A 228862-nucleotide genomic window follows, 5' to 3' on the forward strand; every position below is an offset into this window, starting at 1 on the left:
TGCCAGAACGCGGGCGATGTCATCGCTGATCGCCGGTTCGCCGCGGACAACCGACCGGATCGCCCGGATCAGCGCTGACGGGTCGGAGCCCTTCGTGACATAGCCGTTTGACCCGGCATTGAAGGCGGCCTTCACCTGCGCCGCCTCGCAGTGCATGCTGAAGACGAGAATGCGCGTGTCGGATGACCGGGCGCGAATGTTCCTGATCGCTTCCAGCCCGCTGGCGCCCGGCATCGATATGTCCATGACCACCACATCGGGAGCATGCGCCTTGAACGCGCGGTAGGCGTCGGCGGCGTTGTCCGCCTCGGCCACCACCTGGAAATCTTCCTGGTGCTCCAGCACGCGCCGGTAGCCTTGCCGGACCACGGGATGATCGTCGACCAGCAGGATCGAAATGCCTTTGGTCTGCGACGTGCTCATCAAGCCGCCAGCGGGATCGTGGCAGCCACGCTCACCCCGCGATTGGCATCCGCGATCGACAGCGAGCCGCCAAGGGCTGTGACCCTCTCGCGAATGCCTGTCAACCCGAAGCCGGTCGATGCTGCCACCTTGGCCGCATCGCCGCCGCCGTCGTCCTCGACGTGGACCAGCAGCGCGTTTTCCGCCCCCGTGCGCCGCTCGATCCGCAGCACGATCCCGCGCGCTGAACTGTGCCGCAGCGAGTTGGTCAGGCATTCCTGAACCATCCGATAGGCGGTCGCGGCGACGGCGCCGCGGACATCGGCGAGATCGCCCTTGAGATCGAGCTGGATCATCGGCTGCGTTGCATTGCCCGACCGCCAGCTATCGACGAGGTCGACAAGGCAGGCCTCCAACCCGAGTTCCTCGGCGGGCGGATGGCGCAATCGCTTCAGGGTATCCCTGAGGCAGGCCATGATGCGATGGGTGGCCTGCGAGATCATCCGCGCGTCCTGGGCGACCTCGCATCGGCTCTGGTCCTGCGCTTGCGCGCTGGCGACCTCGATCGTGTTGGCAAAGGCAAGGATCGCGGCCAGGTTCTGTCCGAACTCGTCGTGCAATTCGCGGGCAAGCACGCGCCGCTCGTCGTTGCGGATTTCCAATAGGCGCCGGGTCAGCGCGGCACGTTCTTCCATGGCCTGCGCGAGGCGGTCGCCGAGCTCACCGACCGCTTGCCCGATCATGGCAAGATCGATCGACCGGAAGCGCGGCAGCGGGGTCCGGTATTGGCCGCGCGCCATGCGCTGCAGGGCGGCAACGATCTGCTGTGCGGGCGCCAGCGTATGCGCAATCGCCAGCGATGCGAACAGCGCGATCGCCACCGCCATCAGCAAGGCGAGATGGATGTTGTCGAGGATGTGCTGCCAGGCCAGCGCGATGGCGGCATTCGGATCGGGGGTGGCCGAGACACTGCCTGCGTTGGCTGCGCGCGCGCTGATCGGCCGGATGACCGGGGCGTGACTTCCAAGCAGGGTGTGCACGGAGGCTGCGAACCAGCGCGGCGGAACCTGGCCGATCCCCTTGCTCTGGCCGCAGAGCGGCCGCTCGAACGCACCGGCGGGCTCGATCTGGACGCAGATGCCCGGCGAGATCAGCCCCATCGTTTCAATGGTGCGCCATTGCGGCGTGGGCAACAGCTGTTCGCGCATTCTGCTGCTGCGCAACAGCAATTCGCGCCAGTACAGCGCTTCCAGCGCGACCGAGACACGTTCGGCGGAAGCGGCCGTGGCGCGATCGACGCTGCGATGGGCATCGATTGTCGCCCAGACGGTCGCCGCTCCCAGGCACAGGATGACGACGACAAGCAGGCGGCCGACAAGCTGAAGGACGAGGCGCATGCGATCACTCCCCAACGTGCGGATGAGTGCAACAGCACCGCTAATTCGCGCCAAATGCAAGCCGGCGAGGCGCTGCTCGGGAAATTTTCCCAACCAACCTTGGGCATATGTCTTTGGACGCCGCTGCGGCCCGCTGATCTAACCAAACGCACGGATTTTCGTCGCGGGCCGGCCTTGGACGGAACCGCTTTTCCCAGCCAGGGAGCTGACGCAGCATGAGTGCCACGGCCAGCGCCGAGACCGCGCCCTCCGGCGCAGATACGTCCGAACGCAGCGTCCTCCTGTTGTGGATGATCTTCACCGGGCTGTCGGTCTTCGCCGTCGTGCTGTTGTGGCGGTATGGACTGCTCCATCTGATGGTCAGTTCCGATCGTACCTACATTTCGAGCGTCATTGCCGTCCTCTATTTCGTCACCTGCTTCCATTGCTTCTGGCGGACGCGGGCGATCGCGCGTGAAGGCGAGATCACACGCCGCTGCCGCGTCATCCTGTCGGCGCCCGGCGGGGCGAGGGGGCTTGACGACGTGCGCGCGCTGCCGGGCGGCCTGGTGCCGGATCACATCCGCAACCTGGTAAAGAAGGCGCAGGCGCAAGCCGCGGGGCGTATCGACCAGACGCTGCTGCTGCGCTCGCTCGCCGACCGGCTGCGCGGTTCCAACGGGTTTGGCGCATTCGTTTCCGACACGCTGATGAAGCTCGGGCTGCTCGGCACCATCATCGGCTTCATCATCATGCTGGCGCCGATCGCGACCCTCGACGCGGCCGACAAGGCCGCGATGAAAACATCGATGGGCCTGATGAGCGACGGCATGGCGGTGGCCATGTACACGACGCTGGCGGGCCTGATCGGCTCCATCCTCGTCCGCATTCAATATTACATGCTCGATGCCGCCACCCAGCGGGTGTTTTCCGATGCCGTCATGCTGACCGAGACGCATGTCACCCCGGTATTGGAAAGCCGTCCGGGAACGCCACCATGATGGATGACTTCGGTCTCTATCCGCGCGAGGAGCCATTCGACCCGCTCGGCGTGATGCTGTTCAAGGCGCTGCAGGTGATCGCTTTCCTGTTCTTCCTGGCGCTGCTGGCGATCTCGCCTGACGCCAAGGACGGCAAGATCGATTCCAAGGCCGAATTCCTCATCACGATGGACTGGCCGGACAATCATCCTGACGACTTCGATCTGTTCGTGCAGGACCCCATCGGCAACATCGCCTGGTACCGCCGGCGCGAGGCCGGTTTCCTCACCCTCGACCGCGACGATCGCGGCGGCGCCAACGATTTCATCATCGTCAACGGCAAGAAGATCCTGTCGCCGATCCGGGAGGAAATCGTCACGGTGCGGGGCATCGTCCCCGGCGAATACACCGTCAACGTCTCGCACTTTCAGGCCACGACCGGGCAGCCTGTCCCGGTGAGCGTGAAGGTTCAGAAGCTCAATCCGACCGCACAGGTGATTTTCGACAACAAGCTGACGCTCAACCACACCGGCGAGGAAAAGACCGCCTTGCGCTTCTGGATCGACGCCGCAGGCAAGGTGACTGACGTCCAGCAGCGGCAGAAGTCGCTGATGGAGACGTTCCGCAACGTCCGCTCCAACGGCGCGGACCTGGATCCGAAAACTGGCGTCAGGATGCCGCGCCGTGAATAGCCTGCAATCGGTCGTCCTCACACTTTCCATCAGCTACGCCCTGATCGGCGCGCTGCTGCTGATCGTTGTGGTCTATGCGCGCCTGCCATGGTCGGCCAAGGCGGTCGCCGTGGTGGTGACGAGCGCGTTCTACATTGCAAGCTTTGTCGGCGTGCGCGGATTGCTGGGCTGGGCCAGCGTCGACAGGCTGCCCGCAAGTTTCAAGCTGTTGCAGGCCCGCATCGTGGAGCCGCACTCGCTGGAGGGCGATCCGGGATCAATCTATCTGTGGGTCGAGGCGCTCGACGACGGCAATCGGCCGAGCGGCGTGCCGCGGGCGTTTCGCATTCCCTACAGCGACAGGCTTGCGGAAAAGACCGACAAGGCGGCGGGCGAGATCGCCGCCGGCCGCCCGCAGGGCGGTCGTGCCGCCGATTTTGGCGATGGCGGCGGCAACCTGCTCCAGGCCGCCCGGGAGTACATCACGCCCGGCATGATCATGGACACGTCGGGCGGCGATCCCTCGACCGGCGAGGGATTGGCTGTGGTTCCCCGCGATGGCGACGGGGTGGCGTTTACGCCGCTGCTTCCGCCGCGGATGCCCCCGAAGGACGAGCAATAAGGTTTTCCGGCGATGGGACGCCCGGCCAGCACCAACAATCACGGATTATTGACTGACAGATATTGAAATCTGTCAGCGAGACATGCTATATCCATTGCTGACGCCGGGATTAGGCGTCACCCGGCTCGTTGGTTTTGCCCGGGTACTTGCAAAGGACTACGCTATGACTGCCCATCTCATTCATCTGACCGCCCAAATCCAGCACTGGCTCAACCAGAGCGTTGCCCGTCATCTGGCCGCTCAGGCCGAGCGGCTGGAACCGGCGACGAAACATTAACCCGCCAAGGTGATTGCCTAAGGGGGATTAGATGACCACCCGTCCCATCGTTTCGCAGGTGCGCGCATGAACGAAGTCGTGGTTCTGACCCCCGAACGGATTCTGGAGGTAACCGAGGACGTTCTGCGCCGTTACGGGCTGGCCAAGGCTACCGTCGTGGATGTTGCCCGTGCGCTCGATGTCAGCCACGGCAGCGTCTACCGTCATTTCCCCAGCAAGGCTTCGCTGCGCGAGGCGGTCGCCAAGCGCTGGCTCGACCGGCTCAGCGCACCGCTGTTGAAGATCGCAGAAGCGTCCGGCCCGGCGCCAGCCCGGCTGGAGAAGTGGCTGCGCACGATGTTTTCGATCAAGCACAAGCGGCTTGGCGACGATCCCGAAATGTTTGCGACTTACCTGACGCTGGCCCGTGAGGCCTGCAAGGCCGTGAATTGCCACAAGGACTGCCTGGTCGATCAGATCGCCCAGATCCTGTCCGACGGCGTGAAGCAGGGCGCGTTCGAGGTCGCCGACGTCAAGGTTTCGGCCCGCGCCATTTTCGACGCCACCAGCCGCTTCCACCATCCCGCGCATGCCGAGGAATGGAACGAGCCGGGTGCCCCGACGCGGATCGACGCGCTGCTGGCGCTGCTGCTCAGGGGTCTGGAAGCACCGCGCAAGCGCTGACGGTCTTTTTGAAATCGCGTTTGCGAGACCCTTCTCCGTGACCGCGCCGGCAAGAACAAGCTTACAGCGCTCAAGGGAACTGAGAGCCCGTAAGCTCACGATGTTCCGTTGTCGGAGTTCGATGAGGGAAAAATCTGCAATTGCGATCTAACGGTTCGGGATAATTCGTTTCCGCGACGCTGTTAGGGGCTGCCCCGCAGCTTTCTGGCTGAATAAGATCACGCTGGCGACGCACCGCGGCCACATACTGCACAAGATCAGGTGGCGAGATTGCGAGAGATAGGTATCGTTTGGATTGGCGGATGTACCTAATCTCGACGATCCAGAAGCCCCCGGAGATGATCTCTCCGGGGGCTTCCTCGTCTTTGGCGAAACCTCTTAACGGGAATTACGCATACAATGCTACGTATCTTTGTCGCTTCTGTTGCATTGGTGGCGATCACGATGCTGCTGCTCCACGCGACACACCACGGTGCGCATGCAAACGCTCCGGCGCATTGCGGCTTTTGGACCGAAATAGAGGCAGGCTTGTCGTGTCGCTAACCTGTCGAGATCGCCCTAGGCGATGTCGTGATGGCGTTGCCTATTGTGCCGCGGAATGGTGCTGAGATTGACGAACTGATCTCAGACAAACGCGCAAACCGGCAGCCGATGTCGGTTTGTCGGGCAGAGCGGACCTCCTTTGGAGCCGCTTTCACGTCTGGAAATGGGTAAACTGGGAAATGATGTCTGGATGGCCAGTGCTCAGCTCCGGATGGCGCGGCGCTCAAATCGGATTATCGCCCGCCCGCTAGATATGATCGCCTAACGGTCTGCAGGCGCACCCGGCCTGTTGCACACCGCAAGCTGCCTGTTGTTTGATATCCATCAAGATACGCGCAAGCGCGGGCGCGATGATGGATCGGGAGGAGACGCGTGCGGCTGGCCATCTTCGCGGATATCCATGCCAACCGGCAGGCGTTCAGCGCGTGCCTCGATTTCGCGCGGGTACATCGCGCGGAGCGGATCATCTGCCTCGGCGATATCGTAGGCTATGGCGCCGATCCGGAATGGGCGGTCGATACCGTTATGGACCTCGTTGCTGACGGCGCGATCGCCGTCATGGGTAACCACGATCACGCGATCAGCACCCCATCAGAAAGCATGAACGCCGCGGCCCAGGCCGCGATCGAATGGACGCGCGGCAGGCTCAGCGTGGCGCAGCGGCGTTTTCTGGCTGAGTTGCCGCTGACAAGGCTGGACGGCGATCGCCTCTATGTGCATTCGGAAGCCTCGCACCCGGCGCGTTGGCACTATGTGAGCGACACACCGGACGCCGCGCGCAGCATTGCGGCGACCGATGCCCATGTCACTTTCTGCGGACACATCCACCGGCCGGCGCTCTATTCGATGTCATCGGCGGCGAAGATGACGAGCTTCATCCCGACCGCCGACGTGCCGGTGCAATTGCTCGGCGGCCGGCGCTGGCTCGCCGTGCTCGGCTCGGTCGGGCAACCGCGCGACGGCGACCCGGCGGCTTCGTTCGCGATGCTCGATACGACATCGCGCGAGATCACCTATTGCCGCGTGCCTTACGATGTTGAGGCGGCGGCGGATCGGATTCGCGCCAACGGCCTGCCGCATTGGCTGGCCGATCGCTTGCTCATGGGGAAGTAAGGGATGGCGAAGCCTGCAATCGCACCCGGCGCGGAACTTGACGGCTTCACCATCGGGGAGCGCGTTCATCAGGGCGGCATGGCAACGCTGTGGACGGTGACCCATCCCGGCATCACCGTGCCGCTGTTGATGAAGGTCCCGCGGGTTGCCGAGGGCGAGGATCCGGCGGCCATCGTCAGTTTCGAGATGGAGCAGATGATCCTGCCGCGGCTGGCGGGTGCGCACGTGCCGGGCTGTTTCGGCACCGGCGATTTCGACCGGCAGCCCTACGTCGTGATGGAGCGCATCCCCGGCAAGACGGTGTATAGCCGGATCGACCAGTTGCCGATCCCCTATGAAGAGGCGAGGGTGATCGGCGGACAAATCGCGACCGCGCTGGCCGACTTGCACCGGCAGAACGTCATTCATCACGACATCAAGCCGAGCAGCATCATGTTTCGTCCTTCCGGCGAATGCGTGCTGATCGATTTCGGCCTGTCGCATCACAACCAGTTGCCGGACCTGCTGCAGGAAGAATTCCGTCTGCCCTACGGCACGGCGCCCTATATGGCGCCCGAGCGCCTGCTCGGCGTCCGCGACGATCCGCGCAGCGACCTGTTTTCACTGGGTGTGCTGCTCTATTTCTTCACCACCGGCGAGCGGCCGTTCGGCGAGAGCGAAACGCTGCGCGGCATGCGGCGAAGGCTTTGGCGCGATCCCTATCCGCCGCGCAGGCTTAAGCCCGACTATCCGCCATGGCTGCAGGAAATCGTGCTGCGCTGTCTCGAGATCGAGCCGGTGTGGCGGCATCCGACGGCTTCGCAATTGGCGTTTGATCTGGCGCATCCCGACCAGGTCAAGCTGACGGCGCGCTCGGAGCGGCTGCAGCGCGATCCGCTCAGTACGGTGTGGCGCCGCCGCTTCAATCGCGAACTGAGGCAGCCGAAACCGAAATCCGATCTCGCGGTCCAGCTGGCTTCGGGGCCGATCGTGGTCGTTGCGCTCGACACGGAGGAGGGGTCGGGAACGCTCAACGAATGCCTGCGCCGGACCGCCGCACAGCTCCTCTCGACGCTACCGTCGGCGCGGCTCGCCTGCCTGAACGTGCTCAAGCTCGGCCGCGTCACCATCGACCGGACGCTCGACGAGCAGGGCAACAACAAGCATATCGACCGCATGGTCGCGCTCCGGCACTGGGCGCAGCCGCTGGAATTGGATGAAAGTCGGCTCACGGTGCATGTGCTGGAGGCGGTCGATCCCGCCGCCGCGATCCTGGAATTCACCAGGGTCAATCATGTCGATCACATCGTGATCGGCGCGCGGCAGAATTCGATGCTGCGTACGTTGCTCGGCAGCGTCTCGGCCAAGGTCGCGGCCGAGGCCGCCTGCAGCGTAACGGTGGTACGGCCACCGCGGTCGGCGGTGGTGCCGCTGCACGGGGATAGTGCGTAACAAGCGGCGTGTGCGCTTAGTCGAGAGTCTGGACGGGCGGCAGCTTGCTGGCTGAACGCGGCGGGTTCGGCACAGGATAGCTGGTGGCGCGGCCGCTCCGTTCGGCCTGACCGGCGGAACTGGGTGCGGCGCCCACGGCTTCCGCCCGGGCGCCGCGCACGCTGTCTCGCGACGCCTGTCTGCGGTGCCGCGACGACCGCGAGCCTTCCAGTCCCCACGACCGCGATATCGAAGGCCCGGCCGTATAGCCGACAAAGGCGCCGGCGACGGCCCCGACCGGGCCCAGCACGACGGCGCCGGCCACAGCGCCCAGTGCAGCGTCACCTGCGCGCTGCGCGAGCGCGGCGGAGGGGGCGAGTACCAGAAGCATTGCAGCTGTGGTGAAGGCCTTGATCATATTTCTGTCCCAACTGTGAAAGACGGGATGCTGGTCTGCCTTTATGGCGAGATGCGTGACGCTTTGTGGCCGGAGCATGGACTCTTGGGTTCCATGCTCACTGCACGCCGGGTGTGGCTTTCCTGCCGGCTCGCTACGTTTTTCGGACCGCGCGCTCCAGAATGTCGCGAACACCTGACGGGTTTCGGACGCAGCGGAACCCGTAGCGGCCGGTGTAATCCGTATCGGGAGAGCGGGTCGAGCGCCCCGACGCAAAATTCAGGTGGCCGGCGCCGCGGCCGATGTCTGCTATCTCGAATGCCGCGTCCATGTCCTTAAAGCGTGTCGCCGTCACGGTCCGCTTGCCCCAGGCCGTTCGCAGGATCAGCGCCCGCCGGTTGGTGATCACAAAAAGCGTCTGCAGGTCATGCAGCAGCATCACGAACGGGGCGGCAACCATCATGAGGCCGACCATCAAAAGCGGCGCGGTCGATTGACCGATCCAGCCCCTGGAGATCGCGATGGCCGTGAGGACCAGCCAGGGAAATCCGATCCACCAGAGAAACCGCCACATCATCATGCGGGCGACGCCGTCAGGCTGGCTCTGCCACAGCACGCGCTCGCCGGGTTGAAGTGCTTCGGTCAATAGCCGCCGTAAGCTAAAGGAAAATATCGTGGATCGGAGTTCGTCCATGCCTAGTTGGTCGTGCCGGCATCAGGAATGGTTCGCCGTGCGGGAGAGGCAATCCGCGTCAGACCGCTTCGCCGCGCGCCAGCGCCGCCGCGTGACGGATCGCTGAAATATTGGTCTTGTAGGACTCCATCGTGCCGCCCTTGAACACCGCGGAGCCCGCGACCAGCGCATTCGCGCCGACGGCGGCCAACTGTCCGGCGACGTCAGGGGCCACGCCGCCGTCAACCTCGATGTCGATCGGACGGCCCGCCGTCATCGCCCTGATGTCGCTGACCTTGCCGAGCGCGGACTTGATGAAGGCCTGGCCGCCGAAGCCGGGATTGACCGACATGACCAGCACCAGGTCGATCAGGTCGATGACATATTCAATCGCGCTCACCGGCGTGCCCGGGTTGAGCGAGACGCCGGCTTTCTTGCCGAGCGCGCGGATCGCCTGCAGCGAGCGGTGCAGATGCGGACCGGCCTCGGCATGGACGGTGATGTGATCGCAGCCGGCTTTTGCAAACGCCTCAAGATAAGAGTCGCAAGGCGAGATCATCAGATGCGCGTCAAAGATCTTCTTGGTGTGCGGACGCATCGCCTTGATCACATCAGGCCCGTAGGAGATGTTGGGCACGAAATGCCCGTCCATCACGTCGAGATGGATCCAGTCGGCGCCGGCCGCGTCCACGGCGCGGACTTCTTCGCCCAGCTTGGCGAAATCCGCCGCCAGGATCGACGGCGCGATGACCAGGGGACGCGACGCAAATTGCTGAGACATGTGCGCTTTCCCAAAACTCTTCGAGGGGCGGGACGGCTCCGCGTAACATGCAGGGCGGCCGGGGGCAATGCGACCGCCGAGCCGTGCTGTGGGCAGGAAAAATCTGCCGGAGCGGGCATCTATTGCCGGGCTTCGCGGCTCGGAACGGATAGAGGAAAGCCTGGTTTTACTGGGTTTTTCATCATGGCACGGCGCTTGCTGAGGAACATGCACGAGCTATCGGCCGCGACCGGCGCGGCGTTGTTGGAGTCTAGCCATGTTCCTTGCTTTGGGCGCTGCGTCGTCGGCGATCGATGCCCTCAAGGCGCTGACGTCGTCGAAGTCGTCGTCCGCGCAATCCACCGGCCGCAGCCAGGACGCCAAGAGCCCGTTCGATCTCATGTCCTCGGGTTCGTCGGCTTCGGTCGGCGCGGGCTCGGGTTCCGGATCCGGCGGTGGCGGTTCGCAGATATCGCCGGCGACCATGAGCGCGCTGCTCGACGCACAGAGCCAGTTCTCGGCAGGGTCGACGACCACGGCATCCAAGAGCCGCTCCAGCGCGCTGAAGGACCTGTTCGCGCAGATCGACGGCGACGGGGACGGCAAGATCACCAAATCGGAATTCGAAGAGGCGCTCGGCGCCGGCGGCACCAACCTCGCGCAGGCCGACAGCGTGTTCGGCAAGCTCGACAAGGACGGCGACGGCTCGGTCAGCCTCAAGGAATTGGCGTCGGCGCTGAAGGGCGGCAAAAAACCTCACCATGCCGCCAGCGAGTCCGATGGATCGAATTCCGATCCGTTCGCGCAGGCCCTGCAGGGTGCTTCCACCACCTCCGTCACCAACAGCGATGGTTCAGTGACGACGTCGCTCACTTATGCGGACGGATCCAAGGTAACGATGACGTCGGCCGCGGGCAAAAGCTCATCCGCATCAGCGACATCGTCCTACAATTTCATCGAGCAGATGATCCAGCGTCAGGCCCAGGCAATTTCATCGGGCGCGACCGCATCGCTCTCGGTCAGCGCCTGAGCACGAGACCCGGCGATGATCCTTCGGAATGCGACCTAACCGAAGCGATCGCTCCACGCCGGTAGCGCACCCAGAAAGGGTAGCGCGGTCGCACTGTGAACGCCGCGCGCGATCGCGCGCGCAACCGTGTTGGCGGCGACCATCCCAAGTTCGGTGAGGCCGAACCGCGGATCGATCGGCTTCTTGCCGGTCGCGGCGGCATACACCACGTCGCCATCCGTTGGGGCATGGACGGGGTAGATGGCGCGGGCCATTCCGGTTTGCGCGATCATCGCGAGCCGTTTGGCCTGCGATTTCGTCAGCACGGCATCCGTGACCACGACCACCAGCGTGGTGTTTTCCGAAGGCGTCGCTTCCGGACCGCCCTTGAGCCGCGCCCTGAGCATATCCTTTGTGAATGAAGGCGGCAGTCCGCGCCCGCCGAACTCGTTGTCCATTTCGAACGGCGCCGCCCAGAACCATGGCCCGTCGCCGACGGTCACGCTGCCGACGGCATTGACCACCGCGAGCGCTCCGACCATGACGCCGCCTTCGGTTTGAGCGGAAGCGGAACCGAGCCCGCCCTTGAAAATGGCGGTCGTCGCGCCGAGGCCGGCGCCGACGCTGCCCAGTGCGAAATCGTCGCTCGCCGCACACGCTGCGGCGTAGGCGAGATCGCGATAGGGCGGGAAGCGCCCCCATGCCTTGTTGCCGCCGTTGAGCAGATCGAAACAGATCGCGCCCGGAACGATCGGAATAACCGCCTCGCGGATTCTTAAGCCGCGGCCCTGTTCGGCAAGCCAGGCCTGTACGCCGCCCGCGGCGTCCAGCCCGAGTGCCGAGCCGCCGGATAGCGCGATGGCGTCGATCTCCTGGACGGTGCTTTCGGGTTTGAGGAGGCCATCCTCGCGGGTACCGGGCCCGCCGCCGCGCACGTCGATCGAAGCGACCGCAGGGGAATCGAAAATGACCGCGGTGACGCCGGAGGCGATGGCCGCGTCGTGGGCGTGGCCGACGCGAACGCCGGATATGTCGGTGAGGAGATTTTTCAAAGAGACGGTCCGTGGGGCGCTCGATGCTTCATGGGGACACACCAGTCGCGAATAACGTCTCGGCTGTCCAGCACCATTCTGATCGGTTCGGTCACCTCCCCAGGTTGCATTGACAATAATAATATTCAAACATATGATGATCAAAATTATGACTATATAGGGTGAGCGGCTCCGATGTCTGACACGGCTTCCGATCGCGATCCGCAACCGTTCCCGCATCATATCGGCAGTGACGGCGTTCCGGTCCGCTGGGCCGTGGCGCCACTCACCCGAAGCCTTCAACAGATCTGCACGTCGATCGTCGCTGAAGCGCTGGCCGGGGCCGAATTGGTTCAGCTGGAATATGCCCTGATGGTCTTCGTGAATGATGCGCCCGGCATCAGCCAGCAAACGCTGTCCGAGGCGATGGGGGTCGATCGCAACAATATCGGCCTGATTGCCGAGAAACTCGAAGCGAGAGGTCTGCTCAGACGATCGGTCAATGGGGACGATCGCCGCGCGCGTCAAGTCTATCTGACCCGAAAGGGAGCTCGCCTGTGGCGGCAATGCCGGCCCGAAATCTTTGCCGCCAACGAACGCATTCTGGCGCCGCTGAATGCGTCCGAAAAAAAGCTCTTCATCGATATGCTGGTGCGTCTGGTGGAAGGAAACCGGGTCCACGTCCGACCCGGTGCCGGACGACGCAAGCGAACCTCAAGCAAGTCCACCTAGCACGAGGGGTAAGCCATGCATGTATTCCGGTGTTTCGTATTTGCTTTCATTGCCGTTGCGGCAATCTGGTCCCCGATAGCAGCGCGCTCGGAAGCATGGCCGCAGCGGGCGGTCAAGATCACCGTGCCGCTCTCGGCAGGCAGCGGCGTCGATCTGGCCGCGCGGCTGTTCGCCGAACGGCTGTCGCAGCGATGGCGACAAGGGGTGGTCGTTGAGAACCGCCCGGGAGTGGATGGCCTCGCCGGTGTGGCGAGCTTCGTCAGCGCGCGCGACGACCACGAGCTTCTGTTTTCCTTTGCCGGTCCGATCTCGATCAATCCACTGATCTACGACAAGCTGCCATACGATCCCGATCGCGATCTGGTTCCGATCGCCTCGGCCATCGAAAATTTCTTCTGCATCGCAGTTTCCAGCTCGATGGGCGTCGACTCCATAGGCTCGTTTCTCGAGGCGGTACGAAACAACCCGGGCAAGTTCAACTGGGCCGCGACGGCAGGATTGCCCCAGTATATCTTTGAGGCGCTGCAAAAGTCCGCCGGTCTGCAGCTTGTACAGGTGCCGTATCGGGATTTTGCACCTGCGCTCCAGGATTTCGCCGAGGGGCGGATCCAGGTCGTGGTTACCGGGCCGGCACCGTTGCTCCCACACGTCAAAGCGGGCAGGGCAAAACTTCTCATGGTTTCGAACCGGCAGCGCTCCCCGTTGGCTCCGGAGGTGCCGACCGCCGGAGAGGCCGGCTATCCCGAGTTGACCTTCGAAGGTGTAGTCGGATTTTACGGACGGCGGGATATGCCGGCATCCCTTCGCGATCAGATTTCAGAGGATGTCAGGGCGGCAGGCGCAGATCCCGCCGTCATCTCACGGCTGCGCGACATCGGGATCGCCATCCGGACCGGCACGCCTGCGGAACTTTCGTCAGCCGTTGCCGAACAAGCCAAAAAGGTCCGCGAGATCGTCGCGGGGATGAAGCGGTAACGAAAGGGCGTGCACCATGGAAGCGACCAGCGCTGCCCCGGATCGTCTGGTGAGATTGGGCGTGGCCTTCAGGGAGTCCAAGACGCTGCTGAGCGCCGTCGAACTTGGCGTCTTTACGTTGCTGGCCCGGCAACCGCTTGAGCTGGCTCCTCTCGCCGAAAAATCGGGCGTCCACGCGCGCGGGGCGAGGGACTTCTTCGATGCCCTGGTCGCACTTGGTTTGCTCGAACGGGATGAATCCGGCCGCTACAGTAACGCGCCCGACGCGAACCAGTATCTCGACCGCAACAAGTCTTCCTATATCGGTGGCGAGCTCGAATTGGCGAACGCGCGGCAATTTGGCCCCTGGAGCATGTTCACGGACGCGTTGCGCACCGGCGAGCCACAAAGCGGCGCGCGCGGCACCGAGAATTACCGGGCCTATTACGCTGATCCCGCCATTCTGGAAAACGTTGCCCGCGGCATGACCGGTGGATCACTGCGCGCCGCGCAGGCTATCGCGGCGCACTTCCCGTGGCAGGAGTTTCGTACGCTGATCGACATCGGCACCGCGCAGGGATGCTTGCCGGTCCAGGTTGCGTCGGCTCATCCACACCTCACCGGCGGCGGTTTCGATCTTCCCGCGCTGAAGCCGCTGTTCGAAGCTTACGCCGAGCAACATGGCGTGGCGGGCCGCTTGCGCTTCCATGCCGGAGATTTCTTCAACGATCCATTGCCCACAGCCGACGTTCTGGTGATGGGCCGCGTGCTCCATAATTGGGATCTCGCCACCAAGATGCTGCTGCTCAAGAAAGCATTCGACGCGCTTCTAGGCGGCGGCGTCCTAATCGTCTACGAACGCTTTATCGACGACGGCCGGCGATTCAGTACGGCGGGCCTGCTGGCCAGCCTGAACATGCTGGTCCTCACGGCCGGCGGCTTTGATTGCAGTGCCGCAGACTGCAAGGGCTGGATGGCCGAAACCGGATTTCGGGATCTTCAGATGTCGCCGCTCGCCGGTGACATTGGAATGATTACCGGACGGAAGTGAGCGGGCGCAGTCCGGTTCGTTGCAGTTTGCCTAACTGGCAAGCGCGAGCCGGAGCATCCTGGCAAGTTCGGACTTGCGATAGGGCTTTGCCAGCAGCAGCACGCCGGAATCCAGGCGGCCATGATGGACGATCGCGTTCTCGGTATACCCTGACGTGAACAGGGTCTTGAGGCCCGGCCGCCGCTTCAGCGCTTCGTCGACGAGCTGGCGGCCGTTCATGGTGCCAGGCATGATCACGTCGGTGAAAAGCAGGTCGATGGCGGGGACATCGTCGATGAACCGCAAGGCGTCGGAAGCGTTGGCCGCCTCCAGCGTGGTGTAGCCCAGGCTCCCGATCTGGGTCATCACATAGCGCCGCACCAACGTATCGTCCTCGACGATGAGGACCGTTTCGTTGCCGCCCTCGATGTCAGCCGAGACCAGCGCTTCCGCCGCGGTCTGCTGCAATCCGGTCGCCCGCGGCAGGTAGATCTTGACGGAGGTGCCGTGGCCTTCCTCGCTGTAGATCTTGATATGACCGCCCGACTGCTTGACGAAACCGAACACCATGCTCAGGCCAAGGCCGGTGCCTTTGCCGACCTCCTTGGTCGTAAAGAAGGGTTCGAAAACCCGTTCAAGCAGTGCGGGTGGAATTCCGGAGCCGGTGTCGCCGACCGCGATCATCACGTAGTTGCCGGGCGCGACCTCGCTCTGCAAGCTCGCGTAATTTTCGTCAAGAAAGACGTTGCTGGTCTCGATCGCGAGTTTGCCGCCATTGGGCATGGCATCGCGCGCATTTATTGCCAGATTGAGAACGGCGGTCGCGAGCTGATTGGGATCGGCCAGCGCGGTCCACGCATCCTCGGCCAATAGCGGCGTGATTTCGATGTGTTCGCCGAGGGTAGGGTGCAGCAGCTTCGCCGCCTCCAGCACCAGCGCATTGACGTCGAGTTCAACAGGCTGCAGCGGTTGCTTGCGGGCAAAGGCCAGCAGATGCTTGGTCAGGTTGGCCCCGCGTTCGGCGGCTTCGTCGATCAGCTTGGCGACGGCGGCGAGTTGGGGCTGATCAGCGACGGCTTCCTCCAGAATGCCGATGGTGCCGGTGATCACGGTCAGGATGTTGTTGAAGTCATGCGCGACGCCGCCCGTGAGCTGGCCGACCGCATCCATCTTCTGCGCATGGCGCAACTGGGCTTCCGCGGCCTGCTTTTCGGTCAGGTCGCGGCCGATGAAGAAGTGGCGGCGGACCGGCTCCGACCACGTCCCGGTCCAGTTCAGCGCGACTGCGTTGCCTTCCTTGTTGACATAGCGCGTCTCGAAATTGCGCTTGCTTTGTCCTCGTCGCGCCGCCCGCATCTCCCTGCGGGTGTGTTCGAGATCGTCGGGGTGGATGAATTCGATCGCGCTATGTCCGATCATGTCGGAGGGCTGATAGCCGAGGATCGCAGTGACGCTCGGGCTGACCTGGATGAAATTCCCCGCGGTGTCGGTCACGAGGATGAGGTCGTTCGAGGAATCGAATATGCGCTGCCGCTCCTCGATTTCTTGGCTGAGCGCCTGCTGCGTCCGCTTGCTTTCGGTGATGTCGCGCGCGGCTTTGGAAATGCCGACGATCTCGCCGGAGACCGAGCGGATCGGGGAGATGCTCAGCGAAACATCGACGGTGCTGCCATCCTTGCGTACGCGGGAAGTCTCGTAATGTGCAATCGTCTCGCGTCGGCTGATCCGTTCGACGATACTGCGTACCTCCCCGCGCCGGTCCGGCGAGACGATGATGTTGACATTCTTGCCCAACGCTTCGGCCGCTGTGAAGCCGAACAGGCGTTCGGCGGCTCCGTTCCAGCCGGTGATGGTGCCGTCCAGCAATATGGTGATGATGGCGTCGCTGGACGATTCCACGACGGCGCTGAAGAGGCCATCACGTTCGGTGCGAAGGTCCCTTTCCGAGGCGGCTTGCAGACGCAACGATCCGAGCAGGCGGGCCAGCTTGGCCTGCAGGCCCACGTTGTGGACGAGCAGGACGGCGAGCACGAAGCTCGCGGCACAAAGGCCGTAGATGCGGCCGAGATAGAAGCCGACGTCAAACCGCGCCACGTTCAGGATCGCCGACAAGGCGATGTCGAACAACCAGGCGCTCATCACGACCATCAGCCAGATGTCGAGGACGAAATGCGGCCGGCAAAGCCACAGCACCACCAGCGCAGCGAGGCTGAGGCACCATACGGTAGAGACCACGGCGAGCATGACGGGCGTGTAATGGCCGTCGCTCAGAAGGATCGGTAGACGGTCGTGTTGGGCGGTTACGAGCCAGGTGAACGCGGCCATCGCGACACTGACCGCAACGATGCTCGCAACGACTGCCACGCCGGTCGAGCCCCGGATCTTCCGGTCGTCGTCGCTTGCTTTCAGCAACGCATAGCCGAGTACCAGCAGCGGAAAGCCGCCGTGCCAGACCATGTAGAGCCAAACGGTGGTCTGCGATCCTGCGCCGAGCAGCCCGCCTGGCGCGAACAGGCCAGGAAAAGTGAGGGCATGGACGACGGCCGCCATGGCCGTGAACAAATAACCGCTCGTCAGCAGCAGCAGCGCCCGCGAGCGCAAGATTGCGAACTGTGAAAACAACAGGACGGCGGTTATCAGATCGTTGATGGCCAGCGCGGATTGATAGCTCGCAACGAATGCCGGGACCGGAGTGAGCGGTACGCCGGCAAATGGCACGGCGCAGGCGAACAGCACCGCCGAGACGCTGACCACGGCGAGCGCGGATTTGCGATCGCCGCGGGTCGCCGGCATTGTCGAAAGAAAGATGTTGCGCTCGTCACCCATTGTCGTCTCCGGCAAGCTGGCAGCGAACGCGCCATGGCAATAGCTTCAAACGCGCGAAAATAACGCATCCGACGCGGCCAGACATCCAGCCGAACGTTGGACGCCATTGAAATTCCAGCCCCGAGGTTACGCTAGCGGCAGCTCGACGGGAATCAACTCAAGTTTAGATATTACCTGACGATACTGGAGAGGAACGGAATTAAGCGGGTAACCGCCTCTTTACCACTGCCTGAATAATGCCCGCGGAACCGCTGAAACGCGCGAATTTCATCATAAGCTGCTCGCACGACCGATCCGGGAGACTTCGATGCCCCGCGTGCTTGTTGTTGACGATCAGGCCGATGTTCGTACGATGATTTCCATCGTGCTGCGCGTCCAGCAGTTCGAAATCGTCGAGGCAGAAAGCGCCGCATCCGCATTGAAGCTGTTCGAGGAAACAAGCTTCGATCTTGCGATCGTCGATATCTTTTTGCAGGGCACCAACGGCTCCGATCTGATCACAGCGTTGCGTGGGCGCGTGCCTGGTCTGCCTGTCGTCGCGATTTCCGGAATGACCGCGCTGGACTTTTTGTCCGAAACGCCTGAGCTCTCCGATGTCGTCTGTCTGCAGAAGCCATTTCGCCCGCTGGATTTGATGCGCGCGATCGAAGCGGCGCAGGCATCGCTCCGGCAATCGGCCGGTGCCGTCGTAGCGGCGGCGCGATAGGTCGTCTTTCCATTGCTGATCCGTCAAGCGCCCAGTTTCCGCTCGGCGCGTCGCAAGCCGTTGCCGTCGACGGCGATCTCGCGGAGCGGGACCGGATCAGCGGCAAGCGTCCGTTGCGGCAGGGGGACCGAAAGGCAGCAAACGAGGCCTTCCGGGCGCCAATCGAATTCCGCTTGGCCCCCGAGCTGCGACTCGATGCTGGCGATCACGCTGCGCGTTCCGAACCCCCGCGATACCGGCTTCTCGACCGGCGGCCCGCCGGTCTCCACCCATATGATCTTGAGAAGGCCCGCCTGATCTTCCCAGTTCACCGACAGCCGGCCCAATAGTGTCGACAGGGCGCCGTACTTTGCCGAATTGGTGACGAGTTCGTGCAGCGCCAGCGCGACGGTCTGGGCCGTCGCCGGCTCGAGCTGGATCTCCGGTCCGCGCAACGCGATCTGTTCGCCGGTAGAATAGGGCGCCAGCTCCTCGTCGATCAGCTTCCCTATTTCGGCGCCTTGCCAGCTGGACAGCGAAAGCACGGTGTGCACCCGCGCCAGCGCATTGATCCGTCCTTCGACCGAACGGATGTAGGTCTTCACGTTCTCGCCGCGCGTCAGGCGGACGATGGATTGCGCCAGCGCCAGCGCGTTCTTGGCGCGGTGATCGACCTCCCGCGCCAGCAGATTTTGCCGCTCCTCGGCCTGCTTGCGCTCGGTGATATCGACGGTGACGCCGCTGACGCGGATGACACGGCCGCCCTTGTCGGTGCTTGCCGCCGCCGTTCCCGCGCACCAGCGCATCTCGCCATTCGGCCGGATGATGCGGAATTCCGCTTCGTATGATTTCGTGCCTCGGGCGAAGCTCGCCCACGCCTCATGCAATTCATGCACGTCGTCGGGGTGAAACAGCGCCTGGATATTGGCCGGCGTCAGTTCGAAGTTGCCGGGATCGATGCCGAGGATCTGATACTGGCCGTCGTCCCACATCCAGTCGCCATTGACCCAATCCCAGTCCCAGGATCCCATCTTGCCGGCCGCGATCGCAAGGCTGCGGCGCTGTTCGCTTTCGAGCAGTCTTGCGTGCGATTCCTCCAGTTCGGCGGTGCGGGCGCGAACGCGATCTTCGAGCTCGACGTTGAGGCGCTCGAGTTGGCGCGTCTTGCGATAGAGTTCCGCAAACACCTTGATCTTGGCGCGCAACACCTCCGGCACGACGGGCACCGGAACATAGTCGACTGCACCCATTTCGTAGCCGCGCAGCCGGTCGATGTCGCTGACCTGTATGGCGGAGATGAATATCATCGCCGTCTTCTGGAATCGGGGATGTTCGCGGATCATCGCGGCCAGTTCGAAACCGTCCAGTTCCGGCATGCAGACGTCGACCAGGATGATGGCGACATCGTTCTTGAGCAGGAACTCAAGCGCTTCGCGCCCGGACGAAGCCTTCACTAGGTTCTCGCCGAGTTCCTTCAGGATGACTTCATAGGCGAGCAGCTTCGCCGGCTGATCGTCAACCAGAAGAATGTTTACCTTGTCTTGGTCCATCATCTACTTACGCCGATCAGCGGTGTAACCACATTCGTATTGCGAGCAGCAACTGCTCGGTATTGACGGGTTTGGCGAGATAGTCCGAAGCGCCGGCTTCGAGGCATTTCTCGCGGTCACCCTTCATCGCCTTGGCGGTCAGCGCGATAATCGGAAGGCGGCCAAAGGACGGGTTTTGCCTGATAACGCCAATGGTCTGATATCCGTCCATCTGCGGCATCATGATATCCATCAGCACGATTGCGATATTGGGGGTGGACTCGACCAGCGCGATGGCCTCATGGCCTGTCGTCGCAGTCAGCACCTTCATTCCGCGCCGTTCTAATACGCTCGACAGCGCAAAGATGTTCCGGGCGTCATCGTCCACCAGAAGCGCGGTTTTGCCAACCAGATCCTCATCGGAGCTATTGAGCTTTTCGAGCATTCTCTGCTTCTCGACCGGCAATTCCGTGATCACACGGTGCAAAAACAGCGACGTTTCGTCGAGCAGGCGTTCGGGCGACTCGACGCCTTTCACCACGATGCTCCGCGCCATGGTGTGAAGTTCCGCATCTTCCTCGGCTGAAAGTTCCCGCCCCGTAAACACCACGACCGGCACGTTCGATAACGTCTCGTCCTTGCGGAGCCGGTCGAGCACCTCGAAGCCGCTCATGTCAGGCAGCCGCAGATCCAGCACGACGCAGTCGCACGGCTGGTTCCGCAGCGTCGACAACGCATCGGCGCCGGTGTCGGCGGTGAGGATCTCGATGTCGTCGTGGCCGAGCAATTCGGTGATGCTCATCTGTTCGGCGGCATTGTCCTCCACGATCAGCAGGCGCTTGCGTCGCGGCTTGGCGTATTCCTTGATCTGCGACAGTGCCGCGCTGACGCCTTCGGTCGTCGTCGGCTTGTTGACGAAGGAAAACGCACCGCGCGCCAGCGCATGCTGACGGTCTTCGTCGAGCGTGATGATCTGCACCGGAATGTGCCGCGTCAACGGATTGTGCTTGAGCTGGCTCAGCACGGTCCAGCCCAGCATGTCCGGCAGGAACACGTCGAGCGAAACCGCGGTCGGCTGGAATTGCTTGGCGAGTTCGATCGCTTCGGCGCCACGGTTGGCGACCAGCACCTTGAAACCCTTGTCGTGCGCCAGATCGATCAGCACCCGCGCATAATGCGGATCGTCCTCGACAATCAGGAGGATGGTGCCTCCCGGCTCGAGGTTGAGGCGGTCATCCGGCAACTGCTCGATGACCCGCTCCTGCGTCGCTGCGACCTGCAGCGCCGGCGTGAACGGCGACGCGCCAGGAACCCGTGGCGCAACCGTCGGACCGGAATATTTCAGCGGCAGATAAAGCACGAAGGTGCTGCCCTTGCCGGGCGCGCTGCGCAGATGAATTTCGCCGCCCAGCAGGCCCGCGAGTTCGCGGCTGATGGCAAGGCCGAGGCCGGTGCCGCCGTATTTCCGGCTGGTGCCGGCGTCGGCCTGCTGGAACGCCTCGAAGATTAGCTTCTGTTTCTCTGCCGGAATTCCGATACCGGTGTCGGTCACCTCGAAGGCGACGACGGCGGGCGCGTGATTGAGGATCGGGTGCTCGGCGCTCCAGCCGCCGACGGCGGCCGACACGTTCAGCTTCACGCCGCCCTCGGCGGTGAACTTGAACGCGTTCGACAGCAGGTTTTTCAGGACCTGCTGCAGGCGCTTGGAGTCGGTCACCATGCTGCGGGCGAGGTTTTCGTCGACATCGATGTTGAACGACAGATGGCGGTTGTCGGCTTCGTGCCTGAACGGCCGCCCGACGGTCTCCAGGAGGCTCGAGGTCAGGATCTCCTCAGCATCGACGGTGACAGTGCCGGATTCGATCTTCGACAGGTCGAGAATGTCGCTGATCAGGTTGAGCAGGTCGGTGCCGGCGCCGTGGATCGTGCGGGCGAATTCGACCTGTTTTGCCGACAAATTGCCTTCCGGATTTTCGGTGAGCTGCTGGCCGAGGATCAGGATGCTGTTGAGCGGCGTGCGCAGCTCATGCGACATGTTGGCGAGGAATTCGGACTTGTACTTCGAGGTCAGCGAAAGCTCGGTCGCCTTTTCTTCGAGCGCGCGGCGTGCCTGTTCGATTTCCTGGTTCTTTCTTTCCACCTCGACGTTGCGCTCCGCAAGCTGCTGGGCCTTCTGTTCGAGCTGTTCGTTGGTCTGCTGCAGTTCCTTCTGCTGCGTCTGCAGTTCGCCGGCGAGCTGTTGGGACTGCTTCAACAGGCCCTCGGTCTGCATCGTGGCCTCGATCGAGTTGAGAACGATGCCGATAGAGTCGGTGAGCTGTTCGAGGAAGGTCATTTGCGAGGTCGTGAACGAACTGATCGAAGACAGTTCGATCACCGCCTTGACCTGGTTTTCGAACAACACCGGAAGCACGACGAGATTCTTCGGAATGACGCGCAGCAGCGCCGAATTGATCGGCGCCGTGTCGGTCGGAATGTCCGACACCAGCCGCTGACGCTTGTCCATCGCGCATTGGCCGATCAATCCTTCGCCGAACTGCACGACTTGCGGATTCGGATTGGCGCCATCGCCGGCATAGGAAGAGAGCAGGCGCAACTGCGGGCTGTCGGCACTCTCGGTCTGATAGATCACGCCCATATGCGCGTTGATCAGCGGCGCCAGTTCGGTCAGCAGCAGCCGGCCGACCGTGGTCAGGTCGCGCTGACCCTGCAGCATGTTGGTGAATTTGGCGAGGTTGGTCTTCAGCCAGTCCTGTTCGGTATTCACCTGCGTGGTGAGGCGGAGGTTGCCGATCATCGTATTGATGTTGTCTTTGAGTTCGGCGACTTCGCCGCGGGCGTCGACCTGGATCGAGCGGGTCAGGTCGCCCTTGGTCACGGCGGTCGCCACCTCGGCGATCGCGCGCACCTGCGAGGTCAGGTTGGCGGCGAGCAGGTTGACGTTGCCGGTAAGGTCCTTCCAGGTGCCGGCGGCGCCGGGCACGTTGGCCTGGCCGCCGAGGCGTCCTTCGACGCCGACTTCGCGCGCCACGCTGGTGACCTGATCGGCGAAGGTCGCGAGCGTCTCGGTCATGTTGTTGATGGTGTCGGCAAGCGCGGCGACTTCGCCCTTCGATTTCACGGTCAGGTTCTGCTTCAGGTCGCCGTCGGCGACCGCCGTCACGACCTTGACGATGCCGCGCACCTGTTCGGTCAGATTGGCGGCCATGAAGTTGACGGTGTCGGTGAGGTCCTTCCAGGTGCCGGCGACGCCGGGGACCTGCGCCTGACCGCCGAGCTTGCCCTCGGTGCCGACCTCGCGCGCCACGCGCGTCACTTCGCCGGCAAAGGCATTGAGCTGATCGACCATCGTGTTGATGGTGTTCTTCAGTTCGAGAATTTCGCCCTTCACGTCCACCGTGATCTTGCGTGACAGGTCGCCGCGCGCCACGGCCGTGGTGACTTCGGCGATGTTGCGGACCTGCGTGGTGAGGTTGGCCGCCAGCAGGTTGACGTTGTCGGTCAGATCCTTCCAGGTGCCGCCGACCCCGGGCACCACGGCCTGGCCGCCCAGCCGCCCCTCGGTGCCGACCTCGCGCGCGACGCGCGTCACTTCGGCGGCAAACGAACGTAGCTGCTCGACCATCGTATTGAGGGTGTCTTTCAGCAGCAGGATCTCGCCGCGGACGTCGACCGTGATCTTCTTCGACAGGTCGCCGCCGGCAATCGCAGTGGCGACTTCGGCGATGTTGCGGACCTGCGCGGTCAGGTTTGAGGCCATGAAGTTGACGTTGTCGGTGAGGTCCTTCCAGGTGCCGGCGACTTCAGGCACCTGGGCCTGGCCGCCGAGCTTGCCTTCGGTGCCGACCTCGCGTGCCACGCGGGTCACTTCCGAAGCGAAGGCGTTGAGCTGGTCCACCATCGTGTTGACGGTGTTCTTCAGCTCGAGAATTTCGCCCTTCACGTCGACCGTGATCTTCTTCGACAGGTCGCCCTTCGCCACCGCCGTGGTGACTTCGGCGATGTTGCGGACCTGGCCGGTCAAATTGCCGGCCATCGAGTTGACGTTGTCGGTGAGGTCCTTCCAGGTGCCAGCGACACCGGGCACATTGGCCTGGCCGCCGAGCCGCCCCTCGGTGCCGACCTCGCGCGCAACGCGGGTCACTTCGCCCGCAAAGCGGTTGAGCTGGTCGACCATCGTGTTGAGCGTTTCCTTGAGCTGCAGGATCTCGCCGCGCACGTCGACCGTGATCTTGCGCGACAGGTCGCCGCCCGCGATCGCGGTCGCCACCTCAGCGATGTTGCGGACCTGCGCCGTCAAATTGCCGGCCATCGAGTTCACGCTGTCGGTGAGGTCTTTCCAGGTGCCGGCGACGCCGGTTACCTGGGCCTGGCCGCCGAGCTTGCCGTCGGTGCCGACTTCGCGCGCCACGCGCGTGACCTCGCCGGCGAAGGCGTTGAGCTGGTCGACCATCGTGTTCAGCGTTTCCTTCAATTGAAGGATTTCACCCGACACGTTGACCGTGATCTTCTTCGACAGGTCGCCCTTCGCCACCGCGGTCGCGACTTCGGCGATGTTGCGGACCTGGCCGGTTAGGTTGCCGGCCATCGAATTGACGTTGTCGGTAAGGTCCTTCCAGGTGCCGGCGACGCCGCGCACGTTGGCCTGGCCGCCGAGCTTGCCTTCGGTGCCGACTTCGCGCGCGACGCGCGTCACTTCGCCGGCGAACGCGTTGAGCTGGTCCACCATCGTATTGATGGTGTCCTTCAGCTCGAGAATTTCGCCGCGTACGTCCACCGTGATCTTCTTGGACAGGTCGCCGTTGGCGACCGCCGTCGTCACCTCGGCGATATTTCGAACCTGCGCGGTCAGGTTGGAAGCCATCGAGTTGACGCTCTCGGTCAGGTCCTTCCAGGTGCCGGCGACGCCGAGCACGTTGGCCTGGCCGCCGAGCCGTCCGTCGGTTCCGACTTCGCGCGCGACGCGGGTGACTTCGCCCGCGAAGGCGTTGAGCTGGTCGACCATTGTATTGAGCGTTTCCTTCAATTGCAGGATTTCGCCCGAGACGTTGACGGTGATCTTCTTGGAGAGGTCGCCGCCCGCAATCGCGGTCGCGACGTCGGCGATGTTGCGGACCTGCGCCGTCAGGTTGGAGGCCATGAAGTTGACGTTGTCGGTGAGGTCCTTCCAGGTGCCGGCGACGCCGGGGACCTGGGCCTGACCGCCGAGCTTGCCTTCGGTGCCGACCTCGCGGGCGACGCGGGTCACTTCTGACGCGAACGAGTTGAGCTGGTCGACCATCGTGTTGATGGTGTCTTTCAGCTCCAGGATTTCGCCGCGGACGTCCACCGTGATCTTGCGCGAGAGGTCGCCGCGGGCGACCGCGGTGGTGACGTTGGCGATGTTGCGGACCTGGGCGGTGAGGTTGCCGCACATCGCGTTGACGGAGTCGGTCAGATCCTTCCAGGTGCCGGCGACGCCGGGGACGATGGCCTGGCCGCCGAGCTTGCCGTCGGTGCCGACTTCGCGGGCGACGCGCGTCACTTCCGAGGCGAAGGACCGGAGCTGGTCCACCATCGTGTTGATGGCTTCCTTGAGCTGCAGGATCTCGCCGCGGACGTCCACCGTGATCTTCTTCGACAGGTCGCCATTCGCCACCGCGATGGTGACCTCGGCGATGTTGCGGACCTGGCCGGTGAGGTTGTTGGCCATCGAGTTGACGCTCTCGGTCAGGTCTTTCCAGACGCCCGTCACTTCCGGAACCTGCGCCTGGCCGCCGAGCTTGCCTTCGGTGCCGACCTCGCGCGCCACGCGCGTCACTTCCGAGGTGAACACGGAAAGCTGCTTGATCATCGTGTTGACGATGTTGGCCGATTGTAAAAATTCGCCGCCCAGGGGGCGGCCGTCGATATCAAGCTGCACGGTCTGCAGTAGATTGCCTTGGGCCACGGCGGCGACCGCGCGCGTGACTTCGCGGGTCGGCCACAGCAGGTCGTCGATCAGCGTGTTGACGGAGCCTTCCATGTCCGCCCACGATCCGCTCGACAGGTCGAACTTGACGCGCTGCCGCGTCTTGCCTTCGCGCCCGACGACCTGGCCGACGTGCTCCAGTTGCTGCGCCATTCGCTGGTTGGCGGCGACGATTTCGTTGAAGGTATCGGCGATCTTGCCCTCGATGCCGATGTGATCGCCGGTCATCCGTACCGAGAAATCGCCCGCCCGCATCGCCTGCAAGGCATGCAGCAGGTCCTGCATCGGATCGGACGCGCCGTTGGCGTTGGGTGGTGTCGGTTTTGTGACCCGGCGAGCGGAGGGTGATGCTCCAGGGGACAGGTCACTCATGGTGTTTCCTCGGCCAGTTCGCGCAAATCACTTCGGCTGAAATGCGATTTCACAGATAGAACCGCTGCCCCATCGGCATATTAAGCCGGACTAACGGTTAAAGTCGTGAAATCAATGACATGGAACTCAGCCCAATTGCTCAATTCGGCGGGAACCCAATAGTTCCAATGGCCCCCAAATTATATGGAACCCAAAAAAACGCCCCGGCAAGCCGGGGCGTTTGACGTTCTGGTCGATGAAGGGATCAGGACCCCTTGGGATTGATCTCGGTGTAGTTGCCCTTGGCGTCCCACTTGTAGACGACATAGTCGATTACCTTGAGGTCGCCCTTGGCATCGAAGGAAAGCTTGCCGAGCACGGTGTCCCATTCGCCGGCCTTGATGGTCTCCATGACCTTCTTCGGATCGGTGGTCTTCGCCTTCGCCACCGCCTGCGTCCAGACCTGCATCGCGGCATAGGTATAGAGGGTGTAGCCCTCGGGATCGATGTTCTTGCCCTTGAACTTCTCGACGATCGCTTTCGCGGTCGCCTTGTTGCGCGGGTCGGGGCCGAAGGTGAACAGCGTGCCTTCGCCGGCCGGACCGGTGATCGAGGCGAATTCCTTGTCGTTCAGGGCGTCGCCCGCCATCAACACCGTCTTGAGGCCCTGGTCGCGCATCTGGCGCAGGATCAGGCCGGCTTCCTGATGGTAGCCGCCGACATAGACCAGATCGATATTGTCGCGCTTCAGCCGCGACACGATCGCGTTAAAGTCCTTGTCGCCCTTGTTGTAGGATTCGAACATCTTCTCGGTGAAGCCGGCCTTGTTGAGCGCCTTCTTGGTCTCCTCCGCGAGGCCTTTGCCGTAGGTGGACTTGTCGTTGAGGATGGCGACGTTCTTGCCCTTGTAGTTCTTGACGATGTAGTCGGCGGCAACCAGGCCCTGCTGATCGTCGCGGCCGCAGACGCGCGCCACGTTCCACAGCTTCCGCTCGGTGAACAGCGGGTTGGTCGAGGCCGGCGTGATCTGCAGTACGTTGCCGTCGGCGTAGGCTTCCGACGCCGGGATCGACGACGACGAGCAGAAATGACCGGCCACGAACGGGATTTTTGCGCTGGCGAACTTTTCCGCCACCGAGCGCGCCTGCTTGGGATCGCAGGCATCGTCGCCGACCTGCAGCGCCAGCTTCTTGCCGAGCACGCCGCCGGCGGCGTTGATGTCGGCCACCGCCTGTTCGGCGCCGTTCTTCATCTGCCGGCCGAACGCGGATTCGCCGCCCGTCATCGGGCCTGCCACTGCGATGGAGATGTCCTGCGCCAGGGCCGTTGTCGACAGCGCCAACGATGCGCCCAGTGCCAAACCGATGAGTTTCAGTGATTTCATGAGGTATCCTCGCGGGTAGGTCGATTTCAGGAAGCGCCCGGCAGGCCGGGTACGAAAATCACGCCCATTGTCGGCTGATTTTACCGCGAAGTCATCGGCAATTTTCGGGCAAATCCACGGTCCGTTCGCCGCATCTTGCCGCAGCACGCACCAAGGCAAGGTGGGGGGCAGGTGGGAGCGCTACTCCCGCCGGCCGCCCTCCAGATAGGCGGCGCGGATTTCCGGGCGCTGCAGCAATTCGCTGCCGGTTCCGGACAGGGTGATCAGGCCGTTGACCATGACGTAGCCGCGATGGGCGAGTTTCAGCGCGTGGTTGGCGTTCTGTTCGACGATCAGAACGGTCAGGCCGTCCTGCCGGTTCAGGGTCCTTATCGCATCGAAAATCTGCCGCGCGATCAGGGGGGCCAGCCCCAGCGACGGCTCGTCCAGCATCAACAGGCGCGGCCGGCTCATCAGGGCCCGGCCGATCGCCAGCATCTGCTGCTCGCCGCCGGACAGCGTGCCGCCGCGCTGGGTCATACGTTCCTTGAGCCGCGGGAACAGCGCGAAGACGCGTTCCAGGCCGCTCGCCCGATCGGCCTCGCTGCTATCGGTCGCATCAGCCCCCATCTGCAGGTTTTCCGCCACGCTCATGCGCGGGAAGATGCGGCGACCCTCGGGCGACTGGGCGATGCGCAGCCGCGCGATCTCATGCGTCGGCACGTCGGTGATGTCCTGGCCGTCGAATTCGATCCTCCCTGAGCGGGCGCGGGGCCGGCCGAAGATCGTCATCATCAGGGTCGACTTGCCGGCGCCGTTGGCCCCGATCAAGGCGACGATTTCGCCGGCGTTGATGTCGAGATCGACGCCCTTCAGCGCCTCGATCTTGCCGTAGGCCGCGCGCAGCGATCGGATCGCGAGCAGGGGCGTCTTCGATGGGGCCGTCACGTGCCGCTCTCCATCACGGCGATGGCTTCTTCCTCGTCGGCGCCGAGATAGGCGGCGATCACCTTGGGATCGTCGCGGATCTGCTGCGGCGTGCCTTCGGCGATCTTGATGCCGTGATCCATCACCACGACATGGTCGGAAATCTCCATCACCACGCTCATGTCATGCTCGATCAGGAGGATCGAGGTGCCCTGATCGCCTCGGATCGAGAGCAGGAGTTCGCTCAAGGCAGCGCTTTCCCGTGCGTTGAGGCCGGCCGCGGGCTCGTCGAGGCAGAGCAGCGCGGGCTGGGTGCACATCGCGCGCGCGATTTCGAGCCGCCGCTGGTCGCCATATGGCAAATTGCCGGCGGCATCATCGGCGCGATCCAGGAGGCCGATGCGGTCGAGCCAGGTCTGCGCCAGATCGATCGCGGCCTGCTCGGCCTTGCGCCAGGAGGGGGCGCCGATCAACCCGAGAAACGTCAGCCCGGAAGCGCGCATCAGCGCGTTGTGCTGCGCCACCATCAGGTTTTCCAGCGCCGTCATGCCCGGAAACAGCCGGATGTTCTGGAAGGTGCGCGCGACGCGGGCCAGTTTGGAAATCCGGAAATCGTTCAGCCGTTCGAGCTGGATGGCGTGGCCGTCATCGTGCACGAGCCGCATCGCGCCCGAGGTCGGCTTGTAGAAGCCGGTGATGCAGTTGAACACGGTGGTCTTGCCGGCGCCGTTCGGCCCGATCAGCGCGGTGATCTTGCGCCGCTCGGCATTGAAGGAGAGGTCGTTGACGGCGACGATGCCGCCGAAGCGCATCGACAGCCGATCGACCGACAGGATGTGGTCGCCGCTCATCCGTGTCCCTCCTTGACGAGGTCGGACGAGATCGCCTGGTTGGTCTTCAGGAACACGGTCGGCGCGCGATGGCCGATCAGGCCGCGCGGCCGCCAGATCATCAGCAGCACCATCGCCATGCCGAACACCAGCATGCGGTATTGCTCGAGGCCGCGGAACAGCTCGAAGCCGCCGATCATGGCGAGCGCGGCGAGCGCGACGCCCAGTTGCGAGCCCATGCCGCCCAGCACCACGATCGCCAGCACCAGCGCCGATTCATGGAAGGTGAAGGATTCCGGGCTGATGAAACCTTGTCTGGTCGCGAAGAACGCGCCGGCAAAACCGCCGAACATCGCGCCGGTTGCAAACGCCGTCAGCTTGGTGGTGGTGGTGTTGATGCCGAGCGCGCGGCAGGCGACCTCGTCCTCGCGCAGCGCTTCCCAGGCGCGGCCGATCGGCAGCCGCCGCAGCCGGATCGTGACCCAGTTGGTGAGCAGCGCCAGCGCCAGGATCAAATAGAACAGGAACACGACGCGGTGCGTCGGCGAGAATTCGATGCCGAGCATGGCCGCAAGCCCGTCATCGCCCGGTGTGAGCGGAATGCCGAACAGGGTCGGGCGGGGAATGCCGGTGACGCCGTTCGGCCCGCCGGTCAGGCTCTGCCAGTTGATGATGACGAGGCGGATGATCTCGCCGAAGGCCAGCGTGACGATGGCGAGATAGTCGCCGCGCAGCCGCAGCACGGGAAAGCCGAGCAGCACGCCCCAGAACGCGGCGAGGATGCCGGCGAGCGGCAGGCAGACCCAGAACGACAATCCGAAATTGGTCGCCAGCAGCGCGTAGGAATAGGCGCCGACCGCGTAAAACGCGACATAGCCGAGATCCAGCAGCCCGGCGAGGCCGACCACCACGTTCAGCCCCCATCCGAGCATCACGTAAGTCAGCACGAGGATGCCGAGGTCGAGTATGTAGCGCTCGTTGTAGAACAGGACCGGCACCAGAAACGTGAACACCAGCAGCACCGGTGCGACCAGGCGTCCGGCGAGCGAAAGCGTGCTTTGCACCGCAGGCGGCACCACACGGATAGTGCCGACCGGTCCCCACCACTGTCGCAGCAATTCGAGGACGATGCTGCCGCCAAACACGGTCGCAACCATCGCGGCGAGGTCGCCGAACCGCGTCCAGTAGGTCAGCTGTCCGTCCGGCCCGGCGTCGGTGCGCACGCCGATCATCAGCGAGAACAGCACCAGCGCGACCAGCGCGCTGATCAGCGCTTTCTTGAGGATGAAGGCTGCGCCCGGAGCGCGCGAGGTTTGGACGGCGGGGGGTGCGCTCACGCTGCCGCCCGTCAGACTTTTTCGACTTCAGGCCGGCCGAGCAGGCCGGTCGGAAGGAAGATCAGGACCACGATCAGGATCGAGAACGCGGCGACGTCCTTGTACTCGACCGAGAAATAGGCCGACCACAGCGTCTCGATCAGGCCGATCAGAAGCCCGCCCAGCATCGCGCCGGGCAGCGAACCGATGCCGCCGAGGACGGCCGCGGTGAATGCCTTGATGCCGGCGACGAAGCCCATGAAGAAATCGACCAGCCCGTAATAGAGCAGGTACATCATGCCGGCGACGGCGGCGAGCGCAGCCCCGATCACGAAGGTCATGGAGATGGTGCGGTCGACGTCGACGCCGAGCAGCGAGGCCATGGTCTGGTCCTGCTCGCAGGCGCGCATGTCGCGTCCCAACCGCGTGCTCGATACCAGCCAGGTGAACAGCGCCAGCAGCACCACGGTGGTGATAACGACGATGATCTGGATGTTGGAAAGCTGCACGACGAAACCGTCGGGACCCTCATGCAGCGTGTGACCACCGGTGATGATCGGCGGCACCGGCTTCACGCGCGCACCCTGCGCCACTTGCGAAAAATTGGTCAGTACGAATGACATACCGATCGCCGACAGCATCGGCGCCAGGCGGAACGAGTGCCGCAGCGGCCGGTAGGCGATGCGCTCCACCGTCCAGCCATAGAGCGCCGTGATCGCCATCGATACCAGAAGCACGATCAGCAGGATCAGGGGGATGGCGGTCAGGCCGAACGAGACCAGGATCAGGAACGTGATCAGGGCGATGAAGCCGCCGATCATGAAAATATCGCCATGGGCGAAATTGATCATGCCGACGATGCCGTAGACCATCGTGTAGCCGATCGCGATCAGGCCGTAGATCGAGCCGAGCACGAGGCCGTTGATCAGTTGCTGCGCGAAATAATCCATATGCTGCCGTGTCTAGAGCGGACAGCGCGGCGAGAGCTCCGGCAGCCCAAGACGACGCGTCGTGTCGTTTTCTAACAGGTGGGAACCGGGGGCGGCAACAGCGCCAGCTGCGGCTTATTTGGCTTGTACAGAGCTAGTTTTGCGGCAGGGGTTCCGGCGCCACAGTCCGAACACGGCCCTGCCGCGGAATGATCGCAGCGGAACCGGCGTTCCCCTGCAACGATTGCGCCCACTCTCCGTTGACCCCGGCTACGTCTAAACAACGGAGAACTCTCTATGACCAATCAGAACAACCCGGGCCAGCAGAACCAGAACCCGGGTCAGAAGCCCGGTCAGCAGCAGCAAGGTGGCGGCCAGAAGCCGGGTCAGCAGCAGCAGGATCCAGGCCGTGAGAAGCCGAACCCGAACCGCCAGGGACAGCAGGACCGCTAGCCGGATTGGTGACTAAGTAAAGAAGGCCCCGCCGTAAGGCGGGGCTTTTCTTTTGCGGGCGCACGGCGCTCGTCGTGTCCCGGACGCGGCGTGGCACCACCAGCGCGTTTACGCGCGTCCTCGACACGCTATGGTGACGCGACGCAGAGCCGGGACCCAGTTGGCTGCACATGGGTCCCGGCTCTGCGGCGCACCGCCAAGAGGCGCTGCCCCGCGTCCGCGACACGAGGGAGCGGGTGGTCCAGGAAATTAAGGTAAACAAATGGTTTAAATTGCCGCTGGCAACCTTGGGGAGTTACGTCGCCCCTCGATCCGCCGCCTTTAGCCCGGCCGCGGACCCAGCGGGAAGCGACATGTCCGGAAACTGGCGGATCAGCACATTCAACGGCGCGCTGCTGGCGGCCTATTTCATTCCGGCCTGGACCATCGCAGCCTTCAAGATCGTCATTTCGCCGATCCACGGTCTCTATGAGCGGCCGAACATTTCGCTGGCGCTGTTCGTCAGCGATCACCTGCAGCTTTCCGGGATGGCCACCGTTCGCGTCGCCTTGCTGCTGGCGCTCGGCCGCATGACCGTGGTGGCGTTCCTTGCGGTGTTTCTGGTTTTCATCACCCGCGCCTCGACCCGCAGGAGCGGCGGCTGCGACGAAGCGCTCGGCATGGCGCTCGCGATCGGTAGCGTGATGAGTTTTGCCGGCGTGCTGATGGCCTCGCAGGCCGGCGAGATGGCCGCGCTTCGGCTGCATGCGGCCGAGCTCCTGATGATGCTCGGCACGGTCATCGTCATGCTGATCGAGCGGCCCGCACAGCCGCAACCCGGCGCGGCGTCCGCCGGGCTAACCCTTCAGCAAACCTAGCTCGGCGATGATTGCGTTCGCTTCCTTCACCGCGTGGTTGGCCGCCGGCACGCCGCAATAGATCGCCTGCTGCAGCAGGATTTCCTTGATGTCGTCGGGCGTGAAGCCGCCTTCGGCAAGTGCTGCGCGCACATGCAGGCGGAATTCATCCCACTGTCCCAGCGCCACCATGGTGCCGATCACAAGCACGCGGCGGGTGCGGTGGTCGAAATGCGGCCGGGTCCAGATATCGCCCCAGGCATAGCGGGTGATCAGGTCCTGGAAGTCGGTGTTGAAGGCATTGCGGTTTTTGATCGACTTGTCGACCCATTCATTGCCGAGCACTTTTCGGCGCTGGGCCATGCCGTCGTCGCGGCGTTGGTTGTCGTCCATTGGCCTCTCCTCCGTCATTGCGAGCGAAGCGAAGCAATCCATCTCGCCGCTCGGGGATAGAATGGATTGCTTCGTCGCTTCGCTCCTCGCAATGACGCGGTTAGTGTTAGCGTTGCGTCAAGAATCCCACCAGCGCGTCGGTGAAGGCGTGCGGCTGCTCGACGTTCGAAATATGCGCCGCATCGAGGATGGTCATGCTGGCGCCGGGAATCCGGCTGCGCATGAATTCGGCGTCCGCGACTGTCGTCGACATGTCGTGACGGCCGGCGATGACAAGCGTCGGGCTCTTGATCTTGGGCAGCAGCTCGCGCTGGTCGAGCGTCGACAGCGCCTCGCAGCAGGCGATGTAGCCCTCGACCGGCGTGGTCAGCATCATCGCCTTCATGTTGGCCGCGATCTGCGGCTCGCGCTCGCGAAAATCCGCCGTCAGCCAGCCCGCCATCACGGCGTCGGCGACGGTGGCGATGCCGCCTTGCTTCACCGCCTTGATGCGGTCGTTCCAGCGTGTCGGGTCCGGGTAATGACAGGTGGTGTTGGCCAGCACGATCTTGCCGAACCTCTCGGGGGCGTTGGCGCCCAGCCACTGCCCGACCATGCCGCCCATCGACAGGCCGCACCAATGCGCCTTCGCAATGTTGAGGTCGTCGAGGATCGCCAGCACGTCGCGGCCGAAGCGCTCCAGTGAATAGGGCCCGGGCGGCACGTTCGATTTGCCGTGGCCGCGCCGGTCGTAGCGGATGACGCGGAACACCTGCGTCAGCGCCTTCATCTGCGGCTCCCACATCTGCATGGTCGAGCCCAGCGAATTCGACAGCATCAGCGTCGGTCCGCCGTCGCGGCCTTCGACGGATACGTTGAGCAGGCACCCGTCGGCGTCGATCATCGGCATCTGGAATTCTCCGGTCTCTTACTTGTCGTCGGTTGAAGCGAGCAGGCGGTCGATCAGGGCTTGCGAAGCGCCCTGATAGGCCATCGGCTCGAAAAGTTTTGCAATATTATCGGCGCCGAGCTGCGCGGTGATTTTCGAATCCTGCGCCAGCACGTCGCGCAGATGCTTCTTGTCCTTGACCGCCTTCTTGCTGGCGGCTTCGACCAGATGATGCGCATCGCTCTTGCCTATCTTTTCGGCCAGCGCCATCGTCACGGCTTCCGCCATGATCAATCCGTCCGTCGCGTCGAGATTGGCGCGCATGCGCACCGTGTCGACTTCCAGCCCCTCGGCGATATCGACGATCGCCGCCAGCCCGCCCGAGGTGACCAGCAGCAGCGTCGGTAGCGTCGGCCATTCCGCGTGCCAGGGACCGGCGCTGCGCTCGTGGTCCTGCACCTGCGCCGCAAAGATCGTCGCCGCGAGATTGGGGGCCATGGTGGCCGCGGCCAGCGCGCTGGCCGCCGCGACGGGATTGCGCTTGTGCGGCATGGTGGAGGAGCCGCCGCGGCCTTCGCCCGAGGGTTCGAACGCTTCGCCGACATCGGTCTGCATCATCAGCGAGACGTCGCGCGCGATCTTGCCGCAGGTGCCGGCGATGATGGCGAACACCGAGGCCGCTTCCGCGATGCGGTCGCGGTGGGTGTGCCAAGGCGCATCGGGCAGCGGCAGCTTGAGCTCGGCCGCCAGTCCTTCCGCGACCTTTAGTCCGTTGTCGCCGAGGGCGGCAAGCGTGCCGGCGGCGCCGCCGAATTGCAGCGCCGGCGTTTCGCAGCGCACGCGCAGCAGCCGCAGCTTCGAGCGGTGCAGCGCCGCAGCATATTCGGCAAGCTTCAGCCCAAACGGCATCGGCAGCGCGTGCTGCAGCCAGGTGCGGGCGACTACCGGGGTATGGCGGTGTTGATGCGCCAGTCCGGCAAAGCCCGCGATCGCGCGGTTGGTGTCGTCGAGCAGCGCGTCGATGCCGGCGCGAAGGCCGAGCATGGTGCCGGTATCGATGACGTCCTGGCTGGTCGCGCCCCAATGGACATAACGCGCCGCCTCGGCATCCACCTTGGCGACATTGGCCGTCAGCGCCTTGACGAGCGGGATGGCGAGGTTGCCGGACCTCGTCGCGGCATCCGCCAGCGCCGCGAGGTCGAATGATTCGGCCCGGCACGCATTCGTGATCGGCCCGGCTGCGTTGGTCGGAATCACCCCGAGCGCGGCCTCGGCGCGCGCCAGCGCCGCCTCGAAATCCAGCATGTTTTGCAGGGTCGCGGCATCGTCGCAGACCGTGCGCATCGCCGCGCTCGACAGCATCGGAGCCAGCAGGGGGGAAAGGGACGTGCTCATCTGCGTGCGACCTAACCATCCCGGCCTGTCCATGCCAATGCCCTTGTCGCGTTGCACTTGTTGCACTTGCGAATATGCATCGCTTATCGCCCTTCCTTTTGGCCCGGGCGTGCTTTACTTGGGGATATCAGTTTAAGGCGATCCAGGAGGCACCCCATGGCCATGACGATGAACGGCGAAGTCCAGCTTGCGGCGTCGCGCGAGGCCGTGTGGGCCAAGCTGAACGATCCGGAAGTGCTGAAGGTCTGCATTCCCGGCTGCGAGGAACTGGAAAAGACCGAGGACAACGGCTTCCGCGCCACTGCCAAAATGAAGGTCGGGCCGGTCTCCGCCCGCTTCAAGGGCAAGGTCAATTTGAGCGATCTCGATCCACCCAATGGCTACAAGATCTCGGGCGAAGGCGAGGGGGGCGTCGCCGGCTTTGCCAAGGGTGGCGCCACCGTGGCGCTCGCCGAAAAGGATGGCGGTACCCTGCTGAGCTATACTGTCGAGGCCCAGATCGGCGGCAAGCTGGCCCAGCTCGGCCAGCGCCTGATCAACGGCGCGGCCAAGAAACTGGCCGACGAGTTCTTCGCCAATTTCGCCAAGGCCGTGCAAGGATGATCGAGGTTGATCAAGGCTGATTCTGCGCGGGCCCACCCCGGTCGAACAGGCCGTCAAGTCTATCAGGCCATGCCCCAGGCGAGGGGCTCCTGAGGTTGCTCATTACCGGGATGGCCCATATTATGGGCCTTGGAATGACTATAAACGCCTGCTTTGCCGGCATATCCGGCGGTGCAGCTCAAGAGAGTGCTGATGGCCAAGATTTCCCTGATCGTGAACGGTAACCCCGTAAACGCCAATGTTGATCCCCGTACCCTGCTGGTCCAGTTTCTGCGGGAAAATCTGCGGCTGACGGGCACCCATGTCGGCTGCGACACCTCGCAATGCGGCGCCTGCGTCGTGCATCTCGACGGCAAGGCGGTAAAATCCTGCACCACGCTCGCCGTCATGGCCGACGGCCACGAGGTTCGCACCATCGAGGGTCTGGCCGCCGACGGCGCGCCGCTGCATCCGATGCAGGAAGCTTTTCGCGAGCATCACGGCCTGCAATGCGGCTTCTGCACCCCCGGCATGATCATGACCGCGGTCGATCTGGTCAATCGCAAGGGCCACGATCTTTCGGACCACGTCATCCGCGAAGAGCTTGAAGGCAATCTGTGCCGCTGCACCGGCTATCAGAACATCGTTGTCTCGATCGCCGCCGGCGCCAAGGCGATGGCCAAATCCGCTTAATCGACAAATCGATTTCATCGCGACCGCGATCAGGAAGTTCTCAATGTACGAATTCAAATATCATCGTCCGGGGACCGTGCGGCAGGCCGCCAACCTCCTGTTGAAGAACGAAGACGCCAAGGTGATCGCCGGGGGCCACACGCTGGTGCCGGTCATGAAGCAGCGGCTCGCCAGCCCGCCGCATCTGGTCGACCTCTCCCACATCGAAGGGCTCGATGCCATCGAGATGAAGGGCCGTTCGCTGGTGATCGGCGCGACCGCCAGGCATGCGGCCGTCGCGACGTCGCCGATCGTCGGCGAAGCCATTCCGGCGCTGGCCGAACTCGCTGGCGGAATCGGCGATCCCGCGGTGCGCCACAAGGGCACCATCGGCGGCTCGCTCGCCAACAACGATCCGACCGCGGATTATCCCGCAGCCGTGCTCGCGCTCGGCGCCACCATCGTCACCAACAAGCGCCGCCTCAAGGCGGAAGAGTTTTTCCAGGGCCTGTTCACGACCTCGCTGGAGAACGACGAGATCATCACCAAGGTGATGTTCCCGCTGCCGAAGAAGGCCGCCTACATCAAGTTCCGTAACCAGGCTTCGCGTTACGCGCTGGTCGGCGTGTTCGTCGCCAAGCGTCCGTCTGACGTGCGCGTCGCCGTCACCGGCGCGGGCTCGGACGGCGTGTTCCGCGCCACCGCGTTCGAGGAAGCGCTGAAGAAGCGTTTTTCGCACAAGGTGCTCGACGGCATCTCGGCCTCGGCCGATGGGCTGAACAGCGACCTGCACGGCAGCGCCGAATATCGCGCACATCTGATCGGCGTCCTGACGCGCCGCGCCGTCGAAGCCGCGACGGCGAAGTAAGTTTGCCGATTACCGGCGTATCGAGATTGGCTTTCCCATGAGTGCATCGGCGCTGCCCACATCCGTCGATGGCATGCTCGAGCTCCTGACCTCGCGCGGCTATCTGGCCGAGCGGTCGCTGGCGACGGTGACCTATCTGTCGCTGCGCATGGGCCGGCCGCTGTTTCTCGAAGGCGAGGCGGGCGTTGGCAAGACGGAAATTGCAAAAGTTCTGTCGGCGGCGCTCGGGCGCAAGCTGATCCGCCTGCAATGCTACGAAGGTCTCGACGTTGCCTCCGCGGTCTACGAGTGGAGCAGCGCGGCGCAGATGATCGCGATCCGGCTAGCGGAAGCCGCCGGCGATACCGATCGCGAACAATTATCGTCTGACATTTTCGCCGAGCGTTTTCTGATCAAGCGCCCGCTGCTGCAGGCGCTGGAGCCTGACGTCGCCGGCGCGCCGGTGCTTTTGATCGACGAACTCGACCGCGCCGACGAGGCGTTCGAGGCGTATCTTCTGGAAATCCTCAGCGACTTCCAGGTCACGATCCCCGAATTCGGCACCATCAAGGCGCCGCAGCCGCCGCTCGTCATCATCACCTCGAACCGCACCCGCGAGATCCACGACGCGCTGAAGCGGCGCTGTCTCTATCACTGGGTCGACTATCCCGACGCCGAGCGCGAACTGGCGATCGTCAAGTCGCGCGTGCCGGGCATCTCCGCAAAACTGTCGCAGCAGGTCGTCCGCTTCGTGCAGGCGCTGCGCGACCAGGATTTCTACAAGTCGCCGGGCGTCGCCGAGACCATCGACTGGGCCACCGCGCTGACCGAACTCGACGCCCGCTCGCTGACGCCGCAAATGGTCGGGGATACGCTGGGCGCGCTGCTGAAATATCAGGACGACATCGCGCGGATGCAGGGCGATACGCTGCAGAAAGTTCTGAAGGAAGCGACGAGCGACTAGCCGTCATTCCGGGGCGATGCGCAGCATCGAACCCGGAATCCATCGAGCCGCGTGGATCGCTGAGAAATGGATTCCGGGCTCGCGCTACGCGCGCCCCGGAATGACGAGAGCGGAAACCGGGTTCGGCCATGACAACCATCGATCATCTCAATCCGCCGACCGGGCATATGGCCGACAATGTCGTCGGCTTTGCGCGTGCGCTGCGCGCAGCCGGCATCCCGGTCGGCCCCGGCTCCGTCATCGATGCGCTCAACGCGCTGCAGGCGATCGAGATCGGCAACCGCGCCGATGTCTACACCACGCTGGAGGCGATCTTCGTCAAGCGGCATGAGCACATGCTGATCTTCGCGCAGGCCTTCGACCTGTTCTTCCGCGCCGCCGAAGACTGGAAGCACATGCTGGATTCGGTGCCGCTGCCGGACCACGCCAAGAAGAAGCCGCCGCCGGCCTCGCGCCGCGTGCAGGAGGCGCTGGCGCAGCCGTCGATGCGCGACGAGACGGAGCAGGTCCAGGAGCAGGAACTGCGGCTGTCGGTCTCCGACAAGGAGATCCTGCAGAAGAAGGATTTTGCGCAGATGAGCGCGGCCGAGATCGCCGAGGTCACCCGCGCTATTGCCAATATGAAGCTGCCGCAGGCTGAACTGCGGACCCGCCGCTATCAGCCCGACGCCAAGGGGCTGCGGCTCGACATGCGGCGCACCTTGCGCAGTTCCCTTCGCACGGGCGGCGAGATCATCGACATCCGAAAACTCGGCCGGATCGAGAAGCCGGCGCCGATCGTGGCGCTGCTCGATATATCGGGCTCGATGAGCGAATATACCCGCCTGTTCCTGCATTTCCTCCATGCCATCACCGACGCCCGCAAGCGCGTCTCCGTGTTCCTGTTCGGCACAAGGCTGACCAACGTGACGCGGGCGCTGCGGGCGCGCGACCCGGATGAGGCGTTGGCGAGCTGTTCGTCGTCAGTGGAGGATTGGGCGGGCGGCACAAGGATCGCGACCTCGCTGCACAGCTTCAACAAATTGTGGGGCCGCCGCGTGCTCGGCCAGGGCGCCATCGTGCTGCTGATATCGGACGGGCTGGAGCGGGAGGCCGACGCCAAGCTGGCGTTCGAGATGGACCGGCTGCATAGGTCTTGCCGCCGCCTGATCTGGCTCAATCCGCTGTTGCGCTACAGCGCCTTCGAGGCCAAGGCCCAGGGTATCAAAATGATGCTGCCGCACGTTGACGAATTCCGCCCGGTGCATAACTTGACCTCGATGGAAGGGCTCATCGAGGCGCTTTCCGCGCCGCCCCCGCCGCACCACATGAGCCGCATCCGCTCCGCAGCTTGAAAGGGCCCCATATGCTCAACCGCGACGAAGACATTCTGCAGGCCGCCGAGAACTGGCAGAAGGCCGGCCACGGCGTGGCGCTGGCGACCGTGGTCGAGACCTGGGGCTCCGCCCCGAGGCCGGCCGGTTCGAGCCTCGTCATCAACGATGACGGCACGTTTTTAGGGTCAGTCTCCGGCGGCTGCGTCGAGGGCGCGGTCGTCACGGAAGCGCTGGATGTGATCGCCAGCGGGAAACCAAAAATGCTCGAATTCGGCGTCGCCGACGAGACCGCCTGGAACGTCGGTCTGTCCTGCGGCGGCACCATCCGCGTCTTTGTCGAGAAGGTGGGCCAGTCGTGAAACTCGAAACCCTAACGCAGGTCAATGCCGAGCGCGCCGCGCGCCGGCCTGTCATCGTGATCACCGATACCGCCAATGGCGACCAGCGGCTGGTGAAGGCCAAGGATATGGCGACCGATCCACTGGCGGCCGAACTTTCAAAGCAGCTCCGCATGGGCAAGAGCGGCATGATCGAGAGCGGCGGCAAGAAGCTGTTTCTCAATGTCTACGCGCCGACCGCGCGGCTTGTCATCGTCGGCGCGGTCCATATCAGCCAGGCGCTGGCGCCGCTGGCGCGTTCGCTCGATTACGACGTGACGGTGGTCGATCCGCGCACGGCGTTTGCGAGCCCCGAACGCTTTCCCGACGTACCGCTGATCGCCGAATGGCCCGACGTGGCGCTGCCGCCGCTCAACATCGATCATTACACCGCGTTCGTCGCGGTGACGCATGATCCGAAGATCGACGATCCGGCGCTGCGGCATGCGTTCGAATGCGACTGCTTCTACATCGGCGCGCTCGGCTCGCGAAAGACCCATGCCAAGCGCGCCGAGCGGCTGAAGGCGCAGGGCGCATCCGATGCCGACATCGCGCGCATCCATGCGCCGATCGGCCTTTCCATCGGCGCGGTGTCGCCGTCGGAGATCGCGGTCTCGATCATGGCCGAGATCACCGCCGAGCTGCGCCTGCCGAAAGAAACCGCGAAGGTGCAGGCAGCATGAAATTCGGTCCCGCCAGTCCGGCCGACGCGATTGGCGGCGTCACCGTCCATACGCTGCGGCAGGGTTCGCTGGTGCTCAAGAAAGGCACCACGATCGGCCCCGCTGAGGTCGAGGCGCTGAATAAAGCCGGCGTCAAAGATGTCGTCGTGGTGCGGCTGGAGGAGGGCGACGTCTCCGAAGACGAAGCCGCCGCCAGCATCGCGCAGGCCGTTGCCGGCGAGGGCGTCAATGTCGAGCGCGCCTTTACCGGCCGCGCCAATCTGTTTGCCGCGCAAGCCGGCGTGCTGGTGGTCGACCGATCAGCGGTCGATCGCATCAACGGCGTCGACGAAGCCATCACCTTTGCGACGCTCGCAGCCTTCAAGCCGGTGGTCGAAGGCGAGATGATCGCGACCGTCAAACTCATTCCGTTCGGCGTCGAAGCGAAGCTGCGCGACGCCGCCGTTGACGTCGCGGGCAAGGGCGCGCTGCGGATTGCGCCTTACACCATCAAGAAGGTCGGCGTGGTCTCGACCCTGCTGCCGGGGCTCTCGCCCAAAGTGATCGACAAGACCTTGCGGGTCACGGCGGAGCGGCTGGCGCCCGCCGGTGCCAGCATCATTGCCGAGCGGCGCGTACCGCATGACGAGGCTGATCTGGCGTCGTCGATCAAGGAATTGCTCGGCCTCGGCGCCGAACTCGTGATCGTGTTCGGCGCGTCCGCCATCGCCGACCGCCGCGACGTGATCCCGGCCGCGATCACGGAAATCGGCGGCGCCATCGAGCATTTCGGCATGCCGGTCGATCCCGGCAATCTCCTCTTGATCGGCAGCGCCGGCGGCGTGCCGGTCCTGGGCGCACCCGGCTGCGCGCGCTCGCCGGTCGAAAACGGCTTTGACTGGGTGCTGATGCGGCTTCTCGCCGGGCTGAAGGTCACGCGCGCCGAGCTCACCGGCATGGGTGTCGGCGGCCTCCTGATGGAAATCGTCACCCGGCCGCAGCCGCGCACCGTTGCCGACCTCGAAGCCAATCGAAACGTCACGGCCATCGTGCTGGCCGCCGGGCGCTCGACCCGGATGGGCGGACCCAACAAGCTGCTCGCCGAAATCGACGGCAAGAAGCTGGTGCGGATCGTCGCCGAACAAGCGCTGGCTTCCAAGGCGACCGACGTGATCGTCGTCACCGGCCACCAGGCCGATCTGGTCGAGCAGGCGCTGGCAGGGCTGAACGTAAAGTTCGTGCGCAATCCGGATTTCGCCGGTGGGCTGGCGTCCTCCGTCAAGGCCGGCATCTCAGCGGTGCCCGACAACGCCGACGGCGCCGTCGTCTGCCTCGGCGACATGCCGCTGATATCAGCAAAACTGATCGACCAGTTGATCGAAACCTTTGCGCCGGACCGCGGCCATCTGATCGCGGTGCCTGTCAGCGACGGCCGCCGCGGCAATCCCGTGCTGTGGTCGCGGCGATTTTTCAGGGAGCTGATGACGCTCGACGGCGATATTGGCGCCCGCCATCTCATCGCCAAGCACGCCGAGGCTGTCGCCGAAGTCCCGGTCGACGGCCAGAGCGCGTTTCTGGATATCGACACCCCGCAAGCGCTGGAAGCCGCGCGAGGATCGTAGCTTCGTAGGGTGGGCAAAGCGCAGCGTGCCCACCATTCAAGGCAATGCTCGACGATAGATGGTGGGCACGGCGCAAGAGCGCCTTTGCCCACCCTACATCCGTTCACCAACTGGAAACTCCCCCGGGCTAGATTCTGCAGGTTACCTCGGGGGAGGGGCTTTTGATCGTTTCGACCGTCGCGGTACAGCGCCGCGCGCTCTTTATCCTTGCGCTGACGCTGATACTGGGCGTCTCGGGCGACATCAGCAAGTCATGGGCGGCCGGCGCATTCGCCGTCGGCAAATGCGGCGCCTATGGCCAGGCCTATGACTATCCCGCCGAGGCCGCCGCGCGCGCCGCGGCGCTGAAGCAGTGCAAGGGCAACTGCACCGCGCTCACCATGAATCGGGCCTGCGCCGCGCTCGCGGTCGATATGACCAATCCGTGCGGTCCCCACGGCTATGCCGTAAAGCCAAAAATTTCCAGCTCGCTCAACGCTGCGACAAAGAAGTGCTACGAATTCGGCGGCAAGGAATGCGTCATCCGCGCCTGGGCCTGCGACGCCAAGGGGTGAGCTTCCTCACCCGACGTGGTCTTCCGCTTCGGAAACATTGGCGCTACGCTTGACGCGAACAGTTCCAATCCTGTCATCGGCGCAAATCAATCATGCAATTCGACACCAAGATCGCGGTTATCATCCGGACCGATCTCGAACCTTGGCAGAAGCTCAACGTCGCCTCGTTCCTCGCCGGCGGCATTGCCGCAGCCTTTTCCGAATGTATCGGCGAGCCCTATGGCGACGCGTCGGGCACGAAGTATCTGTCGCTGGTCGGCCAGCCGATCCTGATCTACGGCGCCGACCGGCCGGCGCTCTCTCGTGCACTCGAACGGGCGCTGGCGCGCAACGTCACGCCTGCGGTCTATACCGAGGACAAGACCACGCACGACGCCGCGAACCGCGAGGTGGTCCGCGCGGTGATCCGCGCCGAGCTTAATCTGGTAGGCCTCGCGATGCGCGCCGAGCGCAAGGTGATCGACAAGATCGTCGACGGGCTGAAGTTTCACAGCTAGGGGCGGGAACTGATAATTCTGAGAGCCGCCGGCGAACGTCGGCCTTGATGCGTATTCCGGACTCAAGTGTGCCGCCGCGTGAGGTCCGAAAAGTGCAACAGGTGACATTCGCGAAGTGAAAGAACCCGCCAACTGAAGCGGCCTCAGTTTAGTGCTCCCCTCGTCCTTGCCAAACAGCACCCATCCGACCGGCGGAGCGTGCGTGCGGAACACTATGCTGCCAGAAACGGTATCTCGACCGCCAGTGTATAGCCGTTGACCATCAGCAGGCCACCCACGGCGCCGACGATGCCGCCGAGGATCGCAAGCCAGGGCAGCGTCGCGACGATCGAGACCGAGATCAGCACGATGGCGATCTGCAGAAGCGCTTCGGCATAGTCGAAGTAGGGATCCTGCTTCAGCGCATGATCGCGCTTGCTCTCGTAGTCCTTGGCCCGCACCATCAATTCCTTCTTGCCCTCCTGCGTCTCGGGCTCGGATTCGTAGCGTGCCGCCGTCTTGCGATAGGCCTCCGCTTTTGCCTTGAGGGCCGTCCTGGCCTCGGCGTTGAGGCTTCCGTCCTGCAGGAACGCCAGTTCGATCGCGTCGGCCGCGAGGTTGTAGTCGGTCTGGCGGATGTTCTTGGCCTGGTAGAAGGCATATTGGTTCGCGGCATAGATGTTGTTGTTGGTCGCCTCCTTGCCGGCGTTGGCGCCGCCAAGCCCGGTGATGGCCAGCAGCATCGCCAGAATGGCGATGCTGACCGCCGCGCGCTGCTTGAAGCGGTCGTTCTCCTTGTCCTGATCCATCATGTCGGCGGCGTCTTCGGCTTTCATCGATCGGCTCCTCCTCGCTCCTAAAGGGTAGGCACGATAAACAACGGCGTTATGTCATCATCGCGACGCACGAGCACGTTGATTTGTTCCGCAGAATGCGGCAGGCGCGATCGGTCATACGAAGGGATCGGCAACTCCCACGCAGCGATCAAGGTTTACGCAAACCTTCGGATGCTTCAGTTCAAGCGTCACAGGAACGGCGCGCCTTTACAGCAGAGAAGTCGACCAATATGAGGTCGAAACAGGTCAGCCACAAGGCCAATACAAACGGTCCACTTTGGGTCCACTTTCGGAAGTTGGGCCTCGTGACAGAGATGTCCGCTCTGTCCTTAGAAGTGGACACCGTCAGGGGACGACGGCAGGTCCGCAAAGTGCCAACAACGGACATCAATGTGATGGGCATCCCGTCAAAACGCGTTTGGCAGTGCCGCCTGATCCGTCGTACAATATCCTGTGGGTTGGATTGCGTGCCATGCCCCAAGATTGGTCGAGCCGCGTCGAGCGCAAGTTGTCAGCGATATTGGCCGCCGATGTGGCCGGTTATTCTCGGCTCATGCACGATGATGAAGAGACTATTCACGCCAACCTAACAGCGCTCCTAGCTGACAATATCGCGCCCGCCATCGCGGAGCACCGCGGCCGCATCGTGAAGAACACCGGGGACGGGTTCTTGGCAGAGTTTCCGAGCGCGGTCGAGGCGGTTCGAGCCGCGATGCAGTTCCAGACTCGGATCAAGGAACTAACAATCGGCGACGCGGAAGACAGGCGCATTGCTTTCCGTGTGGGCGTCAATATCGGCGACGTAATCGTCGAGGCCCATGACATCTTTGGAGATGGCGTTAACATCGCGGCGCGGCTTGAGAGCATCGCTGAACCCGGCGGCATTTGCATATCGTCTTCTGCCTACGATCAAGTCCGAGGCAAGGTCAGGGTTGAGTTCGCCGATCTAGGCGAGCAGAACCTCAAAAACATCGTCCGCCCGGTGCGGGCCTATGCTGTGGTCCGGGATGGGCTTGGCCCTGCGGCAAAGGGCGGCAGCACGGCGCCAAGCCGGCTTTCAGCGCCCCGTCTGTCCATGGTGGTGCTGCCGTTCGCGAACATCGGAGGCAATCCCGAGCAAGACTATTTCGTCGATGGCGTAACCGAGAGTTTGACGACGGACCTTTCGCGCATCAGCGGCGCGTTCGTGATTGGCCGACACACCGCGTTTACCTACAAAGGCAAAGCGGTTGATCTTAGACGGATCGGCCTTGAGTTGAATGTCCGCTACGTGCTCGAAGGCTCCGTGCAGCGTAGTGGCAAGCGTCTCCGGGTGAATGCGCAGCTGATCGACGCCGAAACCGGCAATCACTTGTGGGCCGAGCGGTTCGACAAGCCCGTCGCCGATCTGTTCGATATGCAGGACGAAATCGTATCGAGGCTCGCAAACACCTTGGATGCTCAGCTTATCGCGGCCGAGGCTCGGAGAGCAGAGCGTTCGTTGCACCCCAATTCGATGGATTTGTATTTCCAGGGCAGAGCTTGGCTCAATAAGGGGCTGGTCCCCGAATACATGACGCAAGCGCGCCACTTTTTCGAGCGCGCCCTGACGCTCGATCCCGGCAATATCGATGCGCTTGTCGGTTTGGCGGATGTCGATCAGGTAGTTGGCGGCGGCTATATGACCGACAATCGGGCTCCGCACCTCGCGGCGGCGGAAGCGGCATTGATCAATGCTCTGTCCCTCGCCCCGAACCATGCCTTGGCTCACTTGACCTTGGGGAAAGTCCAAATTTTTACGAACCGCGCGGCCCAAGGCATTGCTGAATTCGAGCAGGCGTTGGCGCTCGACCGAAATCTGGCCCACGCGCACGGGTTAATCGGTCAGGCCAAGATTTTTCTCGGTCGCGGCGCGGACACCGAGGCGCATGTTCAGGAGGCACTCCGCCTGTCTCCCCGCGATATCCAGGCCTTCAAGTGGATGCTATATGTCGGTATCGCCAAGTTGCAGCTCAATGCCGATGCGGAAGCCGTCAGGTGGCTGCGCGGGAGTATTGAGGCCAACCGAAATTATCCCTTTGCGCATTTTGGGCTCGCCGCTGCCCTAGCACTGCTTGGAGCGCTGGACGATGCGCAGGCCGCCGCGCAAGCAGGACTTGCGCTTGATCCGAGCTTTAACGTCCGCCGCTTCCGCGCCAGCGCGTCGACCGACAATCCGACTTATCTCGCCAAACGCGAGCGCGTCTATCAAGGCATGCGGCTCGCCGGTGTGCCGGACGGATGATGTCGGAGATGGGTCATTTGCGGGCCTCGCGGCTAGACCGTCCGATGTCCGCTCTTCCCTGACCAGCGGACATCTGTCGAGACGGGTTAAGTGCTCGCCAATTACCGATCAAACCTCGAGTAGGGGCGACGGAGATCTCGCGCCCGGCTGATCCATCGCTTCGGTGCCCGAAGGTCAGGGCGAGGTTACTTGCGAATGTGAACCCTTTCATAGAGCCAACGGGTGAGCCAAAATATCCTTCCTCGGCTAGAATACAGGTCCCCTGGTTCGTCCAAGGCAACACGGTTTCCGGCCCAGCAATCGGTACGTGGTTTCCCTAGTGAGAACGCAAACAATGAGCCGAGCGGCAAGGATTGCGTTGTTTGCTGGCGTGTTGGCGCTAGTCACTTTGGCTGGCGGTGCCAGCCTTGTCGTCAGCCAGACCAAGGTACGACCTGAGGCCATTCGTTCGTCCGTTACGCGATCAGAAGCCGGGGTTGAGAAAGCATGGGCATTGCCGGCGGCGTCAACCTTCAAGAGGGAACTGACGTGGCAGTCAAACCCCTCGCTGTGCGGCCCCGCCAGTGTCGCGAACGCGCTGAGATCCCTCGGCGAAACGGTAACTTCCGAGACCGCGGTTCTGGCGGGGACGGGTCGTTGCTGGACCGGCGTTTGTTTTATGGGGTTGACGCTTGACGAACTTGGGGATGTCACGCGTTTGAAGACAAGTCGCACGGTCAGCGTGTTGCGCGATCTCTCTCCTGAACAATTCCAGCAGCACCTGCGGCGTGCCAACGAGCCTGGCCGCCGCTACATCATCAATTTCAGCCGTAAGGAAATCTTCGGAGCCGGGACAGGCCATCACTCTCCGATCGGAGGGTATCTGGAGGCGGAGGACATGGTCTTCGTCCTGGACGTGAACCGCGATTATCAGCCCTGGCTTATCGAACGCGACCGTTTGTTTGCAGCGATGGACACCTGGGACGGGAAAAAGAAACGAGGTCTGTTGTTGATCGAATAAACCCCATCAGCCGGCAAAGAAGTCTGTATCAGTACTCTGTATCGGTACATGCGTCGGCGCTCTCAATGGCAAGGAGGAAAGGAAAGTGGAGGTCCAATTGCGACATGACATTTGGATCCGCTTGGGCCAACTGGTCCTGTTGATTATCGCGGTGGTTGTCGCTCTGTTGCTCGCGGAGGTGTGGCTTTTTGGTGCGATCACTTTGCTTGAAGCTTTTCCTCGGCGACCGGTGCTCGCGAGTGGAATCCTGTTGTCGATTTTTGCCATTTTGTTTCTTTGTATCCGCGGGGCCAAAATGGATTCCCGCGCAATCGTGTATTTTGCCAGCCGCGCGGTTTTGCTGATCGGATCGGCTATCGCCGGGATCGCCGCTCTGGAAGTAATTGTCTATGGCTCGGTGGCTTTGGGCACCCACTCGTTACGGGAAGCCTGTTTATACCTGGCAGGTGGATTGTTCTTGGTGGCTGTCGCAGCGGCCGGCGTTAAGTACTCGTTCAATTGGCAGCTCGCGTACTGGATCATCTTTTCTGCTGTGCTTACGGCGGTTATCTTCTCGATTTTTGGCGTCGGCGTAACGGCCTTTGTTTAATGAGCCAGCGATTGTCGCGCAGGGTCTGTTGAGTCATATTCCGCGGAGGCAAGCAATGCGAAACTGTGTTCGTACGCTGTCAATGATTGGCGCTGCTGCACTGATCGGTATTCTTCAGCCTGGCCATTCTGCGAAAGCTCAGTCCCCATCGGCCACCCAAGTCGTCATGCTTGGAACCGGCACGCCGGGTCCTGACCCGGATCGCTCCGGACCGGCCACCGCGGTCGTGGTCAACGGCATGGCCTACCTGGTTGATGTCGGCGCGGGCGTCGTGCGGCGAGCAAAGGCCGCGGCTCTCGACAAGGGCATTCGCGCCCTTGAACCGATAAGCTTGCGTGTGGTCTTCGTGACGCACCTGCATTCGGATCATACGGTGGGTTACCCCGATCTCATTCTGACGCCCTGGGTCATCGGACGCAAAATCCCGCTGGAAGTCCATGGCCCCAAGGGGATCAAGGCAATGACTGAGCACATCCTTCTTGCTTACGGGGAGGACATCAGGACGCGCACAAATCCACATGGAAACCAGCGTGAATTTCCGCAGGGCGCGTGGGTTAACGCGCATGAGGTCACAGCCGGCGTTGTCTACAAGGATGCAAACGTCACCGTAACAGCCTTCACCACCAGGCACGCGATGGAGAGCTATGGCTATCGGTTCGATACGTCCGACCGCAGCGTCGTTATCACCGGCGACACCGCTCCAACCCAGGCAACGATCGACGCGTGCAACGGATGCGATGTCCTCATCCATGAGGTCAACACGCTCTCCGCGCTCGCCGCCCGTCCGGCGATGTTCCAGGCCTTTGCCGGGATGTATCACACCTCGACGGCCCAGCTTGCCGAACTCGCCGCACAGGCCAAACCCAAACTTCTGGTTCTGTATCACGCCTCGATTTCGTTGCGGCCGCGCGTCGACGCGAATTTTCAAGGCGGCGCCGCGAATTCCTCGCCCGAAGAGCTGCTCGCTGAAGTGCAATCGCGCTATGGCGGCAGGGTCGTCGTCGCGCGTGACCTCGATGTTTATTGAGGGCGCTTTCGGAAACCATATCGTCGAGTCCATGTCTTTGATGGCACCTTGAGCGAGCCCACGCCCGCGCCGAGCGCAAGGTGGTTGACAGGATCGTCGACGGGCTGAAGGTTCACAGCTAGCGCGTGGGGCCCGGAAAATTCAAAGCGGCCGGCGGACGTTCGCTTTGAGGATGTGAGCTGGCATGATCAGGAAGGCTGAAGAACGAGACGCGTCCAGCCTGGCCGCGGTGAGCATCGAGGTCTGGGTGAATACTTATCTCCGGGAGGGAGTTAGCCCCGTATTTGCGGACTATGTTCTTGCAGAATTCACGGCGCAGAAGTTTCGTAACGCGATCGGCGACCCCGATCTGGCGATCTGGGTATCGGAGAACCGGACCGGAATTGATGGTTTCGTGAGGGTCTGTTCAACGGCTGCGCCGCCGCTTGCCGGTTGCTCGCCGCTGGAAATCACGACCCTGTATGTTCAACCGAGGCACCAGTCGGGCGGAAGGGGCGGCGTGCTGTTGCGTCATGCCCTGGACCACTGCAGGAGCATCGGCGGCGAAAGCGCCTGGCTGACGGTCGAAGCCGAAAACCGCCGGGCCATCGGCTTCTATCTCCGGCGTGGTTTTACCAGGATCGGCTCCACGGATTTTGTGATCGGTGATCAGGCTTATGAAAACTATGTGATGAGAGCAGACCTGCGGCATCGCGTTGACTGATCTGCGACGGCGCGGGGGAAGTCGTAGCCGGGATGGAGCGAAGCGAAATCCGGATGCCTCGGCAAGGGAACTGCCGGTCCCGGATTGCGCTTCGCTCCATCCCGGCTACGAACTGGCCGAGAATAGTTGCCGAGAATAGTTTTGGTCGGGAAGGGGCGCTGCCCTTCCAAAAGTCTACCGGTCCATGACAACGGTGCGTTCGCGGTCTTCGCGATTTTTTTCGATGATCGCAATCGTCTCCGGCGTCTCGAATTCATCCTCTTTGATCAATGCCGTTTTTCGTTCTCCATCGGGATGAACGGACCGGCTTAAACCTGTCGTGATGTTGCGTTCCAGTAAGGCGAGGCTCGTTCCAGGCTGAGTTTCTTCTGACTTGGCCGGGGGAACTGCTAGTGCGCTCACCGCCAGGAGCGCGGTCAAAACATATCGCATGGATTCGCTCCGGCTTTATGACTTGACGAGTCAACAAACATGCAGCGGAGGTGGTTCCCGCAAACTCGGGGTGTATTCCCGTCGGCCTTTCCCGGCGGCTGGCGCCAGCGCGGAACGGAATTGCACGATCGCACCAGCCGGTCTTGCGGCACGGCAGCAAAACGCAAATACTCCTGTGAGTTGGGTTTCCTAGGGGAAGCCTGGCCAAGAAAGCCCGGGAGCGGGCACAAGGGAGAGACATCATGGCGCGGGAAACCGGGGGCAATACGGCTGACGGCAACAATTTCGAGACCAGCCGGCGCAGGTTCTTGGGCAGTTCAGGTCTGGCGGCGATCGGCGCCGTCATCGGCGGCGCGCTGCCGCTCTCGCGCGACGGCGCCGGCATTCCCCAGGCCCAAGCGCAAGCCGCGCCGGCCGCCGCGCCCGCGGCGGCCAAGGGGCCGCAACATCTGAAATTTCCCGGCAAGAACGAAGGGCTCGTCGTGCTCGGCGAAAAGCCGCTGGTCGCCGAGACGCCGGAAAGCCTGCTCGACGATGACACCACGCCGATCGAGAAATTCTACATCCGCAACAATGGGCAGATCCCTGAGGAGACAAAGGACCCTGACGCCTGGAAAATCACCGTCGATGGCGAAGTCAACAACAAGATCGAGATCACGCTCGGCGAATTGAAATCGAAGTACAAGGCTATGACGCGGCGCATGGTGCTGGAGTGCGGCGGCAATGGCCGCGCGGCGTTCTCGCCGCCGGCGCGCGGCAACCAGTGGGGCAATGGCGGCGCGGGTTGCGCCGAATGGACCGGCGTGCCGCTCGCCGATCTGCTCAAGAAGGCCGGCCTGAAGCCGAGTGCAAAATACACCGCGCATTATGCGGCCGATCTGCATCTGTCGGGCGACGCTAGCAAACCGACCATCTCGCGCGGCGTGCGGATCGAGAAGGCGATGGACCCGAACACGCTGATCGTGTGGGCCATGAACGGCAAGCCGCTGCCGAATATCCATGGCGGGCCGGTGCGGCTGGTCGTGCCGGGCTGGGCCGGCTCGGCCTCGCAGAAATGGCTGACGCGCATCACCATCCGCGATCGGGAGCATGACGGCCCCGGCATGACGGAATTTTCCTATCGCACGCCGATCAAGCCGATGGTGCCTGGCGACAAGGGCGATCCCGCCAACTTCCGCATCCTGGAATCGATGCCTGTGCGCTCGATCATCACCAATCCCGCGAACGGCGCGAAGTTCGCCGCCGGCACCAAGGAGCTGAAACTGCGCGGCGCCTCCTGGGCCGGTGACCTCACCGTCAAGCAGGTGGATATCTCGACCGATTTCGGCGCGAGCTGGCAGCGGGCCACGCTGCAAAAGCCGAAGAACAAGTATGACTGGCAGCGCTGGACCGCGACGGTAAAACTGCCGACCGACGGCTATTTCGAGATCTGGGCGCGCGCTACCGATTCCAAGGGCGCGATGCAGCCGCATCTGGCCGGCTTCTGGAATCCGCAAGGCTATGGCGGCAACGCCATGCACCGCATCGCCGTGCTGGTCGGATGATGCAGCGTTTGGCGTGGCTCGCAGTGGCCGGCGTGCTCTGGATAGCGCCGGCCATGGCGCAAACAAGCTTCACTCCGCGCGAGGAGAGCCCGGAGGAGTTTGCCGCGGGCGCCGGCCGCGATGAAACCTTCTACGCCTGCACCGCCTGCCATGGTTTCAGGCTGGTGGCGCAGCAGGGCATGACGCGTGCGCAGTGGGAGGATTCGATCAACCTGATGATCCGCCGCCACAACATGCCGCCGCTCGACGACAAGGACCGCGAAAAGGTCCTGACCTATCTCGAGACGGCCTATCCGCCGCGCGCGCCGGCGGGCCGGGGAGGCTGGGTGAATCCGTTTGCGAAGTGAGCGCCTGAAAATGGAAGCTCCAGCTAAGCTCTTGACGCAGCCGCTCGCCAAGCCAGAATGCCCGCGGTTTGCGCCGGGAGCCGGTCATATGAAGTTTTTGATTACTGCGCAGGATACGGCGGGAAACGTGACCCTCAACCGGGCGTCGGTTCCAGCTGCGTTGAAGAAAGCCGGGGAATTGATATCGGACGGCTGCTGGAACGTCGAGATCGTGACGCCCGATGGGGCCACCTATAACCCTGGCGAGTTCGATCAGTTGAGAGAGCGAGCTGGCCCGGCAGGCCCCGATATATCGCTGGCCACGCAATAGCGGACGGCCATGCCTGGCCGACCATGTCGGCTTGTGGCACTCGGCGGATCTGCCGGGTCGACGCTCTTCCTCGGGATTGCGGCCACTTTCATATGACAACAAGCTGCGATGTCACCGGAGCGCCGGCGCAGCTTCGCCGCATCCGTGCGGCACCCGCACGATCAAAACAAACAGAATTAGACTCGCAAGGAAGCCGATCGGTGCAGCAGTCAGGCCGGCCATCGTTCGCGCGATCAGTGGTGCGATCCACACCGCGGCCAGCAGACTGATCTCGTAGTTCCTGAAGTGAGCGTCGGACCTGGCCGCGACGAAGAAGGCAAGCGAGGGCGCCAGCAGCATCAGGTCGTAATCGAGGATGTGAGGCGACGCGAGCGGCGTTGCGGCGAGAAGCAGGGCTGCTTTCATGTCGGGGTGTTGGTTTGAACGCCAAACCCACGCCGTTCCGCAGATGGCCCCGGCGGAGATCGCGCCCTGAACCATGTAGGCCAGTGGTACGCTGCCGCCCCACATTCGCACCGCCGCAAAGGCGCTCTGCAACTTCTCGAATCCCACGTTACCTTCTTCAAGCAACAGCTTTCGCGATGTTTCGGTCGAGGCGAGGAATGACCACCAGGCGTCGGCACCGAACAGAAGAAGGGAGACGCTTGCCAATATGATTACAGCAGCGGCGGCGGCGGTTATCGCTCGCCATTGCCCCGCAGCAGGCAGTGCGAACGCGATGACAAGCGCCAATTGCGGCTTGTACGCGAGCAGGCCGAACAGCATGCCCGCGATGATGGGTCGCCGCGGCAAGCAGACCAGCGCTGCACCAAATAGGGCCGCGCTAAGAAACCCGTTTTGACCGTGGCCGAGATTGATGAAGACCGCAGGAAAGGCTGCCGCTGCTGGAAGCCACAACCGGGCGATCACGCCATTCCCGCGCCGCGCCCGGTACAGGATTGCAGCAATGACTGCCAAATACAGCGCAAGCGTCGAGCCCTGCCAGACGGCGAGCGCCAGCGGGTAGGGCAGCAATGCCAACGGTGCCGCGAGCATGAAGAAAATCGGCGGATATAGCCAGCCATAATAAGGCGTGTTCGCACCGAACAATTGCTGTTCGCGGGCGTAATGCGCCGCCATGCTATAGGCGTCGGCGGCTTTACCCTCCAGTGCCAACGCGCCGGCCGCATAGAAACTGGAAAAATCGGTGCCGATCGGCTTGCCATTGCGATCGACCAGGCCGTCCGATAGCGCGATCCATCCGAGTATGGCCAGCGCAGCAATTGCGAGAAGGATCAGGCTGTAGCCGCGGCCGCGCGCGGGCGTGAGCCAGGAGCCGGATCGCAGAGCTTGCCAAGCATGCGGCATTGCAATGCTGCCGTGCCGATCAAGCACGGACGCCGGCTGAGCTCAGATGCGATCTCCGGCCGTCGGAGATCAATGTCGTTTCGCCCTTCCAACGCCAGAGGGCCGTCGCGAGCACGTAGACTATCAACGAGTAAGCGGCAAAAGCTGCCGAGGCTCCGCAAATCAGCCGCGCACCAATGTCAAGCGGACCGTTCTGATTATCAAACTGCACTTTTGCACCATACAAATTAACCGTGCAGTTTATCCTCGCAAAAACTTACTAATAGAATCCTATTAAGGTTGAAGAATTTCATAGCTGCAGCCTTGTTCGGTGTGCAACTTTTCTTCCCGATGCCCTACGTCGTTCGGATCAAAGATCGGAACATACTCAGCTGCTTTTCGTCTGATTGGCACGTCGTATGTCCGTTTCGTGCCGGAAGCTGCTGACCGGGTGAGCGCGCATTGATAAGCCGCCAGCCGAGTCCGTACGCGGTCGATGCGTCGGCTTCTTGACGCGCTCTGCTCGTCCTGCCGCCTCGCCAGGAATTACCCCTCCAGGGTAAACCCAACCCGCAAAGCCACCTGGTAATGGCGAACGGATCCATCCTCGATGTGGCCTCGCGTTTGCACCACTTCGAACCACTTCATGCCGCGAATGGTCTTTGATGCGCGGGTGATCGCGTTCTGAATGGCATCCTCGATGCTTTTTTCGGAGGATCCGACGAGTTCGAGGATCTTATAGACATGATCTTTCTCAGCAGGAGCTGGCACGGCGAACCTCCGTTGTAATGTGCGTGGGGTAATCCAGGTCTATCTCCCCACATCGGCGTTCTTAATCCGACGTGAGCCAACGCCATGCTCTCATCCGGGTTCCGATGACCGATCATGATTGGTGGGGCAGGCGGTTGGATCGTGCGCGTTTCGCGACGTCCGCTCTGCTTCCGGAGCGGACGCCACCCATTGCCAAAATCGAAAAGCCGCCGCTACCGTACCGCGATCGGCGACACCGTCGAGCCCGAGCCGCCCTGAATTTTGAGCGGCTGCATCACGAAGGCGAATTCGCCGACGCCCTTTTGCGCGAGCTCGTCGAGCTTGAGGTTCTCCAGCAAATGGATGCCGTTCACCACCAGCGCGATCTGGTGCACCGGCAGCGACAATTGCTTGTCGGGGTTGGGCGCGACCTCGACCGGCCAGTTGTCGGCGCCGAGCAGCATCGGGTCCTTTGCGGCAAGCCAGAGCGCGGCCGGCACGCCGATGCCCGGGCAGGATTTCACGTAGCGCGGGTTATCCTTGCCGTAGAGCTTGCCCCAGCCGGTATGGATGATGACGGCGTCGCCGGGCTGCAGCGTCAGGTTCTGCTTCTTCAGGGCGCCTTCGAGATCGTCCACCGTGATTTCGTAATTGTCGCCCAGCATCTCGACGCCCTTGAAGCCGGCAACGTCGATCAGGACGCCGCGCGTGAACAGCGTGCCGACATTGTGGATACCGAACTTCTTGAAGCCGGTACGATCGACGTTCTCGTCGACCTTCTGGCAATTGTACCAGCTATTGAGATGGGTCTGGTGCGCAAAGCCGTCGAACTGGGTGCCGACCTGGCCGAGCTCGGTGATGATGACCTCTTCGTTCGAGCCGCGCATGTTGGAGAACTGGTTCATGAACGTGCGCTTGGTGTGCACGTCGAAGCGCCGCGTTCCGAAGAACGCCATGCTGGGACCGAGCACGTGCGCGAGCTCGATCACCTCGCCGGTCTTGATCAGCTTCGCCGCGTTCATCACGGCCGCGGGCTTCTGGTGATTGCCCGAGCCGCGCTCGTCCGCCGCGCCCCATTTCGACGGACAGCGCTTGCTTTCCTCCGGAACGGTCCAGGTCGGTGCTTGCGCGTAGGCTGCGGCGGAAAACGCAAGCGTGATCGCCGCACCCAATGTGAATGCTTTCATAGGTAACCTCCCAAGTGAGGGCGCTCTGGAAACGGCACCCCTGGGACAAATAATGCTGATACGATTGAGGCTGTTCAAGCGACAATCTTTCTGATCACGGTGAGGTTGTGCTTCCACGCACGCCTCGAACTCCGTTATGATGAGGGTCAAATGGGCGCGGAAGGCGCTTTGCCCCCACGCCAATCGGACCTGAAAATCCAAGGGAGTGAGCACATCATGAAACGCCGAACGTTCCTCAAGGGCGGCGCCCTGGCCGGCGCGACGGCGCTGGTTGCGGCGCCTGCGATCGCGCAAGGAGCGCCCGAGATCAAGTGGCGCCTGACCTCGAGTTTTCCAAAATCGCTCGATACCATCTTCGGTACGGCGCAGACTTTTGCGAAATACGTCGCCGATGCCACCGACAACAGGTTTCAGATCCAGACCTTTGCGGCGGGCGAGATCGTGCCCGGCTTGCAGGCGCTTGATGCCGTGAGCTCGGCGACCGTCGAGATGGCGCAGACGCCGCTCTATTTCTACATCGGCAAGGAGCCGGCGCTGACCTATGCGACAGGCGCGCCCTTCGGCATGAACCATCGCCACCAGCATTCCTGGTGGACGTTCGGCGGCGGCGCCGAGCTCTGCAACGAAGCGCTGAAGCCGTTCAAGACGCATGCGATCCTGTGCGGCAATTCCGGCACGCAGATGGGCGGCTGGTTTCGCAAGGAGATCAAGACATCAGACGATCTCCAAGGCCTCAAATTCCGCATCGCGGGTATGGGCGGCCACGTGCTGGCAAGACTCGGCATCGTGCCGCAGCAGATCGCGGGCGGCGAGGTCTATTCAGCGCTCGAGAAGGGATCGATCGATGCCGCGGAGTTCGTCGGCCCCTATGACGACGAAAAACTCGGCTTCTACAAGGTGGCGAAATACTACTACTTCCCCGGCTGGTGGGAAGGCGGGGCGATGCTGCACATGATCGTCAACGAAGAGAAGTGGAATGCGCTTCCCAAACAGTATCAGGCGGTCCTCAACCAGGCCGGTTCGGCCGCCGGCGCGTGGATGATCGAAAAATATGACAGCGTCAATCCCGCAGCCCTGAAGCGGCTGGTCGCGGGTGGGGCGGAGCTGCGCGCGTTCCCGCAACCGGTCATGGAGGCCTGCTACAAGGCAACCCAGGACCATCTGAACGAGATTGCCGAGAAGAGCGCGCTGTTCAAGAAGACCAAAGAGAGCCACGACGCGTATATGAAGGAAGTGCTGTTCTACACGCAGATCGCGGAAAACTACTACGACAATTATCTGCTCAGCAAAATGCGCAAGGGCTGAGCGCGCGTCACTGTGAAGCCCGGATGAGCGCAAGCGACATCCGGGTTAAGACCCCGCATATCGCTCCGCTCATGCGGGCTACTTGCTACGTGCTGCCTGCTGATTACGCCGACGTAGCGCTGACATAAGGAATGCTGCTCACGATAGCGGCAAGTACGACCGCGTTGCACAGCATGCCGCCCCAATGCAGCCGCCGCAGCCGGCGTACTGCAGCGGCGTCGCCGGCATCCCTGGCGCTGAGCTGGGCATCCCACTGCCGCAGAAACCAGCCGCGCGCCCAGACCGCGAAAGCCGCGAGCAAGGCAACGCCAATCGCGAACACCGGTCGACCAGTCAGAGCAAAGGTCAACGTCCCGATGACGCCGGCAATGCTCGTCATCAGAAAATGGGCATTGAACATGCCGCGCAGCAGCTGGGTGACTTGTGGAATGTCGAGCTTCACCAGCAGAAAGGCGGGCGCCGCCAGAAAAAAGTAACCCATCGGAAAAAGCAGAATGACAATGGCGGCCAAGGCGATGCCGTCTGACGTCATGCGATTACCCCTTCTTTTCTTTTTCCCACCAGGCGAGGGTGCCTCTGGCGGTGGTTTACAATAATACCCGCTGATATCTTCGGCACCATTGAGCTTTGGTCGGATCAGCCGCGCTTGCCGCCGAGCGAGACAAAGGCCATCAGGCAGGGCTCCGGCAACGGGTTGCGCCAGCGATGGCGGGTGCCGTTCTGCACGATGCAATCGCCCTGGCGCAGATGCACCTTCTGTCCGTCGTCCAGCTCCAGCGTCATCTCGCCACGAACCACGACTCCATAATCGATGGTGTCGGTGGTGTGCATGCCGCCGCCGCCCTTTTCGAAATGGTCGCCCATGCCGGGGAGCTTGTCCGACAGTTCTTTCACGCCGCTCTCGAACGTGACGCCCGGCGGCGGCTTGTAGCCTTCGGGACGCTTGGGCGGATAGGAAATCAGCCGGAAGATCGTGCCGCCCGGGCCGGGAAAGCCTTTGGTCCCGTTCAGCATCGGGTCCGGCTCGACGCCCGTAAGTCCGGGCACGCCCTCCGTCCTGTAGACTTCGTAGAACGTCAGTCCCGGATTGGCATCGATTTCCACCACCGTGGTCGTGACGTCAAAGGACTTGAACACCGACTTGCCGGCTTCGTTGCGGCCGGTCAGCGCGCGCTTCGGAGGCGGCAGCTCGCTCGCATCCTTCGCATCGGCGGGGTGTGATATCGCGGCCAAGGCGCTGCCGCCGGCCAAGGCGGAGAGTGCCTGCAGCACCTGACGCCGATCCCCGCCTTCAAATCGTCGGTCGGAAAGCTCCACGTCATCAGCGGATTTGTTCTTGCCCCGTGGCCACCAGCGCCAAGAAAACTTGGCCAACGACCTCGCCGAGAACCTGCCCATCTGCGTCCTCCATTGTAACGTGCAATCAGCGCGCTTCTACAATCAAGAAATGAACGGCGCGCTTCCCACAACTGTAACAAGGACAGGAACAATGGCCACTCTACTTCCGGCTAGGTCGATCTCGGAAGTCATGGGCCTAACGAGGCATTTGCCTCTTCTTCGATCAACCCGTTCGGACACGTTCAGACAAAGCACGTGAGATGCGCCGAGCAGCTATTGTCACGGGCAAATTGGATTTTGCGAAAAATCTAATTTGCTGAGCAGATTCAATCTGATTTAGGTCGTCCAGTTTGCCCGACAAATATAAATCGCTTTCCCTCTCACCCCAAATCAGTGGCTATTTCCGCGCTGTCCCGTCTCGACAAGAGGGGCGTATCGCGATCGTCACGAACGCGAGACGGGATGTGGTGGACGCGGCAGCGTCAGGCGCGAAAAGTTGTTTGCAGGGCGGTTATCCGTGAGCGAGCACAGCGCGCAAGACGTACGGCGCTGATGCGTACGGCAAAACCGTGTGGTCCTGACACCCGTGGCTGGTGCCAAGCTGTCGGTGGCGAATTCGATCCAACCGGATCGATCTTGCCATCAAGCCGGCAGGGATGGAGGCAAGACGAATTCGTCTCCAGGGAGAGCACGGCATAAGCCGTCAAACCATTGCGCAGGGAGTCAACAAGACAAAAAACCTAAGACAAATCAACGCAGTGCCGTTGACGTGCTCACATTTGTGTCGCGATATGCGTCGTCTAGCTACGGCGAGGCATATTAACTCCGATACACTAGGCAAAATCACCAACGTAAGATGGGCAAAAAAACGTGATATCGGAAATCCAGCTGAAGTTTGGAAGCGGGCCTGGAGTTGCGAGCGCACCTATTCCAATAGTGCCCGTCACCATTTTTGTAGGACCCAACAACGCAGGTAAGAGCAAGGTCTTATCTGAAATTCACAGCTTAGCCCAAAATGGAATTACAAGCCTCAAAGACACTGTGATTTTACAACGCATTTCCTTCACGGGCCTATCACCCGAGAAGGCGGCTACCGCGCTCGACTCGTTTAAAGCCACGCCTAATGTTGGAGAAATTCTCCAATCTAATACCACCATGCTGCAACAAAAACACTTCGGTCGAATGGCTGTTAATACGTCCGTGATCATCCCAGCGCTCACTGATCCATCATCGCATCTCGATGAATTTTGCGGTTGGCTGCTAAGATTCCTGATCTTGAAGCTTGATGGCCCGAACCGCGTGGGACTTGTCAACCAGCAGCAAGCAGGCGATCTACAAAGTACTCCGCTTGATAGGGTGCTATTCAAGAATAAACGCAAGAGAGAAGAGGTGCGCCGAATCATTCACGAAGCGTTCGGATCGTATTTCGTTGTTGATCCGACCGCTCTCGGCGCGCTCAGAATCCGACTGTCGCCTCGACCGCCGACCGATGAATTAGAAGAGCTAAATATACATCCTGCAGGCATAGCTTTTCATGCACAAGCGACGCCAATTGAAACGACAAGCGACGGAGTGAAGGCGTTTACCGGAATCATCTTGGAAGTCATTGCGGGCGAACATCCGATTTTGCTGATTGACGAGCCCGAAGCTTTCTTACACCCATCCCTTGCGGAAAAGCTGGGAAATGAGCTGGCGCGAGCAGCCGTAGCGAACGACAAGCGAGTTTTCGTATCAACACATAGCCCGCAATTTATAATGGGCTGCATCCAATCCGGCGTCCCAATCAACATCGTTCGACTCACTTATAGGTCTAACGTTCCAACTGCGCGGCTTCTACCGAGCAACGAGATTCTAGAGCTGATGAGAAATCCTCTGCTCAGATCTACCGGTGTCTTGAACGGCCTGTTTTATGAACACGTGGTAATCACAGAGTCCGATGCCGACCGAGCATTTTACCAAGAGATCAATGAGCGCCTGGCGCGACACAAGTCGAACTGGAGCATACCAAACTGCTTATTTTTGAATTCGCAAAACAAACAAACGATCCAAACAATAATGCGGCCGCTACGCAAGCTCGGCATTCCCGCTGCCGGGATTGTCGATATCGATCTTCTCAAAGACAGCGGCAGTCAATGGTCTGGCCCTTTGCGGGGAGCCAACTTACCAGCGGCATCGCAGTCATCTCTTGCGGCACTTCGCACATCCGTAAAGGCAGCAATGGATGCAACCGGGCTCGATATGAAACGAGATGGCGGAATATTTATTCTTCAGAACGACGCTCTCGAAGCAGGTAAGAGTCTTTTGAAACAGTTGGCCGAATACGGGTTGTTTGTGGTGCCGGGAGGCGAATTGGAGTCTTGGCTCAAGCATCTTGGTGTGACGGGGCATGGACCGAGTTGGCTCATAAACATGTTTACAAGAATGGGGGAGGATGCAACCTCCTCCACATATGAGGTGCCGTCCGACGATGACGTGTGGGAATTCATGTTATGCGTAAGGGAGTGGCTTACCGATTCTAAGAGACACGGAATCCCTGCTTAAGCGAGAGCCCGATCGTTTTAGTTGTATCGTACGAAGCGATTTTCAGGTGTAGGTCGCGCACTATGCGCCACGTGAGCGAATAATCCTGAGCCTTCAAAAAGCCTGCCGGATGCACATGAAAACCGATCAGAAACGCTTGGCGTTCGACCACGTTGGTGCCAGACTTTAGAAGGCGCTTAGCGCAGCAGGGATCGATGCGCCCGGCATCGAAAGGCAGAGCAATCACTACGGATCCGATCCTGCGGTGATTAAACTTGGAAACAAGCCTTGAAGTTCTTTGGGAAATGCGAGGCCCGTCGAAACAGGTGTCTGTCCACAGCCACGATTAGCCGTGGTTCCGGCAGCGGCCGACTACCAGCCATAGGCCGATTTGCGCCAGGCCCGGCGACCCGCTTTGATAGGCGATGGGCACCAAGTCAGGGGATCTATTTGCGGGGCGTCGGTTCGGGCCGCCGCAGAACAGGCCGTGGAGGCACGCAGGACCGCCGACCGTTTGGCTTGCGAGGCGTGGAATAAGCGGATGCTCGGCTTCCAGGGGCCGGCGCAGCCGTCGCCTGCGCTGGGCGATGCGATTAACGCCGGGTTCGGCTACCTCGAAGTGAAATGCCTGGGCTGCACCACGCATCAAACGGTGGCGTTGAACATCGTCCGGCGACCGAAGACGACGCCAATCCATGAGCTTGAGCGCTACATGCGGTGCAAGGATTGCTCACGGCTTCAGGGGCGACCGTACAAGCGCAGCCATCTGGTGGCGCTGCGGCCGACAAAGATTTCAGCCAGCGATCCGGCGTCAACATGGTGGCCGGGTGAACGAGACTGAGGTTGGAGAAGGCATGAACATGCTGGCATTTCGTTCAGAAGTAGACCTCTGGGCTAGAAGGTCTGCACGTCTGCGCTGGGCCAATAGCCGGCATCGTAACTTGCCTTGTCGCGCTTAGTCTCTCGCTCTTTCGAGGGCGTGACGCACAGTTTTCTGCTCATCGCTCGACATTTGTGTCGGGCCCAGCTTGTAGGTCAGCTTGTCGATCTTTCCGGTGAAGCGGAACGGCAGCTTGTAGCTGTCGTCCACCGCCGTGCGGGTGTCACTGCCGATGTCAAAGGTCTCGTCGATAGCCATCAGGAAAGGAATTGAGTGCGGCATCGACTTTTTGGCGATCTGCTTGCCATCAACCGTGAGCACACCGGTACCGCCCTTGCCGGGGCCGGGTCCGTCATACTTGAAGTCAAACGCAATCGTGTGTTTGCCCGGCTTGAGCGCATCGCCGAAGACATCGCGATTTCCGACGCCGCCCTCCCAACGATAGCGCTTGAGATTGAGCATGTTATAGGAAAACACCGGCTTGCCCTTGAGTAGATAGAGACCGTATCCGCCGAAGCGACCACCGTAAGTAGCGATCATTCCCTCCGCGCCGCCCGGCGGAACGGTGATCTCGGCGGTGATGGTGAAGTCCTTGTTGAGGATGCTCGGGGTGTTACCGTCCGGTATGCCGGCATTCTCCCCCTTGTACGTGAAGACCGTTCGTCCGGCGGTCGCGCTCGGTCGCGGAGTCACAATGCGAGGAAGGACCGAATTGTCCAGCGGAAAGACCTGGTACTTCGCCGCTTCCGTCAGGAACAGCGCCTGCATCTCCTTCAACTTGTCGGGATGCTTGGCGGCGAGGTCGTTGTTTTGCGAAAAGTCCTCGGTGATGTTGTAGAGTTCCCATTTGTAGTCATTGATCTCGGGCAGCTTGACCGTTCCCAGGATCCACGGCGGTACCGGCGGCGTCGTGTTGGCGTACCAGCCATTGCTGTAAATGCCGCGATTTGCGAACATCTCGAAGTACTGAGTCTCGCGTTTTGAGGGCGCGTTGGCGTTTGCCTTGTCGAACGTGTAGGCCATGCTTACGCCTTCGATCGGCTTCTGCGCGATGCCGTTGACCGTGGCGGGCGCCTGAATGGCGGCGGCTTCAAGGATCGTCGGCACGACGTCGATGATGTGGTGGAACTGGGTGCGGATGCCGCCGGCGTCCTTGATGCGGCTTGGCCAGGATATCGCCATGCCCTGTCGGGTGCCGCCAAAGTGCGACGCCACCTGCTTGGTCCATTTGAACGGCGTGTCGAACGCCCACGACCAGGCCACCGACATATGCGGGTAGGTCTTGTCGGAGCCCCAGGCTTCATAGTTCAGCATCAGCTCGGCTTCCGGGAGGTCGAGAATGCCGTTGTAGGCGGTCAACTGGTTCGGGGTGCCCTCAAGGGTGCCTTCGGCGCTGGTGCCGTTGTCGCCGCTGATATAGATGATCAGCGTGTTGTCGAGTTTGCCCATGTCCTCGACGGCCTGGATCACGCGGCCGATCTCATAATCGGTATAGGCGGCGTAGCCGGCAAATACCTCAGCCTCGCGCGCGTACAGCTTCTTTCGCACGAAGGAAAGCGAGTCCCACTTCGGTAGCGTATCCGGCCAGGGAGTAAGCTGGGTGTTGGCCGGAACCATACCGAGTTTCCTCTGGTTGGCGAATATTTGCTCGCGCAGCTTCTCCCAACCCATGTCGAACCTGCCCTTGAACTTGTCAATCCATTCCTTTTTTGGCTGATGCGGCGAATGCGTGCCGCCCGGCACGTAGTAGACGAAGAACGGCTTGTCCGGCGCGGCTGCGTTCAATCCGTTCATGTAATTGATGGCGTCGTCTGCCATGTCGGTGATGAGGTTGTAGTTTTGCTTTCCGATCCATGGAAATACCTGGGTCGTGTTGCGGAAGAGGTAAGGTGTCCACTGGTCGGTCTCGCCGCCCATAAATCCGTAGAAGTATTCGAAACCCATGCCGACCGGCCATTGGTCGAATGGCCCCGCCGGACTGTAGAGATAGGTCGGAGTGTTGTGGTTCTTGCCGAACCACGATGTAGCGTATCCGTTATCCCGGAGGATGGTTCCGACTGTCGCGCTGTCCTGACCAATCACGGAATTGTAGCCAGGATAACCGGTAGACATTTCGCCGATGACACCGTAGCCCACCGAGTGGTGATTGCGGCCGGTGATTAGCGCCGCCCGCGTCGGCGAACAAAGCGCCGTCGAGTTGAAATGGGTGTAACGAAGTCCCGTGTTGGCGATGCGATCCATATTTGGGGTCGGGATGACACCTCCGAAGGTCCCGGATACGCCATAGCCCTGGTCGTCGGTCATGATCAGCAGCACGTTCGGCGCGCCCTTGGGCGGCACGACCGATGGTGGCCAGTACGGCTTGGAATCCTTAGCCGTCTCGTTGATCACGCCACCAAACTTTGGTGGCTCCGGCGGAAGCTGCTTGCCGTCGAGTGTGATGGTGGCGCTGGGCGCACCCGGCGTGCCGGTGATCTGCTGGGCAAAAGCCGAACCAGCCGTGAGAGCCAGAACGGCGGTTGACAACTTGAGTGCGCGAATGGCGGTGGAGTTCATGGCCAGACTCCTTGGAAAGTCAGTAGCTGACATCGGGCGGGGCGTCAGCGATGCACGCCGCGTGAGGAAAGCTGCCGCCGCGGCACGTACATTCGGTTTCATAGTACCGACCCGCCCCTTGCCAAACGGAGATGGGAGTATCGGCCATGACGGAGCCTTCTTTGACTTAGATCAAGGGCGTCAGCGAACGCGTTGCCTCCGGAATGTTCCCTCTGGGTCAAAAGACGAAGTTCTCCTCGTGACCAGCACTTGTCTGCTTTCCTCTCCAAAGCCGACCGAGAGCAATTTTTCAGAATCCTATTTTCTCGCATTCTGTGAGAAGATCCCAACGCATGTGCAATCTCTATTCGATCACAACGAACCAAGCGGCCATCGCCGCGCTGTTCCGCGTCGTCAATCGCTATGTCGGCAACCTCGCGCCGATGCTGGGTGTCTTTCCGGATTATCCGGCACCGGTGATCCGAAACAGCGACAGCGGGACGGACATGCCTTACTGAGATACACTTTGTAGCAACTATGCCCTTCTAAGCGCATTGATGTAACGCACATGCCGGGTGACGACCGGACACAATGGGGATGTTGGACGCTGCGCATTTTTCCGGTCTCTGCGCGCGACATCAACGCATCGGTACGCGCTGACAACTAACCCGTTCCCGGTGCGTGCAGGAAGAGCCCCTTAACCGGGGCTCTTCTTTTTTGACCTGATTGAACCGAACGCGTGCCGGCCCGTTGTTCTGTCTCACAGGAGGCTTTCATGCCAGACAACAAGAGCCAAGGCATCGTGCGCGACGAGCGTGGTCAGGAGCAGCCCGCCGATAAAAAACGCGCCCAGCACGTGACTTCGGTCGAGGAAAAGAAGAAAACCGAGGATGAAATCCAGAAGACGGCCGAGAAGAGCGGTTTCTAGGAACAAAGATTCCGGTCAAGCTGGAGGCGACCATGGCTGTAAACCCACAGGCGATAACGCTCGTAAGGGCGCGTAAAGAAGCGGACCCAGTTGAAAAATCCGCTGACCAGCACTTCCACCAAGCGTAAGAAGGGCGGTCAGTTCATGACCGTAAAAAAGAGCGCAAAGAAATTCAAAGGCGTTCGGCGCGAGAAATAACCTTCGCAGTGTCCGGCTCTTCTAAGCTGGGCCGCTGGCATTGACACGGCATCCCCGCTCCGCACTCGCACCCCAGGTCGCGATCCCAAACACGGTTAGGATGGTTCTCGCAGACCCAACCGAGGCCGAGGCAAATCGGGCACCATGGGTCTATCATGAAACGAGCAGAGGCCGCCGCTGATGGGCCTCAATCGCGCGATTCGAAAGCATAAGCGTTCGTGTTTCGCCTCTCAAAATCTGCGACTGAATGCTTCTAAGCAGGAATTCGGCAGTGTTCTGAGGATCTTTTATCTCACCCAGCCTGTCCAGATAATTCCAGGCGACTTCGAGTGAGTTTTCGACGAGAGCTGGTAGTGGTTCGGTCATGCCTGAAAATCACCGAGAGCGGTGATTGGTTCCTATGTTGGAGATTGAAGACCGGGCGACCTTAACCACTCACTCATATGAGCGCTGGTCTCGGCCTGTCTGGCCAAGCGAAGAAGATTGTCGCGCGCCGGACCAGGTGGGAGCCCTTCCGCTTCGGCACGCAATCGAATGGCATGCGCCTCTAGTCTGTCTTCAAGGATATCAGTCTGTTTGAAACGACGCCGCTGCATGGCGCGCTCCTTTCCGTGAGAGGAAGGCGGGAGCGCTACGGGCGTTCACATCGCAGGTAAAAGCCATGTACCGGGCTGCGATGGTCACGAGTTAGGCCCTTGCCGTCCGCAGGACAGTCCACAACAGCACACTGCGGGGTCAACTTTTAATGATTAAAGCTTTCGCCTCAGTCCCTTGAACGAACTTTGCCGCAACAGCCCTTCCGAGGTGATATCCCGGTACTCGACCTCGGCCATGAAGGACGGCTCAACCCACGTCGCCTGAGGCTTTTTGAGTGGCTTACTCAATTTGCTCTTGGGGCTAACGACGGTGTCAAGTTGCTTCCTAATCTGGCTTGAGACCGTCCGTGACCAACCGGTGCCGACCTTTCCCATATAGACTAGCTCTTTCCCTTCCCGCTTGCCGAGATAGAGAGCGGCGACGCCCGTGGGGTCTTTCACGAAGCCAATGACGGGAAATTTTTCACGCTGGACGGTTTTGATTTTCAGCCAGGCTTCGGTCCGCTCCGATCTGTGTGGCGCATCAGCACGTTTGGAGACGATGCCTTCCCAGTTCAGCTTGGCAGCATGCTCAAACATCTCCTGACCGTCGCCTGTGAGATGCTCCGAATAAAGCACCGGCAGCTCGATATCGTTCTCGCCAAGAAGATCCAGCAGCAGTTGCTTGCGCTCTATTTGCGGGAGCTTTCGCAGATCGCCATTCCGCCAGAGGAGATCGAAGGCATAGTAGATGAGCCGGCCCTGCCGGCCCGCGGCGAGTTCCGCCTGGAGTTCGGAGAAGTTGGCACGCCCTTCATGGACGACCACCACCTCACCATCGATGATGGCTTCGCCCGGGATGGCGAGCGCGCCGGCTATCTCGGTGAAGCGTTTCGTCCAGTCCAGCCCGTTGCGGGTGAACACCTTCTTTCGTCCGCGGTTGAGATGGACCTGGACGCGATAACCGTCGTACTTGATTTCGTGAAGCCATTGCCCGCCTTTCGGCGCTCTGGACTTCAACGTTGCAAGCTGGGGCTTAATGAACCCCGGCATGGTGGAAATACGCTTTGGCAATATCGCAACTCACAAAAAAGCCCGCCGCACCTTGGAGGGCAACGGCGGACATTTTACTGACTTCCTGCCAATCCCGAACAATCAGGGGACGTGATCGCACCTCCCACCACCACCACTGCGGGCCACCTTGAATGGCTGATAAGGTTGGGAGTGAACAGTAATCTCTCGCCAGTTTTTGCGCGTGAAATCAGAACAGTCCATTTCCAGAACAGATTGCGAATAGATCGAGAGTCCCGTTCAGCGGGAAACAGCTTCTGAATGCTATCGTGATCGGCGGCACCCGTTCGCATCCGGCCCCGCCCGCAGAACTACGGTAGCGCGGAACGGACCAAGGTCCCTTGTACGAATGCAGTACCGCCCATAAGCTCAGGCTGTTTTTATTAACGATATTACGGGGCTTCAATGAAATCTCGCCTATTGAGCGCCCTTGCGGGCGCGGTGCTATGTTCGATTGCCGGATTCGCTAGTCAACCAGCGTCTGCCGCTGTTTTGTTTGATAATAGCCCGGGAGGCACGCCTAAGGATTACGCTGCCGACATAAGTCTGGCTGTAGGTTTGTTTGCTTCCCAAAGTGCAACAGTGACAGGCGTCGCATTTTCCGGGTATCTGCTTGAGGGTGGGAACGCCAAGTTTTTTGTTGCCGACTTAACTTCGTTGGACACGCTCCTCTTTCAAACGACCGTCGCGTTTGGTTCGTCGAACTCGGCTTCGTGGCTTCATTCTGGCCAGATGTCGTTGAGTCTCGAAGCGGGTCACACTTACTTTTTCGGAATCATCGGCGACACTACGATTACCTTAGACGAGAGGAGCGGTTCTTTTGAATCCGAGACCGTTCTGTCGTTTGACGGCCGGCTGAATTATGCAGATTACATGAATCCGCAGACCACAACAAAAAAAGTGGCCTCAAAGACGCTATCTGTCCTTCGACTCGAAGGCGAGCTAATGGCTGCTGCTGTCCCTGAGCCGTCCACCTGGGCCATGATGATCCTCGGCTTTGCTGGTGTCGGCTACATGACGTACCGCCGCACGCGCAAGGATCAGAGCCTCGCGCTCGCTGCGGCCTGATCCGCGGCATGCGAGGTCTATCAGGATCGGCCTTAGCAAGGCTCGCACGCGCCTTCGCCAGAGTTTGCCGAAAACCGCTCACGAACTCGACTGACAGGATATCGTCGTTCTGAAAGCCTTTATCTCTTTGTTCAAGTTTTTTGAGGGGCTGAAAATGAATACTATGACTGGACGAACAAGGCGCCTAATAGCTGTCGGTTGCTTGGGCCTTGCAATTTCTCTGGCTCACGCGAATCCCGCTAAAGCTGCCTTGGCCGGCCTCCCCAATGTGAGCTTTACTCCGAGTATTTCGGATTCGACAATCGATGCCGGCGGCACGGAAACATTAAGTATCGCTATAAGTATGACGGCGGGGAGCAACTCAACGCTCGGCGCGGGTCTTAGCGGCACACTCGAATTCTTCTCCGGAGACGGCCAGCAATTTACCGTCAGCATTCCCTTCGGAACTACCTCTGGCTCTTTCAGCCACATTTTCACATATGCGAATTCGGGGTCCTGAAGGAAGTTCTCAAACACTTCTGAAACGAGCGCTTTCTTTCATGGCCCGGCACGGGCTGCGAGCATCGCGTCAGACGCGCCGGCCGATCATCTCAGCGACAGCATTCGCAGCAATCCTGTCGCACTGCCTGACGTTGGATGCGGCGTCCCAGCAAAGCTGCTTGGACTCAACGGCATCGATTCCCCACAGCCTTATCTTGGTACCGCGTATTTCGATTGTATCGCCATCAGTGATGACAGCTTGCCCGACAATTTCCTGAGCGCTGGCAACAACCGCACTGAACAGCGCAAACAGTACGACCACAATCGACCTCATGCCGCCCCCTTCTTCCGAAGAAAAGCTAGGTAGAAACAATCTGGTACGTGAAGCGCACCACACTTCCTGGCCGGTGCCTGTTGTTATCGCCACCCGGTCACGGCAGCTTTCGAGGTCTTGATTGACCCGTTCGCCAATTGCGCCAGGTACGCTGCATCGCAGCATGTTAAGCCCCCCAATGGGCATCCATTCGATCAATTGCGCTCGGCCGGCTAATGCGCGAAAACGGCTCAGGTCGCAACTTATGCATGAGGCATGCTACTAAATGGGCTTTCGCTTTCGTCGGTCCTTTAAAATTATCCCGGGAGTTCGTTTGAACTTGAGCGGAGGCGGGGCAAGTGTCTCACTCGGTCCGCGCGGCCTTCGCTACACAATCGGTTCGCGTGGTACTAGGACGACGATCGGGCTGCCTGGATCAGGACTCTCGTGGACGGCATATAAGCCCTACGGCTCCGCCGGCAGCTCACAGCCACCTAATCGCCCCGCACAATACGAAGCCGAGGTAGAAGCACCTGAGCCAGTAATAATTGAAGCAGGTGGTACCGTCATCGATAGCGCACCGATTGAACAACTGCTTGCAAACTCCACCATCGACATTGCGACCGCATTGAATGCCAGCCTCGGACGGTGGCACTCATACAAGATGTGGCTTATTTTCCTTTCAGCGATCTTTTCCTTAGTTGCATTAGTCGTTATCGCTTCAGCAACTTCTGTTCCCCCAGCGGCGGCTTTCCTAGGCGCTGCCGGAGCGGTGATTATTTTAGGCTCGATCTGGCTTCACGGTCGCGAATCCAGTGCCATCTCTCTCGACTATGATCTGTCCGCGGAAGAGCTTGGGCAATTCGAGGCTCTGGCGCGCGCTTTCGATGCACTGGCGCATTCCAGTAACGTCTGGCGGATTCCTTTAGAGAAGCAGGAAGCCGATTGGAAACGCAATGCTGGTGCCGCCAAGTTGGTGGAAAGGAAAAGCATTTCGCTTACCCGAGGAAATCCCCCACTAGTCAGGAGTAATTTGGAGTTCCTACAGTTACCGCTCGGAAAGGAGACCGTCTATCTGACGCCAGATGCCGTTCTTGTGATGATGGGTGACGACGTTGCCGGCCTCAGCTATGCTGATATTCAATTTGACTATAGGCAATCCCGCTTTATCGAGGACGGCACACCTCCAAGCGATGCAATGGTGGTAGGCGAGACGTGGCAGTATCTAAATCGTAAGGGCGGTCCGGATCGCAGATTTAAGAATAACCGCCAGTTGCCTATTTGCCTGTATGGCGAAATCGACATCAGGTCAGCCGGCGGATTGAATGAACGCATACATTCTTCTCGGGTCGAGGCAGCTGAAGAATTTGCATCGGCAGCCGCCGCAATATGTGCACCAGGCATTGCGGCAGCCTCAAATGCCCTCCTTTCCTCTCCGATTCCGTTGAGGGACATCGCATCAGACCAATATCAGGGCAGCGAGAGTGTTGGTGATGTCCGCGCGGCGTACGCACACGAGACAGACCTTGCCCTTACCCTCGCCCTGAACCACGGAGAATGCTGGGAATTCCTGCTTGTTGAGGAGCTATTGAGGTCGAAATTGCAGTTACTCAAGAACGATTGCGAGAATCTAGGGAGTATCGTTCCGGCGAAACTGTTTACTGGTCGTGAATTTGTTACTTGGGTTGGCGATGAGTGTACCAACCTGTCGCCAGCAATCGCCGAGATGGCAACTTGCATCGAGAAGGACTTAGTACACGCGCTGGCTGAACCCGGAGTATCGGGAGATGCCGTACAATTGCTTGGCGCTGTGAATACGATCTTTTTCAATTGCCGAAAGTTTTTGAATTTCGAGAAAGCTTTAAATGCTGCTGAAGTAACTTCCGCTTTTTACGACCTGAAACTTTCGTTTCGCGGCATTACGGGCAGCGTGGTTCACGTGGTGGAAGATTTACAAAATCAATGGAGCCGAAATACTGCGGCGCTCAGAAACGGCGCCAAGAGCTTCGAGGTCAAGATCAGTTTTGAAACTCCGCCGCAAGCCCTGATAGCGCTAAAGGAAATTGAGAAGATCAAGAAAAGGCCCGGGCTATTGTAGTGCATCCGACTTGAAACTGTGCAGCGCTTGCAACACGCACTCAAACTCAGCACGGAACGCCGCGATTGATCTCGAACACGACCCCGAACTCAGTCGCATCATTCAAAATGGATAGAGCGGGTTAAATGAATTTCGTCCCGCCACTGCCGTTATTGTCCTTGCATGCACTGGAATCACCACCCACCCATCCCGGCCGAGATGTCTTCACCTTCGGCTCTTCCGACTTCACCGGCTGCGGTGCCAACTATGCCCACCCTGGTCGCAGCCCCTTTGGCTTTTGCGGCACCGGATTGAACGGCCGCGGCATTCGTGCCAGCACGGCGTCGTGATCAAGCGGCGGCGAATAAGTCCGCAACAATTTCGGATCGCCGATTTTCGGCGGATAGTCCGGCGGACACAAGGTGCGGATCTCGACCGTGTTGAACGGCTCCAGCAGGCCGTCATCGTTCAGCCTGGCGTTAAACAGTTCTCGGGCCAGCGCCGCTAACACTTCTGGCTTGAGGCTGCGTTTGCCGGCGGCGAAGTCTTGAATGTCCTCCAGACTGAGGCCGTCGACATCGCGAACGATCGCATGCAGCACGCCGGCCTTTGCTGCGCAAACGACGACCTTGCGGCGTAGCACGGTGATGCCGGCAGGTTCAGGCGTGACGGGATCCTTTTTGCTGAAGATGCTCATGGCGATTTTTCTCCGATGGGCAGTCGCGCGATCAAGTTGCGGAAATCGTTGCGTCGTGGCGTCAGGATAGCCGCCGGCAGCCGGCCCAGGATCAATGGCGGCGCCGCACCGAGCGAGCGTAGCGGTGACGGTGTCGGTGTTGCTGCCGCCGTCACGCTGCCGACGTAAGCCTCCAGGCCCTTGCGCAAACGCTCGATCGCGGCAAGCGCGTCGTCGTGGGTACGGTCGACATCGCAGCGGCGAGTAACCAACGCGCACGGATTGCTCGGCCGGTCGGTCATCGCGACATGGGTGATCATAGCCTTGTGAATCAGCCCGTGGAAGCAAATGGAATTTGCATTGCGGATTTCGGCCTCGGTCACCACGGCGCAGATCGAGAACGCCGGCAGATCACGGCCTTCGTCGGCGCGGGCTTTGATGGCGAGCTTGCCGTCGGTGCGATTTTCCAGAGACAGTATGCTGCCAGCAACGCGCTGGGTGTGACCGAAGACCAGCGGCAACGTTGAGAGATCGTCGGGCCAGCTCAGCGAGCCGGGCACGAACGCCATCCTGTCGGCGTCGATGTCCGAGGTCGCGGCGAAGCCTTCGACGATTTGTGGAAGAGTGCTGCCCGACAACAGCGGCAACGGCGCGCGTTCGATCGGTCTGACGCGATGTTGAAGCGCCAGTTTTGCCAGCTGCAGTTTCAGTTCACGGCCGATCATTTGAAAGCGCCGCCGGTTAGGTGAGCACCTCTTTGAATCAGCGATTTGTTGAGCGGCATGGTCGTCACCTCCGCCGATGGGCGCGTGAGGCGCCCGGCGCCGCGAGATAAGCGAAGTTAGCACCAGGTTGGCTTCGCAACAAATCGACTTGGAATAATTACTCGACCAAGAACAATGAATGTGCGGTCAGAGCACGGGGTGGGCTGCGGCAATCCGGTCCTGAATCCTCATTTTCGCTTGCGGGCCTTCGTCCGCGCAGAAGGTTCTTTCCACAGATCGCGGAGCCGCTGCGATAGTGGCGGTTGCGACGGGAAGAAGGTCGATGCCGGACCGATATCGGCCATGCCGGGTCGTAGGGGGCGGCCCATCCGTTGCTCCAGGCAGGCCAAACAAAGATTGTCGTCCCATCCGAGACCAAGATCCGCCCAGGTCTCCGGTCGCGCCATGTACCAGTCGCCGATCGCGAGCACATCGACGCCACAGTCGTTGCATAGGAACTTCGGCGGGACTTTCGCTATCATGCATTTTGCCGGGGTGACTCGCACAGCCGCTCGCGCGACTTAAACAAAAAGCCGCCCCAAGGGCGAGTTTTTGTCGGCCAATCCCTGTTGAAGTTTGCGCGGCTGCCGGCGACGGGTCCGGCTCGATTCGGCCAAGCAGAAGCGATACCGAAACTTGGCTGAGTGGCAATCGGGTTAGCGATTTTACACATGAAACGGCCTGGGCGTGTTGCGCCTTGCGCCACAGCGGCGCGGCTTGCGGATGGGATCTGGTACTGGCCGGCGGATTTAACGCATGGGCGCCGCAACCACAGAGCGGCAAACAGCATCCTACGGGCCGTCGACCGTGGAAGCTCGGGAAGGACATGGAAAGGGCGAGCGCGCCTCTCGCTGATACGTTTGCTGTACTGCAACGACTGAGTTTGTGGAAACTGTCGCAGGAGCGTCCTGCCCATTGAAGCGAGGGGGCCGGAGGCTCGACCCGTCCCCCCTGGCGGGCGGTAACGTTGGTGTAGTGACGGCGTTTCGCGACACTTCGGAGGACACAGAACGACGGGGGCGTTGATATCGTTCAGCTATCAGTCGGCGGAACGTCCTTGCTAAGGAAATTACCTGCTGGAACGCTGACGATGGTGACTTGTTCGACGACGCTTTGAACGGATCCAGACACTTGCAACGGAAGCATCTTACCCAACAGGCCGGTAAACGCCCTGGGATGCCGAGCGGCGAGAAAATAGCAATACCCAACTACACCGCCACTGCCGTAACCATCGCTGCCGTAGGCCTCCGCAGCGGCAATGATGGCCTGCCGCAGATCGCGCGTGATCCGATTTGCCTGGCCCTTGACGCGCGGTCGCGGCCGGAGATTGGCCATCCGCTTGCGTTTCAGCTCGTCGGCCGTGGTCTGCATGGCGTGCCAGCGTGGTTTCTAGAGTGACTAGACCGATCAGTTTAGCTTACGCCGCTGCGCTCCAGGGTCCAAGCCACCGAAACCGCGAAGGTCTTCCTCGGTCAACGAAGTCAGTGAAGTCAGTGAAGTCAGTGATCTGCATATGTGAACCCGACTGACACTGAATAATCATATGGGGGAAGGAGGAAGAAGGTACGCAATAAAGAAATCACTGACATCACTGATTACACTGACACGCGCTCAAGTAAGGGCCTTCGCGGCGGCTGTTCGTTTTTCCGCATCGAGGCCACTGCGCGCATAAATTACCTGCCTACGGCCTCTTATCCGCCAAAGCCCGTCTTTCGCATCCGGATTCCTGACCGGTGTGTAGTCGCAACTCTCGAACCGATGCGGGATCTTGCGGCTATTCCTACGGTCCTTAAGGAACTCGACAAAATCGTTCGACTTGCTTGCTACCTGCACCTGGAAAATCGTCACCGCGTCGGGCCAACCCATTTCATCAAGCGCGTCGGCGAGTTCTGCGTCTTCAGGCGTGCGCGAGGCATTGGCTATCTCGAAAAAAGCAGGCGTCTGCGGAGGTGGCGCCTTGGGATCGAAGTCCGATAGGTCCAGGGTGGCGAGGTAATGAGCCACGACGTCGAGGCCGCCTTTACCGTACCATTGCCAAAGCTCATTCCAGTAAGCCGGCGAGAACGCGCTCTTGTCGAAGTCAGACCAGGCTACAAAGTGCCGGCGATCGTCCGGCGGCAGAAATATTCCATCGCTCTTGTGGTTGGTCGTGATGATGACGCCACAGACGTTCGGAATGGCATATTCATTTCGATGCTTCTCGTCGATCCGCAGCACATCAGGCGGTGCAGCGATGAAACTTTTGGTGTGGTCGTAAAACTTGAATCGGTCGAACTCACCGAGGTCGCGCGCCTCACTGATGCGGAGAACAACCGATTTGAGATGGCCGTTGAAGCGCCCGAGGATCATCTGCGGGGACACCTCGATAAAATTCCACGGTCCCACCGCGCGCTTGACCGGCTCAAGCAGCGTATCCTTGCCGATACCCTGCTTGCCGCCAAGTACTATCGCGTGGTTGATCTTCTCATGCGGTCGCTGCACACGATGAGCCAGCCACTTGATAATGTGATCGGCGTCATCAGCGTAAATCTTGCGCAAGTGGTTCAGCCATAAGGTCGCCGCTTCGGCTGACTTCGGAATCGGGAGCGGCGGCTTATAGAGATTAAAGACATAACACCCCTCGCGCACGAACCAGCCGCCTTCCGAGATCAGCTGCCCCTTGATTACTTCGGGCAAGCCGGGCGCCCATGATAGCTGTTCCACCGCGCGATTTTTGTCGAGCCAATGACTCGGACGATAGTATTGCGGCTTTCCGTTCTCATCCAGCACCGGACTGCCGTCCTTTTTCAGCATCGGCACTCCTGGCAAGCGTGAGTTGACACTAATCGCAACCCACATCTCTCCGGTTGGTGCGAAGATGTATGTGTGCCGCGGAAGGTAGGCGTAGAAATCCTGAAGGCTGATATTGGCCATGTGAGAGCCAGGGAGAACTCCAGGGCCGCCCGTACCTCCGCCAACGCCGCCACCTGTCTCAAGCTTAATCTGTTGCCGCTGTTTTTCTTCGTAACGAGTGCGCCAGGTCGGATCGGCTTGATCGGCGTAGTGAAACAGCGTGGCGATGGTGACGCTGCCCATGGTGCGCGCGCCGCGCCAGCGCTTCAGACTTTCCTCCCTGGTGTATTGCGGCGCTTTCGCTGACCACCAGTCAAACGGCGCGAAGCCGGATTCGCCGAGTTCATGGTGAAGTGCAGCGGCAACGTGAAGCCAGACTTCATAACTGCAGTTGCTGTCGACGGCTTCGAGCGCGGCCTCGATCTTGAAGATGTCTACCGGCCGCGGATCATCGTTGGCGCGTGACCGTTGCTGCTCGTTGGCGTCGTTGAAGTCATGGCCGGTGCGCTGACCACTTACCCGGCTGCCGTCCTTGAAAATCGATCCGGCATAGGTGTCATCGCGCAGATCGAGATAATCGCCATCGATGATTTCAACGCGATGTTCACGGCCTTCGAGGTGACCATACAGATACGACAGCGACAGCATGAAAGATTCGGGCGCGAGATAACCCCCGAGTAGGCCATTGATGCGAGCGACGAATTTCTCGCGAACCGCGGGCTCGCGGTTCCGCGACAATGGCACCAGGATGCGCCAGCGCTCTTTAGCGCCGGGCACGTAGGACGGAGATGTGCAGAGCAGCGCGCGGATGTTGGCCTTGCGGATGATCTCGACGGCGTCATCAAACGGTAGCTCCCCGCTGTCGTGGTCTCCTTCAATGCCGGAGATCTGCAAGACGTTTTCATTGGTGCGCAGGCAGTTCTTGTCGCTGCGCTGGTTGCCGAACGTCGCCAGCTTCAGCCACGGCAGCGCCATCTTGCTGGCGGCAGTCTGGAAGCGGATATGCTCGGCCAGCTGCGGCAGGGTCATGTCAACGCGATTCTGCGATGCTGCGTATTCGTCTGCGAACAGCGTGATCGTCAGTTTGCGCGTATCGAGGTCGCTAGCCGGTTCGCAGTCGATCGGATCCGGATGGGCACCGTTGCCAGCCTGCGCGTCGGCGGCTTGATCGCTGGCTTCATCAGCGTCAGACCCGTTGGACTCGATCCCGCTCCACGGCGCGGGGTCCTCATCGTGCTCGATCTCGAATTCCGCCTCGATCCGGCAGCACAGCTTCCTTTCCTCCGGCGAGAAGTGCCGCCGCTTGTAGCGGTCGAGGTTGAGATCGATCACCGCAGGCTTGACGGTGCGTCCGAACAGCGCGGCGCCAGGCAGTGGCTGGGCTGGATTGTTGGTAAGCATGACGCAACTCCACTGTACCGGGAGCCGCGGCGGCAGAAGTGCTGACCTATTGAGAGGGGACCGTCGGCATGATAACGGAAGGTTCTCGATGCCCCACATTCGATGCTTTGACGGATTTCCCCGCTCGGTAGCGCCCGCTGCCGGGCGGCTTTGTTTTCAGGCGTTGGCCTCCTCGATGGAGTAGGCAGAAATTGGCCTGCGGTCGGTCTTCTCCCGGAAGATGCGGATGGATGTGGTCGCTGCGCATTCCGGCCCGATCCAGCGTGACATCGAGGCAGGATCGGTCAGCGCCTTACCGCAGATCATGCAGGCCGGCTTCAGCATTCGCTCGGGCGTGAGTTGGGTGAAGATGCCGTCGACCTGGAGGGCGGCGAGAATGGCGTCGTCGAGCGGCGCCACGCTGTCGACGTCGCTGCCATAAGGCCAGCTCCGTTGGCCAAGTGCGAGCTGCCAGTTGGGCTCACCATCAAACTGGAGTAACGAGAATTTTCGCGACCGCGACCCGGGCGGCCGCTTCTTTAGATCCACAGCGCTAGCGGCGCCTGGGGTCATCACTGCGTAGCCTTCGAAGCTTAGCACCGCCTGCTTGCCACCTCCGGCCTTGAGACGCTCGCTGAGCAACAGGCAGGGTTGCGCCTGCAGCTCCATGACGATATCGACAGCAATACGGAAGCCCCATTTCGGCTTGCGCTTTTCCGAATGGGCGAGAACCACCTCGCGCAATTCGGCGAGCTTCGGGATCGCAGCGATCATAATTTTGATTGTCATGTCGTGGCCTCCTCGCCACGACGGGTGTTGCGGCGCAGCGCCGGGCGAGGCTTGGCTGGCGGTGTAACCAGCGCCGGATGCTTGGTCTTAACTGCGGGCATCGATTTGGCTGCTGCTGCGGCGGCTTCACGTTCACGGCGCCAGTCGGCGGCGGCCTCGAATGTGACCAATGACCGCGAGCCACATTTCATCAAGCGCGGGCCAAGGCCCTGCTTTTTCATCTTGTAATACATGCCCTCGGAAAGACCGTGCGCTTCGCAGAACTCCGGGATCGACATCGCCAAACGCGGCGGTGGCGGCAGGTTGCTGTCGGACTTCTTCTTGCTGCTGCCGAGCTTCTTGCCGGTGACTTCTGGCCGGGCCATCGTCGGTACTCCTCACAAAACCAACGTTCACATGATCGGCCATAAGGAGGTGGATAGTGCTGATAGCTGTCAACGGGCTTTTTCGGATTGCGGAACATTTCAAAGTTTTTTTGGACGCAAATTCAACAACTTAGAGTGGGTCGATACGAACTAACCGCATCATATTTCGGGAGAATTTTTTAGAGCCAGCGACACGCGTTCCGCGGGTTAGGTGTGCAAACTTTTTAAATTATTTTGAGAGATTCCGATGGTTTCTCGTCGTGAAATGGTGGGCACTCGGTCTTTGGTGCCCACCGTCGAGGCAGTGGTGATTCGCGGACTTTCAATCAGCCAGTGAATGCGACAACGTTCTCGCCAGCCGGTGGTACGTGCTGCAATAGCGCGTGGCGCGAGATCTCGTCGCTGTGCTCGACGATGTATCTCGAATAGTGCTTTTCGATCATCGCGACCGATGTGTTGTGCAGGCTCGCCACAAGCCTGATCGGAACATTTCGTAGCAGCATCCGGACTATGCTCGAATGTCTCAGCGCGTACATCGTAACGTCGGCAGAGAGCCCGATAGAAGCGACGACCTTATCGACTTGACGATGATAATTCTGGCCCGGATTTTTATCCCAGGGGCTGCCATCGCTCTGTAGCAGCAGCGGCTCGTGGTCGGCGCGCCCAGTGGCTGCTGCTTTCAGCCTGACTGCCAATTGGACGGTGATCGGCACCGAAAAGCGCTCGACCTTTTTCTGACTGCGATTTCTGCCGCCGCCCTTGGCCGACTTCGGCATCATCAGCTTCGGACGCACCGGATGGTCGTGCAGGTCTTCGACACGCAATCGCACCGCTTGGCTTGGTCGTGCTCCAGTGATGGCCAGTGTGTCGGTCAGTAGCCCGAACTGTTCGTCAAGCCCGTAGGCGGCGGCGACAAATTCCCGCACCTTGTCGTCCGAGATAATGACGTTTCGCGCCTCCTGCGCATCCGGCAAATCAGCAAGCCCGATTTCCCAGGCGTCACGGTTCTTGATGCGCTGATCATGCTGCGCCGCCAACGTCAGCGCGGCGCACACACAGCGGCAAAGCCGATTGACCGTAGCCGGTGCCATTCTGCCGAGCAGGCCGTCGCGCCAAGCCTTCAATTCCTTCGATGTCAACACCGCTACCGGCTTGGCTAGTAGCACCGCGGTTAAGTGGAGGCGTGGATGTTCGGCGTTGTAGCCGTTGGCACTGCGTGCTTCCAGGTCGCTTGTAGTCTTTCAGGGCGCCGTCGATGGTGATTGGAGCGCTGTCGGCGCTGCCGTCCTCGCCACGGGCCAGCTGCTTCGCGGCGTCCCGCGCCTGATCATACGTCAGTACGGCTTTGCCGTCGGCATCTTCGTAATCATCCGCCAAAGCAACGGCTTTGGTCCAGTATCCGCCATGGCCGTCGCTGGCCTTAAGTACCCAGGTGCCGTTCGTCTTGTTGCGGCGATACATCAGCAGGATGCCGCGGGCCAGCGACGGGCCGGAATACGGCCGGCGTCGGATTTTGAATTTATTTAGCCGTGCCGTGCGGCTCTCGAATGCGTCGTATCTGACTTTGCGTGCCATTACCGGTGTCCCGTGTCTCGCGAAGTGTCGCGAACGTGTACGTGAAGCCCCAAGAAGGGCAGTGGCAGCATATGAAGAGAGTGCGCGGTTTATCCCGTCGCATCAATGGGATGCGAACTTCACACGTCTCTACACAGCTTCACGGGACTATTTATTTTACCTTGCGCAGGGAATGCCGGAGTGCTCCGGCTGTACCTGTATGCTCGTGTGCGCTTTCTTTGCGCTTCATTGCACACGAGACCGCGGGTGCAGCAAGCACCCGGCATTCCCTGCACCCTCCGTATTCGAAGGAGGGGACAAGTTCATGCAAACCTCGGGCGCAATGCGCCGCGAGAATGCGAAACTGTATCCACGTCATTGCGAGCGCAGCGAAGCAATCCACGGCGTAGCAAAAAGGAAGAATGGATTGCTTCGCTGCGCTCGCAATGACGTGGAGAGGCCGCGGTTTACCGGATATGCGCCTGCGCGGGGTACGACGATCGTTGTGGCGCTCCGGCATTTCACCGTCATTGCGAGCGAAGCGAAGCAATCCATCTTTCCGTGCACGAGGTGACAATGGATTGTTTCGCTACGCTCGCAATGACGTGGAGGGGCCGCACCCCACATACGCGGGATATGAGGACTCTTTGGCGCCGTGCAAAATTCGTCAGACTTGGCAGCGCGATCGGGGCCTCACCCACGCCAGTCACGCCCATGTGAAAGGCCGCTTTCGGGTTCAAATTGACAATGACTGACTGGTCAGTCATAAAGTGAGCATGACAAATGAAGCCAGCAAAAACACCCGGAAATCCGCCCCGAAACCCGCCAATCGCCGGACCGGGGAGCCGTCATCGGCCGCTCCGGCGCCGCGGCAGCCCGCCTCCAACCGTGCCGAACGCGCGGCCGAGCGGCGCGGGGCCATTATCGAGGCGGCGATGGACGAGTTCATCGCGCGCGGCTTTGCGGCGACGCGGCTCGATGACGTCGCCAAACGCGCCGGCGTCGCCAAGGGCACGATCTATCTGCACTTCAAGGACAAGGAATCGATGTTCGAGGAGCTGATCCGGACCGCCATCGTGCCGCTGATCAGCCGTCTCTGGGGCACACCACCTCAGCCCGGGGCGTCGGTACGCGACATGGTGGAGGGCTTTGCCAAAACCTTCATCGAGGAGGTGGCGACCACGCGGCGCGGCGACCTCGTGCGCCTGATCGTCGCCGAGGGGCCGCGATTTCCAGCCGTGGCCGACTTCTATTACCGCGAAGTGGTGTCGCGAGGCCTCGCCGGCATGCGCGCGCTGATCGAGCTCGGCATCGCGCGCGGCGAGATTCAGCACAAGAGCCTGGCGCGATTTCCGCAAATCATGGTGGCGCCCGCGCTGATCGCCGTGATCTGGCAGAGCCTTTTCAGCAGACATGCGCCACTGGACGCCCTCGAAATGTTTCGGGTGCATCTCGATCTGATTTTTGGCGAACGGAGGACGACATGACTTCGTCGCGAACGATAACGATCCTGGCCGCGCTGGCGCTCGCCGCCGTGCTGACGGGCTGCAAGGAGCGCAGGGACCCGGGTTTCCAGGGCTGGGTCGAGGCCGACATGATCTTCGTCAGTCCCGATGAGATCGGCCGCGTCACCAAGCTCACCGTGCGCGAGGGCGACGAGGTGAAGCCCGGCATGCAGCTCTATTCGGTCGACGACGACCTGCAGCAGGCGGACCTCAATCAGAACAAGGCCACGCTCGCCAACGCGCAGCAGACTTTTGACCGCGCGTCGTCGCTGAGCAAGACCGGCTCCGGTACGCAGGCTAACCTCGACTCCGCGACCTCGGCGTTGCGCGTGGCCGAAGCCCGCGTCAACACCTCGCAGACCCGGCTGGCGCGGCGCAGCGGTTTTGCGCCGGTCGGCGGCACCATCCAGCAGATCTATTTCCGCGAAGGCGAGATGGTGCCGGCGCAGCGGCCGGTGTTGTCGATCATGCCGCCCGGCAACATGAAGCTGCGCTTCTTCGTGCCGGAGACGGAACTGCCAAAACTTGCGATCGGCGACGAGGTGAAGGTGACCTGCGACAATTGCGCGGCCGATCTTACGGCGAAGATCTACTTCATCGCGACCACGGCCGAATACACCCCACCGGTGATCTACAGCCTCGATGAGCGCAACAAGCTGGTCTACCTGATCCAGGCGCGGCCGAGCCGGCCCGATGTGCTGCGCGTCGGCCAGCCGATCAGCGTGTTTCTCCATCCTAGAACGCCAATGGCGGACAAGCGATGAGTTCGGCTCCCGCATCAGGTCCCGACATCGCCATCAACGTCGAGGGCCTGTCAAAATCGTTCGGCGGTCGCGAGGTCGTGCATGACCTTTCGATGCAGGTGAAGCGCGGCTCGATCTATGGCTTCCTTGGGCCCAATGGCTCCGGCAAGACCACCACCATCCGCATGCTGTGCGGGTTGCTAACGCCGGATGCCGGCGAGGGGACCTGCCTCGGCTACGACATCCGCCGCGACGCCGACAAGATCAAGCGCCAGGTCGGCTACATGACGCAGCGCTTCAGCCTGTATCAGGATCTCTCGGTGCGCGAGAACCTCGAATTCGTCGCACGGCTTTACGGCCTGCGCGATGCGCGGGGCGCCGCACGCGACATGATTCAGCGCATCGGCCTGAACGGCCGCGAGGAGCAACTCGCCGGCGAGCTTTCGGGCGGCTGGAAGCAGCGGCTGGCGCTCGGCGCCTGCACGCTGCCCAATCCGCAATTGCTGCTGCTGGACGAGCCGACTGCCGGCGTCGATCCCAAGGCGCGGCGCGACTTCTGGAACGAGATCCACGCGCTCGCCGCCGAAGGGCTGACGGTGCTGGTATCGACCCATTACATGGACGAGGCCGAGCGCTGTCACGAGATCGCCTATATCGCCTATGGCCATTTGCTGGCGCACGGCACGGTGGACGAGGTGATCGCGAAATCGGCGCTGTCGACCTGGACGGTTTCCGGCGACGACCTCAACGGGCTGGCGGCGGAGCTTGCCGGAAAGCCCGGCGTCGACATGGTGGCGCCGTTCGGCACCAGCCTGCACGTCTCGGGGCGCGACAAGTCCGCGCTCGAGGCGACCATCGCGCCTTACCGCGATCGCCAGGGATGGCGCTGGCAGGATAGCGAGCCGTCGCTGGAAGACGTGTTCATCGATCTCATGACCCGCTCAAAGGACAATTTCCAATGAGTGCGACCGAAGCAACGAACCGCGACCGCAGTGTGAGCGAGCCGGCCTTTGGCTTCTGGCGGCGCAGCTATGCGATGCTGGTCAAGGAGTTCATCCAGCTTCGCCGCGATCGCGTCTCGTTCGCGATGATCGTAATGATCCCGGTGATGCAGCTATTGCTGTTCGGCTACGCCATCAACACCACGCCGCGCCATCTGCCGACGGCGGTGTTGATCCAGGAAGACAGCGATCTGGCACGATCGGTGCTGAAGGCGCTGGAGAATACCAGCTACTTCCGCTTCACCCGCGAAGTGCACAGTGTCGCCGAGTTCGACGATCTCCTGCAGTCCGGCAAGGTGCTGTTCGGGGTCGAGATCCCGCGCGGTTTCGAACGTGCGGTGCGGCGCGGCGACAAGCCGGCGCTGCTTGTCGCGGCTGACGCCACCGATCCGGTCGCGGCCGGCTCTGCGCTGGGCTCGCTCGGCATGGTGGTGCAGACCGCGCTCGCGCACGACCTGCACATCGGCGATCCGCCCGAGCTCCCGTTCGAGATCAGGGCACATGCCCGCTACAACCCGGCGGCGGAATCGCGGCTCAATATCGTGCCGGGCCTCGTCGGCACCATCCTGACCATGACCATGCTGATCTTCACCGCGCTGTCGGTAACGCGCGAAATCGAACGCGGCACCATGGAGAGCCTGCTGTCGATGCCGATCAGGCCGGTGGAGGTGATGTTCGGCAAGATCATTCCCTACGTGATCGTCGGCTTCATCCAGGCGACACTGATCGTCAGCATCGGGGTTTTGCTGTTCGGGGTGCCGATCCTCGGCAGCGTGACGCTGCTGGCTGTTCTGACGACGCTGTTCATCACCACCAACCTGTCGATCGGTTACACCTTCTCCACCATCGTGCAGAACCAGTTGCAGGCCATGCAGATGTCGATGATGTTCTTCCTGCCCAGCATTCTCCTGTCCGGATTCATGTTTCCGTTCGCGGGCATGCCGGTCTGGGCGCAGTATCTCGGAGAGGTGCTGCCGCTGACCCACTACATCCGCATCGTCCGCGCCATCATGCTGAAGGGCGCCGCGCCTTCCAACCTGCAGTACGACACGATTGCACTCATTGCACTGATGCTGGTGGCGATGACGATCGCCGTGACGCGCTTCCGTCGCACGCTCGATTGAGGTTATATGTGTTGGCAGCAAGAAGGTCGCGCGGTGGGTCCATTCGTCATTGCGAGGAGCGAAGCGACGAAGCAATCCATTCTATCCCCGGGCGGCCAGATGGATTGCTTCGCTCCGCTCGCAATGACGGCTGAAACAGACGTGCGTTGAGCGCGACAGACGGAATGCTGGTTACGGGTGAATGATGGAAGGGTTCTGGGGCAAAGGGAAGAACGACCAAGACACGGGGGTGTCGGCTGACTTCCAGCGCGCGCTGATGCAGGAAGTCATGAAGACCGAACTCCTCCGCATCAAGGCGCTGATCGGAACGATGATCCTGCTGTTCGCGATTATCTGGACCGTCTACTTCCTCGCACCCGAGAAGGTGAACCAGCTCTGGCACGGCAATCTCAAGCCGCACTATCTTTACTCGGTGATAGTGCCGTTCATCCTGTTCGAACTATGGGTGCATGGGTCGATCACCCGGCATATGCGTCAGGGCCGCGATCTGCCCTTGATCCGGCGCTATCTCGGCGTGCTGATCGAAACCTCGATGCCGACGGTTGCGCTGGCGCTACACATCAACATGATGGGCTCGGCGGCCGCGCTCGGTTTCGTGGTCCCGATGACTTATTTTATCTTCATTATCCTCTCGACGCTGAGGCTGGATTTCTGGCTCTCCACCTTCACCGGTTTCGTCGCGGCGGCCGAGCTGCTTGCGATGGCGATCTTCTATCATCCGGATCCAAACCAGGAGGTCAGCGTCCTTTATCACGCCGGGCGCAGCCTGATCCTCCTGGTCGGCGGCGTGCTCGCGGGCGCGGTCGGGCATCAGTTGCGTCGGCAGTTCGAGGCGAGCATCAAGGCGGCGACTGCGCGCGACCGCATCACCAATTTGTTCGGCCAGCACGTCTCGCCGCAGGTGGTGGAGCGCCTGATGGCCGAGGGCACCAGAACCGACAGCGACATCCGCCGCGTTGCCGTCATGTTCGTCGATTTCCGCAGCTTTACGGCAGGCGCGCGCACCCGCACGCCGCAGGAAGTGGTGGACCGGCTTGACGGCGCCTTCGCCGTGCTCGTCGAAATTCTCGACCGCCACGGCGGCATCGTGAACAAGTTCCTGGGCGACGGATTTTTGGCGTTGTTCGGCGCACCCCTCCATGCGCCGGATCCCGCGCACAGGGCGGTTGCCGCGGCGCGCGAAATGCTGGAAGCCAATTCAAGGATCAATGAGGAGACGAGCTGGCCGCTGCGCATCGGCATCGGCATTCACATCGGTGAGGTGGTCGCCGGCAGTATCGGCTCGCCGCGGCGCAAGGAATACACCGTGATCGGCGACACCGTGAACTTTGCTTCAAGGCTGGAAGCGCTCAACAAGGACTTTAATTCGCAATTCCTGATCTCGGAAGCGGTTCGCGAGGCGCTCGGCGAAGCCTGCGGCGATGCCGTCTCGCTCGGCGAGGTCGAGGTCAGGGGCTATGAGCGGCCGATGGCCGTGTGGCAGTTGGGATAATGGAGTATCGAAATGCAACGGCGTTACATCACTGTGGACGTTTTCACCGATCGCGCCTTCGGCGGCAATCCGCTCGCCGTGGTGCTGGACGCAGGCGGGCTATCGACCGAGCAGATGCAGGCGATCGCCAGAGAATTCAATTATTCGGAGACGACCTTCGTGCTGCCGCCGGCCGATAGTGCCAACGACGCGCAGGTTCGCATCTTCACCGTGAACCGGGAAATCCCCTTTGCCGGCCATCCCAATGTCGGTACCGCCTTCGTGCTGGCGACGCTGGCGGCAAAGCCACCGGCGCGGCTCTTGTTCGAGGAGGGAGCAGGGCTCGTGCCGGTCGAGATCGTGACCGAGCAGGGCAAGGTCGTCAGCACCGAATTCACGGCGCCGCAGCCGCTGAAGCGGATGTCGCATGTCAGCACCGAGCAGGCCGCAGCTCTGCTCTCGCTGTCGGCGAGCGATGTGCGAACCGATCGGCATCCGCCGCAAGTCATATCGGTGGGGTTATCGTTCGTCGCGGTTGAACTCGCCTCGCGCGAGGCGCTGCGACAGGCGAGGCCGGACGCGGCGGCGTTCGCAAACACCTTTCCGTGCGACGGCAGCGACGCCGTCTACTTCTATACACGCGACGTACCGGCCAGCGAAAAGCCATGCGAGCTGCAGGCGCGGATGTTCCATCCCGGCGCCAGCGGATTGTCCGAAGATCCCGCGACCGGCAGCGCGACGGCGGCGGCAGCAGCGCTGCTCGCTGACCTGAGCGATATCAAAGACGGCGAGCTGAAATTGGCGATCGGGCAGGGTGTCGACATGGGCCGGCCGAGCCTTTTGCTGACGCGCGTCCGCAAGCAGAATGGCGCGGTCGCTTCCATCCATGTCGGCGGCAGTTGCGTGAAGATGATGGAGGGAACGTTCCGGCTTGACGGAAAGGAGTAGTCGCTTCGTAGCCCGGATGGAGCGCAGCGCAATCCGGGGCAGGTCGATCCGCCTGCGGCACCGTTCCCGGATTGCGCTGCGCTCCATCCGGGCTACGGGCCGTGTTTTATACCTGCGGCGCGACCAGATTCTCCACTCTCACGCCGTCGCGGTCCTCGATGATCTCGGCGATCCATTGCCGGTGGCAATGGGTATGGTCGCGCTCATAACAGAGAATGCACACCGGACCCGATTGCTTCACCAACGCCGAGAGCTCGTCGAGCTCCTCCTTCGCCTGGGCCGTCTTCAGATGCGCCGAATAGATCTTGTGCAGCAGGCGGAATTTCCCGCTCCGCGCCGCCTCGCGGCCGCTCTTCGGCGTCCCGAGGCCCTTGAGGTGCAGATAGGAAATACCGCGCTCGTCGAGCCCTGCAGCGAGCTGGTTTTTGGAAAAGCCGGGCCGCCGCGAGGCTGCGACCGCGCGCACGTCAACCAACAGCTTGACGCCGGCAGCTTGCAGCTCGTCGAGCACGGCCTTCGCCGGCGTCTGCTCATAGCCGATGGTGAAGAGATGTTTGGTCCTGCGGGCCATGTCGATCCAGACATTATGTCGCTGGCGCAAGGCTACGGTAATGGTCGATCGATTGCTACATCCGCGTTGCGGCCGGAAGTGGCGTGTCGCATAGTTCCGAGAAGAGCCAGTCGATGGCCTTTCTCGCTGGGGGGAACAAGATGAACCGAATTAGCCGCTCGCTGACATGGACACTCGCGCTCATGCTTTGCGGCATTGCCGCAGCGCACGCCCAGACCGGCTATCCCGACCGCCCGGTGAAAATTATCGTCCCGATCGGTCCCGGCGGCAGCTACGATCTGGTCGGGCGGCAGCTTGCAGATGCGCTGTCGAAGCGGATGGGGCAGGCCTTTGTCGTCGAGAACAAGCCGGGCGCCGGCACCGTCGTCGGCACGCAGGCTGCAAGCCAGAGCGAGCCGGATGGCTACACGCTGGTGGTCGGCGGGCTCTCCAACATGGCGTTCAATTCGGCGCTGTATTCGAAGCTCGCTTACGATCCCCGCAAGGATTTCGTGCCGGTCGCGCTGATCTACAAGTTCGGTTATGTGATGGTCGGCCGCAAGGATCTGCCGCATGGCAAGCTGGCGGACATCGTCGCCGCCGCAAAGGCGAACCCGGGCTCGATTTCCGTCGCGACGGCCGGCGTCGGCACCGGCCAGCATCTGGTGGCCGCCGCGTTCATGAAAGCCGCCGGCGTCAAATTCCTGGAAGTGCCGTATAAAGGCTCGCCGCCGGCGTTCACCGACCTGCTCGCCGGCCGCATCGACCTGTTTTTCGATTCAAACTCCGCTGGGCTCCCTTACGTGCAGTCCGGGCAGGCGAAGGGCATTGCGCTGCTGTCGTCCAAGCGCAGCCCGCTGGCGCCCGACGTGCCGACGATGTCGGAAGCCGGCGTATCCGGTCTCGATGTCGATTCCTGGCTCGGAATATTCGCGCCGGCAAAGACCCCGCCGGACGTGATCGCAAAGCTGCGCCGCGATATCCGCGCCTCGCTGCCCGAGCTGAAGGAGCGTTTCGAGAAGAGCGGCGGGGAGGTATGGGATCTGCCGGACGACAAGCTCGACGCCTTCGTCGCCTCCGAATACGACAACTGGACCAAGCTGATCCGCGAGGCCGGCATCAAGCTGGACTAGGGAGTTACTTCACGCGCTCGATCAGCTCCATTGCGCCGGCCGGTGCGCGCACCTTGCCCTCGTGGATGACGTAAGCGAACACGTCGCGCGGCGTTTTCGCGGGCTTGGCCTTGTCGACACGCGGCAGATCGTCCGGCTCGCCGCCACCGGCCCAGGCCTGAAAGCGCGCGGCCCAGGCGTCGAGCTGCTTTGGCGGATAGCAGGTCTTCAACTCGTCATTGCCCTTCTGCAGCCGCGCATAGACGAAGTCGCTGACCACATCGGCAATCGCGGGATATTTGCCGTGCTCGGCGAACACGACAGGCGTCTCGAATTGGCGCAGCAATGCGATGAATTCAGGCACGCAGAAACTGTCGTGGCGCACCTCGACCACGTGCCGCAGCGCGCGCCCCTCGAGTTTGCGCGGCAACAGTTCGAGGAACTTGCCGAAATCGGCCTCGTCGAATTTTTTGGTCGGCGCGAACTGCCACAGCACCGGCCCGAGCCGGTCGCCGAGCTCCAGCACGCCGGAATCGTAGAAGCGTTTTACGGAATCGCTGGCTTCCGCAAGCACACGGCGATTAGTCGCGAAGCGCGGTCCCTTCAACGAGAACACGAATCCATCCGGCACCTCGCGCGCCCATTTGCGAAAGCTCTCCGGCTTCTGCGAGCCGTAATAGGTGCCGTTGATCTCGATCGAGGTCAGCTTCGAAGCGGCGTAGGACAACTCCTTCGCCTGCGTGAGCTTCTCTGGATAGAATACCCCGCGCCACGGCTCGAAGGTCCAGCCGCCGATGCCGATATAGATACTGCCGCTGTTTTTCGCGGTCGATTTCGCTGACTTGCTCACAGGAGGGCTCGTCGGAAAATGAGGGAAGGGCTCCGAGCGATGTTAACCAAATCGGACCTGATTGGCCAGATTGTCGCAGTGGGCAACAAGCTCTCGGAGATACGGGATAGCGGCGAGGTGCGACAGCCCGAGATATGGACAGGGAAGTTCCTTCGACGGAGAATGAACATGGCACTTGGCGCGCCAATTGCAAAGCTTGCAGCGTCGCAGGCCGGGGCCGGCTAGGGATCTGGCAGTCGGGTCTCATGTTCTCCGTCTGTTGCACTCCGTCTGTATCGACGCAGGTTAGGATTTAGGTTTGGCTTCCAGCGGACCCATGATCGGCAAGCATCACCCACCGCAACCGGCGCAGGCTCCGGGCAAGGCCGGCGCCCCGGCGCAGGTCGGCGCGCTGCTGATGACCGATGGCGGGACGCAGCGGAACGGGCCGCCGTACTTGTTCAACGGACTGACGGAAACTGAAATCGCGCATGTGCTGGGCTCGGGAAGGCGCCGGGTGCTCTACCGCGGCGCGCAGCTCTTCAGCCAGGGCAGTCCGCAAGACGGCATCTTCCTGATCGAGAGCGGGCGCATCAAGGTGTTCTACACCGCGCCCTCGGGCCGCGAGATCACGCTGGCTTACTGGCACTCCGGCAATTTCGTCGGCGGCCCGGAAGTGTTCAAGCAAGGCCTGCACGTGTGGTCGGGCGTTGCGGCCGTCAACAGCACGGTACTGCATTTGCCGGGCGACGTGCTGCGGCGGATGGTGATGACGATCCCTGCGCTCGCCATCGGAATCATCGAGGGCCTCACCTTCAAGGGCCAATGCTATTCCGCGCTGGCGCAAATGCTCGGCACGCGCTCGCCGACCGAGAGGCTTGCGCAACTCCTGCTGCATCTAATGAATTTGTACGGCGTTGACGAGCATCATGGCACCTTGATCGCCGCGTCGTTCACGCACGCTGACCTTGCGCATATGACGGGCGTGACGCGCCAGTCTGTCACCATCAGCCTCAAGCGGTTTACCGAGCTTGGAATCCTGAGTGCGCACGGCTCCAACCTCGTCATCAAGAACGCCGACATGTTGAGTGAAATCCGCGATGGCAAGCTCGCCAAGGGCGCGGCTTCCGACGAGGCCTGATGATCTGCGGCGCCGAATAAGCCCGCATCGCACAAGCGCTGCAACCGTCGATCTCGGGCCGAGTCCATGCCGTGGAGCGGTCTTCGGCTGGGATTGAGTTGATTAATTTGTAGCCATGGCGCTCATCCGATAGCCAAATCAGACCGCGTTTCTGTCCATTAATTGAGCATGCGGATATTTCTTCGCAATACGTTGCTGCCTCGACGCGTTCGTCGTTTCGGATTCAAAGGGCGCCGTTCAGAATTCGCTTACCGGACGTTTCAAGCGTCCGCAATGGAAGCAAGCGAGTTCACGGCAAATGACGTCAACTTCCTTCTTTAGCCCCGCCGTTCGCGATCCGGGCCACCGCAAAGCGAACCCGCTGCAGGTCGTCAGCACGGGTCCCATGGCATATCGCTTGCAGCATTATCCCCGCCAAGCCAGTCAGCCTGCTCACCGCCGAGCAACCCCGTCACAGTCCGTGGCCGGGGCGCTTCGCGTGGGCATTGCACAAAATCCAGCACAGTTCAGTTCGAAAAGGATTTGTCTAATGAGCGTCGGCCCTGCGTCTAAACTCTCTGGCTTCCTTCCCTTGGTCGTCGCCGCAACCCTTGGGCTGGCGCCTGCGACCGCTAGCGCAGAAACCCTCGAGATCGGCATCGGCACGCAGAATACCACGACCAATACGGTGACCGGCGGTGTCGTTCTGAAGGAGCTTGGCCTGCTCGAGAAGCACCTGCCGAAGACCGGCAAGTACAAGGATATTCAATACAAGCTGAGCTGGCAGAACGCGACATCGGGTCCGCCGATCACCAACGGCATGATGGCCAACAACATCCAGATCGGCATGATGGGCGAGTATCCGCTGATGGTGAATGGCGCCACGGGGCAGGCCACCAAGAACGAGACGCAGCTCGTCGCCATCATCGCCTACAATGCGGTCGGCGGCGGCAATGGCATCGTTGTTCACAAGGACTCGCCGTTCTATGAACTCGCCGACCTCAAGGGCAAGAACGTATCGGTGCCGTTCGGCTCGGCTGCCCACGGCATGATGCTGACGTCGCTGCAGAAGCGCGGACTACCCCCCGATTTCTGGAACCTGGTGTCGCAATCGCCGGAGGTCGGCACTACCAATTTGCAGGAAAAGCGCATCGATGCGCATGGCGATTTCGTGCCGTTCGCCGAGTTGCTGCCGTTCAAGGGGTTCGCCCGCAAGATCTACGACGGCGCCGAGACCAAGACCCCGACGTTCCACGGCGTGACCGTGCGCAAGGATTTTGGTGAGAAGTATCCGGAAATCGTCGTCGCTTACATCAATGCGTTGATGGAGGCGAACGACTGGATGCGCAAGAACCCCAAGCTTGCAGCCGAGAAGATCGAGGAGTGGACCAAGATCAACAAGGAAGTAGTCTACATATTCCTGGGCCCCGGCGGGGTGCACACGCTCGATGCAACCATCAAGCCGCAGTGGGTCGAGTCCGTCGGCAACAATTACGCCATCCTGCAGAAGCTGAACATGATCAAGGAGCTCAACATTGGCGCTTGGGTCAACGACAAATATGTTCGGCAGGCCTTCAAGGAGAAGGGCCTCGACTACGACAAGCAGCTTGCCTCGTTCGAGACCTACAACGTGACCGGCACCGATCCGATCTGCAACGCGCCGGTCAACGATCCCAAGCAAAGCGGTGAGATCTGGATCCTGGGCGGCGACATCGTGGCGCTCAGCTCGCCGGTCTGCACGCTGCTGGGCGTCAAGAAATACAGCGCTGAGGGCAAGAAGTTCAACGCGGTTTATCTGGTCGATCACCAACTCGGCATCAAGGTGTTCGCCGATGCGGCGTTCTATTCCGTCGGCGGCAGCGACCCGAAGAAGCCGGATGTGGTCCCGTTCCTGCTCAAGAAGGACGCGGAAGCCTATGCGGCAAAGCATGGCGCCAAGCTGGCTACCTACGCCGAAGTGCTCACCGCCATCAACGTCGGACAATAGGGTGGACTGATGGGCAGCATGGCAAGTGCGAAGATCGTAGCGCTCCCGATGGTCGACAAGCATTCCGATCCTGAGCCGGCGGTAGCGGCCGTGAAGCCTGTCGCAGTGGAAGTATCTGCTGCGGAGACTGCGACCAGCGCTAATGCGCCGATTGCCGCCTCGGAATTTCCGGTGCCCGAACCGGAAGTCGTCCCGAGGGTTTCGCTCACCCAGGTGCTTCGGAACCTGTTGGCGAAAGTCACTCGTGATCGCATCATCACAGCCGCGCTGGCCTGCATCTCGATCGGAGCGCTGTTTCTGTTCTGGTACCTCGGAACCAAGTACCGGTTCGAGTTCTACATTCGCTTCAAGAACGTTCCGACGCCGTATGAGGTATATCAGCAGCTCACGCAGGTCGGGCTCTCGAACAAGTACCTCTTCAATATTGCCATCAGTGTGCGCCGCATCCTGATGGGCTTCTTCATCGCCATGGCGATCGGCGTGCCGCTGGGCCTCGCGATCGGCAAATATCAGCGCGTGCGCGACCTGTTCATGCCCGTGGTCGAAGTATTGCGGCCAATCCCGGCGATCGCCTGGGTTCCTATGTCGATCATGCTGTGGCCGAACAACGAGGCCAGTATCGTCTATATTACTTTCATCGGCGCGTTCTTCCCGATCCTGCTCAACACCATCCATGGCGTGCACTCGCTGGACGGCGTGTTGATACGGGCCGCGCGTTGCCTCGGCGCCAGCGAGTTCCGGCTGTTCCTGAACGTGATCCTGCCCGGCTCACTGCCGCACATCTTCACCGGCCTTGCCGTCGGCATGGGCGTGGCATGGGTATCGCTGATCGCCGCCGAGATGATCTCCGGTCAGTTCGGCGTCGGTTACTTCACCTGGGAGGCCTATTCGCTGGTCGATTATCCCGCGATCGTGCTCGGCATGATCACCATCGGCTTCCTCGGACTGGCTTGTAGCGGCATCATCAGGATGGTCGGCAGCCTCCTGATGCCATGGCTGGCATTTGCACCCGGAGGCAAGCGATGACAATGGCGGTGGCAGAGGCTCAGACCAACAAGGGCTTTATCGACGTGCGCGACCTGGGCGTCACCTTTGGCGCCAACGACAATAAAGTCGTAGCGGTCGAGAATGTGTCGCTCAACGTCCAGCCTGGTGAGTTCGTCTCGCTTATCGGACCCTCCGGCTGCGGCAAGTCGACTTTGCTCAGCATCGTCGCCGGTTTCGTCAAGCCGACGCTCGGCGAGGCCAAGCTCGACGGCAAGGCGATCACCAAGCCCGGCTCGGACCGTGGCGTGGTGTTCCAGCAATACTCGCTGTTTCCCTGGCTGTCGGTTCGCAAGAACGTTGAGTTCGGCCTGAAGATGGCGGGCGTCGACCAAAGTAAACGCAACACCACGGCCCGTGCGTTGCTCGATCTTGCTGGACTGCTTTCGTTCGAGAACCATTATCCCGACCAGCTCTCCGGCGGCATGAAGCAGCGCATCGGCATCGTCCGCGCGCTGGCGACTAGTCCTCAGGTGCTGCTGATGGACGAGCCGTTCGGAGCGCTCGACACGCAGACCCGTGTCGTGATGCAGGAAATCCTGACCAACATTTGGCAGCAGTTCAAGATCTCGGTGCTGTTCATCACGCACGATATCGAAGAGTCGATTTTCCTCTCCGACCGCATCTACGTCATGACCGCGCGGCCGGGCCGCATCAAGGCGGAAATCAAGGTGCCGCTGCCGCGTCCACGCAGGGCCGAGATGACCGACACGCCGGAATTCATGAACCTGGTGCAGGAGCTCAAGGGCCTGATCCGCGAGGAATCGCTGGCTGCCATGGCTCCCGAGATCAAGGATCGAGGCCTTTCAGGCTTCGGAATGAAAGTGGGACCGAAAGGAGTGGGCGAAATCTTCTAACACAATTTGAACGTCGCGGCCGAATAGGCGCGAAACACCAATCAACGACATCAACCAAGGAGAGACGCACGGAAACGCGCGCGTCAACGACGACCTGCGCCTGCGTCACAGATCGGAGAATTCAATGGCAAGGAAACCAAACATACTGTTTTTCCACGTCGACAACCTCGGCATGGGCGAACTCGGCTGCTACGGCGGCGGCATTCTGCGCGGCGCCGATACCAAGCGCATGGACGCTTTCTCCAAGCAAGGCGTCAAGCTGACGCATTATGTCGTCGAGCCGCAGTGCACGCCGACCCGCTCGGCGCTGATGACCGGTCGTTTCCCGATTCGCTCGGGCAACCACACCATCGCGCTCGGCGGCAATGGCGGCGGCATCGTCAAGTGGGAGCGCACCATCGGCTCGATCCTGTCGGAGGCCGGCTACGCCACCTCGATCTACGGCAAGTGGCACATCGGCGCTGAGGACGGACGCTTTCCGACCGACCACGGCTTCGACGAGTGGTATGGCCCCTTGCGCACCTATGACGAATGCATGTGGCTGACCGATCCGCATTACGTGGCGGAGCGCGACGGCTTCTCGCACATGCATGAGGGCGTCAAGGGCAAGGGGGCCTGGCCGCTCAAGGACGAGCAGCTCACCATGGAGACCAAGAAGACCTGCGACCTCGAGTACCAGAAGCGCGCCATCAAGTTCATGGAAAAGTCCGTCAAAGACGACAAGCCGTTCTACTGTTACTTCAACCACTCGCTGATGCACTTCCCGATGAGCCCGCGCGATGAATTCGTCGGCAAGAGCACCAACGGCGATTGGGGCGACTGCCTCTTGATGCTCGACCATGACTTCGGCGTGCTGCTCGACAAGCTGGATGAACTCGGCATTGCCGACAACACCATCGTCGTGATGTGCGGCGACAACGGCGCCGAGGATCATCTCGCCGGCCGTGGCACCGGCGGCTTCTTCGACGGCTCCTACTTCAGCTCGGCGGAAGGCGGCATCCGCACGCCTCTGTTGATCCGCTGGCCGAACCGCATTCCCGCAGGTGTCGAAAGCAACGAGATGGTTCATGTCACCGACATGTTCACCACACTGCTGTCGATGACCGGCTGCGAGGCGCCGGCCGACCGGCTGATCGACGGCGTCGACCAGAGCCCGTTCTTCCTCGGCAAGCAGGAAACCTCCAACCGCGAGTCCTGCATCGTCTGGCTCAAGGATGAACTGCACGCCGTGAAGTGGAAGGACTTCAAAATCAACTTCAAGCGGCAGCAGCACTTCCACGATCCGGAACTGGCGCTGGGATTTGCCCGCATCACGCATCTAAAGGAAGACCCGAAGGAGCGCGATGCCGTCAATCAGCGGTACGTGCGCTGGTGGGTGATGCAGCACGCCCAACGCATCATCAGGGATTTCGAGGAGAGCGCCAAGAAGGAGGAGCTGATTCCGCCCGGCGCCGCGCTCGATTTCGTGCCCAAGCAACACGCCAAGGCCTGAATGCGATGACTGCACCGACGAGAGTGGAAACGATCGCGCATGGTGCAGCCGGCAATCGCCGGGGAGAGGGCTGCTGCTCTCTCTCTGGCCCAACCAAGGTGGGCCTGGTGCCCGACGCGGTCAATCGTGAATCCATGAACTGGATTCCGGGCGGCAGCTTCCTGATGGGCTCCAACAGCTTCTATCGGGAAGAGCGCCCGGTCCGTCCGGCCTTCGTCGAGGGTTTCTGGATCGACATCTACCCCGTCACCAATGCCGAATTCCGCAAGTTCGTCGAGGCGACGGGATACGTCACGTATTCCGAGCGTCCGCCGAATCCGGCGACGTATCCCGACGCCGATCCTGCGCTGCTGGTGCCGGGATCGCTGGTGTTCGTTAAGCCCGATCGCCCGGTCAGCCTGCGCAACAATCTCGCCTGGTGGGAATATCGTCCCGGCGCAGACTGGCGGCATCCCGAAGGGCCGGGGAGTTCGATCGCCGGTCGCGACGATCATCCGGTCGTGCATATCGCCCACGAGGACGCGCTCGCCTACGCGGCGTGGTGCGGTAAGGAATTGCCGACCGAAGCAGAGTGGGAGTTCGCCGCCCGCGGCGGTCTCGAAGGCAAGGCCTATCCATGGGGCGATGCCGCCAATCCCGAAGGACGGTTTCTGGCAAACACCTGGCAGGGCCACTTCCCCCACGAGAACCTGAACGAGGACGGATACGAGGGCACTTCACCGGTCGACGCGTTTCCTGCCAACGGCTACGGCCTGTTCGACATGGTTGGCAACGTCTGGGAATGGACGTCGAGCCCTTATGACGCCGTGCCGGATCAGCCACCGCAATCCTGCTGCCATCCGAACACCGGCGACGATCGATCGACGCGCCGCGTGGTGAAGGGCGGTTCGCATCTCTGCGCCCCCAATTACTGCTTGCGCTACCGGCCGTCGGCCCGTCAGGGCGAAACGGTCGATTCCTCCACCTGTCACATCGGCTTCCGCTGTGTCGTCCGCAAACCGCCGGGCGGCTGACGCGCCACCGGTTTCGAGCAAGCCGTCAACATCTTCTGGATATGCCCATGCAAGTCGTCAGCCCCGCCGCTGCCCAATCGCAATTCGAGGATTCGCCGTCGATCTCTGCGGTTCTTCGCGCCCCGAACCTGTTCGTTCGTGAATCGCTGGCCGGCATCATCACGGCGCTGGCGCTGATCCCCGAGGTGATTTCGTTCTCGTTCGTCTCGGGTGTCGATCCCAAGGTGGCGCTGGTCGCCTCGATCGTGCTGTGCCTCGTGATGTCGGTTCTCGGGGGCAGGCCGGCCATGGTAACCGCGGCGGCCGGTTCGATCGCGCTGGTAATCGGTCCGATGGTGAAGCTCCATGGGGTCGGCTACATCCTGCCGACCATCCTGCTGGCGGGTATCATCCAGATCGCGTTCGGCCTTGCCGGTCTGGCGCGGTTGACGCGCTTCATCCCGCGTTCGGTGATGATCGGCTTCGTCAATGCGCTCGGCATCCTAATCTTCGCCGCGCAGGTGCCTCATATTTTCAACGTTCCCTGGCTGGTCTATCCCCTGTTCGCGCTGACGATTGCGATCGTGCTCGTCATGCCGCGGATCACGACATCAGTACCGGCTCCGCTGGTCGCCATCATCGTGGTAACCACGATCGTGATCGTCGGGCATCTGACGGTCCCCAATGTCGGCGGCGAGGGCGCGATGGCGCCCGGCCTGCCGGGCATCACTGCTTTTGCCGTTCCCCTCGACCTCAACACGCTGCGCATCATCTGGCCGACCGCCATCAGTGTCGCCTTTGTCGGTCTGCTCGAGACGTTGCTGACGGCCAAGCTGGTCGATGACCTGACCGACACGCGCTCGCATAAGGGCAGGGAATCCTGGGCGCTCGGCATCGCCAACATCGCCGCCGGATTCTATGGCGGCATCGGCGGCTGCGCGATGATCGCCCAGACCGTCGTCAACGTGAAGATCGGGCAGGGCCGTACCCGTATTTCGACGGCGGTGGCCGCCATCGTACTGCTGGTGCTCGTGACCGCACTCAGCGACCTGATGGCGCAGATACCGATGGTGGCGCTCGCGGCCGTCATGATGATCGCCGCGCTCAAGACGATCGATTGGCGCAGCGTCCGGCTGACGACGTTCAAGCGGATGCCGATCCCCGAAACGCTGGTCATGGTGACGACCGTTGCGGTGACCGTCGTCACCAGCAACCTTGCGGTCGGCATTGCTGTCGGCGTGATGCTGGCGATGATCCTGTTCGCGCGGCGGGTCGCGCATGTCATTCGCGCCGAGCGCACAGTAAGCCAGGACGGCCAGTCGGTCCGCTACAGCGTCCATGGGCCGCTGTTCTTCGGCTCCAGCAACGATCTCGTCGAGCGTTTCTCCTACGGCGCCGACCCCAAGCGCGTCCTGATCGATCTCACTCATTCCCAGATCTGGGATGCGTCGAGCGTCGCGGCGCTGGATTTGATCGAAACCAAATACCGCGATCATGGCGCCACCGTCACCTTCACCGGGCTCGACCAGCGCAGCTCCTCGTTCCACGAGCGGCTGACCGGCCAGCTTGGCGCGTGAATTGCCGGATTGCAGGACGAAAGGACCGTTCGATGGCCATCATCCAGTGGATATCGACCCTCACCGGCAAGATCATGCGGGCCTGGGCCGGCCGCTATCGGCCTGAGCGGCATTACATGCGCGGAGCCGGACCGGCGTCGAAACGCAGCCAGAGGGTAGGCTCATAGGCGTGATCGCTCGAAAAAAAAGGCTCCGGAAAACCGGAGCCTCCTAATTCCACCAATTGCGCCACATCAGTTTCGCGTGAACCTCAGGGCTTGCCGTGCGTCGTGGGCGCCTTGCCCGTCAACCCCTTGAACGGGTCGAGGGTCTGCTTGGCAAGCCGGTTGTGGAGTTCGCAGATCTTCTGCGACTCGGCGACCGAAGTTTCGTAGGCCCGCTTCACGAATTCGCTCTGAACCGTCATCGCCTTGTCGAGCGAGCGAACACCGCTGAGCTGTTCGACAAACGATCCGAACTCCTCTATCGATTTCCTTGTGTAGTCGCGATAGGCATTTGCGATGGTCTGCAGGCTCACCGGTGCAGGCTCGGCTGATGCCGGCGCGGCCGACGCTGGCTCGGCGGGCGGGGGCTCGGAAGGCGCAGTGGTCAGCTGCGGCGACGCGGCGGCAATGACAGGTTCTTCGACGGTCTGCAGACTCACCGGCGCAAGTTCGGCAGCTGCCGGCTCGATCGACAATTTCTCAGCGGGCGAGGGCTCGGAAGGCGATAGGGCAGCGACCGGCTGCGGTTCCGGTGACGCGACGACGGCAGCGACAGGCTCCTCGACGGCCGGCTGCTGATCCACCTTCGGGCTCTCCGCGTGAACCGGTTCCGGCTGCTGCAGTTCCCGATCCTGATCCGGGCTTTGCAGTTGAGCGGGCGCCGGGCTAGCAGGCAAACTCTCCTGGGAAACAGCTTTTTTGCGCCGCTCTCCCTTGCCCTTGCGCCGTCCGGATTTCCCGGCCGGCTTGTTCTCATCTGTCGTCGACATCTTTTTCCCCTATTCCCTGTCAACCCGGAGGTCGAGACTCTGTCATGTTTGCGATGGAATCGCGGTTCTTGCTTGTCCGTCGCGCGGCGCTCGCGTGGTGAGATTTTGGAGCCCGCTTCGGCAGCCGGCATTGTCGATGGCTGACGCCGAGACTATTCTTTCACAAGCTTTTTCCGTGATATCAGTTCCCGATCAGGCGTAGGGGGTAGTTGAGTATGAATTCGCAGTCAGTCGCCGGTCTTTTGGGAGCCATCGTCGCATCGATCGTGATGGTGGTTGCAATCGCCTACGGGCCGATCGGCCAGTTCGGAAAGCCTGCCAAGCCGGCGAGCATCCAGCAACCCGCGCCGGGGCTTCAGCCGGTTCCTGCGGCGCCAGCCCCGCGCGGGCCGGTGATTCGGGAAGTGCCGAACTAGGAGGGGGCGGGATCACCCCTTGCGGAATGCCCCGGGCGTTCCTATTTAGTAATCAACGGCGACGTTGACGCTTCAAAGCTCCGGCGCTGGAACGACCATGAATAGTTTGGCTGCGCCGGATGTACGCGCGCCCTCTGTTCGTGGTCGTTGGCATTTTCAGAGCATTTTCAAGCGAAGCAGGCCCCCGATCTGGTCCGACGGCGGCTAATAATTCGCCCGCGTCGGGCAGATACCGGGTCGGTTTCGCCCCCGTTTTTCACCGTCCAGTCACCTCGTTCCTGAAGCTCGCCTTGGCATGTCGGGCGGCTGCGGATATACGCTGGCGATCATGAATGACGCCATCAATCCGGGCCCCGAAACCCCGTCGCAGGCCGGTTTGCCTGAGCTTTCGGTCGTTGTGCCGACCTTCAACGAGCGCGACAACGTCACCGTGCTGTACCGGCGGCTGGAGGCCACGCTATCAGGCATTGCCTGGGAAGTGGTCTTTGTCGATGACAATTCCCCTGACGGGACCTGGGAAGTGGTGCGGGCGCTGGCGCGGAAGGATTCCCGCGTCCGCTGTATCCGCCGGATCGGGCGGCGCGGACTGTCGGGTGCGTGCATCGAGGGCATTTTGGCCTCGGGCGGCCCCTATGCGGCTGTCATCGATGCCGATCTACAGCACGATGAAACGCAACTGCCGAAGATGGTCGCGCTGCTGCGGAGCGGCGAGGCGGAACTCGTCATCGGCAGCCGCTATGTCGAGGGCGGCAGCGCCGACAGTTTCAATAAGCAGCGGGCGGGGGCCAGTCAGCTTGCAACCGAGGTCGCCAGGCGCACCCTGAAGGTCGAGGTCGCCGATCCCATGAGCGGCTTCTTCATGATCCGTCGCGATCGCTTCGAGCAATTGGCGCCGCAGCTCTCGACCCAGGGCTTCAAGATCCTGCTCGACATCATTGCGACCGCGCAGGGCAAGCTGCGCGCCGTCGAGATTCCCTACACCTTCGGTTCGCGCCAGCACGGCGAGAGCAAGCTCGATTCCATGGTGGCGCTGGACTTCCTCGGCCTGGTGCTGGCGAAGCTGACGCACGACGTGGTCTCGCTGCGCTTCCTGTTGTTCGCAATGGTTGGGGGCACCGGCCTTGTCGTGCATCTCGTGACGCTGTTCATCGCGCTCGAAATCTTCAAGGAGCCGTTTGCGGAGGCACAGGCCGCCGGTGCGCTGATTGCGATGACCAGCAACTTCATCCTGAACAATTTTCTCACCTATCGCGACCAGCGGCTGAAGGGATTTGCGATCCTGCGCGGCCTGTTGCTGTTCTATCTCGTCTGCGGCGTCGGACTGCTCGCCAATGTCGGCGTCGCGTTCGCGGTCTTCGACCAGGAACCGATCTGGTGGCTTGCGGGGCTTGCCGGCGCGCTGATGGGCGTGGTCTGGAACTACGCGATGTCCGGACTGTTCGTCTGGCGCAGGCGATGACGAATAGCGTTTCGAAGTGGATAGCCGGTTCGCGTGAAGAGTGATGGGATGACGTACGCGGCTCACACTCCGCTGTCATCGCCCGGCCTGACCGGGCGACCCAGTACGCCGCGGCCTATCGGATTGATCGCGGGCTTCCCGACGTACTGGATCCCCGCTTTCGCGGGGATGACGGGTGGCGGGCGGGCTCCAGAATGAATCCGAACGAGGCGCGCGTTGCCCTCAACACGGGTCTGGCGATCCTGGGGCTGGTGGCGCTGCGTTTGATCGCAGCGGCGTTCACGCCGATCACCTTCGACGAAGCCTATTACTGGATGTGGTCGAAGCATCTCGCCGGCGGCTATTACGATCATCCGCCGATGGTCGCGGTGGTGATCCGGCTCGGCACGCTGATCGCAGGCGATACCGAGTTCGGCGTACGGCTGGTTTCGATCCTGCTGGCGCTGCCGATGAGCTGGGCGATCTATCAGGCCGCCGCCATCCTGTTCGGCAGCCGGCGCGTGGCCGCGTCATCGGCGATCCTTCTGAACATCACGCTGATGGCCGCGGTCGGCACCATGATCGTCACGCCGGACGCGCCGCTCCTGGTGGCTTCCAGCTTCCTGCTGTTTGCGCTCGCCAAGGTGCTGCAGACCGGCCGCGGCGTGTGGTGGCTGGCGGTCGGCGCCGCCGCCGGTTGCGCGCTGCTGTCGAAATACACCGCGCTGTTTTTCGGACCGGCGATCCTGATCTGGCTGGTTGCCGTTCCCAAACTGCGGCACTGGTTGATCTCGCCCTGGCTTTATCTCGGCGGGCTGGTCGCGATGCTGCTGTTTGCGCCGGTCATTCTCTGGAACGCCGGGCACGGCTGGGTTTCCTTCATCAAGCAGATGGGGCGGGCGAGGATCGAGGATTTCCACCCGGTCTACATCGCCGAACTGATCCCGACGCAGATCGCGTTCGCGACGCCGCTGGTGTGGATGCTCGGCGCGATGGGGCTTTACGCGCTGTTCCGCCGACGCGCCGGCGCGCTGCCTGCGCGCGTGCTCGTCAATACGACGTTCTGGGTCATCGTCGCCTATTTTGTCTGGCATTCGCTCCATGCCCGCGTCGAGGCCAACTGGTTTGCGCCGGTCTATCCGGCGTTTGCGATCGCCGCCGCCGTCGCCGCGCATCTGGTCGAATGGGAGCCGCGCTGGCAGCGTCTGGCCGACTTCTGCCGGCGCTGGGCGGTGCCGGGCGGCGTCCTGATGTTCGTGCTCTTGGTCGTGCAGGCCAACACGGGCATGCTGTCAGGCTATCGCCGCGATGCCACCGTGCGCAGCGTCGGCGTCGGCTGGCGCGAAACGGCCGATGGAATTGAGGCGGTGAGGGCGCGCGTCGGCGCAACATGCGTGCTTGCGTCGGATTACGGCACCACCGCCTGGCTCGCCTTCCATCTGCCGAAGGGCACCTGCGTCGCGCAGCCCAGCCAGCGCATCCGTTGGATCAACATGCCCGAACCTGATGCGGCACAGCTCGCCGGCAAGTTGTTGTATGTATATGAGGCGTGGCTTGGCGATACGCCCTATCTGAAGGACAGGTTTGCCCGTATCGAACGGGCAGGCCAGGTCCAGCGCAAACGCGGTCCGCTGGTGATCGAGACCTATGCACTCGATGTGCTGGAAGGGCCGAAGGGCGAGGTGCTCGCCCGCACGCCGCCGCCGGAACTGCAGTAGCGCGCGGCCGGTCACTCAGCGGCGTCGGGATGCCCGCGTTGATCCGTCGTGGGATGTTCACCCCGCCACAGCCAGACCGTAAGCGAGCCTGATCGGCCGCGAATCTGCGTCTCGACGGGGCCGGCAAGGCTTCCGGTTTTCAGCCGGGCGCCGATGCGCTCCGCCGCGATACGCAACGTATCGCTCAGCGCCAATCGGACATCGTGGCGGGCTGCCACTTCCATCAAACGGCTCGTCACGTTTACGGTGTCGCCGGTTGCGGTGATGTGCTGATGGTTGCGGCCGCCGAGCCGGGAAGCGACGATCGGTCCGAAATGCGCGCCGATCTTGAATCCGATCCGCAACCCGATCGGCGGTGGCAGCGCCGCAATCCAGCGCTCGGTCTTGACGCAGAGCGCGATCGAACATTGCGCCGCGCGCGCAGCGTCATCCGGCTTAGCCTCCGGCAAGCCGAACAGGATCATGGCGCCATCGCCGAGGAAGCTCGTGATCATGCCGCCGCACCGCGTCACTTCCTTGTCGACCAGGGCGTGAAACTCCTTCAATAGCCCCCTCGTGGCATCCGGATCGAGCGTTTCGCTGAGCGAGGTAAATCCGGACAGGTCGACGAACACGACGGCAGCATTCTGCCTGACCGGCGCCAGCAGGAAGTCAGGATCGCGCGTCAGCCATTCCTGCAGGCCCGGCGTCTGGAATTGTTCGAGCAGCCTGTTTTGGACGGCGAGATGCTGTGCGCTGCGCCGGCCCGACCATAGTTGCAACGAACCGAACAAGACGACCGGCGGCACTGCCGCGGCCATTGTCGTCGCGGTGTCGAGCGATATGCCGTGCGCGAAAGCAACCGTATTCGCAGCCGCCCATGCCAGCATCACCGCGCTGACCGTGAGCAGACCAACCGCGTTTCGCCGCCACGCCAGCAAACCGACCAGCAGTATCGGGAGCAGGATCGTCGTGATGGCCTCGATGACGCGAACCGGCCCGTCGCGCACGACGCCGTCGCCTGCGACCAGATGCGTGATCGCGGTGGAAATGATTTCCACCCCCGGCATCAGTGAATCGAACGGTGTCGGAAAGAAATCGCCGGCGCCGGTTGCGGTCGCGCCAAGGACGACGATCCGGCCCTGAATGGCCTCCTTGTCGACCTGGCCCTCGATCAGACTTGCGGCGCTGACGGTGCGAATGGTGCGACGCGGGCCGTAATAGGAAATCGGCAGCGCATAATCGGAAGCGGTCGCGATCGGCCGGTCGCCGAACAGCAGGCGGCCGGGCTCGATCGTCAGCTTCTGGCCGATCGCGACGGACGCGACGCGAAGCGGAAATGACAATTCGATTCTGTCGCGTGTCCGGAACAGCATCGGGACCGATAGCGGCGTGCCGGTCTGGCCCGTCGCCACATTGGCGATGCCGACTTCCGCGCGGTCGGCAAAGGCCGGGAGCGGCAGCAGGAAGCGGTCGGCCTTCGGCAGGCGGGCCAGCGGCCCGTCGTCTTCCGCGGAAGGCTGAACGGTGTTCGGAAATACCGCCGCCGCCGCAAGCACGGTCGGACGCGCCGCGAACGATTTCGCCAACGCCGCGTCGCCGTCGGCGGCTCCTTTGTCGACCAGCAGGAGATCGACCGCGATCACCTTCGGCTCCAGCCGCGCGATCGCTTCGACGATCCTGGCGATCTCCGCACGCGGCAGCGGATAGGTGCCGCTGAGCTTGACGACGGCGTCGTCGATCTCAACGATCGTGACGAGGTCCGGCGGTGCCTTTACGCCGCGCGCCAGCGTTCGCGCATCTGATAATGCCGACTCGAGCCGGTCGAGAAAACGCAAATGGCCGCTCGAATGGCCGAGCCATATCGCGCCTGCCCAGAGTCCCGTGCAGAGCAACGCAGCCAGAATATGAAGACGTCGGTGGCTCATTCGCCTGACTTCTATTGTCCCAATCTTGCCATCAAGGCCGTAACGCGCGCGGGCGGCCAGCGTTTCACGATCAGCTCGCCAGATCCCTCGACATCGACACCGTCACCGGCGCCAAGTACGACGCTGCCGCGGCCGGCGGATCGCGCGACGCTGACGCGGCCGTCGACGACAAAGACCGATGTCTTTGCACCCTCGGCGTCCACCGCCCATCTGGTGCCGCGCACCGCAGCGATTGCCTGCGGCGTCACCACGTTGAATCTGACACGGCCCGGCTTCTTCGGCACTTCGAGCAGCAGGGCCTTATTGCTCAGTTCGACGGAATCGACATGGCCGTCGCGGTTGCGATCCCCGAGCTCGAACTTCGCGCCGCTTTCGGCCACGATCGTGATCGCCGTCGGGCATTGCAGGGTTTGCGTTTCCTGGGCCGTCGGCGCGGACGTGCAGCCCAGTTTCGCTGGCTGGGCCAACGCATGTCCACCGAGGAGGCCAAGGCTTGTAATAGCAAGGCTCGCAATAGCGATGCTTGCAATAGCGATACTTCCGGCGCGTGCCAGCATTGTCATGGCAGCCTCCCTTCGCGGTACGGGCGAAACAGGCGTGGCTGATACGGTACCGTATCAAGGGGCCGACTTCCAGTGCAAGGCCATCGGCAGCCGATAATATGTCTTCATCCGGCGGTTAAGGTTCGGCGATGGCTCCCATGCAGAAAATCCGAGGAAACTGGCCCGAAAACGGACGGAAACGGCGGTTGTAGGCCGATTTTTTTGCCCGTGGCTGTCGGACCCATGAGGTGTGGAACGTCTTGTAACCGAGCAACCAACGCCGAGGTCATGTCATGTCCGGTTCCGTACTGAAACCCGCCACCGAACTCGCACGCGGAAACAGCGTGCGCTTTCCCAACGAGAGCGCCGAATATCGCCGTGCCCGCGAGCAATTGCTGGCGGAGGAGATCGAACTGCGTCGCCACATCGAACGCGTCGCCGAATTGCGCCGCGCGCTGCCGCCGGGAGGGGCGGTGACGAAGAACTATGAATTTGAAGGTGAGGGCGGCAAGGCAACCTTGTCGGACCTGTTCGGCAACAAGCCGACGCTCGTGATCTACAGCTACATGTTCGGACCGCAGCGCGAGCAGCCGTGCCCGATGTGCACGTCCTTCATGAGCACCTGGGAAGCAAAGCTGCCCGATGTCGAACAGCGCGTGGCCTTTGTGTTCGTGGCGCGCTCGCCGATCGCGCGGCTGATCGAGGCGAAGAAGGCGCGCGGCTGGACGCGGCACCGGGTCTATTCGGACCCGTCCGGTGAATTCACGCGCGATTACGTCAGCGCCGCGGATGCGGACGTCCCCGGCTACAACGTGTTCACGCGCCGCGACGGCAGCATCCGCCATTTCTGGTCCGGCGAAATGGGACCATCGACCGCCGATCCCGGACAGGATCCGCGCGGTGCACCCGACATCGATCCGCTGTGGACAATCCTCGACACCACGCCCGAAGGGCGCGGCAAGGATTGGTATCCACGGCTGAGTTACTAGGTCGTGAACCCATGAAGTGGGCAGGGCCCGCGCTGTAGGATGACGAATATGCGCCAAGCCCTGAGCGCATTATGCGCCATCGATAGTCCATTGCGCGACCGGCTTAGCTCTGCGAGTTAGTATATCCAGCCCAATCCAGGAACGCTTAACTATGCTCACCGTCTATGGCGAAGGTCGTGGCTTCCGTGTTGTTTGGCTGCTTGAGGAATTAGGATTGGCTTATCGGCTGCGCCCGGTCGATCTGCTGGCAGACGAGAATGATCGCGATTTCCTCGCGATCAACCCCGCCGGCTTCATTCCCGCACTGCAGGACGGCGAGACGATCATGGTCGAATCGATCGCGATTCTTGAGTACCTGCTCGCCCGCCACGGCTCAGGTTCGCTTGCCGTCGCCCCGGACGATCCCGCCTTCGCTTCCTATCTGCAATTTCTCCACTTAGGCGAGGCCGGGCTCGCCGGGCCGATGAACGCCGTCTTGGTCGGTCGCCAACTGGCGCCCGAAGCCGAGCGAGATGCCCGGGTTACCTGTTGGGCAGTCGAGACCTTCGAGAGCCGGCTGGGGTTGGTTATCCGCCGCCTCGCGGATTGCCCCTATCTCGCCGGCGACCGATTCACCGCTGCCGATATCTCGGTGAGCTACGCCCTCCTGCTCGGCCTGCGAACTGGCAACTACGTCCCCGGTTCTACCGAGCGGGACTATCTCGCCCGCACGACGGCACGCCCTGCCTACGCCCGAGCGATGGAAAGCTGCCAGGCCACCAAGGCTTGGGCGGCGAGATCACCGGGATTGTAGTGCTCGCTTCATCGGAGCGGCCAAGCGCCTGATTGAGTAGTTGCGAAAAGTTCCTTATGGGCGTCTACCAATTGGGGAGCTCCCAGATTGCACTGAACTCTGATTCACGCGCGGCATAAGCCGATATGATGTATGTGATCGCGCGCTTCCGCCGATCAATGGAAAGACGATGCTTCGTATAGACACCAATGCTTCACGTTATGCAGACCAGCCGGTCGTCCGGCATGGTCGTGCTTTGACGTGTGCCATTGGCGTGTATCCGATTGGTCAATCGTACCGCCAAGGCAATCTACCAGCGTAACGCGGCAGTGGGTCTCCCTCTGCCGTCGAGGCAGGGAATGATCCGCGGTATGCCATTCGTGGCAAGCTCGACCTTGTAATTCCTCCCTGCCTGCAAACCCACCCGACCTGTGTCGCGACTGACATAGGACACTCCGGAGTCCTGAACGGCCTTCGGAATGAAGTAATGCAGTGAAGGAGAGTGAGATGCGATCCGATCCCTACCAGGAGCGCGCCAGGGCTTTGGCCGTTGAAGCCGGGCTCGACCCCGACGCGAAGATCGATCGGCCCGGCCAGCGGCCGATGCCGACGTGGTGCCTGTTTCGTGACGCCGCGCGCAAGGAGAAGCTTGCGCGCGACGTGCAGTCCGTTGCCGCCGATATCGCGCTCCAGCCGCAGGCTGCGCAGTACCAGAACAGCCCGCTGAAAATCTTCGGCAAGCATGACGACGCGACGATCGCGCAGATGCGCAATTGCATGTCGGTCGGCAACGCGGTCGCCGGTGTTATTTGCGCGGACGGCCATCTCGGCTACGCCCAGCCGGTCGGCGGCGTGATTGCCTATGAGAAGCAGATCAGCATCTCCGGCGTCGGGTTCGACATCGGTTGCGGCAACATGGCCGTGCGCCTCGATACGCCGTTCAGCCAGATCGAAGGCAACGTCGGTACGATCATCAAGGACGTGCACAACGTGATCTCGTTCGGCGTCGGACGCACCAATGACGAGCGGGTCGAGCATGCACTGTTCGACGACGCCGATGCGTGGCGTGAATCCGATATGGGCGCTTACCGGCAGAAGGCGGTCTCGCAACTCGGCACCGTCGGATCGGGCAACCACTATGTCGACCTGTTGCGCGACGAGGAGGGCTTCGTCTGGATCGGCGTTCACTTCGGCAGCCGCGGCCTCGGGCACACCAGCGCGACCCGCTACCTCAAGGCCGCGGGCGGCAAGGACGGCATGAACGTGCCGCCCGCTGTGATCGATGAGGACAGCGAGATCGGGCGCCGTTACATCGCGGCGATGCAACTCGCTGGGCGCTACTCCTATGCCGGTCGCGAATGGGTGATCGAGCGCGTGCGCAGGATCATCGGTGGCGAAGTCACCGACATGGTTCACAACCACCACAATTATGCGTGGCGGGAGAACCATGGCGGCAAGGATTTGTGGGTGGTGCGCAAGGGCGCAACGCCGGCATTTCCCGGCCAGCGTGGCTTCATCGGCGGATCGATGGGCGACGACGCTGTCATCGTTGAAGGCGTCGATAGCGAGGAGGCAAAGGCCTCGCTCTACTCGACGGTGCACGGTGCAGGCCGCCTGTTTGGCCGCAAGGAGGCCAAGCGGCGGTTCACGCGGGCCGAGATGGACGCCTGGTTGCAATCGCGTGGCGTCACGCTGGTAGGCGCTGACCTCGATGAAAGTCCGATGGCTTATCGCCGGCTGCCGGAGGTGCTGGCCGAGCACGCACGCTCGATCAGGGTGCAGCACACGCTGCGCCCGTTCGCGGTCGCCATGGCTGGCGAGAACGAGTTCGATCCTTTCAAGGATTGAGGCCGAACTTGGCCCGTTATGGGACACCCGGTGCGACTTCACGCCGGATGTCCCTAATTGGGACCATTCCTCGCATCATTACGGGGATAATTTCCTCAATAGTTCCATGGATTTGAGCCTGCCTTACATCCGCCCGCGTTTAATCCGGATTTAACTAAAAGTCGCCTTAATGACGCTCTGTGCCTCTGCGAGATGCTGCAGGGAACGTCTCCGGACGCGGCATCAATGGGGGACTTGGTGGAATTGTTCTGGGCGTTGTGTGAATGAGTAAAAGTAGGCGTGCGTTCGGCCCTGCGGCTCACAACCGCAGGAAATCCTCCCGTAAAGGCATTCCCCAATATTTCCTCGGCAGCGTCGCGGTCGCGGGGCTCGTGCTGGGCTGCGCCTGGACCGTTTACACCAAAGTGTTCGGCGCCAACGTCTATCCATCCGTGAACAGCGCCGCCTTCGAGGCGCCCGTCGTCAAGAACCCGACCACCGTCGCCGCTCGTCCGGTGCAGCCGGCTTTCAACGAAATATTCGCCTCGCTTGAGCAACGCCCGCTGGTGTTGCCCGCGCCGGAGAACGTCGCCTCTTCGCTGATGTTCAACGAACGGTTCGCAGCGTCGGCGGCGCAAGGCGAGCCGTCCAGGTCTGTTGGCTCCCGGCCCGTCGAAGTGACGAAGCTGGCGGAAGCTTCGCCGCCGGCCGAAGCGCCGAAGGCCGTTCAGGCGTCGAAGCCTGCTGAGACGCCGAAACCGAAAGTTTCCGCACCGGCCACCAAGCTCGCCTTGAACGTTCCGGCCACGACGCCGAAGGAGGCTGAGGCCAAGACTTCGGAAGCCAAGACGGCAGACGACAAGACCGCGAAGGCATCCGGCTCTTCCGTTCGCGACATGGCGCAGCGCGCCAAGGCCGCTGTGATGTCGATTGCTTCCAACGAGAAGCAGACCATGGTCGAAAAGCTGTGGGGCAAGCAGCCGGCGGCTGGAGGGTTCCTGGCCTATGCCTCCGCCGACGCCAGCGTCACCGGCAGCATCATCGATACGCGAAGTCAGAACCCGATGATGGGCGGCGCGCCGCCCTATGACCGCCAGACCGCGGTCTACGATATCGCCGCCAAGACGGTGTATCTGCCCGACGGCACCAGGCTGGAGGCGCATTCGGGGCTCGGCTCCAAGATGGATGACGTACGCTATTCGCATGTGCGGATGCAGGGCGTGACGCCGCCGCACATTTACGAACTGAAGCCGCGCGAGGCGCTGTTTCACGGCGTGCCGGCGCTGCGGCTGACGCCGATCGGCGGCGAGGAAAAAATCTATGGCCGCGACGGATTGCTCGCGCATAGCTACATGCTGGGGCCGAGCGGCCAGTCCAACGGCTGCGTCTCCTTCAAGGACTATTACGCCTTCCTCGATGCCTACAAGAACAAGGGCATCCGCCGCCTCGCGGTGCTGGCGAAGGTCCAGTAGCGGGACTCGCTGCTCTCGTGCGCCTGATGGCGCAAACCTGTCATGGTGCAAACCAGGCGCCTCGCAACACTTGGCATTTGTGGTTACGGGTCCCGGGTCAAGCCCGGGACGACGGGATACTTCTGAGTACGACCTCAGACGTGTCTGGAACGACACTCGATTGTGGTTATATTTGCTGATCCAGAGTGAGTCTCCGTTCGACAACCAATCTGGCGTGAAGCGACATGTGTTCCGCAATGCTCGTCGAAACTCCACCGCCCTTCGCGACCGAAGCATTCGTCGATGCCGGCGCGGCCGTTGCCCGTCTCGAAGAGATCTACGAGCGCAACACCCGGTTCCTTCGCGATCGCTTTGAAGCCTATGTCAATGGCAGGGCGTTCACGACGCGCGTGCGAGCCTGTTATCCGCTTGTGCGGATGACGACCGCGACCCATGCGCGGCTCGATTCGCGTCTCGCTTACGGCTTCGTCGCGGGGCCGGGCGTGCATGAGACCAGCGTGACGCGCCCGGATATTTTCCGCAACTATCTCACCGAGCAAATCGAGCTGTTGGTCAAGAACCACGGCGTGCCGGTTGAAGTCGGCGAGTCGAACGAGCCTATTCCGATTCATTTCGCCTATCGGCGGGACATCAACATCGAGGCGGCGCTGACTATTGCCGACAGCTCGGCCTTTACGCGAACGCTGCGCGACGTGTTCGATACGCCCGATCTTGCCGCCATGGACGATGCGATCGCCGACGGCACGTTTGAGCTGCCCCCCGGAGCACCCGAACCCCTGTCCCTGTTCCGTGCCGCGCGGGTCGATTACTCGCTGCGCCGGCTCTATCACTACACCGGCACCGATCCTGAGCATTTCCAGAATTACGTGATCTTCACGAACTACCAGTTCTATGTCGATGCCTTCGTGCAACTGTGCCAGCACCGTCTCGCATCGGGCGAGATCGGCCCCGATGCCTTTGTTGCGCCCGGGAATGCGATCACGCGCAATGCGCGGCTTGGCGGCGGCACGACCGGGATTACGCCCGAGCGCGCGCCACAGATGCCTGCCTTTCATCTCGTCGAGCCGGGCGATCGCGGCATTACCCTGATCAACATCGGCACCGGTCCGTCCAATGCGCGAAACGTCACCGACCACGTCGCGGTGCTGCGGCCGCACGCCTGGCTGATGGTGGGGCATTGCGCGGGACTCAGGAATACGCAGCGGCTCGGCGACTACGTGCTCGCGCATGGTTACGTCCGCGAGGATCACGTGCTCGACCATGAGCTGCCGCTCTGGGTCCCGATCCCAGCACTTGCCGAGATGCAGGTCGCGCTCGAGGAAGCGGTCGGCGAGGTTACCGGGCTGACCGGCTTTGAGCTCAAACGGGTGATGCGCACCGGAACGGTCGCTAGCGTCGACAATCGCAATTGGGAAATCAGTGGCCCGTCGGTCATTCGACGGCTGTCGCAATCCCGTGCTGTCGCGCTCGACATGGAGTCCGCGGCGATTGCCGCCAACGGCTATCGCTTCCGCGTCCCCTACGGCACTTTGCTGTGCGTCTCCGACAAGCCGCTGCACGGCGAAATCAAGCTCGCCGGCATGGCCAGCGAATTCTACCGGCGACGCGTCGGTCAACATCTGGAGATCGGCCTGAAGGCGCTCGAACGGCTCAAGCACCAGGAATCCGAGCGCCTGCATTCGCGCAAGCTCAGAAGCTTTGCCGAAGTCGCGTTTCAGTAAGCCGTAGGGTGGGCAAAGCGATAGCGTGCCCACCATCTATCCGGATCGCCGCATCGACAATGGTGGGCACGCTTCGCTTTGCCCACCCTACGAAGCTCGGTTAACGCTGTGATGGTGAAGACACAGCATCTCCTCGATCACGAAAAAATCTTCTCAGCGCTCTTGCAACTGAAAGATGTTTCGTTTATTGACCCGCTCCTTCGCTTTGGCCATGGGTTCGGGCTCGTTGTGATCCCGACTGGCGCGGGCCGGTTTCCGGTTTCGTGTTCCGCCAGGTGAAGACGCGATAGTAGCTCAGCGGTAGAGCGTCGGGGTGACCCGAAGGTCGCCGGTTCGATTCCGGTCTATGGCACCACAAAGGATAGCTCAGTTGGGTAGAGCAGATGAATCATAATCATCGGGTCGTGGGTTCGAATCCCGCTCCGCTCCGGTTCAGCCTAAAAAGCTGATTCCCATTGAAGTGGACCGGACGCGCGCTTCAGTCGCAGTCCGGCCGTATTGCCGCAAGGCTTTTCGTCCGAACCAAGACACTGTGAGACCGGCTTTGCGCCGCGGTGGATACCGCTTGCGTTGATGCCGGGTGGCAACGTTCGACCGCTCGACACATGTCGGGCGATCGCGCGCGTGCGCCCGTCATCGCGCAGGCTGAAACCCGGCCCGCCGAGCTTTCAGGAAGCGTCGTCCGCGTCCTCACGTCCTTGCAAAACGAAACCCGCGTTCCGACCCTGCGAGGGCCGGAGGGCAAACCATGGAGGCGTGCCATGACCTGGCATTTGCTGATGAAGACGTTGACGGTGAAGGATGGCGAGCGCGCGTTGCTGACGCGCGATGGCAGGCTCGAGCGCGTGCTCGAACCCGGTCGTCATCGGCTGTTCGATCTGCGGCGTCAGTTGACGGCGGAGATCTTCAGCGTCGTTCGCGCTGAATTCCCCGCGGAGCGTTATGCCGTGCTGAAGGCCGCGCGGCCCGATCTCGCTGCCGAGCTGTTCGAGGCGGTGGAGACGAAGGCGAACGAGATCGCCATCGTCAGCCTTGACGGCCGTCCCGTGCACCTGATGACGCCCTGGCAGGCGCGCGTCTACTGGAAGGTCGCGACGTCAGTCGATGTCGAGCGCATCGACGTGACCAACGATCCCCGCGTGACCGCGCGCCATCTGGCGATGATCGAGCGCAACCGTCCCACCATCGTGACGGAAGCGGTGGTCGAGAACCACGAGGCCGGCTTGCTCTATGTCGAGGGCCGGTTGCTGGAGCGGCTTGCGCCCGGACGACACGCCTTCTGGATCGCCGGCCGCAAGATCGAGGTCAAGCGCCTCGATCTGCGTCCCCAGGCGGTCGAGATCACCGCGCAGGAAATGCTGACCAAGGATCGCATCGCGCTGCGTGTGACCCTGACGGCATTCCGCCGGATCGTCGACCCCGAGCGCGTGGTCGCGGCCGTGCCCGACGTGGATGCGTGGCTGTACCGCCTGGTGCAGTTCGCCATCCGTGAAGCGGTTGCCGGCCGCACGCTCGACGAGGTGCTGTCGGCGAAGGCAGCACTCGACGCGGAGCTGCGGGACTACGTCCGCGACCGTGTCGCAGACAGCGGTGTGGAGGTCACGGAGCTCGGCGTAAAGGACGTGATCCTGCCCGGCGAGATCCGCGAGCTCGTCAACAAGGTGGTGGAGGCGGAGCGGGTCGCGAAGGCAAACCTGATCCGCCGGCAGGAAGAGACCGCGGCGACGCGCTCGCTCCTGAACACCGCCAGGCTGATGGAGGAGAACCCTCTGCTGCTGCGGCTCAAGGAGCTGGAGTCGCTGGAGCGGCTTGTGGAGAAGGTCGGTCGGATCGACCTTCATGCGGGTGACGGGCAGGGTTTTGACGCCCTGCTCACCAAGCTGGTCCGCCTCAAGCCCGCGGAGAACGCGTAACAGCAAGGGTCGCCTACGGGCGGCCCTTCACTGATGAGCGGAATGCTGCAGGGAATGACAATTCGTCGAGGCGAAATCATGAGAGTATCTCAGGCCATCGACGGCAGAATGCTTGGCAAGGCGCCCCAGGCAAACACATTCCGGTTGAGAATGTCATCGGTCACGTCGGCATCTTCTCCCTCGACGCCGGCGGCAACGGCACGCCGCCTGTCATCCGTTACGGGCGGATCGGCACGGCGGTGCAATAGCGCGACACTAGTGGCTGCATTACAACGCCAGCGGCGCAACGCTGGACGCGGATCTCGTCGTGGCTGCGCCGCGCATTGAGAAGCACGCCGTTTCAAGCGCTAATCGGCTTGCCGTGCGCCGGAAATGGAACCGCACGGCCCCGTAAGCTTACGGTGTTACCCATGCGTATTTTGCGGTTGCGTCCGGAGGCCCATTTGCATCTAACTCCTTGAGACCCCGCGAGCAGTTCGCCTCGCGCCCGAGGGTTTGGATTTTATTAGAGTTCGAGTTTGTTTCAGTGAATGTGTGTAGAGAGGGCAGATTTAAGCTCATGTTCAGGCCGCCGTTCCGGGACGCTCCAAATAGCGATGGTCGCGGACGCCTCACCGCGGGTTCCCCGCAGTGACGCCTCCTGCGGGAATAGGTAATCGCCTTCTTGCTGCATTGCCGGCATCGGATCTCGACCTGCTTAGGCCCGAGCTCGAGGTGATCGCGCTCGATCAGGACGCGGTCATTTCGCGGGCGGGCGACGCGATCGAATACGTCTTCTTCCCTTATAGCGGCGCCATCTCGCTGATGATCGAGATGGCGGACGGGCATACGGTTGCCATCGCCGCAGTCGGGCGCGAAGGGGCGGTAGGTATTCTTTCGGTGCTCGGGCCGTCGTCTGCAGACAATACCGCGGTCGTTCGTGCGGCCGGCACCGCCGCCCGGATACCCGCATCGCGATTTCACAGCGCTTTCAACCGGAGCCCTGCGATACGGCACGCGGTCCAGATTCACGTCAAGGCGATGCTGAAGCAGCTTCAGCTCGGTTCGGCCTGCAACGCGCTTCACCCGGTCGAAGCGCGTATGGCTCGCTGGTTGCTCCAGCTTCGCGACCGCGTCGACCATGATGTGCTCCCGCTCACCCAGCAGGCGCTTTCGCAAATACTCGGTGTGCGACGTACGACCGTGACGCTTCTGATGCGCAATCTGCGCGCGCGTGGAGCGATCAGGTCCGATCGACGAGGCCTGATCGAGATCGACCCGGCGCGGCTCGCGGCGGCAGCGTGCGAATGCCACAACGTCATGCATCTCGAAGTCGAGGAGATGTTCGCGACGAGTTTGGCCCGATCGCGCGCGGCGGCTCCGCCCGAGGATCGGCGCATTCCAGGAATCGGCTCAGGCGGTACCGTGTGAGCGCGTTTCGGCGCAACCGCTCGACCTTCCCCCGCTGCGGCGTTTCCGAAGAGCCGCATCAAACAGCGGATTCACCGTCCGATCCGGTTCTCTGCCGCCGATCTCGGCCGAGTGCCGACCCGGAAGCCGCCGCCTCGAGCCTCGCAATCTCTCGCAGCACCTTCGCCGTCTGGCGCAGATCATTGCGCTCAGGTCCGGGCTTCAACCGTCGTGCTTCGTAAAGAAAGTCCTTGGCCTGCAGCAGCCAGGTGGATGTTTCAGCCGATATTTGCATTCGCGCCATGGTGTGCCCCCATCGCGATGACAGCCTGATCTATGTCGATGCTTACGCCAGCGCGCCGCGGTACCGGACCCGGATGCTCGGCTCGTCGACCCAGGCTTCCCGCGCGAACCAGGCGTGATCGGCGCGGCAAATCGGGCAACGGGTGCGCGAGAAAAACACCGCACTGCGCCCAAAGCTCTCACGATCAGTCTGGATGCCGGTGGGAATCGCGTGTCCGGTTTGCGGACACTTCACCATGACCATACCCATGTCGCCCTCCCTGGAAAATTTTTTTGCCTCTTGCAGAAAAGCACCGGCCGGTTGGTGTTCGCCTCTTGTCGGTGCGGGTTACTTGGGGGGGCATCGCGCACCTGTCTGATCGAGCATGGGGCAGTGGGGCTCATGCTCGCTACTGGGCTTATTCCTACCGGCCGGATCCCTCCTCAAACGAACCTTGGACGTTAATTGAGCGGGCTTTTTAGCCTGCCTGGTGGAGAACCTTGCTGAAGTGCTTCCTGATCGGCTCACCCGTTTCGCTCGCAAGCTTCTGGGTAAGCGCCCACAATTCCCTGTTCTGGTCGGAAGCGGTGTCGAACGCTTTGCGCGTTTGCGTCGCGGACAAGGTAAAAACATCGCTCGCTGACTTGCTGCCGCAGAGATGGATGAAGAAATCGAGCGCAGAGCCTGCGTTGGCGTTTGAGATTTCAAACACCTTCAGCCCGTAGTCGGTCGCGCTTCTGGCGTTGTTCGAATAGGTCTCGCGCAGCGCTTCCGTCATCTCCTCCGACGCGGCCTTCACCTTCTCGAAGCCTTCCCGTGCGCGGACGAGAACCTGCTCGTTGCCGCCGATACCAGGCAGGGCGATCTTCGAGAAGTCCAACAGTGGCATCCCCAAAACACTGGTTCCGTTCGTTGTCACTTTCATTTCACTTTCACTCACGCAACATTACCTTTCTCAAGCGAAAGCATTCTCCGCGACGCTCGCCAGCGTCACGAGAGCTCGCGCTCCGTGTTCGATCAGATTTTGGATGAGCCTTGATCCAGCCCCGACGTTACTTTGCGCCAGGAGAAGTCGGACTGTCGGTTCGGTTTGCGACTCTCGCGAAAATTATTTTTGAGATTGTCAACACACACCATCGTATATTTACGGTGCCATGTGCATAACAGGGATATCTCCACGAGCGTGAAATCTTTCCTTCAGCGTGACGTTGCGAATTTTTCAGCGCGACGCTGCGACGGGCGTCGGTGTTCACTGCGCAGTGCCGGCCATGCGCACCGTCTGCTTAAACAAAACCCCGGCATCGGTGCCGGGGTTTTGCATTCCTTGCGTATCGTTTTGAAGCACTGGACGTAGAAATCCATTCTGCCCTTGCTGCCGTTCGGCTGCTACTTGTCGTCCTTGCTCGAAATCATCGCGCCGTAGACCATCGACCTCAGTTCGGCATGATAGGCGGCGCGGATCGACGGGCCTTGCACGAAGACGATACCGACCAGCTTTTCCTTCGGGTCGACGAAGTAGCGCGGTCCGGTGATGCCGCCCCAGAACAGGTCGCCGACGTTACCCTGGAACGGAGCGCCGCCGGCGCTCACCCTGACCGGATTGACCAGGCTCCAGGAATAGCCGTCCCCCGGGTGGGCGACGCCCCGCATCGTTCCGATCTGATCGGCCAGTGCCCATCGAACGGTCATCGACGAGAGCAGGCGCTTGCCGTCGAGCGTTCCGCCATTGACGAGCATTTGCAGCAGCCGGAAGTAATCGCTTGTCGTGGATGCCATGCCCGCGCCACCCGAAAACCGCTTGGGCGCCCGCGTCACGTTCAGCCAGTCGAACACCCACATGTCGGGGTCCGTCGGCAGCGGCCGCGCGTAGCGTGCGACAGCGTCACCTTGAACGTGAAACGTGGTGTCGTTCATCCTGAGCGATCGAATATTCGAAGGAGGTGCCCGGCGAGAAAGCCAGCGGCAATGTCGCCAGCTTCTGCAGCATCTCGTCGGCCGTCATGTTGTCGACGCGATCGATGCCCAGTTCCTTGTATTTGCTGCGCAGCGGATTAAGCGGGAAGAAGAAATAGGTGAAGCCGGCGCGATGGGTCATCAGATCGTGAACCGTCGGCTGGCGCGTCGGGGCGGCGAGTTCGGACGTCGCATTGCCGCTGGCGTCTTTCTTCTCGATCTTGAGGTCCTTGAGCTCGGGAAGGTAGAGCGCGATCGGCGCCATGACCTGCAATCTGTTCTGCTCGAACAGCCGAAGGGCGGCGACGGTGGTGATCAGTTTCGTCGACGAGGCAATCGCATGAACGGTGCTGCGCTGCATCGGGACTTTCTTGTCCTTGTCCGCCCATCCGATCGCCTCGTGAAGAACCACCTGACCGTCACGGGCAATGAGCACGACCGCGCCCGGCGTTCTGCCCTTGTCGACGTCGGCCTGCAACCATCTCGTGATGGCCTTCAGTTTCTCGGTGTCGAACCCCGCACGCGATGATGCCGCGGCGACCACCGCGTCGCGCGCCAAGCCGGGTACGGGCGCAGCGAGCGCCGTGCCCGTCGCCAACAAAAGTGCCAGTGCGATGTTGCGCATGGTTGCTTCTCCCCCTGTTTTGAAGCCTGCTTCGGGGCAAAGGTGCGCGGCCGGCAGCTTCTTGTTATGGAACCAGATTAGACTAATTAGTACGATGTCGCACTATATACCTTGGAATAGCGTGGAGATGGTGCGATGCAGGATTTCGCGGGTGCGATAAGGTCATGACGACGAAGCGATTGCTGCGGATCGAAACGGCCGACGGCGAGATGGCGCTCGGCCTGTGGGAGGTGGCGCCGGCAGGTGAGGCGCTCCATCCGCCGGTACTGCTGATGCACGGCGCTTCTTTTGGATCGGCGCTGTTCGATCTTCCGCTTGCCGGTTACTCGCTGATGCAGGAGCTCGCGAACGGCGGCCGGTTTGTCTATGCAATCGATGTTCGGGGGTATGGCGCGTCGGTCGGGCACGACGTGATGAACGCGCCGCCGGATGCGCATCCGCCGTTTTCGCGGGCGCGGCACGCCGTCGCGGACATTGGCGTGGCGGTGTCCGCCATTCTGCAGCGACGCTCGGTTCAATCGATCGACGTGATCGGCTTTTCGTGGGGCTCAATCATCGCGGGCTGGTACGCCAGCGGACATGCCGCCGAAGTTCGCAGGCTGGTGCTCTACGCGCCACTGTTTGCAGAGAAGAACGCCATGTGGCTGGACCGGATCGGTGATCCCGCGGACACGCGCAGGTTGGCCGGCCATTTTGGCGCCTATCGCCTGATCACCAGGGACGATGTCTTTGCGCGCTGGAACGGCGATGTGTCCGGCGACCCGCGCGATGTTCGCGAGGATGGCGTGGTGGAAAAATTATTCGAGACGCTGGCAGCCAACGATCCGCGCTCCGGTTTGCATCATCCGCCGGCATTTCGTTGTCCGAACGGTGCATTTGCCGACTTGATCGAGGTGTTCAACGGCCGGCCACTGTATGATCCGCGAGCGATCACCACGCCTGTCCTGCTGGTGCGGGGAGAACGCGACACCACCTCGACAAGGACCGACATGCAGCGGCTGCAATCAGCGATCGGCTCGGCTGAAAAATCGTGCCTAGAAATACCTGGCGGCTCGCACTTCCTCTGTATCGAGAAAAATCACATGAGCCTATACCGGGCGATAACGGCCCATCTGGCGGGGAATTGAGTGGCGGCAATGGCGGGCAGAGCGGCAGCGAAGCGCAGGATCGGCAAGACGGAAGAGCTGAACGTCGGCTGGCAGCCCGGAGAACGCGTGCTGCACGGATTGCTGCTCGAGGCGATCCTGAGGGACAATCCGATACCCGTGGCGTATCGCATGAACTACATCGCCAATTTCTATGTCGGCCCGCTGGTGGCGATGATGGAGCGGTCGTTCAAGCTGACGCGCTCCGAATGGATCGTGCTGTTCTGCCTGACGCGGCAGCCACGCCTGAACGCCCAGCAGATCAGCATCGTGACCGGACGGCCGAAGACCAGCATCGCGAGCGCGGTCAAGCTGCTCCAGAAGAAGGGGCTGATCACCCGGAAGACCGACATCGCCGACAGCCGTCGGCAGGTTTTGCACCTGAGCGAATCCGGACAACGCACATACGCCGCGATCATCAAGAGCTTTGTCGAGCGCGAAAAGGAAATGCTGGAAACGCTCGACCCGGCGGAGCGGCGCGAACTCGTCCGGCTGTTCGGCAAGATCATCGCCGCCGCCGACGCGTGGGCAAAGCCTTATTGAAGGGTGCGTTTTCGAGGGCGAGGATGAGGACACCCAAACTAAAAACCCGGGCATCGCTGCTGGGGCTCTTTGGCTTTGTTGGTGGCAAGCCCATCTCGTCATTCCGGGGCGATGCGAAGCATCGAGCCCGGAATCCATTTACCCAAAATCTCAGGTCGATATTTGCGGATATAGATCAATCCACTGCGGATTCACTCTTCAATGAGCCTGATCTTCCAGTTACGCCGCCACTTCTTTAATTCCTTTTCACGCGCAATTGCCGACGTGGGATCGTCGTAAATTTCGAACCAGACCAGTTTGTCGACGGCGTATCGCTTCGTGAAGCCAGCGACCACTTTGCTCTTGTGCTCGTACACGCGGCGAACGATGTCGTTCGTCACGCCGAGATAGAGCGTTCCGTATTTGTCGCTCGCGAGGAGGTAGACGTAGTAGGCCATGAGCAAGCGGAGCAATGGATTCCGGGCTCGGCGCTGCGCGCCGCCCCGGAATGACGAGAGATGTTATTGCGGCTTCGCGCGGAGAATCAACACCCAAACAAAAACCCCGGCATCGCTGCCGGGGTTTTGCATTCCTTGACAATCGCCTGAGAGGCTGGACCTTAGAAGTCCATGCCGCCCATGCCGCCGCCCGGAGGCATGCCGCCACCACTGCCGCCGGCGTTCTTCTTCGGCAGTTCGGCGATCATGGCTTCGGTGGTGATCAGCAGAGCCGCGACGGAAGCCGCGTTCTGGATCGCCGCACGAACCACCTTGGTCGGGTCGATGATGCCCTTGGTGACCAGGTTGCCGTATTCGCCGGTCTGCGAGTCGAAGCCGTAATTGTACTGCTCCTTCTCGAGGATCTTGCCGACGATGACGGAGCCGTCTTCACCGGCATTGATCGCGATCTGGCGGGCCGGCGCGGAGAGCGCCTTGCGCACGATCTCGACGCCGGTCTTCTGGTCGTCGTTGGCGGTCCTTATGCGCTTGAGCTGCTCGGAGGCGCGGAGCAGGGCGACGCCGCCGCCCGGCACGATACCTTCTTCAACCGCCGCACGGGTCGCATGCATCGCGTCATCCACGCGATCCTTGCGCTCCTTCACCTCGACTTCGGTCGCGCCGCCGACGCGGATCACCGCGACGCCGCCTGCGAGCTTGGCCAGACGCTCCTGCAGCTTCTCACGGTCGTAGTCCGAGGTGGTTTCCTCGATCTGCGCCTTGATCTGCTGGACGCGCGCCTCGATGTCGGCCTTCTTGCCGGCGCCGTTGACGATGGTGGTGTTTTCCTTGTCGATCATCACCTTCTTGGCGCGGCCGAGCATCTGCAGGGTCACGTTTTCGAGCTTGATGCCGAGATCTTCCGAGATCGCCTGACCACCGGTCAGAACGGCGATGTCCTGCAGCATGGCCTTGCGGCGATCGCCGAAGCCCGGAGCCTTCACGGCAGCAACCTTGAGGCCGCCACGCAGACGGTTGACGACGAGGGTGGCGAGAGCTTCGCCTTCGACGTCTTCCGCGACGATGACCAGCGGCTTGCCGGTCTGCACCACGGCTTCGAGCAGCGGCAGCAGCTCGTTCAGCGAGGAGAGCTTCTTCTCGTTGATCAGGATGTAGGCGTCGTCCATTTCAACGCGCATCTTGTCGGCGTTGGTGACGAAGTAGGGCGAGATGTAGCCGCGGTCGAACTGCATGCCCTCGACGACGTCGAGTTCGGTCTCGAGCGACTTGGCTTCTTCAACCGTGATGACGCCCTCGTTGCCGACCTTCTTCATGGCGTCGGCGAGGAACTTGCCGATTTCGGCGTCGCCGTTGGCGGAGATGGTGCCGACCTGGGCGATTTCCTCGTTCGAGGTGACCTTCTTGGAGTTCTTGACGAGGTCGGCGACCACGGCTTCCACCGCCAGGTCGATACCGCGCTTCAGGTCCATCGGGTTCATGCCGGCGGCAACCGACTTGGCGCCTTCACGGACGATCGCAGCCGCCAGAACGGTCGCGGTGGTGGTGCCGTCGCCGGCAGCGTCGGCCGACTTGGAGGCGACTTCGCGCACCATCTGCGCGCCCATGTTCTCGAACTTGTCCTCTAGCTCGATCTCCTTGGCGACGGTGACGCCGTCCTTGGTGATGCGGGGAGCGCCGAACGACTTGTCGAGCACGACGTTGCGGCCCTTCGGACCGAGCGTCACCTTGACGGCATTGGCGAGAATGTCGACGCCGCGCAGCATGCGGTCGCGGGCATCTACGCCGAATTTGACTTCTTTAGCTGACATATTGGATTTCCCTGAGTTGATGCTTGTTCTCACCCTGTCGGGGAGGCGCCTTGCGGGCGCTCCTCAGGGTGAGCGTTGCAGGCGAAGCGCTTAGGCAGCCTTCTTCTTGGTGGCGGGGACGTCGAGCACGCCCATGATGTCGCTCTCCTTCATGATCAGGAGATCTTCACCGTCGATCTTGACCTCGGTGCCCGACCATTTGCCGAACAGCACGCGGTCGCCGACCTTGAGGTCGATCGGGATCAGCTTGCCGGCTTCGTCGCGGCCGCCCGGGCCCACGGCGGTGATTTCGCCCTGCGAGGGCTTTTCCTTGGCACTGTCCGGAATGATGATGCCGCCAGCGGTCTTCTCTTCGGCGTCGATGCGCTTGACCACGACGCGGTCGTGAAGCGGACGGAATTTCATGCAGTCCTCCTAAGTTTCTGAAGATGTTATCAGATTTGGAAATTTGGCAGTCCGAGCAGGCGAGTGCCAACGCGGCTGCGGCTGATTTAGGCCAGTCTTGTTCGGGGGACAAGGGCTTCTAGCAGAAAAATTGGCACTCAAATATGACGCCTGCCAATTTCGTTAATCATGATTAATTCGCCGGACGGGGGCGCGGCCCCCGTATTAGCACGTGCGGTAAGCTGCTTTAACGCGTGAATTTTCAACAATTCATTAAACATTTAGGCTTGTGATGGGTGGGTATCGTGCGTCACATTTCTCAGATGTGAGCGCATCTCCGCCGGGGTGGCTCGGTGTGTGGCCACCACGTGAAATGCGCTTCCAGCAATGGAGGTTTGGCATGGTCTCGCGGGTTGGAGTTGCTTCCGACGATTTCCGGAAGCAGGTGCTGGGTTACGGGCTGACGACGGCGCAAATCCTGTATCGGATGCCGGATCATCCCTCATTGCTGCAGACCTATGTCTGGCAGAACTACGATCTGTTTCCGAAATTCCCGGCGCTGAAGGATTTCCTCGCGTTCTGGCAGGAAAAGCTCGATGGCCCGCTGTTTTCCGTGACGGTCGCGCATTCCAGGCTGATCAAGCCCGCCGAACTGCGCGCGGTGGATGGTGTGTTCAGGCTGCATTGAGCGGGATGCCGTAGTGCCGTAGGGTGGGCAAAGGCGCTTGCGCCGTGCCCACCACCTGACACTCCGCTCGCGATGGTGGGCAAGCTGCGCTTTGCCCACCCTACAAATTTCGATTTGTGTTAGCCTCCTCCCATCACAAAAAAACGGGAGGCACAAATGGCCAAGCAGAAGGCGGTATCACGTCCCGCGGCGCAGACCGCCGTGAAGAAGAAATGGTCGGGCCATAAGACGGCAGCCAAGTCTTCGGCCCGCAAGACAGTCAAATCCAAGACGAGGGGCGCACCGGCGGCCAAGCCCAAGCCGGCCAAGAAGGTGCGGCCGAAGCAAACCATCGCCGTCAGCCATCACCGCGAAGAAGATTTCAAGACCGACGGCCTGCGCGCTTACGCAAAGTACCGCGACCTCGGCATCGCGGACGCGACGCACGGTTTGGCGCAGGCGCATGTGATCCGCCTGCAGGGGCCCTGCAATCCGGCGGAAGTTTCAAAACTGCATTACCACGATCTCGAATTCCAGATGGTCTACGTGCTCAAGGGCTGGGTGAAGACCTACATGGAAGGGCAGGGCGAGACGCTGATGAAGGAAGGAAGCGCCTGGACGCAGCCGCCGCGCATCAAGCACCTGATCATGGATTATTCCGATGACGTGGAATTGCTGGAAGTGATTTTGCCGGCGGAGTTCAAGACGGTGGAATTGGCGAGCTGATCTTGTAGCCCGGATGGAGCGCAGCGAAATCCGGGAACGCTGCGCGTGATTGAACACGTGTCCCGGATTGCGCTGCGCTCCATCCGGGCTACAGGCTGACGACCTTACGTCATCACCCCGACGATCGCCCCCATCAAACACGTCGTCAGCGTGCCTGAGACGATCGACTTCAATCCCAGCGCATTGATTTCCTCGCGACGCTCCGGGGCCATGGTGCCGAGACCGCCGATCATGATGCCGAGGCTCGCGAAATTGGCGAAGCCGCACATCGCATAGAGCATGATCAGCCGCGAGCGCGGATCGAGCGCATCCGTGCCGAGCTTTGACAGTTCGACATAGGCGATCAATTCGTTGAGGATGGTCTTGATGCCCATCAGGCTTCCCGCCGTGACCGCTTGCGGCCATGGCAGGCCCATCAGCCAGCATACCGGCGCCATCAGGTAGCCCAGCAGCCGCTGCAGCGAAATTCTGGCGCCGCCGATTTCGGGCAACAGTCCGAGGATCGCGTTGGCGAGATAGACCAGCGCCACCAGCACCAGCAGCATGGCTACGATGTTGAGCAGTAGCTCGAGCCCGGCTGTGGTGCCCTTGACGATCGCGTCCATGGAGCTCGAGGTTTGCATGTCGGGATCTTCCAATGATCCGCCGGTGCGCTTATCCGAAGTCTCCGGCACCATGATCAGGCTGATCAGAATGGCCGCCGGCGCGCCCAGCACGGATGCAATGACAAAATGCGCCGCCGCGTCCGGGATCAGCGGCGCGAGGAAGGTGGCGTAGAGCACCAGCACGGTGCCGGCGATGCCGGCCATGCCGCCGGTCATGACCAGAAACAATTCGCTGCGGGTGAGCTGGGCCAGATAGGGGCGGATGAACAGCGGCGCCTCGACCATGCCGAGAAAGATATTCGCCGCGGTGGACAAGCCCACCGCGCCGCCGACGCCGAGCGTGCGCTCCAGCAGCCATGCCATGCCGCGCACGACCGGCGGCAGCACGCGCCAGTAGAACAAGAGCGTCGTCAGAACGCTCATGACCAGCACGATCGGCAGCGCCTGAAACGCCAGAATGAAATCCGCGCCCGGCGCCTTGAGGTCAAACGGCAGTGCGCCGCCGCCGAGATAGCCGAACACGAAGGAAGTGCCGGCGCGCGTCGCCGCCGAGATCGTGTTGACGGCGTCGTTGATGGCGCCGAACGCCTTTGCCACCGGCGGCAGTTTGAGCAGCACCAGCGCGGTGACCACGGTGGCGGCAAGGCAAACCGCCATTTGCCGCAACGATACCGCGCGGCGGTTTTCGCTGAGTGACCATGCGATCGCCAGCAACGCCAGCACACCGAACGCCGATTGCAGTTGCAGCATGAATCCCCCGCCAACCCGGGAGCGATTATGCCAGCGCCGGGCGGCCGCGCAATGCCGTGTTGCGGGCCTGCCCGTTGACATCTGCATCCCGCTCGGCCACCCGTCTCTCATGTCCTCGACGATGCCTGTCGGCGCCCGCGATCTGCTCAGGCACGGGCCGTTCCTGTTTTTCCTGCTGTCGCGAAGTCTTTCGCGCTTTGCCAGCCAGATCGCGGCGGTTGCGATCGGCTGGCAGATCTACGACATTACCGGCAGCGCCTTTCAGCTCGGCATGGTCGGGTTGGTGCAATTCCTGCCCACGGCGTTGCTGGTTTTCGTGGCCGGCCACGCCGCCGACCGGTTCGAGCGCAAGCGCGTAGTGCAGCTTTGCCAGATCGCGGAAGCGGCGACGGCGCTGTTTTTGGCCGTCAGCACCTTTGCCGGTTGGCTCACCGTGACACAGATATTCATCGCCACCTTCATGATCGGCATCGCCGGCGCCTTCGAGAGCCCCGCCACGGCCGCGCTGCTGCCGTTGATCGCGCCCAAAGGCTCGGTGCAGCGCGCGACGGCGATCTCCTCCGGCGCAGCCCAGGTCGCGACCATCACCGGGCCCGCGCTTGGCGGGCTGGCCTATGTGTTCGCGCCGAGCCTGCCTTACTTCGTCATCGTCGTGTTCTGGCTGGTCGGCGCGGTTCTTACCGGCTTCATCCATACGACCAGGCCGGAGCTTGCGAAGCCGAATGCGACGGCAGACGATGTCTTTGCCGGCGTCCGCTTCATCCGCAACAATCCGGCGATCCTCGGCACCATCTCGCTCGATCTGTTCGCCGTGCTGTTTGGCGGCGTCACAGCGCTGCTGCCGATCTATGCGCGCGATATCCTGCAGACCGGCCCGCTCGGTCTCGGCATCCTGCGCGCCGCGCCCGCGGTCGGCGCGCTGATGATGACCATGGTGCTGGCCCGCCACAGCATCAATCGCCATGTCGGATTGCGCATGTTTCAGGCAGTGATCGTGTTCGGCGCGGCAACGGTCGTGTTTGCGCTGTCGCAGTGGATGTGGCTGTCGGTCGTGGCGCTGGCGGTCCTCGGCGCCGCCGACACGATCAGCGTGGTGATACGTTTTTCGCTGGTACAGCTCTCGACGCCCGACGAGATGCGCGGCCGGGTCGGCGCGGTCAATTTCCTGTTCATCAATGCCAGTAACCAGCTCGGCCAGTTCGAAAGCGGCGTCACCGCGGCGCTGTTCGGCGCGATGCCGGCCGCCGTGCTCGGCGGCGTCGGGACGATCGCGATAGCGCTGCTATGGATGAAGCTGTTCCCGGCGCTGCGGAAGGTGGAGCGGCTGGAGTAGGGGGAGCTACGATGTCTCAGCATGTCGTCCCTGCGAACGCAGGGACCCATACCGCGTGATATCTCGTGTGAACACGAATGCTAGACGTCTCGTACCTAATCAGCGCCGCGGAGTATGGGTCCCCGCGTTCGCGGGGACGACAGCGGTGGTTTGATTAGCCCCGTCCGACAAACGGCATCTTGCTCGCCATAACCGTCATGAACAGCACGTTGGCATCTAACGGCAGGCCGGCCATGTAGGCCACCGCGTCGCCGACCGCCTTCGCGTCCATGCGCGGTTCGTGTTTCATCGTGCCATCGGGCTGCATCACACCGGGGCCGGCGACCATGCGGTCCGTCATCGGGGTGGCGGCATTGCCGATGTCGACCTGGCCGACCGCGATGTCGTACATGCGGCCGTCGAGATTGGAAGCCTTGGTGAGACCCGTGATCGCGTGCTTGGTCGAGGTGTAGGCCGCCGAGAACGGCCGCGGCGCGTGCGCCGAGATTGAGCCGTTGTTGATGATGCGGCCGCCGCGCGGGTTCTGGTCCTTCATGATGCGGAACGCGTGCTGTGTGCACAGGAACGGGCCGGTGAGGTTGGTGTTCACCACCGCCTGCCACTGCTCGAGGGTGAGGTCTTCGAAATTGACGGGCGGCGCGCCCATACCGGCATTGTTGAAGAGAACGTCGAGCCGGCCATAGGTATCCTTCACCTTGGCGAACAGCGCCGCGATCGAGCCGGGATCGGTCATGTCAGCGGAAACGCACAGGCTCTTGCCGACATTGTCGCCGAGCTTCTTGGTTTCTTCCAGCATCTCCATGCGGCGTCCGGCGAGCACGACGGTGAAGCCTGCATTCATCAGCGCCAGCGATGCGGCGCGTCCGACGCCGGTGCCGGCACCGGTGACGATTGCGATCTTGTTTGTTGCGTCGGCCATTGTTTCCTCGCCTTCAGTTTTTTGCTTCTGTTTCGGATTTGTAGGGTGGTCTCGGAATATTCTGGTGCGCCGCCCGCAACGCCGCCGACCAGCGGGAACGCAGGTCGTGGAAATAGGGCTCGCCCGCCTCGATGCGGTGGTTGAGATCGGCCTCGCAGGCATCCGTGCGCACCACCAGCACGTCGATCGGAAGCCCGACGCCGAGGTTGGAGCGCATGGTCGAATCCATCGAGATCAACCCGGTCTTCAGCGCCTCATACAGTTCGACGTCATAGTGCATCGCGCGGTCGAGCACCGGCTTGCCGTATTTGTGCTCGCCGATCTGCAAATAGGGCGTATCGGTGGTGCATTCGATGAAATTGCCGGCGGTGTAGACCATGAACAGCCGCATCCGCGAGCCCTTGATCTGTCCGCCGAACAGGAAGGAGACGTCGAAGGAGACATCTTCGGATCGCAGCGCCGGGCCTTCGGTGGCATGGACCATGCGGATCGCCCGCCCGATGCGCTGCGCCGCCTGAAACATGGTCGGCGCGTTCATCAGCGTCTCGACCTCGCCGGTGGTGGGGTCTTCGATGCCCTCGGTCAATGTCGACAGCACCGACTGGCTGATCGCCAGATTGCCGGCGCTGGCAATCGCCATGATGCGCTCGCCGGGCTTGGAGAAAATATGGAGCTTGCGGAAGGTCGAGACGTTGTCGAGCCCGGCATTGGTGCGGGTATCCGCAATCATGACGAGCCCGTCCCGCACCAGAATTCCGCAACAATAGGTCATTCCAAGTCCCCGAACGCGCCTGAATTTTTCGGCGGCCAAACTAGTAGCCAATTTCAAGGGGGCATCCAACCCCAATTCCCGCGGCACGGCATGCAACCGGAGGCCAAAACCTGCCTGCCGGGCGGCGTGGCGGCTCATACCCGGTGACCATCCGCCTCCTGGACCAATCCCGGAGCCCAAACCGGGATCATGCACGCGCCAGGATGACATGCGCCTGGATTTTGGCGGCGACCTCGCCATTGCCGTGCTTGCGCGCGATGGCGGATGCGGCGTGTTCGGTGGCGGCCTCGAGTTTGTCGGCGCCGCGGGCCTCGATCTCGTTGCGCAGCGGCGTTCCCTGGCAATAGGCGACAGCGGGATGACGGGGCGAGGGCGCGCGGCTCTCCTCCGCTCTGGTTTCGATCGTGACGTTCGAAAAGCCTGCCTTCTCCAGATCGCTCCGGATCAGCGCGGTGTCGTGATAGCCGTGCGGTGTGCGGGCCAGGAAGCGCGGAGGGTCGTTCGGAAAAAACTCCGCGAGCGCATCGGTCACGTCGCCGGCGAACACGTTTTCCTCGATGCGGTCCCATGCATTGAACAGGAAACATCCATCCGGCTTGAGCACGCGCCGGGCCTCGCGGTAGGCGGAGGGGCGGTCGGGGAAGAACATGACGCCGAACTGACAGCAAACCAGATCGAAGGCCGCATCTTCGAACGGCAGCGCCTGCGCATCGGCCTTGCGCCAGGCAATGCGGTCATCCCGGTCTTGCCGTGTGGCGGCATAATCGAGCATCGGCTGATTGAGGTCGGTCGCGACGTAGCGGGCATCGGGCGAAAGCTTCGGCGCCAGTGCGCGCGTCACCACGCCGCTGCCGGCTGCCGTTTCCAGCACGGCTTTGGGCGAAAGTGCGGCAGCCCTTTGAGAAATATCCCGGGCGTAGCTCGCGAAGATCAGGGGAACCATATCGCGGTCGTAGTTTTCCGGAATCGAGCCGGCAAAAACCTTGTCGCCTGCTGACATGGCCAGTCCTCTGCGCTACCGTTGATCTCTCGCAGTTCTACAATTCTACAGAAAAAGAAAATACATTGGGAGGCTGAATGCGCACCTGCAATTTGCCGGGCAAGTTACACGCCGCGCTCATCATGCTCTTTTGCATCGCACTGGTTGCCGCCAGCCCCGCCGCCGCACAGAAAAAGGGCGGCACGCTCAGGCTCTATCACAACGACAATCCGCCCTCGACCTCGCTGCACGAGGAAGCGACCATCGCCTCGGTGACGCCGTTCGCGGCGATCTTCAACAATCTCGTGGTGTTCGATTCCGCCAAGGTTCATGAGAGCATCGACACAGTCATTCCGGATCTCGCCGAAAGCTGGTCCTGGGATTCGACCAACACCAAACTGACGTTCAAGCTGCGGCAGGGCGTGAAATGGCACGACGGCCAGCCGTTCACGGCCAAGGACGTGCAGTGCACCTGGCGGATGCTGATCGGCAAGACCGAGACCCAGGACTTCAAGCGCAATCCGCGAAAAGTCTGGTACACGAAGCTGCAGGACGTCAGCATCAACGGCGATTACGAGGCGACCTTTGAGCTGAGCGAGCCGCAACCGAGCCTGCCGGTATTGCTCGCGAGCGCGTTTTCGCCTGTTTATCCCTGCCACGTGCCGCAGCAGGTGATGCGCACCAAGCCCGTCGGCACCGGGCCTTTCAGATTCGTCGAATTCAAGCGCGGCGAGTCGGTCCGTCTCGTGCGCAACCCCGATTACTGGAGGAAGGATCGGCCTTATCTGGACGAGATCACGTTCCGCATGATCGACAGCCGCGCCACGCGTATGCTGGCGTTCGCCACCGGCGACTACGACATCACCTTTCCCTCCGACGTCAGCGTTCCCCTGATGAAGGACATCAAGGCGCGCGCGCCGAACGCGATATGCGAGATGACGGCCACGGGAACGCAGATCAACCTGATGGTCAACCGCGTCAATCCGCCGTTCGACAATCCGGATATCCGAAAGGCGATGTCACTGGCGCTGGACCGTAAGCCCTTCAACACCATTCTGATGGAGGGCATGGCGCGGATGGGCGGGGCGATGCTGGCCAAGCCCGAAGGCGAGTGGGGTATGCCGCCGGAGATGGTGACATCGCTGACCGGATATGGTCCCGACACCGAGAAGAGCGTCGTCGAGGCACAGGCGATCATGCAGAAGCTCGGCTACAGCGATGCAAAACCGCTGCAGATCAAGATCCAGACGAGGAACCTGCCAACCTATCGCGATCCTGCCGTGATCCTGACCGATCAGCTCAAGAAGATCTACATCACTAGCGAACTCGACATTCTCGACACGCCGCGCTGGTACGCGCGGCTGGCCAAGAAGGATTACACGATCGGACTGAACGTCACTGGCGTCAGCGTCGACGATCCCGACGGCAATATCGTCGAGAACTATTCCTGCAAGTCGGAGCGCAACTACACGCAGTATTGCAACGCGGAGGTCGATCGCCTGCTGGCGGCGCAATCGAGCGAACTCGACAAGGAAAAGCGCAGAAAGATGGTTTGGGATATCGAGCGGCTATTGGTCGAGGACGCCGCGCGGCCGATCATCCTGCATTCATCGGCAGGCAATTGCTGGCAGCCCCATGTGAAGAACTTCAGGCCGCACGATAACAGCCAGTACAACAACCTGCGGTTCGAGGATGTGTGGTTGGATAAGTGATCCGTAGGGTGGGCAAAGCGAAGCGTGCCCACCATCGAGGACCGTGCTCGTGGAGACATGGTGGGCACGGCGCGATGCGCCTTTGCCACCCTACGAACCCCGTCACTGCGACTGGCTTTGCCACTGTCCCGATCGTCCGGCCCGATCGACCTTGACCGCAACCGTCAGCGTTTCGGTCCCCCCACCATAGCGGGTGCCGCGAACGGGCGCGGCGCCGAGGTAGTCGAGTCCGATCGCGACACGGGCATGGGCGTCGGTGGTGCAGATGCCGTTGGCGGCATCGAAGCCGACCCAGCCCAAATCAGGCACGTAAGCTTCCGCCCAGGCGTGGCCGGCCTGCTGGTGCACGGTGCCGTCGGAACGCAGGAAATGTCCGGAGACGAAGCGCGCCGGAACGCCGCCGGAGCGGGCGCAGGCGATAAAGATGTGGGCGTAGTCCTGGCAGACACCACGCTTGAGCGCAAAAGCTTCCACCGCCGACGTGCCTGAATTGGTGGGGTCCTCGTCGAACGTCATGTGCTCGTTGATCTGCACCATCAGCGCATGAAGGAAGCCGAGCACGTCGCCGTCGGATTCCGAACGCATCTCGCGGGCAAACGTCGCCATCGCAGGATTGACTTCGGTAAGCCCCGTCGAGCGCAGGAACAGGCTCGGCGGGAACCGCTCGTCGGTGCCGCGCAGCACGCCGCCGGTGTCGTGGGTCTCGATCAGGCCCTCGACACGGATGGTGAGGTCGGCGATCGGGCCGTGGGTGAGCACATGCGTGACGTTGCCGAACGCGTCCTGATGCATGTCGAGGCGGGAGTCCGTGGAGACGTCGATCTGCCACTCGGCGACATATTGGCCGTCATGGCTGCCGGGCGTCATGCGCAAAATCTGGATCACGCCCGAGGCCGGCGGCTCGTAGCGATAACTGGTGGAATGGGCAATTCGCAGGCGCATGGTGGAACCAGGGTCGGATCGTCATGCCCGGGCATAGCAGTCTGCACAGACTGCGTAAACTTGTCTGCGCTGCCGGGCATCCACGTCTTTCTCACTCCGTTGGCATAGCAAGACGTGGATGGCCGGGACTTCTAGCGCGAAGACGCGCTTCGCGCTACTGCCCGGCCATGACGGTGTTTTGTTGCGTTTCGTCCGAAATTTCTAAATCAAATACTGTCTGGTGATGATCTCACCGAGCCGCGCATTATCCGAAATGAATTCCTGGATGAACTCATGGACGCCGTGCTGGAAGATATCGTCCATATGGCTGTGTTCAAGCCGGTTACGGACGCCGCGGGCGTGGCGCTGGGAGGCGCCCTGGCGGCCATAGGCGACGCCGATCTGATCGAGGTTGCGCACCAGATTGCTATAGCAGCTCGCCAATGACCGCGGCAGCGTGTCGTTGAGGATCAGGAGGTCGGCGATCAGCCAGGGTTTCAGCGTTTCGCGGTAGACCCAGTGATAGGCCGTCAGCGCCGACACCGAGCGCAGAATCGAGGTCCACTGGTAGTAGTCCAGCGGGCCGCCGACGTGTTCCTCCTCGGGCAGCAGCACGTGATACTTCACGTCGAGAATGCGGGCGGTGTTGTCGGCGCGCTCCAGATGCAGGCCGAGCCGCGAGAACCAGTAAGCGTCGTTACGCAGCATGGTCCGGTAGGCCGAACCGTCGAACCGCAATGATGTCTCCTGCACGAAGCGCAGGAACCGCGCCAGTTCCTCGCGGCTTGACGTGCCTTTGCCCCAGACCTCCTGCAATTCGATCCAGGCCGAATTGATGGTGTCCCACATCTCACTCGTCAGTGCAGTGCGCACCGAACGCGAATTGAGCCGTGCGGCCTCGATGCAGTTCTTGATCGAGGAGGGATTGGATGGCGAGAATGCCAGATACTCGACAACGTTCTGCTCGTTCGCTTCCTGATAGGCCTCGTAGAAGCTCGCGCTGACGCCGGCGGTCAGAAGCGCCGATTCCCACTCATTGGTCTTGCCGATATAGGCGGCGGGAAGTGCTGTGACGCGCAGTGTGGCGTCGATGGTGCGCGCGATATATTCGGCGCGCTCGACATAGCGGGCCAGCCAGTACAGGTTTTCGGCAGTGCGCGACAGCATACGAAAATTTCGCTCTCTATTCGTCCAGTATCCAGGTGTCCTTGGTGCCGCCGCCCTGGCTCGAATTGACCACCAGCGAGCCTTCTTTCAGCGCCACCCGCGTCAGCCCGCCCGGCACGATGGTGACGTGCTTGCTGCCCGTCAGCACGAACGGCCTGAGATCGACATGGCGCGGGGCGAGGCCGGAGGCGGTGCAGGTCGGGCAGGTCGACAGCGCCAGCGTCGGCTGGGCGATGAAACCCTCCGGTTCGCGCTTGAGCTTGTCGCGGAACGCCTCGATGGTTGCTTTGGTCGCGGCGGGGCCGATCAGCATGCCGTAACCGCCGGAGCCGTGGACTTCCTTCACCACGAGGTCGCCGAGATTGTCGAGCACGTAGGACAGGTCCTTCGGCTCGCGGCAGCGCCAGGTCGGCACGTTCTTCAGGATCGGTTCTTCGTCGAGATAGAATTTTACGACCTCGGGCATGTAGGAATAGATCGCCTTGTCGTCGGCGATGCCGGTGCCGACCGCATTCGCCAGCGTGACGTTGCCGGCAGCATAGGCCGACATCAACCCGGGGACCCCGAGCGCTGAATCCGGGCGAAAGGTGAGGGGATCGAGGAAATCGTCGTCGACGCGGCGGTAGATCACGTCGACGCGCTTCAAACCCTCGGTGGTCCGCATGAACACCTCGTCGTTCTTGACGATGAGATCGCGGCCCTCGACCAGCTCGATGCCGAGCTTGTCGGCCAGGAACGAATGTTCGTAATAGGCTGAGTTGTAGACGCCGGGCGTCATCAGCGCGACCGTCGGCTCTGCCGAGGCGGACAGCGGCGCCACCGAGCGCAACGCCGACAGCAGTTCGTCGGGATATCGCTCCACAGGGGCTACGCGATGGCGAGCGAACAGGTCCGGAAACAGCCGCATCATGATTTCGCGGTTTTCCAGCATGTAGGAGACGCCCGAGGGCGTCCGCGCATTGTCCTCCAGCACGATGAAATTGTCGGCGTCGACCCGGACGATGTCGATCCCGGCGATGTGCACGTAGACGTCGTGCGGCACGCTCTGGCCGTTCATTTCCGGGCGGAATACCGGGTTCTGGAAGATCAGGTCGTCGGGAATGATGTTGGCGCGCAGGATGTCGCGGCCGTGATAGATGTCGCGCAGGAACATGTTGAGCGCGCGGACCCGCTGCTTCAGGCCCTTTTCCAGCGTGGCCCATTCCTTGGCCGACATGATTCGCGGGATCACGTCGAAGGGGATCAGCCGTTCCTGGGCTTCGGCGTCGCCATAAACGGCGAAGGTGATGCCGATCCGGCGGAACAGCAGTTCCGCCTCCTGCCGGCGATATTCCAGGGCGTCCGGAGGCGTCTCCTTCAGCCATCGGGAGAGCTCCCGATAGGCCGGGCGGAGGTCGCCGCCGGGACCATTCATTTCATCGAACGCAACTGCCATAAATTCTGAATATCCCCCAGGTCATGCGCCACAGTGCATGACCTGAAGGGATGGTAGCAAGGGCCGGGCCAGCGCGATATGCATTGGCTTGCGGCTTTTGGTATGGGTAGTCCGCCGCGCTGCCCTAAAAAAAGGCTGCCGGGTGCTTATTTCGGCAGCAAACCCTCGTGACTTCAATGCGTTGCTTGCGCAAAAGTACGGGGGCAGGTGGGGAGAAGTCATGAGCGAGATCGTCACGGCGGGTATTCTGGTCATTGGCGACGAGATCCTGTCCGGCCGGACCAAGGACAAGAACATCGGCTTCATCGCCGAGTACCTGACCAATATCGGGATTGACCTCAAGGAGGTCCGTGTCGTCGCCGACGACGAGGCCGACATCATCGCAGCCCTTGATGCACTGCGGCATCGCTACAACTACGTCTTCACGACCGGTGGCATCGGGCCGACCCATGACGACATCACCGCCGACAGCGTCGCCAAGGCTTTCGGCGTCGCGATCAACCATCACCCGGAGGTGGTGGCGCGGTTCCGCGAACGCTGGACCGAGCAGGATCTGAACGAGGCGCGGCTGCGCATGGCCCGCGTGCCCGACGGCGCCGAGCTGATCCAGAGCGCCACCATCCTGGCGCCCGGCTTCAAGCTCGGCAACGTCATCGTGATGGCAGGCATCCCCTCGATCATGCAGGCGATGATGGATATCGTCGCGCCGAAGCTGAAATCGGGCGTGCGGATGCTGTCGGACTCGGTAACGGCCAATGCGCGGGAAGGCGATATCGGCGGTCCGCTGCGCGAGATCGCCAACGCCCATCCCGAGACCATCATCGGCAGCTATCCGTTCATGGACGAGGACAAGAAGCCGAACACCAACCTCGTCGTCCGCTCGCGCGATCCCGAAAAGCTCAATGCTGCGATGACCGCGGTGAAGGAGATGCTGGCGGGCATCCCGAGATAGCTGCGATTGCGGTGATCCGGTTTCGAAGTTCGCAATACGGGAGAATAAAAGTGACCGCTTGTTCTGGAGCGCGTTCGTGACCGAGCGCGACAAAGCCACTCCGCCGCCGGAGAAAGCCTTTCCGGTTTCCTGGGACCAGTTTCACCGGGATTGCCGGGCGCTGACCTGGCGCCTCAACGAGGTCGGGCCATTTCATGCCATCATCGCGATTACCCGCGGCGGGCTGGTGCCGGCGGCCATCGTGGCGCGCGAACTCGGCATTCGCATCATCGATACCGTCTGCATTGCCAGCTATGACCACACCCGGCAGGGCGACCTGCAGGCGCTCAAGGGCGTTTCGACTGAGGTAGCAAAGCTCGGCGGCGGAACTGGCAAGGGACTGTTGATCGTCGACGACCTCGTCGACACCGGCAAGACCGGGCGGCTGGTACGTTCGATGATGCCGGACGCGCATTTCGCGGCCGTCTATGCCAAGCCGCAGGGCAAGCCGCTGGTCGATACGTTTATTACGGAAGTGTCGCAGGACACCTGGATCCATTTTCCCTGGGATACTGCGCTGTCGTTCCAGCCGCCGATCCGTCCGTGACGGCGGGTGTGCCACATACCCACTGTCATTGCCTGCGACAAACGCGAAGCGTTTGCGCAAGGGAGCGAAGCGACGAAGCAATCCATGCTTCTCCACGGGCGGGGAGAGATGGATTGCTTCGCTGCGCTCGCAATGACGGGTGTGGCTAACGACTGAGCCTCCCATGCCCCTCCAAAACCGCGTCACGCCTACGGGCGACATCATCGCCACGGCGCATCGCGGCCTGTTCACCGGCAACCGCGGCATCATCCACGATCCCGCGACCAAGACCTTGCTGAAGAAGCGCTGGTCGAGCCCGGCGTGGATCACCTGTGTCTGTGAGTTCAGGGGATGGCGGCGCAAGGTGATGGGTGGGCGGAGCTGGACCGAGCTGTTCTTTCTCGACGAAGCCACCGCGTTCGCGGCCGGCCACCGGCCATGCTTCTTCTGTCGCCGTGACGATGCCAACCGTTTTCGGGCGGCGTGGGAGAAGGGTAACGCCGTCGCGGATGTTCGCGCGCGGGAGATGGACGCCGTATTGCATGGTGAGCGGCTGGAGCGCGGGAAGAAACGGCTGCATCCGCTACCGTTGCCAGCGGCGCAATTGCCCGATGGCGCGATGCTGCAGCAGGGCGAGGCAAGTTTTCTGATTGTGCGGGGCAGGGCGCTGCAATGGTCGATGTCCGGCTATCAGAAGATCGAGGCCGCACTTGACGAAGCGATGCTGCTGACGCCGCCGTCAACGCTGCGTGCATTAGGTGCTGGATATCGGCCGGTGCTGCATCCGAGTGCGCGTGGTTAGCGAAGGCGGTGCCGCTTGCGCGGTCTGCCCTCTCTCCCGCTTGCGGGGGAGAGCTGGAGTGGGGGCTCGCTCCGCGAGTAGCGCTCGTGGAGAGAGTCCCCACCCTAACCCTCCCCCGCAAGCGGGAGAGGGAACGGAAACGCCTAGCCCAGCCGCTCCCGCGCCAGCTTCGCACCCGCACCCAGCGCCGCCAGCTTCGCTTCCGCGATGTCCCGCCGCATCGGCGCCATGCCGCAATTGGTGGTCGCGACGATGTTGCTCAACGGCACGAATTTCGACACCGCCTCGATCACCTTCACGACATCCTCGGCCGTCTCCACCGTATCGCTGGCGACGTCGATCACGCCGGCCTGGATGACCTTGCCGGGGAGCAGCGCCAGCAAATCCAACGGCACCTTCGAATTACGGCACTCGATCGCGACCTGCTGGATCGGGCTTTTCGCGATCGCCGGGAAGATGTCTTCGTACTGCCGCCACTCGCTGCCCAGCGTCTGCTTCCAGTCGGTATTGGCCTTGATGCCGTAGCCGTAGCAGATGTGAACAGCAGTGGTGCAGGTCAGGCCTTCGGCGGCGCGCTCGAGCGCCTTGATGCCCCAGTCGGATACTTCGTCCATGAAGACGTTGAAGGCGGGCTCGTCGAACTGGATGACGTCGACGCCGTCGGCCTGCAGCGCCTTGGCCTCGTTGTTGAGCAGTTCGGCAAAGGCGAACGCCATCTTGACCTTGTCGCCGTAATACCGGTCCGCGACCGTGTCGGCGATCGTCATCGGGCCGGGCAGGGTGAACTTCAGCTTGCGGGTGGTGTGGGTGCGGGCGACGCGGGCTTCGTCCGCGTGGACGCGGCCCTTCAACGTCAGCGGCGCAACCACCTGCGGCACCATCGCCTTGTAGCGGTCTTTCCTTATGCCCATCTCGACCTTGTGGGCGAAATCGATGCCCTCGACCTTCTCCAGGAAGCCATGGACGAAATGCTGACGGGCCTGTTCGCCCTCGGTGACGATATCGACGCCGGCATCCTCCTGCAGCTTCACCGCCAGCATGGTGGCGTCGCGCTTGGCGCGGGCGAGTTCGTCGCCTTTGGATTTCCAGGGTGCCCAGAGCGTGTTCGGCTCGGCCAGCCATTCCGGCTTGGGCAGCGAGCCTGCGATGGTGGTTGGAAACAGCATGGGAGCCTCCCGGTCGGTTCTGATTGAGCGCCTGTCTGCCATGTCTTATGATCGAGGTACAGAACAACAAAAGTCGCCCATCGCGGGAATATTCCCGCCCATCGGCAGCTAGGGGAGCCATGATCGACCTGCATTACGCGCCGACGCCCAACGGCTGGAAAATTTCGATCATGCTGGAGGAACTCGGGCTTTCCTATCAGGTCATTCCGGTCAACATCCGTGCCGGCGAGCAGTTCAGGCCGGAATTTTTGGCGATCAGTCCGAATAATCGCATTCCGGCCATCGTGGACCACGCGCCGGCCGCTGGCGGCGAGCCGTTCTCGGTGTTCGAGACCGGGGCAATCCTGATCTATCTCGCCGACAAGACCGGGCGCTTTCTGCCGAAGGAAACGCGGGCACGCTCCCGCGTCATGGAATGGCTGATGTGGCAGATGAGTGGGCTCGGGCCCATGCTCGGCCAGCACGGCCATTTCGCGCTCTATGCGGCGGAGAAGATTCCATACGCCATCGAGCGCTACCGCGACGAGGCGGCGCGGCTCTACCGCGTGCTCGATACGCAGCTTGGCAAGACCGGCGCGTATGTCGCCGGGGATTACTCGATTGCCGACATCGCCTGCTTTCCCTGGACGATGACCCACAAGGCGCAGGGTTTTACGCTCGATGACTATCCGAACGTCAAGCGCTGGTACGCGGAGGTGCGAGCGCGGTCGCAGGTGCAGGCCGGGTTGGCAATCGGGAAGTTTGTGAAGGAGCCGTTCGACGAGGAGGCGCGGCGGAATATGTTCGGGCAGAAAGCGAAGGAGATGGCGGGGAAAGGGTAGGGCTTCCGCTACGCCGTCATTGCGAGGAGCGAAGCGACGAAGCAATCCATACCTTTCGTGCGGCAAGATCGATTGCTTCGCTTCGCTCGCAATGACGGGGGAAACATCTGACAGCAATAATACAAATCGGAATGAGGGAAACACCCATGATCGAATTCTTCTTCGACTGCTCCAGTCCCTGGACCTATCTCGCCTTCCACAACATCCAGCCGCTCGCCAAAGAGCTCGGCGTCGAGATCACCTGGCGGCCGATCCTGGTCGGCGGCATCTTTAATACCGTCAACCCGAGCGTCTACGCGCAGCGCGAGACGCCGGTGCCGTTGAAGGCGCGCTACATGAAGAAGGATCTCGCCGACTGGGCGCGCTCCGCTGGCCTTGCGATCAAGATGCCGCCGACGGTATTTCCGGTGAACAGCGTGAAAGCGATGCGTGGCTGCATCTGGCTCGGTCAGGACATGGTGCCGTTCGCCACCGCGGTTTTTGAGGCCTATTGGGGCAACGACAAGGACATCTCGCAGGATTCGGTGCTGACCGAGATCTGCAAGACGGTCGGCGTCGATCACGTCAAATTCTTTGAGGGCATCGGCCAGCAGGCGATCAAGGACCAGCTCAAGGCCAACACGGATGAGGTGATGGCGCGCGGCGGCTTTGGTTCGCCGACGATCTATGTCGACAAGACCGACATGTATTTCGGCAACGACCGGATGCCGCTGATCCGTGAAGCGCTGGAGCGCGTGAAGGCGCGGGCCGCCTGATGCCGAAGGCTGTCATCTGCCGCGAGCTTGGTCCGCCCGAGAACCTGCGCCTGGAAACGTTTGACGCCGCGCCGCTGGCGCCGGGGCAGGTGCGCGTCGCCATCCGCGCCGCCGGGTTGAATTTCCCCGACGTTCTGATGGCGGCGGGCGAGTATCAGCTCAAGCCACCGCTGCCGTTTACGCCAGGCATGGAAGCGGCTGGCGACGTCGTCGAGGTCAATGCGGCCGAAGGCGTCGCGGTTGGCGACCGCGTGATCGTCAAGATGCGGCATGGCGCCTATTCCGATGAAGCGGTCGCCACGCCGTCGCAGCTCGTAAGACTGCCGTCGAATTTCGACTATGCCGAGGGCGCGACGTTCCTGGCCGGCCACGGCACCGCCTATCACGCGCTGATCGATCGCGGCCGGCTTCAACCGGGCGAGGTGCTGCTGGTGCACGGCGCGGGCGGGGGCGTCGGGCTCGCCGCCGTCGAGATCGGCAAGATGCTGGGCGCCACCGTGATCGCCACCGCATCGAGTGATGAGAAGCTTGCGATTGCGAAGGCAAGGGGCGCCGATCATCTCGTGCGCTACGACCGCGAGCCGTTCCGCGATGCCGTCAAGCGCATCACCGACGGGCAGGGCGCGGACGTGGTGTTCGATCCCGTCGGCGGCGAAGTGTTCGAGAACTCGATGCGCTGCATCAACTGGGGTGCACGGCTGCTGGTCATCGGCTTCACCGGCGGTATCGGCCTTGCGAAGACCAATCTCCTGATGATCAAGGGCGCGAGCGTACTCGGCGTCCGCGCCGGCGAAGCGGTGCGGAGAAATCCCGTGCTCGGCGAGGTCAGGATCAAGGCGCTGACGGAATGGGCGGAAGCGGGGAAAATCCGCCCCAATGTCTCGCACCGGCTGCCGTTGGAAGATTACGCGAAAGCGATGCGGCTGCTGATCGACCGCAAGGCGATCGGGCGGGTGGCGTTGACGATGGAGTGATGCCGTAGGGTGGGCAAAGGAGCGTTAGCGACATCGTCGAGCGCGCCGCGAGATGGTGGGCACGCTTTGCTTTGCCCACCCTACGATTCTAACCCACCCTATGGTTTTACGAACGTCCCATCCTGCAGGAACGCAATCGTCTGCGCGACCGCGACACTGTTTCGCACCAGCCACGGATGCGCTGTGTCGACCACGACATGGTCCGCCATGCCATCGATCATGGTTTTTTCCACCGATACCCGGCCGTCATGCGGCTTCGGCAGCATCGAGCCGGCCAGGGGATCGATCGAGCGGTTTCCCGCGACGATGCCGACCGGATAATCCAGCGGCGGAAGCAGCGCATTGATCGCATCGTCCCGCTGTGTGCCGAGCTGCTGTCCGGCGGGTCCGAAGAAGGCGCGGTAGGCGCCGAAGTTCTTCAGCCGGTCGGCGATTTCGCTGCCGCTGTTCGGCGTGCCCAGCATCACAACGCGGCCGAGGCGCTTGGGCCGATGCCTGCCGATGTAGACGCGGGCCAGGAGGCCCCCCATGGAATGGCAGACGAAATGGACGGAGCCATCGATGCCATCGGCAAAACGCTGGATGGAGGGATGGATATCCTCCGCCAGCGCTTCCAGCGCCTTCCGGCGGCTCGCATAGTCCTGATTGAGGGCGGCGAAGCCAGCGTCTTCCAGCGCCGTCTGCATTTTTCGAAACGATCGCGCCGTCCTGCTGATGCCATGCAGCAGGACGACGCCGTCTTGCGTCGCGTTGGCCGATGCGGGCCGGCCGCTCACTTATACTCGCGCTCCTGCCACCACGGGAAATAATCAGGCATGTCGCTGGAAACCTTGTTCTTGAATTCGGCCGGGCGCTTTTCCAGGAACGAGACCACGCCTTCCTTGACGTCTTCGCTTCGCCCGCGGGCGTAGATGCCGCGGCTGTCGACCTTGTGGGCTTCCATCGGATCGTCGGCGCCCATCATGCGCCACATCATCTGCCGGATCAGCGCCACCGACACCGGCGCGGTCTTGGCCGCGAATTCCTTGGCGAGCGCGCGGGCGGTCGGCAGCAAATCGTCCGGCGGCACCACCTTGCTGACGAGGCGGCCGGCCAGCGCTTCCTGCGCCGGGAAGACCCGGCCCGAATAGCACCATTCCAGTGCCTGCGAGATGCCGACGATACGCGGCAGGAACCAGCTCGAGGCGGCTTCCGGTACGATGCCGCGTTGGGAGAATACGAAACCGAAGCGGGCGGCGTCCGAGGCAATGCGGATGTCCATCGCAAGCTGCATGGTGACGCCGATGCCGACCGCCGGGCCGTTCACCGCCGCGATCACGGGTTTCAAGCACTTGAAGATCCGCAGCGTCACCTGGCCGCCGCCGTCGCGCACCATGGGATCGCTGTAGTCGACCGCGCCGCTGGCCAGCCGCTTCACCGGCCCGCGCCGGGCATCGCGGTCGAAGGTATTGGCGCCGGAGGAGAGGTCGGCGCCGGCGCAGAATCCGCGGCCCGCGCCGGTCACGATGATGGCGCGAACATTGTCGTCCTTGTCGGCGGCGTCGAAGGCGTCGATCAGTTCCTGCTGCATGGTGCCGTTGAAGGCGTTGAGCTTGTCGGGCCGGTTCAGCGTGATGGTGAGAATCTGATCGTCGACCTCGTACTTGATGGTCTCATACGCCATGGGGTGTGTTTCCTCTCGATTGTTCGCTTTTGTCTAGCCTAGCTCAAGAACGTCGTCATGCCCGGGCTTGGCCCGGGCATCCACGTCCTTTCCTTCGGCAGAGTAAGAGCGTGGATGGCCGGGACAAGCCCGGCCATGACGGGGCCAAGTGCCCCCGTCACTTCTTCGGCGGCGAGGGCCACGGCCGCTGCGGGCCGCGCAGGCCTTCGAACGCCTTGGCCATGCCGAGCACGCCGAGATCGTCGAAGCGGCGGCCGACGATCTGCACGCCGATCGGAAAGCCCTTCGCGTCGTAATCGCCATTGATCGAGATCGCGGGATTTTCAGCCATATTCCACGGCACGGTATAGGCAATGTGCTCGAACGGCTTGTCCGGATCGTTGATCGGGGCAGCGAATTCGGCCGGGAAGTTCACGACCGGCGACACCGGCGAAACCACGTAGTCGAGATCGCAGAACAGTTTTGCAGCCGCGGCGCGGATCGCCATCGTGGCGTTGAACCCCCTGACGACGTCGACGCCGGAAAGGCGTGCGGCGGCTTCGGCCCATTTGTGGATATAAGGCAGCGTCTTGCCGCGTTCCTCGGGCGAAAGTTTTGAGAGATCGTCCCACATCCGCGCGCGCCAGAAATTGTCGAGTCCGTCGAGCATCTCGCGCGTCAGGATGCCATCGACCTCGGTCACGACGGCGCCGGCGGATTCAAACGCCTTGGCCGCCTTGATCGCAACATTTCGCACGTCGCTTTCCAGCGGCTGGCCGGCGCCGGGATCGAGCATCAGGCCGATGCGCAGCTTTCGCGGCGACTTGTCGTGCGCCTTCCAGTTGATGCTGTCCGCCGGCAGGCTCGTGCCGTCGCGGCGGTCCGGTTTCGCCAACACGCACATCATCAGCGCCGCGTCGTCGACGGTACGGGTCATCGGCCCGGCGACGCGGCCGACATAGGGCGGATCGACTGGAATGCGTCCAAAACTCGGCTTCAGCGCGACCAGCCCGCACCACGAGGCCGGCAGCCGCACCGAGCCGCCGATGTCGGTGCCGAGATGCAGCGGGCCGTAACCGGCCGCGCCTGCCGCACCTGCGCCGGAGGAGGAGCCGCCGGCATTTTTGCTGAGGTCCCACGGATTGCGGGTGAGGGGATGGAAACTGGAGAGGCCTGACGACAGCATGCCGTAATCCGGCATCGTCGTCTTGGCGAAGATGATCGCGCCGGATTCGCGCAACCGTGCGGCGGGCGGCGCGTCTTTCTCCGCCGGCACCAGCCTGACACTGGCAGCGCCCAGCGGGATCGGCTGGCCCTTGGTGGCGATATTGTCCTTGATGGTGAGGGGCACGCCGTCGAGCGCGCCTGCGGGCTCGCCTCTCTGCCAGCGGTCGGTCGAGGCCTTCGCGGCAGCGCGCGCGCTGTCCGGATCGAACAGATAGAGCGCCTTGATGTGCGGCTCCCACGCCGCGACATGCTCAATCACTTCGTCCAGCACTTCCGATGGCGAGAACTGCCTGGCGCGATAGCCGGCGATCAGGTCGACAGCGGAAAGGTCATGCAGCGAGGTGATCTCTTCTTCGGCGGCTGGTTTATGCATGCGAACCTACCGGCAAACGGGTTTCGATGATGCGGGCGAACATGCTGGCACCGATCGGCAGGATCTTGTCGTCGAGGACATAGCCGGGATTGTGCACCGGCACCGAACCGTCATGGCCGATCCAGAAATAGGCGCCAGGCACCACCTGCATCATGTCGGCGAAATCCTCGCTGCCCATCTTCGGCGTGGCACGCGTGAGGACGTTGGAGGGATCGACCACGGTCTTCGCCACCTCCTCAACCACCCTGGACTGTTCTTCCTCGTTGACCAGCACGCTGAAACCATCGCGGATATCGACGGATATTTCGCACTGGAAGGTCGCGGCAATGCCGGCGCTGATCGCGCGCATGCGTTCACGGATCAGCGCGCGCACGCCGTCGTCGAACGCGCGCACCGTGCCGCACAGCTTGGCGTCGCCGGGGATTACATTATAGGCGGAGCCCGCGTGAATCTGGGTGATCGACAGCACCGCCGCCTTCAAGGGATCGACGTTGCGGCTGACGATCGTCTGCAGCGCCTGCGCCAGCGTGGTTGCGATCATCACCGCGTCCTTGGAGCGTTCCGGCATCGCGCCATGCGCGCCGTAGCCCTGGATGTTGATGTCGAAGAAATCGGCGCCGGCCATCGCCGGTCCTGGAAGGATCGCGATCTCGCCGTGGTTGAGGTCGGGCGCGTTGTGCAGGCCGTAGACCTCGTCGCAGGGAAATTTCTGGAACAGGCCGTCCTTGATCATGGCGCGTGCACCGCCCAGGCCTTCCTCGGCGGGCTGGAAGATGAAATGCACGGTGCCATCGAAATTCTTGGTCTCGGCCAGATAGCGCGCGGTGCCGAGCAGCATCGTGGTGTGGCCGTCATGACCGCAACCGTGAAAGCGGCCGGGAATCGTCGAGCGCCATTTCAGGTTGGTGTTTTCCTCCATCGGCAAGGCGTCCATGTCGGCGCGCAAGCCGATGCGCTTGCCGCCATTGCCCTTGCCCTTGAGCACGCCGATCACGCCGGTGCCGCCGAGGCCGCGATGCACCTCGATGCCCCATCCCTTCAGCTTCTCCGCGACGATGCCGGAGGTGCGCACTTCCTCGAAGCCGATCTCGGGATGGGCATGCAGATCGCGTCTGATTGCGGTGAGTTCCTCGGCATAGCCGTCGATGCGTTCGATGGTGGGCATGTCTGTTATCCCGTGACTGGAGAGGTTGAGCGAGATTGAGCTGAAGGGGTGAAGGCAGGGCCGTTCGGCTTGATGCGGATGCCCGGGCGCAGCCGTGTCCAGGGGAGTGCTGCCGTATCGGCCGGCATCGCGCCGGGCGCGGCGCAGATCAGGAGCTTTTCGGCGATCGGTTCGAAATCGGCGCGGAAATGCACCGAGCTCTTGTTGACCAGGATTTTCTGTTCGGTCGGCTCGATGCCGACATAGCGGTACATCGACTGGTCCGCGAGCTGCGCCTTGTAGGAGCCGACGACCACACGGACGTCGCCGATGCGCAGGCAGGCCGACGGTCCCATATCCATGTCGCGTCCGCGATAATAGGGGCCGGACGCCACGAATTTGCCGTCGGACAGTTTTTCGACGACGAAAGTTTCCCTGTATGGCGCATCGCCTGATATGCCGGACTTGCCGCCGAGATCCAGCGTGACCGTGGCGCCGATTCCGGCTGCATGCGCGACGCTGGCCGATTGCGGATCGTAGATCACGCCGGTGGCACCGGAGGCCTTGTTGCGCACCAGCGCGCGCAGCATGCCCGTGGTGTCGGAATCGCCGCCGGCGCCGGGATTGTCCTGGGTGTCGGCGATGACGATCGGCTTACTTGCCGATTTCGCCAGCTCCATTGCCAGGCGCACGCCGTCATCGGGCGAATAGATGCGGCCGTCGAAATCGTCTTCGTGGCTCTCGACCAGCGCCACCAGTTTGTCGGCTGCGGCATCCGCATCGGCCTGCGTCCGGCCATAGGCAAACACGCTCGGCCCGCAATCCCTGAAGTCCGCCGCCGGGAAACCCGGCGCAAAGGACAGTGTCGGCACCGCGTCGTTTTCGAGCGCCGCGAGCTTTTCATAAATGCCCTTGGTCGGCTGGTCGTTGGTGCACTGCCAGGAGATCGGGATCAGGAACGGCAATTGCCGGAACGCTTTTGCAAAACGCTGCCCCGTCTTCAGCATCAGCGCGAGGTGTCTTGCACAGGCGCGGCCGGTGTCGGCCATGTCGATGTGGGGGTAGGTGCGGTAGGCAATGAGTGCATCTGCATGCTCCATCATCTCGGGCGAGACATTGGCATGGAGGTCGAGGCTCACGACCAGCGGCAGGTCCTTGCCGATCACCTTGCGGACGCGGGCAAGCGTTTCGCCTTCACCGTCGTCGTAATGTTCGGTCACCATGGCGCCGTGCAGATCGAGATAGACGGCATCGATCGGCCCAGCCGCAGCGATGCCGTCGACCATCTCCTTCATGACGCGTTCGAAGGCATCGTTGGTGACATGCGCCGAAGGGACCGCGGCCGCTGAGATCGTCGGGACCAGCTCCCAGCCATTGGCTTCGGCCGCCTCGACGAAGCCGGCCAGGCCGACATTGATGTTGCGCATCACCTTGAGCACGTCGGCGCCGTGCGCCATCGACGGCCAGCCGCCGCCATGGACGAAATCGTCATAGGTCGCCTTGGTCGGCGCGAACGTATTGGTCTCGTGCAGAAAGGCGCCAACGGCGATGCGGGTCATTAAGTGTCTCGGCCAATGCTTTTCGTTGGGGGGACGTTAAGCGCGTCATCGTGGCAAGCGCAAGCCGGGGAGCAATCCCGTTTTGCATGCCGCCCCACCGTCATTGCCTGCGACAACGCGAAGCGTTTGCGCAAGGAAGCGACTTGTCCGCCGTAGCTTTAGCGAAGGCGGTAGCAATCCATCGCGCGTTTTGCGGAGACATGGACTGCTTCGTCGCTTCGCTCCTCGCAATGACGGGAGGGGGCGTGGCTGCTTCGCCAACATCGAAACCGGGAACGCATTAGCGAAATCGCAGCCGTATCCTGCTTACCGCTCACGTCAGCGTCGCCAGCAAGCCTGCCATCAAACGGCCACGCTCGGCGAGGCTGTCGACCTCGATATGTTCGTTGAGCGTATGAGCGTCGGCGCCACGAACACCCAAGCCGTCAAGGGTGGGGATGCCCATCGCGCCCGTAAAATTACCGTCGGAGCCACCACCGGCGCTGCCATGCGGGAGCTCGACGCCCATTTGCCTGGCCACGCTGCGCGCGTGTTCGTAAAGCGCCATCGTGCCGGCATCGGGTTCCCACACCGGCCGGGTCACACCGCGGGTAACCTTGAACGTGACGTCATTGCTGCTCCCGGAAAGCGCGAGCATCCGTTCGACGCCGCGATCGAGGTCGGCTTGTCGCTTGGCCATGCTGAGCGCCTCGCCGGTGCAGGTCGTGGCAACGCAATTGACCCATTGGCCGCCATGCACGATGCCGACGGAGAAGGTGCAATCTTCGGTCGTCATGCCGTCGATAGTGATAATCTGGCGTGCCATCTCGCGGATCGCGGAGCGGCCCGATGAGAGCGTGGCGCCGGCATGGCTCGGCTTGCCGATGGCTTCGAGATTGAAGCGGGCAATGGCGTATCGCCCGGTGACCACGCCGTTGTTAGTGCGGCCCGGTTCCGGCACCAGCACATATTTGTTGCGGGCGGCTTCGGCCTCGATGATGTCGCGGGTCGATGGCGTGCCGACCTCTTCGTCCGGCGTGAACAGCACGGTAATCGGCAGCGGCGTGGTGAACGCGGCGCGGGCCAGTTGTCGGATGGCTTCGAGGGTGAGGTAGTTGCCGCCCTTCATGTCAAAGATGCCCGGGCCGTAGCATTTGTTGCCTTCGCGCCGCCATGCCAGCTTTTCCAGCGTGCCGACGGGATGGACGGTATCGAGATGTCCCGCGACCAGAATGCCGGGCCCGCCCTGCTTCGGGTGAGGGAAGCGCGCGCGGACGCAGCCGGCAAATCCTTGACGTCCGGCGATGCGTTCGATGGTCGCACCCATGATGGCCATTTCGCGCGCCGCAAGGTCGAGCATACGATCGACCGCACGCGCATCCCAGGTCGGGCTTTCGCATTCCACCCAGGCCCGCAAACCCTGCAGCATGGTCTCGGAATCAAAGGGAAGGTTGGCAGGATTCATATGGGTCCTCCCGGTTGGGCCGGAATGTTTGGGGTTCGGTGTGGGCCCTTTACGAGAAGGAGCGTCGGCGAATTTGTAAAGGGAAAACATGGCGCGTTCGGACCTTCCCGGTGCGAGGTAGGGCAACGGTAATTCTGGCATCATTCTTGATTGTAGGAATTTGAGGAGGCGTGTTGGCGGAGCTGAACCGGGACTGCAATCCATCCGGCGGCGGGCGTAAGCCAGCCGCGAAAGGACCTGTCCGGAGGGCTGTCCTGATTTCTGCCTGAGCGCCGGCGTCACTAGTGTCGTCGGGTCAAAAGGGTGTTGTGAAGCTGAATATCGACCCTATAGTCCGGTCAGAAACCGGGCAGGGGCCCGAACAATAGGCATTCGGGCGTCGAGACGACAACGGAGGTGAAGGAATGAACGCGTTCAGAAAAGCAATTCTTGCTGCGACTTGTGTCGGCAGCCTCGTGGCCATGGCAGCGCCGGCGCTTGCCCAGACCACGTTGCGCGCCGTCATGCACTCGGATCTGAAGATCCTGGATCCGATCTGGACCACGGCCTACATCGTCCGCAACCACGGTTACATGATTTACGACACGCTGCTCGCTCAGGATGAAAAAGGCGAGATCAAGCCGCAGATGGTCGAGAAATACGAGGCTGCGCCCGACAACAAGAGCTACACCTTCACGCTTCGCGACGGCCTGCTGTGGCATGACGGAAAGCCGGTGACTTCGGAAGACTGCATCGCCTCGATCAAGCGCTGGGCAGTCAAGGACTCTCTCGGCCAGAAGATGATGAGCTTCGTCGACTCGATCGATGCGGTCGACGCCAAGACCTTTACCATCAAGCTGAAAGAACCGACCGGTCTTGTACTGCTCGGCCTGTCAAAACCTTCGTCCAACGTGCCGTTCATGATGCCCAAGCGGGTCGCCGACACGGACCCCAACAAGCAGATCGAGGATTTCACCGGATCCGGCCCCTTCGTCTTCGTCAAGGATGAATGGAAGCCCGGCGACAAGACCGTCTACGTCAAGTTCGACAAGTACAAGCCGCGCGCCGAGCCGGCCTCGGGTCTTGCCGGCGGCAAGGTCGCCAAGGTGGATCGCATCGAGTGGCGCGCCATTTCCGACGCGCAGCAGGCGGTCAACGCGCTGCAAAAGGGCGAGATCGACTACATCGAGCAGCCCAGCCACGATCTCCTGGGTACCTTGAAGAAGGATGCCAACATCTCAATCGTCGAGGTGCCGCAAATCAAGGCGCAATACGTCTTCCGTCCGAACCACCTGCAAAAGCCGTTCGACAACCCGAAGGTCCGCCACGCGCTGTGGTACGCCTTCAATCAGGAAGACTTCCTGATGGCGACCATCGGTGACGAGAACTATATCAAGGCGTGCAAGGCGCTGTTCGTCTGCGACACGCAATTCGGCACCACCAAGGGGACGGACGGGCTTCTGACCTCCAATGCCAAGAAGGCGCAGGAGCTCCTGAAGGAGGCAGGCTACGATGGCACGCCTGTGCTGCTGATGCACTCCACCGACCTCAAGGCCTTGACCAACCTGGCGCCGGTAGCGAAGTCGCTGATGGAGAAGGCCGGCTTCAAGGTCGACATGCAGTCGATGGACTGGCAGACTCTTGTTGCGCGCCGCGCCAAGAAGGATCCACCGAGCGCCGGCGGCTGGAATGCCTTCCTTACGGCCTGGGTCGTTGCCGACGTGATGAACCCGGTCTCTGCCGCCTATGTGAATTCAGGGTGCGAAAAGGCTTCGTTCGGATGGCCCTGCGACGCAGAGATGGAGAAGCTGCGTGACGACTTCGCGCGCTCATCCGATCTGGCAAAGCAGAAAGAGATCGCGGAAGCGGTCCAGAAGCGCAATATCGAGATCACGGCCATGATCCCGGTCGGCGAGTACGTCCAGCCGATCGCCATTCGCAAGAACGTCAAGGGGCTCTTGATGGCGCCGGTCCCGGTGCATTGGAACATCGAAGTCACGAAGTGATGTGAAGGAAGCGGGCGGCTTCCCGCCGCCCGCTTCGTTTCGGGGATCGACCTATGTACGGCTACTTCTTCCGGCGATTGCTCGGCACGATCCCCGTGATGCTGGTGGTCGCGGTCTTCATCTTCCTGATGCTGCGGCTGACCCCGTCCGACCCGGCGGCAGTCATCGCCGGCGACAATGCCACCACCGAACAGGTGGCGCAGATCCGCAGCCAACTCGGCCTCGACCGGCCGATGATCGAGCAATTCGTGATCTGGTCGGGCAGGGTGCTGACCGGTAATTTCGGCGAAAGCTTCTTCTTCAAGAAGACGGTGGCCTCGCTGATCGGCGAGCGGATCGAGCCGACCCTGTCGCTCGCTCTGTTCACGATCCTGATTGCGGTGTTTGTCGCTGTTCCGCTTGGCGTACTGGCGGCGCACCGGCACGGTTCGTGGATCGACCGCATCGTGATGGGCTTTTCGGTGCTCGGCTTTTCCGTGCCCGTGTTCGTGATCGGCTATCTCCTGATCTATTTGTTCGCGGTCTATCTGAACTGGCTGCCGGTGCAGGGCTATCAGCGAATCTCGGAGGGGGTTGGCGGCTGGGCGCAGCGGTTGATCCTGCCGTCGGTGACCTTGTCGGTGATCTATATCGCGCTGATCGCGCGCATGACGCGCACCAGCGTGCTGGAAGTGCTGTCGGAAGACTATATCCGCACCGCGCGCGCCAAGGGACAGTCCGAGCGAAAGGTGCTGTTCCGCCATGCGCTGCGAAATGCCGCCGTCCCGATCGTCACGGTGATCGGACTTGGCGTAGCGCTCCTGATCGGCGGCGTCGTCGTTACCGAGAGCGTGTTCACGATTCCCGGCCTTGGCCGGCTCACGGTCGACGCGGTGCTGGCGCGCGACTATCCGACGATCCAGGCCGTGATCCTGCTGTTCTCGTTCGTCTACGTCATGATCAACCTGGCGGTTGATATGATCTATACCGTGCTCGATCCCAGGATTCGCTACTGATGGTGGACACGACGATCCTCGAACCCGTACTGCCGGCGAGCCCAGTCAAGCCCGCCGCGTATCGCAAATTGCTGCGCAACCCGGGCGTGGTGTTCGGCGCCGCCGTCATTACGATCGTATTGCTGATGGGGCTATTCGCGCCCTGGCTCGGAACCATCGATCCGACGGCGATCAGCCCGATCGCACGAAACAAGATTCCCGGCGCGGAAATCACAATACGGACGGATACCGGCGAACGCATCAAGATGATCGCCAAGTTCGGCACGGACAGCCTGGGACGTGACGTCTACAGCCGCGTGGTCTATGGCGCGCGCGTCTCGCTCTTTGTCGGCATCACGGTAGCACTGATCAGCGTCGCCTGTGGCCTGTTCATCGGTCTGCTCGCCGGCTTCTTTCGCATTCTCGACGCCGTCATCATGCGGATCATGGACGGGCTGATGGCGATCCCGGCCATCCTGCTGGCGATCGCCATGGTGTCGCTGTTCCGCTCCAGCGTGTGGACGGTGATCATCGCCATCACGGTTCCGCAGATTCCAGGCGTGGTGCGGCTCGTGCGCTCCATCGTGCTCAGCGTGCGCGAGGAACCCTATGTCGAGGCGGCGGTGACGCTCGGCACTTCGACCCCGAAACTGCTGTGGCGGCATGTGTTGCCCAACACGATCGCGCCCATGATCGTGCAGGGCACGTTCATCTGCGCGTCCGCCATCCTCATCGAAGCCATCCTGTCCTTCCTTGGCATCGGCGTGCCACCTGAAGTGCCGACCTGGGGCAACATCATGGCTGCGGGAAGAGAGGTGTTCAGCCTGTTCCCGCACAACATCATCTATCCCGGCGTGTGCCTTGCGCTCACAATCCTTGCCGTCAACGTTCTCGGCGACGGCTTGCGCGATACGCTCGATCCCAAAATGGCGAAACGGGTGTGATGTGAGCAATACCGTCCTCGAAGTCTCGAATCTTTCCGTCGCCATCAAGGGAGGCGACCGGACGCATGCGGTCCAGGGCATCAACCTGACCGTCGGTGCCGACGAGATCGTCTGCGTGGTGGGCGAGTCCGGCTCCGGCAAATCGGTGACGGCGCAAGCCGTCATGGGCCTGCTGCCGAAGGACGCGATGCGGGTCGAGAGCGGCTCGATCCGGCTGCAGGGCGATCAGCTCCTCACCAAATCGGACGCCGAATTGCGCGCGATCCGCGGCACCCGCATGGCCATGGTGTTCCAGGAGCCGATGACCGCGCTCAATCCGGTCGAGCGGGTCGGCGACCAGATCCGTGAAGTGCTGGAGATCCACACCGGCCTCGACCAGAAGGAGCAGCGCGCGCGCGTGCTCGAGATCATGCGCGCGGTGCATCTGCCCGATCCCGAACAGATGATCGACGCCTATCCGCATCAGCTTTCCGGCGGCCAGCGCCAGCGGATCATGATCGCGGCGGCGCTGGTGCTCGATCCCGCTTTGCTGATTGCCGACGAGCCGACCACCGCGCTCGACGTCACCACGCAGGCGCAGATCCTCAAGCTCGTGCGGGAAATGCAGGGGCGCACCAAAACCGGCGTGCTGTTCATTACCCATGATTTCGGCGTCGTTTCCGAGATCGCCGATCGTGTCGTGGTGATGCAGATGGGCCGGATCGTGGAGCAGGGTCCCTGCGAGGAGCTGCTGCGGAATCCGCGCGAGGACTATACCAGGATGCTGCTGGCGGCGGTGCCGAGCATGACGCCGCCGAAGCGGTCGCCCGTGACCGGACCAGTGGTTCTTCAGACCGAGAATCTTTTCAAGACCTATGGCAAGCGCTCGCTGTTTCAGCCCAAGGCCCGTGTGGTCGCCGCGGTCAAGGACGTCTCGTTGACGATCCGGCGCGGCGAAACGCTGGGCATCGTCGGCGAGTCCGGTTCCGGCAAGTCGACGGTGGCGCGCTGCGTCGCGCGGCTGGTCGATACGTCAGCGGGCGGCATCAAGATCGACGGTGTCGATATCGCGGCGATGCGGGAGAAGAAATTCCGCCCGATGCGCCGGCGCATTCAGTTCATCTTCCAGGACCCGTACCGATCGCTCAATCCGCGCCGTACGGTCGGCGAGGCGATCATCGAGGGTCCGATGAATTTTGGCCTCAGCCGCAAGGAGGCACTGCAGCGCGCGCGCGACCTGATGGCCGTGGTTCATCTGCCGCCGGCTGCGATCGATCGCTTCCCGCATCAGTTCTCCGGCGGCCAGCGCCAGCGGATCTGTATCGCGCGGGCGCTGGCGATGGAGCCCGAATTGCTGATCGGCGACGAGCCGGTGTCCGCGCTCGACGTCTCCGTCCAGGATCAGGTGCTGAAGCTCCTCGACGAAGTGCGCCGCAAGTTCAATCTGGCGGTGCTGTTCATCACCCACGATCTGCGGGTGGCCGCGCAAGTGTGCGATCGGATCGCGGTCATGCAGCGCGGGGTGATCGTCGAGCAGGGCGCGACAGCAGATGTCTTTGCCGCGCCCCAGCATGAATACACCAGGGCATTGTTCGACGCCGCGCCCGGCCGGCATCAGGAATTTGCTGCCAGCGCGTGATGGGGTTCTCAAACGCTCTCGTCATTGCGAACGAAGCGAAGCAATCCATCTCATGAGAAAGTATGGGTTGCTTCGTCACTCACGCTCCCTTGCGCAAACGCTTCGCGTTTGTCGCAGGCAATGACGGCGACGTCAGCAGCGGCTGTCGTGCAGCAGTTCCAGCCCGTCATTCAACAGCGGGGAGCGGATTTGCGGATGTTGAAGCGAAGGGGAACGCCGATCCCGCGCTGGCTTGCTCGCCGTAGATTTTGACTTTTCGGGATGTTGTTCGCTCGGCATGTCGTCAGCGCTCCATTTTGCTGCACGACAACATTTTGACCAGCGTTGCGTTCCTCAGGCCGGGTGCGCGGCGAGATGTTCCAGCATTAATTCGCATACACGTTCCGGCGCCTGATCCGCCGCAAAATGCCCGACGCCCGGAAGCACCTCGAAGCGATAGGGCGCGGCTATGAAATCGACCGTGCCTTCGGCAGCGCCGCGGCCGACGGTGTCGTCGGCGTCGCCCCAGATATAAAGCGTCGGTACGCGGATCGGGCCGAGTGGCCCGCGGACCGCGCCGCGGGCACGATACCAGGCGAGCGCCGCCTCCATCGCATCCTTGTTGCCAAGCACGGTCAGATGCATCTCGATCGCGTCCGCAGGGACGCCATTGGCAGTCAGACGCTCGCGCAGCCATTTGGCGTCGTCGGCGAGCACGACATCGGCGGCATCGGGCTCCAGAAACGCCTTGTGGTGCTTTGAGCGCTCTGCCTGCTCGCTGTCAGCCATCAGCGCGCGATTGAACGCGTTCGGATGCGGCCGCGAGAGAATGGTGAGCGAGGCCAGCCGCTCGTGGTGGCGGTCGGCGATGCCCCAGGCGATGCTGCCGCCCCAGTCGTGGCCGGCGAGATGAAAGCGCGCACTCCCATAACCGGCAGCCGCCACGATCGCCATCGCATCGTCCATCAGGCGGTCGATCAGGTAATATGAAAACTCACGTGGATCCGGCCGGGCGCCCGCCGAATAGCCGCGCTGGCTCGGCGCAATGGCGCGATAGCCCATGTCGCCGAGGGCCGCGACCTGCGCGCGCCAGCAATGCATCGATTCCGCAAAGCCGTGCAGCAGCAGCACAAGCGGCGCGCCGGGTACGCCGGCGGTGATGGCGTCGAAGACAAGATGCGGCGCGATGGCGATCTTTTCTTGGATGGACATGGGGCGATCCTGGCTGGGCAATCGGGCCGATCCATGGTGGGCCATATTTCAGCGGGCCTACCCGAATTGTGCAACCCGGGAAAAGTGCTGTATTGGAAGCCGCATAGAGACCCGAGGGGACGGACGTTTGCATTATCTGAGGTCTATACTTTTCGATACCGCCGTGGTGATCCTGACACTGCTCGTTGCGCTGTCGGTGCCGTTCATGGCGCTGTTCAACGCGAGCAGCGCGACGGTGCGCGCAGTGTCCCAGGTCTGGGCCAACGGCATCATGTTCCTGATGAAGTACGTGGTGGGGCTGGATTATCGCGTCGAGGGGCGCGAGCACGTTCCCGATGGAGCCTGCATCATAGCCTGCAATCATCAATCGCTCTGGGAGACCGCGGCGCTCTGCGTGATCTTCCCCGACGCCAGCATCGTCGCCAAGAAGGAGTTGAGGGAGCTGCCGCTCGTCGGCTGGTTTCTCGAGCGGTATCCGATGATCCTGGTTGACCGGTCGGCGGGCCGCCAGGCGCTGCGCCAGATGGTCGATGAGGCGAGGCGCGCGGTCGGCGAGGGGCGCAAGGTGCTCTTGTTTCCGCAAGGCACGCGCCAGGCGATCGACGAGCCTGTGAAGTTCCAGTCGGCCGGCATTTCCGCGCTGTACACGAACCTCGACGTTTCAGTGGTGCCGGCGGCGTGCAATTCCGGCCTGTTCTGGGACAAGAAGACCCTGATGATGCACTCCGGCACCATCACGCTGTCGTTCCTCCCGCCGATCGCGCCGGGCCTGCCGCGCAAGGAATTTCAGGAAAAGATGGAGCGGATGATTGCCGAAGAGGCGAGCCGGTTGCTGACGGTGAGTAAGGCGAAGGTTTCGCGTCGGCCCCTGACGCGATGAGACCATGTCGCCGCCGTATCGAAACGGCCGTCATCGAGAAAGCGTTCAATTCATACCGCCCTGGCCACCAGCACGGCGTGCGGCGATCCAGCCGGCCAGCGGCGCCAGGAAAGCCAGGCACCAGACGAACTGCGCAATTCGCGGGGCTATCAACGCCATGGTCGTGCCGAGGACGAACACGAACACCGGAAACAGCGCTGTCGCCATCGAATACGGATCGCTGCGGCCCCTGAGCGCAAGAACCCATAGCACCGCGTTCAGCACGGCGATGATCGTGAGGTGAAACCCGTAGAGGACAGCCAGCACGTCATCGAGCCGGTAGGCGCCGTAGAGTCCGTTCGTCACGGGCAGGATGATGATCGAAAGCAGAAAAAACAGATTGAGAAACACCACGCCTCGGCCGCCTTCCGGAGCAACCGCGAGCCGGCGGTGATGGCTGAACCAGAACATGCCGGCGACGATGAAGCTGATCATCAGTGCGATGACCGGTTGCGCGTAGACGCGCATCAAGTCGTGCCAGCCGGGCGCCTGGGTGAAGCTGGAGGCCTTTGGCAGGTCATAGGCGAGCAGCGTCATGGCAACGCCAAAGATGGTGTTGCTCAGCATCTCCAGCCGGCGCATTTCGAAAAGACCGATTTGCGGCATCTGCCCCCGTACGTCACCAGCCCGTCTTCGCTTTCGCTTCGCTCAAGCTACGCCGGGCACGCCTCACCCTGACGGTCTCTAGCGTGGCTGCGCCACGCGTAGCCCGTCAGGGCGAAGCGTGGTGCGGGCGGTGGGACTCGAACCCACACGACGTTGCCATCGAGGGATTTTAAGTCCCTTGCGTCTACCAGTTCCGCCACGTCCGCTTAGTCTTAGAATATCAAATACTTAGCGCATTTTCCGGAGAAGTGGAATTGGGATACTCTCTGGCCAAAACGCTCCCCACCTTTAAGTGAGCGCGCCGCCAAAGCAAAGCCTCAATGCGGACACTTGGGGTGTTTACCTGCGGCGAGCTTTAGGCAATCTCAACATAATCCACTTAACGAAGGCCCGATGTCCAACTCGCTGTCCTATCGCCGGTTATTCTCGCAGAGCCTTGCCGCGCTGGCGCTGGTTGCGCTCGGGGCCGGACTGTCCGGCTGCGCCGGGATCAGCGACACCATTTCTCCGGCCTTCGCCGACCCCGCCAAGTACGATCTCTACGATTGCAAGCAGCTCGAGACCGAGCGCAAGGGCCTTGCCACCCGCACCGCGGAAGTGCAGGGACTGATGAGGAAGGCCGAAACCGGCGTCGCCGGACCCGTGGTGGCGGAGATGGCCTACCGCAACGACTACATTGCGTTGCGCGGCCAGTCGAAGCTGGCCGAAGAAGCCTGGCAGAAGAACAGATGCCAGGAATCGAAACCGGAAGCCCGGCCGGCGCCGGTCCCGCCATCGATCGCGCCGGCGCCCGTTGCCAAGGACCGTTCGAAGAGCAGCCGGGCGGCAAATTAAGCTGCGGTAGCCCGGATGAGCGGAGCGATATCCGGGGCGGTGGTGGCGTGGTCCCGGATCTCGCGGAGCCTGTCATCGGGCGCGCATTCGCGCGACCCGTTGGCTCATCCGGGCTACGAGGATTCCAGCCTACACCCGCCAGTCGTAGATCCAGTCCTGCCGCGCCAGCATCCGCTGTGGGCCCATCGCCTTGATGGCGAGGTCGCGCGCCAGCGCTAGCGGTCCTGTGAGATGATAGATCCGTCCCTGTTGCCGCGCGGCGCGCTGCACCCGCAGCACGCGGCCGCGCCGCATCCGGCCATAGCGCTTCAGGGTTGCCGGGATGCCCGCGATATTGTCGCCCGGGCTTTCGCTCAAGCATTTGGCGAGCACGGCGGCGTCCTCGATCGCCATTCCAGCGCCTTGCGCGGCAAACGGCAGCATCGCATGCGCGGCATCGCCGAGCAGCGCGATCGCGCCATCAGTCCATTCGCCAATGCCGGGCAGCGTGAACAGCGCCCATCGCCGCCAGCCGTCGACGGCGCCGATCAGCATCCGCGCGGTGGCGGGCCAGCGCTGTGAGGCGAACGCGTTCTTGAGTTCGTTGGCATCGCCAGGTGTGCTCCAGCCGGGCCTGTTCCAGGTCCCCGGCACGATCGCCACCACGTTGATCTGCCGCGCCGCCGAGATCGGGTAGGCGACCAGATGCGCGTCCGGACCCATCCAGAGCTGCACTCGCGGCGCAGTATACTCGCGCGGCAGCGTCGTGGCATCGAGGGTTCCGCGCCAGGCGATCAGGCCGGAAAATTGCGGCTGCACCTCTGGGAATAAATGGTTCCGCACCGCGGACCAGATGCCGTCGGCGCCGATCAGCGCTACCGCCAGTTCCTGTTGCCGCGCATCGCCGCGGCGCTGGACCACGGTCAGCCCCTTGGCGTGCGAGGTCGCGTCCTCGAACTGGCAGCCGAGCCGCAGGTCGATGTCCGGATGGTCGTTGACCTGGGCCGCCAGGGCGCCCTGCAGATCGGCGCGATGCATTACCCAATAGGGCGCGCCGGCGCGCAAGCTGGCCGCTTCGCCGAGCGGCAGGCGGGCGATCTCGCCGCCGGCGCGCGCGCTCATGATGTTGATGGCTTCGGGCGTCACGGCACGCGGCGAGAGCCGCGGCCGCAGGCCGAGATCGACCAGGATCCGGCTGGCGTTGGGCGAAAGCTGCAGGCCGGCGCCGGCTTGCTCCAACCGTTCGGCCTTTTCCAGAACGATGACGCGAAAGCCTTTCGCGGCGAGCGAAAGCGCTGCCGTCAGTCCCCCGATCCCGGCACCAGCAACGATGATGGTGCGTGCGGCAGCCACCGAAAGGTCAGGCGACCTTGTCCTTCAGGACGCATTCCGGCGGGCGGGCCTCGCCCGCGGCGAGGTCGGAGGCAAAGCGGTACAGCGTCGAGCAATAGGGGCAGATGATCTCGTTGTCGTTGCCGAGGTCGAGAAAGACGTGCGGATGGTCGAACGGCGGGTTGGCGCCCACGCACATGAATTCCTGCGAGCCGATCTCGATTACCGAGACTCCGGCGTCGTTATGGAAATGCGGGACGACATGGTCGGACATCAGTTTCACCTTGGATAGCAACGATGGGCGCACGCAATCAACGCGACGCGGCAGCTTCGAAATGCCGCGCACCATAGTGGGGGGTGCCAATGATTCCTAGAGCAGATTCGGGAGGTCCCCACCGCTCATTTGCTCATGCAAATTCGACACAATATTGTCGTCGGAGAAAAGCCCTTCTTTCGTCGGGGCAGTTGTGTCTTAAAAACGGCACACCATCTTGTGAAAGACAAAACATTAGGCTTTTTTGGATGAGGCGGTTGCGGCTCGGATCAGCGCTGGCAGGGGCGTTAGGGTGCATGGCGCTCAGCGTGGCGGTGTGCGCGGCGCTGTGGCCGCACGCCCGCGAGGCCGGTGCCATTCTAGCGGCGCAGGACGACCCCGCGGCGCTGTCCGATATCCACATCAGTTCCGCCCTGCGGAGCAATCAGGGACTGGTCGCCGACCATATCGAGGCGGCGCTCGCGGCAGGTGATTCCGATCTTGCCAACAGCTTCGTCGAGCTCGCCCGCGACAAGGGCATTGCCGTCAGCGACGAACTGTCGAAGCGCGTCAGCGATGCTGTTACTGACGCGGGTTCGGCGTCGCATTTTGCCAAACGCTTTGCCACGGGTCTGGTGACCGGTAACGCCGACGACGTTGCAAGCCTCTCGGGCACCGTCGCCGGCGATCTCTTCGTGTACGGCGATATCAGGGACGTCGTGCGCGAGGGCAAACACCTCGCGACGGGCGATGATGTGGACCGGCTGGTGCTGGGCCTGGCGACGGTCGGGCTCGCGGTGACCGCTGCGACCTATGTGTCTGCCGGTGGCGTTGGCCCGGTGCGTGCCGGTCTCAGTATGGTGAAGGGAGCCCGCAAGGTCGGACGGCTGGGCGAGGGGCTGACACAATGGGCCGGACGCTCGGCGCGCGACGTCGTCGATGCACCGATGTTGCAGCAGGCGGTCGCAAAGGGCTCGGTGCTGCGGCCGGGCGAGACCATCAGCGCGATCAAGGCGGCGTTCCGCGCCGAGAAGGCCGGCGCGCTGGTGCGGCTGGCGAAAGACGTCGGACGCGTCGGCGAAAAGGCCGGCACGCGCGGGGCGCTCGATACGCTGCGCATCGCGCAAGGGCCGAAGGACGTCGCGCGCGCCGCGCGGCTTGCCGAATCCAAGGGCGGCCAGACCCGCGCGATTCTGAAGGTGCTCGGCCGCGGCGCGCTGCTGCTCGCTGCCGGGACGTTCAATCTGACGATGTGGGTGTTCGGTGCGCTCTTGGCGCTGTTCGGTTTTCTGTCGTCGATCAAGGCGACCACCGAACGAGCCACCGAAGCGTGGCTGCGCCGCAAGAAGGCGCGGCGGTTGAGAAAGCAGGCGGCAGCCTTGCCGTCCGGCCCGGCTCTGGCGGGCGCTGTCGCGCAGGGCTAGACTTGCAGTCATTGCAAGGTCGCCCATTCCGATCCCCAAAAAATGGAACTGATGATGCCGAGTTTTCACAACGGCGCTGTCGAAATTGCCTATCTCGACGAAGGCGAGGGTGATCCGATCGTTCTCGTGCACGGCTTCGCCTCCAGCAAGAACGTCAACTGGGTCTATCCGACCTGGGTTTCCGACTTAAGGAAAGACGGCCGCCGCGTGATCGCGCTCGACAACCGCGGCCACGGCGATTCCGAAAAGCTTTACGATTCCGCTGATTACGAAATTGCGATCATGGCAGGTGACGTCATCGCGCTGCTGGATCATCTTCGAATCGAGCGCGCCGACATCATGGGCTATTCGCTGGGATCGCGCATGACGGCGATATTGGCGCGCGAGCAGCCGCAGCGGCTGCGCTCGGCGATCCTCGGCGGCATCGGGATCGGGTTGATCGCGGGCGGCGGCCCCGGCGAGAACGTGGCCACAGCGCTGGAAGCGCCGTCGCTGGAGGACGTCACCGACCCGGTCGGACGGACGTTTCGCGCCTTTGCCGATCAGACCCGCTCCGACCGCCGCGCGCTTGCCGCCTGCCTGCGCGGTTCGCGGCGGCTGATGACATCGGAAGAAGCCGCCGGGATCGGCGTGCCGGTCCTGATCGCGGTCGGCACCAAGGACGAGATCGCTGGCTCAGCCGCGGCGCTCGGGAAAATCATTCCGGGTGCCGAGGTGCTCGACATTCCGAACCGTGATCACATGCGCGCGGTCGGCGACAAGGTCTACAAGAATGGTGTCACCGACTTCCTGTCGCGCCGGCAATGAGCGATCACGAGGTCAGCAACATCAATGGGATGGCGATGGCGATGGCGGCTGAGCGCTGATGTGGTTGCCCCCCATTTTCGGCTGGCATGCCGGGAACGGCCGGGCAGCCGAAATTCACCGATAGTCGGAGGCTACCCGACTTGATTTCCGCAAAATCCAGACCACCTTGAATTGACCCCGAATGGCGTTTGGCAGCGGTTTACTTTGCCGAAGCCTGCCCGGGACAGCCGTCCGCCCGCCGTGCTATCATATCGGCCAACCAAGCGAATTTGCGAGAGCCACCATGGCAGTAGTGCATCAGGTCAATCCGCAGGGTTCGAAGCTCGCCGCACTCGATCCGATCTGGGACCGCGTCCGGGGCGAGGCGGAGGACATCGTGCGCCGCGAGCCCGAGCTCGCGTCCTTCATCTATTCGACCGTGCTGCATCACGAGCGCCTCGAAGAATCGGTGGTGCATCGTCTCGCCGAGCGGCTCGATCATTCGGCGCTCTCGGGCGATTTGATCCGCCAGACCTATGACGAGGCGCTGCGCGACGAACCCGATCTCGGCAATGCGTTCCGCGCCGACCTGGTCGCGGTCTATGATCGCGATCCCGCAACCTCGCGCTTCATCGATCCGTTGCTCTACTTCAAGGGCTTTCACGCGCTGCAGACCCATCGCCTGGCGCACTGGCTCTATCAAAAGGGCCGCAAGGATTTCGCCTACTATCTGCAGAGCCGGTCGTCAGCGGTGTTTCAGACCGACATCAACCCCGCCGCCAAAATCGGCCGCGGCATTTTCCTCGATCACGCGACCGGCTTCGTCTGCGGCGAGACCGCCGTGATCGACGACGACGTTTCGATCCTGCACGGCGTCACGCTGGGCGGCACCGGCAAGGAGAACGAGGATCGTCATCCGAAGATCAGGCGCGGCGTGTTGATCGGGGCGGGCGCAAAGATTCTCGGCAATATCGAGATCGGCCATTGCGCGCGCATCGCCGCGGGCTCTGTGGTGGTCAAGCCGGTGCCACACAACGTCACGGTGGCCGGCGTTCCCGCCAAGATCGTCGGCGAAGCCGGCTGTGCGGAGCCTTCGCGCACCATGGATCAGATGCTCGGAGCCATCGGGCTTTGATTTTCCACACTTTCTGGCAGCCGTATTTGTGAAGTTACGGCTGGCGGTCTGCGCCGTCTCGTCCTAAAACCTCCCCGGAAATTTAGAAAATCCGATTGGAGACCGCCGTGGACGTTCAGGAAGTCAGGAAGCTCGACGCCTATCTCAAGCGCGTATTCGGCAATCCCAAGATCCGTGTCGTGCCGCGGCCGAAAAAGGACGACTCCGCCGAAGTCTATATCGGCGAGGAGTTCATCGGCGTGCTGTTCGTCGATGACGAAGACGACGATCGCTCGTTCCAGTTTCAGATGGCGATCCTCGAGGAAGATCTGGCCGACGTCGGCTGAGGCGCGCAGCCCGACCGCAACGCCGTAGGGTGGGCAAAGCGCAGCGTGCCCACCATTTCGAAGCGCGATCGGTGATAGATGGTGGGCACGTCGCTAACGCTCCTTTGCCCACCCTACGAGTCCGTCGCTAGCCCTTCGGCCCGCGCATCTGCGCCGTCAGGCGATCCATCGCATTCGCAACGTCGCGCCATTGCGACAGCCAGCTCCGCGGAAAGCGAAACGTCAGGTCGGCGCCGTCGACGCGGCGCTCGCTCAGGCACATGCCGGGCGTCTGACCGTCGCGCGAGCAGCGTGCGTTGAGGCCCGGCGTCGTTGCGGAGAACAGGTCTTCATTAGCGTAGGGCGAGCCGTCGCGAAACATACGCATCGTCAATCCGTCTTCCACCAGCGTTGCGGCCTGCGCGAGATAGCGCGGATAGATCGTGCGGACCCGCGCGTCGGGCGCCAGCGTGTCGTGGTGGGCCGATATCGACAGGAAGATCCGGTCGATCGGCTGTACCTTCTCCTCGATCGTATCGGCGCTGACGTGCTTCGGCGCATCCGGCGGTTCCAGCGACGGGAAGACGAAACTCAGATCGACCCGCTCCTGCGGGCCGGAGTGGCGCTGGATCTTGCGGCGGATCGCCGCCGTCGGCACGTTGAAGAGCGTGGCGCCGACGCTGACCGGTAACCGATCGGGGGCGCCGGCAGGCCGTGCCACCCAGGTCGGCCACAGCAAATAGGCAACCAGCGCAACGGCGCACGCGGTGATGGTTACCGCGATCATGATCAGGATCATGTGCGAGCGCGGGTCCCTGCGGGTGTCGCGGGCGAGGTGCTGGGCCGTCGAAAGCAGGGTCATGAACGAAGCATCAGTGGAGGAGGGAACCAAGCGAATCATCTTCGCGAATATGCCATGAGGAGCGTAATTTCCTCATGATTTCGCGGGGTTTCCGGCCGCGCCAGCCATGCGCAAACGAGGTCCCGGCGGGGCGTTGTTAACCTTTCCTTAAGGATGCTGTGGCGGCCGCCGTCCAATTTTGCGAAAGCAGGGCGCGGTTTTTCGGTCAAGGGGAAGTTGTCATGTCGCCCGATGCGTTGAATTCCCTGTTCGCCCTTTGCATCGGCTTTGCATTCGCGGGCGCGCTTGCCAGCGGCTATCAGGCGGTGGCGGCGCGGCCCGCCGGGTTCGGGTTGCTTGGCGAAGGCGTGGCGCCGAAGACGTTTGCGGCCGTGCCGTTTCTGGTTTTCGCCGCCCCCTTCATCATCATGCGCAACACGCTGCGCGGCGTGCAGATCGAGCGCCGCCGCTTCGAATTCGTGATGATGGCGACCGTGCTATCAGGCTTCTGGAGCTTGATGTCCGGCACGTTTTTCCTGATGACGCTGCGTGCCACCGGCGTGCTGGCCTGAGGCTTTCGGCCTGCTCGCTTGATCCCGCGCCAGCGGCCGTGCCAAGGTCTCCGCTAGAGCCTTTTTCCGTTCTGATTGAATCAGAACGGAGCTCTAGCCTTTTGTTTTGACGTGTTTTCTTCACGCGAACCGGGATCCACTTCGCTTGAAAACGCTCCGACGGAGACCTTTTTGCTATGGCGATCTACGAACTCGACGGACAGGGGCCGGAACTCCCCGGAGACGGAAACTATTTCATCGCAGATACCGCTGTCGTGATCGGCAAGGTGCGCCTTCTGAATTCGGCCAGCGTGTGGTTCGGCGCGGTGCTGCGCGGCGACAATGAATGGATCGAGATCGGCGAAGGCTCCAACGTGCAGGACAATTCCACCTGCCACACCGACCCGGGCTTTCCGCTCACGATCGGCAGCAACTGCACCGTCGGCCACAACGTTATCCTGCACGGTTGCACCCTTGAAGACGACGCGCTCGTCGGAATGGGCTCGATCGTCATGAATGGCGCGCGAATACGCCGCGGTAGCGTCGTCGGCGCAGGCTCGATCATTACCGAAGGCAAGGAGTATCCCGAATATTCCCTGATCATCGGCTCGCCTGCGCGCGTGATCCGGACGTTGACGCCGGAGCAGTCGACGGCGATGGGGCGTGCCGCGAAGTCCTACGTACGGAACGGGCCACGATTCAAAAATGGACTGAAGAAGATCGGCTGAAGCCGGAAGCCTGCTTTCCGCCTCAGCTGCCTTCGCTCTCGTTCGCCTCGCTGGCGCCGGCGACCTTTTCATGGCCGGCGGCCCAGAGCGCATGTTGCTCGCTGCCATCGCGATACGGATTGGCTTCCGCCGGAATGTTCTGGCGTGCGGCGCGCTGGCCTTGCTCGAAAGGGTCGGGGTCTGGGTCGGAATTCATGATGGCGTCTTTCCGGTTCTCGATCTTGCCTTCTTCGGCGTCGCACCCTTCGAAAGCCCCGCACTTTTCCGCAGCGCGTCCTTGAGGTCGATGGGAATGCCGTGCTTCTTGAGCAGGTCCGCAAAGGCTTCGTCGGCCAATTCCTGAAACGTCCCCATTCGATCGCGTGCAAGCTGGTTGAGCTTGTCGAGCGTGTCGTCGTCGAAGGCGATCAATTTGCGCAAGCGTGACCACTCCGAACCGTCGAGCGGATGTAAATGAATGATCGGGAGGCGGAATCGTTCCGGCAGGAACAAGGGCCGGGGGCCGTCGTTGCTCCGAAAAGGAGATTTCCGATGAAACTGGTATCTGCAGCCGCCGCGTTTGCGGCAATCACAATCCTGATATCCCCGGTCGCTTCGTTTGCTCAGAGCGCAGGCGGATCCGCGGGCGGATCATCTGCCGGCAGTAGCAGCGGTAGCGCCGCTGGCTCGCCGAGCGCGGGCTCTGCCGGTGCGGGCTCGCAAGGCATCAGCGGCGTGCCCCCGGGGCCCGCGGCCCCCGGCGGATTGAACAATGCCGGCGAGGACCCAAGTGGCGCGGCGAACTCGGTAAGGCGTGCGTCGCCGCCCGCGCCAGGCACGAACACCGCGGGTACGGCGCAGTCGTCGGGCGGCGGCGTCAACACTGGCAGCGGCGTAACGACCGGTTCAGCGAGATCGCAGACGAGCGGCGACATCGAGGTCAACAAGGAGAACAAGGAGGTCGATCGTAAGATCAAGAGCATCTGCCGCGGCTGCTGATATCTTCCTCCCGCGCGATGTCCGGTCGCGCAGATGTGAGCAAAATTGCCCCGCCACCTTCGTGAAGTCGTCCTAGAGTTGCTCCGGGATCTCTGAGGATCCGACGCCGAAAGCGTCGAGCGTTCGAAACGCAAGATCATGGAGGTTAGGTGATGTTACGCAAAATGATGATCGCCTTGTTCGCATGCGCATCGGTCGCCATGCTGGCGCCGGACGTAGCTTCGGCTCGTAGTGGTTTTGGCGGCGGCGGTTTCCGCGGCGGCGGCGGGATTGGAATGGGTGGCGGCGGCTTCCGCGGCGGGGGGATTGGAATCGGCGGCGGCGGCTTCCGCGGCGGCGGAATTGGAATGGGCGGTGGCGGCTTCCGGGCCGCCGCGATCGGCGGTGGCGGTTTCCGTGCAGCCGCGATCGGGGGCGGTGGTTTCCGTCCGGCCGCGATCGGGGGCGGTGGTTTCCGTGTGGCCGCTTTGCCGGCTGCCGGATTTCGGGGCGGCACCCTTGCCGTCAACCGTTTCCATGGCGGCTTCCACCGCGGTTTCCGGCATCACCGGAGATTTCCGTTTGCCGTGACGGCAATCGGACTAGGCTTGGGCTATGGCTACTACAACGACTATTATGATTACGGCTATCCGTATTACGGAGACTATGCGGATGCCTATTACTACGGCGATGGCGGCTGCTACATCGTTCGGCGGAGTGTGCTTACACCGTATGGCTGGCGCATCCGGCCCGTGCAGGTCTGCAGCTGAACCGGTGCAGACCGGACGAATAGCGCGGCCCCGGTGTTATTACACCGAGGCCGTCATTGATATTGTTCGCTGATAGGACGTTTGCACCGCATGGGGGATGTTGAACATGCTCACAGCGCCCGCATTGACGTTGATGTTTCTGCTTGTCGTGATTGGTCTCGGTACGGCGTTCGTCTGGATGTTCTGGGAGATCGAGCAGACGATGGCCCGGCTGCGTCGGATGTCGAGGCCACATCGCAACGGCGATCACCTCGGATAGCCCGCCCGCACCGGCGCGCAGTCACGTGCCGCGCACAGCCAGCGGCTGCCGTCACTTCCATTGTCTGCAATTTTCCGAAAAATTGCGCTTGTTCTTTGATGCATCCTTAGATGGTTGCTGCGATGTTGAGTTCCGTGCATGGAACCGTGCATGTCCAACAAGAAATTGTGGAGACGCGAAGCTTTGAAGTACGGCCGGTTCTAAGCGGATGGTGGTTCGATGATCGTCTCATCCACGTCGTGTCTTTCGCCGGCCATCAAATCGTGCACCAGAGAGTTTCGAGCTTCCGTCAGCTTGATCGCGCTGTTGTGGGGCTTGGGCTGCGCACAGCCCGCGATTGCACAATCGCTGCCGACCGGCGGAACGGTAGCGAGCGGGAATGTTGCGATCGGCTCGACGTCGCCGACCAGCCTCACAATCAGCCAATCGAGCCGCACCGGGATCGTCAACTGGTCGAGCTTTTCAATCGGGCAAGGCAATCAGGTTCAGTTCAATAACGGCAGCGGCGCGACGCTCAACCGCGTGACCGGCAACGTGCCGTCGTCGATCAACGGCGTCCTGTCGGCGACCGGCTCGGTCTACCTCGTCAATCCGTCGGGAGTGGTCGTCGGGCCGAGCGGGGAGATCAAGACCGGCGGCAGCTTCGTGGCCTCGACTCTCGATGTGAAGGATGCGGAGTTCCGCGTCGGAGGATCGCTGACCTTCAGCGGCAACAGCAACGCCTCGGTTGTCAATCTCGGCAAAATCGGCGCGTCCAAAGGCGACGTCGTGCTGATCGCGCGGCAGGTTCGCAACGATGGTTCGCTGACGGCGCGCAACGGCACCGCCGCGATGGCGTCCGGCAGCGAGGTGGTGCTGAGCGACGGCTCCCTCGGCAACGGCAAGGTGCTGGTGCGGCGTCCGGCGCAGGATGGCGAGGTCCGCAACAGCGGCGCGATCCGCGCCGCGGAAGTAGAATTGCGCGCCAATGGCGGCAACGTCTATGCGCTCGCCGGCAATACCGGGCAGGCCATCACCGCAACAGGTGTCGCCAGCAAGGGCGGACGAATTTTTCTCACGGCCGAGGGCGGTTCGGTCAACGTGACGCAGAAGGTCGTGGCGCGGCGCGTGCAAGCAAACGTGGCGCGCACGGCGATTACCAGCCCGCGCGGCGCGTTCAGCGGCGGAGACGTCGTTGTCAGCGGCGACAAGGTCGTGGTCGGCGGAACGATCGAGGCAAAGGGCAACGGCGGTGCCGGCGGCACCGTCGTGGTGACGGGCACGGACATCACCTTAACGTCGGGCGCCGTGATCGACGCCAGCGGGACGTCGGGCGGCACCGTGCTGATCGGCGGCGACCGCGCCGGCGGAGCCGATGCTTCGTTGAAGTTCTTGCGGCAGACCATCGCCAATGCGCAGAATACGGCGATCGAGGCAGGCGCGACGATAACGGCCGACGGCACGTCCGGCGCCGGCGGCAATGTGGTGGTGTGGTCGGACGGCACGACGTCGTTTGCCGGCGCCATCAGCACCCAGGGTCTGCGCGGCGGCTTCATCGAGACCTCGGGGCATGTGTTCAACTTCACCGGCGGCAGCGTCAATGCCGGCTACGGCGGTAGCTGGCTGCTCGATCCCGTGGATCTGACGATCGATGCGACGCTCGCCGGCACCATCGCGACTGCGCTGAACGGGGGCAGCAACGTCACCCAGCTGACGAGCGCGACCGGCAGCGGCGGCAACGGCGACATCACGGTGGCAAGCGGCATCAGCTGGTCGACCAGTGCAACGCTGACGCTCAGCGCCTATCGCAACATCGCGGTCAACGCCAACATCACGAGCACCGGCGGCGGCGGTGTCGTGCTGCGTGCGGACAATGCGGGTACAGGCACCGGCACCGTGACTTTCGGCGGCGGCCAGGTATCGACGGCCGGAACGGTCTCGATCTTCTACAATCCGACCGGCAGCAACTCGACCGTCAACGCCACCAAATACACGGCACCGACGCAGACCAACTTCGCTAGCAACGTCACCGGCGGCGCCACGCTCAAGACCACCATGCTGGTCAACACGGTCTATGACCTGCAGAATATAAACAACAACAAGGCCGGAACCTATGCGCTCGGCCGCGACATCGATGCCGGCATCACGTCCACCTGGAACGGCGGGGCCGGGTTCCAGCAGATCGGGGCCAGCAATACCTTCACCGGAAACTTGGACGGCCAGGGCCACACGATCTCGGGCCTCTTCATCAATCGTCCGTCAGACCAAAACGTCGGGCTGGTCGGCTATCTCGCCGCCGGCGCCACGGTAAGCAACGTTGGCGTCATCGGCGCGACCGTCACCGGCCATACCACTGTCGGCGCGATCGTCGGCGCCAACTACGGGGCGGTCAGCAATGTCTACTCGAGCGGATCGGTCACCGCGATCAGTGCCGGCGCCGGCGGTCTCGTCGGCTATAACTTTCAGACCCTGTCGAACGGCTATTCGAACAGCGCCGTGAGCGGAACGCTCTACGTCGGCGGCGCCGTCGGGCTGAACAATATCGCTGCTGGCCCTACCGCCGGCTCGATATCCCAGGTCTATGCGACGGGCGCCGTTACCGGCACGGGCGGCAGCCCGAGCTATGTCGGCGGGCTGGTCGGCTTCAACGGCAACTCAGTCACGGCGTCCTACTGGGACACCTACACGAGCGGGCAGACGTCCGGCATCGGCGGCAGCGGTCCGGGCAGCGTGACGGCCGTAACCAGCGATCCTGCACAGTCCGCCGCAGCCAATTACGCCTTCAAGCAGAGCGCCTATGGCAACTTCAGCTTTCCGGGGACGGGCTCGACCGGCTGGTTCATGATTAACGGCCAGACCCGGCCGTTCGGCCGCTGGGAATACCAGACAACCATCACCAACGCGCACCAGCTTCAGTTGATGGCGATGAATCTCGGCGCGAGCTACACGCTGGCGGGCAATATCGACCTCGGCTCCAGCCTGGCGGCCGTCGGCGGCAAATATCCCGGCATGTGGTCATCGGCGGGCTTCTCGCCGATCGGCAGCACCGCCACGAAATTCACCGGAGCGTTCAACGGCCAAGGGTACACCATCGCGAACCTGACCATCAATCGGCCGACCACCGATGATGTCGGACTGTTTGGGTATGTCGGCGCGGGCGTAACGGTGCGGGACGCGGGTCTGCCGGGCGCCGCAGTGACCGGCAGGAACAATGTCGGCGCGCTGGCGGGCATCAACGCCGGGACCATCACGCGGTCCTATGCGACTGGTGTGGTGAACGGCACCGGCGGATATATCGGCGGGCTGGTCGGGTACAACTTTGGTACGGGCAGCAACGTCACGCAATCCTATGCCAGCGTGACGGTCGGCAGCCCCAACTTTTATGTCGGCGGGCTTGTCGGCTACAGTGAAGGCGCGATCGCGCAGGCCTACGCCGTCGGCGCGGTCAGCGGCCAGTACGCCGGAGGTCTTGCCGGCAACAATAGCGGCACCATCACCCAGGCCTACGCGGCCGGGGCGGTGAGCGGCTCTAACCTCGGCGGGCTGGTCGGCAATAACGGTGGCACGATCACCCAATCCTATTTTGACACGGTGACGACAGGCCAGATTGCCGCCATCGGAAACGGAACCATCAACGGCGGGATCGGCCTGACGACCAGCCAGATGCAGAATCCTGCCAACTACGCGACCACGTACGCCGGCTGGGACTTCGCCAACGTGTGGTCGGCGCCGAGCGCCGGCTATTATCCGCAGCTCTATGGCGTCAACTATGTCCTGCGCGTCGATCCCGCCAATGCGTTGCGGACCTACGGCGATGCCAACCCGGCTTTCACCTATTCATACTACGGCCTGCACACGGGCGACACCTCAGCCATTCTCGGCGGCCTCTCGCTGTCGACGGCGGCAACGACGGCGTCCAATGTCGGCAGCTATGCGATCACAGCGGGCGGCACCGTCATCAGCACCACCGGGCAGGCCTATCGCCTGATCCAAACGCCTGCCGCGCTGACGGTGACGCCGCGCGCGATCACGGTCACGGCCGACGCCAAGAGCCGGGCCTATGGCGATGCCAATCCGGCGCTGACCTGGCAGGTCGGCGGCGCGGGTCTGGTCAATGGCGATACGCTGTCGGGCGCGCTGGCGACATCGGCGACGACAGCCAGCAATGTCGGCACCTACGGCATCACGCTGGCAGCCTCGTCCAACTACACGGTGTCTTCGTTTACTGGCGCCAATCTCACGGTCACGCCGCGAGCGATCACGGTGGCGGCCGATGCGAAGAGCCGCGCCTATGGCGATGCCAACCCGGCGCTGACCTGGCAGGTCGGCGGCGCGGGCCTGGTCAATGGAGACACGCTGTCGGGTGCGCTGGCGACGTCGGCGACGACAGCCAGCAACATCGGCGTCTACGGGATCACGCAAGGCACGCTGGCGGCCTCGACCAACTACACGATGTCTTCATTCACAGGCGCCAATCTCACCGTCACGCCACGCGCCATCACCGTGACGGCTGATGCCAAGAGCCGTGCTTATGGCGATGCCAATCTGGCGCTGACCTGGCAGGTCTCGGGCTCCGGCCTGGTCAACGGCGACAGCCTCTCCGGCGCGCTCGCCACCGCCGCCACCGTGACGAGCAACGTCGGCACCTACGGCATCAGCCAGGGCACGCTGGCAGCGTCGTCCAACTATGCGCTGAGCTATACCGGCAACAATCTCACCGTCACGCCACGCGCCATCAACGTGACGGCCGACGCCAAGAGCCGCGCCTATGGCGATGCCAATCCGGCTCTGACGTATCAGGTCAGCGGTGCGGGCCTTGCCAATGGCGACACATTGTCGGGCGTGCTGGCGACATCAGCGACCACGGCAAGCAATGTCGGCGTTTACGGAATCACGCAAGGAACGCTGGCAGCCTCGACCAACTACGCGCTGAACTATACCAGCGCCAACCTGACCGTCGGCCAGCGCGCGATCACCGTGACGGCCGACGCCAAGAGCCGTGCCTATGGCGATGCCAATCCAGCGTTGACCTATCAGGTAGGCGGCGCGGGTCTGGTCAACGGCGATACGCTGTCGGGCGCGCTGGCGACATCGGCGACGACAGCCAGCAACGTCGGCACCTACGGGATCGGGCAGGGCACGCTCACGGCCTCCGGCAACTATGCTTTGAACTATACGAGCGCCAACCTGACCGTCGGCCAGCGCGCGGTCACCGTGACGGCGGATGCCAAGAGCCGCGCCTATGGCGATGCCAATCCGGCGTTGACCTATCAGGTCGGCGGCTCGGGCCTCGTCAACGGCGACAGCCTGTCAGGTGCGCTGGCGACGTCAGCGACGACAGCCAGCAATGTCGGCGTCTATGGCATCACGCAAGGCACGCTCGCGGTCTCGGGCAACTACGCGCTGAACTACACGAGCGCCAACCTGACCGTCGGCCAGCGCGCGATCACGGTGACGGCCGATGCCAAGGGCCGCGCCTACGGTGATGTCAATCCAGCGCTGACCTATCAGGTCGGCGGTTCGGGCCTCGTCAATGGCGACACGCTGTCGGGAGCGCTGGCGACGTCAGCGACGACAGCCAGTAATGTCGGCGTCTACGGCATCGGACAGGGCACGCTGACGGCCTCGGGTAACTACGCGCTGAACTATACCGGCGCCAACCTCACCGTCAGCCAGCGCGCGATCACGGTGACAGCCGATGCGAAGAGCCGGGCTTATGGCGATGTCAATCCTGCACTGACCTATCAGGTTGGCGGTTCTGGCTTGGTCAACGGCGACAGTCTGTCGGGAGCGCTGGCGACGTCGGCGACCGCGGCCAGCAATGTCGGCACCTATGGAATCGGGCAGGGCACGCTCGCGGCCTCGGGCAACTATGCGCTGAATTATGCGAGTGCTGATCTGACCGTCACCCAGCGGGCGATCACCGTCACGGCCGACGCGAAGAGCCGCGCCTATGGCGACACAAACCCAGCGCTGACCTATCAGGTCAGCGGCTCGGGTCTGGTCAATGGCGATACGTTGTCAGGTGCGCTGGCGACATCGGCGACCGCGGCCAGCAATGTCGGCACCTACGTGATCGGACAGGGGACGCTGGTGGCCTCGGGCAACTACGCTCTGAACTACACTGGCGACAACCTCACCGTCACCCAGCGAGCGATCACGGTGACGGCCGACGCGAAGAGCCGCGCCTATGGCGATGCCAATCCTGCGTTGACCTATCAGGTCGGTGGTTCGGGCTTGGTCAATGGCGACAGCCTGTCAGGCGCGCTTGCGACGTCGGCGACAATTTCGAGCAATGTCGGTACCTACGGGATCGGGCAGGGAACGCTGGCGGCCTCGGGCAACTACGCGCTAAACTACACGAGCAACAATCTGACCATCACCCAGCGGGCGCTCACGGTGACGGCCGACGCCAAGAGCCGAGCCTACGGTGATGTCAATCCGGCGCTGACCTATCAGGTCGGCGGCTCTGGCCTGATCAACGGCGACACGCTGTCGGGCGCGCTCGCGACATCGGCGACGACGGCCAGCAACGTTGGCATCTACGGCATCACGCAAGGCAGCCTTGCGGCTTCGGGCAACTACGCGCTGAACTACGCGAGCGACAACCTGACCGTCACCCAGCGCGCGCTCACCGTAACGGCGGACGCCAAGAGCCGTGCCTATGGCGACACAAACCCTGCGCTGACCTATCAGGTCGGCGGTTCGGGGCTGGTCAACGGCGACACGCTATCGGGTGCACTGGCGACATCTGCGACAATTTCGAGCAATGTCGGCACCTACGGCATCACGCAGGGTAACTTGGCGGCTTCGGGCAACTACGCGCTGAATTATTCGAGCAACAATTTGACCATCACCCAGCGGGCGCTCACGGTGACGGCCGACGCCAAGAGCCGCGCCTATGGCGAGGTCAATCCGGCGCTGACCTATCAGGTCGGCGGCTCTGGCCTGGTCAACGGCGACACGCTGTCAGGCGCGCTCGCGACATCGGCGACGACGGCCAGCAACGTTGGCATCTACGGCATCACGCAAGGCAGCCTCGCGGCTTCGGGCAACTACGCGCTGAACTACGCGAGCGACAACCTGACCGTCACCCAGCGCGCGCTCACGGTGACGGCGGACGCCAAGAGCCGTGCCTATGGCGATGCCAATCCGGCGCTGACTTATCAGGTCGGTGGTTCGGGACTCGTCAATGGCGACACGCTGTCGGGTGCGCTGGCGACTTCGGCGACGACAGCCAGCAATGTGGGCGTCTACGGCATCGGGCAGGGCACGCTGACGGCCTCCGGCAACTACGCGCTGAATTATACGAGCAACAACCTGACCGTCGGCCAGCGCGCGATCACCGTGACGGCCGATGCGAAGAGCCGTGCCTATGGCGATGCCAATCCTGCGTTGACCTATCAGGTCGGCGGCTCGGGTCTGGTCAATGGCGATACGTTGTCGGGAGCGCTGGCGACGTCAGCGACGACAGCCAGTAATGTCGGCGTCTACGGCATCACGCAAGGCACGCTCACGGCCTCGGGTAACTACGCGTTGAATTATACGAGCGCTAACCTGACCGTCGGCCAGCGCGCGATCACGGTGACCGCCGATGCCAAGAGCCGCGCCTATGGCGACACAAACCCGGCGCTGACCTGGCAGGTTGGCGGCTCGGGGCTGGTCAATGGCGATACGCTATCCGGTGCGCTGGCGACGTCGGCGACATCAGCCAGCAATATCGGCATTTACGGGATCACGCAGGGTAGCTTGGCTGCCTCGGGCAACTACGCGCTGAATTATGCGAGTGCTGATCTGACCGTCACCCAGCGGGCGATCACCGTCACGGCCGACGCGAAGAGCCGCGTCTATGGCGACGCAAACCCAGCGCTGACCTATCAGGTCAGCGGCTCGGGTCTGGTCAATGGCGATACGTTGTCAGGTGCGCTGGCGACATCGGCGACCGCGGCCAGCAATGTCGGCACCTACGTGATCGGACGGGGGACGCTGGCGGCCTCGGGCAACTACGCCCTGAACTATGCGAGCGCCAATCTCACTGTCACGCCGCGCGCGATCACTGTCACGGCGGATACCCAGAGCCGCACCTACGGAGATGGCAATCCTGCGCTGACCTATCAGGTCAGCGGCTCGGGCCTGATCAATGGCGACACCCTGTCGGGCGCGTTGGCGACGTCGGCGACAGCAGCGAGCAATGTCGGGATCTACGGCATTACGCAAGGCAGCCTCGCGGCTTCAACCAACTACGCACTCAACTATGCAAGCGCCAATCTCACGGTCACCCCACGCGCGATCACGGTGACAGCCGACGCCAAGAGCCGCGCCTATGGCGATGCCAATCCGGCGCTGACCTATCAGGTCGGCGGCTCGGGTCTGGTCAATGGCGACACACTGTCGGGCGCGCTGGCGACTTCGGCGACAACAGCCAGCAATGTCGGCGTCTACGGGATCGGGCAGGGCACGCTGGCGGCTTCGACCAACTATGCGCTGAACTATGCGAGCGCCAACCTGACAGTGGCGCAACGCGCAATCACCGTGACGGCCGACGCGAAGAGCCGCACCTATGGCGACACAAATCCGGCGCTGACCTATCAGATTGGCGGCTCGGGCCTGGTCAACGGCGACACATTGTCGGGCGCGTTGGTGACATCGGCAACAACAGCCAGCAATGTCGGCGTCTACGGGATCGGGCAGGGCACGCTGGCGGCCTCGACCAACTATGCGCTGAACTATGCGAGCGCCAACCTGACGGTGACGCAACGCGCAATCACCGTGACAGCCGACGCGAAGAGCCGCGCCTATGGCGACACAAATCCGGCGCTGACCTATCAGGTCGGCGGCTCGGGCCTGGTCAACGGCGACACGCTGTCGGGCGCGCTGGCGACATCGGCGACGACTTCCAGCGATGCCGGCGTCTACGGCATCACGCAGGGGACGCTGGCGGCCTCCTCGAACTACGCCTTCGCCTTTGTTGGAGCGAGCCTCACGGTTACGCCAGCAGCCGCTACGCCAGCCGCTCGCGTACCGACCGCAGAACTCGCAGCGTACGTGAGGTCGCGGGTCGCTTTGCCCGCGCCGCAGCCGCCCGAGCAGATGCGCGAGCCCGTGAGCATCGAGCAACCGTCTGCCGCAATCGTCTGCAAATCCAGGCAATGCCTTGAGCTTCCTCATCCGAACAATCGGCGGATTGGCGAACGCGCCAGATTCGTCGACACGATGATCAGTCGCGATCGGCTGCCAGCCTTTGTCGACAATTGATGTTGATTGTGTGGATGAGCGCCACACATTCGGATGTGTTGATACACGCATAAGTTGGTATGAGCGGAGTCATCTCAACCGTACACGCTGCAGTTATGTCACAGCTGGAACTCGCCTTAAACGGTTATTAATCCAGAAACCATATTGATTGACTTATTCATTGTTCGCCGTGTGCGACAGAACGTCGGGACGTGCAAACTCATGCAGACTCATACGTCGATGGTGCGAACATCCGCGCGTCATGCGACGGGAATCGGCACCTGTTGTGCGCTGATCATGGCCGGCACTGTTGCGATCGCGCCTGACGGCATCGCGCAGGCGCAAGTGGTGGAGCGCAATCTGCCGCCGGAGCCGCCGCGCCGCGCGTCGGCGATCAAGATCGATACCAACGATCTGCTCAGGAGCGACGATGCAACGCCGCTCGGCGTAAACGTTCAAGCCATCGTCCTGATTGGAGCAAACGCCGGCGCGAAACGGGTCGGCGGCGCGAAGGGTATCGATGTGAGCGAGGTCAGCGGAATCGACGCCGCCGCGCTTCGCGAGCAACTCACGCCATTCGTCGATCGGCCGCTCAGCCGCAAGCTGATCGCCGAAGTGCAGGCGGCGGTGGCCGCGGCTTACCGCGAGGCCGGGCGACCGTTCGTATCGGTCACGCTGCCGCCGCAGGAAGTATCGTCCGGCGTGCTCCAGCTCCGCGTGATCGTCTTCAAGGTCGCCGGCATCAAGGTGACGGGAGCCGCACCTGAGAGTTACCCGCGAAGCCGCATCCGCCTTGTCCCCGGGCAGGAAATCGATGCCCGCAAGCTTGAGACCGATCTCGACTGGGCCAACCGCAATTCGTTTCGGCAGGTCGAAGCGGTGTTCGGCCCCGGCAAGGATCTCGGGCTGACAGACGTCGATATCAAGGTGACGGACCGCAAGCCGTGGCAGGTATACGCCGGCTATGCCAACAGCGGCACGCTCCTGACCGACCGCAATCGCTATTATGTCGGCGCCAGCGGAGCGCCGTCCGCCGATATCGTCGCGTCCTATCAGCTCACCGGCAGCGGCAATTTCTGGGCCGACGATGGGGTGTTCAGCCGGACCGACGCCAAATATGTCAGTCAGGCAGGACGGTTGCTCACGCCGCTTGGATTGCGCACGAGTCTCGAAGTCGTGGGCGATCATGTGCTGACCAATGAGCGGCCCAACAATCTGTTCCAGATCAAGACTCAAACCAGCCAGGCATCGGCAATCGTCCGGACCGCGCTGTCCGATCTGCTGCCGCCGGCGGCCGGCGATCTGCTCGGCGGCGTCGAACTCAAGCACCAGCTTCGCACGACCATCTTCGATGATACGCCTGTCGCGGAGGGCAGCGCCGATGTTGCCCAATTGGTGGTCGGATGGAACGGGCGCTGGTCGGACAATCTGGGCACCAACACCCTCGACGTCCGTTTCAAGTCCAATCCCGGAGGCATTCTGACCGGTAACAATTCGCACGCCTGGAGCGCCTTCACCAATGGACGCGTCACCGACGTGCAGACCAATCTCGTCACCCTCGAATATGGCCGCGTGACGCCGCTGCCGAAGGGCCTGTCGCTGAAATCGGAAGTGTCCGTGCTGGCATCGTCCAAGCCGCTTCCGGACACCGAACGCATCGGGCTCGGCGGGATACAAGCCGTGCGCGGTTATGTGACCGAAGACGGTGCGGTCGACCAGGCCGTGATCCTGCGCAACTCGCTCTACGTCTCGATGCCCAACATGCCTTCGTGGATGCCGGGCACGCTGGCGCCGTTCCTGCTGGCCGACGTCGGGTGGGGGCGGGATCTGTTTTCGCGGCGCGACTCCACGCTGTCGTCGGTCGGAGCCGGATTCGACTTTGCGGCCGGGTCGAACTTCAATTCCAAGCTGCTGGCGGCCAGGGCACTGACCGACGGCCTGCATACCCCGGCCGGATCCTGGCGCGTGTCGCTGCAGGCATCGGTGAGCTATTGAGGGCTTCTGCTACACCTCACAGATTCCAGACTAGCTCAACACCCCGTACTTCCTGAACCAGGCCTGCATCTGGCCCCAGGCGTCCTCGGCCGCGTCCTTGCGGTAGCTCGGGCGATAGTCGGCGTGGAAGCCGTGCGGGGCGCCGGGATAGGTCTTGAACTCGGCAGTCTTCTTGTCCGCCGCCAGAGCCGCCTTGAAGGCTTCCACCGTCGCGACGGGAATGCCGGTGTCGGCCTCGCCATAGAGGCCGATCACGGGTGCCTTCATCTCGCCCGCGAGCTGCGTCGGGCTCTTCGGCCAGACCGGATTTGGCGGATCGACCAGCGAACCGTAGAACGCGGCGCCCGCCTTGAGCGCACCGCTGTGGGCGGCATATTCCCAGACCGTCCGCCCGCCGCGGCAGAACCCGATGATGCCGAGCCGCGAGGTATCGCCGCCTTGCGACTTGGCCCAGGCAACGGTGCCGTCGAGATCGGACAATAGTTCGGCGTCCGGCTTCGAATTCACGATCGGCATTAGCTGCGGGATTTCGGTAATCTTGGTCAGGTCGACGCCCTTGCGGAAATAGTAATCCGGCGCCACCGCGAACGCGCCGAGCTTGGCGAGGCGCCGCGTCACGTCCTTGATGTATTCGTGCAGGCCGAAAATCTCCATCGCCACCAGCACCACCGGCGGGTTGCTGACGCCGGCCGGCCGCGCGAAATAGCCGGGCATCTCGCCGTCCGCGACCTTGATCCTGGCATCACCGGTGACGAGGCTGCTGGTGTCCGTCTTGATCACGTCGGCGCGCACCGGCCCGGCCGCAAGCGTATAGCCCGCCGTCACGGCGGCCGACGCGGTCATGAAGCCGCGGCGCGAGAATGGCGCGACCTTGGTCAGCCCGATGACATCCGAGGTCAGCATGGGTTCGGCGCTCATTGGCAGGTCCTCCTTTTTTGGGAGGCGCATTCAGCTTGCAAACCGGTGCGAACGCAAATCACCTGCTTGCGAGAATGTCAGCTGGTTGGGGGAGGCGCGCAGCGCAAAGGCCCAAAAATCGGGCACAAAAGAACAAGGCCGTCGACGCAGTATACCGTCAACGACCTTGCCAGCCCCGGATATTGAAATCGGCTCACGCCATCCGGTGAATTTCACGATGCCCGGGATTCCTGCGGGGAAGTGTGAACCAGTTCACAAAGCCGGAAAAAAGTTGCGGCAAGACGTGCCGTAACGGTGGAAAATATCCCGCCGCCCGCCGCATGGGGCAGTGGCGCGATCGGACCGCCTTCTCAAGGTACCTGCAATGACGGTCGTTGTGAGGCGGCTGGACAGGCAAGGTGCTGATCAACGTGAAACTTCGGCCGGCCGCACATCAGCCCGCTGAGCGGGCCTCATCGCCAAGCTCCGTCGAGACCGATCAGCCGCGCGCCTTGGCGCGGCTGCGGTTCGCGCTCCGGTTTGAGCGGGGCTTTGCCTTGGCCGTCCGCTTACGCGGCGCGGTAGCCGCGGCGGGTTCGGCGGCTTGCGCGCTGGCAAAGGATTGCCGCAAGCCGTCGACTGCTTCGGTCAGCGTTCCGACCTGCTCGGAAAGCTTCCTAGTGTCGGCCTGCTGCGCGGCGAGCAGGCGGCGTACGGTCAGCAGCTGATCCTGCACCACCTGCAACTGATCGATCGATTCCTGCTGCGTCGCCTCCAGACCCTTGGTCTTCTCGACCAGTTGTTCGGACGCCTGCGCGGCGCGGACCTGCATCTGTCGGCTCGCGACCACGCGATCGGTCTCGGGGGCGCTGCCGGTATAGGCGCGCCACAGGGCGATAGAGCTTACGCCAAGCACAACAATGACGAGGGCCGCAGCGGCGATCGCAATCGGCTGTCCGCCAAAACGCGCGATGGGGCTGGCACTCCGGGGCTCGAGTTCGATCATGCGACTCCAAATCCGGACGTGATTCTAAAGTTCCAAAATAGCACAGGCCGGAGGGCGCTAAAACCCGGGATTTGTAGGACGAGCCTTGGATTCCCGGCAAAACCCCTCAGGATCGGGGTTTCGAGCTCAGCAACGGCTCCCCCGGAAGGGGCCTGGCTAGCGGATCTGCGCCCGGATGAACTGGCCGGCGTAGGCCAACGCGCGCCGGCCGTCTTCGAGATTTGCATTCCAGACTGGCCATGCATGGATCATGTGCGGCCAGATTTGCAGCGTCACATCGACATCGGCTGCGCCTGCGGCCTCGGCAAGCCGCGTCGCGTCCGCGAGCAATGTCTCGGCCGATCCGACCTGAATCAGGGCCGGCGGAAAGCCCGTGAGATCGGCAAACAGCGGCGAGATCAGCGGAGCGCGGCGATCGATGGATGGCGGCGCATAGGCATCCGCGAGTTCAGCGAGATAGGCTTTGTGAATCAGCGGATCGATGGCGTCCTTGGTCGCAAGCGTGCTGCCGGACATCGTGAGATCTGTCCACGGCGAAATCAGCCAGGCGCACGCAGGCAGCGGCTCTCCCGCCGCGCGCAAACGGCTGATCAGCCCAAGCGTCAGGTTGCCGCCGGCGCTGTCGCCGCCGACGGCGATATCAGTCGCTGCAATGCCTTGCCGGCGCAGAAAGCGCCATGCCGCGAGCGCGTCTTCATGGGCGGCAGGGTAAGGATGTTCAGGGGCAAGCCGATAGTCGATCGCAAGCGTCCGTGTGCGCGCCGCACGCCCCGCCTCCGTCACCAGGCGGCGGTGGCTCACAATCGAGCCGGAGCAATATCCGCCGCCGTGGAAATACAGCAGCACGCGCGAAGGCTCGCTGCCGGGCACGATCGACCACTCGCCGGCGACGCCATCACAATCGACGGCCTCGCATTGAATGTCTGGCGCCACCGGCCAGGTCGACCCGACCTCGTCGAGGCGTTCACGTCGTTCCGACCATCCGACCGGCCGTGGCTTCGAGCCCAGCAATGTGCGGATGGCGTCGATCTCGCTGTGGGCCAAGGTGCGTTCTCCCGCTGCGGCGGGCCATCATCGCATATCGGTTGGGCAGCGCAAAAGCATTGGAAGTGTACATCCCGGGTGGCGCTGGCGGCATGGATTTCTACCGGCCGCGCCGTACCCCTAAAAAAGTTGCGGCCACCCTTTGGGGGAAGGGTGGCCGCGCGCGAACCGGTCTGGGACGGGGAGGGGTGGGGATGTGACCGGGTCGCGGGTTCGTAAAATCCTTTGTTCGTTATCGATCGCGTGACGAGGCGGTAGCGACCGCAGGGCGGTTGTCACCGAGCGAGACCCACAGATTCGGATCGCTCTGCGACTGTCGCTTGACGAAGCGGTAGCCGGTCTCGGTCCAGGCCAGGACGTTCTCATTCTGATTGTCGAGAACGAATTCGCCCTTGTCGCTCTTCACGGTCAGCACCGCGTGGCCTTCGCCCTTCTTGTCGCGCACCACCGTGATCAGCAGCGCTTCGCGCGGCCATCCGGCGTCGATCAGCATCTTGCGCTTCAGAAGCACATAGTCCTCGCAGTCACCGTATCCGTCCGTCGGCAACGACCATTTCTCGATCACACCCCAATGATCCATGTCGGTGATCGGCTTGATGGTCTCGTTGACCCACTTGTTGACCCGCACCAGATCCCGCCACGCCGTCTGCGACATCACGATGTCGCGCGGCTGTGATGCGCCGCCGCGGCAATCGCCGGGATTCTCGGCGCAAAATTCGACCCAGCCGATCGGCGAACGCGCGGTCTCGCCAAGGCTGGCATAGAGAGCGTCGCCGGCTTTCGCCTGGACGCCCATTGAAGCGTTTATCCCTAACAGGACGGCGATGACCGCCAGTCCCTTCCCCTGTCCCCTGAACAACATTGCGGCCCCCGTTTCTTGTTGGGACCATGTTTCGCACAAAGGATTTGCGCCGCCGCTAAGTCAGACAAGTACATTTGACGTGAATACTAGTAAAAGCTGGAGCTAATTCGATCTATACTTGAATTGAATTCGACTAAAATTTGAAACAACTGCAATTGATTCAAATTTTATACATTAACGCGCGCGGCGCTTCGCCAGCGGCAGATAAGCGCGCGAAAGCACGCCGCGTTAACTGCGTTTTGCGGGCCTTAAGACGCGGCAAAGGCGGCATCCGTGGTGCGGATACCGCCTTTTGAGGCTGAAAAGTCAGGGATTTTTGTCGGCTGGCGCTTTACCGCGCGGTAACCGCTTCTTCGAGCGCTTCGCCGACCTGCTCGTGGACGAACTCGAGCGCGAAGCCTTCCTCGAGGTTTCGCACCACGCGGGACTGCACCTTGCCCAGCATGACCAGCGATTTCAGCGGCGGGCGGTTCTCCGCGGCGATGGCGGCACCCGACAGCGACAGGTCGATGATGCGGCAGGTCATCTTGCTGCCGTCCTCGAGCGTGAGCAGCGCGATCGGATTGCGCGGCACGATACGGTCGTGGCGGCGGTCTTCCGGCAGATTGAGGATATCGCGGTTGGCAAGCCAGGTGAGCTGGGCGGCGAGCTTGTCGCGCTTGCGCGCGGTGGCGCCGACCGTCATGGCAAAGCCGTTATCGATGATCCGGGTGATTTTGCCCTCGACCCGGCCGATATGGTCGAGATAGGCGATCACGCGGTCGCCGACATTGCCGATGCCGGGGGCCAGCAGGGCCAATCCGCCCGGCGACATGTTAATAATCTGGCAAGGAAATTCGCGGCGGTCCGGCAGCATGTAGCGGCCGAGCAGGTGGACTTTGACACGCTGAAAGCGTCGTCGCTCCTGGGCGGAGGGGACTGTGGTTGTTTTCTTTTGCGCAAACGACATCTTCGCCACCAGACAGCCGGTCCTTCGGCGTCGGGAAGACCCTAAGGCCGACAGGGTTAACGATGTGTTATCGGCGGCTGCATCAAGTGTTGGCATTCACGCGGATCGGGGTTGGGTGCGCCGAGCCCGACGTTTTCCGGGCTCACGGCGTTGCTCGCGAGGAGCCGCCGAGCGCCTCGGCGCCCCCGGGACTTCCCAGGCGGCGTAACCCGGGCCGCCGTGGCAGGTTGGCCGGCGTCTTGACGTTGGTTGCGAGGCCAACAGCCTCGAAGCTCTTGATCAGCCACCAGCCGAGATCGATCTGCCCCGGCAACAGCCCCAGCTTTGCCGATTGCGGGAAAGCGTGGTGGTTGTTGTGCCAGCTCTCGCCCATGCTGATCAGCCCGGCGAGTCCGACATTGTATCCCTGTGCGGCGACGCCATCGATCACCCAGGTCTGGCCGCCCCTTCGGTGGGAGAAATGGCCGATCAGCCAGTGGCCGGTCACGCAAACGCTGATCCGCACGAAAATGCCCCAGACGAGCCAGCTCCAGCCGCCGATGACGAAGAACAAGATCGCCCAGGGCAATTGTTGCCACATCCACGTTCGCTCGACGAAGGCGTAAAATCGGTCATTCGCTAGCCTCGGTTCGAGCCGGAATTCCGGCGGGTGCTTCAGCACAAGTCTGCAGTGCAGTTGCCACCATGCATCGCGCCAAAAGCCGGCGCGGTGGCAGGAATAATCGTGGCATCGCGGCTGGCGCTGCGCCCAATCTCGGAAGTCGTGCAATCGCACCATTCCGTACGGACCGGCCATTCCCACCAGCGTGCCGAGATAGACGCAGAGATGTTCGAGCCATAGCGGGCAATCGAAGCTCGAATGAATCAAGCGCCGGTGCATGCCGACGGAGTGTCCGAAGCAAAGGGTCACGCCGCTGGTGGTGACGAAGAGGAGGAAGGCACTCCAGGTCAGAAACATTGGCCCAAGGACGACGGCCAAGGCGGTCATCGTACCTATCCAGAGCGATTTCGATGGGCACCAGCGCACCTTCCCGTCGAGCGGATCGGTTTCGTCATCCGAGAAAATGCGCTCCGAGCCGGGTATCAGCTTCATGCGACTCGCTTCGCTCCCGTCAAAGTTGCTCCTGCAGGCTGCGGCAGCCCGGTCTGTATGTCAATTCGCTGGGATAGCAGCATGGACCGTGAGACCGATGATCGCGGCGCGGCTGTATCAGGTCGAGCGAACGAACGTGTTACGCAGCGCTGCCGTACTGCGCAGGCTCTGTTACTTCTGCACGAGTTGATTGAGGTCCTGCTTGATCGTCTTCAGCAGCGACTCCAACCGTTCCTGCCGGAATGGCGGTTGCTCCGAAACCACTTCAGCGGGACGTTCGCGCGGCGCGGATTGAACCGGACGCTTCGGGAAAACTGGCCGCACAGATTCTTCGGCAGGCGGTTCGCTTTTGACGAACTCGCCATGCAGCACGTCCTCGCGACGTCCCATCAGCCAGAGCACGGCCCAATAGGCCACCGCCAGAAAAATTACGCAGAAAATACCAATCTCAAACATAGCTCACGTCCAATCGGCCAAGTATCTCTGGGAGCGACGATTTTGGTCAAGTCTGCGAGAGGCGATTGTTGCGCGCGGTGGCATTAGGTTACTCTCGCGCCCGGCCGGGCCGGCCAGAAATGCCTGCGAACGGAGGGTGCGAAATGCCGGGTGTGAAGCGGGAACGCGACGACAGCGTCGGCGTGCTGACACTGGATGAGCCTGAGACCCTGAACGCGATGACGCCCGATCTGTTGGGCGACCTCGCGATCGCCATTGCCGAGATGACTGACGATCCGCAGGTGAGGGCGCTGGTGCTGACCGGCGCCGGCCGCGGCTTCTGCTCGGGCCAGAACCTCAAGGCCGCGCAAATCCTCGGCGACGACATCGCCGCCGGCGTGATGAAGTATTACTGGCCGACGTTCAAGGCGTTGCGCGAGTGCCGCGTGCCGGTCGTGGTGGCGGTCAATGGCGTGGCGGCGGGCGGCGGCTTCAGCCTTGCGATGGCGGGCGACATGATCGTTGCCGCGCGTTCGGCGCGCTTCATTCAGGTGTTCAGCCGCATCGCGCTGGTCCCCGATCTCGGTTCGACCTGGCTGCTGCCGCGCCTCGTCGGCCGGCAGCGTGCGCTCGAACTGATGATGACCAACGAGCCGCTCACGGCCGATCAGGCCAAGGAGTGGGGACTGGTCCGCGACGTGTTCGACGATGCCGCGCTTCGTGACGGCGCGCTCGAGCTGGCGCGCAAACTCGCAAGCGGCCCGACGCGTGCGCTGGTCGCGACGCGCCGCCTGATCGACGAGAGCGAACACGCCAGCTATGCCGATCAGTTCCGCCGCGAGATCGAAACGCAGGCGGAAATCCGTCTCAGCGCCGACGCGGTGGAGGGACGCAACGCCTTCCTCGAGAAACGTGCGGCGGTGTTCACCGGACGCTGAGAAGGGATCATGCAACATGAAGATCGACAATGTCGCAGACCTTATCGCAGAGACATTGGCCCAGGCTGGCGTCAAGCGCATCTTCGGCGTGGTCGGCGACAGCCTGAATGGCCTCACCGACGCGCTGCGCAAGCGCAAGGCGATCGACTGGATTCACGTCCGGCATGAAGAGGTCGCCGCCTTCGCGGCCGCAGGCGAAGCGCAGATCACAAGCGAACTCGCGGTCTGTGCCGGGTCGTGCGGCCCCGGCAATCTGCATCTCATCAACGGCCTGTTCGATGCGCACCGCAGCCGCACGCCGGTGCTCGCCATCGCCGCGCAGATTCCATCAGCCGAAATCGGCGGCGGCTATTTTCAGGAGACGCATCCGCAGGACCTGTTCCGGGAATGCAGCCACTATTGCGAACTGGTTTCCGATCCGGCGCAACTCCCATATGTTCTGGAGAATGCCATCCGCGCGGCCGTAGGGCGTCGCGGCGTCGCCGTTATCGTCATTCCCGGCGACGTCGCGTTGCGGTCAGCGCCCAAGCGCGGCATCTCGCCGAATGCGGGGCTGCTGCCGTCTATGCCGATCGTTCGGCCGGCCGAACCCGAGCTGGAGGCGCTGGCAAAACTCCTCAATGGCGCCAAGCGCGTCACGCTGTTCTGTGGCCGCGGCTGCGCCGGCGCGCATGATGGCTTGATGCGGCTTGCAGAGGCGCTGAAGAGCCCGATCGTGCATGCGCTCGGCGGCAAGGAGCATGTCGAGTTCGATAATCCCTACGACGTCGGCATGACCGGCTTTATCGGTTTCTCGTCCGGCTATGCCGCGATGCATGCCTGCGACGTGTTGCTGATGCTGGGCACTGATTTCCCTTACAAGCAGTTCCTGCCGACGGATGCGAAGATCGCGCAGGTTGACATCCGGCCTGAAAATCTCGGTCGCCGCTGCAAGCTCGACCTCGGACTTGTCGGCGACGTCGGGGCCACCATCGGCGCGCTGCTGCCGAAGCTGAAGGCGAAGACGGACCGCAAGCATCTTGACGACAGCATCGCTCACTACAAGAAGGCCCGCGCCGGGCTCGACGAACTCGCGCAGGGTACGCCGGGGCAAAAGCCGATCCACCCGCAATATCTGGCGCGCCTCCTGAGCGAGCAGGCGTCAGAGGACGCGGTGTTCACGGCGGATGTCGGAACACCGACGATTTGGGCGGCGCGCTATCTCGCCATGAACGGCCGCCGGCGGCTGATCGGTTCCTGGGTTCACGGCTCGATGGCCAACGCCATGGCGCACGCGATCGGCGCGCAGGCCGCGCAGAAGGGGCGGCAGGTGATCTCGATGTCGGGCGATGGCGGGTTTGCCATGCTGATGGGCGACCTGATCACGCTGACGCAGATGAAGCTGCCGGTGAAGATCGTGATCTTCAACAACGGCGTGCTGGGGTTCGTGGCGATGGAGATGAAAGCCTCAGGCTTCATCGAAACCGGCGTCGATCTCAAGAATCCCGATTTCGCCGCGATGGCCCGCGCCATGGGCATTCATGCGGTGCGGGTGGAAGACCCCGGCGAGCTCTCAAACGCGATCCGCGATGTGCTGGCTCATGACGGCCCAGCGGTCCTCGATGTCGTGACCGCGACGCAGGAACTGTCGATGCCGCCGACGATCACGGCCGAGCAGATCAAGGGTTTCAGCCTCTGGGTACTTCGCGCCGTGATGAGCGGGCGAGGCGACGAGGTGATCGACGTGGCGAAGACCAATCTGCTGTCGCGGTAGGCTGTATACTCATAGTTGATCGTGTCACGTCGTCAGTGCGGGTGAGTCCTGATAAGGAGAAATAAGCATGACCAAGGCATTCATCGGCTTTGTCGTAGCGATAGCCGCTCTGTGGACGTCCAACGCCATCGCTCAGACCGCTGAGCCGCAGCCCGCGGCGAAAATCGTGGTCGACGCACCTTTGGCCGAACCGCTGAGCCGCGGAGTTGTGTTCATCCAGTACCGCACCGAAAATCTGCAGATCGTCCCGGTGTTTGGGTCGAACGCCCTCGATGTGTCGCCCCGCATCGGGCATCTCCATGTTGCGGTTGATGGCGCGTCGTGGATCTGGGCCGAAACCAGCGGCGGGCCTATCATTATCGCTGGTCTTCCTGAGGGCCCGCACAAAGTCGAGATTACGCCCGTCAACGCAAACCATCAGCCCCTGGATCGAAGCGTCGTCGTCGAATTCGTGATCCCCGGAAGAAAGGCGACGAAATAGGGATCTCTGCTCGGAGGCGGGCATGTGGTTCTTGGTCGGGTGCAACCTTTATCCGGCTGGACGGTTGTTCAGTGGGCTAAACAATAAGGCTCCATGTCCAAATGGCTTAAACAGTTTCTGTTTGGAATTTGGGGTCTTCTGCTGATCCCATTGATCGCGCCTATCCTCGAAAAATGGCTGGCGGAAAACGTCTCCTCCGATCCCAGCGGTATGGCAACGACGGTTTTTCACAACGCTGTGGCAACGACCGTTTTTGATAACCTTCGCGCACTGGGCCAACAGCGTTGGTTTAAATTTGCGTTGGTCTTTTGGACCGGAATCGTACTTGGCGCCTCACTGGAATGGTTGAACCGGAAGTCGGATGAGAAAAAAGCTTCCGAGCTCCGGAGCCTCGGCGCTAAATTTCGCAGTCTTTCAGACAGCCTCAAAATTCGAACCGCGACGTCAGGATGGCCGGACAATGTGGGTGATCTCAAACCTGCAATCATGTCCGCACTTGGCTCCGCAAGGAAATTGCATCTGTGGGTCCCGGATGAGCACGTGTACCAATTGCCGGACGCGTCATTCCTTTGTGAATACTTCAGATGTGTCGGTAAGCTTTTAGAGGATGGACAATTTGACAAGGCCAACAGGGAGGCACTCTCCTGGCAGCCTTTCCTCGATAATGTGACGCTGTCTTGAACTTCTGCACTGGTCCAACCAAACCAGGGCCGCCGTGCTGCGTGCACGATGTGTCCACGCCCTAGGCTAGTGCTCTGAATCTACTTCCGCTTTCGGCGGAACAGCGGACATGGCCAGGCTTGCCATTGGTTGGCCCCGGTCCCGAATGCCCCCCAAGCGGACGTTGCGCGCCGAAGGCAGGAACTGTGGTATCCTTCGTCAAACGCGATGGGACGGTTCAACGAAGCGGCGGACCCTAAAATGGCCCTTGCTGCTCGTGCTGAGCGTCCCCGCGTCCTGCGATTGCACACGGATCTAAAGATCGCTCCCGGGTATCGAGGAGGGCCAACGTCGTGAAGCGGGACTTCGACCTCATCGTCTATGGTGCGACGGGTTACACCGGCCGTCTCATCGCCGAACATCTGGCAACGTCCTATCGCGGCGACGATGCTCCGTCCTGGGCGATCGCGGGACGCTCGACCGACAAGCTTCAGAAGGTGCGTGCCGACATCGGCGCACCAGACGATTTGCCTTTGGTTAAAGCGGATGCCGCCGAACCGGCCAGCCTGCGTTCGATGTGCGAGCGTGCGGCCGTGGTCATAACGGCGGTCGGGCCTTATCAGCTCCACGGTCCCGAGCTTGTGGCGGCCTGCGCGGCTACGGGCACGGCCTATGTTGATCTGTGCGGCGAGCCGCCTTGGATGCGGCGCATGATCGACGCCCATCACGAGGAGGCGAAACGAACCGGTGCGCGCATCGTCTTCTCCTGCGGCTTCGATTCCATCCCGTTCGATCTCGGCGTGCTTACGTTGCAGGAGAAGGCGCGCGAAAAATTCGGACGCCCGGCGCGACGAGTCAAGGCCCGCCTGCGTAAGGTGAAAGGCGGCATGTCTGGCGGCACTGCGGCGAGCGCTCAGGCGACATTGGCCGCCGCCGCGCGCGACCCGGTCCTGATCCGGCTGCTGACCGATCCCTTCGCGTTGACGCCGGGGTTCACCGGGCCGTCCCAGCCGTCGGGCCTTATCCCCGAATACGACCCGAGCCTGAACGTGTTGCTTGTCCCGTTCCCAATGGCGCCTATCAACACCAAGAACGTGCACCGCACGAATTTCCTGTTGGGTCATCCCTACGGCACGGACTTCGTTTACGACGAGATGATGGTCGCGCCGGGATTTGGAGAGATCGCTGGCGTGGCGACGGAGACGTTCGCCACGATGGTTTCCTTGCTCGGGACCGGCGGTCTCAAACGCGGCGCAGGCCCGACTCGGGAAGCGCGCGAGAAGGGCTTCTACGACATCCTCTTCCTGGGCGAGCTGCCGGATGGCGGACGGGTCGAGGCGGTAGTCACGGGCGACCGCGATCCGGGCTACGGGTCGGCCAGCAAGATGATCGCCGAGAGCGCTCTCTGCCTCGTGCGCGACGTGCAGGGCGAGGGCGGCATCTGGACGCCGGGCGCACTGATGGGTTCGGCGTTGCGCAAGCGTCTGAAGGAGCGCGCCGGCCTCACCTTCAGCGCGCGTTGAGGTAACGCACAGAACTGCAGCGGCGCGCCGGATACCGTGGCGACCTCGGAAGTCACAGACAGAAAAAAGCAGGGAGGATGCCATGAGCGGTGCAAGGCTAAAACATTACGGCTGGGGCCGCGAAAACGAAGGCATGACTGCCGAGGAGCAGGCTTTCGTGCTCGGCCGTTACCACGCGAAATTCGCACGCGATGCGTTTGAGACAAAAGCCGTGCCGCGTCTTGAGGACCTGGCACTGCGGGCGCCGCGCGTTGCGCTGCCGAGCTCACTTGCCGCTTTCTGCACGAGCGAACGCTACGACCGGGTCGCGCACACCTACGGCAAATCCTATCCAGACTACGTGCGAGGCATGCTCGGCGACTACGACAGCGCGCCCGACGCGGTCGCATATCCACGCAACGAAGCAGAGATTTCCGCTGTGATGGACTGGGCCGGTGGCGTCAACGCCTCGCTGACGCCGTTCGGGGGCGGGTCGAGCGTCTGCGGCGGCGTCGAGCCGCGGATAGATGGGCTTCGCTACAAGGCGGCCGTCACACTCGACCTACGCAATCTCGGTAAGGTTATCGAGGTAGATCAGATATCGCGCGCCGCACTGATCGAAGGCGGTGCCTATGGTCCGTCGTTGGAGAACCAGCTTAAGCCGCACGGCGTCACGTTGCGGCATTTTCCGCAGAGTTTCGAATATTCAACCCTTGGCGGCTGGATCGCGACGCGATCGGGTGGTCATTTCGCCAGTCTCTACACGCATATAGATGATTTCGTGGAAAGCCTGCGCGTCGTGACGCCGCGCGGCATACTGGAAACGCGTCGATTGCCGGGATCGGGTGCTGGACCGAGCCCCGACCGCATGTTCATAGGCTCGGAAGGAACACTTGGCGTGATTTCGCGCGCCTGGATGCGATTGCAGCCACGTCCGAAATTCCGTGCCGGCGCATCGGTTCGTTTCGATTCGTTCTTCGGTGCGGCACGCGCATTGCGCACCATCGCACAGGCCGGTCTCTATCCATCGAACTGCCGCATCCTTGACGCGCAAGAGGCGTTCAACACCGGCGCGGCCGACGGCAGTGTCGCGATCATGGTGCTCGGCTTTGAATCCGGCGACCATTCGCCGGATGCCTGGATGGCACGTGCGCTCGAATGCTGCGCCGACCATGGCGGGACGCCGGAGGCCGCAAAAGCCGGCGATGCACATCTCGAAGGCGCAGCAGGAATCTGGCGGAACGCATTTATTCGCATGCCATATGCGCGCGAGTTTCTGACCCCGGCCGGTCTCATCAACGACACGTTTGAGACCGCTATCACCTGGGACCGGTTCGAGAGTTTCCACGACAAAGTGAAGGCGGCGACGGAGCGAGCGATACTCGAAGCGACTGGCCTGAAAGGCGAGGTCACATGCCGCTTCACCCATGTCTATCCGGACGGGCCCGCGCCCTATTTTTCTTTCCACGCACTCGGTCGCCACGGTGCGCTTCTGGAGCAGTGGCAGGCGATCAAGGGTGCGGCCAGTGACGCGCTGATTGAGGCGGGTGGTACAATCACGCATCATCACGCTGTTGGCCGTGATCATCGGCCTTGGTACGATCGCCAACGCCCGGGGCTTTTCGCGGCCGCGCTTCGGGCAGCAAAAAGAGAACTCGATCCACAAGGCATGCTCAACCCGGGAGTGCTCGTCGATCCGTAACGCGGATCGACGCGCCAACGGACTAAGAGAATAATAGTGTTCGGCCTAACTCAGCCGACCTGGCCGACAAACTGCTGCAGTTCCGGCGTTCGGGGCGCGGCGAAGACCTCCTTCGGAACGCCTTCCTCGTGCACCTTGCCATGGTGCATGAAGACGAGCTTGGTGCCGACGTCGCGGGCGAAGCGCATTTCGTGTGTCACCAGAATGAGCGTCATGCCCTCGCGCGCCAACTGCTCGACGACGCGCAGCACCTCGTTGACCAGTTCCGGGTCGAGCGCAGAGGTGATTTCGTCGCACAGCAACACCTTTGGCCGCATCGCCAGCGAGCGGGCAATGGCGACGCGCTGCTGCTGGCCGCCGGAGAGTTCGCTCGGATAGGCGTCCATCTTTTCCGATAGTCCCACCTTGGCCAGCACCTCGGCGGCGGTCGCGCGGGCTTCCGCCTTCGACACCTTGTTGACGACCGTCGGCGCCAGCATGACGTTCTCGGCGGCGGTCAAATGCGGAAACAGGTTGAACTGCTGGAACACCATGCCGACATGGCGGCGCAGTTCGCGCAGGTTGGTGTTGGCGCCGGCGACCTCGATCCCGTCGGCGGTGATGCTGCCGGACTGGTACGTCTCCAGCCCGTTGATGCAGCGGAGCAGGGTGCTCTTGCCCGAGCCGGAGCGGCCGATGATCGCGACGACATCGCCTTTGGCAATGTCGAGCGAGACGCCTTTCAGCACCTCGTTCGCACCAAAACTCTTCCTGACGTCACGAATGCTAACGAGCGACATTGAGGCGGCCTTCGATTTTCTTCGCCCACCACGACAGCGGGAAGCACAGGCAGAAATAGATCAGCGCGACCAGCGAGTAGACCAGGAACGGCCGGAAGGTCGCATTGTTGAGCATGGTGCCGGCCTTGGTCAGTTCGACGAAGCCGATGATCGAGGCGAGCGCCGTGCCCTTGATGACCTGCACGGAGAAACCCACGGTGGGCGCGATCGCGATGCGCGAGGCCTGCGGCAGGATGACGTAGCGCATCTGCTCGATGTAGCTGAGCGCGAGGCTGGAGGAAGCCTCCCATTGGCCCTTCGGGATCGACTCGACGCAGCCGCGCCAGATCTCGGTCAGGAATGCACTGGTCCAGAATGTCAGCGCCAGCGTTGCGGCCGTCCATGGCGAGACCTCGACGCCGAACAGCGCGATGCCGAAGAAAAACAGAAAGAGCTGCATCAAGAGCGGCGTGCCCTGGAAGAACTCGATGTAGATCTTGGTGAACCATTCCAGCGGCGCGATCTGCGACGTCCGCATGAACAACAGGATCAGGCCTACGATGCCGCCGCAGAAGAACGCGATCAGCGACAGCACGATCGTCCACTGCGTGGCGATCAAGAGATTGGAGAGGATGTCCCAGAAGCTGAACTGCAGCACGGCTCACCTCGCCTTGAAGATGACGCGGCCGAGCGCGCGCAACAGCGAGCGCGTCAGCAGCGCAAGCAGGAGGTAGGCCAGCGCGACCAGGAGATAGACCTCGAAGTTCCGGAAGTTCCGCGAAGCAATGAAGTTCGCGGCATAGGTCAGGTCCTCCGCCGAGATCTGCGACACCACCGCCGAGCCCAGCATGACGATGATGATCTGCGACGAAAGCGCCGGATAGATTTTTCGAAATGCCTGGTTCAGCACGATGCGGCGCAGCACCTCCCATTTGGTCATGGCGAGGCTGAGCCCGGCTTCGATATGGCCTTTGGGCACGGCCTCGATGCCGGCGCGGATGATCTCGGTCGAGTAGGCGCCGAGATTGATCACCATGGCGAGGAAGGCGGCGGTGGTCTCGCTGAGCTTCAGCCCCAGCGCCGGCAGGCCGAAGAAGATGAAGAACAGCTGCACGATAAACGGCGTGTTGCGGATCAATTCGACATAGACCGCAACGATGCGGCCGAGCCAAGCGGGTCCGAAGGTGCGCGCCGAGGCCCCGGCGGTGCCGACGGCTATGCCGGCCACGGTCGAGACAACAGTCAGCACGATCGTGAAGACCAGCCCCTGCAGGAGCACGTTCCAGTAGGGCAGCAGTTCGGCGAATTGCAGTTTGTAAGACACGCGGGTGCCCCGGCGCTGGCGTTTAGAAGCCGGGCGGCAAGGGCGCTTTCAGCCACTTCTCCGACAGTTTTCCTATCTCGCCCGATGCCTTCGCCTTGGTGATGATCTCATTGACCTTGGCGAGCAGCGCCGGCTCGTTCTTGTTGAGCCCGACATAGCAGGGGCTGTCCTTGATCACGAATTTCAGCGCCGGCGCGCGGGCAGGAACCTTTTCGGCGATCGCGGCGGCCACCGTGTTGCCGGTGGCGATCAGGTCGACCTGACCGGACACAAAGGCGGCTATGGTGGCATTGTTGTCCTCGAAGCGCTTGACGGTCGCGTCCGACGGCGCCGAGGCGGTCAGCGCCTGTTCCTCGATCGCACCGCGGGTGGCGCCGATGGTCTTGCCCTTGAGGTCGGCGGCGCTGGCAACCGCGATCGCCTTGGTGCCGAATACACCGGAGAAGAATGGCGCATAGGCGATCGAGAAGTCGATGACCTTTTCGCGCTCCTCGTTCTTGCCGAGGCTGGAGATCACGAGGTCGGCCTTGTTGGTCTGCAAATAGGGAATGCGGTTGGCGCTGGTCACCGGGATGATCTCGGTCTTCACCCCGAGTTCCTTGCCGATCAGATTGGCCATGTCGATGTCGTAGCCTTGCGGCTTGAGATCGAGGCCGGCGGAGCCGAACGGCGCAAAATCCTGCGGCACCGCGACCTTGATCACCTTTGACTTCATGATGGAATCGAGCGCGTCGGCATGGGCCTGCGTCGCCACCGCGGCAGTGGCAATTGCGGCGGCAAGCAACAGTTTCTTGAAAGGCATTCTAGGATCTCCGAGGTTACGGCGAACAAGCGCCTCCGAGATTCCTCTCGGTGCGTATCATTCTGCTGATGTGGCCCGGCTCCACGTCGTGATTCGACCCTGCCTGACGCCTCGCATTTAGGCAATGCTTGGCTGTGCATTTTTTGGAGGCGCTTGTGGGTCGTTTTCGAGCATGGTCACGCGACCATGCGTTGCGCTGCGGTGTTTGTTGAACCCGTCGGTTCGTGATTACCGCAGGCCTTCATACACCATGAAGCCGCGCGCGATGGCGAGCTTGCGCAAGGCGCGCGGAACGAGCTTTTGCGGCCGGTGCAAATAGCGCCACGACGTCACCTTGAAATCCCTGATCGTGCCGAGGTCGCCTTCGAACGGCGCCAGAACGCCGGTCAGACTGATCGGCGCATGCGCGCGGTTGTTGAACGGCAGCAGCAGCAACTCCAGATGCGCCGTCGTACCGTCTTCCGAAGTCGCGGTGATGCCGGCAATCGCCGCCAGCATTTCCTCGGCAACGTAGTTGACGATGTCCTCGATCTCGCGGCGGCTGTCCGGGGCGAACAGCGCGGAGAAGCTCGTATCCTTCAGGTCGCGGCCGAGCAGGGCGCAGACCCGCGTTCCGGCGACGCGAAACGGGTAGCCGGCGTCGTTGTCGTAGGACAGCACGAAGATGTCGCCGAGCAGTTCGCGCACCGCGCCGGGTTCGATCTCGCTGCGGTCCGGCGCCCGCGCATCGCCCCGCTTCGCATCCCAATAGGCGAAGAACTCGCGGCTCGATGGGTGTTTCATAACTAATCCTCGCCCCGGGTTGCCTTGGCGAGACACTTCTGTCCCGCTTTTGCGCAACACGCCTTCCCTTGGGTGTTGTGCAGGACAGGCTTTGCAGCGTCCATGCCGGGAACGCGATTTGGCCGCGCGAGCCACGGCTTTGCGTTGTTAACGTTAAATTAACTATGAGGTTGGCGAAGGCGGGGCGGCGTGCGTAGTGTGGAACGCATCAGACGGCGCCGGTTTATCTCAGGGTTCTCGGCGCAGTTGGTACACAGGCTGGTGTCAAATAGTTTGGTCATCGCGCGGGGAGGGGTGGGGATGTGATCCTTAGCTCCTGGGGCGCGAGAAGATCAGCAAGATGAGGGAGGATGTTCTCAGCATCCTCCCTTTTTCTTTGGGCGGCGAGTTCGTGTCCCGGACGCGGCGCAGCGCCTTGGCGGTGCGCGCAGAGCCGGGACCCAGGCGGACTGCGTGGTGGGTCCCGGCTCTGCGTCGCGTCACTTCGTGCCGCGCCGCGTCCGGGACACGGATAACGGTGATTGTGCACTTGCACAGGGTGGGTAAAGCCGCCTATCTGGACCAATACGCCGCGAAGCCCAGCTAAGGTCCTGGACCCCTTGGAATCCCAGCCCTACTCCTCCCACGTCGAGCCGCCGGAGACCCCGCACGAGCCGATCCTGACGCTGCCGGGTGCGCTGACGGCCTATATCGCGCTGATCGCAGCGATTCATTTGCGCGTGCTGCTGCCGGTGGAACTGGAGAACTGGACCATCGACGTGTTCGGTTTCATTCCGAAGCGCTACGATTCCACGCTGCTCAACATTACCTTTCCCGGCGGGGCCGGCGCCAAGGTCTGGACCTTCGTCACCTATTCGCTGCTGCATGCCAATCTCAGCCATATCGGCTTCAACATATTGTGGCTGTTGCCGTTCGGCAGTGCGCTGGCCCGCCGGTTCGGTCCTGTCAGGTTCTTCGCATTCATGGCGGTGGCGGCTGCGGCGGGCGCACTGGCGCATCTCGTTACCCACGAGCACGCGATCGCGCCGATGATCGGCGCCTCGGCCTCGGTATCCGGTGCCATGGCCGCGGCCATCCGCTTCGCCTTCGTGCGGGGAAGTTTTCTTTCGTTCCACCGGGGCGATGCGGATGCCGCAGCGAAGGTTCCAGCGCTGTCGCTCGCCCGGGCGCTGCGCAACCCGCGCGTGCTCGGATTTCTGGCGGTGTGGTTCGGCGTCAACATCATCTTCGGGCTTGGGGCGATTTCGATCGGCACGGAAGGCGCCAGCGTTGCCTGGCAGGCGCATATCGGCGGATTTCTCGCCGGCCTGATGTTGTTTTCGCTGTTCGATCCGGTGCCGCGTGCGACGCCGCATGCCACGGATGCTTCATCGCCGGACGAAGCTGGCCGCGTCTGATCGCCGCTTGCGGCGAAGGACGATTTCATTCATCATCCACATAAAGTTGTAACGCAAGCCTACGCCGCTGCCGTGCATGACAGCCGCGCTTGTGAGCCGCGCCCCGACACCGGCGCGGAACTGTTGATTGAAGACTCGCGAACAAGTCGGGCCCCAAGGGGCGCGAACGGATTCAGGGAGGCGCCAATGACGGTACGTTCAATTCTCGACACCAAGGGCCATCAGATTCTGAGCGTCGACCCGGACGTCAAGCTTTCGGCTGCGATCAAGGTCCTTGGCGAACGCAAGATCGGCGCCGTGCTGGTGATGAACCAGGGGCGGCTTGAAGGTATTTTGTCGGAACGCGACATCGTCCGGGTGCTGGGCGAGCGCGGCGCCAGGGTGCTCGAGGAGCCGGTCAGCGCGGTCATGACGCGCAAGGTCGTGAGCTGCCGCGAGTCCGACACCGTGTCTGGAATCATGGAAATGATGACGATCGGCAAGTTCCGCCATTTGCCCGTGGTCGAGGACGGCAAGGTGGTGGGCCTGATTTCGATCGGCGACATCGTCAAGCGCCGGGTCCATGAATACGAGACCGAGCAGGAAGCCCTGCGCGACTACATCAAGACGGCCTGAGCGTTATTCCTTCTCGGTCTTTTCGACTGCCTGCTCGGCTGCGCCCGCCGGCGGTGGCGCCAGAATGTGGATCGCTTCCTGGATCGACTCGATGGCGCGTTCGGCAGCGCGCACGCCGTGGGCGATCAGGTCGTCGGCGCGATGAAAATCGAACCAGCCGATCTTGCCGACGCGGGGCGAGATCAACAAGTCCGGCGGGTCACCGGCCAGCCGTGCGCGGGTGATGCGGTCCTGCATGATGTTGAAGGCATCGACCATGACCGAGGAGATGCCCGGCCGTCCGCCGCCGCCGAAGAATTCACGCTTCATGGTGCGCTCGGCGGAGAAGAATTTTCCGATGCCGCGTTTCCGCGGCTCGGGTTCAGCCGCCGTTTCCGGCATTACCGACACCGAAACGCCGGGCGTCGGGCCGTGGGAATAAATCGTCGTGGAGTGCGTGAAGACGTCGCTGGAAAGATTGGCGGCGATGACGATCTCCGCGCCGAGCGCGCGTGCCGCCGACACCGGCACCGGATTGACCAGCGCGCCGTCGACGAGCCAGCGGTCGCCGACCATTATCGGCGAGAATATTCCCGGCAGCGCATAGGAGGCGCGCATCGCGTCCACCATCGGGCCATGGGTCAGCCAGATCTCGTGACCGGTGCGCACTTCGGTCGCCACGGTGGCGAACTTCACCGGCAGTTCTTCGATCAGGTTCTGGCCCATCGCCGCCTCGATTTCGGCCGCAAGCTTGGCGCCGCCGATCAGGCCCGAGCCGTTCAGGCGGATGTCGAGATAGGAGAGGACGCTTCGCGGCTGCAGGCGGCGCGCCCATGCCTCCAGCGCGTCGAGATGTCCGGAGGCATAGGCGCCGCCGACCACAGCGCCGATCGACGTTCCGACCACCACGTTGGGAATGATGCCATGAGCCACCAGCGTCCGGACGATGCCAATATGGGCAAAGCCGCGCGCGGCGCCGCCGCCCAGCGCGAGCCCGATCACCGGCCGGCGGATGCTGCCGAGCCCCACTTTGTCCTGGGCTTTGTCTTGGGCATCGGAGCCCTTTTGGCCGCGGCCCATCCAGCTATCCAACACGCAAACTCTCCTGCGGCTTCAACGATATTCGCCGCGGCGCAGAAGCGCCAGAACAGTCCATCCCAATCCGGATGCATGGTTTATGCCCGGGGAAAGCGGCCTAGGCAGGGAATGTGACTTGACCACGACCGCAGGATTAATTTGGGGTGCTGGTGCGGGTTCCGCTACCGCTGTCGGCCCGAACTTCCGCCAGGAGGCTTGAATTTGCCGCGTTTTCGGTGAAAAGCATGGCCATGATCTTGGGCGGTAACGGTATCGTTGGATTCGGGCGGGGCGGATGGCCTTTCCCGGCGCTGGCGTTTGCATTGGCGCTGGTCGTCTTGTTTGCCGTCCCGGCCTCGGCCCAGATGTTCTCGGACCGCCCGCCGCCGGTGCCGCCGGCTGCGGTTCCGGATGTCCAGACCGGGCCCGCCATGAATCTGGCACCGCCGTCGGGCACGGGAACGATCCCGCCGGCGCCGCTGAACCAGCCCACCATCGTGCCACCGTCGATCGCGACGATTCCGCCGGTAACGCCTCCAGCAGCGGCCCCAGTTCCAAATCAGGGGGTGCTGTCGCTGACGGCGCGCTACGGCAAGGATCTGCCTGTTATCAACGGCGGGCTGGTGTGGCGGGTGTTCGCCGACAAGCCCGACGACACCGGCACGTTCAAGCTGATCCGCGAGGAGCGCGGCGCGACCCCGAACATCGTGCTGCCGCCCGGCAGTTACGTCGTCCACGTCGCCCTCGGCCTGGTCAGCGCGGTGCGGGCGGTGAGTCTGAAAGCGGAGACCGATCGGGTGGCCTTCGTGCTTCCGGCCGGCGGACTGCGCATCGAGGGCCGCGTTGGCAGCAGCAAGATTCCACCGAACCAGATTTCGTTTGCGCTCTACAAGGGCAGCCAGTTCGAAGGTGGCGCCGGCGCCGAGCGCCAGTCGCTGGTGCCCAACGTGGCCGCAGGCGACGTCGCGCTGCTGCCGGAGGGAACCTATTACATCATCTCCAACTATGGCGACGCCAACTCCGTCGTCCGCTCCGACATCCGTGTGCAGGCCGGCAAGCTGACGGACGTGACCGTCAGCCATCGTGCAGCTGTCATCACGCTGAAGCTCGTCAGCGACCGGGGCGGCGAGGCGCTCGCCAACACCGCATGGTCGGTGATCACGCCGGGCGGCGACGTCATCAAGGAATCGATCGGCGCGTTTCCCCGCGTCGTGCTGTCCGAAGGCGAATACCGCGCGATTGCCAAGAACGAAGGCAAGGTGTTCGAGCGTCCCTTCAACGTCGTCAACGGCGTCGACGCCGAAGTCGAGGTCATCGCGCGCTAGAAGCGCAGACTGGCGGTGGGCTGCCGGGCGGTCCGACCAAAAAATCGCAAAACAACCCCATGCAAAGTAGAGTTGCACGGTCATTAGTGCGATCGCCCTGTAGGATGGGTAGAGCGAAGCGAAACCCATCCTCTGTCTGCGTGTGAGATTGATGGGTTTCGCTTCGCTCTACCCATCCTACGAAGCTGCTAAGCGAACAAAAAAACTTCGACGTAGCACCGCTGCGTCGGCTCGTCGTAGCATGGCTTATCATTTAATGAGCGTTGTATCGCCTCACTCTCGCCAGCGAGAATCTCAGTCTCGTCAAGCAGACAGCCTACGTCTCCGACACTGCGATCTTGATCCACGTCAACAGTGAAGGAGATACCATGGCGATCGATTTCAGCCTCGAGGGCGCAAAATGGGGCTCACCCGAACTGGGCACTGCGGGTGGCACGGTCACCTGGGCCGTTGATAACAGTATCTCCCAGGCGGAGCTGCAATCCATCAATGCTGCATTCGCCGAATGGTCCGAGGTCGCCAACATCCAATTCCAGCAAGTCGCGTCCACGGCCGATTCCGACATCGATTTTGCAAACAGTGCGCTCGATGGCGCCGGCAACGTACTGGGGGTCACGGGCTTCAGCTATGCAGGGGGCCAGCTTCAGAGCGCGGAGATTCAGTTCGATAGTGGCGACAATCTTTCAGCCTCGTCGCGATCCACGAGATCGGGCATGCGATTGGACTGGGTCACTACAACGACGACGACGCGGTGATGAACTCGTTCGCCAATTTCGACCTCACCGGTTTGGAGCAATCCGACATCGACGGCATCGTGGCGCTTTATGGCGCCAACACCACCGACATGGCGGATGCGGGCACCGGCACCACGCCGCCGGACACCGCCACTCCCGATACCGGAGCAACGCCTGACACGCCGACAACGCCGACCGCAGATGCGGGTAATGGCGGCGCCGGCGGCTGTGGCGGAACCCAGACGGCTGCGGGCGATGGCGCCACGGGCGCCGCTGCAGATGCCGGCACGAGTAATGGCTTCGGCGGCGATCTTGGTGGCCGCTTCGCCGATCTCGCATCCCTGCTGCATTCAATCCAGGGTGACCACAGCGATGCAGCCGCCGCGTCGGGCGCTGATTTGCCCAGCGCGCAGCTCGCCGAACTGAGCAACGTGGCGCACCAGTACTTCGACAATCATCTGTGGGGTTGATCGTGCGCGCCATGGTCGTCCTGTCGTGACGACGCGACAATGCCCGGCGCAGAACGAGACTTGTGCTCCGGGCAACGTCGTTGAATGGCGATGAAGAGAGCTGTCTAAAGTCGCAAACAGCGAATGTAACGAACCCAAATCTAGAACCCAAGTCTAGAACCGCGTCACGATCTCGGACAGCGACGGTCGCGGACGATCCTCGGCAGGCTTGGCCGGCGTGCCGATATGGATGAAGCCCGCGAGCTTCTCATCCGCTTTCAATCCAAATCCATCGAGCACATCGCGGTCGAAGGCGAACCAGCCGGTCAGCCAGTTCGCGCCATAGCCGAGCGCGGTGGCCGCGGTGACGATATTCATCGCGCTAGCGCCGGCGGACAGTTCCTGCTCCCAGGCCGGCACCTTGGGATGCGGCTTCGTAAAGCTGACCACCGCGATCACCAGCGGCGCGTCCATCAGCCGGCGCTTCTCCACCTCGATATCGGCGACCGGAGCTGACGGGTTCTTCTTTGCGAACACCTGCGCGATGACGTCGCCGGCGCGCGCCCGGGCGTCGCCCTCGAACACGATGAAGCGCCACGGCGTCAGCTTGCCGTGGTCCGGCACCCGCGCGCCGATGGTCAGGATGGTGTCGAGTTCGGAAGGCGTGGGGCCGGGCCCGCTCATCTCGCGGGGTTTGACCGAGCGGCGGTTCTTCAGGAGTTCAATAGCGTCGGGCACAAGGGTCTCTTTCATCGGAAGCGGCTGTGCCAGAGATAGGTGCACAACCGGTCCAGCGGAAGCGGATTTAGACCGATTATGATCAGGCCGCGGACCGCGCCCGCTTCACGTCCGGCGGTGTCGCTTCCTCGACGAGGGCGGCCAGCGCCTCGTCGGTCGGCATGACCTTCTGCCCATCGCTGCCGAGCCGGCGGATCGAGACCGAATGGGTCTCGGCTTCCTTCTTGCCGACGACGAGCAGGGCAGGGATCTTCGCCAGCGAGTGTTCGCGGACCTTGTAGTTGATCTTCTCGTTGCGCAGGTCGATCTCGACGCGCAGGCCCGCGCGCCGCGCGGCGGCGGCGACCACCTTGGCGTATTCGTCGCCGTCGGAGGTGATGGTCGTGACGACCACCTGGATCGGCGCCAGCCAGAGCGGAAAATTGCCGGCAAAGTGCTCGATCAGGATGCCGATGAAGCGTTCCATCGAGCCGCAGATCGCGCGGTGGACCATCACCGGGACCTTCTTCGAGCCGTCGGCGTCGATATAGAACGCGCCGAAGCGTTCCGGCAGGTTGAAGTCGACCTGCGTGGTGCCGCATTGCCAGTCGCGGCCGATGGCGTCGCGCAGCACATATTCGAACTTCGGCCCGTAGAACGCGCCTTCACCGGGGTTGATCGCGGTCTTGATGCGATTGCTGCCGCTGGCCTGGATTTCCGCCAGCACGGTGGCCATCACGCGTTCGGCATGGTCCCACATCTCGTCGGTGCCGACGCGCTTCTCCGGCTTGGTCGAGAGTTTTATCGTGAGTTCGCCCTCGAAGCCGAAATCCGCATAGGTCGACAGGATCAGCTCGTTGATCTTGAGACACTCGTCGGCAAGCTGGGCCTCGGTGCAGAACACATGCGCGTCGTCTTGGGTAAACCCGCGTACGCGCATCAGGCCGTGCATGGCGCCCGACGGCTCGTAGCGATGCACCACGCCGAATTCGGCAAGGCGCAAGGGCAGGTCGCGGTAGCTCTTCAAGCCATGCTTGAAGATCTGCACGTGGCCCGGACAGTTCATCGGCTTGAGCGCAAACCAGCGCTTGTCTTCGGCTTCGTCGCCGGCCGACTGCGCCGCGAACATGTTCTCGCGATACCAGTCCCAGTGGCCTGAAGTTTCCCACAGCACCTTGTCGAGGATCTGCGGCGCGTTGACCTCGCTGTAATCGCCGGTCAGGCGGCGGCGCATATAGGCGATCAGCGCCTGGAACACCGTCCAACCCTTCGGGTGCCAGAACACCACGCCGGGGCCTTCCTCCTGGAAGTGGAACAGGTCGAGTTCGCGGCCGAGCCGGCGGTGGTCACGCTTCTCGGCTTCCTCGATCTGCTTGAGGTAAGCGTCGAGCTCTTCCTGCTTGGCAAACGCCGTGCCGTAGATGCGCGTCAGCATCGGGTTGTTGGAATCGCCACGCCAATAGGCGCCCGCCACCTTCATCAGCTTGAAGGCGTTGCCGACCTTGCCGGTCGAGCTCATATGCGGGCCGCGGCAGAGGTCGAACCAGTCGCCCTGGAAATAGATCTTGATCGGTTCGTCGCCGGGAATGTCGTCGACCAGTTCGACCTTGAAGGCCTCGCCCTTGTCGCGGAACACCTGCTTTGTTTTTTCGCGATCCCACACTTCCTTGGTGAAGGGCTTGTCGCGTGCGATGATCTCGCGCATCCGCTTCTCGATTGCGGCGAAATCTTCCGGCGTGAAGGGCTCGTTGCGGAAGAAGTCGTAATAGAAGCCGTTCTCGATCACCGGGCCGATGGTGACCTGAGTGCCCGGCCACAGCGACTGCACCGCTTCGGCCAGCACATGCGCGCAGTCATGCCGGATCAGTTCCAGCGCGCGCGGGTCATCGCGGTTGATGAGCTCGATCTTCGCATCGCCCGAGATCGGATCGTTGAGGTCAGCGACCACGCCGTCCAGCGCCATCGCAACCGTGCGCTTGGCGAGCGAGGGCGAGATGCCCTTGGCGATGTCGAGCCCGGTGATGTCCCTGGCGTATTCGCGTTTCGCGCCGTCCGGGAAGGTGAGGGTGATCTTTTCCAAGGGCTCGGCGGGTTTCAAATTGGCAAGGCCGAACTGGAATCCGGATGCGGGCGTATTTTGGTCAGGCATAGTGGTCTCCTAAAGCTCACTCCTGCGAACGAGCGCAGGTAAGCGGGAAGCAGCGGTATAGCAGGCGATTCGGCGCCTGCAATCGGGCAATATCGAGAAATTCAGGTCAAATCCTGCTTACAATCAAGGGCCTCAGTCCGATCGCTGGAGCACCACGCGAGAGGCGTGGGGACCAAGGGTTGCAGCGCCGGCAGGCATTGTCTAGTTTTGGCGATTGCTTCCATTAGCCCGCTGATTACGCCGGTCATGATGCTTCGCCTTTTCCTTCTCGCAGCCATGCTGCTGGTTCACGGCGAGGCGCGTGCCGAAACGCCAGCCGAGAAGGCCGGATTTCCACCCAGGCTGATCATCTACAATGCCCGGGGCCCGGCCAATTCGTGCGGTCCGGGCTGCGATCGCTGGATTGCGGTCGAAGGCCAGGTCGATGAGGGTGCGGCGGTGCGCGTCAGCCGCTTCCTGCGCGACGTCAAGGATACCAGGCGGCCGATCTATTTTCATTCGCCGGGCGGCTCGGTCAGGCCATCCTATGTCATCGCCCGCCTGTTGCGCAGCCGGAAGGCCGTCGCCCGGATCGGACGCACCATCGCAACCGCCTGCGCCGGCGGAACCCAGGTCGATGCGGTCTGCCTCAAGGTCAAGACGGCAGGCGGCGAGGTTGAGGCCGAGCTCACGACCCGCAACGCCATGTGCAATTCCGCCTGCGGCTATCTGTTTCTCGGCGCCACGACCCGCGAAGTCGCGCCCGATGCCGCGATCGCCGTACATAACTCGAGGCTCACACTGCTCGCTCGCGGGCCATTCTCGGCGCAGCAGATTGCCGATTTCAAGCGACACAGCATGGCGAGGGCCGACCGCGAGCGCGCCGCCTTCGTCGTTGCCATGGGCATCAGCCGTGAGCTGGATGATCTCATCAAGACGGTAAAATTCGAGAGCTTGCATGTCCTCACGCGGGCGGAGCTCTATCGCTTCGGCATCGATACACGCCCCTTGTCCGAAACGGCGTGGACACTCGAAGCCGCGTCGCGCCCGTACGTCCGCAAGATGGCGGTGGCAAAACAGGGAGATGGCGTGTCGTTCCGAACGATGGAGTGGCGGCTGTTCTGCGAGAACAAGGATCGCGCCCGGTTGATGTTCGTGCGGGAATCCGACCCAAGCGGTGGCGGCCTCAAGACGATGATGTTGGCTGCGGGGACGGACAAGTCGGTGGCCTTTGGAAGGTATCCCGCGCGCGTCGGCAAGTACGAAGTGTGGAGCGATGTCGTCGCGCCCGATGCCATGCAGGCGATGCTGGCAGCTTCCAGCCTGCAGATGGGTGAGGGTACGCTCGGCGCGGAGGGCAAGACCAAGCTCGCGACTTTCGACATCGATACGCTTGGCCTGGGGTCGTCATGGACGCAGCTCTTGACATCGTGCCCGGCCAACACGACCCGGCCTGCGGCGGCGTCGTCCAATCTCAACCTCAATGCTGCTCCGGCGATTCCAGCGACTTCCGCAGCTCCCGCAACTCCGCCGAAATGAGCGCTGGGGTGGTGCCTGGAAGACATCGCTTCTGTTCACCTCGGTGTTGCTGGCCTAATCCGAGATTCGCGTCAGCGCGGCCTTGAAGCTGACGCCCAGCGCCGTACACAAGTCAAACGTCATCAACATCAGAATTCGATTTGAGGGAGATGATGGCCGGCACCCCGCGATGGCGCGGCGAAGAGGCGGTTACCGGCTTGCGTTGGGTGCGCTGGCGACCCGGGTCAAAGCGGGCGTTGCCGCCATCTTGACCAGCACGTCCTTGACCGGATGCTCGGTCCAGGCCCGCGTGACGTAATTGCGATGGGTGACGCCATCAGGCGTCTGCACGAACACGACGCTGCCGGGCCGCAGTGGCCCGTCCATGCTCTCGGTGACGGTGATGCCCCGGTCGCGGAGCATCTGCATCAGCTCCTGGTCGTGCCGCTTGGTGTAGCGGGTATACGAAGAGACGAAGAAGCCGGTACGGTTTTTCTCGATCCAGGACGCGAACTTGTCGAGTTCGCCATAGACGGCGTCGAGCAGGAACACGCCGCGGACCCGGTTGGGAACGCCACCGACTTCGAGGCTCCAGGCGGTCGGCAGGAAGCCGCCGCTATAGCCGACGATCACGATCGGCAGGTTCGCGAATGCCTGCGCCGACTGCGGATCGCCGTAGAGGCGGGCGAGATGGCTCGCTGATTCATCGATGAAGCGCTTGAAGCCGCCCGGCTGCCAGAACTTGCCGGCCGAGGAGTCAGCGGCATTCACCGCCATCTGGGGCGCGAGCAGCACGGCGTTGACGCCGGAATCCGAGATCTGCTGCGGCACCAATTGCCGGTCGCGGACGTCGCGCTCCAGCGTTGCGCCGTTGCCGTGGAAGAACACCACGATCATGCCGGGCTTCCTGACGTCGAACGTCTCGGGGACGTGCACCAGCACGCGGCTGTCGTTGTAGGTCTCGTCCTGCCAATAGACCTTGCCGCTGTAACTGCGATGGCCTTTGCGGTCGCCCTTGGAAATGTTGAGGAACGGCTCTTCGGAGCGCGGATTGGTGCCGAAATAGGGGAAGGCCGAGGACTTCATGCTGACCAGCGTGGTCAGCTCTTCACGCTCGGCGCGGGGTAGCGTCAGCGTTGGCGTCAGCGAGGCGACCCTCACGGGTTCGGTGCGCACCGTGCGCGGCGGCTGCGCCAGCGCGACCTGGCGCTGGACCTGTGGCAGGCTTTCATTGGCGGTCGGGAAACGGTCGGCGAATTGCAGCGTGGGGAAACGGTCGTCGAACGTAACGATTGAAGCTTGGGATTTGGCGGGCCGGGATTTTGCGCCTCCCGTGTTCGCCGCCAGCATTTCGGCGCTCGGCGCCTTGCCGTACTGAACCAGGACAAAGGATAGCGGCACGATCAGCGCAGCCAGCGCAAACCAGTGCCATCGTAGCGGCAGGGTGCGCCGCGGCACAGCCGACAATGTCGGCTGGCCACGACCAACTGTCTGGAATTTCGGATCAGCTCCGACCATCCACCCCAATGTCCCAAGATCACCGTCAACCGAGGTTAAGCTCGCACGCGCTTAGACGACGTTAAGCGTCCGGAAAAACTCCCCACGTCCGGAAGCCCTGAGGGGACCATGCAATCGTGTCGCGATTGTGGGGACCGTCACGATGTTTTCGCAATCCAGTAGTGGCACGGGAATAGCGACGGTATTATAAAACCTATTTCGCGTCTCAATTTAAACCATTGTAAACATTGCTTGAATTGAAGGGCGTCAGCCTGCACGATGCGGCTCTCGGCTGCGGGCGCTTGAATGTGGGGTCCGAGATGGCGGCATCAGAAACGGGAAGCCCAGCGTGGCCCGGCTCGCGCTCCGGCGGACGCTCCACCGTTTCGGTTCTGGTGGCGGTTGCCATCGTCGTTGCCGACATGGTCGGCGTCGGCGTCTTCACCAGCCTCGGCTTTCAGGTCAAGGATATTCCCTCCGGCTTTTCGATCCTGCTGCTGTGGACCGTCGGCGGCATCGTTGCGCTATGCGGGGTGTTTTCCTACGGCGAACTCGGCGCGATGTTTCCGCGTTCGAGCGGCGAGTACAATTTCCTCGGCCGGGCCTATCACCCGGCCTTCGGTTTTGTAGCGGGCTGGGTATCGGCAACCGTCGGCTTCGCCGCACCCGTCGCGCTGGCCGCGATGGCATTCGGCGAGTACGGCAAGTCGGTGCTACCAAATGCGCCACCGCTGGTGCTTGCGGTCGGCGTGGTCTGGCTGGTGTCGCTGGTGCAACTCACCGGCGTGCGGCATTCCTCGACCTTTCAACTGGTCGCGACCATCCTGAAGGTGGTGCTGATCGTGGCCTTCCTGGTCTGCGGCTTCTTGCTCGGTTCCGGGCAACCGGTGTCGTTCGCGCCGTCGGCTTCCGACTTCACCCATATCGTCAGCGCGCCGTTCGCGATCAGCCTCGTCTTCGTGATGTATTCGTTCTCGGGATGGAACGCGGCGACCTACATCATCGGCGAGGTGAGGTTGCCCGAGCGCAACGTGCCGCGGGCGATGCTGATAGGAACGCTGATCGTGCTGGTGTTGTATGTGGCGCTCAACGCGGTGTTCCTGCACACCGCGCCGATCGACAAGCTCGCCGGCCAGCTCGACGTCGCCCGGATTTCCGGCAGCTACATCTTCGGCGAATTCGGCGGCCGCATCGTCGGTGCGATGATCTGTTTCGGGTTGATCTCGTCGATCAGCGCGATGATGTGGATCGGGCCGCGCGTCATGATGACGATGGGCGAGGACCTTCCGGTGCTGCGGCCGTTCGCCCGAAGGTCGACCGGCGGCGCGCCGCCTTACGCCATTCTATTTCAGCTCACGGTCGCGAGCCTGATGCTGTTTACGCGCAGCTTCGAGGCCGTGCTCGATTTCATCCAGTTCGCGCTATTGTTCTGCTCGTTCTTCACCGTGCTCGGCGTGATCAAGCTGCGCATCACGCACCCCGATCTGCCGCGGCCCTACCGGGCCTGGGGGTATCCGGTGACCCCTGTGGTTTTCCTGCTCGTGACCGGGTTCATGATGTACTACCTTTTGACCGAACGGCCGTTGCAGTCGCTGCTGGGTCTTTTGATAATGCTTTCTGGTCTCCTGATTTACGGCGTTTTCCGCAAGCGGGCAGATCAAGTTCCCGTGGCCGCATCTTCGGGTCGTGAATGAATATGCTGCGTTCCGTTCGACTGGCGACGCTTGCTGCTGTGATGCTGTTTGCGGCGGCGCTTCCTGCTCGTGCCCAAACTGCATCCGCTGACGATACCGCGAAATTTCTGGCGGGCATGATGCCTTCGGCGGATTCGCCGCTCGCGCCGCTCACCAACGACCCGGCCTGGCAACGCCACGCCAAATTCTTCGACTCCGCGTTTGGGCAACTCGAGCAGCGTCAGATATCGCGGATCCGCGCCTGGGCGGATACCAATCTGGCGGCGCCCAAGCCGACCATGTTCTACATGTTCTCAGGTCCGGACTTTCTCTATGCGAACGCGTTCCATTCCAAGGCGTCGACCTACGTGCTGAGTGCGCTCGAGCCGGTCGGCTCGGTGCCCGACCTTTCGAGATTGCCGCGCGGCGGCATTGCGTCGGCGCTCTACAATGTCGAGCGTTCGCTGGCTTCGATCCTGAGCTTCAGTTTCTTCATCACCAAGCAGATGAAGACCGATCTGCAGGCGGGCCAGATCAGCGGCACCTTGCCGATCCTCTACGTGTTCCTGGCGCGCTCGGGCATGACCGTGAAGAGCGTCAGCCCGATCTCGCTGGACGACCAGGGCGCGGCGCATTTCGCAGGCGAAAATGCCGGACCGAATGCCGTGCGCGGCGTGCGCATCACCTTCGCCGACAGCGACGGCCAGGAAAAGACGCTGTATTATTTCTCGACCGATCTTTCCAATTCCGGCGTGAAGGCGAGCGGCTTCCTGAAATTCTGCGAGACGCTCGCGCCCGCCAACAGCCTGATCAAGAGTGCGTCCTATCTGCTGCATTCCGGCAACTTCACCACGGTGCGCAACTTCCTGCTCAACAACAGCGCCACCATCATCCAGGATGATTCCGGAATTCCGCTGGCCTATTACAGCACGAAGAAATGGCGCTTGTTCCCGTTCGGCCGCTATCTCGGACCGATCGACGAATTCCCGGGGCGCTACCAGGAGTCATATGAAGCACTCTTCCGCCGCGCGCAGCCGATTGATTTCGGCATCGGCTACCGCTGGCGCACGCCTGAAACGAATGTGCTGCTCTCCGTGAGATTGCCCGATGATGGATCGCCCGCTATCGACGCCACGGCGTCGGCGGAGGCGCCACCGCCACCGCCGCGTCCGCGCAGGCCGCGTCCGCCGGCGGATATAGGGCAGCGGCCGCCAGCGGATTTCTGGCCGCAGCCGCGGGGCGGCTTCTTCTTCTGGCGATAGAACGCCCGGACTTCACCAGCGTACGCTTTGACTCGGTACGATGAAGGCCGCTTTGCTTGGCGGTTCGGAGCGCGTGCCGAAATATTGCCAAGCCGCGACAATGAGGATGAGCAGCGCGAGGATCGCGAGCAGGTCGTTCAGCCTGACATCGTGACCATGGTCACTGATTTTCCAGCGCATGGGTTGTTTCCTCCCTGAGGGAGTGCCGCAATCAATGCGGACGGCAGAACCGGAGTTCCAACGCATCAGCAATGCGCATTCATCAACCGTTGACGCCGCGCCAGCGTCCGTAGCGCCAGGGCAGATACCATCGCGCGCCCGCAGGTCTCGTCAGCGGCACGTTGTCGATGCCGGACGTGCCGAAGGGCTGGCAGCGCAGGATACGCGCCAGCGTCATCCATCCGCCGCCCCACAGACCGAAGCGTTCGATCGCTTCGTCGCCATACACCGAACATGTCGGCAGATGCCGGCAATTGTAGCCGACCAGCGGCGACAGCGTGTGCCGGTAGATCCAGATCAGCGCGCGCCCGGCATTGCGCGGCAAACGTTGGAGCGCGCTGGCACAGTCTGTGCATTGCTTGTGCGGAAACTGATCGGTGGGCGCCATGCTAAGCCATGTACGTAGTCTTGCGGGAGTTCCCAAGCAAGGAACTGATTTGATGCAGATATTTACGCCACAGTTCGCAATTATCGCACCGCGAAGCGGCGTAGCAAGCCAAGGTATTATGGACGACACAGGACAGTACGGTTACCGTTTCGGCAACGCGTCGATGACAGAATCATGTCGCGTTGAAGTGGGGCCGTTGCCATTGCTCCCTGAAGGGACTTGGGGGAAGGAACCAAATTGAGGTTTGTGACGTCGCTGAAATCTCGCGGCTGGGCGCTCCTCGGCGCCACCGCCTTCTGTCTCGCATTGCCTGGCGCGGTCACGACGCTGGGCAACTCGGCGCATGCCGGCGGCACTCTCGAAGAACGCAAGCAGCCGATGCATTTCAAGTGGAATGCTTGCCAGCCCGATTGCAGGGGCTGGGTCTCGGCGGTCGGCATCGTCACATCCGATAGTCCGAGGGAGTTCGAGGAGTTCGCCAAGGATCGCCAGCTTGCCGGGGCGACCATCGTGCTGGATTCCAGCGGCGGCTCGGTCAACGATTCCATCGCACTCGGCCGGCGGTTCCGCAGTCTCGGCGCGCTGACCACGGTCGGCGCCACCGTACGCAAGCAAACCCCGCAAGGCGAACGCGCGAGCGTGGCGCCGGAAGCCTATTGCGAGTCGATGTGCGTGTTCCTGCTGCTGTCGGGCAAGACCCGTTACGTGCCGCCTGTCGCGCGTGTCCGGGTGCACCAGATCTGGATGGGCGATCGCGCCGACGACGCCAAGGCCGCGAGCTACACCGCGCAGGATCTGATGATCGTGCAACGCGACATCGGCCGCCTCACGAAGTACACCTTCGACATGGGCGGAACCGGCGATCTGCTGTCGCTCGCGCTCAGCGTGCCGCCGTGGGAAGATCTGCACGAATTGTCGCGCGGTGAATTGCGCCTGGCCAATCTCGTCACGACCGATGCGATCGCCGATGTGTTCCCGCAGGACAATACGTCGGTGCCAATGGCCGAGGCGAAGCCGGCCAAGCCGCAGGACCGCTTCGTCAGTTCCGCTGTCGAGGGTGACGCGCAGCCGCAGACCGGCAAGTCCACCAAGACCGCCGAAGCCGCGGTTCCGACCGGTGGCTCTGCAGCCGCGCCGACCCAGCCGCCGCAGCAGAAGTAGGCTCTACCCGTACCGACGGTGTCATCGCCCGGCTTGACCGGGCGACCCAGTATTCCAGAGACGTCAGCGATCGATCGAGAGTTCCCGGCGTACTGGATACCCCGCATTCGCGGGGTATGACGACGGTATGCTGGGCTTGCCCCTTACGCCGACGCCGGCTGCTTCGCCCTCGCTTCGATCTGGCCGATGGCGTCGACCACGGCGTCGAAGGTCAGCATGGTCGAGGCGTGGCGGGCCTTGTAGTCGCGCACCGGTTCGAGCAGGCCGATGTCGGCCCATTTGCCTTGCGGGGGACCGCCGTTTTCTTTCAGCATCTTGCGCACGGTTTCTCGCAATTCACGTAACTCGCCAGCCGTCGAGCCGACCACATGGCTTGCCATGATCGAGGAGGAGGCTTGTCCCAGTGCGCAGGCCTTCACGTCATGGGCGAAGTCGGTGACCACGGGCCCGTCCATCTTGAGATCGACCTTGACGGTCGAACCGCACAGTTTGGAGTGGGCGGTGGCGCTGGCGTGGGGGTCGGGGAGGCGGCCGAGGCGGGGGATATTGCCCGCCAGTTCGATGATCCGCTTGTTGTAGATGTCGTTCAGCATGAGAATCGGTGTCCCGGGCGGCGGTCCGAGCGCCCTTGGCGGCTGGGTTTCATCGTCCTATATATGGACAGGAACGGCGGAAAAACAGCCCGGCCGTTTGCCTTGGGCGGCCAGAGGTGGAAATCAGCTCGGCCGTCAGCGTGTTGTGGATGGGACTCAGGCGCCCGGCGGCAAAACCGCCCCGTCTGCCCGGTGACACTCCGGTCTTTTGGACCGGTCGAACGGAGAAGACATGGACGCATTGATCAAATCCATCCGTACCGCCAAGCCCTCTGAAGTCAAATCGCCCGATGTGGCCCCGGATACCCGCCCGGCCGAGCTCGATCCGGCCGAGTTCCTGGCGGCTGCCGTCCGCGCCGACCTGCCGCGCCCCTCGCGTGCGGAGGCCGAACGGGCCGTGCTCACCTTGCTCAGCTATATCGGTGAGAACCCCGGCCGCGAGGGCCTGCTGGATACGCCGCGCCGGGTGGTCGAAGCCTTTGACGAACTCTATCAGGGCTACCACCAGTGCCCAGCCGAGGTGCTGGACCGCACCTTTGGCGAAACCGCCGGCTACGACGATTTCGTCCTGGTCCGCGATATCGAATTCACCTCGCAATGCGAGCACCACATGATGCCGTTCTACGGCAGGGCGCATATCGCCTATACGCCGGTCGAGCGGGTGGTGGGATTGTCGAAGCTGGCGCGGCTGACCGATATCTTCGCCCGCCGCCTGCAGACCCAGGAGCACCTGACCGCCCAGATCGCAGCCGCGATCGACGAGGTCCTGAAACCCCGCGGTGTTGCCGTGCTGATCGAGGCGGAGCATACCTGCATGTCGGTGCGCGGCGTCGCCAAGCACGGTGCGATGACGTTCACCAGCCGGTTCACCGGCATGTTCCGCGACAATCCGGCGGAGCAGCAGCGTTTCCTGTCCCTGGTGCGAGGACCGAACCGGTAACCTCGCTTGAATTTTGGCGAGGTCTGCCGTGTCCACCCCAAAACATGATCACGATCGCGAAGAAGGGCTGGATTTCCAGCCCAAATTCGACGCGTCCGGGCTCGTGACCTGTGTCGCGACCGATGTCGCCACCGGCGACGTGCTGATGGTCGCGCACATGAATGACGAGGCATTGCGCAAGACCATCGCGAGCGGCGAGGCCTGGTACTTCAGCCGTTCGCGCAACGCGTTGTGGCGAAAAGGTGAGACGTCGGGTCAGACCCAGCGCGTGGTCGAGATGCGCCTGGATTGCGATCAGGACGCGGTCTGGATCAGGGTAGAGCAGATCGGCGCCGCCTGTCACACCGGCCGGCGGTCGTGCTTCTACCGCAAGGTCGACGGTGATACGCGATTGTCATTCGTCGACGCCGACCGCCTGTTCGATCCAAAGGCGGTCTACCGCGAATAGCTTCGGTTCGTCTGGCCGAAAGCCGGATCATTCCAGCAGTTCGGCGATCAAGCGGGCTGCGCGTCTTGCCCCATCTGCCTCGACTGGATTCGGTCCATCCGACCTCGATAAAGCCAGCATCATCGCATCGGCAATCATGTCCGGTGTGGAGGCCGCGAAATCCATTTCAATGCCCGCGCCATAGCGGCGGAGACGATGAGCGACATGAAAGGTCTGCTCAAAATGGTTTCGCAGCGGAAAATAGACGAATGGCGTGCCGGCAGCAGCAAGTTCCATGCAGGTGGTGAGCCCGCCTTGCACCAATGCAAGATCGCAGGCCGCGAGATGGCGATCGAGATTGGCGACGAAAGCCCGTACCTCGACGCCCGCAGGCGCGGCCAGGGACGCCGCATCGATGCGCGGGCCGGCGACCACGATCATACGCAAGTCCGGAAGCTTCGCCTTTACGATGGGATAGGCCTGGAGGATACGCCGGATCAGGTGCGCACCGATGCCTGAGCCGCCGACGGTGACGATGCAAATTTGCTCGTCGTCGCGGTACCCCAGCCTTTCGCGAAGCGATTCCTTGTCGCCGAAGGTCTGGGGATGCTCGCCGATAACGTAGCCGGCAAAATCGAAATGCTTCGGTATCCAGTCGCGCATCAGAGGTAGATCTGCGCCGAACGACAGGGGCGCGATGTCTTCAGGTGTGCCGACGAAAATCGAGCGATCGCGCACGCCCGGGTGTTGCTCGATGTGCTCAATCATCTCCGCATTATAGTCCGTCGTCAGGAGCGCCTCATGCTCGCCGCCGGCCGGCATCGGCACGTAACCGACAAAGTCTGTCAGCCAGGCAAGCTTCGCCTTCTTCAGTTCGGGGTGCTCGTGCCAGTAGTGGTCGATGTCCCAGGCCTCGTCCGCGATCACGAGGTCATAGGCGCCTTGCTCGACGGCGTCCTGGAAGATCATGAAGTTCTTGATCAGCACTTCATCCATGCGGCGGAGCGCCTGAAAGCAGTGCAACTCATGCTCGCCGCTTTCGAGCTCGATATGCCGCGTCTCGCTGGCAAGCCGGGCGCTAAGCGGATGGACATGTTCGTTGTTGGCTTCGAGCAGGCGTGTGACGGGGTCCTGTGCCAGCCAGTCCACTTTCAGGTCCGGATGGAGCTTTCGCAGTTCGCGCGCGACAGCGATGTCGCGACGGCCATGGCCGAGACCGATCGGAGACGAAAGATAGAGGGCGCGCTTCTCGCGTGTCGTGCGTGGCAACGACGCACGCGACGGCGCCGTGATGCCCAACCGTCGATCGATAAAGTCGTTGATCAGGGTGTTCGCCTTTGCCGGATACCGCCCGAGAGGGTTATGTCCACCGCCTTCGATCGTGACGAACTCCGAGCCGTTCACCTCGGCGTGCGCGGCCTTCGCGCGCTCATGAGGCTGGATCTGGTCGTTGTCGCCGTGGATGAACAGCATCGGACAGCGAATCTTGCGGTACATTTCTTCGCTGACGTCGAACCCGGGAAGGATGCTGCGCGCTTCCACCGTCTTGATCAACGTCGGCCCGCTGGTCTCGGCGGCCCAGCCGATTCCATCCTCGATCTGCTTGGTCGAATGCGGCTCGCTGCAGATGTTGCGAATGAAGAACTCGGCAAAGTCAGGATAGTTCTTCAGCCAGTAATCCCGGTTGAACTTGTCCCAGCCTTCGTGACGGTCGCGCGCGGCCAAAAAGTGCGATGCAGCCAACCTTTCGTGGTGCGCAGGTCCGATAGTCGAGACCGTACCGGCAAGAATCGCTGCCTTGGCGCGCTCGGGATGATGCGCCGCGAGAACGGAGGCGAGCAGGCCGCCGAGCGAGAGTCCGACAAGGATCGCTCGGTCGACGTCGAGAGCATCCATGACGGCGAGGGCGTCGGCCAGATAATTGTCCAGCGTGTAGGCGGCGACATCCTCCGGCCGGTCGGATTTGCCATTGCCGCGGCCGTCATAGGTGATGCAGCGGAAGCGCTCGCTGAAATAGGGGAGCTGTGCCTTGTAGATTCGTGAATGAACGATGCTCCAGGGCGGGATGAACAGCATGGCATCAGGCGTGTCGCCATAGATTTCATAGGCGAGCTTCACGCCGCCGCGGCTAACGAAGCCCGCGCTATCAGGCAATTTTGCGCGCATGGCATCACCTCCTGTCTGGTGAGGATCCTTCCGCAATCCGGATGAGATCGCCGACGCGACGAAGCGACGCCCGGATCGGCGAGCCCTTCTTCTCCAGACCGAGCAGGAACAGGCTTTCGCCCCCGATGAAACTGGAAGCGGCGATCGCGCCGACTTCCTCCGCCGAGAAGGGGCCGAGGGGGCCGATCTTCTGTTCAGCCTCCCGTGCCAGGCCGACGATCAGATCGACCCAACCCATAATGCCGGCGCGGATCACCTTGGCTACTTCCGCGTCATGCCAGCTCACGGCGATCAGCTCCTGCAGCACCCGCACGTAGCCTGAGGCAATGTCATCATCCAGGTAATCGCAGGCGCGGTCCCACTGCTCGGACAGTTTCAGGGATGGATCTCCGAACAATCTGTTCTGCCGGTCCAGAAGCTGGGTATTGAGATATTCGAACAGCTCGAGGACCAGGTTCTGCTTGGAACCAAAATGATAGTGAATCTGGCTGAGCGGCACGCGGGCTTCTGCCGCGACTTCCCGGGTCGAGAGGCCCGCATAGCCGGCACGACGCAGCACCTTCTTGGCGGCCTCGAGCAGGCTCGTGCTGGTCTCGATCTTCTTCACCGCGGTGCGCGCCATATTGTCTCGCGATGTGATTGATCTGCGCCAAACGCTACATGAATTCCGGCGGCAGTGGCTAGGCGCGATCGTCTCGCCCACGGCTCGATATCTGCACATCCGCTGGTGTCGATGCCCGGCGCGGGGCCGGGCACCATGGCGACGATTAACCCGCGCCATCTGCACGCGATTTGCGTCGCGGTAGCGGGATCAGCATCGATACTTGCTCCCGGTAGCGGCGATACTGGTCGCCGAACAACGCGATGAGATCGCGCTCCTCCAGCCAGATGCCGATCAGGATGTAGCCCGTGGTCGCAATGGCGAACAGCAGATGTCCGGCCGTCATCACCGGCGTCGCCCAAAAGGCAATCAGGAACCCGAGATAGATCGGGTGCCGGACGGACTTATAGAGCATCGGCGTCTTGAATTTGGCCGGCGGCAACTCCTGCCTGAGCAGGCGCGCCAGCACCTGGCGCAAGCCGAACAGCTCGAAATGGTTGATCATGAAAGTGCTGGCGAGCACCACGGTCCAGCCGATCCAGGAGATCGCCTCAAGCGTGACCGCGCCAAGCGGATCGGTCACCGACCAGATGATGTCCGTCATCGGCCGCCACTGCCAATAGAGCAGGAGCAATGCGAGGCTGGCAAACAGCACGAACGTCGTGCGTTCGACCGCAGGCGGCACGAGGCGCGTCCACCAGCGCTTGAAGGCGGGACGCGCCATCACGCTGTGCTGGACCGCGAACAGGCCGAGCAACAGGGCATTGATGATCAGCGATGGAATGAACGGTCCAGGCTGGCCGCTGTCGATGGTTTTCGGGACCGGCAGGTTGCCTACGAAGGCAATCGCATAGAGGAAGGTGGCGAGAAACAACAGATAACTGACGATGCCATAGAGCATCGCAACCAGGCCGCCGGCGGTGGTCTTTGCAGAGGGAGGATAGATGACGTGATCACTCATGAGCTGATCCCTTTCTGGAAAGTTGAAGGCGGATGCCCGTTCAATGGTCGTCGTTCGGGGAACCGTCGCCCGGCATTCCCCACTATTCCGCGGCCGTCTGACCGCTATGAATAGGTCGGTCGATCGACCGAAATGTTCAACGCGCGGTACGGCTTTTTTGAGGCGAGGGGCGCCCCTTAACGCGCCATTAACCATAATCGCGGCAGTCTCGACCGCGAATAGGCGCTGATTGCCAGGGCCTCGAGAGGCCGCGCGGTCGTTTCGCGAGCGGGGCACCAGAGACATGTCGGTCGACACAACGAGCGCCACGGCTGCGGCAGGTGTCGATCCCACACGCGCCAGGATCGCGGGTTCGATCAGGCAAGCCGCGTCGACCACCGGCGCCAGCTTCGAATATCTGCTCGCCACCGCGAAGATGGAATCCAACTTTAACCCGAAGGCCGCCGCCACCACCTCGTCGGCGCGCGGGCTGTTTCAATTCATCGACCAGACCTGGCTCGGCACCGTGAAGGAAGCGGGCGCCCATCTCGGCTACGGCAAATATGCCGACGCCATCACCAAAAATCCTTCCGGCAGCTATTCGGTCAGCGACCCCGACGCGCGCGCGGCGATCATGAAACTGCGCGACGATCCGGATGCCGCTGCGTCGATGGCGGCAGTGCTGACCCAGTCCAACGGTTTCAAATTGACCGGCAAGATCGGCCGCCGCCCGACCGACGCCGAACTCTATATGGCGCATTTCATGGGCGTCGGCGGCGCCGGCAAGCTGATCCAGAACGCCGAGGACAATCCGAATGCGTCCGCAGCGGGGATGTTTCCGAACGCGGCTGCGGCCAACCAGTCGATCTTCTATGACCGCTCGGGGCAGGCGCGCAGCGTCTCGCAGGTCTATTCGTTGCTGAGCACGCGCTACGCGGCCGCCGCCGATTCGCCGGTGACGCGCACGGCGATGGCGGCCGCAGGCGGCGACCTGCCAAGGCGCATCAACGTCGCGAGCGCCGCGCCGGCGGCGGCAGCGATCGACAACGCGGCCTATCTGTCGAGCTTCCCGGATCAGCGCGCGGTGACGCCGGTTGCAGCAACGTCGCAGACTGCCGCGGCGTCATCGGAGCCGATCTTCCGTTCGCTGTTCCAGGCCGGCGAACGCACGCAGCCGATTTCGCCGGCGGTGCAGGAATTGTGGGGCAGCAATTCGTCGCTCACCTCGGTTGCGTCAGCAACCTCGGTTGCCTCCGCGAGCACCGTACTGTCGGGACATAAGCCCGAGGTCCGCGCGCCCGGCCGGCTCGATCTCTTCAGCGACCGCGACGGCACGTTCAGTAGCTAGCCTGCTGCCAATAGACCGTGCCGCCGGACAACATTTCAGCTACTTCCGCGCCGATTGAAGCTTTCCGTTCTCGGAAAATATCCTGCCGCCGTCAGGGCCAAACCGAATGCCATATTCGAATGAGGATGTGCCCGCGGATGTCTTGCCGGTGGCTGGGTTTGAAAGGTTGAATTCGAGCAGGCCGCTTACCTGACAGTTTGATTGGCTCTCGTTGCAGGAAGTTCGGATCGTGTCGGTCAGAAGCCGATAGGCTCGAACAGGCCATCTCTTGACGTATCTCTCCTTGTCCTTGAGGACCTCGGCGCGCAGGGTTGATTTGCCGTAGTAGTCGACCCGCTCGTCGAGTGCCTTCCGCGCGTAGTTCAGGAAATCGGCCGTGCTGCCTTGGGATTGGGTCATGTCCTCGATGACGAGAGCGGTGGCCCGCTGGGCTAGCGATGGCGCCACTACGGCGGGCCTCGTCGGCTGAGCCAGCATTACTGCGGAATTCGGTGTCGGTGATATCTGGGGCGCAGCCGTCGCCGGTTCATTCGGTGTCGTGCCCATAAAGTAAAACGAGCCATCGATCGGAGAGGACGAAACCCAGGGCTGCTGCGATCCGCCGGTGGCCTTCTTAACCTGAAGGCCGACCTGGTTGAAGGTCTGGAAGATGTCGAGCCCCGGAGTCAGCATGGTCTGGGCGAGCGCTGCGGTATAGGGGCTGTTGATGTCGTTTCCGTCGAGGGCAACGTTGCCGGGTTGGGTTGCGTAGGAAAGCAGCGTTCCCTCGGGCGCCCGGATTTGAGCGAGCCCGCTCTCTGTTCCGCGCAGCCCGCGGCCGCCAAAAGGATTGTTTCTGCAGGCATCGAGGATGACGAGGTTCAGCTTCGTTCCTGATCCCTCCATCTGCCGAAGGATCAGACTGACATCCACCATCTGGAAATCGACGTCTGCTTCCTTGACCGGGTTTGCGGACACCGGAACGAGATAGTTGACGTTTCGGATCTGCACGCCGTGGCCAGCGTAGTAGAACAGCGCCACATCGGCGCCGGTAAGCTCGTTGCCGAAGGTCTGGATCGCCTTGTCAAAATTAGGCTTGTCGAGGTCGAGTTGGGCGCGGTTGCCGACGAGCGTGAAGCCGGCTTTCCGCAATGTATCGGCGATCAGCACCGCATCATTTCGTGGATTGTTGAGTGAAGCGACGCTTTGATAGTTGGAGTTTCCAACCACGAGCGCGATCCGCTTGTCTGCGCGGCAGTCAAGCGTGGAAAAGGCCAACATCAATATCGATAAAACAAACGCCAAACGCATATCGCGCCCAGCCTCCGAAGGATGAAAACGCAGCGTATTTAGGCAAGGATTGACCATCATTGTCGAGTGGCTGGCTGCGATTCACACGGCCGCTGCTGGGGCCGCCGTACACCGGCGGCTTTGCCGGGATTTCCCGCCGGTCCCCGCACCCTTAACAAAACGTCAATAAAACCAGCCGTTTATGGTGAACCCTTTGTTAAGCGTCATGGTTTATTTTTTCTAATAGTGGCACCGCGTCACGGTGTCGTTTCAGGTTGCGTAGCCAGGACCATGATCGTTCGGCAGTTCATCAGTTGGATTCGTACCGCTCCGGCAGGCGAGCGGGCAGAGGCGACGCGGGCTTTGGCGCGGGCCTGGTTGATTTCAGATCTCAGCGAGGACGATCGCATCGCCGCCGAAGGCGCGCTGCTGATGCTGCTCGATGATCCATCGCCGCTGGTCCGCCAGGCCATGGCGGAGGTATTTTCGCGCAGCCCGGACGCGCCGGCCGCGATCGTGCAGGCGCTCTCGCTCGACCAGCCCTCGATCGCGCTGCCGGTGCTCGAATATTCACCGCTTCTGATCGATGCCGACCTCGTCGATATCGTCGCGACCGGCAACAGCGACATGCAATGCGCCATCGCCCGCCGCATCAATTTACCACCCTCGGTTTCTGCCGCGATTGCCGAAGTCGGCTCGGCGGCCGCAGCGCTCGAACTGATCGAGAACGCCTACGCTGAACTCGCGCCATTTTCCTGGGACCGCATCGTCGAACGTCACGGCCATCTCGCCGCTATCAGGGAATCGATGCTGGTGCTGGAAGGCTTGCCCGCCGCTACCCGCGTGGCGCTGGTCGCCAAACTCACCGAGACGCTGGCGCAATTCGTCGTCGCGCGTAACTGGCTGAGCGCCGACCGGGCAGGGCGGCTTGCGAATGAAGCGCGCGAGCGCTCGGCCGTGAACATCGCGGCGCGTTCGCGCGGCGATGACATGCAGGGCCTGGTTCGGCACCTGCGCGCGACAGGGCAATTGAATGCCGGCCTGATCCTGCGTGCGCTGTTGTCGGGCAATATCGAGCTGTTCGAATCCGCGCTCGCCGAACTGGCCGATCTGCCGCTGGCCCGCGTGACTGCGCTGTTGCATGACCGCGGTGGCGCCAGTGTTCAGGCGCTCCTGATCCGCGCCGGCCTTCCCGAATCGACCTTCGCGGCGTTTCGCGTGGCGCTCGAGGTCAGCCATGAAACCGGCTATGTCGATACGATTGGAGGCGCGGCGCGACTGCGCCGCCGCATGGTCGAGCGCGTGCTGACCCATTGCGAGACCGATCGCAAGGCCGCCGAGCCGCTAATGATCCTGCTGCGGCGCTTCGCGACGGAGTCCGCGCGCGAAGAAGCCCGCATGTTCTGCGAGGAACTGGTCGCCGACGAAGCGCACGTGCCGCCCGAGCGCGATCTGATCGCGGCGTAGACGATCCTGCGGCAACATATTCGGTGTCGTCCCTGCGAACGCAGGGACCTATAACCACAGATGCTTGGGGTTATGCGAAAGTCATCGATCAGCGTATTTCAATCGAGAAGCCGCGGCGTATGGGTCCCTGCGTTCGCAGGGACGACCCGTTGAGAGACGCCGGGCTACTCCGCCGGCACAATACTCGGCGCCAGAATCGCTTCGAGATGTTCGGGGCGGTCGCGGTTGACCTTGAGCAAAAATTCGTCCGCGACCCCGCGCAGCTGCTTGCTCAGCTTGCTCGCCATCGTGGCGGTGTCGAGCTTGGTGCGTTCGCGCACGATCGCCTGAATGGCGTTGATGTGGTGGGTGATCAGCTCCGCCGGGACCAGATCGAGGTCGGGCGCGTGTTCGATGATGCGGCAGAGGCTTTCGGCGGCAGCTCCCGCGGACGGGAAGCCGAACGTGGCGGCGTCGCCCTTGATGTCATGAGCGGCGCGAAACAGCTCTTCGCGGTTGTCGGTGGTAAAGCCGTCGCGGAGAACGACCGCATGCGCTGCCGAGAGTCGGTCGGCCTCGATCGTCATCCAGTTCTTGAATTCGCCTGACAGTCCGGCGAGCGCCTTTTCCGCGCGCCCGACGGGGTCGTCGAGGTCGGATTCGGGAACACGCAGCAATGCCTTGCGCAGGGAATTGGGCTGCGTGATCACGTGGTGATCGCCAAACGACTTGACCTCTATCGTCCCGGGCTTCTGTTTCGTCATGATGGTCTCTCCGGGCCGGCGCTAGACGGCCGAACGCGCCTTGTCGAGCAGCGACGGCTGTTGCATGACTTCCACCTCGCCACCAACGCGGCGCTCGGGGCCGATATAGGCGTTGTTGGTATTGCGCCGGCGGTCGGGGCCGAAATAGGTCTTGGTCTTGATGAAGGGGCGCGGGTTGGCGACGACGTTGAGAATACGCTGGTAGAGGCCCTTGGCCGAGATTGGCTTCGCCAGAAACTCGGTGACGCCGGCATCGCGTGCGACGGTCACGCGGCGTTTCTCCGAATGCCCGGTCAGCATGATGATCGGCGCGTAAGGATTGCCCTTCGATTCCGGCTGCCGGATCATCTGCGCCAGTTCGAGGCCGTCGAAGATCGGCATCGACCAGTCGGTGATGACGATATCGGGCACGTAGTGGCTGTACATTTCCAGTGCGGTGGCGCCGTCCTCGGCCTCATAGGCCTCGCGCGCGCCGAACGAATGCAGCAGCGTCCGCAGGATGCGGCGCATATGCGGATTGTCGTCGCAAATCAGAAATCGCAGCTTGTTGAAGTCGATGCGATACATGGAACAGCCCGGCCCAAGCAAAACGGTATACTGGCGTTAACCATATCGCGGCGCCCGTTAAGGAATGGTTGCGAAGCTGGACTATCAGGCTCGCGCAGATAGCGAATGGCGCCACTTTTTTCCCGGTTCAAGGTCGCCGGGTGGTCACCGGGCGGGCGTCAGGACCCGAACTGCTCGCGCAGGATGCGTTCCTCGAGGCTGTGACCGGGGTCGAACAGCATCCGCATCGAGATCGTCTTGTCGGACAGCACCTCGACGCGGCGGACGTCGCGCACGTCGTCGTGGTCGGCGGCGGCCGCGACCGGGCGCTTTTCGCCCTCGAGCACCTCGATGACCACGAAAGCGGAGTTAGGGAGCAGGGCACCACGCCAGCGGCGCGGGCGGAACGCGCTGATCGGGGTCAGCGCCAGCAGCGCGGCGTTGATCGGCAGGATCGGCCCCTGTGCCGAGAGATTATAGGCGGTGGAGCCGGCGGGCGTCGCCACCAGGATGCCGTCGGCGATCAGTTCCGCCATCCGCTCGTGCTCGTCGATCAGGATGCGCAGATGCGCGGCCTGGTTGGTCTGGCGAAACAGCGCGACCTCGTTGATGGCGTGATGCAGATGCACTGCGCCATGGACGTCGGTCGCGCGCATCAGCAGCGGATTGATCAGGGATTCCCGCGCCGCCGCCAGCCGGGTATGCAGGTCGTGCGTGGTGAACTCGTTCATCAGGAAGCCGACCGTGCCGCGATGCATGCCGTAGATCGGCTTGCCCGAGCGCATATGCCGGTGCAGCGTCTGCAGCATCAATCCGTCGCCGCCGAGCGCCACCACGACGTCGGAGTCGTCGGCATCGTGATTGCCGTAGAGCTTGGTCAACTGCGCCAGAGCGGCCTGCGCCTCGGTGCTTGCGCTCGCGACAAAGGCAATCCGGTCGTATCGCTTGGGGGTGGCCATCGGACGACGAACTCTTGGGTAGCGCGTGGCGCCGGATTGCGCCGCGCTCGTCTATACACCTTACCGGGACTTGTCGAGATGGCCGAGGGACTCTTTCGCGCCGGTAACCTAAACCGGTGGTCATCGGGACGTCATTTTTCTTGCAACGTCCGGATCGGATCCCAGTCCGCGCCCGGCGGGTTTTGGGCCAATTCCCGGGCCCGCGCGGCAAACAACGACGCCGGCCGGTCGATGTCGGCCGAACGGCCGAAATACTGCGCGGCGCGCTCGAATTCGCGGGCCCGCCACTGCGCAAGCCCGTCGGCGTAGTTGGCGATCAATGTCGCTTGCGAGGACGTCAGCCCGGCCGACAGCGCCAGCAATTCGTAGATTTTCAGCGCCTGGGTTCGTCCCTTGACCCTGATGGCATCGAGTTCGCGCCAGGCGAAGGCATCGCCGGCAAGGGCTACGGTGGTCTCGGAAGCGATGACGGTGGTGCCGTAGAATTTGTTGGCGCCCTCCAGCCGCGATGCCAGGTTCACCGCGTCGCTCATCACCGAGTAGTTGAAGCGCCGCCGCGATCCGAAATTGCCGACCAGGGCCTCGCCGGAATTGATGCCGATCCGCTGCGCCAGCTTGTATTCCTGGAAGGCGGCAGAGGAGGCGTTGAGTTGCGTCAGTTGCGTGCAGCAGTCCAGTGCGGCGCGCGCCGCATTGGCGGCATGGTCAGGATCGTCGGCCGGCGCGCCGAATACGGCCACGATGGAGTCGCCGATATATTTGTCGACATATCCGCCGTGACGCTCGATCACGTCGGTCATTGCCGACAGATATTCGTTCATCAGCTCCATCAGGCTGTCGGGCGACATCTTTTCGGCGATCAACGAAAATCCCTCGATGTCGGAGAAGAACACCGTCACGTTGCGGGTTTCGCCGCCGAGCTCGGGCAGTTTGTTCGACGACAGCATGCGGTTGATGACGTGCGGGGCAAGGTAGAGCGCAAAGCTCTTCTGCAGCAGGCGGCGGTCCTTGTCGGCGACGACGAAGCGGAAACCGATCGTGGCGGCGAGCGCGAACAGGCTCGCCAGGAACGGCTCGGCGATCGGCAGCGCCAGCGCATAGTTGAAGGCGATCGTGGCCCCGGCGATGCTGGCCACGATCACGGCCATCCAGGCCAGTGCCGCGCTGAGCGGCCGAAGCCGCCACGCCGCGATGGCGGCGAGCGAGGCAAACAGGGCGGAGATCAGGAAGCGCGCCAGCGGGCCGGGCTCGCTCACGGCATTGCGCCCGATCAGATTGTTGACTGCGGTAGCATGGATATAGACGCCGGCGATCTTGCTGGTCCTGAAGCCGGCCGTGACCGGCGTGCTCTCGGCCGTGCAACGCGGCGCGCGCGCGCCTTCGATGCCGGTTGCAAAGCGCTTGGAGGTCTGCTGGCGGTCCTCGATATCGAGAACGCTGCCGAAAATGACGACCTTTCCGGCGAACCATCGCCGAAAGTAATCTTTGTCGTTCTTGACGGCGCAGGCGCGCAGATCGGCAAACGAGAAGGTTGGGATGTCGTCGGCGCCACCCTCGAAATTAAGCGTCATCGTGTTCGGTATGCGGCCGGGAACCTGGTAACCCGCCAGCGTCATCCTTCCGCTTGCGTCGAATTCGGGCCCAGCGCCCAACGCCCGTGACGCCAGTTCGACGGCCATCGAGGGCACTGTCGTGCCGTTGGGGTTGAAGCTTAACGGCAGGCGGCGCACGATGTCGTCGTGGTCGGTATGAACGTTGAGCGGCCGGATGTTCTGCTGCTGGCGTACCGCGACGCGCTGGCCGGGCGAAGGCCTGACCGGCTGATTGCCACCCAGGGTTTCGCCCAGCACCACCTTGCCGGCGGTTGATGCGCTGGCGAGCGCACGAAGAAAGTCGCGGTCGAAACCGCGGACCTTCTCGCCCAGCATGCCGTCGCCAAACGGCATCTGGGATTGCTCGATCGAGGCCGGAATCACCACGTCGAAGCCGGCGACCTTGGCGCCGCCTTCGAGGGTCGCGGCCAATACGCGGCCGATCTCGCCGGTCCAGGTCAGCATCGGCGAGTCCTTGAACGGGGCGGCGCGCAAGCTCTCCTCGTCGATGGCGACGACGACCGCCGGCGAAGTGGCCGGATCCTGCCTGCGGCCGAACATCTCCCAGCGCAGCGCCGTGAGGATATCGAGGGAGAGCCCGCGGATCGGCCTGACAGCGGGAGAAACTGAAGCCGCGGCGCAGACCAGCGCGATGGCGGCAATCACCATCCTGTTGCGCGTGCTGCGCCTTATTCTCAAGACGGCTGGCCCGTCACGCCTATTCCATCCGCAGCAACCGACCGACAATCGGCGTCGCGCCGGGCTTGGCCTGCGCGTCCACCCGGAACACGATCTGCGACGACTTGAACGTAGCGGCGTAGAGGCCGCCGGGGACCAGCGCGACATTCTCGCTGGCGAAATCGAAGAATTTTCCCTTGAGCTGGGTGCCGCCCAGATTGATCTGCTGACGCTCGCCGGTGACGTCGAGGCGTCGCACCGTCAGCGTGCCGCGTCCCTTGGCTTCCACAAACGGCGACGCGCCGTAAAGCGTGAGCTGCGGCTGCGGCAGGGAAGCAGCCTTGTTGTCGACGCTGCGCAGCACGGTGGCGGCAACCGCCCTGGTTTCGCGCGAAGTCGCATTCGCCTGGCCGGGATCGCAGTCGGTCTTCTCCACGAGGAGGCCGGCGCTCTCGACGCTGCTCTCCTCGGTGCCGACGGTCACTGTGCCGGCGCCGTTGATCGTCTCACGCCGGCAGGATTTCAAATAGCTGAGGACGATGGAGCCGTCCGCACCGATCTTGATCACGGATTTCGGCGTCACATAGTCCATGAACTCGGCGCCGGTCACCTTGCCCTTGACATCTTCGACGACCGCAACCGGCGACTGGGCTGCGGCGGGAGAAGCCAGCGCCAGCACGCCGAGACAGAGAGCAATCGTACGTTTCATTTTAGGTCCCCATTGAAAAGCGCAGGTTCGTTAGTCGCGCCAGCGCCAAAATGGTTTCATGGATGGATCAAAAATACCCGGCCGGCAGGCCAGCGGAACCGACCGATAGCATCTAACGGTCGGCGGGGACAACTGCCGGGCGTAGCGACCATTTTCTCACGCGATGCTGTCGGGATTGTGATTTTCGGAAAGTTTTCTCCTTGTTGTGTACCACGGCCTCATTGTCGCACTGTTACGGAAGGCGGGTGGATGGCGGGGCGCGCAGGGAGCAAACGGTATGGCTTTTCATTTCACGGCGACGCGCCCCATGCGCCTTGTCGCCACGCTTCTGGTCGTGTGTTGGGTGAGCGGCGCGCGCGCCGAGGAGGCGAGTTCGCCAACCCCGCAGCAGCCGGCCGCGGCCACGCCGTCGCCATCGGGCCAGAAGGGCGGAGCGGGGCGGGGCACTGCCGCCACGCAGCCGCCTGCGGCCGAACAACATCGGTTGCCGCCGGATTCCACCACCAGGCAGACGCTGGCGCTGCCCGGCCGCACGCTCAACTTCACCGCCACTGCAGGCTCGATCCGGCTGTTCGACGACAAGGGCGAGCCGCAGGCCGATATCGCCTATACCTCCTACCAGCTCGACGGCGCCGATCGCGCAAGCCGGCCGGTGACGTTTCTGTTCAACGGCGGCCCGGGCGCGTCCTCGGCCTGGCTGCAGTTCGGCGCGGCCGGGCCGTGGCGGTTGTCGATCGGCGGCGATGGCGCGGTATCTTCCGCGACGCCTGACGTGTTGCCCAATGCCGAGACCTGGCTCGACTTCACCGATCTCGTTTTCATCGATCCCGTCGGCACCGGCTTCAGCCGCTTCGTTGCGTCCGGCGAGGACGTGCGCAAGCGGTTCCTTTCTGTCGACGGCGACGTCAGTTCGATTGCACTGGTGATCCGGCGCTGGCTGGAAAAATACGACCGGTTGCTGTCGCCGAAATTCGTGACGGGCGAGAGCTATGGCGGCATTCGCGGTCCGAAAATCGTTCGCAACCTGCAGACCCAGCAGGGCGTCGGCGTACGCGGGCTGATCCTGGTTTCTCCCTTGCTCGACTTCCGCGACTTTTCCGGCTCGAGCCTGCTGCAATACGTGTACAGCCTGCCGAGCATGGCGGCGGTGGCGCGCGAGGCCAAGGGCACGATGACGCGCGCCGATCTCGCCGAGGTCGAACGCTACGCACAGACGGAGTATCTCACCGATCTCATCAAGGGACAGGCCGACAAGGAGGCGACGACGCGGCTCGCCGACAAGGTGGCGGCGCTGACCGGCATCGATCAGGCCGTGACCCGCAGGCTTGCCGGGCGTTTCGAAGTCAGCGAATTCCGCAGGGAGTTCGATCGCCGCAGTGGCCGGGTGACCGGGCGCTACGACGCCTCGGTCTCGGGCCTCGATCCCTATCCGGATTCGAACTACGCCCATTTCGGCGATCCTTCCGGCGATTCGCTGATGGCGCCACTGACGAGCGCTGCGGTCGACGTCACCACGCGCAAACTCAATTGGCGGCCTGATGGTTCGTACCAATTGCTCAGCGAGAGCGTGAACCGGTCGTGGGATTTCGGCCGCGGGCCGGCCGAGTCGGTCTCGCAGCTCCGGCAGATTCTCGCGCTCGATCCGAAAATGAGGCTGCTGGTTGGCCACGGGCTGTTCGATCTCGCCACGCCCTATTTCGCTTCCAAGGTGTTGCTCGACCAATTACCGGCCTATGCCAGTCCGGACCGGGTGAAGCTCGTCGTCTATCCCGGCGGCCACATGTTCTATTCGCGCGACGGCGCGCGTCAGGCATTCCGCGCGGAAGTCGAGAATTTGATGAAGTAAATTCGGCACAACAAAAAACCGGCGCAGTCCTTAGGAACCTGCGCCGGTTGTTACACTACCGTCATTGCGAGCGAAGCGAAGCAATCCATGTCACGGCATAACGGACAGATGGATTGCTTCGTCGCTTGCGCTCCTCGCAATGACGGCGGAAACGTCAGTGCCTCAATAAACCAATCCCGTACCCGGCGGCTTTTCCAGCGCGGCGGCGAGCGAGCGATATTCTTCGCTTGTCGTGCCGGTGAGCTGAGCGATCCGGTTCAGGTGATACTGCGCCTGATCGCGGTTGCCCTGTTCGACCTGCCACAGGCCGTAATACTGCCAGGTCTTGACGTGGTTCGGATCGGCCTTGAGCGCGCGCTCGTACCAGATCTGCGAGACCTTGTAGTCGCCGAGCTGGCGATAGGAGTAGCCGATCAGGTTGGCGACGGCGGCCGTGTCGTCACGGCCGAGCGACTTGAGCTGCGCGATCGCCGAAGCGTAGTCGTGGCGCTCGTAGATCGCGGCATAGGCAGCGCGATAGCCATCGGCGAATGCGGTTTGCTCGATGCCCGGGCGGGCTTCGGATTTCTTTTTCTTCTTCGGTGGCGGCGGGGGCTCGTTGTCGGGCGCTGCGTAGACGACGCTAACGACAGGGGCCGCCGCAAGCGTGAGCGACAACATTGCGAGAGTCAAAAGCCTGATCGCTAATCTATTCATGCAAGTCTCCTGATGGCCGGTCCGGCAATCCTACACCGAAGCCCGTTGAGTTGAACCCCCGGCGCCCGAGAACATTCCCCGCGCCTCTACCTCGATTCCGCCAATTTTCATCGGCGGCCCGTGGTCAAGGACATGACGAAGATGTCATTCAGATGAACGGAATCCGAAAGTCCGATTCAGGGGAGGTTCAGTGCGCGGCCGCTAGCGTCGCCTGCATGATCGGCGAGCCCGGCCTTTCGACCGGAATGCCCGCAGGTCCCAAGGCACAGGAAAAGGAAGAGGAGACAACCATGCTCAAGACCATTTCCGCAGCGCTCGTTGCCGTTTCCGTTCTCGCCGCGCCTGCACTTGCCGGCACGCCGGGCAAGACCGCGCAGGCGCCGGTGAGCAAGATCACACAGGCACCCGTCATCAAGGCCGAGGGCAAATCGAAGGCGCTGAACGCCAATGCAAGGATGGGCCGCCATCACAAGCATTACCGGCATCATCGCCACCACAAGCACATCGGCTTGCACAAGATGCATGCCAAGCCGCACATCGCGGTCAAGCACATGACGCCCGCCGCAAAACGCAGCTGAATCTGATTCGCCGGCGCGCGCTTCGCCCCCATTGCCCGGCGCGCCTGCGATGACAGACCAGCCCACGCGCCATTTGCTTTGCTAATGGCCGTGGGCTGGCGCGCGCTCAACTTTTCGAGAGCGAAAGTGAGTTGATAACCGACTTGCGAATTCCATTCTTGAGCCAAGCGGTCTAAGAGACGGCGAAGGGCAGGGGAAGAGTTCGCTTGAGACGTTCGGCCAAAATCGCGGCGGTGATGTTGCTGCCGATCATGCTATCGGCCTGTGCCGCCAGCGATGACAGCAAGCCGATCACCTTTACCGATGACCGCGGCGTCTCCAGCCAGCCATTTCCCAAGAATTACCGCGCCGAAGTGCTGGCGTTTCTGAAGACCTATCTCAACAATCCCGTCGGCGTGCGCGACGCCGTCATAGCCGAGCCGGTCGAGCGCGTCGTCGGCGGGCGGCAGCGCTATGTCGCCTGTCTCCGGTTCAGCCCGCGCGAGCCCGACGGCGGCTACCGCGAACCGCGTGAACGCGCCATCCTCTTTGTCGATGGCCGCCTCGACCGCATCATCGAAAACGCCGTCGAGCCCTGTGCGGGGGTGGCGTACGCGCCATTCGCGGAACTGGAGAAAATGACGCGCTGATTTCGCGCGCCTGCTGGAGGGCCTGGATTGGTCGGGTAGGTCTCGGCAGCTGGCCTCCACACG

206 protein-coding genes, 2 tRNA genes and 4 pseudogenes (1 of these 212 only partly in view) are annotated in these 228862 nt (G+C 62.5%); 114 read left to right on the plus strand and 98 right to left on the minus strand.

Features of this window, described 5'->3' with window-relative positions; genetic code table 11:
* Both KIP88_RS14485 and KIP88_RS14490 read right to left on the minus strand, forming a co-directional pair.
* On the minus strand, positions 1-423 hold the 5' portion of the coding sequence (locus KIP88_RS14485; protein WP_214488599.1) for a response regulator transcription factor. Its footprint begins 231 nt before the window's first position; 423 of the gene's 654 nt are visible here — the first part of the coding sequence; its start codon is at positions 421-423; the stop codon falls past the left edge of the window.
* On the minus strand, positions 423-1799 hold the full coding sequence (locus KIP88_RS14490; protein ID WP_214488600.1) for a sensor histidine kinase: 1377 nt from the start codon (positions 1797-1799) through the stop codon (positions 423-425). The genes KIP88_RS14485 and KIP88_RS14490 overlap by 1 nt, the downstream gene beginning before the upstream one ends.
* A 215-nt stretch (positions 1800-2014) precedes the next feature.
* On the opposite strand from KIP88_RS14490, the gene KIP88_RS14495 reads away from it, so the two are divergent.
* From KIP88_RS14495 to KIP88_RS14520, 6 genes are all read left to right on the plus strand, one after another.
* Positions 2015-2779, plus strand: coding sequence for a MotA/TolQ/ExbB proton channel family protein (locus KIP88_RS14495; RefSeq protein WP_214488601.1), 765 nt, complete (start codon positions 2015-2017; stop codon positions 2777-2779).
* Complete coding sequence (locus KIP88_RS14500) at positions 2776-3450, plus strand: hypothetical protein (protein WP_214488602.1); 675 nt, start codon at positions 2776-2778, stop codon at positions 3448-3450. The genes KIP88_RS14495 and KIP88_RS14500 overlap by 4 nt, the downstream gene beginning before the upstream one ends.
* Complete coding sequence (locus tag KIP88_RS14505) at positions 3443-4051, plus strand: hypothetical protein (RefSeq protein WP_214488603.1); 609 nt, start codon at positions 3443-3445, stop codon at positions 4049-4051. The genes KIP88_RS14500 and KIP88_RS14505 overlap by 8 nt, the downstream gene beginning before the upstream one ends.
* Positions 4052-4394: 343 nt before the next feature.
* Entirely contained in the window at positions 4395-4991 is a 597-nt protein-coding gene (locus tag KIP88_RS14510) for a TetR family transcriptional regulator (RefSeq protein ID WP_214488604.1), read from the plus strand.
* 915 nt (positions 4992-5906) lie between these two features.
* A complete protein-coding gene (locus tag KIP88_RS14515; RefSeq protein ID WP_214488605.1) occupies positions 5907-6647 on the plus strand; it encodes a metallophosphoesterase in 741 nt (246 codons plus the stop codon).
* Positions 6648-6650: 3 nt separating this feature from the next.
* Positions 6651-8078, plus strand: coding sequence for a bifunctional serine/threonine-protein kinase/universal stress protein (locus KIP88_RS14520; RefSeq protein ID WP_214488606.1), 1428 nt, complete (start codon positions 6651-6653; stop codon positions 8076-8078).
* Positions 8079-8094: 16 nt separating this feature from the next.
* On the opposite strand, the gene KIP88_RS46480 is transcribed toward KIP88_RS14520, so the two are convergent.
* The 3 genes from KIP88_RS46480 to rpe form a co-directional block, all read right to left on the minus strand.
* Positions 8095-8553: a hypothetical protein gene (locus KIP88_RS46480; RefSeq protein WP_374226465.1), complete on the minus strand. Its 459-nt coding sequence runs from the start codon at positions 8551-8553 to the stop codon at positions 8095-8097.
* Positions 8554-8608: 55 nt separating this feature from the next.
* A complete protein-coding gene (locus KIP88_RS14530; protein ID WP_249790772.1) occupies positions 8609-9100 on the minus strand; it encodes a hypothetical protein in 492 nt (163 codons plus the stop codon).
* 106 nt (positions 9101-9206) lie between these two features.
* Complete coding sequence (rpe, locus tag KIP88_RS14535; protein ID WP_214488608.1) at positions 9207-9908, minus strand: ribulose-phosphate 3-epimerase; 702 nt, start codon at positions 9906-9908, stop codon at positions 9207-9209.
* A gap of 256 nt (positions 9909-10164) precedes the next feature.
* Between rpe and KIP88_RS14540 the strand changes: the two genes are divergently transcribed.
* Positions 10165-10917: an EF-hand domain-containing protein gene (locus KIP88_RS14540; protein ID WP_214488609.1), complete on the plus strand. Its 753-nt coding sequence runs from the start codon at positions 10165-10167 to the stop codon at positions 10915-10917.
* A 35-nt stretch (positions 10918-10952) separates the two neighbouring features.
* On the opposite strand, the gene KIP88_RS14545 is transcribed toward KIP88_RS14540, so the two are convergent.
* Entirely contained in the window at positions 10953-11948 is a 996-nt protein-coding gene (locus tag KIP88_RS14545; protein ID WP_214488610.1) for a P1 family peptidase, read from the minus strand.
* A gap of 255 nt (positions 11949-12203) precedes the next feature.
* Here KIP88_RS14545 and KIP88_RS14550 point away from each other — a divergent pair, with 255 nt between their 5' ends.
* From KIP88_RS14550 to KIP88_RS14560, 3 genes are read left to right on the plus strand one after another with little or no spacing between them, the layout of a single operon-like run.
* The gene (locus KIP88_RS14550; RefSeq protein ID WP_214488611.1) at positions 12204-12659 is read left to right on the plus strand and encodes a MarR family winged helix-turn-helix transcriptional regulator; all 456 of its coding nucleotides are present in this window, start codon (positions 12204-12206) and stop codon (positions 12657-12659) included.
* Between the two features lie 15 nt (positions 12660-12674).
* Positions 12675-13634, plus strand: coding sequence for a tripartite tricarboxylate transporter substrate binding protein (locus tag KIP88_RS14555; RefSeq protein WP_214488612.1), 960 nt, complete (start codon positions 12675-12677; stop codon positions 13632-13634).
* Positions 13635-13650: 16 nt separating this feature from the next.
* Positions 13651-14664 (plus strand): methyltransferase, encoded by a 1014-nt coding sequence (locus KIP88_RS14560; RefSeq protein ID WP_214488613.1) that lies wholly within the window; start codon positions 13651-13653, stop codon positions 14662-14664.
* Between the two features lie 30 nt (positions 14665-14694).
* On the opposite strand, the gene KIP88_RS14565 is transcribed toward KIP88_RS14560, so the two are convergent.
* On the minus strand, positions 14695-17469 hold the full coding sequence (locus tag KIP88_RS14565; RefSeq protein ID WP_214488614.1) for a PAS domain S-box protein: 2775 nt from the start codon (positions 17467-17469) through the stop codon (positions 14695-14697).
* A gap of 307 nt (positions 17470-17776) precedes the next feature.
* On the opposite strand from KIP88_RS14565, the gene KIP88_RS14570 reads away from it, so the two are divergent.
* A complete protein-coding gene (locus KIP88_RS14570) occupies positions 17777-18175 on the plus strand; it encodes a response regulator (RefSeq protein WP_214488615.1) in 399 nt (132 codons plus the stop codon).
* Positions 18176-18198: 23 nt separating this feature from the next.
* Here the strand turns inward: KIP88_RS14570 and KIP88_RS14575 are convergent, their stop codons facing one another.
* The 7 genes from KIP88_RS14575 to KIP88_RS14605 all read right to left on the minus strand — a co-directional run bounded on the left by KIP88_RS14575 (position 18199) and on the right by KIP88_RS14605 (position 31370).
* Entirely contained in the window at positions 18199-19704 is a 1506-nt protein-coding gene (locus KIP88_RS14575) for an HWE histidine kinase domain-containing protein (RefSeq protein ID WP_214488815.1), read from the minus strand.
* Positions 19705-19720: 16 nt separating this feature from the next.
* A complete protein-coding gene (locus KIP88_RS14580) occupies positions 19721-26005 on the minus strand; it encodes a HAMP domain-containing protein (protein ID WP_214488616.1) in 6285 nt (2094 codons plus the stop codon).
* A gap of 244 nt (positions 26006-26249) precedes the next feature.
* Positions 26250-27368, minus strand: a complete 1119-nt coding sequence (locus KIP88_RS14585; RefSeq protein WP_214488617.1) for a branched-chain amino acid ABC transporter substrate-binding protein — start codon at positions 27366-27368, stop codon at positions 26250-26252.
* Between the two features lie 180 nt (positions 27369-27548).
* A complete protein-coding gene (locus KIP88_RS14590; RefSeq protein WP_214488618.1) occupies positions 27549-28295 on the minus strand; it encodes an ABC transporter ATP-binding protein in 747 nt (248 codons plus the stop codon).
* On the minus strand, positions 28292-29125 hold the full coding sequence (locus KIP88_RS14595) for an ABC transporter ATP-binding protein (RefSeq protein WP_214488619.1): 834 nt from the start codon (positions 29123-29125) through the stop codon (positions 28292-28294). Before KIP88_RS14595 ends, KIP88_RS14590 begins: the two co-directional genes overlap by 4 nt.
* A complete protein-coding gene (gene livM / locus KIP88_RS14600) occupies positions 29122-30441 on the minus strand; it encodes a high-affinity branched-chain amino acid ABC transporter permease LivM (protein WP_308163561.1) in 1320 nt (439 codons plus the stop codon). The genes KIP88_RS14595 and livM overlap by 4 nt, the downstream gene beginning before the upstream one ends.
* An 11-nt stretch (positions 30442-30452) precedes the next feature.
* Complete coding sequence (locus KIP88_RS14605; RefSeq protein WP_214488620.1) at positions 30453-31370, minus strand: branched-chain amino acid ABC transporter permease LivH; 918 nt, start codon at positions 31368-31370, stop codon at positions 30453-30455.
* A gap of 276 nt (positions 31371-31646) precedes the next feature.
* Between KIP88_RS14605 and KIP88_RS14610 the strand changes: the two genes are divergently transcribed.
* Positions 31647-31802: a hypothetical protein gene (locus KIP88_RS14610; protein WP_214488621.1), complete on the plus strand. Its 156-nt coding sequence runs from the start codon at positions 31647-31649 to the stop codon at positions 31800-31802.
* Positions 31803-32155: 353 nt separating this feature from the next.
* Positions 32156-32659 carry a hypothetical protein gene (locus KIP88_RS14615; protein ID WP_214488622.1) on the plus strand — a complete coding sequence of 168 codons (504 nt, stop codon included), beginning with the start codon at positions 32156-32158 and terminating at the stop codon, positions 32657-32659.
* On the opposite strand, the gene KIP88_RS14620 is transcribed toward KIP88_RS14615, so the two are convergent.
* From KIP88_RS14620 to KIP88_RS14630, 3 genes are all read right to left on the minus strand, one after another.
* Complete coding sequence (locus KIP88_RS14620; RefSeq protein WP_214488623.1) at positions 32639-33031, minus strand: carboxymuconolactone decarboxylase family protein; 393 nt, start codon at positions 33029-33031, stop codon at positions 32639-32641. The two genes, KIP88_RS14615 and KIP88_RS14620, sit on opposite strands and share 21 nt — an antisense overlap.
* Positions 33032-33137: 106 nt before the next feature.
* Complete coding sequence (gene pcaD, locus KIP88_RS14625) at positions 33138-33920, minus strand: 3-oxoadipate enol-lactonase (RefSeq protein WP_214488624.1); 783 nt, start codon at positions 33918-33920, stop codon at positions 33138-33140.
* 18 nt (positions 33921-33938) lie between these two features.
* A complete protein-coding gene (locus KIP88_RS14630) occupies positions 33939-35294 on the minus strand; it encodes a 3-carboxy-cis,cis-muconate cycloisomerase (protein ID WP_214488625.1) in 1356 nt (451 codons plus the stop codon).
* 156 nt (positions 35295-35450) lie between these two features.
* On the opposite strand from KIP88_RS14630, the gene KIP88_RS14635 reads away from it, so the two are divergent.
* From KIP88_RS14635 to KIP88_RS14680, 10 genes are all read left to right on the plus strand, one after another.
* Complete coding sequence (locus KIP88_RS14635) at positions 35451-35897, plus strand: carbon monoxide dehydrogenase subunit G (protein WP_108516537.1); 447 nt, start codon at positions 35451-35453, stop codon at positions 35895-35897.
* 192 nt (positions 35898-36089) lie between these two features.
* Positions 36090-36569 carry a (2Fe-2S)-binding protein gene (locus KIP88_RS14640; protein ID WP_214488626.1) on the plus strand — a complete coding sequence of 160 codons (480 nt, stop codon included), beginning with the start codon at positions 36090-36092 and terminating at the stop codon, positions 36567-36569.
* A gap of 43 nt (positions 36570-36612) precedes the next feature.
* Positions 36613-37416, plus strand: a complete 804-nt coding sequence (locus KIP88_RS14645; protein WP_214488627.1) for a xanthine dehydrogenase family protein subunit M — start codon at positions 36613-36615, stop codon at positions 37414-37416.
* 37 nt (positions 37417-37453) lie between these two features.
* Entirely contained in the window at positions 37454-38359 is a 906-nt protein-coding gene (locus tag KIP88_RS14650) for a MoxR family ATPase (protein WP_214488628.1), read from the plus strand.
* Positions 38360-38487: 128 nt separating this feature from the next.
* Positions 38488-39693, plus strand: a complete 1206-nt coding sequence (locus KIP88_RS14655; RefSeq protein WP_214488629.1) for a VWA domain-containing protein — start codon at positions 38488-38490, stop codon at positions 39691-39693.
* A gap of 11 nt (positions 39694-39704) precedes the next feature.
* Positions 39705-40034, plus strand: a complete 330-nt coding sequence (locus KIP88_RS14660; protein ID WP_025589337.1) for an XdhC family protein — start codon at positions 39705-39707, stop codon at positions 40032-40034.
* On the plus strand, positions 40031-40735 hold the full coding sequence (locus tag KIP88_RS14665) for an XdhC family protein (RefSeq protein ID WP_214488630.1): 705 nt from the start codon (positions 40031-40033) through the stop codon (positions 40733-40735). Before KIP88_RS14660 ends, KIP88_RS14665 begins: the two co-directional genes overlap by 4 nt.
* On the plus strand, positions 40732-42336 hold the full coding sequence (locus KIP88_RS14670; RefSeq protein WP_214488631.1) for an NTP transferase domain-containing protein: 1605 nt from the start codon (positions 40732-40734) through the stop codon (positions 42334-42336). Before KIP88_RS14665 ends, KIP88_RS14670 begins: the two co-directional genes overlap by 4 nt.
* A gap of 164 nt (positions 42337-42500) precedes the next feature.
* The gene (locus KIP88_RS14675) at positions 42501-42890 is read left to right on the plus strand and encodes a DUF4189 domain-containing protein (RefSeq protein ID WP_374226470.1); all 390 of its coding nucleotides are present in this window, start codon (positions 42501-42503) and stop codon (positions 42888-42890) included.
* Positions 42891-42982: 92 nt separating this feature from the next.
* Positions 42983-43387 carry a DUF2000 family protein gene (locus KIP88_RS14680; protein WP_214488633.1) on the plus strand — a complete coding sequence of 135 codons (405 nt, stop codon included), beginning with the start codon at positions 42983-42985 and terminating at the stop codon, positions 43385-43387.
* Between the two features lie 212 nt (positions 43388-43599).
* Here the strand turns inward: KIP88_RS14680 and KIP88_RS14685 are convergent, their stop codons facing one another.
* On the minus strand, positions 43600-44202 hold the full coding sequence (locus KIP88_RS14685; RefSeq protein WP_214488634.1) for a DUF4337 domain-containing protein: 603 nt from the start codon (positions 44200-44202) through the stop codon (positions 43600-43602).
* 472 nt (positions 44203-44674) lie between these two features.
* On the opposite strand from KIP88_RS14685, the gene KIP88_RS14690 reads away from it, so the two are divergent.
* The 5 genes from KIP88_RS14690 to KIP88_RS14710 all read left to right on the plus strand — a co-directional run bounded on the left by KIP88_RS14690 (position 44675) and on the right by KIP88_RS14710 (position 49784).
* Positions 44675-46465, plus strand: a complete 1791-nt coding sequence (locus KIP88_RS14690; RefSeq protein ID WP_214488635.1) for an adenylate/guanylate cyclase domain-containing protein — start codon at positions 44675-44677, stop codon at positions 46463-46465.
* A 334-nt stretch (positions 46466-46799) separates the two neighbouring features.
* A complete protein-coding gene (locus tag KIP88_RS14695; protein WP_214488636.1) occupies positions 46800-47465 on the plus strand; it encodes a phytochelatin synthase family protein in 666 nt (221 codons plus the stop codon).
* A gap of 85 nt (positions 47466-47550) precedes the next feature.
* Entirely contained in the window at positions 47551-48054 is a 504-nt protein-coding gene (locus KIP88_RS14700) for a hypothetical protein (protein ID WP_214488637.1), read from the plus strand.
* Between the two features lie 166 nt (positions 48055-48220).
* Entirely contained in the window at positions 48221-49081 is an 861-nt protein-coding gene (locus tag KIP88_RS14705; RefSeq protein ID WP_214488638.1) for an MBL fold metallo-hydrolase, read from the plus strand.
* 184 nt (positions 49082-49265) lie between these two features.
* The gene (locus KIP88_RS14710; protein ID WP_214488639.1) at positions 49266-49784 is read left to right on the plus strand and encodes an N-acetyltransferase; all 519 of its coding nucleotides are present in this window, start codon (positions 49266-49268) and stop codon (positions 49782-49784) included.
* Between the two features lie 174 nt (positions 49785-49958).
* On the opposite strand, the gene KIP88_RS14715 is transcribed toward KIP88_RS14710, so the two are convergent.
* On the minus strand, positions 49959-50216 hold the full coding sequence (locus KIP88_RS14715) for a hypothetical protein (RefSeq protein ID WP_214488640.1): 258 nt from the start codon (positions 50214-50216) through the stop codon (positions 49959-49961).
* Between the two features lie 242 nt (positions 50217-50458).
* On the opposite strand from KIP88_RS14715, the gene KIP88_RS14720 reads away from it, so the two are divergent.
* The 3 genes from KIP88_RS14720 (at position 50459) to KIP88_RS14730 (ending at position 52417) form a co-directional block, all read left to right on the plus strand.
* Positions 50459-51760 carry a sulfite oxidase gene (locus KIP88_RS14720; RefSeq protein ID WP_214488641.1) on the plus strand — a complete coding sequence of 434 codons (1302 nt, stop codon included), beginning with the start codon at positions 50459-50461 and terminating at the stop codon, positions 51758-51760.
* Positions 51757-52107, plus strand: coding sequence for a hypothetical protein (locus KIP88_RS14725; RefSeq protein ID WP_214488642.1), 351 nt, complete (start codon positions 51757-51759; stop codon positions 52105-52107). Before KIP88_RS14720 ends, KIP88_RS14725 begins: the two co-directional genes overlap by 4 nt.
* A gap of 88 nt (positions 52108-52195) precedes the next feature.
* Positions 52196-52417 (plus strand): hypothetical protein, encoded by a 222-nt coding sequence (locus KIP88_RS14730; RefSeq protein WP_214488839.1) that lies wholly within the window; start codon positions 52196-52198, stop codon positions 52415-52417.
* A gap of 111 nt (positions 52418-52528) precedes the next feature.
* Here KIP88_RS14730 and KIP88_RS14735 read toward each other — a convergent pair whose 3' ends face one another.
* From KIP88_RS14735 to KIP88_RS14745, 3 genes are all read right to left on the minus strand, one after another.
* Positions 52529-53536, minus strand: a complete 1008-nt coding sequence (locus KIP88_RS14735; RefSeq protein ID WP_249790773.1) for a glycosyltransferase family 87 protein — start codon at positions 53534-53536, stop codon at positions 52529-52531.
* A 753-nt stretch (positions 53537-54289) separates the two neighbouring features.
* The gene (locus KIP88_RS14740) at positions 54290-54514 is read right to left on the minus strand and encodes a dodecin (protein WP_214488644.1); all 225 of its coding nucleotides are present in this window, start codon (positions 54512-54514) and stop codon (positions 54290-54292) included.
* Positions 54515-54726: 212 nt separating this feature from the next.
* Positions 54727-55680, minus strand: a complete 954-nt coding sequence (locus tag KIP88_RS14745) for a cyclase family protein (protein WP_214488645.1) — start codon at positions 55678-55680, stop codon at positions 54727-54729.
* Positions 55681-55896: 216 nt separating this feature from the next.
* Between KIP88_RS14745 and KIP88_RS14750 the strand changes: the two genes are divergently transcribed.
* Positions 55897-56985 (plus strand): TRAP transporter substrate-binding protein, encoded by a 1089-nt coding sequence (locus KIP88_RS14750; RefSeq protein ID WP_214488646.1) that lies wholly within the window; start codon positions 55897-55899, stop codon positions 56983-56985.
* A gap of 103 nt (positions 56986-57088) precedes the next feature.
* Here KIP88_RS14750 and KIP88_RS14755 read toward each other — a convergent pair whose 3' ends face one another.
* Positions 57089-57517, minus strand: coding sequence for a hypothetical protein (locus tag KIP88_RS14755; protein WP_214488647.1), 429 nt, complete (start codon positions 57515-57517; stop codon positions 57089-57091).
* 104 nt (positions 57518-57621) lie between these two features.
* Positions 57622-58359, minus strand: a complete 738-nt coding sequence (locus KIP88_RS14760) for a cupin domain-containing protein (RefSeq protein WP_249790774.1) — start codon at positions 58357-58359, stop codon at positions 57622-57624.
* An 834-nt stretch (positions 58360-59193) separates the two neighbouring features.
* On the opposite strand from KIP88_RS14760, the gene KIP88_RS14765 reads away from it, so the two are divergent.
* Both KIP88_RS14765 and KIP88_RS14770 read left to right on the plus strand, forming a co-directional pair.
* Positions 59194-60864, plus strand: a complete 1671-nt coding sequence (locus KIP88_RS14765; RefSeq protein WP_214488648.1) for an ATP-dependent endonuclease — start codon at positions 59194-59196, stop codon at positions 60862-60864.
* Positions 60865-61291: 427 nt separating this feature from the next.
* On the plus strand, positions 61292-61684 hold the full coding sequence (locus KIP88_RS14770) for a hypothetical protein (protein WP_374226471.1): 393 nt from the start codon (positions 61292-61294) through the stop codon (positions 61682-61684).
* A 114-nt stretch (positions 61685-61798) separates the two neighbouring features.
* On the opposite strand, the gene KIP88_RS14775 is transcribed toward KIP88_RS14770, so the two are convergent.
* On the minus strand, positions 61799-64279 hold the full coding sequence (locus tag KIP88_RS14775; RefSeq protein WP_214488650.1) for an arylsulfatase: 2481 nt from the start codon (positions 64277-64279) through the stop codon (positions 61799-61801).
* Positions 64280-64611: 332 nt separating this feature from the next.
* Here KIP88_RS14775 and KIP88_RS14780 point away from each other — a divergent pair.
* Both KIP88_RS14780 and KIP88_RS14785 read left to right on the plus strand, forming a co-directional pair.
* Positions 64612-64767: pseudogene (locus tag KIP88_RS14780) on the plus strand (SOS response-associated peptidase); the annotation flags it as partial.
* A 266-nt stretch (positions 64768-65033) separates the two neighbouring features.
* Positions 65034-65186: a hypothetical protein gene (locus tag KIP88_RS14785; protein WP_214488651.1), complete on the plus strand. Its 153-nt coding sequence runs from the start codon at positions 65034-65036 to the stop codon at positions 65184-65186.
* 947 nt (positions 65187-66133) lie between these two features.
* On the opposite strand, the gene ligD is transcribed toward KIP88_RS14785, so the two are convergent.
* Positions 66134-67033, minus strand: coding sequence for a non-homologous end-joining DNA ligase (ligD, locus tag KIP88_RS14790; protein ID WP_308163562.1), 900 nt, complete (start codon positions 67031-67033; stop codon positions 66134-66136).
* A 402-nt stretch (positions 67034-67435) separates the two neighbouring features.
* On the opposite strand from ligD, the gene KIP88_RS14795 reads away from it, so the two are divergent.
* Positions 67436-68098 (plus strand): PEPxxWA-CTERM sorting domain-containing protein, encoded by a 663-nt coding sequence (locus KIP88_RS14795; RefSeq protein ID WP_214488652.1) that lies wholly within the window; start codon positions 67436-67438, stop codon positions 68096-68098.
* A gap of 568 nt (positions 68099-68666) precedes the next feature.
* Here KIP88_RS14795 and KIP88_RS14800 read toward each other — a convergent pair.
* Positions 68667-69110 carry a thermonuclease family protein gene (locus tag KIP88_RS14800; protein ID WP_214488653.1) on the minus strand — a complete coding sequence of 148 codons (444 nt, stop codon included), beginning with the start codon at positions 69108-69110 and terminating at the stop codon, positions 68667-68669.
* A gap of 67 nt (positions 69111-69177) precedes the next feature.
* Here KIP88_RS14800 and KIP88_RS14805 point away from each other — a divergent pair, with 67 nt between their 5' ends.
* A complete protein-coding gene (locus tag KIP88_RS14805) occupies positions 69178-70989 on the plus strand; it encodes a DUF4236 domain-containing protein (RefSeq protein ID WP_214488654.1) in 1812 nt (603 codons plus the stop codon).
* 244 nt (positions 70990-71233) lie between these two features.
* On the opposite strand, the gene KIP88_RS14810 is transcribed toward KIP88_RS14805, so the two are convergent.
* The 9 genes from KIP88_RS14810 to KIP88_RS46495 form a co-directional block, all read right to left on the minus strand.
* On the minus strand, positions 71234-71665 hold the full coding sequence (locus KIP88_RS14810; RefSeq protein WP_214488655.1) for a hypothetical protein: 432 nt from the start codon (positions 71663-71665) through the stop codon (positions 71234-71236).
* The gene (locus tag KIP88_RS14815; RefSeq protein WP_214488656.1) at positions 71662-72369 is read right to left on the minus strand and encodes a hypothetical protein; all 708 of its coding nucleotides are present in this window, start codon (positions 72367-72369) and stop codon (positions 71662-71664) included. Before KIP88_RS14815 ends, KIP88_RS14810 begins: the two co-directional genes overlap by 4 nt.
* Before the next feature lie 227 nt (positions 72370-72596).
* Positions 72597-72890: a hypothetical protein gene (locus KIP88_RS14820; RefSeq protein ID WP_214488657.1), complete on the minus strand. Its 294-nt coding sequence runs from the start codon at positions 72888-72890 to the stop codon at positions 72597-72599.
* A gap of 550 nt (positions 72891-73440) precedes the next feature.
* Positions 73441-73779 (minus strand): hypothetical protein, encoded by a 339-nt coding sequence (locus KIP88_RS14825; protein WP_214488658.1) that lies wholly within the window; start codon positions 73777-73779, stop codon positions 73441-73443.
* Between the two features lie 240 nt (positions 73780-74019).
* Entirely contained in the window at positions 74020-76572 is a 2553-nt protein-coding gene (locus KIP88_RS14830; protein WP_214488659.1) for a PriCT-2 domain-containing protein, read from the minus strand.
* 225 nt (positions 76573-76797) lie between these two features.
* Positions 76798-77409 carry a DUF6011 domain-containing protein gene (locus KIP88_RS14835; RefSeq protein WP_214488660.1) on the minus strand — a complete coding sequence of 204 codons (612 nt, stop codon included), beginning with the start codon at positions 77407-77409 and terminating at the stop codon, positions 76798-76800.
* The gene (locus tag KIP88_RS14840; protein ID WP_214488661.1) at positions 77406-77774 is read right to left on the minus strand and encodes a hypothetical protein; all 369 of its coding nucleotides are present in this window, start codon (positions 77772-77774) and stop codon (positions 77406-77408) included. Before KIP88_RS14840 ends, KIP88_RS14835 begins: the two co-directional genes overlap by 4 nt.
* Positions 77775-78100: 326 nt before the next feature.
* The gene (locus KIP88_RS46490) at positions 78101-78811 is read right to left on the minus strand and encodes a site-specific integrase (RefSeq protein ID WP_249790777.1); all 711 of its coding nucleotides are present in this window, start codon (positions 78809-78811) and stop codon (positions 78101-78103) included.
* Complete coding sequence (locus KIP88_RS46495; RefSeq protein WP_249790778.1) at positions 78795-79349, minus strand: hypothetical protein; 555 nt, start codon at positions 79347-79349, stop codon at positions 78795-78797. Before KIP88_RS46495 ends, KIP88_RS46490 begins: the two co-directional genes overlap by 17 nt.
* A 755-nt stretch (positions 79350-80104) precedes the next feature.
* Between KIP88_RS46495 and KIP88_RS14850 the strand changes: the two genes are divergently transcribed.
* The 6 genes from KIP88_RS14850 to KIP88_RS14875 all read left to right on the plus strand — a co-directional run bounded on the left by KIP88_RS14850 (position 80105) and on the right by KIP88_RS14875 (position 86120).
* Positions 80105-80815: a TetR/AcrR family transcriptional regulator gene (locus KIP88_RS14850; RefSeq protein WP_214488662.1), complete on the plus strand. Its 711-nt coding sequence runs from the start codon at positions 80105-80107 to the stop codon at positions 80813-80815.
* A complete protein-coding gene (locus KIP88_RS14855; RefSeq protein WP_214488663.1) occupies positions 80812-81597 on the plus strand; it encodes an HlyD family secretion protein in 786 nt (261 codons plus the stop codon). The genes KIP88_RS14850 and KIP88_RS14855 overlap by 4 nt, the downstream gene beginning before the upstream one ends.
* Positions 81594-82538 carry an ABC transporter ATP-binding protein gene (locus KIP88_RS14860; RefSeq protein WP_214488664.1) on the plus strand — a complete coding sequence of 315 codons (945 nt, stop codon included), beginning with the start codon at positions 81594-81596 and terminating at the stop codon, positions 82536-82538. Before KIP88_RS14855 ends, KIP88_RS14860 begins: the two co-directional genes overlap by 4 nt.
* Positions 82535-83701, plus strand: coding sequence for an ABC transporter permease (locus tag KIP88_RS14865; protein WP_214488665.1), 1167 nt, complete (start codon positions 82535-82537; stop codon positions 83699-83701). Before KIP88_RS14860 ends, KIP88_RS14865 begins: the two co-directional genes overlap by 4 nt.
* A 184-nt stretch (positions 83702-83885) precedes the next feature.
* Positions 83886-85193, plus strand: a complete 1308-nt coding sequence (locus KIP88_RS14870; protein WP_214488819.1) for an adenylate/guanylate cyclase domain-containing protein — start codon at positions 83886-83888, stop codon at positions 85191-85193.
* A 12-nt stretch (positions 85194-85205) separates the two neighbouring features.
* Positions 85206-86120 carry a PhzF family phenazine biosynthesis protein gene (locus KIP88_RS14875; RefSeq protein ID WP_214488666.1) on the plus strand — a complete coding sequence of 305 codons (915 nt, stop codon included), beginning with the start codon at positions 85206-85208 and terminating at the stop codon, positions 86118-86120.
* 106 nt (positions 86121-86226) lie between these two features.
* Here KIP88_RS14875 and KIP88_RS14880 read toward each other — a convergent pair whose 3' ends face one another.
* Positions 86227-86691 (minus strand): DUF488 family protein, encoded by a 465-nt coding sequence (locus tag KIP88_RS14880; protein WP_214488667.1) that lies wholly within the window; start codon positions 86689-86691, stop codon positions 86227-86229.
* A gap of 140 nt (positions 86692-86831) precedes the next feature.
* Between KIP88_RS14880 and KIP88_RS14885 the strand changes: the two genes are divergently transcribed.
* Positions 86832-87803: a tripartite tricarboxylate transporter substrate binding protein gene (locus tag KIP88_RS14885; protein WP_214488668.1), complete on the plus strand. Its 972-nt coding sequence runs from the start codon at positions 86832-86834 to the stop codon at positions 87801-87803.
* A 4-nt stretch (positions 87804-87807) separates the two neighbouring features.
* Here the strand turns inward: KIP88_RS14885 and KIP88_RS14890 are convergent, their stop codons facing one another.
* Entirely contained in the window at positions 87808-88632 is an 825-nt protein-coding gene (locus KIP88_RS14890; protein WP_214488669.1) for a DUF72 domain-containing protein, read from the minus strand.
* A 316-nt stretch (positions 88633-88948) separates the two neighbouring features.
* On the opposite strand from KIP88_RS14890, the gene KIP88_RS14895 reads away from it, so the two are divergent.
* The 8 genes from KIP88_RS14895 (at position 88949) to KIP88_RS47870 (ending at position 97847) form a co-directional block, all read left to right on the plus strand.
* Complete coding sequence (locus KIP88_RS14895) at positions 88949-89752, plus strand: Crp/Fnr family transcriptional regulator (RefSeq protein WP_214488820.1); 804 nt, start codon at positions 88949-88951, stop codon at positions 89750-89752.
* Positions 89753-90281: 529 nt separating this feature from the next.
* Positions 90282-91718, plus strand: coding sequence for an ABC transporter substrate-binding protein (locus KIP88_RS14900; protein WP_214488670.1), 1437 nt, complete (start codon positions 90282-90284; stop codon positions 91716-91718).
* Positions 91719-91736: 18 nt separating this feature from the next.
* Complete coding sequence (locus tag KIP88_RS14905) at positions 91737-92744, plus strand: ABC transporter permease (RefSeq protein WP_249790779.1); 1008 nt, start codon at positions 91737-91739, stop codon at positions 92742-92744.
* 2 nt (positions 92745-92746) lie between these two features.
* Complete coding sequence (locus KIP88_RS14910) at positions 92747-93619, plus strand: ABC transporter ATP-binding protein (RefSeq protein WP_214488822.1); 873 nt, start codon at positions 92747-92749, stop codon at positions 93617-93619.
* Between the two features lie 124 nt (positions 93620-93743).
* Complete coding sequence (locus KIP88_RS14915; RefSeq protein WP_249790780.1) at positions 93744-95111, plus strand: arylsulfatase; 1368 nt, start codon at positions 93744-93746, stop codon at positions 95109-95111.
* A 134-nt stretch (positions 95112-95245) separates the two neighbouring features.
* Positions 95246-96124, plus strand: a complete 879-nt coding sequence (locus KIP88_RS14920; protein WP_214488824.1) for a formylglycine-generating enzyme family protein — start codon at positions 95246-95248, stop codon at positions 96122-96124.
* Between the two features lie 47 nt (positions 96125-96171).
* Positions 96172-97680 (plus strand): SulP family inorganic anion transporter, encoded by a 1509-nt coding sequence (locus KIP88_RS14925; protein WP_214488671.1) that lies wholly within the window; start codon positions 96172-96174, stop codon positions 97678-97680.
* 32 nt (positions 97681-97712) lie between these two features.
* The gene (locus tag KIP88_RS47870; protein ID WP_283848513.1) at positions 97713-97847 is read left to right on the plus strand and encodes a hypothetical protein; all 135 of its coding nucleotides are present in this window, start codon (positions 97713-97715) and stop codon (positions 97845-97847) included.
* An 83-nt stretch (positions 97848-97930) separates the two neighbouring features.
* Here KIP88_RS47870 and KIP88_RS48495 read toward each other — a convergent pair whose 3' ends face one another.
* Entirely contained in the window at positions 97931-98272 is a 342-nt protein-coding gene (locus tag KIP88_RS48495) for a phasin family protein (protein WP_374226472.1), read from the minus strand.
* A gap of 596 nt (positions 98273-98868) precedes the next feature.
* Between KIP88_RS48495 and KIP88_RS14935 the strand changes: the two genes are divergently transcribed.
* The 3 genes from KIP88_RS14935 (at position 98869) to KIP88_RS14945 (ending at position 102225) form a co-directional block, all read left to right on the plus strand.
* Positions 98869-99069 (plus strand): hypothetical protein, encoded by a 201-nt coding sequence (locus tag KIP88_RS14935; RefSeq protein WP_214488673.1) that lies wholly within the window; start codon positions 98869-98871, stop codon positions 99067-99069.
* Positions 99070-99397: 328 nt separating this feature from the next.
* Positions 99398-100528 carry a glycosyltransferase family 2 protein gene (locus KIP88_RS14940; protein ID WP_214488825.1) on the plus strand — a complete coding sequence of 377 codons (1131 nt, stop codon included), beginning with the start codon at positions 99398-99400 and terminating at the stop codon, positions 100526-100528.
* Between the two features lie 194 nt (positions 100529-100722).
* The gene (locus KIP88_RS14945; RefSeq protein ID WP_214488674.1) at positions 100723-102225 is read left to right on the plus strand and encodes a glycosyltransferase family 39 protein; all 1503 of its coding nucleotides are present in this window, start codon (positions 100723-100725) and stop codon (positions 102223-102225) included.
* An 11-nt stretch (positions 102226-102236) separates the two neighbouring features.
* Here KIP88_RS14945 and KIP88_RS14950 read toward each other — a convergent pair whose 3' ends face one another.
* Both KIP88_RS14950 and KIP88_RS14955 read right to left on the minus strand, forming a co-directional pair.
* Entirely contained in the window at positions 102237-104132 is a 1896-nt protein-coding gene (locus KIP88_RS14950; protein WP_214488675.1) for a CHASE2 domain-containing protein, read from the minus strand.
* A gap of 11 nt (positions 104133-104143) precedes the next feature.
* On the minus strand, positions 104144-104695 hold the full coding sequence (locus KIP88_RS14955; RefSeq protein ID WP_214488676.1) for a FecR domain-containing protein: 552 nt from the start codon (positions 104693-104695) through the stop codon (positions 104144-104146).
* 272 nt (positions 104696-104967) lie between these two features.
* Between KIP88_RS14955 and KIP88_RS14960 the strand changes: the two genes are divergently transcribed.
* From KIP88_RS14960 to KIP88_RS14995, 8 genes are all read left to right on the plus strand, one after another.
* Positions 104968-105663: a DUF899 family protein gene (locus KIP88_RS14960; protein WP_214488677.1), complete on the plus strand. Its 696-nt coding sequence runs from the start codon at positions 104968-104970 to the stop codon at positions 105661-105663.
* A gap of 151 nt (positions 105664-105814) precedes the next feature.
* A complete protein-coding gene (locus KIP88_RS14965) occupies positions 105815-106456 on the plus strand; it encodes a glutathione S-transferase family protein (protein ID WP_214488678.1) in 642 nt (213 codons plus the stop codon).
* A 486-nt stretch (positions 106457-106942) separates the two neighbouring features.
* Entirely contained in the window at positions 106943-108283 is a 1341-nt protein-coding gene (locus KIP88_RS14970; RefSeq protein WP_214488679.1) for an RtcB family protein, read from the plus strand.
* A 263-nt stretch (positions 108284-108546) separates the two neighbouring features.
* A complete protein-coding gene (locus tag KIP88_RS14975; RefSeq protein WP_214488680.1) occupies positions 108547-109734 on the plus strand; it encodes a DUF2778 domain-containing protein in 1188 nt (395 codons plus the stop codon).
* 224 nt (positions 109735-109958) lie between these two features.
* Positions 109959-111455, plus strand: a complete 1497-nt coding sequence (locus tag KIP88_RS14980; protein WP_374226466.1) for an AMP nucleosidase — start codon at positions 109959-109961, stop codon at positions 111453-111455.
* 283 nt (positions 111456-111738) lie between these two features.
* A tRNA-OTHER gene (locus KIP88_RS14985) sits at positions 111739-111810 on the plus strand.
* A gap of 406 nt (positions 111811-112216) precedes the next feature.
* The gene (locus KIP88_RS14990; protein WP_214488681.1) at positions 112217-113368 is read left to right on the plus strand and encodes a slipin family protein; all 1152 of its coding nucleotides are present in this window, start codon (positions 112217-112219) and stop codon (positions 113366-113368) included.
* A gap of 630 nt (positions 113369-113998) precedes the next feature.
* The gene (locus tag KIP88_RS14995) at positions 113999-114778 is read left to right on the plus strand and encodes a Crp/Fnr family transcriptional regulator (protein WP_214488682.1); all 780 of its coding nucleotides are present in this window, start codon (positions 113999-114001) and stop codon (positions 114776-114778) included.
* 325 nt (positions 114779-115103) lie between these two features.
* Here the strand turns inward: KIP88_RS14995 and KIP88_RS15000 are convergent, their stop codons facing one another.
* The 3 genes and pseudogenes from KIP88_RS15000 to KIP88_RS46500 form a co-directional block, all read right to left on the minus strand.
* Positions 115104-115310, minus strand: a complete 207-nt coding sequence (locus KIP88_RS15000; protein WP_214488683.1) for a hypothetical protein — start codon at positions 115308-115310, stop codon at positions 115104-115106.
* Between the two features lie 208 nt (positions 115311-115518).
* On the minus strand, positions 115519-115920 hold the full coding sequence (locus KIP88_RS15005) for a phasin family protein (protein WP_214488684.1): 402 nt from the start codon (positions 115918-115920) through the stop codon (positions 115519-115521).
* Between the two features lie 506 nt (positions 115921-116426).
* Positions 116427-117618 (minus strand): annotated as a pseudogene (locus KIP88_RS46500) (serine hydrolase domain-containing protein).
* Positions 117619-117782: 164 nt separating this feature from the next.
* Here KIP88_RS46500 and KIP88_RS15020 point away from each other — a divergent pair.
* Positions 117783-118745, plus strand: a complete 963-nt coding sequence (locus KIP88_RS15020) for an alpha/beta hydrolase (RefSeq protein ID WP_214488687.1) — start codon at positions 117783-117785, stop codon at positions 118743-118745.
* Between the two features lie 9 nt (positions 118746-118754).
* Entirely contained in the window at positions 118755-119306 is a 552-nt protein-coding gene (locus tag KIP88_RS15025; RefSeq protein WP_214488688.1) for a MarR family winged helix-turn-helix transcriptional regulator, read from the plus strand.
* A gap of 150 nt (positions 119307-119456) precedes the next feature.
* Here KIP88_RS15025 and KIP88_RS15030 read toward each other — a convergent pair.
* The 3 genes and pseudogenes from KIP88_RS15030 to KIP88_RS15040 all read right to left on the minus strand — a co-directional run bounded on the left by KIP88_RS15030 (position 119457) and on the right by KIP88_RS15040 (position 121956).
* Positions 119457-119743: pseudogene (locus tag KIP88_RS15030) on the minus strand (GIY-YIG nuclease family protein).
* Positions 119744-119904: 161 nt separating this feature from the next.
* The gene (gene groL, locus KIP88_RS15035; RefSeq protein ID WP_214488689.1) at positions 119905-121551 is read right to left on the minus strand and encodes a chaperonin GroEL; all 1647 of its coding nucleotides are present in this window, start codon (positions 121549-121551) and stop codon (positions 119905-119907) included.
* A 90-nt stretch (positions 121552-121641) separates the two neighbouring features.
* Positions 121642-121956: a co-chaperone GroES gene (locus KIP88_RS15040; RefSeq protein ID WP_214488690.1), complete on the minus strand. Its 315-nt coding sequence runs from the start codon at positions 121954-121956 to the stop codon at positions 121642-121644.
* A gap of 379 nt (positions 121957-122335) precedes the next feature.
* Here KIP88_RS15040 and KIP88_RS15045 point away from each other — a divergent pair, with 379 nt between their 5' ends.
* On the plus strand, positions 122336-122623 hold the full coding sequence (locus KIP88_RS15045; RefSeq protein WP_057833772.1) for an usg protein: 288 nt from the start codon (positions 122336-122338) through the stop codon (positions 122621-122623).
* A 156-nt stretch (positions 122624-122779) separates the two neighbouring features.
* The gene (locus tag KIP88_RS15050; protein ID WP_214488691.1) at positions 122780-123328 is read left to right on the plus strand and encodes a cupin domain-containing protein; all 549 of its coding nucleotides are present in this window, start codon (positions 122780-122782) and stop codon (positions 123326-123328) included.
* Positions 123329-123432: 104 nt separating this feature from the next.
* On the opposite strand, the gene KIP88_RS15055 is transcribed toward KIP88_RS15050, so the two are convergent.
* The gene (locus tag KIP88_RS15055; RefSeq protein ID WP_214488692.1) at positions 123433-124683 is read right to left on the minus strand and encodes a NupC/NupG family nucleoside CNT transporter; all 1251 of its coding nucleotides are present in this window, start codon (positions 124681-124683) and stop codon (positions 123433-123435) included.
* A gap of 109 nt (positions 124684-124792) precedes the next feature.
* On the opposite strand from KIP88_RS15055, the gene KIP88_RS15060 reads away from it, so the two are divergent.
* Entirely contained in the window at positions 124793-126016 is a 1224-nt protein-coding gene (locus tag KIP88_RS15060; protein WP_214488827.1) for an MFS transporter, read from the plus strand.
* Between the two features lie 154 nt (positions 126017-126170).
* On the opposite strand, the gene KIP88_RS15065 is transcribed toward KIP88_RS15060, so the two are convergent.
* The 3 genes from KIP88_RS15065 to KIP88_RS15075 form a co-directional block, all read right to left on the minus strand.
* A complete protein-coding gene (locus KIP88_RS15065; RefSeq protein ID WP_214488693.1) occupies positions 126171-126935 on the minus strand; it encodes an SDR family oxidoreductase in 765 nt (254 codons plus the stop codon).
* Positions 126936-126948: 13 nt separating this feature from the next.
* Positions 126949-127707, minus strand: a complete 759-nt coding sequence (locus KIP88_RS15070) for a proteasome-type protease (RefSeq protein WP_214488694.1) — start codon at positions 127705-127707, stop codon at positions 126949-126951.
* A gap of 187 nt (positions 127708-127894) precedes the next feature.
* On the minus strand, positions 127895-128707 hold the full coding sequence (locus tag KIP88_RS15075) for a class I SAM-dependent methyltransferase (RefSeq protein WP_214488695.1): 813 nt from the start codon (positions 128705-128707) through the stop codon (positions 127895-127897).
* Positions 128708-128784: 77 nt separating this feature from the next.
* On the opposite strand from KIP88_RS15075, the gene KIP88_RS15080 reads away from it, so the two are divergent.
* Positions 128785-130398, plus strand: a complete 1614-nt coding sequence (locus KIP88_RS15080) for an ABC transporter substrate-binding protein (protein ID WP_249790781.1) — start codon at positions 128785-128787, stop codon at positions 130396-130398.
* 102 nt (positions 130399-130500) lie between these two features.
* Here KIP88_RS15080 and KIP88_RS15085 read toward each other — a convergent pair whose 3' ends face one another.
* The 3 genes from KIP88_RS15085 to KIP88_RS15095 all read right to left on the minus strand — a co-directional run bounded on the left by KIP88_RS15085 (position 130501) and on the right by KIP88_RS15095 (position 133921).
* Positions 130501-131340 carry a transglutaminase family protein gene (locus tag KIP88_RS15085; RefSeq protein ID WP_214488696.1) on the minus strand — a complete coding sequence of 280 codons (840 nt, stop codon included), beginning with the start codon at positions 131338-131340 and terminating at the stop codon, positions 130501-130503.
* A 201-nt stretch (positions 131341-131541) separates the two neighbouring features.
* Positions 131542-132486: an alpha-E domain-containing protein gene (locus KIP88_RS15090; protein ID WP_214488697.1), complete on the minus strand. Its 945-nt coding sequence runs from the start codon at positions 132484-132486 to the stop codon at positions 131542-131544.
* A 16-nt stretch (positions 132487-132502) separates the two neighbouring features.
* The gene (locus KIP88_RS15095) at positions 132503-133921 is read right to left on the minus strand and encodes a circularly permuted type 2 ATP-grasp protein (RefSeq protein ID WP_214488698.1); all 1419 of its coding nucleotides are present in this window, start codon (positions 133919-133921) and stop codon (positions 132503-132505) included.
* A 220-nt stretch (positions 133922-134141) separates the two neighbouring features.
* Between KIP88_RS15095 and KIP88_RS15100 the strand changes: the two genes are divergently transcribed.
* The 3 genes from KIP88_RS15100 to KIP88_RS15110 all read left to right on the plus strand — a co-directional run bounded on the left by KIP88_RS15100 (position 134142) and on the right by KIP88_RS15110 (position 136240).
* Positions 134142-134873, plus strand: coding sequence for a molybdopterin-binding protein (locus tag KIP88_RS15100; RefSeq protein WP_214488699.1), 732 nt, complete (start codon positions 134142-134144; stop codon positions 134871-134873).
* A 76-nt stretch (positions 134874-134949) separates the two neighbouring features.
* Complete coding sequence (gene gpt, locus KIP88_RS15105; protein ID WP_214488700.1) at positions 134950-135459, plus strand: xanthine phosphoribosyltransferase; 510 nt, start codon at positions 134950-134952, stop codon at positions 135457-135459.
* Between the two features lie 163 nt (positions 135460-135622).
* Entirely contained in the window at positions 135623-136240 is a 618-nt protein-coding gene (locus KIP88_RS15110) for a hypothetical protein (RefSeq protein ID WP_214488701.1), read from the plus strand.
* Positions 136241-136383: 143 nt separating this feature from the next.
* Here KIP88_RS15110 and KIP88_RS15115 read toward each other — a convergent pair whose 3' ends face one another.
* Positions 136384-137406 (minus strand): methionine synthase, encoded by a 1023-nt coding sequence (locus KIP88_RS15115; RefSeq protein WP_214488702.1) that lies wholly within the window; start codon positions 137404-137406, stop codon positions 136384-136386.
* 119 nt (positions 137407-137525) lie between these two features.
* On the opposite strand from KIP88_RS15115, the gene KIP88_RS15120 reads away from it, so the two are divergent.
* The 3 genes from KIP88_RS15120 (at position 137526) to KIP88_RS15130 (ending at position 139956) form a co-directional block, all read left to right on the plus strand.
* A complete protein-coding gene (locus tag KIP88_RS15120) occupies positions 137526-138227 on the plus strand; it encodes a glutathione S-transferase N-terminal domain-containing protein (RefSeq protein WP_214488703.1) in 702 nt (233 codons plus the stop codon).
* A 146-nt stretch (positions 138228-138373) separates the two neighbouring features.
* A complete protein-coding gene (locus tag KIP88_RS15125; RefSeq protein ID WP_214488704.1) occupies positions 138374-138982 on the plus strand; it encodes a 2-hydroxychromene-2-carboxylate isomerase in 609 nt (202 codons plus the stop codon).
* Positions 138982-139956 (plus strand): NADPH:quinone oxidoreductase family protein, encoded by a 975-nt coding sequence (locus KIP88_RS15130; protein ID WP_214488705.1) that lies wholly within the window; start codon positions 138982-138984, stop codon positions 139954-139956. Before KIP88_RS15125 ends, KIP88_RS15130 begins: the two co-directional genes overlap by 1 nt.
* Positions 139957-140054: 98 nt before the next feature.
* Here the strand turns inward: KIP88_RS15130 and KIP88_RS15135 are convergent, their stop codons facing one another.
* The 6 genes from KIP88_RS15135 to KIP88_RS15160 all read right to left on the minus strand — a co-directional run bounded on the left by KIP88_RS15135 (position 140055) and on the right by KIP88_RS15160 (position 147345).
* The gene (locus KIP88_RS15135) at positions 140055-140732 is read right to left on the minus strand and encodes a triacylglycerol lipase (RefSeq protein ID WP_214488706.1); all 678 of its coding nucleotides are present in this window, start codon (positions 140730-140732) and stop codon (positions 140055-140057) included.
* Positions 140729-141619 carry a crotonase/enoyl-CoA hydratase family protein gene (locus KIP88_RS15140; RefSeq protein ID WP_214488707.1) on the minus strand — a complete coding sequence of 297 codons (891 nt, stop codon included), beginning with the start codon at positions 141617-141619 and terminating at the stop codon, positions 140729-140731. Before KIP88_RS15140 ends, KIP88_RS15135 begins: the two co-directional genes overlap by 4 nt.
* A gap of 157 nt (positions 141620-141776) precedes the next feature.
* Complete coding sequence (locus KIP88_RS15145) at positions 141777-143198, minus strand: amidase (protein ID WP_214488708.1); 1422 nt, start codon at positions 143196-143198, stop codon at positions 141777-141779.
* Entirely contained in the window at positions 143191-144363 is a 1173-nt protein-coding gene (locus KIP88_RS15150) for a M20 aminoacylase family protein (RefSeq protein WP_214488709.1), read from the minus strand. The genes KIP88_RS15145 and KIP88_RS15150 overlap by 8 nt, the downstream gene beginning before the upstream one ends.
* Positions 144364-144368: 5 nt before the next feature.
* Complete coding sequence (locus tag KIP88_RS15155; protein ID WP_214488710.1) at positions 144369-145901, minus strand: M81 family metallopeptidase; 1533 nt, start codon at positions 145899-145901, stop codon at positions 144369-144371.
* Positions 145902-146214: 313 nt separating this feature from the next.
* The gene (locus KIP88_RS15160; RefSeq protein ID WP_214488711.1) at positions 146215-147345 is read right to left on the minus strand and encodes a M20/M25/M40 family metallo-hydrolase; all 1131 of its coding nucleotides are present in this window, start codon (positions 147343-147345) and stop codon (positions 146215-146217) included.
* A gap of 404 nt (positions 147346-147749) precedes the next feature.
* Between KIP88_RS15160 and KIP88_RS15165 the strand changes: the two genes are divergently transcribed.
* Genes KIP88_RS15165 through KIP88_RS15180 form a run of 4 tightly spaced genes read left to right on the plus strand, consistent with a single transcriptional unit; the run spans position 147750 to position 152866 of the window.
* A complete protein-coding gene (locus tag KIP88_RS15165; protein WP_249790782.1) occupies positions 147750-149330 on the plus strand; it encodes an ABC transporter substrate-binding protein in 1581 nt (526 codons plus the stop codon).
* Positions 149331-149383: 53 nt separating this feature from the next.
* On the plus strand, positions 149384-150325 hold the full coding sequence (locus tag KIP88_RS15170) for an ABC transporter permease (protein ID WP_214488712.1): 942 nt from the start codon (positions 149384-149386) through the stop codon (positions 150323-150325).
* Entirely contained in the window at positions 150325-151248 is a 924-nt protein-coding gene (locus KIP88_RS15175) for an ABC transporter permease (RefSeq protein WP_214488713.1), read from the plus strand. Before KIP88_RS15170 ends, KIP88_RS15175 begins: the two co-directional genes overlap by 1 nt.
* Position 151249: 1 nt before the next feature.
* Complete coding sequence (locus tag KIP88_RS15180) at positions 151250-152866, plus strand: ABC transporter ATP-binding protein (protein ID WP_214488714.1); 1617 nt, start codon at positions 151250-151252, stop codon at positions 152864-152866.
* A 333-nt stretch (positions 152867-153199) separates the two neighbouring features.
* On the opposite strand, the gene KIP88_RS15185 is transcribed toward KIP88_RS15180, so the two are convergent.
* Positions 153200-154057 (minus strand): alpha/beta fold hydrolase, encoded by an 858-nt coding sequence (locus KIP88_RS15185; RefSeq protein WP_214488715.1) that lies wholly within the window; start codon positions 154055-154057, stop codon positions 153200-153202.
* Between the two features lie 163 nt (positions 154058-154220).
* Here KIP88_RS15185 and KIP88_RS15190 point away from each other — a divergent pair, with 163 nt between their 5' ends.
* Positions 154221-154937, plus strand: a complete 717-nt coding sequence (locus KIP88_RS15190) for a 1-acyl-sn-glycerol-3-phosphate acyltransferase (RefSeq protein WP_214488716.1) — start codon at positions 154221-154223, stop codon at positions 154935-154937.
* Positions 154938-154982: 45 nt separating this feature from the next.
* On the opposite strand, the gene KIP88_RS15195 is transcribed toward KIP88_RS15190, so the two are convergent.
* A complete protein-coding gene (locus KIP88_RS15195; RefSeq protein ID WP_214488717.1) occupies positions 154983-155582 on the minus strand; it encodes a TMEM175 family protein in 600 nt (199 codons plus the stop codon).
* Between the two features lie 119 nt (positions 155583-155701).
* Positions 155702-155788, minus strand: a tRNA-Leu gene (locus KIP88_RS15200).
* Positions 155789-155975: 187 nt separating this feature from the next.
* Here KIP88_RS15200 and KIP88_RS15205 point away from each other — a divergent pair.
* Positions 155976-156416: a twin-arginine translocation pathway signal gene (locus tag KIP88_RS15205; protein ID WP_214488718.1), complete on the plus strand. Its 441-nt coding sequence runs from the start codon at positions 155976-155978 to the stop codon at positions 156414-156416.
* 129 nt (positions 156417-156545) lie between these two features.
* On the opposite strand, the gene KIP88_RS15210 is transcribed toward KIP88_RS15205, so the two are convergent.
* Together KIP88_RS15210 and KIP88_RS15215 are read right to left on the minus strand one after the other, a co-directional pair.
* Positions 156546-157748 carry an FAD-dependent monooxygenase gene (locus KIP88_RS15210; protein WP_214488719.1) on the minus strand — a complete coding sequence of 401 codons (1203 nt, stop codon included), beginning with the start codon at positions 157746-157748 and terminating at the stop codon, positions 156546-156548.
* A gap of 7 nt (positions 157749-157755) precedes the next feature.
* The gene (locus tag KIP88_RS15215; protein WP_018272338.1) at positions 157756-158001 is read right to left on the minus strand and encodes a zinc-finger domain-containing protein; all 246 of its coding nucleotides are present in this window, start codon (positions 157999-158001) and stop codon (positions 157756-157758) included.
* A gap of 248 nt (positions 158002-158249) precedes the next feature.
* Here KIP88_RS15215 and KIP88_RS15220 point away from each other — a divergent pair, with 248 nt between their 5' ends.
* From KIP88_RS15220 to KIP88_RS15235, 4 genes are all read left to right on the plus strand, one after another.
* Entirely contained in the window at positions 158250-159404 is a 1155-nt protein-coding gene (locus KIP88_RS15220; RefSeq protein WP_214488720.1) for a hypothetical protein, read from the plus strand.
* Positions 159405-159458: 54 nt separating this feature from the next.
* Positions 159459-160211 carry an alpha/beta fold hydrolase gene (locus tag KIP88_RS15225; RefSeq protein WP_214488721.1) on the plus strand — a complete coding sequence of 251 codons (753 nt, stop codon included), beginning with the start codon at positions 159459-159461 and terminating at the stop codon, positions 160209-160211.
* 283 nt (positions 160212-160494) lie between these two features.
* Positions 160495-161325, plus strand: a complete 831-nt coding sequence (cysE, locus tag KIP88_RS15230) for a serine O-acetyltransferase (protein ID WP_214488722.1) — start codon at positions 160495-160497, stop codon at positions 161323-161325.
* 107 nt (positions 161326-161432) lie between these two features.
* The gene (locus KIP88_RS15235) at positions 161433-161651 is read left to right on the plus strand and encodes a DUF3126 family protein (RefSeq protein WP_025590201.1); all 219 of its coding nucleotides are present in this window, start codon (positions 161433-161435) and stop codon (positions 161649-161651) included.
* Between the two features lie 127 nt (positions 161652-161778).
* Here KIP88_RS15235 and KIP88_RS15240 read toward each other — a convergent pair whose 3' ends face one another.
* Positions 161779-162492 carry a hypothetical protein gene (locus KIP88_RS15240; protein WP_214488723.1) on the minus strand — a complete coding sequence of 238 codons (714 nt, stop codon included), beginning with the start codon at positions 162490-162492 and terminating at the stop codon, positions 161779-161781.
* A gap of 221 nt (positions 162493-162713) precedes the next feature.
* Here KIP88_RS15240 and KIP88_RS15245 point away from each other — a divergent pair, with 221 nt between their 5' ends.
* A complete protein-coding gene (locus KIP88_RS15245) occupies positions 162714-163043 on the plus strand; it encodes a hypothetical protein (RefSeq protein WP_214488724.1) in 330 nt (109 codons plus the stop codon).
* Positions 163044-163219: 176 nt separating this feature from the next.
* Entirely contained in the window at positions 163220-163750 is a 531-nt protein-coding gene (locus KIP88_RS15250; protein ID WP_214488725.1) for a gamma carbonic anhydrase family protein, read from the plus strand.
* 22 nt (positions 163751-163772) lie between these two features.
* Here KIP88_RS15250 and KIP88_RS15255 read toward each other — a convergent pair whose 3' ends face one another.
* On the minus strand, positions 163773-163946 hold the full coding sequence (locus tag KIP88_RS15255) for a hypothetical protein (protein WP_214488726.1): 174 nt from the start codon (positions 163944-163946) through the stop codon (positions 163773-163775).
* Positions 163943-164170 carry a hypothetical protein gene (locus tag KIP88_RS15260; RefSeq protein ID WP_214488727.1) on the minus strand — a complete coding sequence of 76 codons (228 nt, stop codon included), beginning with the start codon at positions 164168-164170 and terminating at the stop codon, positions 163943-163945. Before KIP88_RS15260 ends, KIP88_RS15255 begins: the two co-directional genes overlap by 4 nt.
* Before the next feature lie 111 nt (positions 164171-164281).
* On the opposite strand from KIP88_RS15260, the gene KIP88_RS46505 reads away from it, so the two are divergent.
* The 5 genes from KIP88_RS46505 (at position 164282) to KIP88_RS15285 (ending at position 176944) form a co-directional block, all read left to right on the plus strand.
* Positions 164282-164728, plus strand: a complete 447-nt coding sequence (locus tag KIP88_RS46505; protein WP_249790783.1) for a hypothetical protein — start codon at positions 164282-164284, stop codon at positions 164726-164728.
* Positions 164729-164880: 152 nt separating this feature from the next.
* The gene (locus KIP88_RS15270) at positions 164881-165477 is read left to right on the plus strand and encodes a hypothetical protein (protein ID WP_214488728.1); all 597 of its coding nucleotides are present in this window, start codon (positions 164881-164883) and stop codon (positions 165475-165477) included.
* Between the two features lie 106 nt (positions 165478-165583).
* Positions 165584-165736 (plus strand): hypothetical protein, encoded by a 153-nt coding sequence (locus KIP88_RS15275; protein WP_214488840.1) that lies wholly within the window; start codon positions 165584-165586, stop codon positions 165734-165736.
* Positions 165737-165955: 219 nt separating this feature from the next.
* Positions 165956-174970, plus strand: a complete 9015-nt coding sequence (locus KIP88_RS15280; RefSeq protein ID WP_214488729.1) for an MBG domain-containing protein — start codon at positions 165956-165958, stop codon at positions 174968-174970.
* Between the two features lie 201 nt (positions 174971-175171).
* The gene (locus tag KIP88_RS15285) at positions 175172-176944 is read left to right on the plus strand and encodes a ShlB/FhaC/HecB family hemolysin secretion/activation protein (RefSeq protein ID WP_214488730.1); all 1773 of its coding nucleotides are present in this window, start codon (positions 175172-175174) and stop codon (positions 176942-176944) included.
* Between the two features lie 30 nt (positions 176945-176974).
* On the opposite strand, the gene KIP88_RS15290 is transcribed toward KIP88_RS15285, so the two are convergent.
* From KIP88_RS15290 to KIP88_RS15320, 7 genes are all read right to left on the minus strand, one after another.
* Complete coding sequence (locus tag KIP88_RS15290; protein WP_214488731.1) at positions 176975-177862, minus strand: dienelactone hydrolase family protein; 888 nt, start codon at positions 177860-177862, stop codon at positions 176975-176977.
* Positions 177863-178340: 478 nt separating this feature from the next.
* Positions 178341-178847, minus strand: a complete 507-nt coding sequence (locus KIP88_RS15295; protein WP_214488732.1) for a hypothetical protein — start codon at positions 178845-178847, stop codon at positions 178341-178343.
* 156 nt (positions 178848-179003) lie between these two features.
* Positions 179004-179891: an alpha/beta hydrolase gene (locus tag KIP88_RS15300; protein WP_214488733.1), complete on the minus strand. Its 888-nt coding sequence runs from the start codon at positions 179889-179891 to the stop codon at positions 179004-179006.
* A gap of 232 nt (positions 179892-180123) precedes the next feature.
* A complete protein-coding gene (locus KIP88_RS15305; protein WP_214488734.1) occupies positions 180124-180753 on the minus strand; it encodes a transglutaminase-like cysteine peptidase in 630 nt (209 codons plus the stop codon).
* Between the two features lie 331 nt (positions 180754-181084).
* Positions 181085-181702, minus strand: a complete 618-nt coding sequence (locus tag KIP88_RS15310; protein WP_212422063.1) for a PilZ domain-containing protein — start codon at positions 181700-181702, stop codon at positions 181085-181087.
* A 142-nt stretch (positions 181703-181844) separates the two neighbouring features.
* Positions 181845-182795 carry an acyl-CoA desaturase gene (locus KIP88_RS15315; protein WP_214488735.1) on the minus strand — a complete coding sequence of 317 codons (951 nt, stop codon included), beginning with the start codon at positions 182793-182795 and terminating at the stop codon, positions 181845-181847.
* A gap of 171 nt (positions 182796-182966) precedes the next feature.
* The gene (locus tag KIP88_RS15320; RefSeq protein ID WP_214488736.1) at positions 182967-183251 is read right to left on the minus strand and encodes a hypothetical protein; all 285 of its coding nucleotides are present in this window, start codon (positions 183249-183251) and stop codon (positions 182967-182969) included.
* 143 nt (positions 183252-183394) lie between these two features.
* Here KIP88_RS15320 and KIP88_RS15325 point away from each other — a divergent pair, with 143 nt between their 5' ends.
* The 6 genes from KIP88_RS15325 (at position 183395) to KIP88_RS15350 (ending at position 190266) form a co-directional block, all read left to right on the plus strand.
* Entirely contained in the window at positions 183395-184168 is a 774-nt protein-coding gene (locus KIP88_RS15325; RefSeq protein WP_214488737.1) for an enoyl-CoA hydratase-related protein, read from the plus strand.
* Between the two features lie 16 nt (positions 184169-184184).
* A complete protein-coding gene (poxB, locus tag KIP88_RS15330) occupies positions 184185-185921 on the plus strand; it encodes a ubiquinone-dependent pyruvate dehydrogenase (protein ID WP_214488738.1) in 1737 nt (578 codons plus the stop codon).
* 67 nt (positions 185922-185988) lie between these two features.
* Entirely contained in the window at positions 185989-186402 is a 414-nt protein-coding gene (locus KIP88_RS15335; RefSeq protein WP_214488739.1) for a DUF6130 family protein, read from the plus strand.
* A gap of 93 nt (positions 186403-186495) precedes the next feature.
* Positions 186496-187083, plus strand: coding sequence for a hypothetical protein (locus KIP88_RS15340; protein WP_214488740.1), 588 nt, complete (start codon positions 186496-186498; stop codon positions 187081-187083).
* 332 nt (positions 187084-187415) lie between these two features.
* A complete protein-coding gene (locus KIP88_RS15345) occupies positions 187416-188585 on the plus strand; it encodes a trans-acting enoyl reductase family protein (protein WP_214488741.1) in 1170 nt (389 codons plus the stop codon).
* Positions 188586-188667: 82 nt separating this feature from the next.
* Positions 188668-190266, plus strand: a complete 1599-nt coding sequence (locus tag KIP88_RS15350; protein ID WP_214488742.1) for an FAD-binding oxidoreductase — start codon at positions 188668-188670, stop codon at positions 190264-190266.
* A 50-nt stretch (positions 190267-190316) separates the two neighbouring features.
* Here the strand turns inward: KIP88_RS15350 and KIP88_RS15355 are convergent, their stop codons facing one another.
* From KIP88_RS15355 to KIP88_RS15375, 5 genes are all read right to left on the minus strand, one after another.
* Positions 190317-191045, minus strand: coding sequence for an amino acid ABC transporter ATP-binding protein (locus tag KIP88_RS15355; protein WP_214488743.1), 729 nt, complete (start codon positions 191043-191045; stop codon positions 190317-190319).
* Positions 191032-191682 (minus strand): amino acid ABC transporter permease, encoded by a 651-nt coding sequence (locus KIP88_RS15360; RefSeq protein WP_214488744.1) that lies wholly within the window; start codon positions 191680-191682, stop codon positions 191032-191034. Before KIP88_RS15360 ends, KIP88_RS15355 begins: the two co-directional genes overlap by 14 nt.
* A gap of 3 nt (positions 191683-191685) precedes the next feature.
* Entirely contained in the window at positions 191686-192348 is a 663-nt protein-coding gene (locus KIP88_RS15365) for an amino acid ABC transporter permease (protein WP_214488745.1), read from the minus strand.
* Positions 192349-192370: 22 nt separating this feature from the next.
* The gene (locus KIP88_RS15370) at positions 192371-193150 is read right to left on the minus strand and encodes a transporter substrate-binding domain-containing protein (RefSeq protein ID WP_214488746.1); all 780 of its coding nucleotides are present in this window, start codon (positions 193148-193150) and stop codon (positions 192371-192373) included.
* Between the two features lie 228 nt (positions 193151-193378).
* Entirely contained in the window at positions 193379-193933 is a 555-nt protein-coding gene (locus KIP88_RS15375) for a PAS domain-containing protein (protein ID WP_214488747.1), read from the minus strand.
* A gap of 599 nt (positions 193934-194532) precedes the next feature.
* On the opposite strand from KIP88_RS15375, the gene KIP88_RS15380 reads away from it, so the two are divergent.
* The gene (locus tag KIP88_RS15380; protein WP_214488748.1) at positions 194533-195330 is read left to right on the plus strand and encodes a rhomboid family intramembrane serine protease; all 798 of its coding nucleotides are present in this window, start codon (positions 194533-194535) and stop codon (positions 195328-195330) included.
* A gap of 186 nt (positions 195331-195516) precedes the next feature.
* Positions 195517-195945: a CBS domain-containing protein gene (locus KIP88_RS15385; RefSeq protein ID WP_214488749.1), complete on the plus strand. Its 429-nt coding sequence runs from the start codon at positions 195517-195519 to the stop codon at positions 195943-195945.
* 3 nt (positions 195946-195948) lie between these two features.
* Here the strand turns inward: KIP88_RS15385 and KIP88_RS15390 are convergent, their stop codons facing one another.
* Complete coding sequence (locus KIP88_RS15390) at positions 195949-197019, minus strand: patatin-like phospholipase family protein (RefSeq protein ID WP_214488750.1); 1071 nt, start codon at positions 197017-197019, stop codon at positions 195949-195951.
* Positions 197020-197252: 233 nt separating this feature from the next.
* Here KIP88_RS15390 and KIP88_RS15395 point away from each other — a divergent pair, with 233 nt between their 5' ends.
* Both KIP88_RS15395 and KIP88_RS46510 read left to right on the plus strand, forming a co-directional pair.
* On the plus strand, positions 197253-198326 hold the full coding sequence (locus KIP88_RS15395) for a hypothetical protein (RefSeq protein WP_214488831.1): 1074 nt from the start codon (positions 197253-197255) through the stop codon (positions 198324-198326).
* 368 nt (positions 198327-198694) lie between these two features.
* Positions 198695-199530: pseudogene (locus KIP88_RS46510) on the plus strand (matrixin family metalloprotease).
* Positions 199531-199683: 153 nt separating this feature from the next.
* Here KIP88_RS46510 and KIP88_RS15410 read toward each other — a convergent pair.
* Positions 199684-200247 carry a nitroreductase gene (locus KIP88_RS15410; RefSeq protein ID WP_214488753.1) on the minus strand — a complete coding sequence of 188 codons (564 nt, stop codon included), beginning with the start codon at positions 200245-200247 and terminating at the stop codon, positions 199684-199686.
* Positions 200248-200329: 82 nt separating this feature from the next.
* Entirely contained in the window at positions 200330-202375 is a 2046-nt protein-coding gene (gene thrS / locus KIP88_RS15415; RefSeq protein WP_214488754.1) for a threonine--tRNA ligase, read from the minus strand.
* A gap of 246 nt (positions 202376-202621) precedes the next feature.
* Here thrS and KIP88_RS15420 point away from each other — a divergent pair, with 246 nt between their 5' ends.
* Positions 202622-203893, plus strand: coding sequence for a hypothetical protein (locus KIP88_RS15420; protein WP_214488755.1), 1272 nt, complete (start codon positions 202622-202624; stop codon positions 203891-203893).
* Between the two features lie 189 nt (positions 203894-204082).
* Here KIP88_RS15420 and KIP88_RS15425 read toward each other — a convergent pair whose 3' ends face one another.
* Entirely contained in the window at positions 204083-205390 is a 1308-nt protein-coding gene (locus tag KIP88_RS15425; RefSeq protein WP_249790785.1) for an alpha/beta hydrolase, read from the minus strand.
* 299 nt (positions 205391-205689) lie between these two features.
* On the opposite strand from KIP88_RS15425, the gene KIP88_RS15430 reads away from it, so the two are divergent.
* Both KIP88_RS15430 and KIP88_RS15435 read left to right on the plus strand, forming a co-directional pair.
* Positions 205690-207063 (plus strand): APC family permease, encoded by a 1374-nt coding sequence (locus tag KIP88_RS15430; protein WP_214488756.1) that lies wholly within the window; start codon positions 205690-205692, stop codon positions 207061-207063.
* Between the two features lie 2 nt (positions 207064-207065).
* Complete coding sequence (locus tag KIP88_RS15435; protein WP_249790815.1) at positions 207066-208304, plus strand: hypothetical protein; 1239 nt, start codon at positions 207066-207068, stop codon at positions 208302-208304.
* A 12-nt stretch (positions 208305-208316) separates the two neighbouring features.
* Here KIP88_RS15435 and KIP88_RS15440 read toward each other — a convergent pair whose 3' ends face one another.
* Both KIP88_RS15440 and yidD read right to left on the minus strand, forming a co-directional pair.
* Entirely contained in the window at positions 208317-208484 is a 168-nt protein-coding gene (locus tag KIP88_RS15440; protein ID WP_214488757.1) for a hypothetical protein, read from the minus strand.
* An 82-nt stretch (positions 208485-208566) separates the two neighbouring features.
* Complete coding sequence (gene yidD / locus KIP88_RS15445) at positions 208567-208911, minus strand: membrane protein insertion efficiency factor YidD (RefSeq protein WP_214488758.1); 345 nt, start codon at positions 208909-208911, stop codon at positions 208567-208569.
* A 237-nt stretch (positions 208912-209148) separates the two neighbouring features.
* On the opposite strand from yidD, the gene KIP88_RS15450 reads away from it, so the two are divergent.
* The gene (locus KIP88_RS15450; protein WP_214488759.1) at positions 209149-210072 is read left to right on the plus strand and encodes a hypothetical protein; all 924 of its coding nucleotides are present in this window, start codon (positions 209149-209151) and stop codon (positions 210070-210072) included.
* 143 nt (positions 210073-210215) lie between these two features.
* Here the strand turns inward: KIP88_RS15450 and KIP88_RS15455 are convergent, their stop codons facing one another.
* Entirely contained in the window at positions 210216-210665 is a 450-nt protein-coding gene (locus tag KIP88_RS15455; protein WP_214488760.1) for an iron-sulfur cluster assembly scaffold protein, read from the minus strand.
* Between the two features lie 232 nt (positions 210666-210897).
* Between KIP88_RS15455 and folE the strand changes: the two genes are divergently transcribed.
* Both folE and hisI read left to right on the plus strand, forming a co-directional pair.
* Entirely contained in the window at positions 210898-211605 is a 708-nt protein-coding gene (gene folE / locus KIP88_RS15460) for a GTP cyclohydrolase I FolE (RefSeq protein ID WP_214488761.1), read from the plus strand.
* 28 nt (positions 211606-211633) lie between these two features.
* Positions 211634-212053 (plus strand): phosphoribosyl-AMP cyclohydrolase, encoded by a 420-nt coding sequence (hisI, locus tag KIP88_RS15465; RefSeq protein ID WP_308163569.1) that lies wholly within the window; start codon positions 211634-211636, stop codon positions 212051-212053.
* Positions 212054-212080: 27 nt separating this feature from the next.
* Here hisI and KIP88_RS15470 read toward each other — a convergent pair whose 3' ends face one another.
* The 3 genes from KIP88_RS15470 to mddA all read right to left on the minus strand — a co-directional run bounded on the left by KIP88_RS15470 (position 212081) and on the right by mddA (position 215760).
* A complete protein-coding gene (locus KIP88_RS15470) occupies positions 212081-214198 on the minus strand; it encodes an alpha/beta hydrolase (RefSeq protein WP_214488763.1) in 2118 nt (705 codons plus the stop codon).
* 4 nt (positions 214199-214202) lie between these two features.
* Positions 214203-214820, minus strand: coding sequence for a TetR/AcrR family transcriptional regulator (locus KIP88_RS15475; protein ID WP_214488764.1), 618 nt, complete (start codon positions 214818-214820; stop codon positions 214203-214205).
* A gap of 145 nt (positions 214821-214965) precedes the next feature.
* Positions 214966-215760, minus strand: coding sequence for a methanethiol S-methyltransferase (gene mddA, locus KIP88_RS15480; protein ID WP_249790786.1), 795 nt, complete (start codon positions 215758-215760; stop codon positions 214966-214968).
* A 283-nt stretch (positions 215761-216043) separates the two neighbouring features.
* Between mddA and KIP88_RS15485 the strand changes: the two genes are divergently transcribed.
* A complete protein-coding gene (locus KIP88_RS15485) occupies positions 216044-217087 on the plus strand; it encodes a transglycosylase SLT domain-containing protein (protein WP_214488765.1) in 1044 nt (347 codons plus the stop codon).
* A 39-nt stretch (positions 217088-217126) separates the two neighbouring features.
* Here the strand turns inward: KIP88_RS15485 and KIP88_RS15490 are convergent, their stop codons facing one another.
* Positions 217127-218377: a caspase domain-containing protein gene (locus tag KIP88_RS15490; protein WP_214488766.1), complete on the minus strand. Its 1251-nt coding sequence runs from the start codon at positions 218375-218377 to the stop codon at positions 217127-217129.
* Between the two features lie 270 nt (positions 218378-218647).
* Here KIP88_RS15490 and KIP88_RS15495 point away from each other — a divergent pair, with 270 nt between their 5' ends.
* The gene (locus KIP88_RS15495) at positions 218648-219823 is read left to right on the plus strand and encodes a DUF2336 domain-containing protein (protein WP_214488767.1); all 1176 of its coding nucleotides are present in this window, start codon (positions 218648-218650) and stop codon (positions 219821-219823) included.
* 164 nt (positions 219824-219987) lie between these two features.
* Here KIP88_RS15495 and KIP88_RS15500 read toward each other — a convergent pair whose 3' ends face one another.
* The 5 genes from KIP88_RS15500 to KIP88_RS15520 form a co-directional block, all read right to left on the minus strand.
* Positions 219988-220566: an Hpt domain-containing protein gene (locus KIP88_RS15500; RefSeq protein ID WP_214488768.1), complete on the minus strand. Its 579-nt coding sequence runs from the start codon at positions 220564-220566 to the stop codon at positions 219988-219990.
* 21 nt (positions 220567-220587) lie between these two features.
* A complete protein-coding gene (locus tag KIP88_RS15505) occupies positions 220588-221133 on the minus strand; it encodes a response regulator (protein WP_025590237.1) in 546 nt (181 codons plus the stop codon).
* Between the two features lie 158 nt (positions 221134-221291).
* Positions 221292-222071 (minus strand): NAD kinase, encoded by a 780-nt coding sequence (locus KIP88_RS15510; RefSeq protein WP_214488769.1) that lies wholly within the window; start codon positions 222069-222071, stop codon positions 221292-221294.
* 131 nt (positions 222072-222202) lie between these two features.
* A complete protein-coding gene (locus KIP88_RS15515; RefSeq protein WP_214488770.1) occupies positions 222203-224332 on the minus strand; it encodes an adenylate/guanylate cyclase domain-containing protein in 2130 nt (709 codons plus the stop codon).
* A 49-nt stretch (positions 224333-224381) separates the two neighbouring features.
* The gene (locus KIP88_RS15520; RefSeq protein WP_214488771.1) at positions 224382-225050 is read right to left on the minus strand and encodes a hypothetical protein; all 669 of its coding nucleotides are present in this window, start codon (positions 225048-225050) and stop codon (positions 224382-224384) included.
* Positions 225051-225327: 277 nt separating this feature from the next.
* Between KIP88_RS15520 and KIP88_RS15525 the strand changes: the two genes are divergently transcribed.
* The gene (locus tag KIP88_RS15525) at positions 225328-226896 is read left to right on the plus strand and encodes a S10 family peptidase (protein ID WP_249790787.1); all 1569 of its coding nucleotides are present in this window, start codon (positions 225328-225330) and stop codon (positions 226894-226896) included.
* A 162-nt stretch (positions 226897-227058) separates the two neighbouring features.
* Here the strand turns inward: KIP88_RS15525 and KIP88_RS15530 are convergent, their stop codons facing one another.
* Entirely contained in the window at positions 227059-227592 is a 534-nt protein-coding gene (locus KIP88_RS15530) for a lipopolysaccharide assembly protein LapB (RefSeq protein ID WP_214488772.1), read from the minus strand.
* Between the two features lie 290 nt (positions 227593-227882).
* On the opposite strand from KIP88_RS15530, the gene KIP88_RS15535 reads away from it, so the two are divergent.
* Positions 227883-228170 (plus strand): His-rich protein BRANT, encoded by a 288-nt coding sequence (locus tag KIP88_RS15535; protein ID WP_214488773.1) that lies wholly within the window; start codon positions 227883-227885, stop codon positions 228168-228170.
* A 206-nt stretch (positions 228171-228376) separates the two neighbouring features.
* The gene (locus KIP88_RS15540; RefSeq protein WP_249790788.1) at positions 228377-228799 is read left to right on the plus strand and encodes a hypothetical protein; all 423 of its coding nucleotides are present in this window, start codon (positions 228377-228379) and stop codon (positions 228797-228799) included.
* Positions 228800-228862 lie beyond the last annotated feature (63 nt).

Source organism: Bradyrhizobium sp. SRL28 (assembly GCF_018596315.1).
GTDB lineage: Bacteria > Pseudomonadota > Alphaproteobacteria > Rhizobiales > Xanthobacteraceae > Bradyrhizobium.

Excerpts from the sequence above, each read along its gene's own strand:
- KIP88_RS14490 (WP_214488600.1), bottom strand. The coding sequence starts at position 1,799 with ATGCGCCTCGTCCTTCAGCTTGTCGGCCGCCTGCTTGTCGTCGTCATC.
- KIP88_RS14495 (WP_214488601.1), top strand. The coding sequence starts at position 2,015 with ATGAGTGCCACGGCCAGCGCCGAGACCGCGCCCTCCGGCGCAGATACG.
- KIP88_RS14500 (WP_214488602.1), top strand. The coding sequence starts at position 2,776 with ATGATGGATGACTTCGGTCTCTATCCGCGCGAGGAGCCATTCGACCCG.
- KIP88_RS14510 (WP_214488604.1), top strand. The coding sequence starts at position 4,395 with ATGAACGAAGTCGTGGTTCTGACCCCCGAACGGATTCTGGAGGTAACC.
- KIP88_RS14520 (WP_214488606.1), top strand. The coding sequence starts at position 6,651 with ATGGCGAAGCCTGCAATCGCACCCGGCGCGGAACTTGACGGCTTCACC.
- KIP88_RS46480 (WP_374226465.1), bottom strand. The coding sequence starts at position 8,553 with ATGCTCCGGCCACAAAGCGTCACGCATCTCGCCATAAAGGCAGACCAG.
- rpe (WP_214488608.1), bottom strand. The coding sequence starts at position 9,908 with ATGTCTCAGCAATTTGCGTCGCGTCCCCTGGTCATCGCGCCGTCGATC.
- KIP88_RS14540 (WP_214488609.1), top strand. The coding sequence starts at position 10,165 with ATGTTCCTTGCTTTGGGCGCTGCGTCGTCGGCGATCGATGCCCTCAAG.
- KIP88_RS14555 (WP_214488612.1), top strand. The coding sequence starts at position 12,675 with ATGCATGTATTCCGGTGTTTCGTATTTGCTTTCATTGCCGTTGCGGCA.
- KIP88_RS14560 (WP_214488613.1), top strand. The coding sequence starts at position 13,651 with ATGGAAGCGACCAGCGCTGCCCCGGATCGTCTGGTGAGATTGGGCGTG.
- KIP88_RS14565 (WP_214488614.1), bottom strand. The coding sequence starts at position 17,469 with ATGGGTGACGAGCGCAACATCTTTCTTTCGACAATGCCGGCGACCCGC.
- KIP88_RS14570 (WP_214488615.1), top strand. The coding sequence starts at position 17,777 with ATGCCCCGCGTGCTTGTTGTTGACGATCAGGCCGATGTTCGTACGATG.
- KIP88_RS14575 (WP_214488815.1), bottom strand. The coding sequence starts at position 19,704 with ATGGACCAAGACAAGGTAAACATTCTTCTGGTTGACGATCAGCCGGCG.
- KIP88_RS14580 (WP_214488616.1), bottom strand. The coding sequence starts at position 26,005 with ATGAGTGACCTGTCCCCTGGAGCATCACCCTCCGCTCGCCGGGTCACA.
- KIP88_RS14585 (WP_214488617.1), bottom strand. The coding sequence starts at position 27,368 with ATGAAATCACTGAAACTCATCGGTTTGGCACTGGGCGCATCGTTGGCG.
- KIP88_RS14595 (WP_214488619.1), bottom strand. The coding sequence starts at position 29,125 with ATGAGCGGCGACCACATCCTGTCGGTCGATCGGCTGTCGATGCGCTTC.
- KIP88_RS14605 (WP_214488620.1), bottom strand. The coding sequence starts at position 31,370 with ATGGATTATTTCGCGCAGCAACTGATCAACGGCCTCGTGCTCGGCTCG.
- KIP88_RS14610 (WP_214488621.1), top strand. The coding sequence starts at position 31,647 with ATGACCAATCAGAACAACCCGGGCCAGCAGAACCAGAACCCGGGTCAG.
- KIP88_RS14615 (WP_214488622.1), top strand. The coding sequence starts at position 32,156 with ATGTCCGGAAACTGGCGGATCAGCACATTCAACGGCGCGCTGCTGGCG.
- KIP88_RS14620 (WP_214488623.1), bottom strand. The coding sequence starts at position 33,031 with ATGGACGACAACCAACGCCGCGACGACGGCATGGCCCAGCGCCGAAAA.
- pcaD (WP_214488624.1), bottom strand. The coding sequence starts at position 33,920 with ATGCCGATGATCGACGCCGACGGGTGCCTGCTCAACGTATCCGTCGAA.
- KIP88_RS14630 (WP_214488625.1), bottom strand. The coding sequence starts at position 35,294 with ATGAGCACGTCCCTTTCCCCCCTGCTGGCTCCGATGCTGTCGAGCGCG.
- KIP88_RS14635 (WP_108516537.1), top strand. The coding sequence starts at position 35,451 with ATGGCCATGACGATGAACGGCGAAGTCCAGCTTGCGGCGTCGCGCGAG.
- KIP88_RS14640 (WP_214488626.1), top strand. The coding sequence starts at position 36,090 with ATGGCCAAGATTTCCCTGATCGTGAACGGTAACCCCGTAAACGCCAAT.
- KIP88_RS14645 (WP_214488627.1), top strand. The coding sequence starts at position 36,613 with ATGTACGAATTCAAATATCATCGTCCGGGGACCGTGCGGCAGGCCGCC.
- KIP88_RS14650 (WP_214488628.1), top strand. The coding sequence starts at position 37,454 with ATGAGTGCATCGGCGCTGCCCACATCCGTCGATGGCATGCTCGAGCTC.
- KIP88_RS14655 (WP_214488629.1), top strand. The coding sequence starts at position 38,488 with ATGACAACCATCGATCATCTCAATCCGCCGACCGGGCATATGGCCGAC.
- KIP88_RS14660 (WP_025589337.1), top strand. The coding sequence starts at position 39,705 with ATGCTCAACCGCGACGAAGACATTCTGCAGGCCGCCGAGAACTGGCAG.
- KIP88_RS14670 (WP_214488631.1), top strand. The coding sequence starts at position 40,732 with ATGAAATTCGGTCCCGCCAGTCCGGCCGACGCGATTGGCGGCGTCACC.
- KIP88_RS14680 (WP_214488633.1), top strand. The coding sequence starts at position 42,983 with ATGCAATTCGACACCAAGATCGCGGTTATCATCCGGACCGATCTCGAA.
- KIP88_RS14685 (WP_214488634.1), bottom strand. The coding sequence starts at position 44,202 with ATGAAAGCCGAAGACGCCGCCGACATGATGGATCAGGACAAGGAGAAC.
- KIP88_RS14690 (WP_214488635.1), top strand. The coding sequence starts at position 44,675 with ATGCCCCAAGATTGGTCGAGCCGCGTCGAGCGCAAGTTGTCAGCGATA.
- KIP88_RS14695 (WP_214488636.1), top strand. The coding sequence starts at position 46,800 with ATGAGCCGAGCGGCAAGGATTGCGTTGTTTGCTGGCGTGTTGGCGCTA.
- KIP88_RS14705 (WP_214488638.1), top strand. The coding sequence starts at position 48,221 with ATGCTTGGAACCGGCACGCCGGGTCCTGACCCGGATCGCTCCGGACCG.
- KIP88_RS14710 (WP_214488639.1), top strand. The coding sequence starts at position 49,266 with ATGATCAGGAAGGCTGAAGAACGAGACGCGTCCAGCCTGGCCGCGGTG.
- KIP88_RS14715 (WP_214488640.1), bottom strand. The coding sequence starts at position 50,216 with ATGCGATATGTTTTGACCGCGCTCCTGGCGGTGAGCGCACTAGCAGTT.
- KIP88_RS14720 (WP_214488641.1), top strand. The coding sequence starts at position 50,459 with ATGGCGCGGGAAACCGGGGGCAATACGGCTGACGGCAACAATTTCGAG.
- KIP88_RS14725 (WP_214488642.1), top strand. The coding sequence starts at position 51,757 with ATGATGCAGCGTTTGGCGTGGCTCGCAGTGGCCGGCGTGCTCTGGATA.
- KIP88_RS14730 (WP_214488839.1), top strand. The coding sequence starts at position 52,196 with ATGAAGTTTTTGATTACTGCGCAGGATACGGCGGGAAACGTGACCCTC.
- KIP88_RS14735 (WP_249790773.1), bottom strand. The coding sequence starts at position 53,536 with ATGGCGGCGCATTACGCCCGCGAACAGCAATTGTTCGGTGCGAACACG.
- KIP88_RS14745 (WP_214488645.1), bottom strand. The coding sequence starts at position 55,680 with ATGAAAGCATTCACATTGGGTGCGGCGATCACGCTTGCGTTTTCCGCC.
- KIP88_RS14750 (WP_214488646.1), top strand. The coding sequence starts at position 55,897 with ATGAAACGCCGAACGTTCCTCAAGGGCGGCGCCCTGGCCGGCGCGACG.
- KIP88_RS14755 (WP_214488647.1), bottom strand. The coding sequence starts at position 57,517 with ATGACGTCAGACGGCATCGCCTTGGCCGCCATTGTCATTCTGCTTTTT.
- KIP88_RS14775 (WP_214488650.1), bottom strand. The coding sequence starts at position 64,279 with ATGAACTCCACCGCCATTCGCGCACTCAAGTTGTCAACCGCCGTTCTG.
- KIP88_RS14785 (WP_214488651.1), top strand. The coding sequence starts at position 65,034 with ATGCCAGACAACAAGAGCCAAGGCATCGTGCGCGACGAGCGTGGTCAG.
- KIP88_RS14795 (WP_214488652.1), top strand. The coding sequence starts at position 67,436 with ATGAAATCTCGCCTATTGAGCGCCCTTGCGGGCGCGGTGCTATGTTCG.
- KIP88_RS14805 (WP_214488654.1), top strand. The coding sequence starts at position 69,178 with ATGGGCTTTCGCTTTCGTCGGTCCTTTAAAATTATCCCGGGAGTTCGT.
- KIP88_RS14810 (WP_214488655.1), bottom strand. The coding sequence starts at position 71,665 with ATGAGCATCTTCAGCAAAAAGGATCCCGTCACGCCTGAACCTGCCGGC.
- KIP88_RS14815 (WP_214488656.1), bottom strand. The coding sequence starts at position 72,369 with ATGATCGGCCGTGAACTGAAACTGCAGCTGGCAAAACTGGCGCTTCAA.
- KIP88_RS14820 (WP_214488657.1), bottom strand. The coding sequence starts at position 72,890 with ATGATAGCGAAAGTCCCGCCGAAGTTCCTATGCAACGACTGTGGCGTC.
- KIP88_RS14825 (WP_214488658.1), bottom strand. The coding sequence starts at position 73,779 with ATGCAGACCACGGCCGACGAGCTGAAACGCAAGCGGATGGCCAATCTC.
- KIP88_RS14835 (WP_214488660.1), bottom strand. The coding sequence starts at position 77,409 with ATGACAATCAAAATTATGATCGCTGCGATCCCGAAGCTCGCCGAATTG.
- KIP88_RS14840 (WP_214488661.1), bottom strand. The coding sequence starts at position 77,774 with ATGGCCCGGCCAGAAGTCACCGGCAAGAAGCTCGGCAGCAGCAAGAAG.
- KIP88_RS46495 (WP_249790778.1), bottom strand. The coding sequence starts at position 79,349 with ATGGCACGCAAAGTCAGATACGACGCATTCGAGAGCCGCACGGCACGG.
- KIP88_RS14850 (WP_214488662.1), top strand. The coding sequence starts at position 80,105 with ATGACAAATGAAGCCAGCAAAAACACCCGGAAATCCGCCCCGAAACCC.
- KIP88_RS14855 (WP_214488663.1), top strand. The coding sequence starts at position 80,812 with ATGACTTCGTCGCGAACGATAACGATCCTGGCCGCGCTGGCGCTCGCC.
- KIP88_RS14860 (WP_214488664.1), top strand. The coding sequence starts at position 81,594 with ATGAGTTCGGCTCCCGCATCAGGTCCCGACATCGCCATCAACGTCGAG.
- KIP88_RS14865 (WP_214488665.1), top strand. The coding sequence starts at position 82,535 with ATGAGTGCGACCGAAGCAACGAACCGCGACCGCAGTGTGAGCGAGCCG.
- KIP88_RS14870 (WP_214488819.1), top strand. The coding sequence starts at position 83,886 with ATGGAAGGGTTCTGGGGCAAAGGGAAGAACGACCAAGACACGGGGGTG.
- KIP88_RS14875 (WP_214488666.1), top strand. The coding sequence starts at position 85,206 with ATGCAACGGCGTTACATCACTGTGGACGTTTTCACCGATCGCGCCTTC.
- KIP88_RS14880 (WP_214488667.1), bottom strand. The coding sequence starts at position 86,691 with ATGGCCCGCAGGACCAAACATCTCTTCACCATCGGCTATGAGCAGACG.
- KIP88_RS14885 (WP_214488668.1), top strand. The coding sequence starts at position 86,832 with ATGAACCGAATTAGCCGCTCGCTGACATGGACACTCGCGCTCATGCTT.
- KIP88_RS14895 (WP_214488820.1), top strand. The coding sequence starts at position 88,949 with ATGATCGGCAAGCATCACCCACCGCAACCGGCGCAGGCTCCGGGCAAG.
- KIP88_RS14900 (WP_214488670.1), top strand. The coding sequence starts at position 90,282 with ATGAGCGTCGGCCCTGCGTCTAAACTCTCTGGCTTCCTTCCCTTGGTC.
- KIP88_RS14905 (WP_249790779.1), top strand. The coding sequence starts at position 91,737 with ATGGCAAGTGCGAAGATCGTAGCGCTCCCGATGGTCGACAAGCATTCC.
- KIP88_RS14910 (WP_214488822.1), top strand. The coding sequence starts at position 92,747 with ATGGCGGTGGCAGAGGCTCAGACCAACAAGGGCTTTATCGACGTGCGC.
- KIP88_RS14915 (WP_249790780.1), top strand. The coding sequence starts at position 93,744 with ATGGCAAGGAAACCAAACATACTGTTTTTCCACGTCGACAACCTCGGC.
- KIP88_RS14920 (WP_214488824.1), top strand. The coding sequence starts at position 95,246 with ATGAACTGGATTCCGGGCGGCAGCTTCCTGATGGGCTCCAACAGCTTC.
- KIP88_RS14925 (WP_214488671.1), top strand. The coding sequence starts at position 96,172 with ATGCAAGTCGTCAGCCCCGCCGCTGCCCAATCGCAATTCGAGGATTCG.
- KIP88_RS47870 (WP_283848513.1), top strand. The coding sequence starts at position 97,713 with ATGGCCATCATCCAGTGGATATCGACCCTCACCGGCAAGATCATGCGG.
- KIP88_RS14935 (WP_214488673.1), top strand. The coding sequence starts at position 98,869 with ATGAATTCGCAGTCAGTCGCCGGTCTTTTGGGAGCCATCGTCGCATCG.
- KIP88_RS14940 (WP_214488825.1), top strand. The coding sequence starts at position 99,398 with ATGAATGACGCCATCAATCCGGGCCCCGAAACCCCGTCGCAGGCCGGT.
- KIP88_RS14945 (WP_214488674.1), top strand. The coding sequence starts at position 100,723 with ATGAATCCGAACGAGGCGCGCGTTGCCCTCAACACGGGTCTGGCGATC.
- KIP88_RS14950 (WP_214488675.1), bottom strand. The coding sequence starts at position 104,132 with ATGAGCCACCGACGTCTTCATATTCTGGCTGCGTTGCTCTGCACGGGA.
- KIP88_RS14955 (WP_214488676.1), bottom strand. The coding sequence starts at position 104,695 with ATGACAATGCTGGCACGCGCCGGAAGTATCGCTATTGCAAGCATCGCT.
- KIP88_RS14960 (WP_214488677.1), top strand. The coding sequence starts at position 104,968 with ATGTCCGGTTCCGTACTGAAACCCGCCACCGAACTCGCACGCGGAAAC.
- KIP88_RS14965 (WP_214488678.1), top strand. The coding sequence starts at position 105,815 with ATGCTCACCGTCTATGGCGAAGGTCGTGGCTTCCGTGTTGTTTGGCTG.
- KIP88_RS14970 (WP_214488679.1), top strand. The coding sequence starts at position 106,943 with ATGCGATCCGATCCCTACCAGGAGCGCGCCAGGGCTTTGGCCGTTGAA.
- KIP88_RS14975 (WP_214488680.1), top strand. The coding sequence starts at position 108,547 with ATGAGTAAAAGTAGGCGTGCGTTCGGCCCTGCGGCTCACAACCGCAGG.
- KIP88_RS14980 (WP_374226466.1), top strand. The coding sequence starts at position 109,959 with ATGTGTTCCGCAATGCTCGTCGAAACTCCACCGCCCTTCGCGACCGAA.
- KIP88_RS14990 (WP_214488681.1), top strand. The coding sequence starts at position 112,217 with ATGACCTGGCATTTGCTGATGAAGACGTTGACGGTGAAGGATGGCGAG.
- KIP88_RS15000 (WP_214488683.1), bottom strand. The coding sequence starts at position 115,310 with ATGGGTATGGTCATGGTGAAGTGTCCGCAAACCGGACACGCGATTCCC.
- KIP88_RS15020 (WP_214488687.1), top strand. The coding sequence starts at position 117,783 with ATGACGACGAAGCGATTGCTGCGGATCGAAACGGCCGACGGCGAGATG.
- KIP88_RS15025 (WP_214488688.1), top strand. The coding sequence starts at position 118,755 with ATGGCGGGCAGAGCGGCAGCGAAGCGCAGGATCGGCAAGACGGAAGAG.
- groL (WP_214488689.1), bottom strand. The coding sequence starts at position 121,551 with ATGTCAGCTAAAGAAGTCAAATTCGGCGTAGATGCCCGCGACCGCATG.
- KIP88_RS15040 (WP_214488690.1), bottom strand. The coding sequence starts at position 121,956 with ATGAAATTCCGTCCGCTTCACGACCGCGTCGTGGTCAAGCGCATCGAC.
- KIP88_RS15045 (WP_057833772.1), top strand. The coding sequence starts at position 122,336 with ATGGTCTCGCGGGTTGGAGTTGCTTCCGACGATTTCCGGAAGCAGGTG.
- KIP88_RS15050 (WP_214488691.1), top strand. The coding sequence starts at position 122,780 with ATGGCCAAGCAGAAGGCGGTATCACGTCCCGCGGCGCAGACCGCCGTG.
- KIP88_RS15055 (WP_214488692.1), bottom strand. The coding sequence starts at position 124,683 with ATGCTGCAACTGCAATCGGCGTTCGGTGTGCTGGCGTTGCTGGCGATC.
- KIP88_RS15060 (WP_214488827.1), top strand. The coding sequence starts at position 124,793 with ATGTCCTCGACGATGCCTGTCGGCGCCCGCGATCTGCTCAGGCACGGG.
- KIP88_RS15065 (WP_214488693.1), bottom strand. The coding sequence starts at position 126,935 with ATGGCCGACGCAACAAACAAGATCGCAATCGTCACCGGTGCCGGCACC.
- KIP88_RS15070 (WP_214488694.1), bottom strand. The coding sequence starts at position 127,707 with ATGACCTATTGTTGCGGAATTCTGGTGCGGGACGGGCTCGTCATGATT.
- KIP88_RS15075 (WP_214488695.1), bottom strand. The coding sequence starts at position 128,707 with ATGTCAGCAGGCGACAAGGTTTTTGCCGGCTCGATTCCGGAAAACTAC.
- KIP88_RS15080 (WP_249790781.1), top strand. The coding sequence starts at position 128,785 with ATGCGCACCTGCAATTTGCCGGGCAAGTTACACGCCGCGCTCATCATG.
- KIP88_RS15085 (WP_214488696.1), bottom strand. The coding sequence starts at position 131,340 with ATGCGCCTGCGAATTGCCCATTCCACCAGTTATCGCTACGAGCCGCCG.
- KIP88_RS15090 (WP_214488697.1), bottom strand. The coding sequence starts at position 132,486 with ATGCTGTCGCGCACTGCCGAAAACCTGTACTGGCTGGCCCGCTATGTC.
- KIP88_RS15095 (WP_214488698.1), bottom strand. The coding sequence starts at position 133,921 with ATGGCAGTTGCGTTCGATGAAATGAATGGTCCCGGCGGCGACCTCCGC.
- KIP88_RS15100 (WP_214488699.1), top strand. The coding sequence starts at position 134,142 with ATGAGCGAGATCGTCACGGCGGGTATTCTGGTCATTGGCGACGAGATC.
- KIP88_RS15110 (WP_214488701.1), top strand. The coding sequence starts at position 135,623 with ATGCCCCTCCAAAACCGCGTCACGCCTACGGGCGACATCATCGCCACG.
- KIP88_RS15115 (WP_214488702.1), bottom strand. The coding sequence starts at position 137,406 with ATGCTGTTTCCAACCACCATCGCAGGCTCGCTGCCCAAGCCGGAATGG.
- KIP88_RS15120 (WP_214488703.1), top strand. The coding sequence starts at position 137,526 with ATGATCGACCTGCATTACGCGCCGACGCCCAACGGCTGGAAAATTTCG.
- KIP88_RS15125 (WP_214488704.1), top strand. The coding sequence starts at position 138,374 with ATGATCGAATTCTTCTTCGACTGCTCCAGTCCCTGGACCTATCTCGCC.
- KIP88_RS15130 (WP_214488705.1), top strand. The coding sequence starts at position 138,982 with ATGCCGAAGGCTGTCATCTGCCGCGAGCTTGGTCCGCCCGAGAACCTG.
- KIP88_RS15140 (WP_214488707.1), bottom strand. The coding sequence starts at position 141,619 with ATGGCGTATGAGACCATCAAGTACGAGGTCGACGATCAGATTCTCACC.
- KIP88_RS15145 (WP_214488708.1), bottom strand. The coding sequence starts at position 143,198 with ATGCATAAACCAGCCGCCGAAGAAGAGATCACCTCGCTGCATGACCTT.
- KIP88_RS15150 (WP_214488709.1), bottom strand. The coding sequence starts at position 144,363 with ATGCCCACCATCGAACGCATCGACGGCTATGCCGAGGAACTCACCGCA.
- KIP88_RS15155 (WP_214488710.1), bottom strand. The coding sequence starts at position 145,901 with ATGACCCGCATCGCCGTTGGCGCCTTTCTGCACGAGACCAATACGTTC.
- KIP88_RS15160 (WP_214488711.1), bottom strand. The coding sequence starts at position 147,345 with ATGAATCCTGCCAACCTTCCCTTTGATTCCGAGACCATGCTGCAGGGT.
- KIP88_RS15165 (WP_249790782.1), top strand. The coding sequence starts at position 147,750 with ATGAACGCGTTCAGAAAAGCAATTCTTGCTGCGACTTGTGTCGGCAGC.
- KIP88_RS15170 (WP_214488712.1), top strand. The coding sequence starts at position 149,384 with ATGTACGGCTACTTCTTCCGGCGATTGCTCGGCACGATCCCCGTGATG.
- KIP88_RS15175 (WP_214488713.1), top strand. The coding sequence starts at position 150,325 with ATGGTGGACACGACGATCCTCGAACCCGTACTGCCGGCGAGCCCAGTC.
- KIP88_RS15185 (WP_214488715.1), bottom strand. The coding sequence starts at position 154,057 with ATGTCCATCCAAGAAAAGATCGCCATCGCGCCGCATCTTGTCTTCGAC.
- KIP88_RS15195 (WP_214488717.1), bottom strand. The coding sequence starts at position 155,582 with ATGCCGCAAATCGGTCTTTTCGAAATGCGCCGGCTGGAGATGCTGAGC.
- KIP88_RS15205 (WP_214488718.1), top strand. The coding sequence starts at position 155,976 with ATGTCCAACTCGCTGTCCTATCGCCGGTTATTCTCGCAGAGCCTTGCC.
- KIP88_RS15215 (WP_018272338.1), bottom strand. The coding sequence starts at position 158,001 with ATGTCCGACCATGTCGTCCCGCATTTCCATAACGACGCCGGAGTCTCG.
- KIP88_RS15220 (WP_214488720.1), top strand. The coding sequence starts at position 158,250 with ATGAGGCGGTTGCGGCTCGGATCAGCGCTGGCAGGGGCGTTAGGGTGC.
- KIP88_RS15225 (WP_214488721.1), top strand. The coding sequence starts at position 159,459 with ATGCCGAGTTTTCACAACGGCGCTGTCGAAATTGCCTATCTCGACGAA.
- cysE (WP_214488722.1), top strand. The coding sequence starts at position 160,495 with ATGGCAGTAGTGCATCAGGTCAATCCGCAGGGTTCGAAGCTCGCCGCA.
- KIP88_RS15240 (WP_214488723.1), bottom strand. The coding sequence starts at position 162,492 with ATGACCCTGCTTTCGACGGCCCAGCACCTCGCCCGCGACACCCGCAGG.
- KIP88_RS15245 (WP_214488724.1), top strand. The coding sequence starts at position 162,714 with ATGTCGCCCGATGCGTTGAATTCCCTGTTCGCCCTTTGCATCGGCTTT.
- KIP88_RS15250 (WP_214488725.1), top strand. The coding sequence starts at position 163,220 with ATGGCGATCTACGAACTCGACGGACAGGGGCCGGAACTCCCCGGAGAC.
- KIP88_RS15255 (WP_214488726.1), bottom strand. The coding sequence starts at position 163,946 with ATGAATTCCGACCCAGACCCCGACCCTTTCGAGCAAGGCCAGCGCGCC.
- KIP88_RS46505 (WP_249790783.1), top strand. The coding sequence starts at position 164,282 with ATGAAACTGGTATCTGCAGCCGCCGCGTTTGCGGCAATCACAATCCTG.
- KIP88_RS15270 (WP_214488728.1), top strand. The coding sequence starts at position 164,881 with ATGTTACGCAAAATGATGATCGCCTTGTTCGCATGCGCATCGGTCGCC.
- KIP88_RS15275 (WP_214488840.1), top strand. The coding sequence starts at position 165,584 with ATGCTCACAGCGCCCGCATTGACGTTGATGTTTCTGCTTGTCGTGATT.
- KIP88_RS15280 (WP_214488729.1), top strand. The coding sequence starts at position 165,956 with ATGATCGTCTCATCCACGTCGTGTCTTTCGCCGGCCATCAAATCGTGC.
- KIP88_RS15285 (WP_214488730.1), top strand. The coding sequence starts at position 175,172 with ATGCAGACTCATACGTCGATGGTGCGAACATCCGCGCGTCATGCGACG.
- KIP88_RS15290 (WP_214488731.1), bottom strand. The coding sequence starts at position 177,862 with ATGAGCGCCGAACCCATGCTGACCTCGGATGTCATCGGGCTGACCAAG.
- KIP88_RS15295 (WP_214488732.1), bottom strand. The coding sequence starts at position 178,847 with ATGATCGAACTCGAGCCCCGGAGTGCCAGCCCCATCGCGCGTTTTGGC.
- KIP88_RS15305 (WP_214488734.1), bottom strand. The coding sequence starts at position 180,753 with ATGTTGTTCAGGGGACAGGGGAAGGGACTGGCGGTCATCGCCGTCCTG.
- KIP88_RS15310 (WP_212422063.1), bottom strand. The coding sequence starts at position 181,702 with ATGTCGTTTGCGCAAAAGAAAACAACCACAGTCCCCTCCGCCCAGGAG.
- KIP88_RS15315 (WP_214488735.1), bottom strand. The coding sequence starts at position 182,795 with ATGAAGCTGATACCCGGCTCGGAGCGCATTTTCTCGGATGACGAAACC.
- KIP88_RS15320 (WP_214488736.1), bottom strand. The coding sequence starts at position 183,251 with ATGTTTGAGATTGGTATTTTCTGCGTAATTTTTCTGGCGGTGGCCTAT.
- KIP88_RS15325 (WP_214488737.1), top strand. The coding sequence starts at position 183,395 with ATGCCGGGTGTGAAGCGGGAACGCGACGACAGCGTCGGCGTGCTGACA.
- poxB (WP_214488738.1), top strand. The coding sequence starts at position 184,185 with ATGAAGATCGACAATGTCGCAGACCTTATCGCAGAGACATTGGCCCAG.
- KIP88_RS15335 (WP_214488739.1), top strand. The coding sequence starts at position 185,989 with ATGACCAAGGCATTCATCGGCTTTGTCGTAGCGATAGCCGCTCTGTGG.
- KIP88_RS15340 (WP_214488740.1), top strand. The coding sequence starts at position 186,496 with ATGTCCAAATGGCTTAAACAGTTTCTGTTTGGAATTTGGGGTCTTCTG.
- KIP88_RS15350 (WP_214488742.1), top strand. The coding sequence starts at position 188,668 with ATGAGCGGTGCAAGGCTAAAACATTACGGCTGGGGCCGCGAAAACGAA.
- KIP88_RS15355 (WP_214488743.1), bottom strand. The coding sequence starts at position 191,045 with ATGTCGCTCGTTAGCATTCGTGACGTCAGGAAGAGTTTTGGTGCGAAC.
- KIP88_RS15370 (WP_214488746.1), bottom strand. The coding sequence starts at position 193,150 with ATGCCTTTCAAGAAACTGTTGCTTGCCGCCGCAATTGCCACTGCCGCG.
- KIP88_RS15375 (WP_214488747.1), bottom strand. The coding sequence starts at position 193,933 with ATGAAACACCCATCGAGCCGCGAGTTCTTCGCCTATTGGGATGCGAAG.
- KIP88_RS15385 (WP_214488749.1), top strand. The coding sequence starts at position 195,517 with ATGACGGTACGTTCAATTCTCGACACCAAGGGCCATCAGATTCTGAGC.
- KIP88_RS15395 (WP_214488831.1), top strand. The coding sequence starts at position 197,253 with ATGATCTTGGGCGGTAACGGTATCGTTGGATTCGGGCGGGGCGGATGG.
- thrS (WP_214488754.1), bottom strand. The coding sequence starts at position 202,375 with ATGCCTGACCAAAATACGCCCGCATCCGGATTCCAGTTCGGCCTTGCC.
- KIP88_RS15420 (WP_214488755.1), top strand. The coding sequence starts at position 202,622 with ATGATGCTTCGCCTTTTCCTTCTCGCAGCCATGCTGCTGGTTCACGGC.
- KIP88_RS15425 (WP_249790785.1), bottom strand. The coding sequence starts at position 205,390 with ATGGTCGGAGCTGATCCGAAATTCCAGACAGTTGGTCGTGGCCAGCCG.
- KIP88_RS15430 (WP_214488756.1), top strand. The coding sequence starts at position 205,690 with ATGGCGGCATCAGAAACGGGAAGCCCAGCGTGGCCCGGCTCGCGCTCC.
- KIP88_RS15435 (WP_249790815.1), top strand. The coding sequence starts at position 207,066 with ATGCTGCGTTCCGTTCGACTGGCGACGCTTGCTGCTGTGATGCTGTTT.
- KIP88_RS15440 (WP_214488757.1), bottom strand. The coding sequence starts at position 208,484 with ATGCGCTGGAAAATCAGTGACCATGGTCACGATGTCAGGCTGAACGAC.
- yidD (WP_214488758.1), bottom strand. The coding sequence starts at position 208,911 with ATGGCGCCCACCGATCAGTTTCCGCACAAGCAATGCACAGACTGTGCC.
- KIP88_RS15455 (WP_214488760.1), bottom strand. The coding sequence starts at position 210,665 with ATGCTGAACGACATCTACAACAAGCGGATCATCGAACTGGCGGGCAAT.
- folE (WP_214488761.1), top strand. The coding sequence starts at position 210,898 with ATGGACGCATTGATCAAATCCATCCGTACCGCCAAGCCCTCTGAAGTC.
- KIP88_RS15470 (WP_214488763.1), bottom strand. The coding sequence starts at position 214,198 with ATGCGCGCAAAATTGCCTGATAGCGCGGGCTTCGTTAGCCGCGGCGGC.
- KIP88_RS15475 (WP_214488764.1), bottom strand. The coding sequence starts at position 214,820 with ATGGCGCGCACCGCGGTGAAGAAGATCGAGACCAGCACGAGCCTGCTC.
- mddA (WP_249790786.1), bottom strand. The coding sequence starts at position 215,760 with ATGAGTGATCACGTCATCTATCCTCCCTCTGCAAAGACCACCGCCGGC.
- KIP88_RS15485 (WP_214488765.1), top strand. The coding sequence starts at position 216,044 with ATGTCGGTCGACACAACGAGCGCCACGGCTGCGGCAGGTGTCGATCCC.
- KIP88_RS15490 (WP_214488766.1), bottom strand. The coding sequence starts at position 218,377 with ATGCGTTTGGCGTTTGTTTTATCGATATTGATGTTGGCCTTTTCCACG.
- KIP88_RS15495 (WP_214488767.1), top strand. The coding sequence starts at position 218,648 with ATGATCGTTCGGCAGTTCATCAGTTGGATTCGTACCGCTCCGGCAGGC.
- KIP88_RS15500 (WP_214488768.1), bottom strand. The coding sequence starts at position 220,566 with ATGACGAAACAGAAGCCCGGGACGATAGAGGTCAAGTCGTTTGGCGAT.
- KIP88_RS15505 (WP_025590237.1), bottom strand. The coding sequence starts at position 221,133 with ATGTATCGCATCGACTTCAACAAGCTGCGATTTCTGATTTGCGACGAC.
- KIP88_RS15510 (WP_214488769.1), bottom strand. The coding sequence starts at position 222,071 with ATGGCCACCCCCAAGCGATACGACCGGATTGCCTTTGTCGCGAGCGCA.
- KIP88_RS15515 (WP_214488770.1), bottom strand. The coding sequence starts at position 224,332 with ATGGTGATTGCCGCCATCGCGCTGGTCTGCGCCGCGGCTTCAGTTTCT.
- KIP88_RS15520 (WP_214488771.1), bottom strand. The coding sequence starts at position 225,050 with ATGAAACGTACGATTGCTCTCTGTCTCGGCGTGCTGGCGCTGGCTTCT.
- KIP88_RS15525 (WP_249790787.1), top strand. The coding sequence starts at position 225,328 with ATGGCTTTTCATTTCACGGCGACGCGCCCCATGCGCCTTGTCGCCACG.
- KIP88_RS15530 (WP_214488772.1), bottom strand. The coding sequence starts at position 227,592 with ATGAATAGATTAGCGATCAGGCTTTTGACTCTCGCAATGTTGTCGCTC.
- KIP88_RS15535 (WP_214488773.1), top strand. The coding sequence starts at position 227,883 with ATGCTCAAGACCATTTCCGCAGCGCTCGTTGCCGTTTCCGTTCTCGCC.